Annotated in this window: 219 protein-coding genes, 4 tRNA genes and 1 other RNA gene (1 of these 224 only partly in view); 99 read left to right on the forward strand and 125 right to left on the reverse strand. The window is 62.9% G+C overall.

The features are described 5' to 3' along the window. From addB to D1223_RS07830, 5 genes are all read right to left on the reverse strand, one after another. A protein-coding gene (addB, locus tag D1223_RS07810) for a double-strand break repair protein AddB (protein ID WP_119375833.1) crosses the window boundary here: on the reverse strand, window positions 1-2,115 show its 5' portion. Its footprint begins 939 nt before the window's first position; only the first 2,115 of its 3,054 coding nucleotides appear in the window; its start codon is at window positions 2,113-2,115; the stop codon falls past the left edge of the window. Beyond that, the gene (locus tag D1223_RS07815; protein WP_233353082.1) at window positions 2,112-2,834 is read right to left on the reverse strand and encodes a nucleotidyltransferase family protein; all 723 of its coding nucleotides are present in this window, start codon (window positions 2,832-2,834) and stop codon (window positions 2,112-2,114) included. The genes addB and D1223_RS07815 overlap by 4 nt, the downstream gene beginning before the upstream one ends. Before the next feature lie 205 nt (window positions 2,835-3,039). After that, window positions 3,040-4,134 carry an aminoglycoside phosphotransferase family protein gene (locus D1223_RS07820; RefSeq protein WP_119375834.1) on the reverse strand — a complete coding sequence of 365 codons (1,095 nt, stop codon included), beginning with the start codon at window positions 4,132-4,134 and terminating at the stop codon, window positions 3,040-3,042. Continuing rightward, a complete protein-coding gene (gene tsaE / locus D1223_RS07825) occupies window positions 4,124-4,576 on the reverse strand; it encodes a tRNA (adenosine(37)-N6)-threonylcarbamoyltransferase complex ATPase subunit type 1 TsaE (protein ID WP_119375835.1) in 453 nt (150 codons plus the stop codon). The genes D1223_RS07820 and tsaE overlap by 11 nt, the downstream gene beginning before the upstream one ends. Continuing rightward, a complete protein-coding gene (locus D1223_RS07830) occupies window positions 4,573-5,682 on the reverse strand; it encodes a cystathionine gamma-lyase (RefSeq protein WP_119375836.1) in 1,110 nt (369 codons plus the stop codon). The genes tsaE and D1223_RS07830 overlap by 4 nt, the downstream gene beginning before the upstream one ends. A 156-nt stretch (window positions 5,683-5,838) precedes the next feature. On the opposite strand from D1223_RS07830, the gene D1223_RS07835 reads away from it, so the two are divergent. Genes D1223_RS07835 through D1223_RS07855 form a run of 5 tightly spaced genes read left to right on the forward strand, consistent with a single transcriptional unit; the run spans window position 5,839 to window position 10,174 of the window. Continuing rightward, window positions 5,839-7,098, forward strand: coding sequence for a cytochrome P450 (locus D1223_RS07835; RefSeq protein WP_119375837.1), 1,260 nt, complete (start codon window positions 5,839-5,841; stop codon window positions 7,096-7,098). Beyond that, a complete protein-coding gene (locus D1223_RS07840; RefSeq protein ID WP_119375838.1) occupies window positions 7,098-7,775 on the forward strand; it encodes a TetR/AcrR family transcriptional regulator in 678 nt (225 codons plus the stop codon). Before D1223_RS07835 ends, D1223_RS07840 begins: the two co-directional genes overlap by 1 nt. 18 nt (window positions 7,776-7,793) lie before the next feature. Further along, window positions 7,794-9,035, forward strand: a complete 1,242-nt coding sequence (locus D1223_RS07845) for an NAD(P)/FAD-dependent oxidoreductase (protein ID WP_233353083.1) — start codon at window positions 7,794-7,796, stop codon at window positions 9,033-9,035. A 14-nt stretch (window positions 9,036-9,049) separates the two neighbouring features. Next, window positions 9,050-9,370 carry a 2Fe-2S iron-sulfur cluster-binding protein gene (locus tag D1223_RS07850; protein ID WP_119375839.1) on the forward strand — a complete coding sequence of 107 codons (321 nt, stop codon included), beginning with the start codon at window positions 9,050-9,052 and terminating at the stop codon, window positions 9,368-9,370. Between the two features lie 18 nt (window positions 9,371-9,388). Further along, the gene (locus tag D1223_RS07855) at window positions 9,389-10,174 is read left to right on the forward strand and encodes an acyl-CoA thioesterase (protein WP_119375840.1); all 786 of its coding nucleotides are present in this window, start codon (window positions 9,389-9,391) and stop codon (window positions 10,172-10,174) included. Window positions 10,175-10,181: 7 nt separating this feature from the next. Here the strand turns inward: D1223_RS07855 and D1223_RS07860 are convergent, their stop codons facing one another. Further along, window positions 10,182-10,634, reverse strand: coding sequence for an Lrp/AsnC family transcriptional regulator (locus D1223_RS07860; RefSeq protein ID WP_119375841.1), 453 nt, complete (start codon window positions 10,632-10,634; stop codon window positions 10,182-10,184). Between the two features lie 104 nt (window positions 10,635-10,738). On the opposite strand from D1223_RS07860, the gene D1223_RS07865 reads away from it, so the two are divergent. Beyond that, window positions 10,739-11,920: a PrnB family protein gene (locus tag D1223_RS07865; RefSeq protein ID WP_119375842.1), complete on the forward strand. Its 1,182-nt coding sequence runs from the start codon at window positions 10,739-10,741 to the stop codon at window positions 11,918-11,920. Window positions 11,921-12,021: 101 nt separating this feature from the next. Here D1223_RS07865 and D1223_RS07870 read toward each other — a convergent pair whose 3' ends face one another. Beyond that, window positions 12,022-12,429, reverse strand: coding sequence for a F0F1 ATP synthase subunit epsilon (locus tag D1223_RS07870; RefSeq protein ID WP_119375843.1), 408 nt, complete (start codon window positions 12,427-12,429; stop codon window positions 12,022-12,024). A 111-nt stretch (window positions 12,430-12,540) separates the two neighbouring features. Here D1223_RS07870 and D1223_RS07875 point away from each other — a divergent pair, with 111 nt between their 5' ends. Next, window positions 12,541-13,332, forward strand: coding sequence for an enoyl-CoA hydratase/isomerase family protein (locus tag D1223_RS07875; RefSeq protein ID WP_119375844.1), 792 nt, complete (start codon window positions 12,541-12,543; stop codon window positions 13,330-13,332). A gap of 11 nt (window positions 13,333-13,343) precedes the next feature. Here the strand turns inward: D1223_RS07875 and D1223_RS07880 are convergent, their stop codons facing one another. The 6 genes from D1223_RS07880 to D1223_RS07905 all read right to left on the reverse strand — a co-directional run bounded on the left by D1223_RS07880 (window position 13,344) and on the right by D1223_RS07905 (window position 20,893). After that, window positions 13,344-13,682 (reverse strand): hypothetical protein, encoded by a 339-nt coding sequence (locus D1223_RS07880; RefSeq protein WP_119375845.1) that lies wholly within the window; start codon window positions 13,680-13,682, stop codon window positions 13,344-13,346. A gap of 79 nt (window positions 13,683-13,761) precedes the next feature. Then, the gene (gene atpD / locus D1223_RS07885) at window positions 13,762-15,189 is read right to left on the reverse strand and encodes a F0F1 ATP synthase subunit beta (RefSeq protein WP_233353105.1); all 1,428 of its coding nucleotides are present in this window, start codon (window positions 15,187-15,189) and stop codon (window positions 13,762-13,764) included. Window positions 15,190-15,534: 345 nt separating this feature from the next. Continuing rightward, window positions 15,535-16,419 (reverse strand): F0F1 ATP synthase subunit gamma, encoded by an 885-nt coding sequence (locus D1223_RS07890; protein ID WP_119375846.1) that lies wholly within the window; start codon window positions 16,417-16,419, stop codon window positions 15,535-15,537. 28 nt (window positions 16,420-16,447) lie between these two features. Further along, window positions 16,448-17,983: a F0F1 ATP synthase subunit alpha gene (gene atpA / locus D1223_RS07895; RefSeq protein WP_119375847.1), complete on the reverse strand. Its 1,536-nt coding sequence runs from the start codon at window positions 17,981-17,983 to the stop codon at window positions 16,448-16,450. Between the two features lie 7 nt (window positions 17,984-17,990). After that, entirely contained in the window at window positions 17,991-18,551 is a 561-nt protein-coding gene (atpH, locus tag D1223_RS07900) for an ATP synthase F1 subunit delta (protein WP_119375848.1), read from the reverse strand. 173 nt (window positions 18,552-18,724) lie between these two features. Beyond that, the gene (locus D1223_RS07905; protein ID WP_119375849.1) at window positions 18,725-20,893 is read right to left on the reverse strand and encodes a primosomal protein N'; all 2,169 of its coding nucleotides are present in this window, start codon (window positions 20,891-20,893) and stop codon (window positions 18,725-18,727) included. 127 nt (window positions 20,894-21,020) lie between these two features. On the opposite strand from D1223_RS07905, the gene D1223_RS07910 reads away from it, so the two are divergent. Next, a complete protein-coding gene (locus D1223_RS07910; RefSeq protein ID WP_119375850.1) occupies window positions 21,021-21,806 on the forward strand; it encodes an enoyl-CoA hydratase/isomerase family protein in 786 nt (261 codons plus the stop codon). 45 nt (window positions 21,807-21,851) lie between these two features. Further along, on the forward strand, window positions 21,852-22,748 hold the full coding sequence (locus D1223_RS07915) for a tyrosine recombinase XerC (RefSeq protein WP_119375851.1): 897 nt from the start codon (window positions 21,852-21,854) through the stop codon (window positions 22,746-22,748). Window positions 22,749-22,759: 11 nt separating this feature from the next. Here the strand turns inward: D1223_RS07915 and D1223_RS07920 are convergent, their stop codons facing one another. The 4 genes from D1223_RS07920 to D1223_RS18930 all read right to left on the reverse strand — a co-directional run bounded on the left by D1223_RS07920 (window position 22,760) and on the right by D1223_RS18930 (window position 25,427). After that, the gene (locus D1223_RS07920) at window positions 22,760-23,497 is read right to left on the reverse strand and encodes an enoyl-CoA hydratase/isomerase family protein (RefSeq protein WP_119375852.1); all 738 of its coding nucleotides are present in this window, start codon (window positions 23,495-23,497) and stop codon (window positions 22,760-22,762) included. A 71-nt stretch (window positions 23,498-23,568) separates the two neighbouring features. After that, a complete protein-coding gene (locus D1223_RS07925) occupies window positions 23,569-24,426 on the reverse strand; it encodes an SDR family oxidoreductase (protein WP_119375853.1) in 858 nt (285 codons plus the stop codon). A gap of 37 nt (window positions 24,427-24,463) precedes the next feature. Next, the gene (locus D1223_RS07930) at window positions 24,464-24,928 is read right to left on the reverse strand and encodes an ASCH domain-containing protein (RefSeq protein ID WP_119375854.1); all 465 of its coding nucleotides are present in this window, start codon (window positions 24,926-24,928) and stop codon (window positions 24,464-24,466) included. Then, window positions 24,918-25,427, reverse strand: coding sequence for a hypothetical protein (locus tag D1223_RS18930; RefSeq protein ID WP_199288200.1), 510 nt, complete (start codon window positions 25,425-25,427; stop codon window positions 24,918-24,920). The genes D1223_RS07930 and D1223_RS18930 overlap by 11 nt, the downstream gene beginning before the upstream one ends. An 82-nt stretch (window positions 25,428-25,509) precedes the next feature. Here D1223_RS18930 and D1223_RS07940 point away from each other — a divergent pair, with 82 nt between their 5' ends. Beyond that, window positions 25,510-26,724: an FAD-dependent oxidoreductase gene (locus D1223_RS07940; protein WP_119375855.1), complete on the forward strand. Its 1,215-nt coding sequence runs from the start codon at window positions 25,510-25,512 to the stop codon at window positions 26,722-26,724. Between the two features lie 3 nt (window positions 26,725-26,727). Here D1223_RS07940 and D1223_RS07945 read toward each other — a convergent pair whose 3' ends face one another. Further along, window positions 26,728-26,979 (reverse strand): DUF2312 domain-containing protein, encoded by a 252-nt coding sequence (locus tag D1223_RS07945; RefSeq protein WP_119375856.1) that lies wholly within the window; start codon window positions 26,977-26,979, stop codon window positions 26,728-26,730. Between the two features lie 155 nt (window positions 26,980-27,134). Between D1223_RS07945 and msrB the strand changes: the two genes are divergently transcribed. Continuing rightward, entirely contained in the window at window positions 27,135-27,659 is a 525-nt protein-coding gene (msrB, locus tag D1223_RS07950) for a peptide-methionine (R)-S-oxide reductase MsrB (RefSeq protein ID WP_119375857.1), read from the forward strand. Here the strand turns inward: msrB and D1223_RS07955 are convergent. Further along, window positions 27,656-28,213 carry a hypothetical protein gene (locus tag D1223_RS07955; RefSeq protein WP_147372722.1) on the reverse strand — a complete coding sequence of 186 codons (558 nt, stop codon included), beginning with the start codon at window positions 28,211-28,213 and terminating at the stop codon, window positions 27,656-27,658. The two genes, msrB and D1223_RS07955, sit on opposite strands and share 4 nt — an antisense overlap. A 61-nt stretch (window positions 28,214-28,274) precedes the next feature. Here D1223_RS07955 and D1223_RS07960 point away from each other — a divergent pair, with 61 nt between their 5' ends. Beyond that, a complete protein-coding gene (locus D1223_RS07960) occupies window positions 28,275-28,718 on the forward strand; it encodes a hypothetical protein (RefSeq protein ID WP_119375859.1) in 444 nt (147 codons plus the stop codon). Here the strand turns inward: D1223_RS07960 and D1223_RS07965 are convergent. Both D1223_RS07965 and D1223_RS07970 read right to left on the reverse strand, forming a co-directional pair. After that, the gene (locus D1223_RS07965; RefSeq protein WP_119375860.1) at window positions 28,709-29,143 is read right to left on the reverse strand and encodes an MmcB family DNA repair protein; all 435 of its coding nucleotides are present in this window, start codon (window positions 29,141-29,143) and stop codon (window positions 28,709-28,711) included. The genes D1223_RS07960 and D1223_RS07965 overlap by 10 nt on opposite strands. 177 nt (window positions 29,144-29,320) lie before the next feature. After that, window positions 29,321-30,103 carry a Bax inhibitor-1/YccA family protein gene (locus tag D1223_RS07970; protein ID WP_233353085.1) on the reverse strand — a complete coding sequence of 261 codons (783 nt, stop codon included), beginning with the start codon at window positions 30,101-30,103 and terminating at the stop codon, window positions 29,321-29,323. A 386-nt stretch (window positions 30,104-30,489) separates the two neighbouring features. On the opposite strand from D1223_RS07970, the gene D1223_RS07975 reads away from it, so the two are divergent. From D1223_RS07975 to D1223_RS07985, 3 genes are all read left to right on the forward strand, one after another. Beyond that, window positions 30,490-30,822, forward strand: coding sequence for a DUF2853 family protein (locus D1223_RS07975; protein WP_119375862.1), 333 nt, complete (start codon window positions 30,490-30,492; stop codon window positions 30,820-30,822). A 75-nt stretch (window positions 30,823-30,897) separates the two neighbouring features. Then, the gene (gene thpR, locus D1223_RS07980; RefSeq protein ID WP_119375863.1) at window positions 30,898-31,434 is read left to right on the forward strand and encodes an RNA 2',3'-cyclic phosphodiesterase; all 537 of its coding nucleotides are present in this window, start codon (window positions 30,898-30,900) and stop codon (window positions 31,432-31,434) included. A gap of 169 nt (window positions 31,435-31,603) precedes the next feature. Further along, window positions 31,604-32,479, forward strand: coding sequence for a hypothetical protein (locus D1223_RS07985; RefSeq protein ID WP_233353086.1), 876 nt, complete (start codon window positions 31,604-31,606; stop codon window positions 32,477-32,479). 113 nt (window positions 32,480-32,592) lie between these two features. Here the strand turns inward: D1223_RS07985 and D1223_RS07990 are convergent. The 5 genes from D1223_RS07990 to hemC all read right to left on the reverse strand — a co-directional run bounded on the left by D1223_RS07990 (window position 32,593) and on the right by hemC (window position 37,117). After that, a tRNA-Thr gene (locus D1223_RS07990) sits at window positions 32,593-32,668 on the reverse strand. Window positions 32,669-32,744: 76 nt separating this feature from the next. Further along, a complete protein-coding gene (locus tag D1223_RS07995) occupies window positions 32,745-34,217 on the reverse strand; it encodes a heme biosynthesis protein HemY (RefSeq protein ID WP_119375865.1) in 1,473 nt (490 codons plus the stop codon). A 10-nt stretch (window positions 34,218-34,227) separates the two neighbouring features. Then, window positions 34,228-35,388 (reverse strand): COG4223 family protein, encoded by a 1,161-nt coding sequence (locus D1223_RS08000; RefSeq protein ID WP_119375866.1) that lies wholly within the window; start codon window positions 35,386-35,388, stop codon window positions 34,228-34,230. A gap of 51 nt (window positions 35,389-35,439) precedes the next feature. Next, window positions 35,440-36,162: a uroporphyrinogen-III synthase gene (locus tag D1223_RS08005; protein WP_119375867.1), complete on the reverse strand. Its 723-nt coding sequence runs from the start codon at window positions 36,160-36,162 to the stop codon at window positions 35,440-35,442. Further along, entirely contained in the window at window positions 36,155-37,117 is a 963-nt protein-coding gene (gene hemC / locus D1223_RS08010) for a hydroxymethylbilane synthase (protein ID WP_119375868.1), read from the reverse strand. The genes D1223_RS08005 and hemC overlap by 8 nt, the downstream gene beginning before the upstream one ends. Before the next feature lie 127 nt (window positions 37,118-37,244). Between hemC and D1223_RS08015 the strand changes: the two genes are divergently transcribed. Together D1223_RS08015 and tsaD are read left to right on the forward strand one after the other, a co-directional pair. Continuing rightward, window positions 37,245-38,249 (forward strand): glycoside hydrolase family 5 protein, encoded by a 1,005-nt coding sequence (locus tag D1223_RS08015; protein ID WP_119375869.1) that lies wholly within the window; start codon window positions 37,245-37,247, stop codon window positions 38,247-38,249. 24 nt (window positions 38,250-38,273) lie between these two features. Continuing rightward, complete coding sequence (gene tsaD / locus D1223_RS08020; RefSeq protein ID WP_119375870.1) at window positions 38,274-39,350, forward strand: tRNA (adenosine(37)-N6)-threonylcarbamoyltransferase complex transferase subunit TsaD; 1,077 nt, start codon at window positions 38,274-38,276, stop codon at window positions 39,348-39,350. Here tsaD and D1223_RS08025 read toward each other — a convergent pair. Continuing rightward, complete coding sequence (locus D1223_RS08025; RefSeq protein WP_119375871.1) at window positions 39,347-39,958, reverse strand: TetR/AcrR family transcriptional regulator; 612 nt, start codon at window positions 39,956-39,958, stop codon at window positions 39,347-39,349. The two genes, tsaD and D1223_RS08025, sit on opposite strands and share 4 nt — an antisense overlap. A gap of 152 nt (window positions 39,959-40,110) precedes the next feature. Between D1223_RS08025 and D1223_RS08030 the strand changes: the two genes are divergently transcribed. Continuing rightward, complete coding sequence (locus D1223_RS08030; RefSeq protein ID WP_119375872.1) at window positions 40,111-40,734, forward strand: carbonic anhydrase; 624 nt, start codon at window positions 40,111-40,113, stop codon at window positions 40,732-40,734. Here D1223_RS08030 and D1223_RS08035 read toward each other — a convergent pair. Both D1223_RS08035 and ppa read right to left on the reverse strand, forming a co-directional pair. After that, complete coding sequence (locus tag D1223_RS08035; protein WP_119375873.1) at window positions 40,731-41,351, reverse strand: LysE family translocator; 621 nt, start codon at window positions 41,349-41,351, stop codon at window positions 40,731-40,733. The genes D1223_RS08030 and D1223_RS08035 overlap by 4 nt on opposite strands. Window positions 41,352-41,372: 21 nt before the next feature. After that, window positions 41,373-41,906, reverse strand: a complete 534-nt coding sequence (gene ppa, locus D1223_RS08040; RefSeq protein WP_119375874.1) for an inorganic diphosphatase — start codon at window positions 41,904-41,906, stop codon at window positions 41,373-41,375. A 163-nt stretch (window positions 41,907-42,069) separates the two neighbouring features. Between ppa and D1223_RS08045 the strand changes: the two genes are divergently transcribed. After that, window positions 42,070-42,738: a hypothetical protein gene (locus D1223_RS08045; protein ID WP_147372724.1), complete on the forward strand. Its 669-nt coding sequence runs from the start codon at window positions 42,070-42,072 to the stop codon at window positions 42,736-42,738. A 3-nt stretch (window positions 42,739-42,741) separates the two neighbouring features. On the opposite strand, the gene D1223_RS08050 is transcribed toward D1223_RS08045, so the two are convergent. Both D1223_RS08050 and D1223_RS08055 read right to left on the reverse strand, forming a co-directional pair. Continuing rightward, on the reverse strand, window positions 42,742-43,353 hold the full coding sequence (locus D1223_RS08050; RefSeq protein ID WP_119375876.1) for a TIGR02466 family protein: 612 nt from the start codon (window positions 43,351-43,353) through the stop codon (window positions 42,742-42,744). Window positions 43,354-43,496: 143 nt separating this feature from the next. Then, window positions 43,497-44,450 carry a class I SAM-dependent methyltransferase gene (locus D1223_RS08055; protein WP_119375877.1) on the reverse strand — a complete coding sequence of 318 codons (954 nt, stop codon included), beginning with the start codon at window positions 44,448-44,450 and terminating at the stop codon, window positions 43,497-43,499. Window positions 44,451-44,632: 182 nt separating this feature from the next. Here D1223_RS08055 and D1223_RS08060 point away from each other — a divergent pair, with 182 nt between their 5' ends. Further along, a complete protein-coding gene (locus D1223_RS08060) occupies window positions 44,633-45,121 on the forward strand; it encodes an Hsp20 family protein (RefSeq protein WP_119375878.1) in 489 nt (162 codons plus the stop codon). 68 nt (window positions 45,122-45,189) lie between these two features. Here the strand turns inward: D1223_RS08060 and D1223_RS08065 are convergent, their stop codons facing one another. Continuing rightward, entirely contained in the window at window positions 45,190-46,194 is a 1,005-nt protein-coding gene (locus D1223_RS08065) for a glutathione S-transferase family protein (protein WP_119375879.1), read from the reverse strand. Window positions 46,195-46,316: 122 nt separating this feature from the next. On the opposite strand from D1223_RS08065, the gene D1223_RS08070 reads away from it, so the two are divergent. Continuing rightward, window positions 46,317-47,441, forward strand: coding sequence for a glycosyltransferase (locus D1223_RS08070; RefSeq protein WP_119375880.1), 1,125 nt, complete (start codon window positions 46,317-46,319; stop codon window positions 47,439-47,441). On the opposite strand, the gene rimM is transcribed toward D1223_RS08070, so the two are convergent. From rimM to D1223_RS08125, 11 genes are all read right to left on the reverse strand, one after another. Next, the gene (rimM, locus tag D1223_RS08075; RefSeq protein ID WP_119375881.1) at window positions 47,438-48,001 is read right to left on the reverse strand and encodes a ribosome maturation factor RimM; all 564 of its coding nucleotides are present in this window, start codon (window positions 47,999-48,001) and stop codon (window positions 47,438-47,440) included. The genes D1223_RS08070 and rimM overlap by 4 nt on opposite strands. Window positions 48,002-48,054: 53 nt before the next feature. Next, the gene (locus D1223_RS08080) at window positions 48,055-48,798 is read right to left on the reverse strand and encodes a beta/gamma crystallin-related protein (RefSeq protein WP_119375882.1); all 744 of its coding nucleotides are present in this window, start codon (window positions 48,796-48,798) and stop codon (window positions 48,055-48,057) included. A gap of 119 nt (window positions 48,799-48,917) precedes the next feature. Continuing rightward, window positions 48,918-49,229 (reverse strand): winged helix-turn-helix domain-containing protein, encoded by a 312-nt coding sequence (locus D1223_RS08085; protein WP_119375883.1) that lies wholly within the window; start codon window positions 49,227-49,229, stop codon window positions 48,918-48,920. A gap of 10 nt (window positions 49,230-49,239) precedes the next feature. Beyond that, window positions 49,240-49,860 (reverse strand): hypothetical protein, encoded by a 621-nt coding sequence (locus D1223_RS08090; protein ID WP_119375884.1) that lies wholly within the window; start codon window positions 49,858-49,860, stop codon window positions 49,240-49,242. 196 nt (window positions 49,861-50,056) lie between these two features. Further along, entirely contained in the window at window positions 50,057-50,896 is an 840-nt protein-coding gene (locus tag D1223_RS08095) for a CheR family methyltransferase (RefSeq protein ID WP_119375885.1), read from the reverse strand. Between the two features lie 72 nt (window positions 50,897-50,968). Continuing rightward, entirely contained in the window at window positions 50,969-51,334 is a 366-nt protein-coding gene (locus D1223_RS08100; protein ID WP_119375886.1) for a response regulator, read from the reverse strand. A 65-nt stretch (window positions 51,335-51,399) separates the two neighbouring features. Continuing rightward, a complete protein-coding gene (locus D1223_RS08105; protein WP_119375887.1) occupies window positions 51,400-52,056 on the reverse strand; it encodes a histidine phosphotransferase family protein in 657 nt (218 codons plus the stop codon). A 77-nt stretch (window positions 52,057-52,133) separates the two neighbouring features. Beyond that, window positions 52,134-52,373 (reverse strand): hypothetical protein, encoded by a 240-nt coding sequence (locus D1223_RS08110; protein ID WP_119375888.1) that lies wholly within the window; start codon window positions 52,371-52,373, stop codon window positions 52,134-52,136. An 8-nt stretch (window positions 52,374-52,381) separates the two neighbouring features. Further along, window positions 52,382-52,735 (reverse strand): YdbL family protein, encoded by a 354-nt coding sequence (locus tag D1223_RS08115; RefSeq protein WP_119375889.1) that lies wholly within the window; start codon window positions 52,733-52,735, stop codon window positions 52,382-52,384. 9 nt (window positions 52,736-52,744) lie between these two features. Beyond that, window positions 52,745-52,954: a YnbE family lipoprotein gene (locus D1223_RS08120; protein WP_233349617.1), complete on the reverse strand. Its 210-nt coding sequence runs from the start codon at window positions 52,952-52,954 to the stop codon at window positions 52,745-52,747. A 63-nt stretch (window positions 52,955-53,017) separates the two neighbouring features. Continuing rightward, window positions 53,018-56,308 (reverse strand): intermembrane phospholipid transport protein YdbH family protein, encoded by a 3,291-nt coding sequence (locus D1223_RS08125; protein WP_119375891.1) that lies wholly within the window; start codon window positions 56,306-56,308, stop codon window positions 53,018-53,020. 208 nt (window positions 56,309-56,516) lie between these two features. On the opposite strand from D1223_RS08125, the gene D1223_RS08130 reads away from it, so the two are divergent. Further along, entirely contained in the window at window positions 56,517-57,875 is a 1,359-nt protein-coding gene (locus tag D1223_RS08130; protein ID WP_233353087.1) for a peptidoglycan DD-metalloendopeptidase family protein, read from the forward strand. A 96-nt stretch (window positions 57,876-57,971) separates the two neighbouring features. On the opposite strand, the gene D1223_RS08135 is transcribed toward D1223_RS08130, so the two are convergent. From D1223_RS08135 to D1223_RS08175, 9 genes are all read right to left on the reverse strand, one after another. Continuing rightward, window positions 57,972-58,322 (reverse strand): UrcA family protein, encoded by a 351-nt coding sequence (locus D1223_RS08135; protein ID WP_119375893.1) that lies wholly within the window; start codon window positions 58,320-58,322, stop codon window positions 57,972-57,974. Window positions 58,323-58,533: 211 nt separating this feature from the next. Further along, on the reverse strand, window positions 58,534-61,161 hold the full coding sequence (gene clpB, locus D1223_RS08140; protein ID WP_119375894.1) for an ATP-dependent chaperone ClpB: 2,628 nt from the start codon (window positions 61,159-61,161) through the stop codon (window positions 58,534-58,536). A gap of 193 nt (window positions 61,162-61,354) precedes the next feature. Then, window positions 61,355-62,239 (reverse strand): RNA polymerase factor sigma-32, encoded by an 885-nt coding sequence (locus tag D1223_RS08145; protein ID WP_119375895.1) that lies wholly within the window; start codon window positions 62,237-62,239, stop codon window positions 61,355-61,357. 184 nt (window positions 62,240-62,423) lie between these two features. Next, complete coding sequence (locus D1223_RS08150) at window positions 62,424-62,951, reverse strand: CarD family transcriptional regulator (RefSeq protein WP_119375896.1); 528 nt, start codon at window positions 62,949-62,951, stop codon at window positions 62,424-62,426. 156 nt (window positions 62,952-63,107) lie between these two features. Then, window positions 63,108-63,449 carry a ferredoxin FdxA gene (gene fdxA, locus D1223_RS08155; RefSeq protein ID WP_119375897.1) on the reverse strand — a complete coding sequence of 114 codons (342 nt, stop codon included), beginning with the start codon at window positions 63,447-63,449 and terminating at the stop codon, window positions 63,108-63,110. Window positions 63,450-63,516: 67 nt separating this feature from the next. Continuing rightward, entirely contained in the window at window positions 63,517-63,960 is a 444-nt protein-coding gene (locus tag D1223_RS08160) for a tellurite resistance TerB family protein (RefSeq protein ID WP_119375898.1), read from the reverse strand. Beyond that, window positions 63,960-64,253, reverse strand: coding sequence for a S4 domain-containing protein (locus D1223_RS08165; RefSeq protein WP_119375899.1), 294 nt, complete (start codon window positions 64,251-64,253; stop codon window positions 63,960-63,962). Before D1223_RS08165 ends, D1223_RS08160 begins: the two co-directional genes overlap by 1 nt. Beyond that, entirely contained in the window at window positions 64,250-66,988 is a 2,739-nt protein-coding gene (locus D1223_RS08170; RefSeq protein ID WP_119376088.1) for a helicase-related protein, read from the reverse strand. Before D1223_RS08170 ends, D1223_RS08165 begins: the two co-directional genes overlap by 4 nt. A 52-nt stretch (window positions 66,989-67,040) precedes the next feature. Then, window positions 67,041-68,762 carry an ArnT family glycosyltransferase gene (locus D1223_RS08175; protein ID WP_119375900.1) on the reverse strand — a complete coding sequence of 574 codons (1,722 nt, stop codon included), beginning with the start codon at window positions 68,760-68,762 and terminating at the stop codon, window positions 67,041-67,043. Window positions 68,763-68,974: 212 nt separating this feature from the next. Between D1223_RS08175 and D1223_RS08180 the strand changes: the two genes are divergently transcribed. The 3 genes from D1223_RS08180 (at window position 68,975) to aguB (ending at window position 73,992) form a co-directional block, all read left to right on the forward strand. After that, the gene (locus tag D1223_RS08180) at window positions 68,975-72,055 is read left to right on the forward strand and encodes a TonB-dependent receptor (RefSeq protein ID WP_119376089.1); all 3,081 of its coding nucleotides are present in this window, start codon (window positions 68,975-68,977) and stop codon (window positions 72,053-72,055) included. A gap of 90 nt (window positions 72,056-72,145) precedes the next feature. Then, window positions 72,146-73,150, forward strand: coding sequence for an agmatine deiminase family protein (locus D1223_RS08185; RefSeq protein WP_119375901.1), 1,005 nt, complete (start codon window positions 72,146-72,148; stop codon window positions 73,148-73,150). Further along, entirely contained in the window at window positions 73,147-73,992 is an 846-nt protein-coding gene (aguB, locus tag D1223_RS08190) for an N-carbamoylputrescine amidase (protein WP_119375902.1), read from the forward strand. Before D1223_RS08185 ends, aguB begins: the two co-directional genes overlap by 4 nt. An 85-nt stretch (window positions 73,993-74,077) precedes the next feature. On the opposite strand, the gene D1223_RS08195 is transcribed toward aguB, so the two are convergent. After that, window positions 74,078-74,701 (reverse strand): hypothetical protein, encoded by a 624-nt coding sequence (locus D1223_RS08195; protein ID WP_147372725.1) that lies wholly within the window; start codon window positions 74,699-74,701, stop codon window positions 74,078-74,080. Between the two features lie 217 nt (window positions 74,702-74,918). Between D1223_RS08195 and murI the strand changes: the two genes are divergently transcribed. Together murI and D1223_RS08205 are read left to right on the forward strand one after the other, a co-directional pair. After that, window positions 74,919-75,803, forward strand: coding sequence for a glutamate racemase (murI, locus tag D1223_RS08200; RefSeq protein ID WP_119375904.1), 885 nt, complete (start codon window positions 74,919-74,921; stop codon window positions 75,801-75,803). Between the two features lie 31 nt (window positions 75,804-75,834). Further along, window positions 75,835-76,950, forward strand: coding sequence for a substrate-binding domain-containing protein (locus D1223_RS08205; protein WP_233353088.1), 1,116 nt, complete (start codon window positions 75,835-75,837; stop codon window positions 76,948-76,950). A 9-nt stretch (window positions 76,951-76,959) separates the two neighbouring features. On the opposite strand, the gene D1223_RS08210 is transcribed toward D1223_RS08205, so the two are convergent. Then, the gene (locus D1223_RS08210) at window positions 76,960-78,069 is read right to left on the reverse strand and encodes a glycosyltransferase family 4 protein (protein ID WP_119375905.1); all 1,110 of its coding nucleotides are present in this window, start codon (window positions 78,067-78,069) and stop codon (window positions 76,960-76,962) included. A 119-nt stretch (window positions 78,070-78,188) separates the two neighbouring features. Here D1223_RS08210 and putA point away from each other — a divergent pair, with 119 nt between their 5' ends. Together putA and D1223_RS08220 are read left to right on the forward strand one after the other, a co-directional pair. Then, entirely contained in the window at window positions 78,189-81,314 is a 3,126-nt protein-coding gene (putA, locus tag D1223_RS08215) for a bifunctional proline dehydrogenase/L-glutamate gamma-semialdehyde dehydrogenase PutA (protein WP_119375906.1), read from the forward strand. Between the two features lie 17 nt (window positions 81,315-81,331). Beyond that, window positions 81,332-82,204 (forward strand): DUF3298 and DUF4163 domain-containing protein, encoded by an 873-nt coding sequence (locus tag D1223_RS08220; protein WP_119375907.1) that lies wholly within the window; start codon window positions 81,332-81,334, stop codon window positions 82,202-82,204. A gap of 9 nt (window positions 82,205-82,213) precedes the next feature. On the opposite strand, the gene D1223_RS08225 is transcribed toward D1223_RS08220, so the two are convergent. Beyond that, complete coding sequence (locus D1223_RS08225; RefSeq protein WP_119375908.1) at window positions 82,214-82,528, reverse strand: hypothetical protein; 315 nt, start codon at window positions 82,526-82,528, stop codon at window positions 82,214-82,216. Between the two features lie 50 nt (window positions 82,529-82,578). Here D1223_RS08225 and D1223_RS08230 point away from each other — a divergent pair, with 50 nt between their 5' ends. Next, window positions 82,579-83,898, forward strand: coding sequence for a serine hydrolase domain-containing protein (locus D1223_RS08230; RefSeq protein WP_119375909.1), 1,320 nt, complete (start codon window positions 82,579-82,581; stop codon window positions 83,896-83,898). A 264-nt stretch (window positions 83,899-84,162) separates the two neighbouring features. Further along, the gene (locus D1223_RS08235) at window positions 84,163-86,034 is read left to right on the forward strand and encodes a ribonucleoside-diphosphate reductase subunit alpha (RefSeq protein WP_119375910.1); all 1,872 of its coding nucleotides are present in this window, start codon (window positions 84,163-84,165) and stop codon (window positions 86,032-86,034) included. 99 nt (window positions 86,035-86,133) lie between these two features. Here the strand turns inward: D1223_RS08235 and hrpB are convergent, their stop codons facing one another. Next, a complete protein-coding gene (gene hrpB, locus D1223_RS08240) occupies window positions 86,134-88,578 on the reverse strand; it encodes an ATP-dependent helicase HrpB (RefSeq protein ID WP_119375911.1) in 2,445 nt (814 codons plus the stop codon). Window positions 88,579-88,720: 142 nt separating this feature from the next. Between hrpB and D1223_RS08245 the strand changes: the two genes are divergently transcribed. From D1223_RS08245 to D1223_RS08290, 10 genes are all read left to right on the forward strand, one after another. Further along, entirely contained in the window at window positions 88,721-89,452 is a 732-nt protein-coding gene (locus tag D1223_RS08245) for a glycosyltransferase family 2 protein (protein ID WP_119375912.1), read from the forward strand. A gap of 88 nt (window positions 89,453-89,540) precedes the next feature. Next, complete coding sequence (locus D1223_RS08250) at window positions 89,541-90,110, forward strand: hypothetical protein (protein ID WP_233353089.1); 570 nt, start codon at window positions 89,541-89,543, stop codon at window positions 90,108-90,110. A gap of 134 nt (window positions 90,111-90,244) precedes the next feature. After that, window positions 90,245-92,020 (forward strand): alanine/glycine:cation symporter family protein, encoded by a 1,776-nt coding sequence (locus D1223_RS08255; RefSeq protein ID WP_119375913.1) that lies wholly within the window; start codon window positions 90,245-90,247, stop codon window positions 92,018-92,020. 193 nt (window positions 92,021-92,213) lie between these two features. Further along, entirely contained in the window at window positions 92,214-93,125 is a 912-nt protein-coding gene (locus D1223_RS08260; protein ID WP_119375914.1) for a tyrosine recombinase, read from the forward strand. An 89-nt stretch (window positions 93,126-93,214) separates the two neighbouring features. Further along, window positions 93,215-93,442 (forward strand): hypothetical protein, encoded by a 228-nt coding sequence (locus D1223_RS08265; protein ID WP_119375915.1) that lies wholly within the window; start codon window positions 93,215-93,217, stop codon window positions 93,440-93,442. 50 nt (window positions 93,443-93,492) lie between these two features. After that, window positions 93,493-94,014 (forward strand): hypothetical protein, encoded by a 522-nt coding sequence (locus D1223_RS08270; RefSeq protein WP_147372727.1) that lies wholly within the window; start codon window positions 93,493-93,495, stop codon window positions 94,012-94,014. A gap of 85 nt (window positions 94,015-94,099) precedes the next feature. Beyond that, a complete protein-coding gene (locus D1223_RS08275; RefSeq protein WP_119375917.1) occupies window positions 94,100-95,158 on the forward strand; it encodes an HpcH/HpaI aldolase/citrate lyase family protein in 1,059 nt (352 codons plus the stop codon). A 41-nt stretch (window positions 95,159-95,199) separates the two neighbouring features. Then, on the forward strand, window positions 95,200-95,742 hold the full coding sequence (locus D1223_RS08280) for an energy transducer TonB (RefSeq protein WP_119375918.1): 543 nt from the start codon (window positions 95,200-95,202) through the stop codon (window positions 95,740-95,742). A gap of 94 nt (window positions 95,743-95,836) precedes the next feature. After that, window positions 95,837-96,376 (forward strand): energy transducer TonB, encoded by a 540-nt coding sequence (locus tag D1223_RS08285; RefSeq protein ID WP_119375919.1) that lies wholly within the window; start codon window positions 95,837-95,839, stop codon window positions 96,374-96,376. A gap of 33 nt (window positions 96,377-96,409) precedes the next feature. After that, window positions 96,410-96,844, forward strand: a complete 435-nt coding sequence (locus tag D1223_RS08290) for a hypothetical protein (protein WP_119375920.1) — start codon at window positions 96,410-96,412, stop codon at window positions 96,842-96,844. A 56-nt stretch (window positions 96,845-96,900) separates the two neighbouring features. Here the strand turns inward: D1223_RS08290 and D1223_RS08295 are convergent, their stop codons facing one another. Continuing rightward, the gene (locus D1223_RS08295; protein WP_119375921.1) at window positions 96,901-97,101 is read right to left on the reverse strand and encodes a dodecin family protein; all 201 of its coding nucleotides are present in this window, start codon (window positions 97,099-97,101) and stop codon (window positions 96,901-96,903) included. Between the two features lie 139 nt (window positions 97,102-97,240). Here D1223_RS08295 and D1223_RS08300 point away from each other — a divergent pair, with 139 nt between their 5' ends. Genes D1223_RS08300 through D1223_RS08310 form a run of 3 tightly spaced genes read left to right on the forward strand, consistent with a single transcriptional unit; the run spans window position 97,241 to window position 99,200 of the window. Next, on the forward strand, window positions 97,241-97,660 hold the full coding sequence (locus tag D1223_RS08300) for a nuclear transport factor 2 family protein (protein WP_233353090.1): 420 nt from the start codon (window positions 97,241-97,243) through the stop codon (window positions 97,658-97,660). After that, window positions 97,657-98,196, forward strand: a complete 540-nt coding sequence (locus tag D1223_RS08305) for a GNAT family N-acetyltransferase (RefSeq protein WP_119375922.1) — start codon at window positions 97,657-97,659, stop codon at window positions 98,194-98,196. The genes D1223_RS08300 and D1223_RS08305 overlap by 4 nt, the downstream gene beginning before the upstream one ends. A 41-nt stretch (window positions 98,197-98,237) precedes the next feature. After that, entirely contained in the window at window positions 98,238-99,200 is a 963-nt protein-coding gene (locus D1223_RS08310) for an acetyl-CoA carboxylase carboxyltransferase subunit alpha (RefSeq protein WP_119375923.1), read from the forward strand. 129 nt (window positions 99,201-99,329) lie between these two features. Here the strand turns inward: D1223_RS08310 and D1223_RS08315 are convergent, their stop codons facing one another. Continuing rightward, window positions 99,330-99,584, reverse strand: a complete 255-nt coding sequence (locus D1223_RS08315) for a TraR/DksA family transcriptional regulator (protein ID WP_119375924.1) — start codon at window positions 99,582-99,584, stop codon at window positions 99,330-99,332. Window positions 99,585-99,686: 102 nt separating this feature from the next. On the opposite strand from D1223_RS08315, the gene D1223_RS08320 reads away from it, so the two are divergent. Next, the gene (locus D1223_RS08320) at window positions 99,687-100,655 is read left to right on the forward strand and encodes an ABC transporter ATP-binding protein (protein ID WP_119375925.1); all 969 of its coding nucleotides are present in this window, start codon (window positions 99,687-99,689) and stop codon (window positions 100,653-100,655) included. After that, window positions 100,655-102,112: an ABC transporter permease gene (locus D1223_RS08325; RefSeq protein ID WP_119375926.1), complete on the forward strand. Its 1,458-nt coding sequence runs from the start codon at window positions 100,655-100,657 to the stop codon at window positions 102,110-102,112. Before D1223_RS08320 ends, D1223_RS08325 begins: the two co-directional genes overlap by 1 nt. Window positions 102,113-102,184: 72 nt before the next feature. Here D1223_RS08325 and rpsU read toward each other — a convergent pair whose 3' ends face one another. Continuing rightward, window positions 102,185-102,394 carry a 30S ribosomal protein S21 gene (gene rpsU / locus D1223_RS08330; RefSeq protein WP_026180774.1) on the reverse strand — a complete coding sequence of 70 codons (210 nt, stop codon included), beginning with the start codon at window positions 102,392-102,394 and terminating at the stop codon, window positions 102,185-102,187. Between the two features lie 120 nt (window positions 102,395-102,514). Here rpsU and D1223_RS08335 point away from each other — a divergent pair, with 120 nt between their 5' ends. After that, the gene (locus D1223_RS08335; protein WP_119375927.1) at window positions 102,515-103,138 is read left to right on the forward strand and encodes a COQ9 family protein; all 624 of its coding nucleotides are present in this window, start codon (window positions 102,515-102,517) and stop codon (window positions 103,136-103,138) included. Here D1223_RS08335 and D1223_RS08340 read toward each other — a convergent pair whose 3' ends face one another. Then, on the reverse strand, window positions 103,139-103,738 hold the full coding sequence (locus D1223_RS08340; RefSeq protein WP_119375928.1) for an NAD(P)H-dependent oxidoreductase: 600 nt from the start codon (window positions 103,736-103,738) through the stop codon (window positions 103,139-103,141). A gap of 120 nt (window positions 103,739-103,858) precedes the next feature. Then, window positions 103,859-105,490 (reverse strand): DUF389 domain-containing protein, encoded by a 1,632-nt coding sequence (locus D1223_RS08345; RefSeq protein ID WP_119375929.1) that lies wholly within the window; start codon window positions 105,488-105,490, stop codon window positions 103,859-103,861. 120 nt (window positions 105,491-105,610) lie between these two features. Here D1223_RS08345 and D1223_RS08350 point away from each other — a divergent pair, with 120 nt between their 5' ends. Continuing rightward, window positions 105,611-106,855: an APC family permease gene (locus tag D1223_RS08350; RefSeq protein WP_119375930.1), complete on the forward strand. Its 1,245-nt coding sequence runs from the start codon at window positions 105,611-105,613 to the stop codon at window positions 106,853-106,855. Window positions 106,856-106,867: 12 nt separating this feature from the next. Here D1223_RS08350 and D1223_RS08355 read toward each other — a convergent pair whose 3' ends face one another. After that, window positions 106,868-107,944, reverse strand: coding sequence for a 5-(carboxyamino)imidazole ribonucleotide synthase (locus tag D1223_RS08355; RefSeq protein WP_119375931.1), 1,077 nt, complete (start codon window positions 107,942-107,944; stop codon window positions 106,868-106,870). Beyond that, complete coding sequence (gene purE / locus D1223_RS08360) at window positions 107,941-108,432, reverse strand: 5-(carboxyamino)imidazole ribonucleotide mutase (RefSeq protein ID WP_119375932.1); 492 nt, start codon at window positions 108,430-108,432, stop codon at window positions 107,941-107,943. The genes D1223_RS08355 and purE overlap by 4 nt, the downstream gene beginning before the upstream one ends. 102 nt (window positions 108,433-108,534) lie before the next feature. Here purE and D1223_RS08365 point away from each other — a divergent pair, with 102 nt between their 5' ends. The 3 genes from D1223_RS08365 to D1223_RS08375 all read left to right on the forward strand — a co-directional run bounded on the left by D1223_RS08365 (window position 108,535) and on the right by D1223_RS08375 (window position 110,348). Beyond that, the gene (locus D1223_RS08365; RefSeq protein WP_119375933.1) at window positions 108,535-109,233 is read left to right on the forward strand and encodes a GGDEF domain-containing protein; all 699 of its coding nucleotides are present in this window, start codon (window positions 108,535-108,537) and stop codon (window positions 109,231-109,233) included. 115 nt (window positions 109,234-109,348) lie between these two features. Then, complete coding sequence (locus tag D1223_RS08370; protein ID WP_119375934.1) at window positions 109,349-109,516, forward strand: YdcH family protein; 168 nt, start codon at window positions 109,349-109,351, stop codon at window positions 109,514-109,516. A 61-nt stretch (window positions 109,517-109,577) separates the two neighbouring features. Further along, window positions 109,578-110,348, forward strand: a complete 771-nt coding sequence (locus tag D1223_RS08375; RefSeq protein ID WP_119375935.1) for an SDR family NAD(P)-dependent oxidoreductase — start codon at window positions 109,578-109,580, stop codon at window positions 110,346-110,348. Window positions 110,349-110,439: 91 nt separating this feature from the next. On the opposite strand, the gene D1223_RS08380 is transcribed toward D1223_RS08375, so the two are convergent. Together D1223_RS08380 and D1223_RS08385 are read right to left on the reverse strand one after the other, a co-directional pair. Further along, entirely contained in the window at window positions 110,440-111,774 is a 1,335-nt protein-coding gene (locus tag D1223_RS08380; protein WP_119375936.1) for a cytochrome P450, read from the reverse strand. 105 nt (window positions 111,775-111,879) lie between these two features. Continuing rightward, window positions 111,880-112,362 carry a DUF2244 domain-containing protein gene (locus tag D1223_RS08385; RefSeq protein WP_119375937.1) on the reverse strand — a complete coding sequence of 161 codons (483 nt, stop codon included), beginning with the start codon at window positions 112,360-112,362 and terminating at the stop codon, window positions 111,880-111,882. A gap of 359 nt (window positions 112,363-112,721) precedes the next feature. Between D1223_RS08385 and nth the strand changes: the two genes are divergently transcribed. Then, on the forward strand, window positions 112,722-113,462 hold the full coding sequence (nth, locus tag D1223_RS08390) for an endonuclease III (RefSeq protein WP_119375938.1): 741 nt from the start codon (window positions 112,722-112,724) through the stop codon (window positions 113,460-113,462). Here nth and D1223_RS08395 read toward each other — a convergent pair. Both D1223_RS08395 and D1223_RS08400 read right to left on the reverse strand, forming a co-directional pair. Then, complete coding sequence (locus D1223_RS08395; protein ID WP_119375939.1) at window positions 113,459-114,031, reverse strand: ActR/PrrA/RegA family redox response regulator transcription factor; 573 nt, start codon at window positions 114,029-114,031, stop codon at window positions 113,459-113,461. The genes nth and D1223_RS08395 overlap by 4 nt on opposite strands. Beyond that, window positions 114,021-115,433, reverse strand: a complete 1,413-nt coding sequence (locus D1223_RS08400; protein WP_119375940.1) for an ActS/PrrB/RegB family redox-sensitive histidine kinase — start codon at window positions 115,431-115,433, stop codon at window positions 114,021-114,023. Before D1223_RS08400 ends, D1223_RS08395 begins: the two co-directional genes overlap by 11 nt. 37 nt (window positions 115,434-115,470) lie before the next feature. Between D1223_RS08400 and D1223_RS08405 the strand changes: the two genes are divergently transcribed. Then, complete coding sequence (locus D1223_RS08405; protein ID WP_233353091.1) at window positions 115,471-116,124, forward strand: SCO family protein; 654 nt, start codon at window positions 115,471-115,473, stop codon at window positions 116,122-116,124. Between the two features lie 64 nt (window positions 116,125-116,188). Then, the gene (locus D1223_RS08410; protein WP_119375941.1) at window positions 116,189-117,424 is read left to right on the forward strand and encodes a polyhydroxyalkanoate depolymerase; all 1,236 of its coding nucleotides are present in this window, start codon (window positions 116,189-116,191) and stop codon (window positions 117,422-117,424) included. A gap of 50 nt (window positions 117,425-117,474) precedes the next feature. Here the strand turns inward: D1223_RS08410 and D1223_RS08415 are convergent, their stop codons facing one another. From D1223_RS08415 to D1223_RS08445, 7 genes are all read right to left on the reverse strand, one after another. Then, window positions 117,475-117,933, reverse strand: a complete 459-nt coding sequence (locus tag D1223_RS08415) for a copper chaperone PCu(A)C (RefSeq protein WP_158588437.1) — start codon at window positions 117,931-117,933, stop codon at window positions 117,475-117,477. Between the two features lie 40 nt (window positions 117,934-117,973). Beyond that, window positions 117,974-119,014: a tryptophan--tRNA ligase gene (trpS, locus tag D1223_RS08420; protein WP_119375943.1), complete on the reverse strand. Its 1,041-nt coding sequence runs from the start codon at window positions 119,012-119,014 to the stop codon at window positions 117,974-117,976. Between the two features lie 50 nt (window positions 119,015-119,064). Beyond that, window positions 119,065-120,618 carry a murein biosynthesis integral membrane protein MurJ gene (murJ, locus tag D1223_RS08425; RefSeq protein WP_119375944.1) on the reverse strand — a complete coding sequence of 518 codons (1,554 nt, stop codon included), beginning with the start codon at window positions 120,616-120,618 and terminating at the stop codon, window positions 119,065-119,067. Between the two features lie 31 nt (window positions 120,619-120,649). Further along, the gene (locus tag D1223_RS08430) at window positions 120,650-123,475 is read right to left on the reverse strand and encodes a [protein-PII] uridylyltransferase (protein ID WP_119375945.1); all 2,826 of its coding nucleotides are present in this window, start codon (window positions 123,473-123,475) and stop codon (window positions 120,650-120,652) included. Between the two features lie 55 nt (window positions 123,476-123,530). Beyond that, window positions 123,531-124,340, reverse strand: a complete 810-nt coding sequence (locus D1223_RS08435) for an inositol monophosphatase family protein (RefSeq protein ID WP_119375946.1) — start codon at window positions 124,338-124,340, stop codon at window positions 123,531-123,533. Between the two features lie 44 nt (window positions 124,341-124,384). Further along, window positions 124,385-124,777, reverse strand: a complete 393-nt coding sequence (locus tag D1223_RS08440; protein WP_119375947.1) for a helix-turn-helix domain-containing protein — start codon at window positions 124,775-124,777, stop codon at window positions 124,385-124,387. A gap of 265 nt (window positions 124,778-125,042) precedes the next feature. Then, window positions 125,043-125,930, reverse strand: coding sequence for an N-formylglutamate amidohydrolase (locus D1223_RS08445; protein WP_119375948.1), 888 nt, complete (start codon window positions 125,928-125,930; stop codon window positions 125,043-125,045). Window positions 125,931-126,051: 121 nt separating this feature from the next. Here D1223_RS08445 and cpdR point away from each other — a divergent pair, with 121 nt between their 5' ends. The 4 genes from cpdR (at window position 126,052) to D1223_RS08465 (ending at window position 128,676) form a co-directional block, all read left to right on the forward strand. Continuing rightward, window positions 126,052-126,411, forward strand: coding sequence for a cell cycle two-component system response regulator CpdR (gene cpdR / locus D1223_RS08450; RefSeq protein WP_119375949.1), 360 nt, complete (start codon window positions 126,052-126,054; stop codon window positions 126,409-126,411). 67 nt (window positions 126,412-126,478) lie between these two features. After that, window positions 126,479-126,553: transfer RNA gene (locus D1223_RS08455), tRNA-Val, on the forward strand. A 234-nt stretch (window positions 126,554-126,787) separates the two neighbouring features. Further along, entirely contained in the window at window positions 126,788-128,266 is a 1,479-nt protein-coding gene (locus D1223_RS08460) for a hypothetical protein (RefSeq protein WP_147372729.1), read from the forward strand. Next, window positions 128,254-128,676 (forward strand): DCC1-like thiol-disulfide oxidoreductase family protein, encoded by a 423-nt coding sequence (locus tag D1223_RS08465; protein WP_119375951.1) that lies wholly within the window; start codon window positions 128,254-128,256, stop codon window positions 128,674-128,676. Before D1223_RS08460 ends, D1223_RS08465 begins: the two co-directional genes overlap by 13 nt. Window positions 128,677-128,710: 34 nt before the next feature. Here D1223_RS08465 and D1223_RS08470 read toward each other — a convergent pair whose 3' ends face one another. Genes D1223_RS08470 through D1223_RS08480 form a run of 3 tightly spaced genes read right to left on the reverse strand, consistent with a single transcriptional unit; the run spans window position 128,711 to window position 131,479 of the window. Beyond that, window positions 128,711-129,733 carry a threonine aldolase family protein gene (locus D1223_RS08470; RefSeq protein WP_119375952.1) on the reverse strand — a complete coding sequence of 341 codons (1,023 nt, stop codon included), beginning with the start codon at window positions 129,731-129,733 and terminating at the stop codon, window positions 128,711-128,713. After that, entirely contained in the window at window positions 129,733-130,497 is a 765-nt protein-coding gene (locus D1223_RS08475; protein ID WP_233353092.1) for an SDR family oxidoreductase, read from the reverse strand. Before D1223_RS08475 ends, D1223_RS08470 begins: the two co-directional genes overlap by 1 nt. Beyond that, entirely contained in the window at window positions 130,490-131,479 is a 990-nt protein-coding gene (locus D1223_RS08480) for a calcium/sodium antiporter (protein WP_119375953.1), read from the reverse strand. The genes D1223_RS08475 and D1223_RS08480 overlap by 8 nt, the downstream gene beginning before the upstream one ends. Before the next feature lie 189 nt (window positions 131,480-131,668). Between D1223_RS08480 and D1223_RS08485 the strand changes: the two genes are divergently transcribed. Then, complete coding sequence (locus D1223_RS08485; RefSeq protein WP_233353093.1) at window positions 131,669-132,127, forward strand: NUDIX domain-containing protein; 459 nt, start codon at window positions 131,669-131,671, stop codon at window positions 132,125-132,127. 2 nt (window positions 132,128-132,129) lie between these two features. Here the strand turns inward: D1223_RS08485 and D1223_RS08490 are convergent, their stop codons facing one another. The 4 genes from D1223_RS08490 to D1223_RS08505 form a co-directional block, all read right to left on the reverse strand. Then, window positions 132,130-132,795: a DsbA family protein gene (locus D1223_RS08490; RefSeq protein ID WP_119375955.1), complete on the reverse strand. Its 666-nt coding sequence runs from the start codon at window positions 132,793-132,795 to the stop codon at window positions 132,130-132,132. A 115-nt stretch (window positions 132,796-132,910) separates the two neighbouring features. Beyond that, window positions 132,911-133,519 carry a CDP-alcohol phosphatidyltransferase family protein gene (locus tag D1223_RS08495; protein WP_119375956.1) on the reverse strand — a complete coding sequence of 203 codons (609 nt, stop codon included), beginning with the start codon at window positions 133,517-133,519 and terminating at the stop codon, window positions 132,911-132,913. 6 nt (window positions 133,520-133,525) lie between these two features. Then, window positions 133,526-135,415, reverse strand: a complete 1,890-nt coding sequence (gene uvrC, locus D1223_RS08500) for an excinuclease ABC subunit UvrC (RefSeq protein WP_119375957.1) — start codon at window positions 135,413-135,415, stop codon at window positions 133,526-133,528. A 53-nt stretch (window positions 135,416-135,468) separates the two neighbouring features. Further along, complete coding sequence (locus tag D1223_RS08505; RefSeq protein ID WP_119375958.1) at window positions 135,469-135,780, reverse strand: hypothetical protein; 312 nt, start codon at window positions 135,778-135,780, stop codon at window positions 135,469-135,471. Between the two features lie 189 nt (window positions 135,781-135,969). Here D1223_RS08505 and D1223_RS08510 point away from each other — a divergent pair, with 189 nt between their 5' ends. Both D1223_RS08510 and D1223_RS08515 read left to right on the forward strand, forming a co-directional pair. Continuing rightward, window positions 135,970-137,181, forward strand: a complete 1,212-nt coding sequence (locus D1223_RS08510) for a pyridoxal phosphate-dependent aminotransferase (protein ID WP_119376095.1) — start codon at window positions 135,970-135,972, stop codon at window positions 137,179-137,181. A gap of 130 nt (window positions 137,182-137,311) precedes the next feature. Then, window positions 137,312-137,776: a Dps family protein gene (locus tag D1223_RS08515; RefSeq protein ID WP_119375959.1), complete on the forward strand. Its 465-nt coding sequence runs from the start codon at window positions 137,312-137,314 to the stop codon at window positions 137,774-137,776. Between the two features lie 212 nt (window positions 137,777-137,988). Here D1223_RS08515 and D1223_RS08520 read toward each other — a convergent pair whose 3' ends face one another. After that, a complete protein-coding gene (locus tag D1223_RS08520; protein WP_233353094.1) occupies window positions 137,989-138,912 on the reverse strand; it encodes a LysR family transcriptional regulator in 924 nt (307 codons plus the stop codon). Window positions 138,913-138,977: 65 nt separating this feature from the next. Further along, a complete protein-coding gene (locus D1223_RS08525) occupies window positions 138,978-139,595 on the reverse strand; it encodes a S24 family peptidase (RefSeq protein ID WP_119375961.1) in 618 nt (205 codons plus the stop codon). 99 nt (window positions 139,596-139,694) lie between these two features. Between D1223_RS08525 and D1223_RS08530 the strand changes: the two genes are divergently transcribed. Both D1223_RS08530 and D1223_RS08535 read left to right on the forward strand, forming a co-directional pair. Beyond that, the gene (locus tag D1223_RS08530; protein WP_119375962.1) at window positions 139,695-140,045 is read left to right on the forward strand and encodes a DUF952 domain-containing protein; all 351 of its coding nucleotides are present in this window, start codon (window positions 139,695-139,697) and stop codon (window positions 140,043-140,045) included. Next, window positions 140,045-141,160, forward strand: coding sequence for a quinone-dependent dihydroorotate dehydrogenase (locus D1223_RS08535; RefSeq protein ID WP_119375963.1), 1,116 nt, complete (start codon window positions 140,045-140,047; stop codon window positions 141,158-141,160). The genes D1223_RS08530 and D1223_RS08535 overlap by 1 nt, the downstream gene beginning before the upstream one ends. Here D1223_RS08535 and D1223_RS08540 read toward each other — a convergent pair. Beyond that, complete coding sequence (locus D1223_RS08540) at window positions 141,120-142,448, reverse strand: MATE family efflux transporter (protein ID WP_119375964.1); 1,329 nt, start codon at window positions 142,446-142,448, stop codon at window positions 141,120-141,122. The two genes, D1223_RS08535 and D1223_RS08540, sit on opposite strands and share 41 nt — an antisense overlap. A gap of 65 nt (window positions 142,449-142,513) precedes the next feature. On the opposite strand from D1223_RS08540, the gene D1223_RS08545 reads away from it, so the two are divergent. The 4 genes from D1223_RS08545 to D1223_RS08560 all read left to right on the forward strand — a co-directional run bounded on the left by D1223_RS08545 (window position 142,514) and on the right by D1223_RS08560 (window position 148,227). After that, entirely contained in the window at window positions 142,514-143,419 is a 906-nt protein-coding gene (locus tag D1223_RS08545; RefSeq protein ID WP_119375965.1) for a histone deacetylase family protein, read from the forward strand. Between the two features lie 41 nt (window positions 143,420-143,460). Further along, a complete protein-coding gene (recQ, locus tag D1223_RS08550; RefSeq protein ID WP_119375966.1) occupies window positions 143,461-145,302 on the forward strand; it encodes a DNA helicase RecQ in 1,842 nt (613 codons plus the stop codon). Window positions 145,303-145,372: 70 nt separating this feature from the next. Then, window positions 145,373-146,926, forward strand: coding sequence for a bifunctional GNAT family N-acetyltransferase/carbon-nitrogen hydrolase family protein (locus D1223_RS08555; protein ID WP_119375967.1), 1,554 nt, complete (start codon window positions 145,373-145,375; stop codon window positions 146,924-146,926). Further along, window positions 146,923-148,227 carry an MFS transporter gene (locus D1223_RS08560; RefSeq protein ID WP_119375968.1) on the forward strand — a complete coding sequence of 435 codons (1,305 nt, stop codon included), beginning with the start codon at window positions 146,923-146,925 and terminating at the stop codon, window positions 148,225-148,227. Before D1223_RS08555 ends, D1223_RS08560 begins: the two co-directional genes overlap by 4 nt. On the opposite strand, the gene D1223_RS08565 is transcribed toward D1223_RS08560, so the two are convergent. Both D1223_RS08565 and D1223_RS08570 read right to left on the reverse strand, forming a co-directional pair. Further along, window positions 148,192-148,611 (reverse strand): PaaI family thioesterase, encoded by a 420-nt coding sequence (locus tag D1223_RS08565; RefSeq protein WP_119375969.1) that lies wholly within the window; start codon window positions 148,609-148,611, stop codon window positions 148,192-148,194. The genes D1223_RS08560 and D1223_RS08565 overlap by 36 nt on opposite strands. After that, window positions 148,608-149,114 (reverse strand): PaaI family thioesterase, encoded by a 507-nt coding sequence (locus D1223_RS08570; protein ID WP_233353095.1) that lies wholly within the window; start codon window positions 149,112-149,114, stop codon window positions 148,608-148,610. The genes D1223_RS08565 and D1223_RS08570 overlap by 4 nt, the downstream gene beginning before the upstream one ends. A 97-nt stretch (window positions 149,115-149,211) precedes the next feature. Here D1223_RS08570 and D1223_RS08575 point away from each other — a divergent pair, with 97 nt between their 5' ends. Genes D1223_RS08575 through D1223_RS08595 form a run of 5 tightly spaced genes read left to right on the forward strand, consistent with a single transcriptional unit; the run spans window position 149,212 to window position 153,711 of the window. Further along, complete coding sequence (locus D1223_RS08575; protein ID WP_119375970.1) at window positions 149,212-150,543, forward strand: flavin-containing monooxygenase; 1,332 nt, start codon at window positions 149,212-149,214, stop codon at window positions 150,541-150,543. Between the two features lie 31 nt (window positions 150,544-150,574). After that, the gene (locus D1223_RS08580) at window positions 150,575-151,255 is read left to right on the forward strand and encodes a M23 family metallopeptidase (RefSeq protein ID WP_119375971.1); all 681 of its coding nucleotides are present in this window, start codon (window positions 150,575-150,577) and stop codon (window positions 151,253-151,255) included. 31 nt (window positions 151,256-151,286) lie between these two features. Further along, a complete protein-coding gene (locus D1223_RS08585; RefSeq protein ID WP_119375972.1) occupies window positions 151,287-151,985 on the forward strand; it encodes a DUF6498-containing protein in 699 nt (232 codons plus the stop codon). A gap of 31 nt (window positions 151,986-152,016) precedes the next feature. Then, window positions 152,017-152,649, forward strand: a complete 633-nt coding sequence (locus D1223_RS08590; protein WP_119375973.1) for a TetR/AcrR family transcriptional regulator — start codon at window positions 152,017-152,019, stop codon at window positions 152,647-152,649. Between the two features lie 12 nt (window positions 152,650-152,661). Next, complete coding sequence (locus D1223_RS08595) at window positions 152,662-153,711, forward strand: alpha/beta hydrolase (RefSeq protein ID WP_119375974.1); 1,050 nt, start codon at window positions 152,662-152,664, stop codon at window positions 153,709-153,711. Between the two features lie 102 nt (window positions 153,712-153,813). On the opposite strand, the gene D1223_RS08600 is transcribed toward D1223_RS08595, so the two are convergent. Further along, window positions 153,814-154,485, reverse strand: coding sequence for an SOS response-associated peptidase (locus tag D1223_RS08600; RefSeq protein WP_119375975.1), 672 nt, complete (start codon window positions 154,483-154,485; stop codon window positions 153,814-153,816). 116 nt (window positions 154,486-154,601) lie between these two features. Between D1223_RS08600 and D1223_RS08605 the strand changes: the two genes are divergently transcribed. Further along, window positions 154,602-155,249 carry an OmpA family protein gene (locus D1223_RS08605; RefSeq protein ID WP_119375976.1) on the forward strand — a complete coding sequence of 216 codons (648 nt, stop codon included), beginning with the start codon at window positions 154,602-154,604 and terminating at the stop codon, window positions 155,247-155,249. A gap of 64 nt (window positions 155,250-155,313) precedes the next feature. Here the strand turns inward: D1223_RS08605 and D1223_RS08610 are convergent, their stop codons facing one another. From D1223_RS08610 to D1223_RS08640, 7 genes are all read right to left on the reverse strand, one after another. Continuing rightward, window positions 155,314-155,682 carry a hypothetical protein gene (locus D1223_RS08610; RefSeq protein ID WP_119375977.1) on the reverse strand — a complete coding sequence of 123 codons (369 nt, stop codon included), beginning with the start codon at window positions 155,680-155,682 and terminating at the stop codon, window positions 155,314-155,316. A 178-nt stretch (window positions 155,683-155,860) separates the two neighbouring features. Next, complete coding sequence (locus D1223_RS08615; protein WP_119375978.1) at window positions 155,861-158,092, reverse strand: 3-hydroxyacyl-CoA dehydrogenase NAD-binding domain-containing protein; 2,232 nt, start codon at window positions 158,090-158,092, stop codon at window positions 155,861-155,863. A gap of 21 nt (window positions 158,093-158,113) precedes the next feature. Next, window positions 158,114-158,323 carry a hypothetical protein gene (locus D1223_RS08620; protein WP_119375979.1) on the reverse strand — a complete coding sequence of 70 codons (210 nt, stop codon included), beginning with the start codon at window positions 158,321-158,323 and terminating at the stop codon, window positions 158,114-158,116. Then, on the reverse strand, window positions 158,323-159,528 hold the full coding sequence (locus tag D1223_RS08625) for an acetyl-CoA C-acetyltransferase (RefSeq protein WP_119375980.1): 1,206 nt from the start codon (window positions 159,526-159,528) through the stop codon (window positions 158,323-158,325). Before D1223_RS08625 ends, D1223_RS08620 begins: the two co-directional genes overlap by 1 nt. Window positions 159,529-159,573: 45 nt before the next feature. Then, a complete protein-coding gene (locus D1223_RS08630; RefSeq protein ID WP_119375981.1) occupies window positions 159,574-160,737 on the reverse strand; it encodes an acyl-CoA dehydrogenase family protein in 1,164 nt (387 codons plus the stop codon). Window positions 160,738-160,895: 158 nt separating this feature from the next. Then, complete coding sequence (locus D1223_RS08635) at window positions 160,896-162,677, reverse strand: acyl-CoA dehydrogenase C-terminal domain-containing protein (RefSeq protein WP_119375982.1); 1,782 nt, start codon at window positions 162,675-162,677, stop codon at window positions 160,896-160,898. Window positions 162,678-162,767: 90 nt separating this feature from the next. Further along, a complete protein-coding gene (locus D1223_RS08640; protein WP_119375983.1) occupies window positions 162,768-163,244 on the reverse strand; it encodes a MerR family transcriptional regulator in 477 nt (158 codons plus the stop codon). 247 nt (window positions 163,245-163,491) lie between these two features. Between D1223_RS08640 and D1223_RS08645 the strand changes: the two genes are divergently transcribed. Then, window positions 163,492-167,031: a peptidoglycan-binding protein gene (locus tag D1223_RS08645; protein ID WP_119375984.1), complete on the forward strand. Its 3,540-nt coding sequence runs from the start codon at window positions 163,492-163,494 to the stop codon at window positions 167,029-167,031. Between the two features lie 2 nt (window positions 167,032-167,033). Here the strand turns inward: D1223_RS08645 and D1223_RS08650 are convergent, their stop codons facing one another. Together D1223_RS08650 and D1223_RS08655 are read right to left on the reverse strand one after the other, a co-directional pair. Beyond that, on the reverse strand, window positions 167,034-167,786 hold the full coding sequence (locus tag D1223_RS08650; protein ID WP_119375985.1) for a hypothetical protein: 753 nt from the start codon (window positions 167,784-167,786) through the stop codon (window positions 167,034-167,036). 48 nt (window positions 167,787-167,834) lie between these two features. Then, entirely contained in the window at window positions 167,835-169,475 is a 1,641-nt protein-coding gene (locus D1223_RS08655; RefSeq protein WP_119375986.1) for a cisplatin damage response ATP-dependent DNA ligase, read from the reverse strand. Window positions 169,476-169,498: 23 nt separating this feature from the next. Between D1223_RS08655 and D1223_RS08660 the strand changes: the two genes are divergently transcribed. Continuing rightward, on the forward strand, window positions 169,499-169,930 hold the full coding sequence (locus D1223_RS08660; RefSeq protein WP_119376097.1) for a PaaI family thioesterase: 432 nt from the start codon (window positions 169,499-169,501) through the stop codon (window positions 169,928-169,930). A 7-nt stretch (window positions 169,931-169,937) separates the two neighbouring features. Here the strand turns inward: D1223_RS08660 and D1223_RS08665 are convergent, their stop codons facing one another. The 3 genes from D1223_RS08665 to D1223_RS08675 form a co-directional block, all read right to left on the reverse strand. Beyond that, window positions 169,938-170,624 carry a hypothetical protein gene (locus tag D1223_RS08665; protein ID WP_119375987.1) on the reverse strand — a complete coding sequence of 229 codons (687 nt, stop codon included), beginning with the start codon at window positions 170,622-170,624 and terminating at the stop codon, window positions 169,938-169,940. Between the two features lie 30 nt (window positions 170,625-170,654). After that, window positions 170,655-170,993: a hypothetical protein gene (locus D1223_RS08670; RefSeq protein WP_147372731.1), complete on the reverse strand. Its 339-nt coding sequence runs from the start codon at window positions 170,991-170,993 to the stop codon at window positions 170,655-170,657. A gap of 62 nt (window positions 170,994-171,055) precedes the next feature. Further along, window positions 171,056-172,087 (reverse strand): ligase-associated DNA damage response exonuclease, encoded by a 1,032-nt coding sequence (locus tag D1223_RS08675; protein ID WP_119375989.1) that lies wholly within the window; start codon window positions 172,085-172,087, stop codon window positions 171,056-171,058. A gap of 123 nt (window positions 172,088-172,210) precedes the next feature. Between D1223_RS08675 and D1223_RS08680 the strand changes: the two genes are divergently transcribed. Beyond that, on the forward strand, window positions 172,211-173,686 hold the full coding sequence (locus tag D1223_RS08680; RefSeq protein WP_119375990.1) for a serine hydrolase domain-containing protein: 1,476 nt from the start codon (window positions 172,211-172,213) through the stop codon (window positions 173,684-173,686). Here D1223_RS08680 and D1223_RS08685 read toward each other — a convergent pair. Next, a complete protein-coding gene (locus D1223_RS08685) occupies window positions 173,683-174,360 on the reverse strand; it encodes a hypothetical protein (protein ID WP_119375991.1) in 678 nt (225 codons plus the stop codon). The two genes, D1223_RS08680 and D1223_RS08685, sit on opposite strands and share 4 nt — an antisense overlap. Before the next feature lie 98 nt (window positions 174,361-174,458). Here D1223_RS08685 and D1223_RS08690 point away from each other — a divergent pair, with 98 nt between their 5' ends. After that, window positions 174,459-176,981, forward strand: coding sequence for a ligase-associated DNA damage response DEXH box helicase (locus D1223_RS08690; protein ID WP_119375992.1), 2,523 nt, complete (start codon window positions 174,459-174,461; stop codon window positions 176,979-176,981). 10 nt (window positions 176,982-176,991) lie between these two features. Here D1223_RS08690 and lpdA read toward each other — a convergent pair whose 3' ends face one another. The 4 genes from lpdA to D1223_RS08710 all read right to left on the reverse strand — a co-directional run bounded on the left by lpdA (window position 176,992) and on the right by D1223_RS08710 (window position 180,068). Further along, entirely contained in the window at window positions 176,992-178,377 is a 1,386-nt protein-coding gene (gene lpdA, locus D1223_RS08695; protein WP_119375993.1) for a dihydrolipoyl dehydrogenase, read from the reverse strand. A gap of 83 nt (window positions 178,378-178,460) precedes the next feature. Then, window positions 178,461-178,826, reverse strand: a complete 366-nt coding sequence (locus tag D1223_RS08700; RefSeq protein WP_119375994.1) for a hypothetical protein — start codon at window positions 178,824-178,826, stop codon at window positions 178,461-178,463. A gap of 80 nt (window positions 178,827-178,906) precedes the next feature. Next, entirely contained in the window at window positions 178,907-179,266 is a 360-nt protein-coding gene (locus D1223_RS08705) for a hypothetical protein (RefSeq protein ID WP_147372734.1), read from the reverse strand. Window positions 179,267-179,432: 166 nt separating this feature from the next. Beyond that, complete coding sequence (locus D1223_RS08710) at window positions 179,433-180,068, reverse strand: hypothetical protein (RefSeq protein ID WP_119375996.1); 636 nt, start codon at window positions 180,066-180,068, stop codon at window positions 179,433-179,435. A 137-nt stretch (window positions 180,069-180,205) separates the two neighbouring features. On the opposite strand from D1223_RS08710, the gene D1223_RS08715 reads away from it, so the two are divergent. Continuing rightward, window positions 180,206-180,670 (forward strand): DUF3429 domain-containing protein, encoded by a 465-nt coding sequence (locus tag D1223_RS08715; protein ID WP_119375997.1) that lies wholly within the window; start codon window positions 180,206-180,208, stop codon window positions 180,668-180,670. A gap of 19 nt (window positions 180,671-180,689) precedes the next feature. Here the strand turns inward: D1223_RS08715 and D1223_RS08720 are convergent, their stop codons facing one another. Together D1223_RS08720 and D1223_RS08725 are read right to left on the reverse strand one after the other, a co-directional pair. Further along, window positions 180,690-181,163, reverse strand: a complete 474-nt coding sequence (locus D1223_RS08720) for a disulfide bond formation protein B (protein ID WP_233353096.1) — start codon at window positions 181,161-181,163, stop codon at window positions 180,690-180,692. A gap of 138 nt (window positions 181,164-181,301) precedes the next feature. After that, window positions 181,302-181,904: an exopolysaccharide biosynthesis protein gene (locus D1223_RS08725; RefSeq protein ID WP_119375999.1), complete on the reverse strand. Its 603-nt coding sequence runs from the start codon at window positions 181,902-181,904 to the stop codon at window positions 181,302-181,304. 88 nt (window positions 181,905-181,992) lie between these two features. Between D1223_RS08725 and D1223_RS08730 the strand changes: the two genes are divergently transcribed. Together D1223_RS08730 and D1223_RS08735 are read left to right on the forward strand one after the other, a co-directional pair. After that, window positions 181,993-182,079, forward strand: a tRNA-Leu gene (locus tag D1223_RS08730). Between the two features lie 203 nt (window positions 182,080-182,282). After that, window positions 182,283-182,990, forward strand: coding sequence for an SDR family NAD(P)-dependent oxidoreductase (locus D1223_RS08735; RefSeq protein ID WP_119376000.1), 708 nt, complete (start codon window positions 182,283-182,285; stop codon window positions 182,988-182,990). Here the strand turns inward: D1223_RS08735 and D1223_RS08740 are convergent. The 3 genes from D1223_RS08740 to hisC all read right to left on the reverse strand — a co-directional run bounded on the left by D1223_RS08740 (window position 182,987) and on the right by hisC (window position 185,771). Beyond that, the gene (locus D1223_RS08740) at window positions 182,987-183,460 is read right to left on the reverse strand and encodes a CC0125/CC1285 family lipoprotein (protein WP_147372736.1); all 474 of its coding nucleotides are present in this window, start codon (window positions 183,458-183,460) and stop codon (window positions 182,987-182,989) included. The two genes, D1223_RS08735 and D1223_RS08740, sit on opposite strands and share 4 nt — an antisense overlap. Before the next feature lie 292 nt (window positions 183,461-183,752). After that, window positions 183,753-184,685, reverse strand: coding sequence for a prephenate/arogenate dehydrogenase family protein (locus D1223_RS08745; RefSeq protein ID WP_119376002.1), 933 nt, complete (start codon window positions 184,683-184,685; stop codon window positions 183,753-183,755). A 3-nt stretch (window positions 184,686-184,688) separates the two neighbouring features. Next, window positions 184,689-185,771, reverse strand: a complete 1,083-nt coding sequence (hisC, locus tag D1223_RS08750) for a histidinol-phosphate transaminase (protein ID WP_119376003.1) — start codon at window positions 185,769-185,771, stop codon at window positions 184,689-184,691. A 132-nt stretch (window positions 185,772-185,903) separates the two neighbouring features. On the opposite strand from hisC, the gene metX reads away from it, so the two are divergent. Both metX and D1223_RS08760 read left to right on the forward strand, forming a co-directional pair. Then, window positions 185,904-187,040, forward strand: a complete 1,137-nt coding sequence (gene metX, locus D1223_RS08755) for a homoserine O-acetyltransferase MetX (protein ID WP_199288204.1) — start codon at window positions 185,904-185,906, stop codon at window positions 187,038-187,040. Then, window positions 187,040-187,651, forward strand: coding sequence for a methionine biosynthesis protein MetW (locus D1223_RS08760; RefSeq protein ID WP_119376005.1), 612 nt, complete (start codon window positions 187,040-187,042; stop codon window positions 187,649-187,651). Before metX ends, D1223_RS08760 begins: the two co-directional genes overlap by 1 nt. A 74-nt stretch (window positions 187,652-187,725) precedes the next feature. Here the strand turns inward: D1223_RS08760 and D1223_RS08765 are convergent, their stop codons facing one another. Together D1223_RS08765 and D1223_RS08770 are read right to left on the reverse strand one after the other, a co-directional pair. Then, on the reverse strand, window positions 187,726-188,070 hold the full coding sequence (locus D1223_RS08765) for a P-II family nitrogen regulator (RefSeq protein ID WP_119376006.1): 345 nt from the start codon (window positions 188,068-188,070) through the stop codon (window positions 187,726-187,728). A gap of 29 nt (window positions 188,071-188,099) precedes the next feature. After that, on the reverse strand, window positions 188,100-188,909 hold the full coding sequence (locus D1223_RS08770; RefSeq protein WP_119376007.1) for a class I SAM-dependent methyltransferase: 810 nt from the start codon (window positions 188,907-188,909) through the stop codon (window positions 188,100-188,102). A gap of 45 nt (window positions 188,910-188,954) precedes the next feature. Between D1223_RS08770 and gloB the strand changes: the two genes are divergently transcribed. Then, window positions 188,955-189,716, forward strand: coding sequence for a hydroxyacylglutathione hydrolase (gene gloB / locus D1223_RS08775; RefSeq protein ID WP_119376008.1), 762 nt, complete (start codon window positions 188,955-188,957; stop codon window positions 189,714-189,716). 2 nt (window positions 189,717-189,718) lie between these two features. Next, the gene (locus D1223_RS08780) at window positions 189,719-190,159 is read left to right on the forward strand and encodes a cupin domain-containing protein (protein WP_119376009.1); all 441 of its coding nucleotides are present in this window, start codon (window positions 189,719-189,721) and stop codon (window positions 190,157-190,159) included. 7 nt (window positions 190,160-190,166) lie between these two features. Here D1223_RS08780 and D1223_RS08785 read toward each other — a convergent pair whose 3' ends face one another. Together D1223_RS08785 and D1223_RS08790 are read right to left on the reverse strand one after the other, a co-directional pair. Continuing rightward, on the reverse strand, window positions 190,167-190,961 hold the full coding sequence (locus D1223_RS08785; RefSeq protein WP_119376010.1) for an SDR family NAD(P)-dependent oxidoreductase: 795 nt from the start codon (window positions 190,959-190,961) through the stop codon (window positions 190,167-190,169). A 102-nt stretch (window positions 190,962-191,063) separates the two neighbouring features. Continuing rightward, window positions 191,064-191,960 (reverse strand): hydroxymethylglutaryl-CoA lyase, encoded by an 897-nt coding sequence (locus D1223_RS08790; RefSeq protein ID WP_119376011.1) that lies wholly within the window; start codon window positions 191,958-191,960, stop codon window positions 191,064-191,066. Window positions 191,961-191,989: 29 nt separating this feature from the next. Between D1223_RS08790 and D1223_RS08795 the strand changes: the two genes are divergently transcribed. From D1223_RS08795 to D1223_RS08810, 4 genes are all read left to right on the forward strand, one after another. After that, window positions 191,990-193,183, forward strand: coding sequence for a CaiB/BaiF CoA transferase family protein (locus D1223_RS08795; protein ID WP_119376012.1), 1,194 nt, complete (start codon window positions 191,990-191,992; stop codon window positions 193,181-193,183). Continuing rightward, window positions 193,183-193,584 (forward strand): phosphoribosyl-AMP cyclohydrolase, encoded by a 402-nt coding sequence (hisI, locus tag D1223_RS08800; protein ID WP_119376013.1) that lies wholly within the window; start codon window positions 193,183-193,185, stop codon window positions 193,582-193,584. The genes D1223_RS08795 and hisI overlap by 1 nt, the downstream gene beginning before the upstream one ends. 43 nt (window positions 193,585-193,627) lie before the next feature. Next, window positions 193,628-194,587 (forward strand): N-acyl homoserine lactonase family protein, encoded by a 960-nt coding sequence (locus D1223_RS08805; protein ID WP_119376014.1) that lies wholly within the window; start codon window positions 193,628-193,630, stop codon window positions 194,585-194,587. Window positions 194,588-194,770: 183 nt separating this feature from the next. After that, window positions 194,771-195,187, forward strand: a complete 417-nt coding sequence (locus D1223_RS08810) for a hypothetical protein (RefSeq protein ID WP_119376015.1) — start codon at window positions 194,771-194,773, stop codon at window positions 195,185-195,187. A gap of 90 nt (window positions 195,188-195,277) precedes the next feature. On the opposite strand, the gene D1223_RS08815 is transcribed toward D1223_RS08810, so the two are convergent. Further along, window positions 195,278-196,234 (reverse strand): alpha/beta hydrolase family protein, encoded by a 957-nt coding sequence (locus D1223_RS08815; RefSeq protein ID WP_233353097.1) that lies wholly within the window; start codon window positions 196,232-196,234, stop codon window positions 195,278-195,280. 86 nt (window positions 196,235-196,320) lie between these two features. Here D1223_RS08815 and D1223_RS08820 point away from each other — a divergent pair, with 86 nt between their 5' ends. Next, window positions 196,321-197,550 carry a kynureninase gene (locus tag D1223_RS08820; RefSeq protein WP_119376016.1) on the forward strand — a complete coding sequence of 410 codons (1,230 nt, stop codon included), beginning with the start codon at window positions 196,321-196,323 and terminating at the stop codon, window positions 197,548-197,550. Between the two features lie 3 nt (window positions 197,551-197,553). Here the strand turns inward: D1223_RS08820 and D1223_RS08825 are convergent. Continuing rightward, window positions 197,554-197,630, reverse strand: a tRNA-Arg gene (locus D1223_RS08825). A 52-nt stretch (window positions 197,631-197,682) separates the two neighbouring features. On the opposite strand from D1223_RS08825, the gene D1223_RS08830 reads away from it, so the two are divergent. Then, a complete protein-coding gene (locus tag D1223_RS08830; protein WP_119376017.1) occupies window positions 197,683-198,450 on the forward strand; it encodes a thermonuclease family protein in 768 nt (255 codons plus the stop codon). 11 nt (window positions 198,451-198,461) lie between these two features. On the opposite strand, the gene phbB is transcribed toward D1223_RS08830, so the two are convergent. After that, complete coding sequence (gene phbB / locus D1223_RS08835) at window positions 198,462-199,187, reverse strand: acetoacetyl-CoA reductase (protein WP_119376018.1); 726 nt, start codon at window positions 199,185-199,187, stop codon at window positions 198,462-198,464. A 171-nt stretch (window positions 199,188-199,358) separates the two neighbouring features. Between phbB and phaR the strand changes: the two genes are divergently transcribed. After that, window positions 199,359-199,985, forward strand: a complete 627-nt coding sequence (phaR, locus tag D1223_RS08840) for a polyhydroxyalkanoate synthesis repressor PhaR (RefSeq protein WP_119376019.1) — start codon at window positions 199,359-199,361, stop codon at window positions 199,983-199,985. Window positions 199,986-199,994: 9 nt separating this feature from the next. Here the strand turns inward: phaR and D1223_RS08845 are convergent, their stop codons facing one another. Further along, on the reverse strand, window positions 199,995-200,660 hold the full coding sequence (locus tag D1223_RS08845; RefSeq protein ID WP_158588438.1) for a DUF1223 domain-containing protein: 666 nt from the start codon (window positions 200,658-200,660) through the stop codon (window positions 199,995-199,997). A gap of 103 nt (window positions 200,661-200,763) precedes the next feature. Beyond that, entirely contained in the window at window positions 200,764-203,538 is a 2,775-nt protein-coding gene (gene acnA, locus D1223_RS08850) for an aconitate hydratase AcnA (protein WP_119376099.1), read from the reverse strand. Between the two features lie 135 nt (window positions 203,539-203,673). Between acnA and ccmA the strand changes: the two genes are divergently transcribed. The 5 genes from ccmA to D1223_RS08870 are packed head-to-tail and all read left to right on the forward strand — an operon-like array spanning window position 203,674 to window position 206,338. Beyond that, window positions 203,674-204,249 (forward strand): heme ABC exporter ATP-binding protein CcmA, encoded by a 576-nt coding sequence (gene ccmA, locus D1223_RS08855; protein ID WP_119376021.1) that lies wholly within the window; start codon window positions 203,674-203,676, stop codon window positions 204,247-204,249. Next, window positions 204,246-204,908 carry a heme exporter protein CcmB gene (gene ccmB, locus D1223_RS08860; RefSeq protein ID WP_119376022.1) on the forward strand — a complete coding sequence of 221 codons (663 nt, stop codon included), beginning with the start codon at window positions 204,246-204,248 and terminating at the stop codon, window positions 204,906-204,908. Before ccmA ends, ccmB begins: the two co-directional genes overlap by 4 nt. Before the next feature lie 21 nt (window positions 204,909-204,929). Next, the gene (ccmC, locus tag D1223_RS08865; protein WP_119376023.1) at window positions 204,930-205,661 is read left to right on the forward strand and encodes a heme ABC transporter permease CcmC; all 732 of its coding nucleotides are present in this window, start codon (window positions 204,930-204,932) and stop codon (window positions 205,659-205,661) included. Window positions 205,662-205,667: 6 nt separating this feature from the next. After that, window positions 205,668-205,820 carry a hypothetical protein gene (locus D1223_RS18825; protein WP_158586560.1) on the forward strand — a complete coding sequence of 51 codons (153 nt, stop codon included), beginning with the start codon at window positions 205,668-205,670 and terminating at the stop codon, window positions 205,818-205,820. An 8-nt stretch (window positions 205,821-205,828) separates the two neighbouring features. Next, window positions 205,829-206,338, forward strand: coding sequence for a redoxin family protein (locus tag D1223_RS08870; RefSeq protein ID WP_233352884.1), 510 nt, complete (start codon window positions 205,829-205,831; stop codon window positions 206,336-206,338). Window positions 206,339-206,341: 3 nt separating this feature from the next. Here D1223_RS08870 and D1223_RS08875 read toward each other — a convergent pair whose 3' ends face one another. Beyond that, on the reverse strand, window positions 206,342-206,947 hold the full coding sequence (locus tag D1223_RS08875; protein WP_119376100.1) for a MarR family winged helix-turn-helix transcriptional regulator: 606 nt from the start codon (window positions 206,945-206,947) through the stop codon (window positions 206,342-206,344). Between the two features lie 114 nt (window positions 206,948-207,061). Between D1223_RS08875 and D1223_RS08880 the strand changes: the two genes are divergently transcribed. Next, window positions 207,062-207,625 (forward strand): NUDIX hydrolase, encoded by a 564-nt coding sequence (locus tag D1223_RS08880; RefSeq protein ID WP_119376025.1) that lies wholly within the window; start codon window positions 207,062-207,064, stop codon window positions 207,623-207,625. Here D1223_RS08880 and D1223_RS08885 read toward each other — a convergent pair. From D1223_RS08885 to ssrS, 4 genes are all read right to left on the reverse strand, one after another. Continuing rightward, entirely contained in the window at window positions 207,588-208,310 is a 723-nt protein-coding gene (locus tag D1223_RS08885; RefSeq protein WP_119376026.1) for an inner membrane-spanning protein YciB, read from the reverse strand. The two genes, D1223_RS08880 and D1223_RS08885, sit on opposite strands and share 38 nt — an antisense overlap. Before the next feature lie 8 nt (window positions 208,311-208,318). Then, complete coding sequence (locus tag D1223_RS08890; protein WP_119376027.1) at window positions 208,319-209,773, reverse strand: lipopolysaccharide biosynthesis protein; 1,455 nt, start codon at window positions 209,771-209,773, stop codon at window positions 208,319-208,321. Between the two features lie 39 nt (window positions 209,774-209,812). Next, window positions 209,813-210,673, reverse strand: a complete 861-nt coding sequence (locus tag D1223_RS08895; protein WP_119376028.1) for a DMT family transporter — start codon at window positions 210,671-210,673, stop codon at window positions 209,813-209,815. Window positions 210,674-210,731: 58 nt separating this feature from the next. Beyond that, window positions 210,732-210,888: non-coding RNA, 6S RNA (gene ssrS / locus D1223_RS19340), on the reverse strand. A 186-nt stretch (window positions 210,889-211,074) separates the two neighbouring features. Here ssrS and D1223_RS08900 point away from each other — a divergent pair. Beyond that, a complete protein-coding gene (locus tag D1223_RS08900; protein ID WP_119376029.1) occupies window positions 211,075-211,473 on the forward strand; it encodes a DUF4168 domain-containing protein in 399 nt (132 codons plus the stop codon). Window positions 211,474-211,642: 169 nt separating this feature from the next. Continuing rightward, the gene (locus D1223_RS08905; RefSeq protein WP_147372738.1) at window positions 211,643-212,176 is read left to right on the forward strand and encodes a hypothetical protein; all 534 of its coding nucleotides are present in this window, start codon (window positions 211,643-211,645) and stop codon (window positions 212,174-212,176) included. A gap of 57 nt (window positions 212,177-212,233) precedes the next feature. Here the strand turns inward: D1223_RS08905 and D1223_RS08910 are convergent, their stop codons facing one another. Together D1223_RS08910 and D1223_RS08915 are read right to left on the reverse strand one after the other, a co-directional pair. Continuing rightward, window positions 212,234-212,632: an RcnB family protein gene (locus D1223_RS08910; protein WP_119376031.1), complete on the reverse strand. Its 399-nt coding sequence runs from the start codon at window positions 212,630-212,632 to the stop codon at window positions 212,234-212,236. A gap of 258 nt (window positions 212,633-212,890) precedes the next feature. After that, window positions 212,891-214,029 (reverse strand): IS3 family transposase gene (locus D1223_RS08915; protein ID WP_119375279.1). Its coding sequence is split into 2 segments (ribosomal slippage): window positions 212,891-213,771 and window positions 213,771-214,029, totalling 1,140 coding nucleotides; the frame shifts between segments, so codons are not numbered across the junction. Window positions 214,030-214,096: the final 67 nt, after the last annotated feature.

A 214,096-nucleotide genomic window follows, 5' to 3' on the forward strand; every position in this document is an offset into this window, starting at 1 on the left:
TTCCGGCCCGAGCACTTCCTTTGCCTCCGCCTCGCCAAGGGCGCCGCGGGCCAGCGTGGTCAGCCGCCACAGCCAGCGCGAACTGATCGCCGGGGCATCTTCGCGCCGCCGGGCCGACAACAGCGTGACATTCGGCGCGGCGGCGAGCTGGGCGAAGTCGTGCGCCGACAGGCCGATCCGCTCATCCGGGTCCGACAGGCCGATCTCGGCGCGGAAGGCGCGCGGCAGGAAGGCGTCGGCGGGCGGTTGGGCCGGCCAGACGCCTTCATTGAGGCCAGCGAGGATCAGCCGGTCGGCCGTCTGCAGACGTGCCTCGAGCGGGCCCCAGATATTCAGCCGGGGATGATCCCGCGCCTCCTCGCGCACCAGCACGGTGGAGCAATAGGTCTTGAAGAGTTCGGACCAGATCTCCGGTCCGGCGGCCTCCATGCTGGCCGTGACATCGGCAAAGTCGCGCATGGCTGTGGACAGCTGCGCGCCATCGGCGCCCGCCCAGGGAAGGGGCGTCGCGCCAAGACTTCCCATCAGCTCGCTGACCGCTTCGAGGAAGGCAAGGCCCTCAAGCGGCGTATCGTCTGCGGGAAACCCTGCCGCATCGACCTGCGCCTTCAGGTCCTCGACCAGCTTCAGTGCGGCTGCGCCATGATGCGGCTGCAGGCCCGAGCGGCGCGCATTCTCCTCGTCGGCGGCGGTGCGCTCGATATGGGCTTCCAGCGTCTCCCAGTCCGTCCAGCGGCGTGGGCCGCGCAGGAAGAAGCGCTCGAAATTTGCCACATCATGGTCGAAGGCGACCTGGTCATGCTTCAGCACGGCCAGCATGGCGACCGGATCGGTCGGGTCGCAGGCCCATTCCATGACAAGCGCGGCGAGACTGCCGGCGGGCGTCTGCAGGAGCGGCACGCCGCCGGACGGGGCGACATTGACGTTCCACTGCTTGAGCAGCGCCGAGACGCGCCGGGCAAGGCCTGCGTCGGGTGTCACGAGGGCTGCCGTTTCGCCCCCGGCTTCCAGCGTTTCTCGCAGGAGGAGGGCAGCGCACCAGGCCTCGTCGCTTTCATCATCGGCCTCGATCAGCGTCATGCCGGCAAAGCCGTCGCGGGCGAAGGCGGCCCGGTCCTGTGCACCCGAGAGGATGTCCAGCCGGTCGAGCCAGCCGGAGGTGTCATCAGCCGGAGCGAGCGCTTCATGAACGAGGGCGCGGCGGGCATCGGCTTGCGGCGAGCTGGTCAGGCCCGGCCAGATGGCGACCTCATGCGGGGCGAGGCCAAGCGTGCGCAGCGTGCGCGCGATGGTGAATTGCGGATGGTTCGGGGCGCGTGCGATCCGGCCCCAGGCCTCCGGGCTGACATCCCGGTCGAGACCCGGCAGCACGATCAGCGCGCGCGGCAGCGTCATGGCGGCCTTCATCAGGACCCGGCCGGACGGGTCTGCGCCGGTCGAGCCGGCGATGATGATATCGCCCTTTGGCGGGTTCGCCTGCCAGCTTTCCGCCGTGGCCTCGGCAGCGGCCAGCCGGCGGGCATAGGGGTCCATCTGGACGTTGCGCTCAAGGTCTTCCGGCCAGTGGGTGGCGATGATTTCGAGGAAGTCGATCGATTGCTGCCAGTGGATCGCTAGCTGGCGGTCGGCGACGAGCGTGTCGAGTTTGTCCCAGTCGACCCCGCCCGACAGCGCCGCCTGGTCGAGCAGGCGGGCAAGCTCGCGGGCGGCGGCGAGGGCCGAGGCGGGCGGAATGGACGTGCCGCGCTTTTCGTAGAAGGCGCGCACCAGCACGGCGAGGCGGCCAAGCCGGGCGGCGGGCGAGACGGCGGGCGGCAGGTCGGCCAGCGCCGATTCCGCACCGGGCGGCGGCTCGTCGCTTTCAAGATCGCCGAGCGGGCGGATGTCCGGCATCAGGATCGGCTTGTGGCCAGCCGCCTCGAACAGGGCGAGCGCGAGGGCGCGGGCCGACCGGCGGTTGGGCACATAGATCAGGTCATCGGCCAGCGCGTCGGCCTTGCCGGCGAGCCCCTTTTCTGCGGCCAGCGCGGTGGCCAGCGCCTTGAGGAAGTTCGCGCCCGGCGGGATGGTCCAGACCCGCGGCGCACCGTCAGCAAAGAGGCCGGGAGGTGTCATGCGCCGTGACACCACATCCACATCTTCGCGTCTTTCAGCGCCTGCGGATCACCGACATGCAGCCAGAAACGGTCGAGCGGCACGCCATGCATCCGGCCCTTCGGCAAAAGCGCGCTCCAGATACGGAACGCCGAGAACGGCTCAGGGGCGTACGCGGCGTACAGGGCCGGATTGACGATGCGCAGACCCGCATAGGCCCAGGGCGCTTCGGGGGCCTCACCGCGATGGCGGATCGACCCGTCATCATTGATGAAGAAGTCGCCCGCGCCGGGAAAGCCGAGGCAGCGGCCGCGGTCGGCGAGCAGCAGGATCTCGTCCATTCGTGCCGGGTCGTATGCGGCTGCAAGTTCGGTGAGCGGGGCGGCATCATTCGGGGCCCAGAACGCATCGGTATTGACCACGAAGACGGGATCGGACCCCAGAAGCGGCGCCGCCTTGGCAAGCGCGCCGCCGGTTTCCAGCACCTCATCGCGTTCGTCGGAGAAGACGACCTCGACCCCGCCATAGCCCTTCACGTGGGCTTCGACCTGGTCGGCGCACCAGTGCGTGTTGACCACCAGCCGCTTCACCCCGGCCTCGATCAACGGGCCGACCTGCCAGTCCATCAGCCGTTTGCCCGCGACCTCAATCAGTGGCTTGGCGGTGTTGTCGGTCAGCGGCCGCATGCGCGTGCCGAGGCCCGCGGCGAGGATCATGGCGGTATGGGGAATGGAGGTCATGATTGGCGCCTTTCAGCCCGGCCCCACCCCGACCCTCCCCAAGGGGGAGGGGGCGCAAGCCACACTGTTCCAAAGCCCGCCCGTGGTTCGACTTCGCTCACCATGCGGGCGTATGTGCTGACGTCAGACCTAAGCGCAACGCCATCCCCCTCCCCGTGCAAGGGGAGGGTCGGGGTGGGGCATTCTGGAAGACGGATCACCATCCTCACGCCTCCCCGAAAATAAACGGCGCCACGTCGCGCACGAAATCGGCCATGCCCGCGGCCGAGGGGTGCTGCAGGTTGCGGGCGAGCAGGCGTTTCTGGCGCGGCAGGAAGTCGTGATAGCGCTGCTTGCCGTCGCGGGCGATGAGGCGGGAAAAGATGCCGGTGATGCGCAGCGCGTTCAGCGTACCGATAACGGCCAGCCGCTCCCGGAAATCCGCTTCGGCCTTGCCGGACTTCTCCAGATAGGTGCCGATGGCCGCGTCGCGGGCGGCTGGCGTCACCTCGCGGCGGGCATCCTGCACCAGCATCGCCATGTCCCAGGCGTCCCAGCCGATGACGGCGTCCTGAAAGTCCAGGAGGCCGATCCGGGCGCGGCCTTCGCGTTCGGGCAGCCAGATGAGGTTTTCAGCATGATAGTCGCGCAGGGTCAGCTCACGCGGGAAGGCGCGGGCCATGTCGATCAGCGCGTCACGCTCGCTTTCCCAGCGGCTGCGCGCGGCATCTGACATCTTCATGCGCGGGTCGAGCACGGGCAGCCAGTCGGCGAAGAGGTCTGCGTTGACGCGCAGGGCAAGGTCATCGAAGGCGAGCAGCGGCCAGTCGCAGCCGAGCCCTTTCAGGATGACCGGCCGTTCCAGCGCATGCAGATCGGCCAGCGCTTCGGCGGCTGCGGTGTAGAGCGTCACTTCATCCTCGCCCTGTTCGATGAGGCGGGCGAACTCCTTCAGCGTGCCGAAATCCTCGATCAGGGCGAGGCCAAGCTCCGGGTCGCCGGCATAGATTTCCGGGGCGCTGAAGCCGTGCTCGTGCAGCCAGCCGCCAATTGCGGCGAACGCCTCGACGCGGGATGCGGCGAGGCGGGACTGCTTGTTCCACCCGCCAGCCAGCCGCTCGGCATCGGTCATGGCGGGCGTGCAGGGGTCATCCTCGACGGGCGGCGCGTCCATCAGGAGCGCGGTCTCGTCGCCGCGTGTCAGCCGGGCATAGCGGCGCGTAGAGGCGTCCTGGCCGAGCCAGTCAATCGCCGCATCGCCCCAGCCCTCACGGGCCAGGAACGCTTCGACCTGCAGCAGCCTGTTTGCGTCAAATCCCATGGAGGCGAGCCTGCCAGTCTTCGCCGAAAGCTTCCAGCCTCGCTGTGCGACCATCCACGGTTTGTTCGAGGGTGAGGTCGAGGCGCCATTGCGGCAGGTGATCGCCGGCCTTGTCCGGCCACTCGATGAGGGCGAGGCCATCCATCGTCTCGTCCCAGCCAAGCTCCATGACTTCATCCGGGTCATCGAGCCGGTAAAGATCGAAGTGGAAGACGGTAAGGCCCGGCGTGTCATAGGTCTGGACGAGCGTATAGGTCGGGCTCGGCACGTCAGTGTCGCTGCCATTGAGGGCCGAGATCAGCGCGCGGGCAAAGGTCGTCTTGCCGGCACCAAGCCCGCCGCGAAGCGCGATCACATCGCCCGGCTTGAGGTGCGGGGCGAGGCGCCGCGCGAGACGGCCGGTGGCCGCCTCATCGGGCAGGAAGACTTCCAGATGGCTCATGCCAGCGAATCCAGCGTATCCGAGATGGCCGCCACCAGCGCCCCGGTCGGTTCGCAGCCAACCGACAGGCGGACATAGCCTTCGGCCACATCGTCGCCCCAGCGCGTGCGCCGCTCCCCGCTGGTCTGGATGCCGCCAAAGCTGGTGGCCGCGAAGATGGCCGGGCAGTCGTCGATGAAGCGTTCGGCGGTCGCGGCATCGGCAAAGGTGATGCCGATCACGAAGCCGGGGCGGGCCATCTGACGAGTAGCGGTATTGTAGGACGGGTCGTCGGCAAGGCCGGGAAAGCGCACGGCCTCCACGGTCTTGTGGGTGTAGAAGAGGTTGGCCAGCGCCTCGGCATTGGCGCACATCCGCTCCAGCCTGAGGTCCAGCGTCATCAGGCCGCGATAGGCAAGATAGGCCTCGGCCGGGCCGGGCGTCGCGCCGGACAGCTTGCGCCATGTGCGGACCCGCTCGATGAGCGCCGCGTCGCGGCTCGCGACATGGCCGAAGAGGACATCGGAATGCCCGGACAGCGCCTTGGTGTCAGATGAGACCGTCAGGTCCGCGCCGAGGTCGAGCACGGGCTGGAGGAGGGCGGTGGCGGTGGTGTTGTCGACGCAGACGCGGCCGCCAGCGGCGTGGACGCGCTTGGCGATGGCGGCGATGTTGCAGACATCAAGGCCGGGATTGGATGGGGTTTCCAGCCAGACAAGATCAAATCCGGTGACATCCTGCTCGTCCATCTGCGCGGTGGGGATCTCGGTCACCTCGATCTCATGCTGGCGCAGGAATTCGTCCATCAGGACGCGCACGGTGTAATAGCCATCCGAGGGCAGGAGCAGCTTCGCCTTCGGTTTCAGGCAGGCCATGATCGCGCCCGTCACTGCCGCCATGCCGGACGGAAAACAGACCGTTGGCGCGTCCTCCAGCACGCCGATGGCACCTTCGACGGCAGCCCAGGTCGGATTATCGAACCGGCCATAGGGAAAGGCATGGTCCGGCTCGCCCGGCAGGGCGTACTTGGCGGCATTCACGATGGGCGGGGTGAGGCTCTCGCCCTTCTGCAATTTTGCGGCGCGCGCATGCAGCATCGCCATCATCCGCTGGGCGGTATCCGTCATCGCTGCACCTCAAAGCTGGGTCGATCAATCATGCGTCCGGCATAGCGCGGCGCCGGACACCGGACAAAGAAAAATGCCGGCCGGGACAGGTCTGAATTGCAGATGATCGGTTTCTAGGGTATGTACCCTAAAAATAAATATACAGGGAGGAAGACCATGCCAGACACGATGCAGATCGATGAGGATATCCTGTCGCGAAACCTGAAGGGGCCGATCGAGTCGGTCGATCCGAGCGAAGCGGCGCTGTTCGAACACAACCTTCACCATGAGGTGTTCCGCCGGCTGAGGCATGAGGACCCGGTCCACTTCCTGCCCGACAGCCCGTTCGGGCCGTACTGGTCGATCACGAAGTTCAACGACATCGTCACGGTCGATTCCAACCACAAGGTCTTCTCATCCGAGCCAAGCATCGTGATCGGGGACCCGACGGACAATTTCCAGCCACCCATGTTCATTGCCATGGACCAGCCCAAGCATGATGTTCAGCGCCGGGCGGCCCAGCCAGCGGTCGCGCCGAGCCAGCTATCGGAGCTGGAAGCGCTGATCCGCGAGCGGGTGTGCAACATTCTCGACTCGCTGCCGGTCGGTGAGACGTTCAACTGGGTCGACGAAGTCTCGATCGAGCTGACAACGCAGATGCTGGCGACGCTGTTCGATTTTCCCTTCGAGGACCGCCACAAACTGCCCTTCTGGTCGGACGTGGCGACCACGTCCGATGCGGTTGGCGTCAAGGGCGCGGACATGGAATGGCGGATGAAGCACCTGACCGAGTGCCTGGAATATTTCTCCCGGCTCTGGGTCGAGCGGGCCAACCAGCCGCAGAAATTCGATTTCATCTCGCTGCTCGCCCATAATGACGAGACGCGGCACATGATCGACGACCCGATGGAGCTGCTCGGCAATCTCATGTTGCTCATCGTCGGCGGAAATGACACGACGCGAAACTCGATCTCCGGCGGGGTCTATTTCCTCAACAAGCATCCTGAGGAATATGCCAAGCTGAAGGCCGACCCGTCGCTCATCCCCAACATGGTCTCCGAGATTATCCGCTACCAGACACCGCTCGCCCATATGCGCCGGATTGCGCTGGAGGATTTCGAGCTTGGCGGCAAGACGATCCGCAAGGGCGACAAGGTCGTTATGTGGTACTGCTCGGGCAATCGCGATGAAGAAGTGATCGAGCAGCCGGACGAGTTCCGCATCGACCGCGAGCGGGCGCGCCACCACGTCTCCTTCGGCTTCGGAATCCATCGCTGCATGGGCAACCGCGTCGCCGAGATGCAGCTGCGCATCCTGTGGGAGGAAATCCTGGCCCGCTTCGACCGGATCGAACTGGTTGGTGAGCCGGTGCGCGTCAGCTCGAATTTCGTGACCGGCTACACTGAGCTGCCCGTCCGGCTTCATCCGAAGACCTGATGGCGGCGACGACGCGCGAGAAGATTGTCGACACGGCCAGGCAGCTGTTCAACCGGCTGCACTATGGCCATGTCACCACCGCGATGCTGGCCGAGGCGGTCGGCATTTCGGAAGGCAATCTCTGGTACCACTTCAAGACCAAGCGCGACCTGCTGGAGGCGATCACGGAGCGCTTCCTTGAGCGCAATGCCGCGCGCCTCGGGATCCGGCCGGACGGCAAGGATGTGATCGCGAGCTATGTCCGCTATCTCGAGGCGCTGGCGGGCGAGCTGCGCGACTTCCGCTTCCTTTACCGTGACCAGGCCGACTATGGCGCCCATACCGACGCGCTGGAGGAGCGCCTGCCCGATATCTACCGACAGTCGCTGGAGAATTTCTGCGATTTCTTCCGCGCGATGCGCGATCACGGGCTGCTCGATGTCGGTGAGGACGAGATCGAGGATCTGGCGATCAATTCGATCATCATCATCCGTTACCAGCTCGAATATCTGCGGGAATCCGGACAGGCCGATACGGAGGGATCAGGCGCCGTTTCCCGCGGCATTCGGCAGCATTTGACCTTGCTCTCCTATCGGCTTAATCCCGCTGCAAACACTGAGCTGCAGGGACGTATTGGCGCACTTGCAAGCACTGGGTTGAAAAATCGTGACGCCTGCGTCATGAAAGTGGAAACATAATGGGAGGGAGTACAGGCCTTGGACCTGTCGACCGCAGAAAATATCGTCGTCATCGGTGGCGGCCAGGCTGGCGCGCAGGCCGTGCAGTCGCTGCGGCTGTTCGGCTATGAGGGCGGCATCACCATGGTCGGTGACGAGACGGCACTGCCCTATCAGCGTCCGCCCCTGTCAAAAGCCTATATGAAGGGCGAGATGGCCGAGGACCGCCTCTATTTCAAACCCGCTGCCTGGTATGAAGATAACAAGGTCGAGACGCTGCTCTCCCAGCGCGTTGAAAAGATCGACCGCTCGGCCCGCGAGGTGCATCTCGAACATGGCGGCAGGCTGGCCTATGATGCGCTGATCATCGCAACCGGGTCGCGCCCGCGCGCCCTGCCGGTCGAGGGGGCGGATCTCGAAAACGTCTTCGACCTGCGCGGCATCTCCGATGTCGAACACATCCAGCCGAAGATGATCGCCGGCACGAAGCTGGTGATTGTCGGGGCCGGCTATATCGGCCTGGAAGCGGCGGCTGTGGCGCGCCAGCTCGGCCTTGACGTGACCGTTCTGGAAATGGCCGACCGTGTGCTGGAGCGCGTGACGAGCCCCGTCATCTCCGAATTCTACCAGGAGCTGCATCGCGGCCACGGCGTCGATATCCGTCTCGGCGCGCGGCTTGCGAAGCTGAAGGGTGAGGACGGCAAGGTCACCCATGCCGTGCTTGCCGATGGCGAGGAAATCCCCGCTGACATGGTGCTCGCCGGGATCGGCATCGTGCCGAATGTCGAGCTGGCCGAAGCGGCGGGGCTGCCCTGCCGCAACGGGATCATCGTCGACGAGGATGCCCGCACCGCCGACCCGCGCATCTTCGCGGCCGGTGACTGCACCGTGCGCCCGCTCGCCCACTATGCCCGCACCGGGCGGCTGGAAAGCGTGCACAATGCCATCGAGCAGGGCAAGCTCGCTGCGGCCGCCATCATGGGCAAGCCGCGTCCGGCCATCGACTGCCCGTGGTTCTGGTCCGACCAGTACGACATCAAGCTGCAGATTGCTGGCCTGTCGCAGGGCCATGACGAGGTGGTGGTGCGCGGGGATCGCGCCGGAAACAAATTCGCAGCCTTTTACCTGAAGAATGGCCGCCTGATCGCCGTCGACGCGGTGAACAGCCCGCCGGAATTCATCGCATCCAAGAAGCTGATCATGAACGGTGCCGTTATTGCGCCAGACCAGCTCAGCGATACATCCAAGAGTATGAAAGACATCGCGGCCGAAGCCGCCTGAGGAGAACCGACTGCATGCCTACTATCATCTATATCGACCACGAAGGTAACGAGCGCCAGATCGAGGCCAAGAACGGCGAATCCGTCATGGAGACGGCGATCAAGAATTCCGTGCCCGGCATCGACGCTGATTGCGGCGGCGCCTGCGCCTGCGCAACCTGCCATGTCTATGTCGACGAGGCTTTCATGGACAAGGTCGGCCAGCCGGAAGACATGGAACAGTCCATGCTCGACTTCGCTGAGAACGTTCAGGCGAATTCGCGCCTGTCCTGCCAGATCACTGTGTCGGATGACCTGGACGGCCTGCGCGTGACCACGCCGGAGAGCCAGCACTAGCTGCTAGCGCGTGCGCCCATGCCGCTCTACAGCGAACTCATTGCCGGTCTCAAGCGCGGCACCCATGGCCGGATCGAGGCCACGGTTCCTGACGACTGGCTGCAGGGGCGCACCACCTATGGCGGGCTGACGGCGGCGTTGTGCCTGGAATCGGCCCTGGAGCTGGTTCCGGACATGCCCGTCCGCGCCGCCCAGGTGGCCTTTATCGGGCCTGTCGGCGGGGACGTCGTGATCTCGCCCAGCATCCTGCGCCGCGGCAAGTCATCGGCCTTCGTGAATGCCGACCTAGTGACTGAAGAAGGCATCATGGCGCGCTGCATCTTCACCTTCGGGGCAAAGCGCCCCTCGAAGCTGGACCAGCGCTCACGGGCCTGTCCGGAGGTGAAGGGCCCGGAAGACTGCCCGTCCTTCTTCGGCGAGCGGCGGCCCAATTTCGCGAACCATTTCAATATTCGCCTCGCGGGCGGGAACCGTCCGATGAGCGGCGCCGAACATGGCGACATGACCCTCTGGCTGCGCCATAAGGATGAAGGGGCGCTCTGGAATGCGACGACGCTGTTGTCGCTCGCCGATGCGCCGCCGCCCGCTGCGATGTCGATGATGACCGAGCCGGCGCCGATCAGCTCGATGACATGGATGGCGGAATTCCTCAGCGAGGAGATCACCACCGCTGAAGGCTGGTTCATCGCCCATCATGAGGCGCAGGCGACCCGTCACGGCTATTCCAGCCAGTCCATGCGCCTGTGGAACGCTTCCGGCGATCCGGTCCTGATCGGTCGTCAGACTGTGGCGGTGTTCGGCTAACGATCCGTCAGGCTCGCATATCCTTCGAAGACCCCAGCGAAATGTATGACGTGATGCTTGCAACCTGCGGCAGAACGCCCAGCGTGTCGGCATGGAAGGCCTTGTAGGCGGCAAGATCTGCTACCTCCACCCGAAGCAGGTATTCCACATTGCCGGTGATGTTATGGCACTCGCGCACTTCCGGGGCGCGGTCCATGGCCTGTTCGAAAGCACGGGCATCTTTCTTCAGGTGCGCCGCCAGGCCGACCATCACGAAGATTGTGATGGCGGAGCCGAGTTTCGAACGGTCGATAATGGCGCGGTAGCCGCTGATGATACCAGACCGCTCCAACTCCTGGACGCGGCGCAGGCAGGCCGAAGGCGACAGGCCAACCCGGGCGGCGAGATCGACATTGCTTAGCCGCCCTTCGTTTTCGAGGGTGTGCAATATTCGACGGTTCATATCGTCTAGAGAAATCATAAATTGCGTATATATCTATAAAGCGACGATAAAAGCAAGAAAAAGCGACTTCAAATGGATTATCATTGCGACAACCATAAAGAACACGCAATGGAGGTCCGCAAATGCCCATCCGGCCGCTCGAATCCTATGACGTTTCCGCCGAGCGTGGTTTTCTCTGCAAGTATGAGGCAGGCGAGGTGACCTTGCCCAGCGCTTTTGCTGAGGCAAGGGACGTCGCGTTGAGATTGCCGCAGATCCTGCCCACCGGCCGCACGCGGACGCTATTGCTCGACAAGCTGCCCGACACTATCCGGCAAGGCGATGTCGATGCGCTCAGCGACGCCGAGGCGCGTATGGCAATGGTGCATTATTCCTTCATGGTGCAGGCCTATGTCTGGGGCGACGCGGAAGCGCCATCCGTGCTGCCGCGCCAGCTTGCCCGGCCGATCAGCTGGCTTGCCGACAGGCTCGGACAGCAGCCGCTCCTGCCCTATAGCGGTTATGTGCTGGACAATTGGGCGCGTTTCGATGCTGCCGGGCCAATAGATCTCGACAATGTCTACATGATCCAGAATTTTGCGAGCGGCCTCGACGAGGCGTGGTTCGTGCTCGTCCATGTTGCCATTGAAGCAGCCGCCGGCGAGGCACTGGCCGCCTTCGGGCCGGTGATCGAGGCCGTCGAAACAGGCGATGCCGGCACGGTGCAGCACCGCCTCGAAGCGATGGCGGGCGTCTGGGCAAAGATCAATGCCATCTTCGACCGCATGCCTGAACAATGCGATCCCTATATCTATTTCGAGCGTGTACGGCCCTACATTCATGGCTGGAAGGACAATCCTGCCCTGCCGGACGGCATCATCTATGAAGGTGTCAGCGCGCATGATGGCCAGCCGGTAGCGTTTCGCGGGCAGACCGGTTCGCAATCCTCCATCGTGCCGGCTATGGATGCGCTGCTGGGGGTCGGCCATGCCGCCGATCCGATGCGTACCTATCTCGACGAGCTGCATATTTACCGCCCCCCGCACCATCGCGCGTTCATCGACGATGTGCGTGAGGCGAGCGGCTTGCGCGACTTTGTACGGCGCGCCGGTTCGCGCGGATTGATCGATGCCTATAACGGCCTGACCCAGGCGGTCGCGGACTTCAGGACTCGCCACCTCGAATATGCGGCAAGCTATATCAACCGGCAGTCCCGCATGGCGGCGGGCAACGATACCGATGTCGGTACGGGTGGCACGCCCTTCATGAAGTACCTGAAGAAGCACCGCGACGAGACGCGGGCACGGATGCTGCAGCTGGCCTGAGAGGGCTGCGCCGCAGAAGATGCGTGATTGCACCAGCCATCGTGTACCTCCCGCCCTGGCGGGCGGAACGGGACGGGCGTGAATTTAGCGGGTGTAGTGTCCTAGTGGACGACGGCGGCCTTGAGGTCGCTCAGATAGTCGACATGGGCCTGCAGGGCGCCATGATGCGGACTGTCCTTGCCTTCGGACAGGAGCTTCGACTTCGCTTCCTCAAGTTCGGCATCGACGTCGGCGACATTGACCGAAGCGAGATCGACCGCCTCTTCCGCGAGGATCGTCAGGCCGGCCGGCGTGACATCGGCAAAGCCGCCGCGCACGAACAGGCGCATCGTCGTCCGGTCGCCTTCGAGGACGCGGACAACGCCATTCTTCAGCGTCGACATGAAGGGCGCATGGTTCACCAGCACACCGAACTCGCCCTCGGTGCCGGGCGCGATCACATGGTCCACCTCGCCGGAGAACAGCTCCTTGGCAGGCGATACGAGCGAGAAGTGAAGTTTTTCAGCCATCGAAGGTCAATCCGGATTACTGTGCTGCGATCTCAATACTGATTGAGACGCCAATGTCCACCGGGACGTGCTGTCGCGGTGGGAGAAAGGTGAGACGCAAAGGAGGCAGCGATGGGCGACCTGGTGACAATCGAGCGGCAAGGACGCGTTGCAATCGTTCGTTTCGATACGGGCACACGTGCCAATGCGCTCAGCCAGGCTCTCATCCGGGCACTGACAGACGCAGCGCGCCAGTTCCACGACGCGCCTGACGTCTCGACCGTCGTCCTGACCGGGCGGGCCGACCAGTTTACGCTCGGCGCGGACCTCAAGGACCCGGAGCGGGCGGCTTCGGCGGGCGCGGGGCTCAGCGAGCGTCGGATCCTGTTGCGCGCCGGCCCGCGCCTCTGCCAGGCCTGGGAGGATGTCGACGCGCTGACAATCTGCGCGATCGAGGGCTGGTGCGTCGGTGGCGGGATGGCGCTTGCGGCGGCCTGCGACCTGCGGGTCGCTTCGCGCGAGGCCACGCTCTACGTGCCGGAGGTCGAGCGCGGGATGAATATGAGCTGGGGCTCGATCCCGCGTTTCGTTGCGCTGGTCGGGCCGGCGCGGACGAAGCGGCTGGCGGCCCTGTGTGAGAAAGTATCGGCGCAGACCGCCCATGACTGGGGATTGTGCGACCATATCACCGAACCTGGCGGTGCGCTGCGCCAGGCGCTGGAGATCGCAAAGAGGGCGTCCGGCCTGCCGCCGACGGCGCTGAAAATGGTGAAGCAGGATGTGAATGTCGCCGCGCACGCCCTCGCTCGCGCGACAGCCCATCGCGACCTCGAAGCCTTCCTGCTGACGCAGGAGTCAGAGGATTTCAGGGAGGGGGTCGCAGCCTTCCTGGAGGGCCGCAAGCCGGACTATTCGGGGGATTGAGGAAGTATCAATTACAATTCGCCGACCTGCTTCTTCAGCAATCGTCGAATGTCCAATAGTACGAAGCCAAACCCAGTGACGAGCACAGCGTAAATTGTGCTGATCGAAAACCCGATGATTGCCCCGACAACGGCTGGGCCGTTGTCAGCGCGTAGCTCTGTACTGGCCGACACATAGAAATACCCGAAAGCCGTGCCAGCCAATACGAGCAGGAAGAACTGCCCAATCAACATGTAACGAAGCAACGCGATAACAAAGCCGCTAAACGGCGCTCCGTGTGAAGATTGCTTGAATGCCATATCGGATGGATGACGTTCGTAGATCCCACCGGTCGATCCTTCTTCCTTCATTTTGAAAGCCCCAACAACGAAAACAGCCGCATCGTTTCCGATGCGGCTGCTGAATTCAATAGCGATCTAGGAGTGACGCCTACGCGTCTTCCATCATCTTCTCGGCCTTCTTGATGGCCTGGTCCATGTTGCCGACCATGTAGAAGGCCTGCTCGGGCAGGTGGTCATACTCGCCGGCGATGAGGCCCTTGAAGCCCTTGATCGTGTCTTCGAGCTTGACCTGCTCACCTGGCGAACCGGTGAAGACTTCGGCCACGTCGAACGGCTGGGACAGGAAGCGCTCGACCTTACGGGCGCGGGCGACGACCATCTTGTCCTCTTCCGACAGCTCGTCCATGCCGAGGATGGCGATGATGTCCTGAAGCTCCTTGTAGCGCTGCAGGATTTCCTGCACGCCGCGGGCGACTTCATAGTGCTCTTCGCCAACGACCATCGGGTCGAGGATCCGCGAGGAGCTGTCGAGCGGGTCAACGGCCGGGTAGATGCCCTTTTCCGAGATCGCGCGGTTGAGAACCGTGGTGGCGTCAAGGTGGGCAAACGAGGTGGCCGGGGCCGGGTCGGTGAGGTCGTCAGCCGGAACGTAGACGGCCTGGATCGAGGTGATCGAGCCTTTGGTCGTGGAGGTAATACGCTCCTGCAGCTGACCCATGTCGGTCGCCAGCGTCGGCTGGTAGCCCACAGCGGACGGGATCCGGCCGAGAAGGGCGGACACCTCGGCACCGGCCTGGGTGAAGCGGAAGATGTTGTCGACGAAGAACAGAACGTCTTTGCCTTCCTGGTCGCGGAAGTATTCGGCCTGGGTGAGGCCGGTCAGCGCGACGCGGGCACGGGCACCCGGAGGCTCGTTCATCTGGCCGTAGACCAGCGCCACGCGGCTTTCGCCGTCGAGATCGATCACGTTGGATTCGATCATTTCGTAATAGAGGTCGTTGCCTTCGCGCGTCCGCTCGCCGACGCCGGCGAAGACCGAATAACCGCCGAACAGTTTGGCGATGTTGTTGATCAGTTCCTGGATGAGAACCGTCTTGCCAACGCCGGCACCGCCGAACAGGCCGATCTTGCCGCCCTTTGCGTACGGGCAGAGCAGGTCGATGACCTTGATGCCGGTGACGAGGATTTCGGCTTCGGTCGACTGGTCGACGAATTCCGGGGCCGGAGCGTGGATCGGGGCGCGCTGCTTGGTGTTGACCGGGCCGCGCTCGTCGATCGGTTCACCGATGACGTTCATGATACGGCCGAGCGTTTCCGGGCCGACGGGCACACGGATCGGCTCGCCGAGGTCCTTCACCGGATGGCCGCGAACGAGCCCTTCGGTGGAGTCCATGGCGATGGTGCGGACCGTGTTCTCGCCGAGGTGCTGGGCAACTTCGAGCACCAGGCGGGTGCCGTTATTGTCCGTTTCGAGGGCGTTGAGGATGTCCGGCAGTTGGCCGTCGAATTCGACGTCGACGACGGCGCCGATGACCTGAGAGATTTTGCCGGTGGCTTCGGCTGCAGAGCTGCTCATGGAAGGCGTCTCCTTGGGAGCGGGTGATGTTTTTGGCTTGGAAGCCGGCTTGGATGTTGCCGCCGGCTTAGGGGCAGATTCTTTGGCGGGCGCAGCGGCCGGAGCCTTGGCCTCGGCTTCGGCGGGCTTGCAGACGCCGCAGGCACGGGTGTCTTTCTGCTTCAGCGACTTGGCGGTCTTTTCCGCCTCGGCAAAGGTCGCGAAGGGGCCGTGCCACTTGTCGTCATCATTGGTCTGGTCGCCGCCGACGCCCTGACCATGATTGCAATAGCGGCAGTCGCCTGCGTGGATGCGCGCGCGCTTGTTGGAGAAGTGTTCGTAAACCCAGAAATCCATCGTCTTATCCTACAGGGCCTCGGCACCGGAGATGATCTCGATCAGCTCCTTGGTGATCTGGGCCTGACGGGCCCGGTTATATTGCAGCGAGAGGTCGTCGATCATCTCGCCGGCATTGCGGGTGGCGTTGTCCATGGCGGACATGCGCGAGGCCTGCTCGCCCGCGCCGCTTTCCAGCATGGCGGAAATGATCTGCGTGTTGATGTAGCGCGGCAGCAGCGTCTCGAGGATCTCTTCCTGCGAGGGCTCATACTGGTAGATCGCGCCTTGCAGGTCGATCGTCTCGGCATCTTCCGGCGCCTTGGCGGGGATAAGCTGCTGGGCGGTCGGGACCTGGGTCAGCACGTTCTTGAACTGGCTGTAGACGAGGGTTGCGACGTCGAACTCGCCATCCTCGAAGCGCTGGGTGATCTCGCTGCCGAGGCCGATGCCGGCGTCGGTATAGTCATTGCCGCGCACGTCAGAGAGGTCGACATGGCCGATGAACAGCTCGGCATATTCGCGCTTCAGCTGCTCGCGGCCCTTCTTGCCAACGGTCAGGATCTTCACCGTCTTGCCGCCCGTGATCAGCTCACGGATGACCCGGCGTGCTTCCTTGACGACATAGGAGTTGAAGCCGCCGCACAGGCCGCGCTCGGCGGTCATCACGACGACAAGATGGGTGTCGTCCTTGCCCGTTCCGGAGAGCAGCTTCGGTCCGCCTGCGCCGTCGCCCATGGAGCCGGCGAGGTTGGCCACCACGGCCGACATGCGCTGGGCATAGGGACGGGACGCCGAAGCGGCTTCCTGCGCACGCTTCAGCTTGGCGGCAGCAACCATCTGCATCGCCTTGGTGATCTTCCGCGTGGATTTCACGCTGTTGATCCGGTTTTTCAGATCCTTGAGGCTGGGCATCGCTCAGCTCCTGATAGCGTGGTCGGACTTAGGCGAAGGCCTTGGTGAATTCGTCGAGCGTTGCCTTGATCTCGGCATCGATCTCGTCGGTCAGGGCCTTTTCCTTGCGGATCTTGGCGAGCAGGTCCTTCTTCGCACCGCGCAGGTGGGTCAGGAGTTCCTTCTCGTAACGGGTCACCTGACGGGTCGGAACGCCGTCGAGATAGCCGCGCGTACCGGCGTAAAGCACGACAACCTGCTCTTCCATCTGCAGCGGCGAGAATTGCGGCTGCTTGAGGAGCTCGGTCAGACGCTCACCGCGGTTCAAGAGGCGCTGGGTCGCGGCGTCGAGGTCGGAGCCGAACTTCGCGAAGGCGGCCATCTCGCGATACTGGGCGAGTTCGCCCTTCATCGAGCCGGCAACCTTCTTCATCGCCTTGGTCTGGGCAGCAGAGCCCACACGCGACACCGACAGGCCGACGTTCACGGCCGGGCGGATGCCCTGGTAGAAGAGGTCGGTCTCGAGGAAGATCTGACCGTCGGTAATCGAGATGACGTTCGTCGGAATATAGGCCGACACGTCGTTGGCCTGCGTTTCGATGATCGGCAGGGCCGTCAGCGAGCCGGAGCCATGGTTCTCGTTGAGCTTCGCCGCGCGCTCGAGCAGGCGGGAGTGGAGATAGAACACGTCACCCGGATAGGCTTCGCGGCCCGGCGGGCGGCGCAGCAGCAGGGACATCTGACGATAAGCAACGGCTTGCTTGGACAGGTCATCATAGATGATCAGCGCGTGCATGCCATTGTCGCGGAACCATTCACCGATCGTGCAGCCGGTGAACGGGGCGAGGTATTGCAGCGGGGCCGGCTCGGACGCGGTGGCCGAAACGACGACCGTGTAGTCCATGGCGCCGCGCTCTTCGAGCGTCTTGACGACCTGGGCCACCGTGGAGCGCTTCTGGCCGATGGCGACATAGACGCAGAACAGCTTCTCGCTGTCGTCCTTGGCAGCATCGTTGGTCTGCTTCTGGTTCAGGATGGTGTCGACGCAGATGGCGGTCTTGCCGGTCTGGCGGTCACCAATGATCAGCTCGCGCTGGCCGCGGCCGACCGGGATCATGCCGTCAATGGCTTTCAGGCCGGTCATCATCGGCTCGTGCACGGATTTGCGCGGCAGGATGCCCGGGGCCTTCACGTCAACGCGATTCCGCGAAGCGACATCGGCGATGGCGCCCTTGCCGTCGATCGGCTCACCCAGCGGGTTCACGACGCGGCCAAGCAGGCCCTTGCCGACCGGTGCGGCCACAATCTCGTTGAGGCGTTTGACGGTGTCGCCTTCCTTGATGCCGCGGTCGTCGCCGAAGATCACGACGCCGACATTGTCGGCTTCCAGGTTCAAGGCCATGCCCTTGATGCCACCGTCAAACTCAACCGTTTCACCGGCCTGGACATTGTCGAGGCCGTAAATACGGGCGATGCCGTCACCGACGGACAGCACCTGGCCAACGTCGGAGACCTCTGCCTCGACGCCAAAATTTTCGATCTGGGATTTCAGGATGCCTGAAATTTCTGCAGCGCTGATGTCCATCGAGCTTCTAAGCTCCCTTCATGGCGGTGTTCATACGGTCAAGTTTCGAGGCGACGCTGGTGTCGATCAGGGTAGATCCGACGCGCAGCTGGATGCCGCCAATGAGGCCGGGTTCGACCTCGGTTTCAAGTTCCACATCGCTTCCGACAGCTTTCTTCAGCACAGCTTCAAGCTTCTTGCGCTGGTCGGCAGTCATCTCTTCGGCGGTCCGGGCGAGGGCCCGCTTTACGCCGCGATGTTTCGCGTAGAGTTCGTCAAAGTGGCCTGCTGCGCTCAACACCTCATCGGAGCGGCCATTGGTGGCCATCGTGGCGAGGAAGTTGGAAGCGATCTTGCTGAGGCCAGCCTTGGCGGCAACGGCGACGAGGCCCTTGGCCTTGTCCTCGCGCGCAAAGGCGGGCGACTCCAGGAGAACGGACAGGTCCTTGCTGCCCGCCGCCATGGCGATCAGGCTTTTCAGGTCCTTCGAGACCGTTTCCAGTTCGCCTTTTTCGTTGGCGAGATCGAACAGGGCGCTCGCATAGCGGCGCGCCGTTTCATTGGCATGGGAGGCGGAAGATGCGGCCAAGACCTAAGTTCCGTCTGTTGTCGGGCGGAAGTGCCCCGAGAGTGAAACACAAGCATATGGGCTGGCAGGCAATGAGCCCCAACCCGATGCATGGAGGGGCGCTTAGCACTTCGTCTGAACCCTGACAACATGGCCGCAGCGGTAGAATTGCGACCGATTGGCACATTCCTCAATCAGAGGAAGGAATATGGGTCGATATCGGCGGAGACGCGCACGGCGGTCGGCAGCTTAAGTCCCTTCAGCCATGCCGCCATATAAGCCGACAGGTCGATCTCGCGTGTGCTGGTGACGAGAAACCGGATGCGGTGGCGTCCGCGCAGGATCCCGATCGGGGCCGGGGCCGGGCCGTAGACCGTGATGCCCTCGCCATTCGGCGCTGCCGCGCCGGTGAGGCGACCAGCCTCCTCGATCATCTCCGCCGACGGGGCCGACAGGATCAGCGCCGCCATCCGGCCGAAGGGCGGCAGGCCAAGTTCGGCCCGCACATCCCGCTCGATCTGCAGGAAGCCATCGCGATCCCCCTCGGCCAGGGCGATCATGGCGGGGTTCTCGGTCGCATAGGTCTGCACCAGCGCACGGCCCGGCCGTTCGGCACGGCCTGCGCGGCCGGCCACCTGTGACAGGAGCTGGAAGGTCCGCTCGCCCGCGCGCAGATCTCCGCCCTTCATGGAACTGTCGGCGTCGACAATGCCGACCAGGGTGAGGTTCGGGAAATTGTGGCCCTTGGCGACAATCTGCGTGCCGACCAGCACATCGATCTCGCCCGCCGCCATGCGCTCGACAATGCCGCGCGTATCCTCGCCGGTCTGGGCGGTGTCGGATGAGAAGATCTCCACGCGGGCTCTGGGCAGCAGCTGGCGCACCTCCTCGGCCACGCGCTCCACGCCGGGGCCAACGCCCATCAGCGAGTCCTTCGCCCCGCACATTGGACAGGCGGCCGGTTTCGGCATCGACCAGCCGGTGAGGTGGCAGACGAGGCGATTTGTATAGCGGTGCTCGGTCAGCCAGCTTTCCGTCGCCGGGCTTTTCAGCCGCTCACCGCAGGCCTTGCAGATGACGAGCGGTGCATAGCCCCGCCGGTTCAGGAAGAGCAGCGATTGCTCGCCCGCCTCGAACGTCTCGGTCAGCGCATGGGTGAGCCTTGAAGACAGCCAGTGACCCTTCTCCGGCGGATCGTTGCGCAGGTCGACGAGCTCTATGTCCGGCAGCTTCGCCGCACCCGGGCGGGCCGAGAGTTTCAGGCGCTGGTAGCGGCCCTGTTCGGCATTCACCACGGTCTCAAGCGCCGGTGTCGCGGACGCCAAGATAATCGCAGCGTCTTCCAGCTTGGCGCGCATCACGCCCATATCGCGCGCATGATAGGTGACGCCATCTTCCTGCTTGAAGCTGGTGTCATGCTCCTCATCAACAATGATAAGCTTGAGGTTCCGGAAAGGCAGGAACAGCGCCGAGCGCGCGCCGATCACGATGCGCGCGCGGCCATGCGCAGTCTCCCGCCAGGTGCGGCGGCGTTCGGCATCGCTGAGACCGGAATGCCAGGGCGCCGGCGGGGCGCCGAAGCGCGCTTCGAAGCGTTTCAGCACGGCCTGCGTGAGCGCAATTTCCGGCAGCAGGACCAGCACCTGCGCGTCCCCTGCCTTCGAAAGGGCTTCGGCGATGGCCTCGAAATAGACTTCTGTCTTGCCCGAGCCGGTGATGCCGTCGAGGAGGAAGGGCTGGAAGCCACCTTTCGCGATGGCCGCGCGCAGCGTCTCGCCGGCCTCCTGCTGCTCGCCCGTCAGATGCTCGCCGCGCCCGAAATTGGTCGGCTGGGGGTAGGGCAGGTCGGTCTCGACTTCGCGGGCGTCCAGCGAGCCGACCTCGACAAGACCTTTCACCACGCCGGGCGAAACACCCGCCTGCCGGGCCAGCTCCGCGGCATTGGTCGGGCCAGCCTCACGGGCCGCCTCCAGGACCTTTATCCGCGCATCCGTCATGCGGTTGGAGCGATGCCCCGTTGGCACGTAGAGCGTCTGCGTCGGCGACGGAGTGAGCCCGCCACGGGCGCGCAGCACCATGGCCAGCACATGGCCGGGATGGGCGACATTGTATCGGGCGGCAAAGCTCACGAATTTCCGCATCGCTTCGGTCATCGGCGGGACAGGAAAGACATCGAGGACCGGCTTCAGCTCGCGCGTGTCGTCCTCCGAGCGTTCCTTCACCTCCCAGACAACGCCGGTCCGCTCGATCTTGCCGAGCGGGGCGCGGACATAGCTGCCGGGCTGCACGTCGAGGCCGTCCGGAATGGCATAGTCGAACGGCTCAGGCAGGGGCAGCGGGAAGAGGATGCGGGCGAGTTTCATGTGTCAGCAGGGTTTAGTCCGGCCAGCCGATTCCGTCACCCATCGGTTGCTGCTTGGCGCGGCGTCACGATTGACGCGGCGGGCCGTGCTGGCAGGCTTCCCGGCAAAAGATAAAGCGGAGGAACGCATGAGTGAGATCCTGAAGATCGAGACGCATGACCATATCAGCGTCCTGACCCTGAACCGGCCGGAAGCAATGAACGCGCTGGACTATCCGCTTTATGCCGCGCTTGAGGATGCCGTGCGCGAAAGCGAGGCGCGTTGCATGATCATCACCGGCGCGGGTGAGCGGGCCTTCTGTTCCGGCGATGATGTGAAGCAGATCCTCTCCAAAGGCGCGCCGTCCGATGAGAGCATGGCAAAGCGCTCACAGAAGACAGGCGGGCTGACTCCAGCAGCCGATGCGCTCCTGCACACCGACATCCCGGTGATCGCGGCGATCAATGGCTTCGCCCTCGGCTGGGGGGCGGAGCTTGCCATCATGGCGGACATCCGCGTCATGGCCGATACGGCGAAATTCGGTGAGATTTTCGTCAAGCGCGGCCTCTGCTGCGACGCGCCGGGGCTTGGCCGGCTGGCGCAGCTTGTCGGGCGCGAGCAGGCAAGTGAGCTTCTCTTTACCGGCGACATCATCGATGCGGCGCGGGCAAAGGAGATCGGTCTTGTCAGCCGCGTCGTGCCACAGGCCGACCTCCTGCCGACTGCGCTCGGGATCGCCCAGAAGATCGCCGCCAACCCGCCCCAGGCCGTCCAGGCGCTTAAGGCGGGCCTGCGCCGCACGCTGGATCCGGACTGGCGCGATACGGGGCTGTGGGCGATCACCGAAATCCGGCGGCTGATGCAGACCGAGGACGCCAGGGAGAGCGCCGCGGCCTTCATCGAGAAGCGCGACCCGGTGTTCACGGGGCGGTAGGGGGCCTTCAATTCCTCCTTAATCCCTTCCACGGACACTCGGCGGATGGAAATCCTGTCCGCCTTTCTCGAGCATGTCCGCCAGCAGCGGCGGCTCGCCGACAATACGGTCGAGGCCTATGGCCACGACCTGACAAGCTTTTTCGGCTTCCTTGAGGGGCATCTGGGCGAAGAGGTCGGCATCAAGATCTTCCGCCACCTTCACGCCAGCGACATTCGCGCCTTTCTTGCCAGGCGCCGCCGTGACGGGCTGTCGGACGCCTCGATTGCGCGGCTGCTCTCGGCCATCAAGACCTTCTATCATTGGCTCGACCACCATCACGGCATCGAGAATCCCGAAATCGCCTTCCTGCAGGGCCCGAAGCGCGGGGCGCGCCTGCCGCGGCCCGTCTCCGTGGCGGCGGCGCGCGACATGATCGAGACGGCCGAAGCGTTTGCCGAGGAGCCATGGGTCGCCGCTCGCGATGTTGCCGTGCTGACGCTGCTCTATGGTGGCGGCCTGCGTATATCCGAGGCGCTGAACCTCAATGGCGACAGCGTGCCCGCGCCCGAGCGCCTGCGCGTCGACGGCAAGGGCAAGAAGGTGCGGATCGTGCCGCTCATCCCGGCCGTGCGCCAGGCGATGGAAGAGTATGCCGCGCTCTGCCCATGGCGGATCGGCAAGGATACCCCGCTTTTCTATGGCGTGCGCGGCAAGCGGCTGCAGCCAGCCATTGTTCAGAAGAATGTGCAGGTGCTGCGCGCCGCGCTCGGCCTGCCGGAGACGGCGACGCCGCATGCGCTGCGCCATGCGTTTGCAACCCACCTGCTGGCTGAAGGCGCCGATTTGCGCGCCATCCAGACGCTGCTCGGCCATGCCAGCCTGTCGACGACGCAGGTCTATACGGGCGTGGATTCAGAACGCCTGCGCGCCGTCGTCGCAAAGGCGCATCCGCGCGCCTAGGGAGACCGGACCTACTTCTTCGTGAAGGCGGCGATGCGATCCTGCATGTCCGGGCCGACGCCTTCATTCTCCATGATTTCCCATTGCAGGCCGGCATCGAGAGCATCCATGTCGGTTGCTTCCAGAAGCCGCTTGTTCGCGGCGTGGCTGAAGGCGGAGTTTTCAAGGATGCGCCGGGCGAAGGCGCCAAGCTCGGCCTCGAAACTGTCGTCCGGATACACCGCTTCGCAGAGGCCGATACGCAGGGCCTCATCAGCCTTGACCGTCTCGGCGGTGAACATAAGGCGTTTGGCTGTCGCCGTGCCGACGCGGCGAGGCAGGCGCTGGCTCATGCCCCAGATCGGCGTCAGCGCCCATTTCGCGTGCGTGTCGGCAAACCGGGCCGACTGCGCCGCGAGGATGAAGTCGGCCGCCAGCGCCACTTCCAGCGCGCCGGTATAGCAGTGTCCATGCACCGCCGCGATCACGGGCTTGGGAAGCTTTTCCATCAGGCGCAGCGTTTCCGAATGCCAGCCGCGTGAGGGGACCTCTTCACCCGATGCGATATCGGCAAGGTCATGACCGGCCGAAAAGCACTTGCCGGCCCCCTTCAGGATGACGCAGCCGACACTGTCATCTGAGCGCAAATCGCTCACATGGCCGCGCAACGCCTTGAACATGCCCACCGTCAGCGCATTCAGCTTGTCCGGCCGGTTAAGTGTCAGCCAGCAGATGCCGTCTTCATCCCTGCGTGTCACCAGTTCGGTCATGATGGTCCTCCCTTTTGGGACTGCACCTTAGCGGGCCGGGCACGCCCATCAATTGGTGACGCAGGGGCCGGTCAGTCGTCCTTGCCGGAAAGCCCGAAGCGCTTTGCCATGACCTTGTCGACCGTGCGTTTGGGCAGCAGGGTCGGGATGGTCCAGTTGGTCAGCTTGTTCGGAACCGGCGCATAGCGGGCCTTGGGGCTGTCATCGCTGAGCGCCTTTTCGATCGTCTCTCCGATCACTTTCGGCTCCAGACCTTCGCGTCCGCCTTTCAGCATGACATCGGCGAACTTTTCGATCGGCTTTGCCCAGATCGTATTGGCATAAGGCTCGTGCTTGTTCATGTCCTCGGCCTTGTCCCAGATCGGTGTCTTCACTGCGCCAGGGCCAATGGCGATGGCATCGATGCCGTAGACGACCAGTTCGCGGCGCAGGCTGTCGGTCAGCGCCTCGACGGCATGCTTGGTGGCGGCATAGGCGCCCAGGAAAGGCGCCGAAAGACGCCCGCCAACCGAGGTGATATTGACGATCCGTCCCGGTTTTCCTTCTCGCGCCTCGTCCATGCCGAGCAGGGGCAGGAAGGCCTGCGTTGCGCGCATCAGGCCAAAGACATTGACCTCGAAATGCTGCTCGATCTGGTCGAGTGGCTGGAGCGCGAGCGGGCCCATATTGGCGATGCCGGCATTGTTGACGAGGCCGTCGAGCGTCCTGCCCTCCAGCGCCTTGGAGACGGCGGCCACCGCGGCCTTGACCTGGTCGGGCTTTGCGACATCGAGGATCAGCGGGGTGATATTCCCGCTCGCCTGCTTCAGGGGCTCGCCATCGGAATGCTTGCGCACGCCCGCGAAGACTTTCCAGCCATTGGCGGCGAGGTGTTCGGCAGCCGCCCGGCCAATGCCGGTTGAGGCGCCTGTGATCACGACTGTCTTCATGGGTCGGGGCTCCATAAGCTTTGGACGGAAGCGTCCGTCATTCCGGGTTGAGAGTCCAGATAAGCCGGAACCGCTCGAAGACGATGGGTTCGTCCTCGGAGAAGATCGTGCCCTCACGCCCGCACTCGCGGTGGAAATAGGAAAGATGGGCGGCGCGCCAGTAGTCGAGCGAGCGGTCGCCTTCGCCCTCCACCCAGGCAAAATCCTCCGTGACGGTGTTGAAAGGCGCGATGTCGACACGCGTCGTCTCGATGACGCAGGCCGGCCCGTCCTGCTCATCGAGGACGAGCGAAAGGTCGCCCGTGGCGGGCGGGCGGAGACCGAGCTTCTGGTAGAGGCCGAAACGGCTCGCTGTCGCCTGCTTGGTTCCCGCGAGGACAAGATCCAGCAGCTCGCGCGCCAGGTCCGGCCCGTCGCCGAACGCGAAGATGTCATAGGGATTTCTGAGATCGCCTGTGTCGGCCTGGAAGCGATCCCAGGCCGCGCGCTGCTCAGGCGTCATCCTTGCCGCCTTCGATAACGCGGAATGCCGGACGCTTTTGCGGCCTTGGAGGGGCAGGCGGCGCAGTTTTCTTCATCAGGTCGCTGCCCTTCACGATGCCAAGCTCCGGGCGTTTTTTCTCAGGTGGAGACGCAGGCGGCGGGCTGTTCCCGGCCTCCTCGATATCCTCATCAAGCTGTCGGACACGCGGCGTGTAGGCGGGTTTCTTCTTTGCGCCGAGTGGTTTGCGCTGTTTGAAGCCGCTGCCCTTGCCGCGCGCCTTCTTGTCGATTTCGCGCAGCTTCTGGGTCTGCAGGGCCGACATGGGCTCTTCGAGACTGCCCTTGTCCGGGTCGGCGAAGGCGGAGCCGAACTCCTCGATGCGCTGCTCGACCTCTTCTAGGAACTCCCTTTCCCAGTCCGAAAGGGGCGGGCCTTCGCCGCGCGCAGCCAGCTCGGCCGCCTTGCGCAGTTTACGCAGGGCCTTGCGCTTCTTCCGTTCGTCGACTTCGCGTGGCATGACAGGAAGAGGTCTTAGTGCGGTTTGAACCGAACACAAAGGCGGAGCGTTATCTTCAGTCAGTCGGGAGGTTGAGTGGAAGATGAGCGAGCGGATGGAAACCGGGTGTTGCATCGCGGGCGGCGGACCGGCGGGCATGATGCTCGGCTACCTTCTGGCCCGCCAGGGCATCGACGTCACCGTTCTCGAAAAGCATGGTGATTTCCTGCGCGACTTTCGCGGCGACACCGTCCACCCGTCGACCATGCAGGTGCTGGATGAGCTTGGCCTTCTGGAGGCTTTCCTGAAGCGCCCGCACCAGAAAACAGAACGCGTTGCCCTGCACCTGAACGACCGGGCCTACGAGATTGCCGACTTCACACACTTGCCGGTCGCGGCCCGCTTCATCGCCTTCGTTCCGCAATGGGAGTTTCTGGATTTCCTCGCCGATGAAGCGCGCAAGCTGCCGAATTTCCGCCTGATGATGTCGACCCGTGCCGACGAACTCCTCGTCGATGAGGGCCGCGTCTGCGGGATCTGGGCGCGCACGGACGATACGACGTTCGAAATCCATTCACCGCTGACCGTGGCCTGTGACGGGCGCGATTCCACGCTGGTCCCGGCGGCGGGATTCGAGATCGAGGAGAAGGGCGCGCCGATCGACGTGCTCTGGTTCCGCCTGCCGCGCGAGGACCGTCATGGCGAGGGCGAGTCGCTCGGCTACATGAAGGCGGGTGGTTTTCTTGTGACGCTCAACCGCGGTGACTACTGGCAGTGCGCGCTGGTTGTCCGGAAGGGCGCGGATGCCCTTGTGCGTGGCGAAGGGCTGGAGGCGTTCCGTGCCCGCATCGCTCACCTTGCCCCACACCTTGGCGACGAGGCAGAGGCCATCGAGCGCATGGAGGATATCAAGACGCTGAACGTGCAGGTCAGCCGGCTGGAGTGCTGGTGGCGTGAAGGCCTTCTGGCGATCGGGGATGCGGCGCACGCCATGTCGCCGGTTGGCGGGGTGGGTATCAATCTTGCGCTACAGGACGCAGTGGCCGCAGCGCGTATCCTTGCCAAGGATTTGAAAGCTGGATCGGTGCGCCATGAAACGCTGGAAGCGGTCCAGAAGCGGCGTGAATGGCCAGCGAAAATCACCCAGGCCGCCCAGGTGTTTGCGCATGACCGGTTCGTCATTCCCGCGCTCGAGGCAGAGGGCGAGCTGCCCGTGCCATGGCCGGTGAAACTGCTGAACGCCGCGCCCTTGCTCCGGCGGCTGCCGGCGCGGGCGATCGGCCTTGGGCCGCGCCCGGAACACTGGCGCGGCGGCTGAGCCTCAGGCCTCGCCGAGGGCGATCATGTAGGTTTCGAGCAGGCTTTCCTGTTCCTGGCGCTCATCGCGGTCCTGCTTGCGCAGGCGCACGACCTGGCGGAGAATCTTGGGGTCATAGCCCATGGCCTTGGCCTCGGCATAGACGTCCTTGATCTGGTCGGCGACTTCCTTCTTCTCCACTTCGAGGCGCTCGATGCGCTCGACGGTCAGGCGCAGCTTTTCGCGCGCGGCATCTGTCAGCTTTCCATCTTCCATGGGGCTTGCTCCGGTTAACCCTTGTCGACGGGCGGGGTTCTAGAGGCTTGCCGCGGTCTTGGCGACCCTGCTTTGCATGGGCGCCTCGCGAAACCTCAAGAATTCCACACGCATTTGTGTGTCGACCCGTCCGAAAGGCCGCCTATATCGGCCTCATGACCAGCAAGACATCCCGTTTTTCCAGACGAAACATCCTGTTCGGCGGTGCGGCAGGCGCCGTGCTCGCCGCCTGCACCAACTCAAAAGGCCAGGCTGAAGAGGCCAGCGCGGCCCAGGCGGCCTTCGCCGACACCGAATGGCGCGCGCTCACGGAAGAACAGTGGCGCGAGCGCCTTTCGCCGGACGCCTTCCGAGTCCTGCGCAAGGAAGATACTGAGCGCGCCTTCACTTCGCCGTTGAATGACGAAAAGCGCGACGGCGTGTTTCACTGCAAGGGCTGTGACCTGCCGCTCTTCAAGTCAGACTGGAAGTATGACAGCGGCACCGGCTGGCCGAGTTTCTGGTCCTATATCGAGGGGAACCTCGCCACCAAGCCGGACCACAAACTCTTCATTGTGCGCACCGAATATCACTGTGCGCGCTGCCTCGGCCACCAGGGCCATGTCTTCGATGACGGCCCGGCGCCGACGGGCAAGCGCTACTGCAACAATGGCGTCGCGCTGACCTTCAAGCCGGCCTAACCACCAAACGTTGTGCCGTCTCCCTCTTCCTCGGTCAGCATCGTATTGGGATTGTTCGGGTCTTCGCGCTCATAGCCGCGCTGGTCTGGCCGGGTGAACAGGTCCATCTGGCGCGGATCGACATGCTTCTTGCGCCGTGACTTGCGGGTGCGGCCATGGCGGAAATAGAGGTCGTCGGTGTGATCCTCATCCGCTTTCGGCTTCTTATCGGCCTTTGCAGGTTTTGAGGAGGCTTCCGGTTCGGCCTTCTTCGCCTTCTTCGCGACGGGGTCGCCCAGCTTCCAGTAGGTGACAGCCAGCACGGGCGCCCCGTCAGCATCTTCGTAGACCTGGATGAAGCCTTTCGCCTCGCCCGCTTCCGCCTGCTTGACGAGCGCGGGGACCTCACCCGGGTCCGGCTTCAGCCATTCGGTCTCCAGCGACAGCACGGGCCGGTCACCCGACTGCGCCTCGGCGTCATAGCGAGTGCGCGCAGCCTTGCCTGCGCCTTTCAGGGCGTCCTTTGCGGTCAGGGCGAGGGGATAGGCGAGGCTCATGGGCTTTGAGCTAGGCATTTTGGGTCTGCCCGTCCAGCTCCGCTTGTGCGGCGGGCTGCGCGACGGCTAGATGCGGTGCATGGAAACCGTCCTTGTCTGGCTTCTGCGGGCCATCGGGCTCTTATGGATTGCGGGCGGCGCATTTGGTGTCCACAGCGCCTGGTTTTCCTGGCGGCTTGGCCGGATGACCAACGACCTCGAGGCCGCGACCCGCAATCTCGACCCGGAGGCGCTGCAGGATGAAACTCCGGACGATACCGCCCGCGACCTCTGGCTGCTGGCCGGCGCCGGCCTGACCTTCCTGACCGGGTGCGCCCTTGTGGCGGCAAGCCGCCTGGCCCTGCCGCTCTGCCTGCTGCTCCTGGTCCACCAGCTGTTTTATTTCGCACGTCAGGCTCGCCGGACTCGGCGATCAGGCGACGAAGCAGACGCCGTTGCCCCTGCGACCCGGAATGCGGCGCTGTTTGCGCTGTTCGTGACGGCATGCGTAGTCTTCCTCACAGTCTCCGGCGCTTATGGCTGAGCCGATAGCTGCACGAAACGGCTGGCCGCGAGCCGCGCGAACCGGAGGGTGACCGCCTTCCGCCGGGCTGCGGCGAGGGGCGTCGCCTCGGGATGCCGCAACACCGCGCCGCCAAAACCGTCGGCGACGATCAACCCTGCGTCATCCGGGATAAGGTCATGCGGAAAGGCGTGACCAACCGCGAAATAGAAGCGGTCGCAAAAGGGCTGGTATTCCGGCCACTTCCCGTCGGAGCGGAAGTCGGCCACCGAACTCTTGATCTCGACAATGGTGATCTCACCCTTAGGGCCAATCGCGGCCACATCGGCGCGCCGGCCATTGGCAAGCGTCATTTCCGTTATGCCGGCGAAGTTCAGGTCGGTGAACAGCCGCAGCACGCCGCGGCAGATGTCGCTGGCACAAGGGTTGAGATGATCGTCCGCCATGGCCCGGCCCCCTGGAAGAGTTCCCTTTCTGTTCCAGCGTGTCACCGGGCTGGGCCGGCGTCAAGACATTGGTTTGTGCGGGGCCGGTGACGGGCAGGCTGAGAGGCCCGGGGACGGAATCAAAAACGCCCCCGCAGAGATCTGCGGGGGCGCTCCAATTCTTAGTGTCTGATGGCGCTATTCGCGCGAGGCGAGGAGCATCAGCACAAAGCGGAACATGTTCACGAACATGATGAAGAAGTTGAGCGCACCCCAGTTCGTCATCACGGCCAGGCTGCGGCCATCATGCGAAAGCTGGTAGTAGCCTTCCTTCAGTTCCTGGGTCTGCCAGGCGACCAGCACGGCCGACAGCAGTGCGAAGCCACCGGAGATCAACCATTCCATGCCGGACGATGGCTGCATGACACCCATCATCGGCAGAACCATGTAGATCAGCGAGACAGCGACCAGCGCCCAGAGCGCCATGATGGCAAAACTGCCAATGGCCGACAGGTCACGCTTCGTCGTATAGCCCCATAGTGACAGGGCACCGAAGGACGATGCGGTGATGAAGAAGGCTTTCGCGATCGTCATGTAATTCAGCGATTGCGAAATGCCGCCAGCTGTCTGCGTGCTGATACTGTTGGACGCCATGTAGAAATAGACGCCGAGGCCGAGGCCGACAAAGGTCACAATGGCCCAGTACAGGATGGCTGATCCGGTTGGCGATGGGTTCTTCATGAAGAACATCGAGCCGAAGATCAGCGCGATCGGCGCAAAGGCAACCACGTAATAGAGTGGCGTGCCGAAGATCAGCTGGGTGAGCGGGTCCCAGGTGCCGGCCGCGAAGGCGAGCACGCCGGAAAGCGCGATGCCGTAGGTCAGTTTCGTATAGACGCCGAGCATGAAGGTCCGAAGGCCTTGGTCAATGCTCGCATCCATAGTCCTGCTGCGGGCGACAGATGAGTTGAAGTTGTTCATTTATCCCTCTTTCGAAAGGCCGGCATACACTTATGCCGATTGTCGATAATATGGGCGAAACGGCCCGCCACTTCAAGGAAAACCGGTCCTCGCGACTCAGCTTTCAGTATTGTAATCAGAGCAGTGGTTAACAGGCGATTCAGATGCTGGGCGGGCGTGGCTTATGCTGCACTGCCGCAAAAGTCCGCAAAATAGTGATGTATTCGCGGGTGCCTGGCCTTTAAAGAGCGTAGTGCCCGGAAAGATTCGAACACGTTACAGTTGCGCGGTCAGGATGAGGCCTCCCGAAAAGTATGGTTTGACTTTGCCAAAAGCTGATAGCAGCATATCATTGCTGTGGTAACTACAGCAGGGACGTACGTTTAACTCGAAGGGGAATTGATCCTATGGCTGATGCATCGGCGTACGCTGACAACATAAAAAAATATGCAAAGGGATATAACCAGAAGGCTGCTGAGAAGATCGTCGGCCATTTGGGTATTGCTCTGAGAAACCGTGACTCTTCGCTGGTTTCCTGCTCCGATCCGGGCGAGCTTCAGCGCGTCCGCGAAAAGTTCTGCCGTGGCAAGCTCGGGCTTGCCCAGAAGAATGACGAGATCGATGCAGCAATGGGCAAGATCTGCGAGAAGATGAAACCGGAAGGCGGCAACAAGTCCCGCGTCACCTTCTATTATCTGCTTGCCGAACACTTTGGAAAACTGGACGAACTGGCCGGCTAAAAGGCCAGCGTCGCACCGCAATCATTTCGGGAAGCCCGGTCTTGATGGCCGGGCTTTTTCTGTTTCAGATACTGCATGATCAGACTGTTCGCCGCCCTTCCCGTCCCCGACCCGATTGCCGACCGGCTGGAGCCGCTGCTCACTGGCCTGGATGGTGCGCGCTGGCGCGACCGCGAGCACTTCCATATCACCCTGGCCTTCTTTGGCGAGATGAAGGAACCGGTCGCCGAAATGCTGGACGAGGAAATCGGGGCGCTCGCCGCTCCGCAGCTTGACCTGGAGATCGAAGGCGTCGGCTGGTTCGGCCGCAAGGAGCCGCATGCCGTCTTCGCCACGGTAAAGCGGACGCCCGCGCTCGACGCGCTCGCCCGTGAGTGCCGCAAGATTTCCGCGCGCATGGGGCTCGACAAGGATGACAAGCCGTTCAAGCCGCACATCACGCTCGCCTATCTCAACAATACCCCGCTTGAGGCGGCGATGGCCTGGTCGGAGCGCTGGCAGGTCCTGCGCGCCGGTCCCTGGACGGCCGACCGGTTCCACCTCTTCGAAAGCATTCCGCGAGAGGGCAAGAAGAGTGTGTACGACGCCGTGGCGGAGTATCCGCTCGGGTGAGGGGTTCTATCAATTGTGTGTCTGGTGTAACCCTAGATTACTGAAGTGAGCCAATGTTCTGGGAGGGCGCGGTATGGGCTGGCGAGGAGCAATGAGGTCTTTGGGTGCGGCTGCGAGAGCTGCAGAACGTGACGCTCAGAGGAGATATAAAGCGGCGCTCAAAGAGCAAATGATCGCCGACGCTGCGAATGCGGTCAGCGATTGGGAAGCCTATATTGACGATCTTCTATCCATTCACACAAATCTTGCTGACGAGATCGATTGGGCATCACTAGCTGATACGCCGCCGCCAGTTAAGCCTGTGCGTAGAACAGAACGCGCAGACAAAGCTCGGGCCAAACTCCAAGCGTTTAGACCCTCGTTGCTCACAAAAGTTCTAGGAGGAACAGAGAAAAGTCGACAACAACTCGAGTCAGCTATTGCGACTGAAGCTGCCAAAGATGAGCGATCGTACAAAAGTGATTGCGATGCTTATGACCTTGCGTTGCAAGACTGGGAGGCCGACACCGAAATCGCTCGTCGACTTAATGCGGGTGATGAAGTCGCAATAATTGAAGTGATTGAAGAGTACCAAGTCTTGAATGAAGAAGCCCGCCTGGGCAGGTCGATAAACTTTGCCGTTTCCGACGGACAGGTCCTCGCCACTGTTTTGGTGCACGCCGACGACATCGTTCCGAGTTTCCGACGAAAGCAGCTCGCGAGCGGAAAACTGTCAGAATCAAAGATGCCGGTTGGGCAGTTTAATGAATTGTATCAAGACTACGTGTGCAGTGTGGCGCTCAAGGTGGCAGGAGATCTATTCCGCATTCTCCCGCAGCGTGAGGTGTACGTAACTTGCGAAGCGGAACTGCTAGACACCGCGACTGGGCACCAGAAGCCGACTCCAATTTTGTCAGTTCAGTTTGTTCAGGACACTTTCATGCGATTGAACTTGAGACAAATAGATCCGTCGGATTCTATGCAGAACTTCAACCACGTAATGCGCTTCACCAAGACCAAGGGGTTTTCGCCGGTCGAGCCATTGATAGAGACTAAGCCGAGCTGAGTAATCAGCCGACGGTAAACTTCGGCTGATAGTTGCGGCCCCTGCCGGGGCATTCATTCCGTAAAATCAGTCCACCGGACTGATTTTTGGCCCGCAGGGCCACCCGGAATGAATGGTGCCGCCTAGGTGACTTGAACACCTGACCCTCGCATTACGAATGCGATGCTCTACCAGCTGAGCTAAGGCGGCTATCCGAATTGGAGGCGCCTCCATACCGTTTGATGCCTCGCGCCGCAAGCCTGCTTTTCACTCGCGCCAACCTTGCTCAGCGCTCGTCTTCAGCGTCCTGAACATAGTCCACCGGCGGCTCCGACAGCTTGACCGGCTTTTCCGCGCTGGCGAGCTGCGGTGTCGCCGCGGCGACTTGGCGCGATGGCGCGGCGCGGCGGGCCGGGGCGGGCAGGGCGATGTGGCGTCCGGCCTCAAGCTCACGCCCATAGGTCTCATAGCGCGAATGCACCAGCGTGCCGGCATCGCCGAAGCTGTAGACGAGGCGCGCCCAGTCGCGGCGGGAATAGTCGAAGGCGTTGCCGTTCGGGTCGATGTCGGACCATTCGGCCTCGCGCGAGGCGGTCGCGGCCATGCGGCCCCAGCGCTCGGCCTCCTTGGCATCGCCATAGCCCTTGAGTGCCTGTTCCAGCAGCAGGCAGAGGCGCGCGGTCGGTTTCTCCTCGACCAGCAGGGCGAGGATGCGAATGGCACTCATCCAGTCGCGTCCCGCCATGGCGATCTCGGCCTTGAGGATGCGGCTTTCGCGCGCTTCGGGATTAGTCGCTATCAGCGATTCCAGCCGGGCGATCTGCGACTTTGGCGTGTCCGCCGGGTCGAGGCGGCGGCAGAGATGGGCCAGCGCCGGGTGCGGATTGGCCTTCCAGCCAAGTTCGAGCACGCCCTGGGCGGCCTTCACCTTGCCGTCGATCATCAGGTGGCGCGCGCCATGATAGGCGGCTGGCGGGAATGTCGGGGCCGAGCGGATAGCATCGGCCAGCAGTTTCTGGGCGTCGCGGCGTTCGGCATTGGGCAGGCTGCAGGCCTGCGCGGTGTAGAGAACGGCCCGGCGGCGGCGCAGGCTGTCGCCCTTGATGGCGCCCCGCTTTTCGCCTGTGGCCAGCGTGTCGAGCGCTTCCTGCCAGTGGCCGCGCGCAATCTGGCTGTCGAAGAGAGCGTTGAACGGCCAGTCGGCTTCGGTGCGTAGGGCAAGCGCTTCGCGGGCGCGCGCTTCAGCGGCGGCGACGTCCCCGCGCTCGGAGGCGGCTGTCGCTGCGCCCTTGAGGCCGGCCAGCTGGCCGCCCGGAAGCCTGGCCAGCTGGCCCCAGGCGCGCTCAGCCCCCGACCAGTCGTCGGAGATTTCCGCCGTGCGTGCTTCCAGTAGCAGCTTCAGGCGCTCGTCATCGGCATGCTTTTCGGCCTTGCTGGCATATTTCTTTGCGAGACGCACATCGCCTGCCTCAGCGGCCAGAAGGCCGTCGGCGAGCGCCTTGTTGGCATTGCGCGCCTTCTTGGCCTGGTGCGCTTCGGAAAAGCGCCCAGGCAGTCTCAGCAGCCCCGTCAGGGCGCCCCAGATCACCGCCATCGCTGCGCCGATCAGAACGACACCGAGAATCGCGACGACAAGCTTCAGCTCCACAGCTGTGTCCGGGCCGAGCGTGATCAGCACGCTGCCGGGCAGGCGGGCTGCCCACAGCACGGCAACCCCGGCGAGGACGATAAGGAGGATGACGAGAAAGAGTACGATCATGAATAAGTATCTATTGTCCCGCTGCGATCAATTTAAGGCGCAATTCCTCAAGACTTTGTTCCAGCCGGGCGCGGCGGCGCGCATCGGCCAGCCATGTCTGGTAGATCGGCTTGGTGGTACCCGGCAGATTTTCAACAGCATCGATGGCTATCGCAAGGTCGTCACGGGCGAGAGCGGCTTCGGCATCGGCGAGCCGGTCGGCTGTGTCGCTGTCAGAGGATGTGCGGCGAACGCTGACGGAATCCCCGAAAACAGTGCTCACCCAGCCCATGCCGGACGCGTCTTCGGTATCACGTGCGGCCGCGGCGTTCTGCAGGCGCCGGAATTCGGCCTTCAGGGCAGCAAGGGTTGGCACCTCGATCTGCGCCAGGCTTGAGAGGGCCTGAATGTCCGGGTCGTCCGGGCGGGCCTCGCGAAGCTGGCGGTATTCGGCCTCGAAGGTCTCACCGCGATTGGCGGCCGCCTGGATGGCCGACAGGGCGAGCGACGCACTCACGGCAGAGGTAGACGCTCGCTGCGCAGCCGCCGAGTCGGTGCGCACATCGTTGAGCTCCGTTGCGAGGTCGCGCTGGGTCGCCTCCAGCGTGGCGAGCTCCGAGCGAAGGGTTTCGAGCTCCGTGCGCAGGCTGACCAGCTGGGCATTGCTGGCCCCGCCGCCCTGGTTTGCGCGCTCAAGCGCCCGTTCAATGGCGTCGATCCGGGCCGGATCGATCCCGCTGGTCTGGCTTTCGGTGAGCGTGACGATCTGCGCTTCGAGACCGGCCAGACGGGCGTCGAGGCCTTCCGGCAGGTCGGTGCTTTCTGCCGGCGCGGCAGACGGCAAGCTCGCGATCTGTCCGTCGATACGCGTGATCTCGCTATCGATCCGGTCGATGAGGCCTTCGACCTGTGCAGAGACATTGGCGATGCGTGTCTGCAAATCAGCCTGCTGGTCACGCAGGTCTTCCAGCGCCGTATCGTTCGGGCCGGGCAGGTCGGTTGTGTCGAGAAGGCCGGAGGACCAGACGGACAGGCCAAGCGCACCGAGGGCCAGCAGTCCGACAAAGGTCAGGGATATCCAGCCCGGACCGCCGGATTTCTTTGGCGTTTCACTGGTGGAGGGCGTTTCGGCCGGATCGGCGGGTTCATACTCCGCATCGATCGGGACGGAATGGCTTGGATGGTCGCTCATGCTTTACCTCTTCACGCTCCCCAGCCGTCTGTCCTTGTCATTGTCGTCCTGTCACCGCCCGGCAAGCGCCTCGTCGAGGCAGTCCATCAGGTGCGCCTCATCAGGGTGCCTGGCCACATGAACGCCCCCCGAAGGGACTTGCTCCAGACTCGCCGCCGCTTGCGGTGAAATTACGACAAAATCCGTTTTCGAAAGATTGAGACCATTTGCAAGGGAAAGGAAGGCGTTTGCCCCTTTTGCGGAGTGAACAAGGCAAATCGTGCGTGCGCCGGATTTGAGCAGGGCCAGCGCATCCGGCGACAGGGACGGGGCCTGGCGGGCTTCATAAAGCGCCGCGAAGGTCACATCGAACCCTTCGGTTTCCAGTGCGCAGGCGAGGTCCCCCTTGGCCGCCGCGTTGGCAACGTGAAGGAGCGCCTTGCGCGTCCCCGACCAGTGATGGGCGATGTAGTGGGCGAGGTCATGGGCATTGCCCGAGGACTGGTGCACCGGGCTGAAGCCCTCGCGCAGGGCTTCGGATGCGGTGGCCGGGCCGACGCACCAGGCCGGCAGGTCGCGCGCCTCACTCGCCTCGGCAAAGAAGCGCACGCCATTCGCGCTGGTGAAGACAAGGCCGCCAAACTCTGAGAGGTCGGGCAAGGCTTCGTCTCGGCTGGCCAGTTCAAGGGCTGGCGACACGATCGCCTCCAGGCCCTTCTCGCGCAGGCGTGCTGCTGTTTCGGATGCGCCGGGTTCGGTGCGGGTGACGATGATGGGCGGCGCGGTGTCAGCCATCGTCGAAGGCGGGAAGGTTGCCGCCCGCAGACGCCCGGATCTGCTGGCCGGCACCACGCCCAAGCGCGGCCATCTCGCTCTCGCTGGCGTCAGCCTGAGCCACGCCCTGGAAGGCCCAGCGGTGCGACCCGTCGGGTTTCAGCACTTCGCCGGCAAACTTCCACACGCCGTCTTCCTGCCAGGCATGCCCGCCCATGGCGGTCCGGCAAGAGCCGTCGAGTTCGACGAGGAAGGCGCGCTCGGCCATGGCGGCCAGACGCGTTGCTGGGTGGTTGAGCTGGTGGATGAGGTCAAGCACGTCCTGGTCGAGGTCGTCCGGGCGCGCGGCGATAGCGACGATGCCCTGTCCGGCGGCTGGAACCATTTCCGTGATCGGGACCGGCGTCGCGACATGCGCCATGCCGAGACGGTTCAGCCCAGCCATGGCGAGGTAGGTGGCATCGGCAAGGCCATCGTCGAGCTTTTTCAGCCGGGTCTGCACATTGCCGCGGAAGGTGACGATCTTGAGGTCGGGGCGCATGGCGAGCGTCTGCGACTCGCGGCGCAGGCTGGCCGTGCCGACAGTTGCACCTTTCGGCAGGTCCTTCGGGCCTTTCAGGCCGTCGCGGTTGATGAAACCGTCGCGCGGGTCCTCGCGCTCGGGGAAAGCGAGTAGCGCCTGCCCGCGAGGCAGCGCGCCCGGCACGTCTTTCAGGCTGTGAACGCCGATATCGCAGCGCCCATCATCGACGGCTGCGTCGATCTCACGGGTGAAGAGGCCCTTGCCACCGGCATTGATCAGGCGCTCGGTGGTCAGCTTGTCGCCGCCCGTGGTGAAGGAGACGATCTCTCCGGTTACCGCGCCGTTCGAGAGCCGCTCGAGGTCGGCCGCCACGGCGTTCGCCTGCGCCAGCGCCAGCGGCGATCCGCGCGTGCCGATCTTCAAGGTGAGCTTCGATGAGGATACTGCCGTCATCCTGCCTCCTGCCTGTCCAGATTTGGCCCTGCTAAAGTGAGACACCTGTCATGACAAGAGAGCGGGGCTGCGGCGCAGTGCGCGCCGGACAGGCGCTTTCTTAACGAAATCAGGTCAGAAGGACGCCATGCGACCGCTTATTGCCGCTCTTGCCCTCATGCTTGCCGCCTGCTCACAGGGCGAGCCCTCGGCCAGTGCCGAAGAGGTGGCCCGTGCCCAGCCCTCGCCCGTCGAGCGATGCATGAACCTCGGCGGCGCACTGGAAGCGCCGAATGAGGGCGACTGGGGCTACACCGTACGCCAGGCCGATCTTGTCCGGCTCAAGGAGGCCGGCTTCGACACCGTCCGACTGCCGGTCAAATGGAGTGCACACGCCGATGAGCGCGCGCCCTACACGATCGATCCGGATTTCATGGACCGGGTCGAAGAGATCGTGACCGATGCGACGGAGGCCGGTGTCAACATCATCGTCGATGTGCATCACTACAACGCGCTTATGAAGAAGCCGGATGCCCATCGCGCCCGTCTCGGCGCCATCTGGACACAGATCGCCGATCATTTTGAAGGCGCGCCGGACAGTGTCATCTTCGAACTTATCAACGAGCCGAACGACCGGATGACGGTTCGCAAGACCGATGCGATCAATCGCGAACTTTTGGCCATTGTCCGCGCGAAGCATCCCGACCGCTGGGTGGTTGTCGGCAGTGCCGGATGGGGCGGGCTGGATGCATTGCTCAAGAGCCGCCCGCCGGAAGATGACCGCATCATCCTGACTTTCCACTCTTATGAGCCCTACGACTTTACACACCAGGGCGCGTCCTTCTCGGACGATCCCCCGCCGGTCGGCATGCGCTGGGGCTCGAATGAGGACCGCGAGCTGATGGAGATGGGCGCGAACATGGCGGCGACGTTCGCCAACCAGCAGGGCTACCCCATTCTGCTCGGCGAGTTCGGCGTCTATGAGGACGTCCCGCTCGACCAGCGCGTCGGCTGGACCCGCGCGATGCGCGAGTTCGCCGAAGAGCGGAACATTGGCTGGTGCTACTGGGACTTTGCGACGACCTTCAGGGCCTACAATATCGATCGCGAGACATGGATTCACTCGATGCTGTCGGCGTTGATGGACGATTAGACCGCCAGCGCCTAAATCAGCGCCATGACACGCCATACTGTCCTCGGCATCGAAACCAGTTGCGACGAGACCGCCGCAGCCGTTCTGCGCCTGGAAGATGGAAAGGCAACCATCCTCTCGGAGATCGTCCGCAGCCAGGTTGAGGCGCATGCGCCCTATGGCGGTGTGGTGCCGGAGATCGCAGCCCGCGCCCATGCCGACATTGCCGACAAGGTGGTGGCCGCGGCGCTTGAGGAAAGCGGGCTGGCCGTGACCGACCTCGACGCCATCGCGGCGACGTCAGGGCCGGGCCTGATTGGCGGGGTCATGGTCGGCATGATGACCGGCAAGGCGATCGCGCTCGCCGCGGGCAAACCCTTCATTCCGGTCAATCACCTTGAAGGCCACGCGCTCTCGCCGCGCCTGGCCGAGGACTGCCCGTTTCCCTACCTGCTCCTGCTTGTGTCTGGCGGCCATTGCCAGTTCATCCTCGTGAAGGGCCTTGGCGATTATACCCGTCTCGGCACGACCATCGACGATGCGGCGGGCGAGGCGTTCGACAAGCTCGCCAAGCTCCTGCATCTTGGTTTCCCCGGGGGACCGGCCGTGGAAAAGGCTGCTGAGACGGGTGATCCAGCGCGTTACAAGCTGCCGCGCCCGCTGCTCGAGAGGCCGGGCCTGGACATGAGTTTCGCAGGCCTCAAGACAGCGGCGGCCCGCATCATCGAGGCGGAAGACCTGTCCGAGCAGGATGTGGCCGACCTCTGCGCCAGCTATCAGGCGGCCATTGCCGACTGCCTGGCGGTCAAGGCTGACAGGGCCATGGCCGGCTTTGACGGCGAACGTCTGGTCGTGGCCGGCGGTGTTGCCGCCAATACCGCCATCCGCAAGGCCCTCGATGCGGTCGCGGCGCGACATGGCGCGCGGCTGATTGCGCCGCCCCTGCGTCACTGCACGGACAATGCGGCGATGATCGCGCTGGCGGGCGCCGAGCGGCTGTCGGCTGGTGAGGTTCCGGCTGATGCGATGATGTTTTCAGCCCGTCCGCGCTGGCCGCTCGATGAGGCCCGCGCCATGTCCGATCCGGCCTATGGCGGCGGCAAGCGCGGCGCGAAGGCCTAAGGCGCCAGGACGCGTAGTAGCCTGACGGCCTGCTCCTGGGCAAAACCATCCTTGAGGGGCGCGCGCATGATCAGCAGATTGTGCCAGGCTGGCGAGGTCAGCACATTGACGGCCTCGTCGAGGTCGTAGTCACGGCGCACGCGCTTTTTCGCGGCCAGTTCGGCCAGGATAAGGCGCAGGGGCGCGCGAACGTTCGACTTCATCCAGTTGCGCCACACATCGCCGGCTTCCTTCTCGTCGGAGGCCGCCATCAGCGCGCCGCGAAGGACAGCGTGACCGTTGCCGGTTCGGGTCGCTGCTTCGAACGGCATCAGCAGTGAGGCTATCCGCTCGACCGGGTCGGTGCCGGAGGTCTGCGTCGGCTGCAGCAGCGAGGTCGCTGCTTCAAGGCACATCGTGCCAGTCGCTGGCCACCAGCGATAGATGGTCTGTTTGGACGCATGGGCGCGCCGGGCGATGCTGTCGACGCTGAACTTGCGCCAGCCGGCAGTGGCAAGCTCCTCGCGGGTCGCCTCGAGAATGGCCGCGCGCGAGGCTTCGCTGCGACGCGGCCCCTGACGCCGGCGCGTCGTCTTCTTCCGCGTTGTCGTCTTTTCGGCTTCGGCCATGTGGATCTCCGTAAGCCGCCATGGACAGGGGCGGCCATCACCTCGATACTCCGAAATGGTTGGGCGAAAGTGAACGGACCGTCTCATGATTGCTTGCAGAAAGCGGAAAGCCTGACTATTGCCTGCGCAAATCTGCGACCAAGGAGTGATGAATGCGCACACCAGAAGATCTGAAGAACGGTTACCGCGCGTTTCGCCGTGGCGTCTACAAGCACCAGGCAAACCTCTATGAGGAACTCGGACGCGGGCAGGATCCCGACATCATGATCATTGCGTGCGCCGACAGCCGTGCCGAGCCGGCCGACATTTTCAACGCCGCGCCGGGCCAGCTTTTCGTTGTCCGCAACGTCGCCAATCTCGTCCCGCCTTACGAAACGACTGAGGGCCTCCACGGTGTCAGCGCGGCGCTCGAATTCGCCGTGACGGCGCTGAAGGTGAAGCATATCCTCGTCATGGGGCATGGTGGCTGCGGCGGTGTAAATGCGTCGCTGTCTGCGGCACGAGACAAGCCGGTCGGCCAGTTCATTGCCCCCTGGGTCCGCCTGCTGGACGAGGCGCGGGACGACATCCTGGCCAAAAAGGCAAACAACCCGCAGCGGGCGCTTGAATTTGCCGGCATCGACACGTCGCTGAAAAATCTGATGACCTTCCCCTTCGTGGAGGAACGGGTGAACGCCGGCGAGCTCGACCTGCATGGCGCATGGTTCGCCATTGCTGAAGGCGAGCTGCACTGGCGCGATTCCGACAACGGTGAGTTTTCGGTGGTCGAGGCCTAACGACTGGTCGCCCAGACCGCGAAGGCCGCCGAGCTGAACATCAGGGCGGCTGCGCCCCGATTGAACCACTTGGCAAAGCTCGGCGTCGCGAAGCTGCGCGCCAGCCGGTCGGCTCCGGCGGCATAGAAAGCGAGGCCGAGCATTTCCGTGAAGGTGATGGTCGCGATGGCGATCGCGACCTGCAGTATCAGCGGTCGGCTGGCATCGAAATAGCCCGGCAATAGCGCGCCGAAGAAGACCAGCGCATTTGGATTGGCAAGCTGAAGACCGAGTCCCTTGCCGAAAAGCGCGGCGCGCTTGGGCATGGCCTCACGTGACAGGCGAAGGTCGCGCGGCCTGGCCCGTATCAGGCCGATGGCGAGCCAGCCGATAAAGCATAGTCCTGCCAGTTTCAGGACGAGGAAACCTGCAGGAAACTGGGCAGCGATGGCAGCGGCACCGCCAGCAGCCAGAGAAATCCAGACGAGATTGGCGGTCGAGACGCCGATCGCCGGCAGCATGGCCGGCCGGAAGCCGTAGCGCAGCGAGGAGGAGACGACCAGCATGACCGCCGGACCCGGTGTGAGTCCGCCCGCCAGGAACAGGCCAATCATGGCGAGCCAGACGCCGAACTCCACCTCAGCGGGCCTCCTGCCTGGCTAGCCGGTCTGCTTGAACCGCTCGACGGATGCGTTGATCAGTTCACGTGCCTTCTCGACGCCTTCCCAGCCCGTGATCTTGACCCACTTGTTCGGCTCAAGGTCCTTGTAGTGCGCGAAAAAGTGTTCGATCCGGTCGCACAGCGTTTCCGGCAGGTCGGTGTAGTTGTGGATCTTTTCGTAATAGCGCGTCAGTTTCTGGTGCGGCACAGCCAGGATTTTCTCGTCCTCTCCGCCATCGTCTTCCATGAGCAGTACACCGATCGGACGAGCACGGACCACGGCGCCCGGAACCAGGGCACGCTGGCCGACGACCATGACGTCAATCGGATCGCCGTCGAGGCTGAGCGTGTGGGGCACGAAACCGTAATTGCAGGGATAGCGCATCGATGTGTAAAGGTAGCGGTCGACAAACATGGCGCCCGAAGCCTTGTCGATCTCGTATTTGATCGGTTCGCCCCCCAGAGGGACTTCAATCAGCACGTTGAGGTCGTCCGGTACATTGTTTCCGGAAGCGATCTTCGAAATGTCCATGTCAGTTCCTGTCAAACGGTCAGGCCGGGGCCATCCCGGCATCAACCGCGCTGCACTGCACAAGACGGGCGAGACCGTCAAGGGGTGCAGTCTGCGCGGAACGTTTGGAATTCGGCGCCATAGCGCCTAAAAGCAGACATCTAGGTAATGGTGGACACTTATCGTGCAAAATAGATTTCTCGCCCTGGCGGCTCTCTCTCTCGCAGTGCTCCTGCCCGTTCAGGCACAGGAGCAGGACCTCAATAGCGCTGCCGAGCGGACTGCAGCCTGTCTGAGTATCGAAGATGCGGCAGAACGCCTCGCCTGTTTCGAGGCGGCGGCGCGCAGCCTCACCGATGCCCTCGATGGCGAAGCGGCAATGGCCGGCTCGTCGGCCAGTTCGGATGCGTCAGGCCCTGCTGCCAATGTTGCTGCAGCTGCACCGGGCGCGAATGCAACGCGTGAAGCCGCGAACTCCGGCGACGGCCAGAACACGGCCTCTGTGCCGGACTGGGCCGCCGCCCCCCCTGCGCCGGAACCTGAGGTGCCGGCTGAACCCGAGGCTGAGGATGACAGTACGCCGATCTGGGCGCGCGTCTTCCCACGCGGGGACAAGTCGAAACAGGCGAACGAAATCAGCGTATCGGTAACGCGGATCCTGAGGAACAATGCGGGGCGCCATTATTTCATCACGGCAGATGGCCAAGAGTGGGAGCAGACGATGGTAACAAACGTCCGGCCGCCCAAGTCCCTGCCTGCTCAGGCAACGATTGAATCAGCCCTGGTGGGCAGCCCTCGCCTGACCTTCGACGACGGTCCAAGCGGTGCTTACAAGGTGCGCCGCACGAAGTAGGCCTTAGCGTTTCAGGCCGAAATTGAAGCTGACAGATATCCGGGCGTCTTCTGTGCGCCCGGGCATCACCTCGTGGCGTAGCCAGCTTTCCCACATGAGAAGGTCGCCCGCTTTGGGCGGCACATAGACAAACCGGCGCGCCGCCTCCGGCGCATCGTCCGTCTCCGGCGGCGCCGCCATCATCATCGGCAGACGCGGATCTTCAAACCTTATGTCGCCGGCGCCGTCAGGCATGGTGATGTAGACCGTGCCGGAAATGATGCTGCCGGGATGGATGTGGCCGGAATGGTGGCCGTCCTCACCCAGAATGTTCACCCAGATGGCGTCGAGGCTCAACTGTTTGCGATCGACGTCCCAGTGCAGGCCCTTCGCGAAGGTCCAGGCTTGCTCCTCCAGCCATTCGGCAAGCAACTCGAAGGCCGTTGCCCGGGCTGGCAGGTCGTCGAGCGAGGCGTAGGACGTGTAGCCCGGATAACCTTTCTCCTCGCACCAGGCATGCCCGGCGGCATCGCCGTCTTCCACCATCCAGCAGGCTTCTTCGAGCGCTTCACGCCAGTCATCATCCGGCAGGCGGGCGGTATACAGGCTGGTCGGGAAAAGGGCGCGGATCGTCATGGCCGGGCTTTTAGGCACAAGAGGCCGCTGCGTGAAGCCGTCATCCTTTGACGGCTGCTGAATTGTGGAGCGCAAAGAAAAGCCGCCCGCCCCAACCGGAGGCGTATCCGGGCGGAGAGGGCGGCTAATAATGTGCCGGCGGTCTATTCGCCGTCAGTCGATTCTGCTGGCGCCTCGGCCGGCGCCGGCTTGACGAATTTCAGCGTCATCCGATCGGATTCGCCAATTTCAAGATAAGGTGCAGGGTCGAAGCCTTCGGGCGTATTGCCATCCCTGTCTGCCGTCCGGGAGACGGGTGGCAGCGTCCAGACCCCGAAGGGGTGGTCGGCCGTGTCGGCCGGGTTGGCGTTGATCTCGCTGGCTTCCACGAATTCGAAACCGGCCGCGGTGGCGAGGCCCTTCACATAGTCTTCATGGACATAGCCGCTGGCGGCGGAAGGATCCTGCTCCATGGAGGAGGGCAGGCGGTGTTCGACAACGCCAAGCGTGCCACCCGGCTTCAGGATGCGGTAGGCTTCCTCGAAGAACTTGTCGGCATGGCCGCCGCCCATCCAGTTGTGGACATTGCGGAAGGTCAGCACGATGTCTGCGCTCTCCGGCTCGCCCATCGGCGCGGCCTCGCTGCCATAGACGACATACTGGATATCGCCGAACGTTTCCGGGCTCGCGGCGTAGTTCGCCTTGTAGGATTCGACGATTTTGGCGGCGCGCTCAGACCCGGCCGGATCGAAGGTCGCCGCGACGAACTGGCCGCCATTCTTGTGCAGGTAGGGCGCCAGGATGTTGGAGTACCAGCCGCCACCCGGCCAGATCTCGACAACGGTCTCATCGCCGTCGACACCGAAGAATTCCAGCGTTTCTGCAGGGTGACGAAACGCGTCCCGCGCCTTTTCCTCGTCGGTGCGCCAGGAGCCGGCCATGGCATCCGCCACGGTGAAGCTCGCCTGCTCATCTGCAGCAGGCTCGCTGGTGTCCGCAGCGGCGTCGGGCGTCTCAGCCGGTGGTGTCGGGGCCGATGCCGATTCGTTCAATTCCGGCTCATTGCTGCACGCAACCAGCGCCAGCGCAATGAGGCTCGTTCCTAAAATCCGTTTCATCCTGCATCCTTTCAGGTTCTTGAACAGCAGTTGAGTCTTCCCAAATACATTATGTCCGGGCGCTGCCAAGCGGGTCCGGACCGGTAATCTGCCGGTGCCGATGAACGGGCCGGAGCGACAGATGAGCCGAAAACTCGAGTCCGGCGGGTCGCCGGACGCAGTTGCTTAGAGAGGACTGTGACATGAGCACGATTGACCTTACCCCCCTTTACCGCACCATGGTGGGCTTCGACCGTATGGCGAATCTCATCGATTCGGCGAGCCGCCTCGACGGCACGCAAGGTTATCCGCCCTACAACATTGAGCGTGTGGCCGATGATGCCTTCGCGATCGAGATCGCCGTTGCTGGCTTTGCCGAGGACGATCTCGAAATCGAAACCAATGAAAACCTACTGACCGTGGCTGGCAAGAAGGTTCAGGACGAGGCTGCCAATGAGCGCCAGTTCCTGCATCGCGGCATTGCCGAGCGCGGTTTCCTGCGCCGTTTCCAGCTCGCTGATCACGTAATTGTGACCGGTGCCAGCCTGAAAAACGGACTGCTGCGCATCGATCTGGTCCGCGAGCTTCCCGAAGCCAAGAAGCCGCGCAAGATCGAAATCGGTACGGTTTCGGCCAAGAAGTCGAAGCCGAAACTGGTCGAAGGCGAGAAGAAGGAAGTCTCTGCCGCCTAAGCGCCTCTGATTTCCCTGACAGGAACGAGCACCCCGGGCCGGAAGGTCCGGGGTGTTTTTTCAGGCGTTCAGTTCTTCGAGGGCTCGAAGAAATCCTTGGCGCCAGCTTCATCGAGAAAGCTCGACAAGGCTTCATTCTCGTTGAGACGCCGCACGGCCTTCTGGACTGATTTGAAAGAGGTCGCCGCGTAGTGCTGGGTGACCTGCTCAAACGCCTTCTTCTCGATCTTCACGGACGTGCGGTCCTGCTTGTCCTGGGCCGCAGCAAGATTGGCGCTCGCCCATGGCAGGTAGGTCTGCGTGATCTCGCCTTTGAAGATCGGCAGAAGCGTCTCCTTAAGCTCTTCAAGCGGCTTGAACGGCGCACCGGCTTTTGGGGCGTCCATAAATTCGCACCAGGCCGTCACAAACGGCGTGTTCTCTCGCAGCCAGGCGCCCGGCGTCTCGTCGATCAGCATTTGCGAGAACTGGCCAGCGAGTGCGAAATCGGCGACGGACGGGCGTCCGCCGAAGATGAAGAGATTGTGCTCGAGGTGTTTGTTCAGCAGCGTCGCAAAGCGCTCGAACGAGGTATTCAGCGTCTTCTCGTTCTTTTTCTCGACCCCGACCAGCGGCAGGCGGTCCCGCATCCGCTTGATGATCTGGTCACGGGTTTTCTTCTTTGCGCGCGGAAGCTTGCCGTCGAAAAGCTGCTCCATGGTGCGGTCGGCCGCGGCCTCGCGGTCCGGCTTCTGGCCCCAGCGCTTCAGGAACATGACCTTGTTCAGCCACTCATCGGCATAGTCTTCCAGGATAAGGGCCAGCACGGCGCAGGCCGGGTCGTCCGGCACAGACGAAGGCTCGGCATGGTCGTTTTCGACACAGGACAGGATATCGGTCGAATCCTGGTTCGGCGCGCGATTGGGCGAGACCAGTAGCGGTACGGTCGGCACGCGCGCGAAGGACTGGAATTCCTCCTCGGTCGCCTGAGAGCGGGCAATCCAGTCGAAATCGATACCCTTGTACGTCAGGAAAGACCGCACTTTAAGCGAGTATGGAGAGGTTTCGGCGCCGAACAAACGGTAAGCAGTCATGTCGGTGTCCTTCTCAGGCTGAAGCGGGGTCTTAGGCGAAGCTGCTATTGCTGCCAAGACGTGTTTGACGGTTGCTGTCAGCTGCCATACTCAACGATGGTTCCTAGATTGAGGTGCTTATCGTGAGTGAGCCGAAGCGCTTCCTTGCCTATTGCGACAAGCTGTTCACACCGTCGGAGAGTTTCATTCCGCGAGGCTACTCGGCCTTCTCCAAGCTGAAACCCGTCTATATCGGTCACGAACTCAAGGGCCCGGTGCCAGATGGCGCCGAGGTGATCCAGCTTGGCCGCCTGCATGGGCCGGGCGGGGAATCGGCCTTCAAGCAGCTCGGCACTGTCTCGGCCAAGCTGGAGCAGGTGCTGAAGGCTGTGTCCCCGGTCGCCATCCATGCCAGCTTCGGCAAGTCCGGCGCCTATGCCCTGCCGCTCGCGCGCAAGCTGAACCTGCCGCTGGCGGTGACGTATTATGGCGGTGACGCCACCAAGACATCGAACACCAAGGACAGCTTCGTGCGGGTCTACAACCGGCGCCGGGCGAAGCTCTGGAACGAGGCGCAGCTCATCCTGCCCTGTTCGGACTTCATCCGCCGCGAACTCCTCGCCAAGGGGGCGCCGGAGGAGAAGATGGTGGTGCATCACAACACCGCCGATCCCGACCGTTTCCAGCCGGGCGAAAAGAAGAACCTGCTCGTCTTTGCCGGCCGCTGGACGGAAAAGAAAGGCATCGACACGCTGATCGGCGCCCTGTCGCGCCTCGGCGAGGAACTCGATGGCTGGACGATCCGCCTGATTGGCGATGGCGAGCTCAAGGACGAGCTGGTGAAGAAGCTGCAGGCGGCGAAAATCGTCGCCGAACTGCCCGGATGGGTGCCAGCCGACGACATGCCGAAACACTGGGCCGAGGCGCGCATCGCGGTTGTGCCTTCACGCCGGGCGAAATCGGGCGATGCCGAAGGCCTGCCGCTGGTCTGTATCGAGGCCATGCTGTCAGGCTGTGCGCTGGCGGCGACCCGCCATGCCGGTATTACCGAGTGCGTGAAGGATGGCGAGACCGGGTACCTGGTCGATGAAGGCGATGAGGTCACTCTCGCCGACCGCCTGGCCCGCATGCTGAGCGATGTCGATGGCACGGCCAGAATGGGCGAGGCTGGCCGTGAATTCGCGATGGAGAGCTTCAATCTCCAGAAGCAGAGCCGCAAGCTGGAATCCTACCTGCTCGACCTCGCAAAGGATGCCGGGACGATCTAGTCGCCCTTGTCCTCCTCGCGCGGATCTGACCTGTCCGCCCAGCTCGCCGCATCCAGAACAACAACCTGCCCGGCCGCGAAGTGGACTTCGGGAACATCCTGCATCGTGAACGGCACGAAGAAGGATGGCTCACCTTGGTTTTTGGGCGCGATCTCCAAAAGGTCCCCGGCGCCGAAATCGTGCACCGCCTTCACCTTGCCGATCGCTGACCCGTCTCGCGAGACAGCGTCGAGGCCGACCAGGTCCTCGATGTAGAACTCATCATCGTCAGGCGCCGGCAGGCGCGATCGTGGCACATGCAGCCGCGCGCCTTTCAGACCGTCCCAGTCCTCTTTCGATCGCGGCGCTTTCGGCGTGACGATGTAGTGATCCTTGGCAGGCTTGACGCTTTTCGCCTCCAGCAGGACGTCGCGGTCATCGGAGAGGAGCGGGCCATAGGAAAAGATGTCTTCAGGCGCTTCGGTAAAACTCCTGACCCGTACATCGCCGCGAACGCCGTGCGCGCCGGCAATGATGCCCAGCACGATCAGTCTGTCAGCATTCGCGTCAGTCTTGCTCATCGGGGCTTCCTAGCCGCGCCGGGCGCTGCCGGGAAGCCCCTTGATGAGCCTGACTACCAGCGCTTTCCATAGTGGCGGCTGGCGGGCCTGATCGAGGTGATGTTGTCGTTGAGCCGGTAATAGCTCGTATTGTCCACCGACCCGGTGATGATCTCGCAGCGGCCGCGGAAGTTGGGATCCGAGCAGACTTCCCATGCACCGCCATTGACGGCGATTGACGAGACCTTGTCGTTGAAGCGCAGCCGGTTGAGATGCGGGATCGCGCCATCGACGGGCAGGGCGTCACCCCGGAAGCCGGGATGCTGGAACAGGACGACCGGCGCATTGCGGGCATAGCCCCCATGCCGGCGGCCATACTCGTGATCACGCCCGCCCCGGTAGTGGTCATCGCCGCGGCGCTGATTACGGCCCCAGTCACGATACCTGTCATCGCGATCATAACGGCCGCCACGATAGGTCACCGGCCGGATCGATGTGATCTTGTCGTTCAGGCGATAGTCGTTCAGCTGGCCTTCGCGATAGGTGATGATCTCGCAGCGGCCCCGGAAATTCGGATCGACGCAGACTTCCCAGCTGCCACCCGTCACGCGGATGGAGGAGGCCTTATCGTTAAAGCGGTAACGGTTGAGGTGGGTGATCGGACCAGTGACGCGAAGTGACTGGCCGCGAAAGTCGGGGTGGGCATAGACGATGGCCGCGCCATCACCACCGCGGTGGAAGGAGTGCTCGGCCACAGCCGGCGCGGCCATTGCGGTGGTACATGCGAGGACTAGTCCAAGGCGTTTGAAAGGGGCCATGAGTGGTGTTGCTCCTGTCTTTCTACCCCCTCTTTCTAACAAGATGCGGCTGAACGCTGAGCAACCTGTCCTTCAGGTAACAGGGCGTGCCAGCCGGCGTTTCTATCATGACCAAATCGTTATTCGGCTGCGTCCATGATCGCGCGCATGCGGCTGATCCAGTCGAGCCAGGCCTTGCGGCCCGCATCGGTCAGGAAGACGCGGGTCTGCGGACGTTTGCCGACGAACCGCTTTTCCTGATGGACATAGCCGGCCTCTTCGAGTTTTTTCAGGTGGGTCGAGAGGTTGCCGTCTGTCGCGCCGACCTTGTCACGCAGTTCACCGAACACAGCCGGGCTGACCGATGACAGATAGGCCATGACCCCTAGCCTGAGACGGCCATGGATGACGTCATCGATCTGGCTGTGGTCGAAAGGGTTGTTGTCGCTCATGACAGCCTCCTCAGACCGTCGTGGACGGTTCTTCACGGAGCATCATGATTCCCGGCAGCAGGACAATCAAAGCGGCGGCGACGGCGGCGGCAAGATAGAGTTCCGGTGTGTGCATCATGATGACGGTGATCCCGACAAAGGCGATCCCGCCCCAGCCAGCAACGATAAGCCCCAATGAGCGCGCCATCAGACCGCTGACGAGCTGCGAGATTCCGTAGACGCCGAGAACCAGCGGGATCGACCAGTTGAAACCGGGCGATGCGGTGCCGTCCAGGAAGGATTTGATCATGACCCCGGTAAAGAAGGAAAACAGCACAAAGCCCGATGCCATCCAGACATTGGCCGATGCCCGGTTTCCGGCCGAGGATGCCCCCGGCTTGTTGGAGGGGAAGAGGAAGACCAACGCAAAATGGCCGGCCAGGGCGATGACGATAAAGCCGATCCACATCATGCCGATGGCATCGGCGTTCAGGCCGCCAACGCCTTTTAGAATGGCATAGTGTCCAAGATAGGCCGCCGTGACGAGTAGCCCCCACCAGACAAGGAAGCGCCCGCCCAGCAGCGGGGCAGATGCGCCGGACTCAGCGACTTCGCGCACATAGGCCAGATCATCGGAAAAATTCGCTGACATTTTCGTTCTCCAAATAACTTTGAAAAACAAAGTAGATGATTAGCGTCCGAAAATCAAGCCCGTCTTGTCGTGACCAGTCGGCATGTCTTGCGGGCGAGGGCGGCGGGTATGGAGTCGGGCGCGCTGTAGCCAGCGCCGTGCCGCGCAATGATTCAGGGAAGGGCTTCAGGCCGCGATGAGCCTGGGCGTCTGGCCGTCAGGCGGCTTTTGTCGCAAGCGCGCCGCGGGCGACCTTGCGGGTATACCCGCCGCGCAGGTCACGTGATGGTTCCAGACCGTCGATCAGCCCGGTCGCCGTCTCATCCTTGCCGAGGATGAGCACGCCCCCGTCAGTGAGCTGGCGGGCCAGGTTCAGCAGGGTCTGGTTACGGGCCTCGCGGGTCATGTCCTTGATGACATTGCGGCACAGGATGACATCGAACAGGCCCAGGCCGCTGGCATCGTCCAGCAGGTTGTGCGTGCGGATGCCGATGCGGTCTGCCAGCGTGCTGGTCACCTGCCATTGGCCGTCCGGCTGGCGGGCGAAATGTTCGAGCAACCGGTGGATGGAGAGGCCGCGCTGGACATCGAAATGGCCGAACTTGCCGGCCCGGGCCGCTTCCGAGCAGGCGTCCGAGATGTCTGTGGTCAGGATTTCAATCGGACGGTCGCGGAGCTGGTCGGATTCCTCGAGCAGGATTGCCAGTGAGTAGGCTTCATGGCCGCCCGCGCCGCCGGCACACCAGATGCGCAAGGGCTCCTCGCCCGCCGATTCCGCCATCATTGGCAGGATATGCGAGGCGATACGCTCCAGCATGTCGCGTTCGCGAAAAAAGCTGGTGAGCTTCGAGGTCAGCGCCGCCACGGTTTCCTTGTGAAGCTTCGTGTTCGGGCGGGCTTTCAGACAGGCGACCAGTTCGGCGACTTCGGAAAAGCCTTCACGGCGCAGGATCGGCGCGAGCCGGGCCTCGATCAGATAGGACCGGGACTGTGGAATGAGCAGGCCTGCGCCTTCGCGCGCCAGGTCGGCTATTTCCTGATACACTGACTCGTCCATGATCGGTCTTCCGACGGCCCATCTTGATTCTTCAGGCGTTAACAGATGGCGCCTTCAGGTTAATAAATTGCTTTAGACGAGGCCGACTTCCGCGAATTTGCTTTCGATGATGTCTGCGTCGAAGGGCTTCATGATGTACTCATTGGCCCCGGAGCGCATGGCTTCACCGATGTGTTCGGCATCGTTCTCGGTTGAGCAGAACACGACGACTGGCTTGTCGCCACCTTCCTCGCGGCGCAGCGCCCTTAGGAAATCCAGCCCGTTCATCACCGGCATGTTCCAGTCGAGCAGGATGGCATCGGGCATGTTCGACCGGCAGGAGTCGAGTGCGTCCTTGCCGTCACCTGCTTCGATGACGTCGAAATTCATGTCACGGATGATGCGCCCGGCGACTTTGCGGACCACGCGCGAATCATCAACGATCAAACAGGATCTCATTGCCTCACCCCGGTATGTACCGTCGATCAAGACGCCAGTTGACGCCAATCGAGTTAACGCTCCGTTTATCCCTCGGCACTCAGGCCGGTCGCGAGTACCGCAATCTCGGCTTCGCGCTTCTCGACCGAAAGCTGGCCGCCAAGGCCTTCGGCGATGATGCGCGTGAAAAGCGGCTGGACCGTGCGGGCTGACCAGCCGTCCTGCGGCTCCTTGCCGGCGGCAGCATCGGCGGTATCGTCGCGCAGCTTGAAGCGCTCGCCTGTGGCCGTGACGCTGACGCCGAGACCCTCGGGCTGGTTGCGGACCTTCACCGTGATCGTCCCGCCGCGCGGCAGGCAGTCGACGGCCATCATCACCATGTTCATGATCAGGCGCGCATGAGAAAAGCTGAGATGCTCGGTCTCGATGTCCCAGACCACGGCTGGCTTGTAGTTGTGACTTTCCACGAAACGTTCGGTGATCGTCTTGGCGTCGTGGATGTCGGCAGCGCCTTTCGACAGGCCGACCGAGCCGAAAGCGTAGCGCAGGAACTTCAGTTTCGAGGCCGCGCTGTCGGCGCCGTCATGCAGCAGCTTTTCAGCTTGCGCGCGCATCTCCGACTCCTGCGGCTCGTTCATGAAGTCGAGCGCGTTGGTTATGGACGATACAGATGAAACGAGGTCGTGGCAGATTCGCGATGCGATATAGGCAGACAGGTGTGCCGGGTCGATCGTGGCTTGCATGGCTTGGCCCCTTTAGGTCAGGCAGAAACGCTAACCGATTCGTTTGGCCCTTGGCTTGCCCTAAAGCGGGTGATTTGTCACCCGTCGAGGTCTTCCGGGCGCTCAAGATCGTCATGTCCGGATCTTGCGCTGTGGAAAAGTAGCCAGAACAGGCCGCCGGAGAGCGCAAGGCTGCCCACGGCACCGAGACCATAGGCGATCCAGCCATGCAGGCTGAGCGTGACGCCCATATCCCGCCACATCGCTGCGACGCCCCAACCTGCAACAAGGAGGGCGATAATGGCGCCGGCTATGGTCGCGATCGTGGTGCGTGTCATGGAGGAATCTATTTCTTGGTCCACGTCCCGGATTCATCCATCACATATTCGCCGCGGGCGGCCTGGCTGATCAGCTTTTCGCCGGTGACGCGGGCAACCTGCTCGGTCGTTGTGCCAGTCTGTTCGGCCAGCTTGTCATAGGCGGCACGGCGCTTGTTGTTGATGTCCTGGACAAGGCGCATGAGCGAGGCGTCCGCGCTGCCATCGACAATGCCCAGATAACCGTCGATACGCTCACCGACGACTCCCTGGTCCTTGGCGGCCTCGATCTGAGGGTCACCGGCGTTGGCACTGCCGGCAAACATGACGGCGGCCCCGGCCACCAGGACGGCTGTTATCAGAATACGGAAAAAAGCGGTCATGGCGGGTTCCTAGAACAGGTCTGGATTGGAAGAGATCAGGTCCTCGACTTCCTTGTCGAGCTTCACGCGGACTTCCTGGTCGATCTTCACGTTGAGATTGATCGTAATCGGCTCGCGCGGGGCTTCCAGGCGGACGGTGGGGGTGCATGCCGCAGCGAGCGCGGCTGCGCCAAGGGCAAGGACGGGGAGGCGTTTCAAGTGGGTCATCTTTCTGGTCATCCTGCCATCATGGCTTGTTTGCGCTGAACGATAATTGAATGGCTCGTGACTTGTCTATTCACTCTACTCAGTGTTTTCAGGCGTCGTCTGGTTCCGCGCGGCGACGGATTCGGCCACGACATCATACAGCCAGTCGGTGCCCGTCGCGCGCTGGCCTGAGCGGATCAGCTGCATGAGCTTTGAATCCACGCCGATATTGAAAACGAAGGGCGCGCCTTGCAGCACGGCCGGTGAATAACCGGCAAGCTTCATCGTGATCAGCATGTCTCCGCTGAGATTGCCGTCGGCGCGTATTTCCAGCACCGAGAAACGGAAATCCCGCAAGGCATTGAAGGCCAGCTCGGCGCGGCTGTCGGCTTTCGATGCCGATTCCGCTGCCTTGCCAGTATAGGCAATTGTTCCACCCTGATCGTCCGCGGTCAGGACTGCGTCGCGGATATAGGCGTTGGGACCCGCGATCTCGACCGGGAAGGTGCCGGACACCGTCCCTTCAGCCTTCAGGTCCGGCAGGTTGAAGACATCGACCAGGCTTGTCAGGCTGAGCGCCTCGGCGGAAATCCGGATCACGTCCCGCGTGCCCGCAATCGTCCAGTCGGACCGGCCTGCCACGAGGTGGCCGCCCGCAAAGGGCCATTGCGCGCGCTCCAGGATGGCTTCAGTGGCGCTGATCAGCTGGAAGGCGATCAGCCCGTTCTCGAGCGGGATGCCCGGATTGATCTGCCCGATCCTGACCTCCTGGCCCGGCGGGCTCGAAAGTTTCAGGACATTGTCGAACTCTATCCGGCCATTGACCCCGCGCACGGCCCCAAGGCGAAGTGTGTCGAATCCAAAGTTCGAAACCGAGACCCAGCCAGTGCCCGATGGTTTGCCGCCATCGATCGTGAAGTCGGCATGGGCGGATAGCTCTCCCTGGGCATTTGACAGGAAGCCGCGCACCCGTTCGCTAAGTGCAGTCGGCTGAAAGCCGCCCGGCTGGAACACCAGTGGCGGCGTGGAGACGTTGGCCGTCCCATCAAGTGTGTCGAGGGCGAGCGACAGTTCGGCATTGGCTACGGTCTGGCCGGCACGCGGAGTCGTCAGCGGCCCGCTGACCGTCATGATGCCATCGCGGAAGGTCGCGCTTAGCTGTCCTGTCAGCGGTTCATAGAGCGGGTCTTCGCCTCGATCACGCATTTTGACATCCACGGCCTGTCCGGATCCGCGCAGGCCGTTAGGCGGCAGGGTTGCATCCAGTGAGGCGCTGGCCAGGCTCAAATCGGCCGGCAGGATGCTGCCTGAAAACTCGCTAAATCCGACATTCGCACGCAGCGCGATGGGCCGCCCGCTTTCGAGGCCCAGAGTCGGATCGCTGGAGGTGACCACCAGCGTCTTGCCGCCGATCGCCAGCGGCGCACTCATGCGGCTGGCCTCAATCACGATGGCCGCCCGGTCTCCGGCACGCCAGTCCAGCGTCGCATCTTCCAGCGACAACATGCCATCCGTCGAATTCGACGAGAACGGTATGGAAACCGAACTGAGGTCGAAGCGCCCGGAGGCGACCCCGTTGGACCGTTGAATGACGCGCCCGTCGATTGGACAGAGCTGCAAGGTCGTGTCGGCGACGCTTATGCCGCCGCCGACACGTACGCCTGTTGTGTCGAGGCCGAGACAGCGCGTCTTGTAGGCCTGAACCCGCAGGCCGGCCTTGTCGAACACCGCGTCGACCCCGCCGAAAAGGCGCGTGTCGGACAGGCCCATGCCGTAGAGCGGGCCATCGACGCGAATCTCGCCAACCGCTTTCAGGCGCGGCACAGCGCCTGCCGTTGTAAGGCCGATCTCATTGAGGTCCGCTGCCAGGGTCAGCCCCTCGGCCGTCCAAGGTTTGAGCGATGCGCCGCCAGTTTCGATCCGCAACGGCGTGCCGCCGCCAAACCGCAACGACCGTACCAGGGCGGCGATCCTCGGCGCCGTGCCGCCAGTCAGGTTCAGAAGGCCGGTCAACTCCGTCCCGCTGTCGGACAGGTTGACGGCTGGCTGGGTGCCCTGCGGCGCAAGCGTCAGGACGGCCCCTTGCGGCCCCTTCGCGGTGACGGTGCCAGTTGAGACCACGGACCAGGCATCCTCGCCGCCCCACCGGGCCTCCACGCCGCTTCCGAAGCTGAACTGCGAGGCGGCCCTGTCGAGCCAGCCGGCGAATGCGTCTGCGTGCGCGTCGAAAGCGATATCAAGGGCGAGCCGGCTGGAGATCGCTTCGCGTAGCGGCGCGCTCAGGGCCGCGCCCTCCAGGACAAGATCGCCGCTGGCATCGAAGGCCGACAGGCTGTCTTCGGTGTGAAGCTGACCGGACAAGGTCGCCCGCCTCGCTGCCAGCCGGGCCTGCTGGAGGTCGGCGCTGTCGAGGGCGAAATCGGCCATCAGCTGGTCTTTGCCCTCGCGGGAAAGGTCTATGGACACGTCTGAATGGCCGGCAGAGAGGAAGGTCGTTTCAATTGTCTCGACCGTCCCGGATACGCTCAGCGAATCCAGTCCCGACAGCGCACCCTCACGTGGACCGAGAGACGGCCCGCGTGCCTTCATCTCGCCGGAGAAATCGGCGCCTGTCAGGCTCATGCCGCGATAGGCAAGGCGGCCGATGCCCGCTGTCCAGCTGGCGGCTGGCTGGAGCGATCCTGCCATATCCAGCGTCAGCCGTGCATCGCGCACAGACAGGCCTTCGAACTCCACCTCGACAAGATCGAGGGCGGCGTCACCATCAACCCGCAGGCCGGAAAAGCTGAGATCCACCATGCCGGTCTTCAGGATCAGGCGTTCATCGCCTGTATTCAGTTCCACCGGTTCAATCTCGGCGCGGACCTCGCCTTCATAGGGCAGACGGCCGGTAAATTGCCCGCTAACAACGAGCGGTCCGGCTGGTGTGGACAGTTCAAGACGCGCGTCCGAGATGGCCACGGTCGGAGGATCGGCCGACGGGGCCCCGCTCGTCGGAATGAGTGTTTCGAGTCCGCCAAAGCTGACCGGCGTGTCGCCTTCAGCCTCGTACTGCCCCCTCAAGACCGGCCGGGTTACCGTGACCCGGCGGGGCTGCGGTTGCAACAGGCCGGGCCAATCAAGATCAATCCGCGCAGCTGCCGCCTGCAGGGGTACGCTGCCGTCTGGTGCGGTCATGACCAGGTCGCGAACTTCGATCCCGCCGGGGCCAAGCGCGTCGACTTTCAGCGTGCAGACAAAGTCCTGAGAGGTACACCAGCGTGAGACAGCCCAGCCGGCCAGGGGTCGCCGGAAAGCCCAGCTTGCGGCTATCAAAAGCAGGAGACCGCCAAGCAGGATGAGGGCGGTAAGCAGCCATGGCCGTGCGCGCGAACCCTGTTTCGCCATGTCCTAACCTGCCCAAAGTTTAATGACTGTTGCTGCTTTCAAACGCATCAGCCCACTTGCGTGAAAGCCGGTCGCGAAATTAAAACACTTCCGGGCCGGTTTACTTAATCGTTTCGCCTTAAAATGGCGAGGATGGAGATGCCGATAGGGGTTTGCTATACTGTTTCCCCATCGGGTTGATGGAATACTGACCAAGGAGGCCCTCCAGTTGAGTATCAGTTTGTCACGAGGCATGACCAGCCTCGCCCTCCTGACCGCCCTCGCCGGCGTAACGACGGTCTCGACGCTTTACCTTGTCGGCCAGTCGCGCGAAGCCGAGGCGCAGACGCCCGTGCCTGTCACGCTCGCAACGCCGCTGGCGGCGACGGTGCTGACGGCTGAGGAGCTTGGCGATCCGGTGATGGCTGAACGCCGGGAGGCGGCGCTGCGCCCGCGTCAGACGCTGATCGAACTCGTTGAGGATCTCGGTGCGAACCGGTCCGATGCGGCCCTGTCGCTGAAGGCGCTTTATGAGGCAGACCTTGTCGACCCGCGCCGCGTTCCTGCCGGGCTGAAGGTGAATGCTTATTTCCGCGGGGATGGAGAGAGTGCGCAGCTGGCTTCGCTGTCGATGTCGAATGAGGCTGGCAAGCAGATCATGTCGCGCCGGATGCCGGATGGCAGTTTCAGGCCGTTGCTTCTGCGCGCGCACACCGAGCCGGTTGCCCGACGTATCACGGCAACGATCGATACCAGCATTTACGAAACCGCGCTGAGCAAGGGCGCCCGTGACCAGCAGGTGGTCGATTTTGCCCGTGTTTTCGCCTTCGACCTCGATTTCCAGCGCGACATTCATCCCGGCGATGAATTCGAGATGGTGTACGAAGAAATTGTCGATGAGCGCGGCAATCATGTGCGGACTGGCGATGTGATCTACGCGGCGATCAACGGCAAGGCGCTCGACAAGGCCTATTACCGCTTCACGCCCGGCGATGACGGGATGACGGACTTCTTCGACACCAATGGTGATGCGGCCACAAAGTTCCTGATGAAGACGCCGATCAATGGCGCGCGCCTGTCGTCGAATTTCGGTTACCGGCGCCACCCGATCTCCGGCTACAACAAGCTCCACAAGGGGACCGATTTCGCGGCTCCGAGCGGAACCCCGATCTATGCGGCCGGACATGGTACGATTGAACGCGCGAACCGCTATGGCGGCTACGGCAACTATGTCCGCATCCAGCACAAGAATGGCTATGAAACGGCCTATGCGCACATGCTGCGCTTCGGCCCCGGCATCCGGTCCGGGCGCCGGGTCCGCCAGGGCGATATTATCGGCTATGTCGGCTCCACCGGCGCATCGACAGGGCCGCACCTTCATTATGAAGTGCTGATCAATGGCAAGCAGGTCAATGCGATGACGCTGAAGCTGCCGACGGGCCGCAAGCTGTCGGAGAGCCCGGAAATCTTGGCTGAGTTCGAACAGGTCCGCGCAGGCATCGATGCGCTCCGCCTGGGCGGCCAGATGATGGCGTCCGGGGACAGCGACACGGCCATCGAACCGGGCGATACACCGCCGGCGCCCTGATTGCTCAATTGCCGCGCATAAAAAACGCCCCGGTCGAAATCAAAGGCCGGGGCGTTCTCTATTCTTTGCGAAGCGCTCAGGCTTCGTTTTCGCAGCTTAGCGCGAAGCCAGCTGCAGACGCTCGGATACGGAGTCGGTGAAGTAGACCGACGATGCGTATTGCGACGACAGGTTCGTGTTGGAAATCTGATCGACAGCCTGGAACACGAGGTCCGTTGCACAAACCTTGTCCACGGTCAGGCCGAGAGACACGGCCGATACCTTGCGACAGGCCCGTTCGGCCTGGGCTTCGATGCTGTCGAGCACCTTCGCAGCACCGTCTTCGGATGCCAGAAGGGCCTTGTCATAGGTGAATGTCGCGCTGACTTCGGAGTACACGGTGTCGGCATGTGCGACGCCGCCGAAGATCGAGAGTGCGAACAGAATGGAGGAAACGCTTTTCTTCATGGTAATTGCCCTTTTTTCAGTTGAGCATTGCGGATCGTTGTCCGCCCCTGAGTGCCCTGCTTTTCGCGGGTGCAATATTACTTTCTCGCACCCGCAGCATTTTTAAAGGCATAAAAGTGCAGGTCACCCATGCATTTGAGCATATCGGGAAAAGTTCAGCCCCGCCAAAGCACTGACGGGGCTGAAACAAAAAGTGAGTTGAGACCGGGCTTTAGTTAAGTGCGGCAGCCCCTTTGGCGAAGTCGTTTGGTACGCCGTTGATCGACAGGCTGCCCCCTTCGACATCCACTGTCACGGTGCTGTTGTCGGCAACCTTGCCTTCCAGCACCAGACGGGCGAGCGGGTCCTGCAGCTCTTTCTGGATGACCCGCTTGAGCGGCCGGGCGCCGTAGACCGGGTCGTAGCCGCGGTCGGCCAGCCAGTCGCGAGCTGTCTTGGACAGGTCGACCTTGATCTTGCGGTCGGCCAGAAGTTTCGCCAGGCGGTCCATCTGGATGTCGACAACATGGTCGATCTCCGCGCGTCCAAGCCGCTTGAAGAAGACGATCTCATCAATCCGGTTAATGAACTCAGGCCGGAAGTGTGCGCGCACAGCGCCCATCACAGCCTCGCGCTGGGCATCGCTGATCTCGCCAGCTTCTCCCGTTGCGAGAGCGTCGGCGCCAAGGTTCGACGTCATGATGATAATCGTGTTGCGGAAGTCGACCGTGCGGCCCTGGCCATCGGTCAGGCGGCCATCATCAAGGACCTGCAGCAGGGTGTTGAACAGGTCCGGGTGGGCCTTCTCGACCTCATCGAACAGGATCACCTGATAGGGCCGGCGCCGGACCGCCTCGGTCAGCACGCCGCCTTCCTCATAACCGACATAGCCCGGAGGGGCGCCGATCAGGCGGGCAACGGAGTGCTTTTCCTGAAACTCGGACATATCGAGCCGCAGGACGGCGGTGTCGTCATCGAACATGAACTCGGCGAGGGCCTTGGTCAGCTCGGTTTTGCCGACGCCGGTCGGGCCGATGAACAGGAAGGAGCCGACGGGCCGGTGCGGATCCTGTAGGCCTGCCCGGGCACGCCGGACGGCATTCGAGACCGCTTCCAGTGCCTCGTCCTGGCCGACAACCCGCTTGCGCAACTCGTCTTCCATACGCAACAGCTTCTCGCGTTCGCCTTCCATCATCTTGTCGACCGGGATGCCGGTCCACTTGGACACGACGGCGGCGACATGTTCAGGGCGCACGACTTCCGAAACCAGGCCCTCCTTGACTTCACCATCATCACCTTCGCTTCTTTCGACGGCGGCGATGCGGGCTTCAAGTTCTGGAATAACGGCGTATTTCAGCTCCGAGGCACGCGAAAGGTCGCCGCGCCGCTGGGCTTCCGCCATTTCGGCATGAGCCCGGTCGAGCTCCTCCTTGGCGGAGGCGGCGCCTTTCAGCTTGTCCTTTTCGGCGGCCCAAGCGGTGGTAAGCTCGTCGGACTGGGCCTGCAGATCGTCGATCTGGGTCTCGATGGCTTCCAGTCGGTCTTTCGAGGCCTGGTCCTTCTCCTTCTTGAGGGCTTCGGCCTCGATCTTCAGCTGCAGCAGTCGTCGGTCGATCTCGTCGAGCGCTTCCGGCTTGGAATCGACCTGCATCCGCAGTCGGGATGCAGCCTCGTCCATCAGGTCGATGGCCTTGTCCGGCAGGAACCGGTCCGTGATGTAGCGATTGGAGAGCGTAGCGGCGGACACAATGGCTGCATCCGAAACCCGCACGCCATGGTGGGCTTCATAACGGCCTTTCAGGCCGCGCAGGATCGACACCGTGTCCTCGACAGTCGGTTCATCGACATAGACCGCCATGAAACGGCGGGCGAGTGCCGGGTCGCCCTCAACATATTTGCGGTACTCATCGAGCGTCGTCGCGCCGATACAGTGCAGCTCACCACGCGCGAGGGCCGGCTTCAGGAGGTTGGACGCATCCATTGCGCCATCGGTCTTGCCTGCACCGACCAAGGTGTGCATTTCGTCAATGAACAGGATTACGCCGCCTTCGGCCTGTTCGATTTCCTTGATCACGGCTTTCAGCCGTTCCTCGAACTCGCCGCGGAACTTCGCACCCGCGATCAGCGCGCCCATGTCGAGGGCGAGCAGGCGCTTGTCTTTCAGGCTTTCGGGCACATCGCCATTGATGATGCGCAGCGCGAGGCCCTCAGCGATGGCGGTCTTGCCGACACCGGGCTCACCGATCAGCACGGGATTGTTCTTCGAACGGCGCGACAGGACCTGGACGGCACGACGGATTTCCTCGTCACGTCCAATAACAGGATCCAGCTTGCCGGCGCGAGCGTCGGCCGTCAGGTCGCGTGTATACTTCTTGAGGGCTTCGTAGCCTTCCTCGGCATTCTCGCTGTCGGCGGTCCGTCCCTGGCGCAATTGTGCGACAGCCGTTTCCAGCGATTGCGGTGTCACACCGCCCGTCTTCAGCGCGTCGGCTGCTTTCGAGCCGGTGAGGCCGGCCAGGGCGACGAGAATACGTTCCACTGTGACAAAGCTGTCGCCGGCTTTCTTGGCGCCCGCTTCGGCGTCGGCAAAGAGCTTGGCCGTCTTCTGGTCGAGCCGCAGCCCCGCATCGCCGCCCGATACGGATGGCTGTGTGCGGATGGCTTCTTCGGTCTTCTGCTGGACGAGCTCGGGCTTTCCGCCCGCGGCCCGGATCAGGTTGACCGCGAGCTGGTCGCGATCCTCCAGCAGGGCTTTCAGGATGTGTTCAGGCAGGAATATCTGGTGGCCAGCGGCAAGTGCGGCGGTTTGCGCCGATTGCAGCACGCTGCGCGCCCGTTCGGTATAGGTCTCGAAATTCATGTTTATCCCCTTTCAAAGGCAGACTGTCGTGTCCATCCAGCGGCCATGGAGAATGCGCACGCAGGACGTGTATTCCACCTGTCCCGCTTAGCGGCAACAGGCTTCGAAAGGGATATGGGAATATACATAGGGGGCCGCAAGATGGCCCCCTGAAGTCTGGATACGAAATATGGACGACAGAGTCCGGCTGGCTTTAGCTGACAGGAATAAGGCCTGTGTCCTCCGGGTCGCCAACGATGGACACGAGCGCCTTGCGCAGCTTTCCGAGTGCCTGGTGTTCGATCTGGCGAACCCGCTCCTTGGAGATGCCGAGCCGCTTGCCAAGCACTTCGAGCGTGACAGTGGTGTCGGTCAGGCGCCGCTCGCGGATGATCAGGTTCTCACGTTCGTTGAGCGTCTTGAGCGCTTCAGCGATCCACTGCTTGCGCCGCTCGCCATCGCGGCTTTCCATGACGCGCTCTTCCGTAACCGCCGTTTCATCCTCCAGCAGGTCCTGCCACTGGGCTTCGCTGTCGGTCGCAAGCGGCGCATTCAGCGAACGGTCTGAGGCTGACAGACGAGAGGCCATCGCCTCGACATCGCGCTCAGGCACGCCGAGATGGGTCGCGATCCAGTTTCGGTTCTCGACGCTCATGACGCCGTCGCCCGTGTCGTCGATTTTTGCGCGAAGCCGTTTGAGATTGAAAAAGAGGGACTTCTGGGCCGCCGTCGTGCCGGTGCGCACGATCGACCAGTTCCGCAGGACATAATCCTGTATCGAGGACCGGATCCACCAGGAGGCGTAAGTTGAAAAGCGAACTTGCCGGTCCGGGTCGAAACGGGCAGCAGCCTGCATCAGGCCGACGCTGCCTTCCTGGACCAGATCAGCCAGCGGCAGTCCGTAATGACGGAACTTCGACGCCATGGAGATGACCAGCCGCATATACGCGCCGGTCAATTCGTGGAGGGCGGCCTCGTCCTGTTCGTCCCGCCAGCGGATTGCGAGATCCTGCTCATGCTCCTGGCTAAGCATGGGTTTTTTCATGGCGCTCCGGACAAAGCTGCGATCTGCGGGTTCGGACAGGGTGGAAGAGGCCATGGGTCACTCCTTGCTGGTGCAATTGTTTGTTCCTAACGCCCTTCTTACGGGTTCTCATGAGAGGCGGATCACCCGCAGTCCGCCCGTAAAGGAATGATATTTCCAATAGCAGCCATAGAAAAAGCCCCACCTCATCGAGGCGGGGCTTCCAATTTTCTGATCGGCGCTGGGCCGGAGATCGGACCTAGGCGGCTTTCTTCTTGGCCAGCGACTTGGCCAGGCGCTCCATGGCCGTCTCGTGGTCGGTGTTCTCGACAGCGGCCAGTTCGCGCGCCATGCGGTCCAGCGCGCTTTCATAAAGCTGGCGTTCAGAATAGGACTGCTCCGGCTGGTCTTCGCCGCGGTGCAGGTCGCGAACGACTTCCGCGATCGAGATCAGGTCACCGGAATTGATCTTGGCTTCATATTCCTGGGCGCGGCGTGACCACATGGTCCGCTTGATGCGGGCCTTGCCGCCGAGTGTCTTCAGGGCGTCGTCGACGAGCTTGGAGCCGGCCAGGGCGCGCATGCCGGAGGCTTCTGCACGGTTGGTCGGAACCCGCAGGATCATCTTGTCCTGGTCGAAGGAAACAACGTACACTTCAAGCGACATCCCAGCGACTGTCTGCTTCTCGATCGCGGTGATCGTGCCGACCCCGTGTGCCGGGTAGACGACGGATTGACTGATCTTGAAGTCCATTTCCTGGATATCACCCTGTGCTTGTTTTGCCATGGAATCGTGTGCCTTTCTACGCAACAAGAGCCCTCACCCTCCGGTGACATCTTAAGTCGATCCGGAGATGTGTTTGGGCTCCCTCAAACGGTTTGACCGTTAATATATATCAGAAAAACGACTATTTCACAACTGCCTTGTGACGAGCAGTTTGCTTCAGTCGCCAGTGCCCGGATTCGAACTGAAGTATTTTTCCAGTTTTCCCGTTTCCTGCGCGAACTCTTCGCGGTCGGCAGGCGGCTCTTTCATCCGGGTGATATTCGGCCAGACCTTGGCGTATTCTGTATTCAGCTTCAGCCACTTGGAGTCCGGATCGTCCTCGGTGTCGGGCTTGATCGCCTCGACCGGGCATTCCGGTTCGCAGACGCCACAATCGATGCATTCATCTGGATGAATGACGAGCATATTCTCGCCTTCATAGAAGCAGTCGACCGGGCAGACTTCGACGCAATCCATGTATTTGCAGCGGATACAGGCGTCGACAACAATATAGGTCATGGGTGTTTCTGGGCTTTGTTCTGGAGTTTTGCGCGCAGCATTTGGCGGCTTCGGCCTTCGGTGTCAATCACTGAGGCTGGCGCGATTCAGCGCGGCGCCTGGCCTGGGCGCGGCGAATGTCATCGACATGCAGCAGGCTGGCGACGTGCCGGATGAAAGCTTCCTCGAACTTGCAGGCGGCGCCGTCAGCCAGTGACACGCGATAGATGCCCTCGATGACGCGCACGCGGTCGAGCAGTGGCAGCTTCTTCACATGCTGGGTGAACTGGTGGGCACCCGCTGCATCCTCGGCAAGTTCTTCACCCTGCGACAGGACTTCATCGACGCGATCGGCATCGAGGCCGAGGCTCTCGAGCAGGATCTCAGCGATCTGATCGCTTTCGAGATTGGCATACACGCCGTCGACCAGCGCGGCTTCGACCAGCAATGCTGCCGCAGCGACCTGGGGATCGAGGTCGCGATCGACCGGTGCCGGCCGTCCCGAAAACCATCTTTTCAGCGCTTCAAGCATCACCCTTCTCCTGTATCCCGGGCTTCAAGCCTCTCATATAGCTGCTGAGCCTCGCTAGCAGGGCCGCGGCGCGTGCCGAAGTCTACAACACGTAGTTCTACTATTTGCGCACCCAGCGGCAAACTTACAACATCTCCGACTGAAAGCCTGCTCGCTGGTTTGTTTAGTTTTCTTGTCACACCATCGCGGGTGACGCGCACACCCCGTCTTGAAATGAAGCCCGAGGAAAGCGACCGCGTCTTGAAGAAGCGGGCGCGCCAGAGCCAGACATCGAGGCGGACATCCTCGCTTATGAGGAAGCCTCCGGCGTCTCGGGAGGCGACTGTGGCGGGTTTGCCGGCACATCCTTGGCATCGCTGGCGGTCTCTGCCGGGGCCTCAGGCGCAGAATTAGCCGGCGGCTGGGGCGGCTTCTTCTTTTTCTTCTTCTTCGGCTTCGGGGGCGGCGGGGGTGGCAGAAGGCTCGCCAGGGCCGCGAACGGGCTGTCGGGATCCGGCTGGCGCGGCGCCGGCCGCGAGGCGCGCTGCGGGCGGCCCTTGTGTGGCGGTTTGCCTTGCTTGCCCTTGGGCGGGCGATTGCCGGCGGGCTTGTTGCCGCGCGGTGGCCCGTCAGAACGATGGCGGGAGAGATAGCGCCACTTGGTGACAGCGCCGGTCTCCGGATCCTTTTCAGCCGGGGCAAGGCCGAAGCCCTTCACGATGGCTGGAAACTCATCGCCCGGACACGAGACGACGGAGGCAAGCTCAGCCGGCAGTTCGAAGGCCGGTGTGCCTGCTTCCTTGCGGCGCTTGGAAATCTCCCAGCCGAGGCGTTCGGCGAGATCGGCCCGTACCGCCCGCTTGCCGAACCGCAGATAGCCCTGTGAGTGCAGCTCGCTTTCGGCCCACTCGCCATCCAGCGGAAAGGAGCCTGCCCCCTCGGGGGCGACACGGCGGCCTTCGCCGGTCTGGCTGGCCTGCAGGATAGCGATCATGCGCTGGGCTGCCGGTTTTTGCGCCTCGGGAATATGGGCGGCCACACGGCCTGTCCGCAGCCCCGCAGCCTTCATTGCCTCGCGCTGTTCCCGGGTGACGTGCGGCGGGGGGCTTTCCTCTCGCAGATCAATCGCTGCGCCGCTTTCAAGCAGGCGGAAGGCGAGGCCGCGCGCCATCCCTTCCAGCGCCTTGCCGGTCTCGCCGGTCTTCAGTTTGGCGTGCGTTGGCAGGACGCGCAGCATTTCAGCGCCGAGCCATTCTTCGACCCGCTTCAGCGCGGCATCCTTGCGATGCGCTTCGGCATCGTCGGCGCCGATCAGCTCCAGCCTCGGGGCCAGCCAGTCCGGCCCGGGCAGCAGGCGCGCAATCTCTGCATCCTTCCAGGTGATCGTTCCGGCGTCCGTGAGGCCGAACGCTTCGGCCGGCGCGCCAGCGATCTCACCCAGGCGTTCGGCCATGATCGGCCCCAGCGCCGAGACGGCGGCCGAGCGTACGGCCTTGCCCTCAAGCGTCTTTGCGGTCGAGGCCGGCTCGAAATGCAGGCCGACAAGTTTGCCGACGACGTGGCCTTCAACAGTCACTTCGCCATTTTCCGACAATTCGGTCACTAGCAGGTCTTCCCTCTTCAGTCCGGCAAGCAGGGCCGTCGTGCGGCGGTCAACAAAGCGCAATGTGAGCGCGGCGTGAAGGGCATCAGACAATCTGTCTTCGATTTCACGTGTTTTGTCGCGCCAATAGGCTGGATTCTCGAGCCAGTCATCGCGGTGGGCCGCATACGTCCAAGTGCGGATCATGGCAAGCCTGTGCTGGAGACTGGCAATGTCTGGCACATTGGCTTCGAGGTTCTCAAGGCGTCTGGCCATGGCCGTGTCACCGAGGAGGGCATCCGGATCGGCCAGGGTTTCAGCGAGGCCGAGCACAAGGCGCCCATGGCCTTCATGGCCTGCCTTGCGGAAGTCCGGCAGGCGGGCGAGGTCCCAGAGACGGCGAACCTTCGCCTCGCCGCGCACATCAGGCCCAATCCCGGCATCCTCAGCCATCCGGCGCAGCACCCATTCGTCGAGCGCGTGCGGATTCTGGCGCAGCGATGGGTGGCCGGACGGACGGGCAAGGCTGGCGATCAGCGTCTTGATCGAGCGGTAGTCCAGGTCGGAATTGCGCCATTGCAGCTCATCGACCGGGTCGAAGCGGTGCTCCTCTATGGCGCGGATGACATCGTCCTCAAAAGGCGGGCAATCGCCGGTCTCGCCAAACTCGCCGTCTGATCGGAAGCGTCCGGCGCGCCCGGCAATCTGTCCGGCTTCTGCGGCCGAGAGCCAGCGGTGACGGCGCCCGTCGAACTTCGAGCGCGCGGCAAAGGCGATCCGGTCTACGTCGAGATTGAGCCCCATCCCGATCGCGTCTGTAGCGACGAGATAGTCGACTTCACCAGACTGGTAGAGGTCGACCTGGGCATTGCGGGTGCGAGGGCTGAGCGCGCCCATGACGATTGCCGCCCCGCCTTTCTGGCGCTTCAGCAACTCGCCAATGGCGTAGACCTGCTCGGTCGAGAAGGCGACGACGGCCGAGCGCTTGGGCAGTTTGGTGATCTTTGCGGGGCCGGCATAGTGGAGCTCGGAGAAGCGTTCGCGGGTTGTGGTATCGACTTCGAGATCGAGCTCGCGGAGCACGCCGCGCATGGTTTCGGCGCCAAGCAGCATGGTCTCGGACATGCCTCTCGCTTTCAGGATCCGGTCCGTGAAGACGTGGCCCCGGTCATCATCCTCGGCGAGCTGGATTTCGTCTACAGCCAGGAAGTCGACCCGCTTGTGGACCGGCATCGCCTCGACCGTGCAGATCCAGTAGCGCGCGTTCGGCGGCTCGATCCGCTCTTCGCCGGTGATCAGCGCGACGGCCTTTTCCCCTTTCGCCTTGACCACCCGATCATAGACCTCGCGCGCCAGCAGGCGCAGCGGCAGGCCGATCATGCCGGTGGCGTGGCCCATCATTCGCTCGATGGCGTAATGCGTCTTGCCTGTATTGGTCGGGCCGAGAACGGCCTTCAGGGAACTCATATCGTGGAGAGTCTCAGGGATAAGGGGGATGATTTCAACGGGAGAGTGGCGATCAATCGGCAGCCGGACAAGGCTGAGGCGCATCCATGGTCAGCTTGTCAAAGCGTTCGACCCAGTCCTGCGTCCGGGGCAGCGGATCGAAGCCCGATGCGCGATACAGGACAAGGCGGCGGACGATGGGGCAGCCATTCGAGCGTTCACCGAGATCGACACTGACCTCGCCGATTTTCTCGAAGGTCTTGAAGTCTGCGGCGATCGCCGGACGCCGGTTGGGCCTGTAGCTGGCGATCAGGACATTGTCGTCGAGCGCGTCTGTCAGCGGGCGTTGTTCGGCAAAGCTGTGGGCGCCTTCATTGTAGCGCCACAGCAGGAGCGGCGCGTCGATGCGGTCTTTCAGATAGAAGTCCAGCCCATGCCAGATCTCTCGCTCGTCAACGACGAGCGCGCTTGGCCTGCCGTTTTCATCAACGAAACCGACAAGCTGGTCGGAAATCGCATCCCAGCCGCGCGTGCGCTTGAAGGCATTGTCGAGGCCCAGCGGCCCGGCCATTGTATTGGCGAAGATCATGATTGCCATTGTGGCGGAACCGATCAGGGTGTGAATGCCGAGCCCCGTCCAGAACAGGCCTTCCGGCTTGAAGCGGGCCAGGAAGGCGGCGGCCGTAATGGCGGCCGCAAAGGTGAGACCCAGGCCTAGCCGCGCCATGATGGTGAAATCCGGTATCAGCAGGCAGCCAAAAGCCGTCAGCCCTGCAATCCAGAACCAGAGCGACCGGTTGGTTTTCGCGCGCAGGAATACCAGCGCAATGAAGACGGACGCCGCCGGATAGGCGGTGGCGGCCCAGTTGGCATGGGCGCGCGACAGGATCGACTGGCCGAGGATGATCGCCAGGACCGGCACGATGAAGCAGGCGAGCCAGAGCTCCTTTCTGGCGGCCTCTCCACCGACGCTTCGGTTCATGAAAGTGAGACCCGCGACCAGACCGAGAAAACTGATCGGGCCGAAGACACCCATCTGGTCGGCGAGAAATTTGAAGGCGTGCTCGGGATTGAACAGGTCGCCCCCGAGATTGGCATTGTCGACCGTGTGGCCGACGGTCGCGAAATCGTTCTGCGCATTCCAGACCAGGTGCGGCGCGAAGACCGCGAGCGCGGTCAGTGCGGTGGCGGCGCCTTTCAGGCTCAGGAAATGGCGCCGTGACGGTCCGTCGAAAATGATGATCAGCGCAAGCCCGATCACGAAGTAGAGCATCGCATACTTCGCCAGGAAGCCGGCACCGATGGCGAGGCCCAGCGAGACAAAGCCGATCCAGCCAGCTTCGCCTTGCCGGGCCCGCCAGGTCAGCCAGAGTGCCAGCGCCCAAATGGGCATCAGTACGCCGTCGGTCGACAGGACGGTTGATGACAGGAAGACGGCCGGCATGAGGGCATATCCGACGGCGGCCATAAGCCCGACCTTGGGACCAGCCATGTTCCGGCCGAGCAGGAAAAGGCACCAGGCGGCGATCGTATGCAGAAACGGCGCGGGAAGGCGAATGGCCCATGCGGAATCACCGAACACCGACGTGGTCGCGTGGATGAGCCAGGCGATCAGTGGTGGTTTGGAGTAGTACCCCCACTCCAGCGACTGACCCCAACGCCAGTATTGGGCCTCATCGGCATAGAGTTCGAGCGGCGTCAAAAGTATGCAGGCGAGACGTACAATCAGAAGCCCGATAAGAATCAGGGCTGTAAAGCGCGCGGCCGCGTCTCTGTCGTGTACGCTGTTTACCATTTCGAATGCTGCTAGCGCGGGCGCCTCGATTTGGCCAGCCCCGCTCGGCTGGTGTGGCTTTTTTGCAAGGGTTTATGGGCGAATGTTGCGCCGCACAGAAGCGTTACGATTCCGTCACAAAACTGTTACACCCGGCTAATAGAGGCCGCTGTAATTGGCTTTGGCATGTGTCTGAAGGGGCCGAAGCCGTCCAACCGAAGAAGGGGTTCTTCATGTCAAACTGGAAGCTTCATTCCGGCGTCGCTGCGGCCATTATGGCAACCGCCGCGATCGTCGCACCTGCCGAGGCGCAGGTCACCACGGCCGGTATCCGCGGGAACGTTGTCGATTCCGAAGGCGCGCCGATTGCAAACGCAGACGTCATCGTCCGTGACGAGGCGACCGGGCTGACCCGGACGACCACGACCACGTCGGCCGGCCAGTTCGTGATCCGCAACCTCGGCGTTGGCGGCGATTATACCGTGACCGTCATGGCTGACGACTATCAGAGCCAGGAAATCTCGGGCGTCCTGCTCAGCCTGGGCAACACGTCCGACTTCGACTTCGTTCTCTCCGAGGGCGACCGTACGATGGATACGATTGTAGTCACCGCGTCGGCTTCCCAGCTGGCTCCGGTTGCTGTCGGCCCGTCGGCCTCTTTCGGCCTCGAGACCCTGCAGAGCGCTCCGGCGATCAACCGCAACATCACCGACGTGCTGCGTCTCGACCCGCGCGTCTATGTCGATGAGTCCCGCGGCGACCTCAACGCCGTTCAGTGTGGCGGCAAGAACTCGCGCTTCAACTCGCTGACCGTCGATGGTGTGAAGCTCAACGACAATTTCGGCCTCAACTCCAACGGCTACCCGACCGAGCGTATCCCGTTCTCCTACGACGCGATCGATCAGGTTTCTGTCGAACTGGCACCGTTTGATGTCCAGTATGGCGGCTTCTCGGCCTGTAACATCAACGCCGTCACCAAGTCGGGTACGAACGAGTTCCATGGCTACGCGTTCGGCGACTACACCAGCAACGATCTGCGCGCTGACAGCCTTGAAGGCGACGAAATCACGACCGGCGACTATGACGAGTACCGCTATGGCTTCGGTCTTGGTGGCCCGATCATCAAGGACAAGCTGTTCTTCTTCGCCGCTTACGAAAAGCTCGAAGGTGCAAACCTCTTCGACCGCGGCCCGATTGGCTCGGGCGCTGTGAACGAAGTGAACATCACGCAGGCCGAAGTCGACGAGATTGCCGCGATCGCTCGTGATATCTACGGCTACGACCCGGGCGAGATTCCGTCCAGCTTCGACAACGAAGACGAGAAGATCCTCGTCAAGCTCGACTGGAACATCACCGACGACCACCGTGCCAGCTTCACCTATAACTGGAACGATGGCTTCAACATCAGCCAGTCCGACGGTGACAGTGACGAGCTGGAATTCTCCAATCACCTCTATGAGCGTGGTGCGGAACTGACGGCCTATGTCGGCTCGCTCTATTCGGACTGGACCGACAACTTCTCGACGGAAATCCGCGTCGGCTATTCCGAACTCGACAACCGTCAGAATTCTGTTGGCGGCACGGACTTCGGTGAAATCACGATCGAAACCGACGACGTCGACGTCTACCTCGGTGGCGACGACTCGCGTCAGGCGAACAAGCTGTACTACGAAACCTTCAACCTCGCACTGAAGGGCTTCTATACGGCTGGCGCTCACAATTTCTCGTTCGGTTACGAGCAAGAGTCGCTCGATGTGTTCAACCTGTTCGTCCAGCACGTCGAAACCGAAATCGATTTCGACCGGAACCCGAATACGGTTGGCGCCTTTGATCGGGCGATCGAGAACTTCCGCCTCGGCCTTGCCGACAACGTCAACTACAATAACGCGCCGTCCGGTGATCCGAACGATGCGGCCGCAGACTGGGGCTATGCGATCAACACGCTGTACGCCCAGGACGAGTACGACTTCGGCAACGGCTTCACGCTCATCGCCGGTCTGCGCTACGACTGGTACACGACCGATGACAAGCCGGAAACCAATCCGGACTTCCTGGCCGATTACGGTTTCTCCAACGGTCAGACCCTGGATGGCGAAGGTCTCCTGCAACCGCGTGTTGCCTTCACCTGGGACGTGAATGACGACCTGGATGTTCGCGGCGGTATCGGCATCTACTCCGGCGGCAACCCGAATGTCTGGCTGTCGAACACCTACTCGGCGAACAACGTTCTCCAGTTCGGTGCCGATGGCGGTGCTTTCGGCCTCGAAAACGGCGTGACCTCGCTGCTGACCGACGTTGCTTACGGGATGTGTGAAGACGGCGTTCCGACGGGCCCGGGCTACTGCGTCCCGCAAGTCATGATCGACGCTGTCGCCGCTGGCGAAGGCTCCAACTTCGAAATCAACTATCTCGATCCGAACTTCGAGATTCCGTACGAAGTGAAGCTGGCGCTCGGTGCGACGAAATTCGTCGACGTTCCGGCCCTGGGTGGCGAGTATGTCGTGTCTGCTGACGCGCTCTACACGATCACCGAGAACAGCGCCGTCTGGATCCGGGGTGATCTCGAGCAGACCGGCACGACGACGGGCCCGGATGGCCGTGTCTATCCGACCTATTCGAGTGTTCGTGAGCCGGCATTCGTGCTGACGAACTCCCCGAGCGATGCCGAATCCCTCGTGCTGTCTGGCTCCATCGCCAAAGAGTACGACTTCGGCCTCGACTGGTCGCTGGGCTACGCCTACACCGATGCTGAAGATGTGCACCCGATGACCTCGTCGGTGGCCTTCTCCAACTATGTGAACCGTGCCTTCGGCGATCCGCAGGACACCAGTGCTGCGATCTCCGACTACAACACCAAGCACCGTTTCACGGGCCTCGTGAACTATGAGCGTGCCTTCTTCGGTGACAATGTGACGAGCTTCTCGGCCTTCGGTCAGCTCTCGTCGGGCCGTCCTTACAGCCTGGTCGCGGATATCGATCCGAACTCTGTTACGGGCTTCACGCCGTTCCTCGAAGGCAATCCCTTCCTGGCCGCCGGCGCTGTGCGTAACGGCGAGGAAGGCTCCTGGTGGGGCAAGGTCGATGTGAAAGTCGAGCAGGAATTCCTGCTGCCGAACGATCACACCGTGTCCGGCTTCATGGTGGTCGACAACTTCACCAACCTGCTCAACGACGAGTGGGGCATCCTTCGTGAGCCTGGCTTCCCGTCGGTCTGCACGGTCGATGCCTCTGGTACGCCGACCCAGCCTTGCGAAACCCGTCAGGGCGATGCATCGCGCTACGAAATCCGCTTCGGCGTGCGTTACGAGTTCTAAGCTCGTCGCAGCAAGCGAATACAATACGGAAGGGCGGCTCCATGCGGGCCGCCCTTTCTCTTTTTAGGAAGCTATGGCAAGTCGCGCCCCATGAAGACGACTACACTCGCTCACACCCCGCCTGAATGGGCGCCCCAGTCGGCTGTCTGGGTTGGCTGGCCTCACCTGCGCGACGCCTGGGCCGAAGACTATGAAGGCGCCCAGCGCGAGATCGCAGCGTTGGTCAAGGCGCTGGCCCCTGTCGTGACGGTGAAACTGGTCATCGGTGCGCCTCACTCACGGCCCGAAGCCGTTAACCTGATCGGGGACCTGGCAGAATTCTACGATGCCCCCATGGGCGATATCTGGCTGCGCGATATCGGGCCGGTCTTCGTCAAGTTCCGCAACCGGCTCGAGGGGCTTGGCTTCACCTTCAATGGCTGGGGCGGCAAGTACGAGCTGGAAGGCGACACAGAAACCGCTGCGGCCATTGCGCGGCTGGAAGGCCACCCGCTCAAGCGTCTCGACTTCGTCCTTGAAGGCGGCGCTGTGGAACAGGACGGTGAGGGCATTCTCATCACCACCCGACAGTGCGTGCTGAACCCGAACCGCAATGCGGGGTGGACGGAAGAAAAGGCCGAGGCGGCGCTGAGCGAAGCTTTCAATGCGCAGCGCATCATCTGGCTTGGTGACGGATTGCTCGGCGACCACACGGACGGCCATGTGGATAATATTGCGCGCTTCGTCGCTCCCGGTCATGTGATCTGCCAGACGCCGTCCGGCGACGATGATCCGAATACGGACATCCTGCGTGCGATCGAAAGCGAACTGCGCGCGGCCGAGCTCCAGGTCTCGACGATTCCTTCGCCCGGGCGGATAGAGGATGAAGATGGGGAGCCCGTTCCGGCCAGCCACATGAACTTCCTGATTTCGAATGGCCGGGTCATCCTGCCCATCTATGAGGATGAGCATTCGAAACGCGCTCAGGCCGAGCTGCAGGCGATCATGCCGGATCATGAGGTTATAGCGCTTCCGGCCAATCACATCCTGACCGGCGGCGGCAGTTTTCACTGCATGACACAGCAGGTCCCCGAAACCGAAGGAGCCCTTCCATGAGCCGTACGCTGACGGTTGCCGCGCTGCAGGCCTCTTTTTCAAAGGATATGCAGGCCAATATCGACAAGGTATCGGGCCTGATCCGCGATGCTGCCGCGCAGGGCGCAGACGTGATCCTGCCGTCTGAACTCTTCTGCGACCACTACTTCTGCAAGGTCCAGGAAGAGAAATTCTTTGCAACAGCCTATCCGTGGGCGGAGCATCCGGCGGTCGAGCAGCTGTCAGTCCTTGCGAAAGAGCTCGGCGTCGTCATCCCGGTCTCGATCTATGAAAAGGACGGGCCGGAATATTACAATTCCATCGTCATCGTGGATGCTGACGGCACCCCGCTCGGCGTTTACCGCAAGTCCCATATACCGGACGGGCCCGGCTATATGGAGAAGTTCTACTTCCGGCCGGGCAATACGGGCTTCCGCGTCTGGGAGACGATGAAGGGCCGGCTTGGCGTTGGCATCTGCTGGGACCAGTGGTTCCCGGAAACCGCCCGCGCCATGACGCTGATGGGCGCCGACATCCTCTTCTACCCAACCGCCATCGGCTCGGAGCCGCATGATGCAAGTCTCGATACGGCCGCCCGGTGGCGCCGGGCGATGCAGGGTCATGCCGTCTCCAATGTCATTCCTGTCGTCGCCGCCAACCGGACCGGGGATGAAGAGGGCCAGGTCTTCTATGGCACGAGCTTTATTGCCGACCATGCCGGCGAGATCGTTTCCGAGCTTGGCCGCGACGAAGAAGGCGTCATCACCGCCGAATTCGACCTCGACTTCCTCGAACGCCATCGCGCTGCCTGGGGCTTCTTTCGCGACCGGCGCACCGATCTCTACGACGTCCTGTTCGATTGAAGCGCGATTGAGCGCAGCGGAATAAAAAAAGCGGGCCGGTCAATCAGACCCGGCCCACTTTCTACTATACACCTTTTGCGGCGGCTTAGTGCAGCGCGCCGTTCGACATGAACTTCTGCGCCTGCTCGACCCACTGCTCACGAGCCACCCGGCCCTTGAAGGCGAGGAAGTCATCGACCCACTTGGCTTCGGGCTCTTCCCAGGCAGCGATCTGCCGGAAGTGGTAAATGCCTAGATCGTTCAGCGTCTTGGACAGTTTCGGGCCGATTCCCTTGATGCGGGTTAAGTCGTCCGGACTGCCATCCGGCGCCTCGATGCCTGTCGGACGGCGAAGCACGTCGCCTGCCGCCTCCGGCATGAATTTCGACATGTCGAACATAGTCGTGAAGTCGACTTGCGGCCCATTGCGGCGCACCTGGTCGAACCAGTCGGTCACCACGCCGCCCGGCACGGTCTGCGGCCAGCGCATCCAGCTCGGCATGGCGTCGAGGACCTTTGCCGTATTTTCCCAGTGCTGCAGGTTGAGATCTGCCAGCTTGCGGAAGACATCGCGGGTCAGGTCTTCCGAGGTCGTCTTTTCGGAGTCCGGATGCATGGAAAGGACGGTCTCGAGCCAGGCTTCACCAGCGCTGCGGCTGAGATCTGTCCATGCCGCAAGGGACTCGGTCCAGAGGTCGATCGGATTGAGTTTTGCTTCGGCGGTCGTCATCAAAGGCGCTCCTTTGCGCGTATGCTGCAGTGCAACATAGCTTTTATTGAGCGCTTTTTCAAGCTTTTTGCGCAAGCGTCACCCTTGGGCCTTCGCGGGTGCAGCATTTTGAGCGCCTGCCGGGCCGTGGTCCGGGGCGAGGCAGATGCCGCGCCAACGCCATATTAACGCCTGAAGCGAAGCATCCTATGGTCTGCGAACCGGAGGTCTCGCACTGATGCCGAACGAAACCATCCTGTCGAGCCGCATTGTGCCCGTGCCTGAGGCTGGCCGCGTGCTGGTCTTCGATTCTGGCATGGGCGGCCTGACTGTGGCGCGTGAGATCATGGCGCGGGCGCCCGGCATCGCGGTCGATTACGCTGCCGATACAGGCTTCTTTCCCTATGGCGACAAATCCGATGCAGCGCTGCGCGAGCGTCTGCCCGAGATCGCCTCACGGCTGGTCGATGCCGCACGCCCGGATGTCTTCGTGATCGCGTGCAACACGGCGAGTACGCTGGCGCTGGACCAGGTGCGCGCGGCGCTGTCCATCCCGGTGGTCGGCACGGTCCCGGCGATCAAGCCTGCTGCGGCGGAGAGCCAGTCCGGCGTTATCGGCCTGCTTGCGACGCCTGGCACAATCCGGCGCCAGTACACGGCAGACCTTATTCGCGATTTTGCCAGCCATGTCAGCGTGATCCTGCACGGCAGCATCGAACTTGTCCGCCTTGCCGAAGCCCACGCCGCAGGTGAGCCCTACGATGCCAACGGTTTCGCGGAGGCGCAGCGCCCGCTTTTCGAGGCAGAAGGCGGTGACCAGCTGGATACCATCGTGCTGGCCTGCACACATTTTCCGCTGGTGCGCGATCAGCTTGCGGCGGCAGCGCCGCGCCCGGTCAGATATATCGACTCCGGCGCAGCCATAGCCCGTCAGACGCTGCGGGTGCTATTTCGCCAGGTCGATGGACGAGCAGCGACTGAGATGCCGGGCGGGCGCGTTTTCCTGAGCGGCCCGCCAGCTGACAGTGAGCGGCTGGTCAAGGTCTGCCGCCGCTTCGGGTTCGGAACCGCCATAGGGCTTGATGACACCGCGAATGCAGAAAACCGGTCGGCTCACATCTGACTGTCACAAAACTTCGATAATTGAGGCTGACTTGAAGTTCAGGAAGGTGCTCTTCATGCGGTCTCTTCTCGCCCTGCTCAGCCTCGCATTCACCGCTGCCGCGTGTGCACCCGAGGTCGACCTCTCGCAGATCGATGCCCAGAGCGGCGCCCCACCTGTCTTTGCAGCGTCGCCAGACCAGAAGATCAAGATTGTCGGCTCCTCAACGGTTGCCCCCTTCTCGACCACGGTCGCCGAACAGTTCGGGGCGATTTCAGAATTTCCGACGCCGATCGTGGAGACGACCGGTACGGGCGGCGGCTTCAAGGCATTTTGCCAGGGGATCGGACCGGACCAGCCATCGATCTCCAATGCCTCCCGCCCGGTCAAACCCTCCGAGATCGAGCTTTGCCGCAAGGCCGGTATTACCGAGATCGTCGAGGTGAAAATCGGCTATGACGGCATCGTCCTTGCCAATGCGAAAGGCTCGCCGGAGCTTGACCTCACCAAGGCGGAGATTTTCCTGGCGCTGGCCGAACAGATCCCGGACGGCCAGGGCGGCTGGATGAAGAATCCGCACCAGACCTGGAAGGACGTCGCAGACCATTTGCCGGACATGCCGATCCTCGTTTCCGGTCCACCGCCAACCTCAGGTACGCGTGATGCTTTTGCCGAGCTGGCCATGGAAGGCGGCGCTGAGGAAATTCCAGAAGTCGCCGCGCTGAAGGAAACGGACGCGGCCCTCTTTGCCAAGCGCGCCACCACCATCCGGATGGACGGCAAATGGATCGATTCCGGCGAGAACGACACGGCCATTGTCCAGACCCTGATGAAGAATCCCGACAGCATCGGCATCATGGGCTACTCCTTCCTGGAGCAGAATCTCGACCGTCTCAAAGGCGCGCATATCGAGGGCACCGATCCGACCTTCGAGCAAATTGCCAGCGGCCGGTATGGCATTTCCCGCTCCATGTTCTTCTACGTGAAAAAGCAGAACCTCCCGCTCGTGCCGGGCATCGAGGGCTTCGTCAGCGAGTTCACCCAGGAAGACGCCTGGGGTCCGACGGGTTACCTGGTGGAAAAGGGGCTTATTCCGCTTTCGGCCGAAGAGCGCGAAGCCGAGCGCCAGCATGCCCTCGCCATGATCCCGATGGGCGCTGACAGCTAGGCAGCAGGGCTAAGCCTCTGGCGGCGTTTCCACGGGCGGTTTCTTCTTGCGCCGGCGCAGGCGGATCTTTTGCCAGAAGCGTTTGCGTTCCGGCACCGGCAGCGGATCAAGGTTCTCGATAAAGGCCTCAGCGCACGCTTTCCAGCTATAGCCCTCGGCATAGGTCCGCGCCGTTTCGCGGCTGAGCTTCAGCGCATCGACACAAGCCTGCTGCAGGTCCTCGCCGATGACGCCGGCATTGGAACCGGGAATGATATCGCGCGGGCCTGGCGCATCATAGGCGGCGACCGGTGTGCCGGCGGCCATGGCTTCCAGGATGACGAGGCCGAACGTGTCGGTCAGGCTTGGAAAGCAGAAGACGTCAGCGCTCGCAAAACAGGTGGCAAGCTCTTCCTCGAACTTCGCGCCGAGGAATTTCACCTTCGGGTATTTCCGTTTCAGCTCTTCAAGCTGCGGGCCTTCGCCGACAACGACTTTCGAGCCGGGCAGGTCGAGTTTCAGGAAGGCTTCGATATTCTTCTCGACCGCGACACGGCCGACATTCAGGAAGATGGGACGCGGCAGGCCCTCGAACGGGTCACCTGGCTGGCCTTCCTCGATGCGCCGCGATGGGTGGAACAGGTCGACATCCACGCCGCGCGTCCATGAGACGACATTGTTGAAGCCGTGATCTTCCAGCTCCTTTCGCATGGATGGCGTCGCGACCATCACCTTGCCGGAATATTTGTGGAACCAACGCACGAAGCCATACCCCCAGGCCGTCGGGATGGGAAACCGCGCAGAGACGTATTCCGGGAAACGCGTATGATAGGAGGTCGAGAAGGGGTGCTTTTCCTTCAGGCACATGGCGCGGCCGGCGAGGCCCAGCGTGCCCTCTGTCGCGATATGGACGGCATCGGGCTGGAAGCTTTCAAACCGTTCGGAAATGGCCTTGCGCGCGAACAGGGCCAGGCGGATTTCGCTATACGTTGGCAGCGGGATGGTCGTGAAGCCGTCGGCAGGCGATACGACTTCCCACTCATGCCCCATGGCCTCGCATTCAGCGATCACCCGTTTCATCGTGCGTACGACACCGTTCACCTGAGGTTCCCAGGCATCGGTAATGAGCATGATACGCATCGGGTCTCCTTGCAGCTGTCCGCAGCGCGACACTTTTAGGCGCATTCCAGCGGGCGTAAACCTGCGGGAAGATTGTAATTATAACGAGAGTGCAGCAGGTTCGAGCAGGGAGCACAACCATGCCAGACTTTGGAAACACAGCCGAAAGCAGCTGGGATACGCTGGATGCCCGAAAGTTCGCCGATGAGGAAGCCCTCGTTGCGGACATTCTGAAATCCTTTCCGCTCGATGAGCGGGCAAGGACCGCCTCGGTACGGCGCGGGCGGGAACTTGTGGAAAAAGCCCGCGCGGCCGGTCGGCCGAAAGGCATGATGGAGAGCTTCCTTGAGGAGTTCGGCCTCTCCAATGCCGAGGGCCTCGCGCTGATGTGCCTTGCCGAAGCGCTGCTGCGCGTGCCTGACGCCGAAACGCGGGACGAGCTGATTGCCGAGAAGATCCGGTCCGGCGACTGGGGCGCGCATTCCGGCCAGTCGGACAGCTGGCTGGTCAATGCGTCGACCTGGGGGCTGATGCTGACCGGCCGGGTGATCGGCCCGCCGGAGGATGCCCGCAAGGGGCCGGCGACCTTCCTGCACAACCTCATCCGCGAGAGCGGCGAACCCGTCATCAGGACGGCGATGCTGCAGGCCATGCGGATCATGGGTGAGCAGTTCGTCCTCGGGCGCACCGTTAAAGAAGCGCTGAAGCGCGGTCGGCACATGATCAAGGATGGCGACGCGGCAAATTTCAGCTTTGACATGCTGGGCGAAGGCGCCCGCACGAGCGAGGACGCCGAACGTTACTTCACCGCCTATATGGACGCCATCAAGGCCGTCGGTGCGGATGGCGATCCGAAATACGCGCCCGAAGAGAAGAACGGCATCTCCGTCAAGCTGTCGGCACTCCATCCGCGCTATGAAGCCGTCAATCAGGCCCGTGTGATGGACGAGCTTTATCCAAAGCTCCTCGCCCTCACCGAAGAGGCGGCCAAGCACAACATCAATCTCTGCATCGATGCCGAGGAAGCCGACCGGCTGGTCATCTCGCTGAAGCTGCTCGAACGCCTGATGCGAGAGCCTGCGCTGAAAGGTTGGCAGGGACTAGGCCTCGCCGTGCAAGCCTATCAGAAGCGCGCGAGTGAAGTGATCGAACGACTGTCAAAGCTCGCTGGCGAGACCGGCACGCGGCTCATGGTGCGGCTCGTGAAGGGGGCTTACTGGGACACCGAGATCAAGCACGCTCAGGAAGAGGGCATGGTCAACTTCCCCGTCTTCACCACCAAGCCGGGCACTGACCTCAATTATCTTTCCTGTGCCCACGCCCTGCTACGGGCGAGCCCGCGCCTTTATCCCCAGTTCGCAACGCACAATGCTCATTCGCTGGCGGCGATCCTGATGATGGCGGAGGATGAAGGCGTCACGAATTACGAGTTCCAGCGCCTGCATGGCATGGGTGAGCCGCTCTATGGCGCGGCCGAAAAAGGCGGCAAGGTCCGCGTCTACGCGCCAGTTGGCGCGCACAAGGACCTGTTGCCCTATCTCGTTCGCCGGCTGCTGGAGAACGGCGCCAATACGAGCTTCGTTCACTCTTTCCTTGATCCGGATGTGCCGGTCGAGAAGGTCGTCGACGATCCGATTGCCAAGGTTGAGGCAGGACCGCGGCGGCATCCGCGCATCCCGACGCCGCCGCGTCTCTACGGGCCGCTTCGCCGTAACTCGGTCGGCGTGGATCTTTCACAGGCTGGCGAGCGCGATGTGCTCGAGCAGAATGTCGCCAAGCTGGAAACGGGCCCGGCGCTGGAAGCGGGGCCGATCGTCTCCGGCAAACCAAAGACAGCGGGTGGCCAGCCCGTCTCGCCCCCCTTCGACCTGTCGTGCACGCTGGGCACGGTGCTCGAAGCCAGCGAGGCCGATGTCGATGCGGCGCTTGATGCGGCTGTCCGCTTCCAGCCGGAGTGGGACAAGTGCGGCGGTGCGGCTCGCGCGCGGATTCTCGCTGCCATGGGCGATGCGCTCGAAAACAATATGGACCGGCTTTGCGCCCTGATGGCCCAGGAAGGTGGCAAGACGTTCGGCGATGGTGTCGCCGAAGTGCGCGAGGCCGTCGATTTTTGCCGCTATTATGCCGTCCAGGCCGAAGAGAAATTCGAAGGACAGACGCGACTGCCGGGACCGGCGGGCGAGACAAACCATATCTCTCTGCATGGCCGGGGCGTCTTTGCCTGCATCTCGCCCTGGAACTTCCCGCTGGCCATTTTCACCGGGCAGATCGCAGCCGCATTGGGCGCAGGCAATACGGTCATCGCCAAACCGGCCGAGCAGACGCCGCTGGTCGCCTATGAGGCCGTGCGCCTGTTCCAGGCCGCTGGCCTGCCGGGCGAGGCGCTACACCTGCTGCCGGGACGCGGCGAAACGGTCGGTGCAAAGCTGACAGCGGATCCGCGTGTTTCCGGCGTCTGCTTCACCGGCGGGACCGACACGGCGCGGCTGATTAACCGGACGCTGGCCGACCGGCCTGGACCGATCATTCCGTTCATCGCGGAGACGGGTGGCTTGAACGCGATGTTCGTCGATACCACCGCGCTGCGTGAACAGGTGATTGACGATGTGCTGGTCTCGGCCTTCGGCTCGGCCGGGCAGCGCTGTTCGGCGCTGCGCATCCTGTTCCTGCCGAATGACACCGCTGACCTGCTGATCGACGGTCTCAAGGGTGCCATGGACGAGTTGAAGCTGGGTCATCCCGGCCACGCCGATACCGATGTCGGACCGGTCATCGACGCCGAAGCGCACGAGATGCTGACCAGCTATGTTGCGCGCATGAAAGGCGAAGCGACACTTCTCAAGCAAATGGATGCGCCGGATGGCGGGCACTTCTTCGGCCCCGCCATCATCGAGCTCAGCAGCCTGGACCAGATCGAAAAGGAGACGTTCGGCCCGGTCCTGCATATTATCCGTTACGACCCGGACGATATCGACAAGGTGGGCGCAGCGCTGCAGGCGAAAGGCTACGGGCTGACGCTCGGAGTCCATTCGCGGCTTGAGAGTTTCGCCCGGAAGGTGCGCGCGGTGGTTCATGCAGGCAACACCTACATCAATCGCTCCATGACGGGGGCCGTTGTCGGCGTGCAGCCCTTTGGCGGCGAGGGCCTGTCGGGGACCGGCCCGAAGGCAGGCGGACCGCACTATTTGCTACGATTTGCGGCAGAGCGTGTATTAACCAACAATATAACAGCCCAAGGTGGTGACCCCGAACTTTTGAGTCTATAACAGCTGAAGAAACAGCAATGGTGGGTAGTTACGTGGTTCGCTGGTCAGGATTAATTGCGGCGTTCGCCGTCGCGGCCTGTGGGGCCGAACAGCTTCCTTCATCACCGTCCGAGCTTGCCGAGCCAGACACGCAGACCAATGCAAAAGGCACGGCGGCGAGTACGGACGAGCTGTTCAATTCCTCGCCACAAGTTGCGATCGTGAACGGTGAACAGGCCGCGACGATCGATATCAGCCTGCCCAAGGACCTCGATACACTTCATCCCGACCTTGGCGATGAGATCCGAAGCCGTGCCAATCGCGGGACCGAGGCCTTCATCGCCACTGCCGAAGCCGACAAGGCCGAGGCTGCGGAAAAAGGTTATGACTTCCGGCCGCACTCGCTCGACGTGAAGTGGATCGAGGTCGGCCCGCGCGAGGGTCGTCTCGCCGCCTATCTCGGGACCTATGCGACCTATACGGGCGGCGCGCATCCGAATGTTCTCTTCGATGTCCTCAACTGGGACCGCGTCGACAATGTGCTGGTCACTTTCGAGGACCTCTTCGATGACCCGCAAGCGGCGCGTGCAGCCATGACCCTCGCCCTGAAGGACGGCCTTCTGGAACAGAAACGCATCCGGCTGGAGGGGACGGGGATCAGCGAAAATGAAATGATGACGGCCTGGGTCGGCCCGGCCTTCGAGGGCAATGAGAGCGTGTTCCAGGGGTTTACTTTCGCCCGATCGTCCGATCCGGCCAGGTCTGGTGGCATGATCTATCATTTTGCGCCGTATGAAGTCGGCGCCTATGCCGAAGGCGTCTACGAGGTTGGCGTCAGCTACGAAGCCTTCGAAAGCGAGCTGAAGCCCGCCTACACGGATGCTTTTGGCGGCGAGCCCATCCTGCCCTGACCGCAGACGTCAGTCGTGTACCAGCGCGCAGCCGAGACCGTCTTCGAAGGCGGCCCTCGATTTGATCGCGCCGCCGAGGACGCTGGCCGTGATCGTATCTTCTTCTTCCGAGACTGTGACGGCGCTGATATCGACAGTGAAATCCTGCATGCAGCTGTCCATCTCGCGCCCGGCCACAAAGCGGCAGGAGCAGACCATCTTGGCGCCGTAGGCCGTGGCGACCTTGGCATAGGCGACCTGGTCCTTGAGCCAGACCTGCCAGCCGATCCCCGCGCCGATCGCGAGCACGACGGCAATCACCGCAAACACTTTGACGAGCTTCATCACACGCCCCTAATCTGCCCTCAGCGATAAAAGGGATAGGGAGACGCGGTATGATGGGCAAGGGATATGGCCGATTCCGGCTTGGTCAAAAGCGGTTGCTGGCGAGCCTCGCGCTCGCTTTAGCCACCATTCTGCCTGCCACCGCCCAGCCCCTCGTGCCGCTTCCGCCGCAGCCCGACGGGCTTGCCTGGCCGACCGAGGGCTGGGAGCAGGGCGAGCTGCCGGCCGAGATCGCGGATGATGTTCGGGCGCAAATCGACGAAGTGATGACGCGCGAGCTCAGCGATGTGATGGGCGAGACGCGGGCCGTGGTGATTATCCATCGCGGCAAGCTGGTGCTCGAAGCCTATCGCGACGGCTTCGGGCCGGAGACGAAACAGGTGTCCTGGAGCATGGCGAAGTCGGTCACCTCGGCACTGACGGGCCGCGCGGTCCAGCTCGGCCTGATCGAAGATATCGATGTGCCGATGCCCTCGCCTTTCGAGGCGGACGATCCGCGCAGCGAAATCACCTGGCGCCAGTGGCTGACCATGACCGACGGGCTGGACTATCTGGAGATAGGCGCAACCAGCATGGCGGAGAATGACGTCATCCAGATGATGTATGGGCCCGGCCGGTTCGACGTGACACAATATATAGTGGATGAGCTGCCGCTGATCCACGCGCCAGGCACGGTCTGGAATTATTCGACGGCGGGGTATCACCTGCTCGGACGGGCGCTGCAGCAAATTTCAGGATCGTTTGAGCTTGGTCAGGGAATGAAGGATGCGCTTGCAGAACAGTGGGACGCAGAGTTTCGAGAGCGCCTTATCAATCACTCGGTCGAACTCCAATATAGCAAGATCTATTCTGGCGAGCTCCTTAACGTTCTGCTCTTCGAGCCCCTCGGCATGGATGCCCAGCCAGAATTCGATTCGGCGGGGACGTATCTCGGCGGCTCGCTGGTCTGGGCCTCGGCGCGGGACTTCGCGAAGTTTGGATACCTCTATCTGCGCGACGGTGTCTGGGAGGGCGAGCGGCTCCTGCCTGAAGGCTGGGTCGACTTTTCCCGCACGGACCCCGATGACACGGATGCCAATGTCTACGGGGCTGGCTGGTGGATCACGACGCGCGGTGCGGACCCCGTTCCGCCCTATCAGAAGCGGAACGCCCCGCCCTGGGACAGCTTCGCCGCCGAGGGCCATGAGGGCCAGACGATTTTCGTGGTGCCGTCCCGCGACCTCGTCATCGTCCGTCTGGGGCTGATGTCGAATGAAGGGGAGAACTGGCCGGAGCTCTTCAAATGGAATCAGTCGCTCGCAAATCTCTTCCCTGAGACCCGATTCGCATCGATTCCCGATGAGTCCGGCACCGAAACAAATTCACCCTGATTTTTTTCTTTGCGCGGCCATCCACAGGCCGGTGCATTTCTGTGCATGACAGAATGTCAATCATGGTGGGCGTGGCGGCGGCGTGTTAACGTTCGCTTTACCCGTTTTCCACCGCTTAGGTGCTGAATCTTCCGTGTGCCCCATTGACCAAGCATTAACCTTGGGAACACTATATCTAGTATTGGGGAAGGGCTGAGGCACCGGATATATGGCGCTTCAGGGGCATCATCCCTATATTTAACGGGCCGATGAAGAGGTTAGACGATGTCTGCGAGCAATGCTGCCACCACCACGAAAGCCAGCCTTCGCCGGGGTAAGCCGAAGGGTCAGGCGCGTCCTGAATTGAAGCTGGTTTCGGACATCGAAATCACGATTGATAATTCGCGCGATGCGCTGCTGACCGAGTTCGGCAAGAAGACGCTCGAAGATCGCTATCTCCTGCCGGGTGAGACCTATCAGGGCATGTTTGCCCGCGTCGCGAAGGCTTTCGCCGACGATCAGGATCACGCCCAGCGCATCTATGACTATATCTCGCGCCTCTGGTTCATGCCGGCGACGCCCGTCCTGTCGAATGGCGGCGCCGATCGCGGCCTGCCGATCTCGTGCTTCCTCAACCAGGTTGGCGATTCGCTCGATGATATCGTTGAGACCTGGACGGAGAATGTCTGGCTCGCCTCGAATGGCGGCGGCATCGGCACCTATTGGGGAAATGTCCGCTCCATCGGTGAGAAAGTCGGCCAGAACGGGCAGACCTCCGGCATCATCCCGTTCATCCGCGTGATGGACTCGCTGACGCTCGCGATCAGCCAAGGCTCACTGCGCCGTGGCTCGGCAGCCTGCTATCTCGACATCCACCACCCGGAAATCGAGGAGTTCCTCGAAATCCGCAAGGCGTCGGGCGACTTCAACCGCAAGTCCCTCAACCTGCACCATGGTATCAACATCACCGATGAGTTCATGGAAGCGGTCCGCAATGATGAAGAGTTCGGCCTGCGCTCGCCCAAGAATGGCGACGTGCTGCGCAAGGTGAATGCCCGCAAGATCTGGCAGAAGATCCTTGAGCTGCGCATCCAGACTGGCGAGCCCTACCTGCTCTTCACCGATACCGTGAACAACGCCATGCCGGCGCACCAGCGCAAGCTCGGCCTCAAGGTCCGCCAGTCGAACCTGTGCTCGGAAATCACCCTGCCGACCGGTGTCGACCACAAGGGCGAGGATCGCACGGCGGTCTGCTGCCTGTCTTCGGTCAATGCCGAGAAATTCCTCGAATGGTCGAAAGACGAGAACTTCCTGGAAGACATCTACCGCTTCCTTGATAACGTCCTTGAGGACTTCATCGAGCGCGCGCCGGACGAGATGGCCCGCGCGGTCTATTCGGCCAAGCGCGAGCGGTCTGTCGGCCTCGGCCTGATGGGCTTCCACTCCTTCCTGCAGACCATGAACGTGCCGATGGAAAGCGCCATGTCAAAGGTCTGGAACGAGAAGATGTTCAAGCACATCCGTGCTGGCGCCGACCAGGCTTCGGTCAAGCTCGCCAAGGAGCGCGGCCCCTGCGAGGACGCCCGGGACGCGGGCATGATGGCGCGCTTCAGCCACAAGATGGCCGTGGCACCGACCGCATCGATCTCCATCATCTGCGGCGGCACCTCGGCTGGCATCGAGCCGATCCCGGCAAACGTCTACACGCACAAGACGCTGTCCGGCTCCTTCACCGTGAAGAACCCGCAGCTGGAGCGTGTTCTAGAGCAGAAGGGCCTGAACACCGAAGAGGTCTGGTCATCCATTCTGGAGAATGAGGGGTCGGTCCAGCATCTCGACGCGCTCGACGAGCATGAAAAAGCTGTCTTCAAGACCGCCTTCGAGCTCGACCAGCGCTGGATCATCGAGCTGGCCGCGGACCGTACGCCCTATATCTGCCAGAGCCAGTCGCTCAACGTCTTCCTGCCGGCCGACATCGACAAGTGGGACCTGCACATGCTGCACTGGTCGGCTTGGGAGAAGGGCCTGAAGTCGCTCTATTACTGCCGTTCCAAATCCGTCCAGCGGGCCAGCTGGGCTGGCGCAGCCGACAAGGAAAAGGCGCAAGGCATGGAGGTCCCCAAGACCGACTATGACGAGTGCCTCGCCTGCCAGTGATCTGATTGATCACCAAAAATCGACAATAAGGACCCCGGCTCAGGCGAGCCGGGGTTTTTTCTGGATATAGAAACCAGAACAGCGGCACGAGAGCACCGCCTATTTGCCGAGCCGTTTTTTGGTCATGCCCGCATGTGGCTTTGCCGTGGCCGGGTCGTCGGGCCAGTCATGTTTGGGATATTGGGCGCGCATATCCTTCGCCATGTCGCGATAACCGCCCGCCCAGAAACCCGCTATATCTTTCGTCACCGCGATCGGGCGGCCGGCAGGCGAAAGAAGTTGCAGTGTGACCGGCAAGCGCCCGCCCGCAATGGTAGGCTGCCGGGTCAGCCCAAAGAGCTCCTGTGCCTTCGCCTCGACCAGCGGGGCATTGTCATCAAGATAGTCGACCGGCGCATTCCGCCCGCAGGGCAAAGGAATGGACGATGGCGTAAGATCGTCGATCTCCTGCGCCTTCGGCCAGCCAAGGGACTGTTTCAGCGCGTTCAGCACCGCGCCGTCCGACGGCATCCGGAACGTGCCGCCACCCAGAGACGGAGCCAGCCAGTCATCAGCGCTGGCGGCGAGTTCCGCCTCGGATGGGGCGGGCCAGTCTTCGCCGAAAGCCTCATGCAGCAGACGCAGCCGCGAGAGAAATGTCTGCACGGGCTGACCCAGGCCCGCGGCTTCAAACCCTTCCTGTTGCACGAATTCGATAAAAGCGGCCCGCGCCACATCGCCGGAGGGCTGCGGCAAAGGTGTCTCGGAGAGCACGATCCGGCCAATGGCCTTCACGCGGCGGCCCTTGAAGCTGCGGGATGCCGGTTCGAAACTGGCCCATTCTGCGGTGACGGGGGGATGAAGGGCGAGGACATCCTGTTCGGCAATCGGTGCTGCGAGCGTGATCCGCGCCCGGCCGGCTGCGCCGACCATATCCGCCACGACGATCCACTGCGCCTTGGCCAGCGCCGAGTCGGCCGCGAGTTCGCCAGCCCGGCCATTTGCCAGCAAGTAACTTGTCTGCGATCCATCGCGCCGCCTTGCGATCTGTCCGGGCCACGCCTTCGCCAGGAGTATTGCCGGATCGCCAGTCGCCTCAGCGTTCCCGGCCCAGCGGCGTGCCTGCTGCTTCAGCGCCTTCGCGCGCGGGCTGTTATCGCGTCTGAAACCTGCCAGCCGGTCCAGGAGATTGGCCGAGCTGCCGCCGATGCCGGGCTCGCTGGCCAGCGCTGCAATCTCGGCAGCGAGTGCCTGTTCGCCCTCGGTGTCCGCGCTCGCGATTAAGCTGGCATAGTTCGGGTCCAGCGGTAGCGCGGCCATGCGCTTGCCCCGGGCGGTGAGCTTGCCGGCGCCGTCCAGTGCGCCATAGGCGGTAAGGGCCTCGCGTGCCGCTTCGATGCGGCCTTTGGGCGGCGCATCCAGCCAGGTCAGCCGGTACGGGTCGTCTTCGCCCCACTCGGCCAGGGACAGCATCAGCCCCGAAAGGTCCGCATTCAGGATTTCCGGCGATGGCGCAGCAATCAGCCCGCGTGTCTCTTCCTCGTCCCAGAGGCGGTAGCAGACGCCGGGGCCGAGCCGGCCGGCCCGCCCGCGCCGCTGGTCGACATTGGCCCGCGCTGCCCGGATGGTGCGCAGCACCTGCGTCCCGCTGGCTGGGTCGAATTCCGGCACGCGAGCAAGACCGGAATCGACGACGACATGGACGCCATCAATTGTCAGCGCGCTTTCGGCAATGTCGGTTGCGAGCACAACCTTGCGATGGCCATCTGGCGCAGGCTGGACGGCTTCATCCTGTTCCTTGGGTGAGAGCGCGCCAAAAAGCGGGTGGACGGTGACACCGCCCGGCAGGCTGCCAAGCCGCTCGGCGGTCCGCCTGATCTCGCCCGCCCCTGGCAGGAAGGCAAGGATCGAGCCCGTCTCGACGCGCACGGCCTTGTCGATCGCGGCGGCCATCTGGTCTTCGATCCGCTCTCGCGTTCGGCCGAGATACTTCGTCTCGACCGGGTATTGCCGGCCCTGACTTTCGATCACGGGCGCGTCCAGTTTCGCGGCGACCTTCTCAGTGTCCAGCGTGGCGGACATGGCGATGAGGTGCAGGTCGTCGCGAAACACGGCTTGTGTTTCCAGGGCCAGCGCGAGGCCGAGATCGGCATTCAGGCTGCGCTCGTGGATTTCGTCGAAGATCACGGCCGAAACGCCCTCCAGCGTCGGATCCGCGAGCAGCCGGCGCGTGAACAGGCCGTCCGTAATCACTTCAACGACGGTGTCTTTCGAAACCTTGCGTTCGATCCGGGTCGCAAGGCCGATCCGCCCGCCTGTCTTTTCGCCCAGAGTCGCGGCCATGCGTTCAGCCGCCATCCGCGCGGCAAGGCGTCTCGGTTCAAGCATGACCACTTTGCCGGGCAGGGCCTTGAACCCGTCGATCAGACCGGCCAGCGCCAGCGGGACACGCGTCGTCTTGCCGGCCCCGGGCGGGGCGGCCAGCACCAGGCGCCGGCGCATGCGAACGGCCTCGCAGATGTCTGCAAGCAGCGGCTCAATCGGCAGGTCGGTCGGGCTGGCCATCTTCGCCCGTCTAGCCGAAACGCTGCGCTTTGACACGGGCACTGGCAGTCGGCGCGGCTTTCCATGGTTTCGCTTTTCCGGCGAAGCGCTTAAAGAGGGCCACCAGTCAGACCCCAAGATCCTCCGCGGGAGGCCAGAAGCCGTGGCAGAAACGCTAGAATTCTCCGTTGTCGTACCGGTGCATAACGAATCCGGAAATGTCGAAGCGCTGGCCCGCGAGATCGCGACAGCGCTGGATGGACGCGCCTACGAAATGATCTTCGTCGACGACGCTTCAACCGATGAGACCCGCTCTGAACTCGCTGCGCTGAAGGAAACCTTTCCGGCGCTGCGCATCCTCAGCCACCGCAAGAATGCCGGCCAGAGCCGTGCCATCCGGACCGGTGTTCAGGCGGCCCGCGGACGGGTGGTGGGCACGCTTGACGGCGATGGCCAGAACGACCCGGCCGATCTGCCAGACCTTTACCGCGCCCTGACGCGGCAGGATGCGCCGGAAAAGCTCGCCATGGTGATGGGCCGCCGGGCGAGCCGCAAGGATACCGCCTGGAAGCGGTTCGGTTCGCGCTTTGCCAATTCGATTCGCAAGCGCATGTTGCGCGACGATTGCGATGACAGCGGCTGTGGCATCAAGGTTCTCAAGCGCGAGGTTTACCTGGCGCTTCCCTATTTTGATCACATGCACCGTTACATGCCGGCGCTCGTCCGGGCCGATGGCTATGACGTTGAATACATGGACGTAAATCACCGTGAGCGTGGCGCGGGCCGGTCCAAGTACACGAATTTCGGGCGGCTCTGGGCGGCGCTCTCGGACCTTCGCGGCGTCACCTGGCTGATCCGCCGCCGCCGGAATCCCGAAGGCGCGGACGAAATCTGACCGTATCTTTCCTGACCTGAATTCTGCCGTCTTTGCGCCTTCTGATGTAGAACTTCGTGCTTAACAGCAGCGAAAGGGGACGCTAGGCATGAGTATGAAAGGATTCTTCGGTGCGGCGGCAATCGCCCAAGCCGAGGACCGCAAGAAACGCGCGGCGGCTGAGCGCCGTCCCACAACAGCCAGGGGATTCATCATGCGTGTGCTACTCGGTATTTTTCCGCTACTGGTCATTCCGGTTGCCATCTACAACCTGATTGCGCTTCCTTTCGGTGGCTCCGGCGACCCCGACAGTGCCGTGATCGCGAATGCCTCGCCGATCCTCGACCTGCTCAACAATCCGATGCTGACCATGCCGATGATTTCCGGCGTCAACTGGGCGGTCACCAATGGGGAAATGCTGATCCTGTTCTCGATCGCGCTCCTGTTCATGGAAATCCTGAAATCGACCTCGACCGGCACGGCGACGATCATCAATCACGCAATCTCGATGATCCTTTTCATCGTCTGCCTGGTCGAATTCCTGCTCCTGCCGAATTTCGCGACCTCGGTCTTCTTCATCATCATGATCATGACCCTGCTCGATGTGCTGGCCGGTGTTGTTGTGACAATTGTGTCGGCGCGCCGCGACTTTGGTGTCGGGGAAGGTTTCAGCGCCTGACCTGAATCCGGGCAAAAATCGATCACCAACGGACGGGGCAGATGTAAAATCTGCCCCGTCCTGCTTCACAGCGGCGAAAACACGTCTAGTGTCGGTCTCCCAACAGGAGCTTCAGGGAGCCGGGGAGGCCAGCTTTGGATATCATCACACTCATCGAGAATGTCGCCGGATTCATCTGGGGCGGCACATGGGGCGACGCCGTCGTCGTTCCGGGCCAAATCGGTCCGCTTGCCGTTGTCCTGCTTGGGACCGGGCTGTTCATGATGATCCGCCTCGGCGCGCGGCCCTTGCGCCGCTTCGTGCCTGCGCTGGTCGAAGTCTGGCAGGGCCGCAAGGCACAGGGCGAAGACGGGGCGATCACGCCCTGGCAGGCCCTTTCAACAGCGCTGTCGGGCCAGGTCGGCACGGGTAACCTTGCTGGCGTCGCAACGGCGATCACGCTGGGCGGGCCGGGCGCGATCTTCTGGATGTGGATCGTGGCCATTTTCGGCATGGCGCTCGCCTTCTCGGAAAGTTCGCTCGCCGTGAAGTATCGTGAGACCGACGAATACGGCCGCATCAATGGCGGCCCGATGTATTACATCAAGAACGGCCTCGGAAAGCATTGGGGCTGGCTGGCGGTCATCTTCTGTCTCGGCACGCTGTTCTCGGCGGCGGCGACAGGCGGCGCGATCCAGGCCAATTCGATCATGGAATCGGTCACCGAGACGAGCTCATCGACGCTCGGCCTGTCCATTCCGCCGTGGGCCATCGGGCTCGTTCTGGCCGGTCTGGTCTTCGCCGTCATCATCGGCGGCATCAAGTCCATCGGTAGCTTTGCCGGCAAAGTGGTGCCGGTCATGGCGGGGCTCTACGTGCTGGCCGCGCTGATCGTGCTGATTATCAATATCGACAAGGTGCCCGGCGCTTTCGGCGAAATCTTCAGCCATGCATTCGGCTGGCATGAAGCCGCGAGCGGCGCAGCTGGTTACGGGGTCATGCAAGCGGTTCGCTACGGTATCGCGCGCGGCCTGTTCTCGAACGAGGCCGGTCAAGGCTCGGCCCCGATTGCGCACGCGGCCGCCCGGACCAAGAACCCGGTCCAGCAGGGCGAGATCGCCATGATCGGCGTGTTCATCGACACGATTGTGATCTGCACCATGACCGCGCTGGTCATTCTCACCGTGGTTGGCGACTTCAAGAAAAGTCCGGCCCTGATGGCGGCGAACAGCTGCATTGAAGCCGATTTCGCATTGCCTGAAAGCCTTGGTGAGGGCGACCTGTTCCCAAGCGCCTATACTGAAGGCCGCGAGCGGACGATTGCCCAGAATGGGGCGGTTGCCGCGGCCTGGCTGCAGGAGTGCCGCGCATCGGGCGTGACCTTTGAGGACATCGCCATCGAGGCCGCCCATCCTCCGGCGCTGCAGTCGATGACCGTCGAACAGGTCACCGCGCTCGAGGCCGAGGGCGGCGAGGCCTGGACGGCACTCCAGGCGGAGATCGACAAGTCCATGGTTGCCGTCGACCATGCCTGGGAAACGGATGCAAACTCCGCCGCAATCACGACACGGGCCTATGGCGCCGCCTTCCCGGGCGGTGAGTTCATTGTGCCTATCGCGTTGTTTTTCTTCGCGTTTACAACGATTATCGGTTGGTCCTATTACGGTGAACAGGCGGCGACCTATCTCGTCGGCGAGTGGGCGACCCACCCATTCCGCTACATCTGGGTCGTGATCATCTTCCTCGGCACCGTTGCCTCTGCCGACTGGCTCTGGCTGCTGGGCGACATTTCAAATGCGTCGATGGCCTTCCCGAACCTGATCGCGATTCTCGCCCTGTCGGGTGTCGTTCTGGCCATGCACCGGATGAATGACGATCCGGATCATGGCCATCCGGTGATCGACAAGACGGAGGAGAATCCGGCGGAGTAAGCCGGGACGCACTGTTGGAAATTTGCCCGTCCCGGGAGTCCAGAAACAGTACGATTTCCGTATGATTCGGGTACGATTCCAGTCCATTTCCGGTCTGGTTCAGGCCGGAGGCTACAAAATCCGGGCGCGGCGGCCACGTCGCGCCCGTTTTCATAAGCGCGATATTAAGCATCTGCGCGCCAGACTCGGTGCGATGAGTGACGCCGCCCGCATCGATGCCTTTCTTGAAATGATGAGCGCCGAGCGCGGCGCCTCTGCCAATACGCTCGATGCCTATGGCCGCGACCTGGCCGATGCCTCGTCATTTCTGGAGGGCCGGCTCACCCGCGCCTCTGCGAAAGATGTCGCCCGCTATGCGCGCTGGCTTGCCGATCAGGGCCTTGCCCCGCGCAGCCAGGCCCGCAAGCTGTCCTCGCTCCGCCGCTTCTGCCGCTTCCTGTTCGAGGAGGGCGACCGCAAGGATGACCCGACCTCGAAACTCGAAGGCCCGAAGGCTGGCCGCGACATTCCCGATGTACTTTCGCGCGAAGAGATGTCGCGCCTGATCGAGGCGTGCGGCGATGACATGCGCCTGCGTTGCCTCGTCGAGCTGCTCTACGGCGCCGGGCTGCGGGTCTCGGAACTGGTCAGCCTGAAACTCGGCAACCTGCCCCGCCGGCGCGGCGAGCGCTGGGAGACCAGCGACATCATCGTCCGCGGCAAGGGCGGCAAAGACCGGCTGTGCCCGCTCGGCACACCTGCCCTCGACGCCATCCTCGCCTGGCTGGCCCAGCGCGAGGAGACCCTGCCCAAGGGCACGCTGAAGGCGAAGTCTGCGGCGGCCTACCTGTTTCCGTCGCGCGGCAAGGAGGGCCATCTCACGCGCCGGCGCCTCGGCCAGCTTCTGAAGGACCTCGCCCTGGCCGCCGGACTCGACCCCGACCGGGTGCATCCGCATGCCCTGCGTCATGCCTATGCGACCCACCTTCTGCAGGGCGGCGCCGATCTCCGATCCGTCCAGACGCTGCTCGGCCATGCCGACATTTCCACCACCGAGATCTATACACACGTCCTCACCGACGAGCTGGCAGAACTGCTGGAGACGGCCCATCCGCTGGCGCGCTGAAGAGATTTTGCACGCGGCCTCTCCCACAGCGCCGGGGATCGCGTATATTATTGTTTCTGACAGTCCGACTGCCGCTTACTGGAGACACCATGTTTGCCGTCATCAAGGCCATTGCGGCCACCATTCTCATCGCTGAAGTCGCCGGCGCGTTTGCGCTCAGCCTGGTGACGCTCGTCCTGTTCACCCTGCACGTGCACGGCCTCATCTTCTGGGGACTGGAAGCCATCACCGCCTGCCTGGTGATCTATGGCTGCGCGCTCTTCTTTCGCAGCGCCCTGGCCTACGAGCGAACTGCAAGCCGTCCGACCGAGGATTGAAACCCAGACGCGCCTCATGCGTAAATGAGGGGATGGGCAGGGACGATTTCATGTTGCGCAATCGATGGGCTCTCGCCGGGCTCGCCTTTCTGGCAGCCTGCGGCAATGCCAGTTCGGGCAACGGCACGGAGGCTCCGTTTGCGCCGACGGCCAGTCCTGACGACTTTGCCGTCCTGGTCGGAGATGACTGGGAGGGCGAGCTGACCTATCTCGATCCGCGCGACGGCGAGAGCGACGTCACCGTGCCGGTCGAACTGCTGGTCGGTCAGAACGAGCGGACGTTCGAGCTCCATTTCACTTTCCCGGACAATGAACAGGCCGGCGGGCGCGCGGAGATTACCGTGTCGGACGATGGCCGCCGGTTGAACGATGAGACCCTGATCCGCCGGATGAAGACCGAAGACGGCCTGATGCTGGTCGCGCAGGCCGAATGCCAGGAGAATGACGAGCCAGGCGCCTGCAAGTACACCTACCTCATCGGTGACCACGCCTTCGAGATCACCAAGATGATCAAGCCGCAGGATGACGAGGCCTTCTTCCGGCAAAATCATTACAGCTTCACGCGGCCCTGAAGTCCTGCGCCTTCGCGTAGCGTCAACCGATTGACCGGCCCACGCGCTCCTCTATGTTGCACCGCAAAAGCAGGAGGAGAGGCGCATGTCACGGAAAACACCCCGGAATTTCTTCAAGCCACTGGCGATCGGCGCACCCGAACCGATGCGCGAGCTGCCGGTCCGGCTGGAGCGGATGATTCATTTCGTGCCCTCGCACCTCGACAAGGTGCGCGCCAAGGTGCCGGACATCGCGCCGACCGTTGATGTGGTCCTGGCCAATCTGGAAGACGCGATCCCGTCGGACGCCAAGGATGCGGCCCGCGCCGGCGCCATCGAGATGGCGGATATGTATGACTGGCAAGGCAAGGGCACCGGCTTCTGGAGCCGGGTCAATCCGCTGAACTCGCCCTGGTTCCAGGATGATGTCTCCGAACTGGTCCTGAAGGCTGGCCACCAGCTTGATGTCATCATGCTGCCCAAGGTCGAAGGCCCGTGGGACATTCATTTCGCCGACCAGTATGTCGCCCAGCTGGAAGCCAAGGCGGGCCTGAAGCGCCCGATCCTGTTCCATGCCATTCTCGAAACCGCGCAAGGCATGGCGCTGGTCGAGGAGATCGCGCTCGCCAGCCCGCGCATGCAGGGCATCTCGCTTGGCCCGGCAGACCTTGCCGCCGACCGCAAGATGAAGACGACCCGCGTTGGCGGCGGCCACCCCTTCTACCGTGTCATTGACGATCCGAACGAGGACGGCTCGGCCCGCGAAAGCGCCCAGCAGGACCCCTGGCACTACACGATTGCGCGCATGGTCGATGCCTGCCGCATGGCCGGGATCAATGCCTTTTACGGCCCGTTCGGCGACATTTCCGACAGCGCGGCCTGCGAGCAGCAGTTCCGCAATGCCTTCCTGCTCGGCTGTTCGGGCACCTGGTCGCTGCACCCCAACCAGATCGATATCGCCAAGCGCGTCTTCTCGCCCGATCCGAATGAGGTGAAGTTCGCCCGCCGCATCCTTGAAGCCATGCCGGACGGAACCGGCGTCGCCATGCTCGACGGCAAGATGCAGGATGATGCGACCTGGAAACAGGCCAAGGTGATCTCCGACCTGGCCGACCTGGTGGCTGAAAAAGACCCCGATTTGGCAAAGGCCTATGCGGGTGGTTAGGATAGGGGGCGTGGTCCAAGAGCAATCAAGGAGACACGCCTATGAAACTCATCCCCTCCATCGCCGTCCTGTCCATCAGCCTGCTCGCCGCCGGTACGGCCAAGGCCGACATGGATTATCACGGCTTCAACAAGGAAACCGTCGACTCGCTGAATGAGCGCCTGGCCGAACCGCTGACCGGTGAGGTTCTAGCCGTACTGAGCCAGCATACCGACATCGAGGCCTGCGGTGGCACGAAGACCGTCACCATGCAGACCCCGGACGGCTGGGACGAGCGTATCGAGTCCGCCAACATGCCCGGCGGTGACGTCATCATGCCGGTGCCGACCGAAGCGCTCGCGCCGGATTATCCCGCGCTTTATAATGTTCTCGGCGTCGAGGGCGTCTGCGAGGTAATGTTCGACGTCAATGAAGACGGCGCGACCGAAGAGATCATGACCAATTGCACGCTGCCGCAATTTGCCAAGGCGACCCGCGCCATGATCGGCCCGCTGGAATTCACGCCCGGCGACGGCGCCGATACTCCGGCGACCGATGACATCATCATCCCGGTCCAGTACTGCCTGGCGCCTGAGGAAGAATAGGCCGTCCGCGCCCAAACGGCGCGTGGCAGGCTTGGCGGCGCGGGCTGGGCTGCTAAGGTCGGTTTTTCGTTAACCATGATGTTAGGCCGTCCCCATGAAGCCCGTTTCCCTCGCTGCCCTTGCCGCCACCGGACTTCTTGCGGCGGCTTGTGCAACGCCTCCGCCTGCGCCAGACACGGCGGTGTCTGCATCCGCGACCGGCCCGGTTTCGCTGGCCGGGAAGATTGCCGCGTGCGGCCATGCCGGCGCGCCGCCTGCCGAGGTCGTCTACCCCGATGGCTGGCAGCAGCGTCTTGCGGAAGTGGCGAAGAAGACGATGTCCGATGATGAGCTGCTCGGCGGTCCGGTCACGACCGAAGTCGTGGCGCGCGACGACCAGCCGCTCTCCCCGCCGCGTCCGGTCTATCCGCAATCAGCCGCGAGCATGGGCCTGGAGGCCCAGTGCTATGCGATGATGGATGTCACGCCGTCCGGTGTCCCGGAGGACATCCTCACGGCCTGTTCGTCGGCGGCCTTCAATGCGTCGGCCTATGAGGCGGCCCGGTCGATGACCTTCGCGCCGAAAGTGGTCGATGGCCGCCAGGTGCGCCGCCTTAATGTTGTCTATCCGTTGACTTATTGCCTTCAGGGCTGAGGGCGCTGTCCATCACTTGAAAAGGGGACGCACATGAAACGAATTCTGATCGCTACCGGCCTTGCGGCTGGCCTGGCCGCAGGATTGGCTGGGGCCGACGAAGCGTGGAACACGCCGATCGGCGAGGTCGTCTATGACCATGACACGCCGGAAGGCCACGCCGTGCTGACCTATCCGATCGAGGGCAGTGATGTGCTGGGCATTGGCTATGTCACAGGGCTGGCCGGCCAGACCGAAGGCCGCGGGGCCTATTCCGGGATCTGGATCGAACCCGACCATGCCGCGGTCGAGCGCTGCGATTTTGCGATCACCGACCCCGAGACCGGCGACGCGCGCTGGAACTGGGGCACGTTCGACATGGTGTTCGTGCAGCCGGACTTTCCCGCCAGCTGGGTCATCCAGCGGGGCTACTGCTTCGAGCAGCCGAGCGAGTTCCTCACCGGCGAGCCGATCACTGGCGGCCAGTAGGCGCGGGGCCCTCGCCCTGAGTTTCTCAAAGGGCGAGGGCCCGTTGGCGGATCCGCCTAGTCGGTCAGCACGAACGTCACTTTCATCGTGACGTAATAGTCGTTGATCTTGCCATCCTTCACGCGCGCCTTGATGTCGGACACCCAGACGTGCTCGACATTCTTCAGCGTGTCGGATGCGCGCTCGATGCCTTCCTCGATGGCCTTCTCGATCGACTTTCCGCTGGCGGTAATCTCTGTAACGCGGGCAACACTCATCGGTTGGCCCTCCTTTGCCTGAAGCGCCACCCCAGCCAGGGCGCTACCAAATCACAGGCTGGCCTGCTGTACCAGCGCCGGGGCTATCGCAGGCGGTGCGCTTCAGGCTATGCAGGCAGGCAAAGAGAGGGAGCCCCACATGGTCGCGACAACCGGATATTCGAAGAATGTGCAGCGCTGGATGGATTATTTCCACGGCTCGCACGGCCCGGCAGAGCTCTCGGGCATGCTGCATGACGATGTCGTCTTCCAGAGCCCGGTCGTGCACACCCCGCAGGAGGGCAAGGCGATCACGATGATGTATCTCGGCGCCGCCGGCCAGACACTCGCCAATGACACCTTCCGCTATGTCCGTGTCTTCGATTGCGGGGACAAGGCCGTCCTCGAATTCGAGTGCGAGATGGACGGGATCACCGTCAACGGCATCGACATGATCGAATGGGACGCAGATGGCCTCATCACCGATTTCAAGGTCATGGTCCGCCCGCTCAAGGGCATGCAGGCCGTGCACGGCGCGATGAAGGCGATGCTCGAACAGATGAAAGCCGGCCAGGGATGAGGGGACGGCCGGTCCCGGTCATCCTGACCGAAAGGCTGAGGCTTCGCGGCGTCGAGGCTTCCGACTTCGAGACGCTGAAGGCGCATTGGAGCCATCCCGACACGATCCGCTTCATTGGTGGGCTTGCCCGCCCGCCGCAGCTGGTCTGGACGCGGAGCGTACTGGGTAGCCGCGGCCTGTGGGCGACGCTCGGCTATGGCTACTGGTTTGTCGAGGACCGGCGCACGGGCGATTTCGTCGGCGAGGTCGGCTTTGCCGATTTCCACCGCGACTCCGAACCGGATTTCTGGGGCCTGCCGGAATGCGGATGGGTCATCTCGCCAGCCTTGCACGGCAAGGGCTATGCGAGCGAGGCGGTGAAAGCCATCCACGACTGGTTCGATATCGAGGTCGATGAGCCGAAAAGCGTCTGCATCATCGACGAGGAGAACCACGCCTCGCGCCGGATTGCGGCCCGGATCGGCTATCACCAGGCCGGGACGGTCCGCCTCGACGGCAAGGATGTCCTGTATTTCGAGCGCACAAGGGGCGGTTGAAAACTCTAGGATTCTGCGCCGACTGCCGCTAGTTATTCCCCATGCCGACGACATACCTCGATTTTGAAAAGCCGATTGCCGAGCTCGAGACCAAGATTGCCGAGCTGGAATCGCTGAGCACGACAGGTGAAGGCCCGTCCATCTCCGACGAGCTGAAAAAGCTCAAGGACAAGGCTGCCAAGCAGCTCAAGGACACCTATTCCTCGCTGTCGCCATGGCGCAAGACCCAGGTTGCCCGCCATCCCGAGCGCCCGCACTGCACCGACTTCATCGAGCACCTGTTCGATGATTTCCAGGAGCTGGCCGGTGACCGGGTGTTCGGAAACGACGAGGCCGTGATTGGCGGCCTGGCGACCTTCCGGGGCCGCAGCGTGATGATCATGGGCCACGAAAAAGGCCGCACGACAGAGAGCCGCCTGCGCCACAATTTCGGCATGGCCCACCCGGAAGGCTACCGCAAGGCGGTGCGCCTGATGGAGCTGGCCGACCGGTTCAAGCTGCCCGTCCTGTCCTTCGTTGACACCGCCGGCGCCTTTCCCGGCAAGGCTGGTGAGGAGCGCGGCCAGGCCGAGGCGATTGCCCGCTCGACCGAGCGCTGCCTGACGCTGGACGTGCCAATGGTCTCGCTGATCATCGGCGAGGGCGGCTCGGGAGGGGCGATTGCCATCGCGGCGGCCAACAAGGTTCTGATGATGGAGCATTCCATCTATTCGGTGATCTCGCCGGAGGGCTGCGCTTCCATCCTCTACCGCGACGCGGCCAAGGCCCGCGATGCGGCCGAAGCCATGAAGATCACGGCTGACGATCTCCTGAAGCTGAAAGTCATTGACGCGATCGTGAAGGAGCCGGTTGGCGGGGCCCATCGCGACCCGCAGCGTGCGATCAGCCAGGCCGGCCGGGCCATCGAGAAGGCGCTGGGCGAGCTGGAAAACCTGTCACCGGCCGAACTGAAACGCCAGCGCCGCGACCGCTTCTATGCCATCGGCCGCGAGGGGCTGAATTAGGGCCTTTTTTCCTGGATTTGCCGCAATGGGCCCCACCCCGACCCTCCCCAGAGGGGAGGGGGATGGCATTGCGATCTGGTCAGGCTTGCGCCTCCTCCCCTCTGGGGAGGGTCGGGGTGGGGCCAGACGTCAGTCCTCGTTGCAGGTCCCGCAGCTCATGATGGCCGGGTCCCTGTCGAGGCGTTTCATGCTGATCTGGTCGCCGCAATAGAGGCAGAGGCCGAAACGGCCATCCTCAAGCCGGCGCAGCGCGGCATCGATGCGCTTGATGTCGTCTTCCTGGGCTTGGCCGCCCGTTATCTCACTGTCCGTGCACGCATGGTCGGACGGTGCGCTGGACATGCCGATCCCGTCGGCCTGGCGATGATCTAGCGGAGACTTCATCTGCTGAAGCCTGCGACCGATTTAATCGCTTGGCAAGGGCTAGTCGAATAGGTGGGTCATAGATTATCGAGAGTCGAGAAGACTCGGCAAAGTGGAGGCCGCATGACCTCGTCAGCACCCCTGGAAATGGAAAACGTGACCAAGCGGTTTGGCTTCTTTACCGCCGTCCGCGACCTGTCACTGAACGTTCCGCAGGGGGCCATTGTTGGCTTTCTCGGGCCGAATGGCGCGGGCAAATCGACCAGCCTGCGTATGGCGCTGGGGGTGCTGTCGCCCGACGAAGGCGAGGTGCGCCTGTTCGGCGAGCGGCCGAACATCGACTCCCTGCGGCATGTCGGTTTCCTGCCGGAGGAGCGCGGCCTCTACAAGAAGATGAGCCCGCGCGCGATCATTTCCTATTTCGCGCGCCTCAAAGGCATGAGTGCCGGCGAGAGCCGCAAGCGCGCCGACGAGCTGCTCGAGATGATGGGGCTGACCGAGTTCAGCCGCTCGCGCATCTCGAAGCTCTCCAAGGGCATGTCGCAAAAGGTCCAGATCCTCGCCTCGCTCGCCCACCGGCCCGACTTCCTGATCCTGGACGAGCCGTTTTCCGGCCTCGACCCGGTCAACCAGCAGGGCCTCGAAGACCTGATCATCGAGGAACACAAACGCGGCGCGACCATCCTTTTCTCGACCCATGTCATGGAGCATGCCGAGCGGCTCTGCGATTCCATCGTGATGATGGCGCGCGGGCGCAAGGTCTTTGACGGCACGCTGGACGAGGCCTTCGGTGCACTCGGCCGGGCTGTACTCATCGGGGTCAGCGACGGATTTGACCTCGATGGCGCCATGACGGCCAAGGGCTTTGGCGAGAACGAGAAGCATGGCGATACCTGGCGTGTCTCGCTGCCGTCAGGGCGCGATGCGCAGGATGCGTTGCGCGCAGCCATCGATGCGGGCGCGCCGATCACCAGTTTCCGGCCGGAGGATGCACGCCTGCGCGATGTCTTCGTCTCGCTCGTCTCCGACGCCGAGGCCGAAGACCTGCGCCAGTCGCTGGCAGCCCATGCAGCCAAGGGGGAGGCAGCCTGATGCGGTCAATCTATCTCGTCGCGCGCCGGGACTATCTCGGCTATGTGCAGGCCTGGGGCTTCTGGCTCGGCCTGCTGCTTACCCCGATCCTGATGGGCGTCGGCATGATGGCGCCGACCTGGGCGGCCGCCTCGCAGCCGACGCGCTATTACACTGTCATCGAGACCGGCACCGATTTCACCGATGCGCTGAAGACCGAGATCGAGGAAGACCGGATCAGTATCGCCCGCACCGCGCTTGACCCGGTGGGTGTGCTGAATGGCGAGCCGAATGAGACGGTCGAGGCGTTTGACGCGGCCATCGATGCGGGCGCCACGGTCGACGAGGCGCTGGCCGAGGCAGGCGGGACGTCCATCGAGCTGCCGCAGGCCGATTTCATCTATGTTGACCCGCCCGGGCGCACCGAGGAGGCGATCCAGCCCTATCTGCTGGGCGAGCGTGCCGTGGACAGCCCGAACGGGCCGCAGACCCTGTTTGCCGCGATCTTCGTGCCTGAAGGCGATGGCGACATCGAATACTGGAGCGAGAACATCACCGCCCAGTCGCTGCTCGCCAAGGTGCGCGCGGCCGAGCGTACGCTGACGGAACGGCGCGTCTTTGCCGAGGCCGGCGTCAGTCCGCGTATCCTGAGTGAGGCCGAAAGCCGCCGTCGCAGCATTGCAGAAAAGCGCGCCCGCCCGGCCTCTGCCGCGGCGACCGGCTCACAGGTCACCCTGGCCGACCGCGCGCCCTTCTTCGCCGCCGTGATGCTGGCCTTCCTGCTCTGGTTCCTGATCTTCTCGGTGGTGAACTACCTGCTGATGGGCACGATCGAGGAGCGCTCCAACAAGATCTTCGACTCGCTGCTGACCTCCGTGAAGCTGCCGGACATGCTGGCGGGCAAGCTGCTGGCAGTGCTGGCTGTTGCGCTGACGCTGATGGGCGTCTGGGTGATCGGCGCGGTCGTTGTCGGCAATGCCTTTTCCGGCGTCATGCCGCCCGAAGCGCGCGAAATGCTGTTCACCGTGGTCAGTGCCATTGCCAAGCCCAGCCTGCTCGTCCCGGCCGTGCTGAGCTTCATCCTCGGCTACCTCATGTATGGCGCGGTCTTCCTCGCGCTGGGGTCCCTCTGCGACACGATCCAGGAAGCCCAGACGCTGATGACGCCGCTCATCGTGATGCTGATGGTGCCGATGTTCATGATCGTGGTGGCGATTTCGGATGCCGAATCCCCCATCCTGTCGGTGATGAGCTGGATCCCGGTCTTTACGCCCTTCCTGCTCATCCTGCGCGTCCCGGCCCAGCCCCCGCTCTGGGAGGTGACGGGCCTTCTGGTGATGATGGTCGCCGCGACGCTGCTGGTGCTGTGGCTCGCCTCACGGGTCTACCGGGCCGGGGCGGTGCACGGCGCGGGCGTCGGCGATGTCGGCAAGTGGTTCACCAAGCTCATTCCGGGGAAGAAGAAGGGCGAAGCCTGACCCCAAAAGAAAAACCCCTCCGGCTCGCACCGAAGGGGTCTCATCTCTACGCCAGAACTGGCGGGCTGGTGTCTATGCCAGGCCCTCGCGCTGGGCGCGCTTGCGAGCAAGTTTGCGAGCGCGGCGCACAGCTTCTGCCTTCTGGCGAGCCTTCTTCTCGGAAGGCTTCTCGAAATGCGTACGGGATTTCATTTCCCGGAAAAGGCCCTCACGCTGCATTTTCTTCTTCAGCGCGCGAAGGGCTTGTTCGACATTGTTGTCGCGGACAACGATCTGTACGATGGGTCAATCTCCATTGGTTTTGCCCGGGCCTGTCAGAGCCCGAACGGAATTCTGGCGTGAAACGACGAATGGCGGGCCTATATCACCAAATATGAGGCTTGCCTACTCCCGGAGCCAGCAATGACAGTACGACCATCACTCCAGCTTCAGGACAAGTGGCTCGATGCCCTCCTGCCCATCGTCGAAGACGAAGGCTGGACGGACCACGCCCTTACCTTATCAGCGCGCGAGGCGGGCATAAGTTCCGAAGAAAAAGCACTCGCCGCGCCGAATGGCGTTGCGGACCTGATCGAGCGCTTCTTCGACCGGGCCGAGGAAGAGATGCTGGAGACACTCGCCACCGCCGATCTTTCCGGCCTGCGCACGCATGAGCGGGTGGCAGAGGGCATCAAGGCCTGGCTCGCGGCGCTCGCGCCCTACCGGCCGGCGGTGAAGCGCGCCTCGACGCGCGGTTTCCTGCCCTGGCATGCTCCGGATGCGGCAAAACGCACCTGGAAGGTTGCCGACACGATCTGGACTGCCGCCGGCGATACCGCCACGGACTATAACCGCGAAACCAAGCGCGGCCTGCTCTCGGCCGTGCTGCCGCCCATCGTGCTGTACTGGCTGGATGAGCCGTCCGAAGACGATCTCGACACCTTCATCGAAAAGCGCCTGCAGAATGCCATGAAGCTCGGCCAGACCGGGTCGAAATTCGCCAAGCCGGCGCTCGAGCTGCTCGACCGGCTGCGCGGGCGGGGCTGATCAGGCCCCAAGCAGGTCGTAAACCGCCAGAAGGTGGTACTCATACCGTCTGAAATCCTCAGCCGTCCTGCCGCCCTTGCTGACGTCATAGGCGGCAAAGGTCGGGCAGGCGGATGCGCCGAAGAAGGCGAAGTTGATATGCACCGGGCTGAGCAGGTCATCGATCGACCGGCCGGAAAACAGCGTCTGCCGCGCATCTCCAAAAGCTGTTTGAGGCGCGTTGGACGTCACCGACAACATGTACCGCGTGTCCTGCATGCGTCCGCCAGACCCATACTGACGGCCGGGATCCGACCGGGAGCGGCCGTCGCCTTTTGCCAGGCGCCCATCCATGCCGGCTGTGTAGACTTCATCGAAATAGCGCTTCAGCGACCAGGGCAGCCCCATCGAATTCAGGGGAAACTGGACAATGATCAGACCGGCCCAGAGCTGGTTGCCGATTTCAGTTTCCAGGTCCCAGGCCGACTTCGTTTCCACGCAGCGCACCGGGCAATCCCTGGCCGCGAAGAAATCGGCGGCGAAGGCGGTGAGAGCGGCGTTGAGCTTGCCGGGGGAGGTCGGGAAGGGTTGATGGCCGTTGATCAGCAGAATGTTGGTCATCCGGCCCAGCAAGCAGGCCTGGACCTGCGGCGCAACCGTCCCGCTGACGGAACGCGGTGTATGGGCCCGGTCCGGTTCAATCCTGAGCAGACTGCCTCTCGCCTTGCGCCGGGCGGCCGGTCAGCTGACGGGCCGGATAATGACCGCCTGGAAGCTTCGATAGCCGCGTTCGCGTTCGTTGGCGGTCTGGCGGAAGGCGCGATACTCACCGATGGGCGTTGCCTCGAAACCGAGCGCCTGCAGCCGATCGGCAACCGCCTGTGCTCGGCGGATTGCCAGACTGCGATTGTCGAACCGCTGCACCTCGCCCGAGGTCGAAGCGTAGCCGACGACTTCCACCGCCCCGGCGCCCCAGCGCTGCAGGGCCCAGACGCTGTCGCCAAGCACCGATTCGCCCTGGTCGCTGATCTCGGCGCTACCGGTTTCGAACGCGATCGCAGGCAATTCGCTGACGGGCGGGATGATGACCACAGTCCAGTTTGCGAAATTCGAGGACATTCGCGATTCTATGGTCCTGAAGGCTGACAGGGAAAGCGTGTCCGTCGGCTTGGCGAAAATCGTCGCGCGCAGGGCGTTGCTGTCTATGTCTGCCGCTGTGTATTCGAACGGGATAGCTGCGCGCAGTGCGCTTGCACCCTGGCTCTGTCGGGTCATCGACTCCAGACGGGATATCTCTTCCCTGAGCGGCGCACCGATGGAACTATCAGCCAGGCGCATGAAGCTTTCGGTTTCCAACGCCTTGTCCTCATCCACGAGAACCTGGTCGAGATCGACAAGGACCGGCCGGCCAAGCTCCGCCGAGAGTTTCTCCGCGAGGCTTGCTTCCGCGCCCGCGACCTGCTGGCGCGTGCGCACGGTTGCCTGCACCATGAGGTCGCCGTCCTTCGGAAAGGAGACCGACACATCCGCCACGCGGGCCCTGCTCTCCTGGAACGGTTCGAGTAGCGATGACTTCACCAGGTTCAGCACGCGCGTTTCGTAGGCGATATCACGCAGCGCCAGGCCGAGTGGAATCGATAGGGCGGCAAACACCGACACGATCAGCGCCGTCTGCCAGAGCGTGCTCTTCGAGCCGTGCCCGGCGCCGAAACTGTAGAGCCGCGACAGGATGGTTACCGACAGGGCAATCGCCAGCAAATTGGTCATGAAAAGGAAAAAGGCCCCGCCCGCAATCGACAGCGACCCAATTGCGAGGCCAAAGCCGGTCACCGCCAGGGGCGGCATGAGGGCGGTCGCGATGGCAACGCCGACAATCGTCTCTCCCTTGCGGTTGATTACCGCATAGCCGCCCGCCAGTCCGGAAAAGACGGCAACGAGAAGGTCGAAGAAATTCGGCCGCGTGCGGGCGAGGATTTCCGGTGTTGCATCGCTCAATGGCGAAACCAGCGTGATCAGAAAGGAGATTGCAATTGCTGCAACTGTTCCGCATCCCATGGACAGCATGCCCCGCCGCAGGGCCGGCCAGTCCAGGATGCTGAGCGAAAAGCCCATCAGCATGATTGGTCCCATGAGCGGCGAAATGAGCATGGCGCCGATGATGACGGCCGGTGACGAGAGCAGGAGGCCGAGCGTCGCGATTGCGCAGGACATCACGATCATGAAGACATACCGGCCGGACAGCAGGCCTTCGCTGCGCACATGCTCGATGACTTCAGCATGGTCGATGCTGTTCGACATCTTGCGCAGTAGCCAGCGGAACTGGATGCGCAGGGCCTTGAGCGGTCGGCTGAACGTGGATTTTTCTTCAGCCATTCAGGCTCCCCGAAGTGATCGCCATCAAACATATCCTGGTAATGGGAATTGGCTATATTGTGGCCGCATAAGGCTTTGCCCCTATTGGGGAGCGGTGGCTTGAGCCGCTAGTGTCGCAGCATGTCATCCAGCGACCCGACCCCGCCTGAGCCCGCGCCGCCGCATTATGCGCTTAGCCGGCGGCTGACGCTGCCATTGCTGGTGCTTTACGGTCTCGGCGTCACGATCGGGGCTGGGATTTACGTTCTCATCGGGCTGACGGCCGAAGAAGCCGGCATGTACGCCCCGCTCTCCTTCCTGCTGGCGGCGGCCATCGTCACCTTCAGCGGGCTGAGCTATGCCGAGTTCAGCACCCACTATCCGGTCAGCGCGGGCGAGGCGGTCTTTGTCGAGAGCGGGCTCGGCCTGCCATGGCTGACCCTGCTGGTCGGCCTGACCATTGCGCTGGCTGGGCTGGTCTCGGCGGCCACGGTGTCGATTGGGGCTGCCGCCTATATCGAGCAGCTTGTGCCCGTGCCGCCGGCCCTGCTGATTGCCGTGATTGTGCTTGGCCTCGGCGTGCTGGCAGCCTGGGGCATTCTGGAATCGGTCGCGATCGCGGCGGCCTTCACCCTGATCGAGATTGGCGGGCTGGTCTTCGTCGTCGCTTATGCCGTGACCGCCCATCCGGACCTGCTGTCGCGGGCCGGCGAACTCGTCCCGCCGCTGGAGCTGTCTGTCTGGACCGGCATCGCATCCGGCGGTCTGATCGCCTTCTTCGCCTTTGTCGGCTTCGAGGACCTTGTAAATGTCGCCGAGGAGGCAAAGGCGCCGCAGAAAAACATGCCGCGCGCCATCCTCTACACGCTGGCCATCTCGACGCTGCTCTATCTTGCCGTGACGTCTGTCATTGTGCTGGCCGTGCCGCTGGATGCGCTGCGCCAGTCGACCGCGCCGCTGACGCTTGTCTTTGGCGCGGACGCGGATGTCGCGCGCGGCGGGCTTGCGCTGGTTGCCGGAATTGCAGCGCTCAATGGCATACTGATCCAGATGATCATGGCCTCTCGCGTGCTCTACGGCCTGGCGGACAGGGGGCGCCTGCCGCCGGTACTGGCGCGGGTCAATCCCATGACGCGCACGCCGCTGGTCGCGACAGGCTTCGTCGTGGCGGCGACGCTTGTCCTCAGTCTCCTGCTGCCGGTGCAGGCGCTTGCGCAGACGACATCGGCGCTGGTCCTTAGCGTCTTTGCCATCGTGAACTTCGCGCTGGTCCAGCTGAAGCGTAAGGGCGACAGACCCGCCCCCTGGGTGTTCAGCGTGCCCGACTGGGTGCCGTGGGTGGGGCTGGTATCCTGCCTCGGCCTGCTCTCGACGTCTCTGCTCTGACGGCCCCGCGCCTTACGAGGCGCGCCCGGTCCGCCAGACGACATGGCCCATCTTGCGGCCAGCCTTCGCCTCGCGCTTGCCATAAAGGGTGAGCACGGCATCCTCGGTATAGGTTTCGGGCGGGGCGAGGGCTTCCTTGCCGAGCAGGTTGCGCATTTCCGCGTCGAAGACGCGTGTCACCGGGCCGAGCGGCCAGCCGGCAACTGCGCGGATATGCTGTTCGAACTGGCCCGTGAGGCACGCTTCCGGCGTCCAGTGGCCGGAATTGTGGACACGGGGGGCGACTTCATTGGCGAGCAGCGTGCCGTCTTCCAGCACGAAGAGTTCCAGCGCCATCACGCCGACATGGCCGGTCTCCCGGGCGAGCGTTTCGGCAAGGCTGCGGGCACGCTCGATGATGTCTTCGCCAAGGCCGCATGGCGCGATGGACGTGCGCAGGATGCCGCCGGAATGGTCGTTCATGCTGGGATCGAACGCGGCGGTCGTTCCGTCGTCCGTGCGCGCGATCACAACAGAGATCTCCCGTTCGAACGGCACGAAGGCTTCCAGCACGGCGGGCACGTCGCCGATGGCGCGATAGGCCGCGGCGAGGTCGTCACCCGTCTTCAGCCGGACCTGTCCCTTGCCGTCATAGCCGTCACGGCGCGTCTTGAGCAGGCCTTCACCGCCGAGCAGGGTGAGCGCCTTTTCCAGATCATCGGCGGAGTCCACCGCTTCGAAATGGCCGGTCTCGATCCCGATGGAATTGAGGAAACGCTTCTCGCTCAGCCGGTCCTGCGAGACCTCCAGGGACTTTGCGCCCGGCCGGACGATGGCGCCCTTTTTCAAGAGGAACTCGACGGAGGCGACCGGGATGTTCTCGAATTCATAGGTGATGGCATCGCAGGCCCTGGCGAAGGCTGTCAGCGTGTCCTCATCCTCATAGGCGGCCTGCCAGTGTTTGGCGGCGACGCGCGCAGCAGGCGGATCATCCTCCGGGGCTAGGATGTGCACGTCAAAGCCGAGCCGGGCTGCTGCCGAAGCGAGCATGCGGCCAAGCTGACCGCCGCCAAGGATGCCGATCACGGCGCCTGCCGGCAGGGCAGTCATCCTTCCGGAACCTCTGCCACACTCTCGGTCTGTGCCTGGCGGAAGGCATCGAGCTTCGCCGCGACGGCCGGGTCGTCCAGCGCAATGATGGAGGCCGCGAGGATGCCGGCATTCGCCGCGCCCGCCTCGCCGATGGCCAGCGTGCCGACCGGGACACCTTTCGGCATCTGGACAATCGAGAGCAGGCTGTCCTGTCCGCTGAGCGCGCGTGACTGCACCGGTACGCCGAGCACAGGCAGCGGGGTCATGGCGGCGGTCATGCCGGGCAGGTGAGCGGCCCCGCCGGCGCCGGCGATGATCACCTTGAGGCCACGGCCCTTTGCAGCCTTCGCATAGTCGGCCAGCCGGTCCGGCGTACGGTGCGCCGAAACGATCCGCGCTTCATGCGCCACGCCAAGCGTTTCAAGCATTTCGCAGGCAAGCTTCATCACCGGCCAGTCAGACTGGCTGCCCATGATGACACCGACAACGGGATCCCGTTCGCTCATTTGGCCCCCTTTCAGGAAGCGGCCCAAAATAGGCGAGGGCCTTGCCCCGTCAAGCGGCTGTGATCGCTGGATGCACAAGGCAGTTTGGCGTATAGGAATCGTATGGGGAATGAGACAGGTAATGGCAGGCAGACCAAGGTGAAATCCACGCCCGGATCACCCGCCATGGACCTGCTGAATGCCCTCGGCGTCGACCTGTCTGACCACGATGTTGCGGCCCGTGCGGCCTTTCGCGCGCTGGCCGAAGAGGTCATCTGGCTGCGTGAGGAAGAGGCGCGCCTGCGCCACCGGCTCGATGCGGTCGAAGCGCTGGCCGACCGCGATTCGCTCTGCCCGGTCTTCAACCGGCGCGCCTTCGAGCGCGAACTGATGCGCGAGATTGCACTGGCAGCCCGTCACGGCACGCCGCTCTGCCTTGTCTATATCGACCTCGACCGCTTCAAGCAGGTCAATGACCGGTTCGGCCATGCCGCCGGTGATGCCGCGCTGAAACAGGTCTGCGACATCCTTGTCTCCCAGGTTCGCCAGACTGACATTGTCGGCCGTCTTGGCGGTGACGAGTTCGGTGTGATCCTGACCCATGCCGGGCTTGCCGATGCCCGCCAGAAGGCCGATTCCCTGGTTGAGCGCATCGACCGGCTGACCGTCAGTGGCGCCGACCCCGATGCCGCGCCCGTTCAGCTTGGCGCCTCATGCGGGGTCATTGAATGGGCCGGCCAGCCCTCTGCTGATTTGCTTATTGCAGAAGCCGACGAAGCCATGTTTCGCGCCAAGACTGCCCGGAAATCAGCCAGGGTCTGAAAGAGTCGTTTTCTGGCTCGATTTTCATCTGAATCCCCGTGACCAGTCCGATTTCTTGTGGTTTACTGTGATCCGAAAGACACAGTTTTTCAGCAGCAAGCAAGGAGGTTGATCTATGTCAATCCAAGGTCGTATCGAAGAACTTCACACGCGCCATCGCAAGCTTGATGAGGCCATTGAAGAAGAACAGAAGCGTCCTGCTGCCGATGAGATCCGACTGCATGATCTCAAGAGGAAGAAACTGAAGATTAAAGAGGAACTGGTCACTCTCCGCCCGAACTAGGCAAGACCAGACCGGCGTACCCTGATCCGGACGGTCTGATCCTGCCGGATCAGGAGACACCATGGAAAAACCTGTCACACTCATTCTCGGCCTCGGGCTTCAGACCGGCGAGGCGATCGCCCGGCGCTTTTGCGAAGCCGGGCACGCCGTGATCGCCTGCGACCCGCAGCCCAAGCGCGTCGAACGCGTTGCTGACAATCTGCGCGACCGGGCCATCGTCCAGCATGAAGAGCTGCACACCCGGATCGGCCTCAAGAACTGCCTGTCCACTGCGATCGAGGCCTATGGCCAGGTCGACCACCTTATCTGCATTCCGCCGGTCGCACCTGCCATGCCCCTGACCGAGCTGGAAACCGGAGAGTTCGACAAGCTGCAGCTTCGGGCTGTGCGCGGCGCGGTGATGACGCTGCAGATTTTCGAGAAGCATGTCGCTGCGCGCGTCGAGGAAGCCGGCGATACGATGGGCCGCCGCGCCCAAATGGGGACGGTCACCTTCATCATGTCGCTCTCGGCAAAGCAGATGAATTACGGGGACTTCGGCGATGCCGTTGTCCAGAATGCCATTCTCGGCGTGATGCAGGCCGGCGCCGTGGAGCTGGCGCCAAAGCGCATCCGGGTCAATGCGATCTGCGCGCTGCGCCCGCGCGCCGAAAGTGTCGAGAGCGAATGGTTGAAACGGCGCACGCCAATGGGCCGCGCCAGCCAGCCGGACGAGATCGCCGATGCTGCGCTCTACCTGTCGCAGCCGGCCAGCGCGATCATAACAGGCGAGACCCTGGTCATGGATGGCGGGCGAACGCGCCTGTCCGGCCTGATCGAGGTCGACGAGTAAGGGGCCTCATCCTCATCACATCAGAGGTCCCAAGTAGAAGCCCCGCAAGCGTCAGCTTGCGGGGCTTTGTCTTTCTGGCCTGGCGGCCAGCCTATTTTTTCTTCGGGTGCAGGATCACCGGCATCCAGGTGTAGCCCTTCACGAAGGAGTGCGGGGTGCGCTCCGGCTCGTCGAGCACTTCGATATGCTCGAAACGCTCCATGATCTCTTCCCACAGGATGCGCAGCTGCAGCTCGGCGAGGCGGTTGCCTACGCAGCGGTGGATGCCAAAGCCGAAGGAGAGGTGGTTACGGGCCTGCTTGCGGTCGATGATCAGTCGGTTTGGATCTTCGTCCCAGAAGCGCTCATCGCGGTTGCCGGAGACGTACCACATGGCGATCTGGTCGCCTTTCTTGATCGTCTTGCCGTGCATCTCGACATCTTCCAGCGCGGTGCGGCGCATATAAGCAAGCGGCGTCTGCCAGCGGATGACCTCGGACACCATGTTCGGGATGATCGAGGGGTCGGCCTTCAGCTTGTCATACTGGTCCGGCCACTTGTTCAGCGTGTAGACCGAGGCGGTCATCGAGTTCCGCGTCGTATCGTTGCCGCCGACAATGAGAAGGATGACGTTGCCGAGCAATTCCATCGGCGTCATGTTCCGGGTCTTCTCGCCATGCGCGAGCAGGCTGATCAGGTCATTCTTCTGCGGTTTGGCGCCGCGTTCCTGGAAGATGCCCATGAAGGTGGTCAGGCATTCCATGAGTTCCTGTTTCCACTGGTCGAGGCCGCCGGGGCAGATGTCCGGATTGTGCGGGTTGACCGCGACATCCGACCAGCGTGTCAGCTTCCGGCGCTCCTCGAACGGGAAGTCGAACAGGGTGGCGAGCATCATCGTGGTCAGTTCGATGGAAACATTGTCGACCCAGTCGAACGGCTCGTTCACAGGCAGCGAATCCAGCAGGCCCTGCGTGCGCGAGCGGATCAGCGGTTCGAATTCCTTGAGCATGTTCGGCGCAACGGCTGGCTGCACGGTCTTGCGCTGCTCTGAGTGGCGCGGCTCGTCCATGGCGATGAACATGGGCAGCTCGAAATCCTCGAAGCCTTCGCCGAGCGTGATGCCTCCATATTCCCAGGATGAGGAGAAGCGCTTGTGGTCGATATCGACCGCCTGGACGTCCTCATAGCGCGTCACCGACCAGTACGGACCGGAGAAGCTGTCCGGCGTGTAGTGAACCGGATCATTGTCGCGCAGCCACTTGAAGAATTCCCAGTGCGCATCGCGGCGCCAGAGTTCCGGGTCGAGAATGTCGAAGGTCGACATGTCGACCTCTTCCGGGGACGGAATGGGGGCGTCCCGGTCGAGGTGGAACTCCATCAGCTTTTCGCGGATGGTCGACTTCGGACGCTCGAGATTATGACGAACCGTGGTTGCTGTGTCAGCCATGAAGATGCCTCCTGATGGTCCGGTCTTTGCCGGTTGGTTTTCTCGTTTGAAGGGACTTTACCACAGACAATTTAAGAAAACCATGACGCCTGCGTCATTTTTTCGTCAGTAGCGTTCGGCGCGGGCTTTTGCGATGGCGGATTCGATGGCCGCGTGCAGGGATTTTCGCTCGCGCGGGCTCAGGAAACGCCCAATGACATAAGCCGTCCGGCCATGGGCAAGGCGCAGCTCGCTCGGCTTGCGCTCGGGATAGGCCAGCGACAGCCGGGTGAACGCCGTCGGCAGGTGGACTTCCTTGCGATCCTGGCCTGGCCGGGCATGGGTCAGCCGGATGGTCTCGGCTGTTACGCGCACCGTCGTCTCTTCCTTGAGGTTCTGGAAATTCTTGCGAAAGGCGAACCAGATGGCGAGGGCGTCTAGGCCGAACCAGCCAAGGACGGGGAAGGCGCCCATGGACAGGAACATGATCCCGCCAAGAAAGCTCATGCCGCCAACAAGGCTCATGATAACGAGAAAGGCACGCGGACTGAGCGCGACATTCGGGGTCAGTGTCGCGTCGAAATAGACGGTGGAGGGCGTCTCGCTCATCGGCTCCTATTTTATGCCTGGCCGGGCAGGCGGCAAGTGAAGGCTTGATAAGGCTGGTGCGGCATTTACACCGCTGGGGTCAGGACCTGAGAATTTTGTCGTGGAGGCAAGCGGATGACCAAGGCATGCAAGGAAAAAGGCGCAGAGCGGGCAAATGCCCGGTCAAGCGGTTTGACGCGGCAAGGCGACGGTCAGCCGGTTGAGGCGTCCCGCCATCACCACGCCGGGCAACGGTCTTTGACCCGCTGGCTACGTTGCCGCCGCTTGAAAGGCCTCGGCCTTCCATCGCGTCGGCGCCTTGCCAGCAGCCAAAACTCCGCCGCCCGCCGCGGCAAAATTAACAGGCCCTGACCCTGGCCATGACAAAGACACCTGCGAAACCCGCCCCGAAAAAGCGCAAGAAGCGCGCTGCCCCGACGCTCGGACCGGAGAAGACGGCCCGGCTCTTTGCCGCGCTCGCCGAGGATCGCCCGGCGCCGAAGACCGAGCTTGAGTATCACAATCCCTATACGCTGGTCGTCGCGGTCGCGCTGTCGGCGCAGGCGACCGATGTCGGCGTCAACAAGGCGACGAAGAAACTCTTCAAGGTCGCCGACACGCCGGAGAAGATGCTCGAACTCGGCGAAGAGGGCGTTGCCGAGCACATCAAGACGATCGGCCTGTGGCGCAACAAGGCGAAGAATGTCATCGCGCTCTCGCAGCTGCTTGTCGACGAGTATGGCGGCAAGGTGCCCGAGACGCGCGAGGAGCTGACCAAATTGCCCGGCGTCGGACGCAAGACCGCGAATGTCGTTCTGAACGAGGCGTTCGGGCATGAGACCATCGCCGTGGATACGCACATTTTCCGCGTCTCCAACCGCACCGGCCTCGCGCCCGGCAAGACGCCGGACGAGGTCGAGGCGCAACTGGAGCGCGTGACACCGGATGAGTTCAGGAAGGGCGCCCATCACTGGCTGATCCTGCACGGGCGCTATGTCTGCACCGCGCGAAAGCCCAAATGCTGGGACTGCGTCATCGCCGACATCTGCAAGTTCAAGGACAAGACGCCTGACCCTGCGAGGAAGGCGAAGACGTCCGACCTTGGGCCGAAAGGTCCTTAGCGCGGTGCGCGCTTGGCCAGGATGCGCTGCAGGGTGCGGCGGTGCATGTTTAGGCGGCGCGCGGTTTCCGAGACGTTGTGATTGCACAGCTCGTAGACGCGCTGGATGTGTTCCCAGCGCACACGGTCGGCCGACATCGGGTTTTCCGGCGGCTCCGGCATGCCCTCGCCTGTATTCACCAGCGCGCGGATGATGTCCTCGACCTCTGCCGGCTTGGCGAGATAATCGGCGGCGCCGGCCTTCACGGCGGCAACGGCGGTGGCGATGGCGCCGTATCCGGTCAGGATGACGGCGCGGGCTTCGGGACGATAACGGTGCAGCGTTTCGACCACGTCGAGGCCCGACCCGTCTTCAAGGCGCAGGTCCAGCACGGCGAAGGCCGGCGGGTTCATGCGGCAGATGTCCTTGGCTTCGGCGGCCGAAGACACGGCAGAAACAAGGAAGCCGCGCTGGGTGAGGGCCCGGCCGAGGCGCTGCAGGAAGGGGCCATCATCATCGAGGACGAGGCACGTCCTGTCTTCGACGTCCTTCAAGGCCTCATGAAGTTTTACGGTGACGTTATAGTCCATCAGATTCGCTCTCCACTTGCGGACTATTTATCTGCATGCGGTCAGATTCCAAGGATTCGAGTGCTTTTCGTGGCCAGACCGCCTGAACGATTGCGCCATGTCTTGGCGGAATCCTGTTTCGCGTCGCGATCCGCCCGCCTGTGCGCTCGATCAGCGTCTTGGCAATGAAGAAGCCAAGGCCCATGTCGCCGCCGCCCAGATGCGCCTCGCTGCGCTGGGAGACATAGGGCTCGCCCAGCTTCGGCATGACCTCTGCGGCAAAGCCCGGCCCGTCATCGGTTATGGTCACCATGAACTGGTGGCCGGTCCAGCTCGCGACGGCCCGGACCTGGCTGTCGGCAAAGCTGACGGCGTTCTCGATGAACGCGCCAAGCGCGTGCAGGATTTCCGGACTGCGCCGGATCATCGGGACGCGCGCCTCGCCGCCATCGCCGGGCGCATAGGTCACCCGCAACTCGACGCCCAGCCCCTTGAAGGGCGCGGCGGCCTCCTCGACCAGCGCGCTGAGCGGCATATTGGCGTGGACGATATCCTCGGCCTCGCGGGCCCGGCTCAGCTGGCCGAGGATTTCCCGGCAGCGTTCGGCCTGTTCGGCGATCAGCTGGACATCCTCACGGCGCGGGTCTTCATCCTCGAGGTCGCCTGACAGCTCCCGCGCGACAAGGTGGATGGTGGCGAGCGGCGTGCCGAGTTCGTGGGCCGTCATGGCGGCCATGGCGCCGAGCGCGGACAGGCGCTGTTCGCGCGCCATAACGACAGAGGCCGCATCGAGCGCGCGCACCAGCCGGGCTTCGTCTTCATTCAGGCGGGCAGACGAAATCACGAAAAAGAGCACCCCGATGCCAAGCGCTGCGAAATGTCCCCATTCGAAAAGCGGCGGCAGGGTGAAGACCTGGTCTGTCCGCCATGGCAGGCCGTAGGAAGAAAGCGGCATCAGGGCAGCGCAACTGATCGCCAGCAGCGATATGATGACGGAGAAACGCGGCCTGAGGCTGGTGGCTGCAACCGTCACGGGCGCCAGGAGGAAGAGAAGGAAGGGGTTGGACAGCCCGCCTGTCAGGGTGATCAGCATGGCCAGCTGCACCGTGTCGAACGCCAGCTGCAGCGTGGCTTCCCAGCCCTTTAGGAGCACCTGCTCGCGCATCGCGAAGGACAGGAAGACATTCAACCAGGCCGAGGCGGCAATGACTGTCAGGCACAGGCCGAGCGGCATGTCGAAGCCGAGAATGAACTGTACCACGACGACGGCCGCCGTCTGACCCGCCACGGCCAGCCAGCGCAGCGTGACAAGAGTGCGCAGCCGGGCGCGTCCGCGCGCGGCATCGACGCCGGCGAGCCCGGTCGGCAGCAGGCTGTAGAGCGCCTGCTCGAACCCTTCCCGATTGACTGTGACGTCGTCCATTGAACTCCTGCGACACTGTTTCGCGTGAGACGCCCGCTTGAAGCAGCCCCGTTCGCGCGACATACATTCGGCCATGAAACCGTTTCACACAATCTCTGTGGCGCTGGCCGCCCTTCTCGTCGCCTGTAGCGGTGAACAGCCGGTGAAGACAACGGCCGGCGGATCGCTGGCAAGCTGTACAACCCGCTCCTATGAAGAAATAGGAGGGCCGTTCACCCTGACAAACCAGGATGGCGTCGAGGTCACCGAGGAAGACTTCAAAGGCCGGCCGACCCTGATCTATTTCGGCTTTACCTACTGCCCGGATGTCTGTCCGGGTACGCTGGTCGGCATTGCCAATGCCTACCGGTCCCTGCCGGAGGATATCGAGCCGCCGCAGACCTTGTTGATCAGCGTCGACCCGGAGCGCGATACGCCGGAAGCGCTGAAGACCTATGTCGCCAGCAATGCGTTTCCCGACAACCTTGTCGGCCTGACGGGCACGCCGGAGCAGATCGCGGCTGTCGCGGATGAGTTCTTCGTCGGCTATGACCGGATCGAGACGCCTGAAAGCGCCGGCGACTATACGATGGACCACACCTCGCTTCTCTATCTGATGGACGAGGACTGGAAGCTGAAGACCTTCTTCGCCGAGGGCGATTCCAACCCCGAGGACATGGCCACCTGTCTGGCACAACTGTTGCGGCAGTAGCTGCGCATTGCAATTTGGGATAATTGTGCGCATATGTTGCAGTGCAACATGAGAGGTTGGTCGAGTGCTTTACACGCTGGTGGAAATGAACAAGGCGGCCATGGCGCCGTTGCGGCTGCACGCCAAGGCGGCGCATTCAATCTGGACCTCGCCGACGAACCCCTTCCGAGAATCGCAGTTTGCCCGGTCCATTTCGGCCGCGACGAGCGTGTTCGAGCGCGCTACCCGCTATTACGGCAAGCCTGAGTGGCAGATCCCGACGACTGAGATCAATGGCCGTACGCTTGAAGTTGTCCCGCGCACCGTCTGGGCGTCGCCCTGGTGCCAGCTTGTCCATTTCGACACCGAGGATGCGCCGAAGAACCGGCCGGAACTGCTGATCGTCGCGCCGCTCTCGGGCCACTATGCGACCCTGCTGCGCGGAACGGTCGAGGCCTTCCTGCCGACGCATGATGTCTACATCACGGACTGGACCGATGCGCGAATGGCGCCGATCTGGTTCGGCCGCTTCGATCTCGATGATTATATCGACCATATCCGCGACATGCTGGACTTCCTCGATGCTGGCGTTCACGTGCTGGCGGTCTGCCAGCCGGGCCCCCCGGTCCTCGCGGCGATCGCGATGATGGCCGAGGATGGCTCGCCGGACCTGCCTGCCACGATGACTTTCATGGGCTCGCCAATCGATGCGCGCCGCTCGCCGACCGTGCCGAACAAGCTGTCCGAAGAGCGCAGCCTCGACTGGTTCCGCTCCAAGATGATCCACACCGTTCCCGCACCCTGGCCCGGCGCGTTCCGCCGGGTCTATCCGGGCTTTGTCCAGCTCACCTCCTTCATGCACATGAACTGGGACCGCCATGTCGATGCCCAGCACCGCTTCTTCGAGCACCTTGTCGAAGGCGACGAGGACAGCGCCGACAAGCACAAGGTGTTCTACGACGAATACCTGTCGGTGCTCGACCTGACCGAAGAATTCTACATCCAGACCATCGAGCGCGTCTTCCAGAAGGCGCTGCTGGCGCGCGGCGAATACCGCTATCGTGATGAGCGCCTGGTCAAGCCGGGCGCCATCGAGACGGTCGGCCTGATGACGGTCGAGGGTGAGCTGGACGACATTTCCGGCATCGGCCAGACGCAGGCCGCGCATGACCTCTGCACGCGCATCCCGGACAAGATGAAGGAAGACTACATCCAGCCGGGTGTCGGCCATTACGGCGTCTTCAACGGCTCACGCTTCCGCAAGGAAATCGTCCCGCGCGTCATCAAGTTCCAGGAACACGTGACCGGATCGAAGAAGTAGCGGCTTCCCCTTGCCGGGCCGTAAAACTGGTTGGTGAGAGCGGTCGGGCCTTACTCTCCCATGCCCCGCACCTCGGCTTCGGCCTCCAGCGTCAGCGGTTCCTCGCGGCCTTCAACGTCGAAATAGAAGGTAATGTTGGCCGTATCGCCTGCTGCCAGTGCCTCATCGACGCCGAAGAACATCAGATGGTCGCCGCCGCGGTCGAGTTTCAGCGTATCGCCGGCCTTGAGGTCCCAGCCATCGACCGGGCGCATCTGCATCCGGTCGTCCACCATCGCCATTGTGTGCGTTTCGACAGTCGTGGCCACGTCGCTGCTGACCCCTGTCAGCCTGACATCGCCGCCTTCAACCGATATCTCGATCCCGCCCATCGTGATGTCACGCCCGGCGATCGGGGCCATGATGAAGGCATCGCTATAGGACAGGACCGGCTCGCCATCAGGGGCAGTCGAGGCTGGCTGGCAAGCCGCGAGCAGAGCGGGGGCGAGGAGAAGGGCGGCGAGGCGCATGGGGGACATCCTTTTTGGAAGCCCCATGCATCTCACGAGCTTATGGCTGCCAGAAGCCGACGATCTGCCGCACCTCGTCCATGATCGGCTCGGCAATCGCATTGGCTTTCTCCGCGCCCTTGCGCAGGGCCGCATCGATCTCGCCGGGATTGTCCATCAGCTCGCGCATGCGGGCGGTGATGGGCGACAGGTGATCGACTGCAAGTTCGGCGAGCGCAGGCTTGAACGTGCCAAAGCCCTTGCCGCCATATTCGGCCAGCACCTGCTCATCACTCATATTGGCCAGCGCGCCATAGATGCCAACGAGATTGGCGACTTCCGGGCGGCCCTCGAGACCTTCGACATCGCTCGGCATGTCGCCAAGCGTGTCGGTCTTGGACTTCTTGATCTTGCGCGCAATGGTGTCGGCATCGTCAATCAGGTTGATCCGCGAATTCTCTGCCGGATCGGACTTCGACATCTTCTTGGTGCCGTCCTTGAGGCTCATGATCCGCGCGCCGGGGCCTTCGATCAGGGCTTCAGGCAGGGGGAAGAAATCCGGCGCGTCAAAGTCCCGGTTGAAACGGTCGGCAATGTTGCGCGACAGCTCGAGGTGCTGCTTCTGGTCCTCGCCAACGGGCACATGCGTCGCCTTGTAAGCAAGAATGTCGGCGGCCTGCAGGACCGGATAGTTAAACAGGCCGACGGATGCGCGCTCGGCGTCCTTGCCGGATTTTTCCTTGAACTGGATCATCTTTTCGAGCCAGCCCATGCGCGCGACACTGTCGAAGACCCAGGTCAGTTCGGTATGCGCGCGCACGGATGACTGCACGAAAAGCACTGACTTCTCCGGATCGACGCCGCTTGCCATCATGGCGGCCGCGATCTGGCGCGTCTGGTTTGCGAGCGCCTTTGTGTCGTACGGCATGGTGATGGCGTGCAGGTCGACGACGCAGTAAACACAGTCCCAGCCAGCATCCTGAAGCCTGGCGAATTTCTTCAGGGCACCGAGATAATTCCCCAGATGGAGGTTCCCGGTGGGCTGGATGCCGGAAAAGACCCGCTGGGGCCCGGCATAGGTCGAGGTCTGTTCGTCAGTCATGCGCGGGCCAATAGCGCAAGCGCCCCGATACGCCTAGCCCCCGATTGCGCTCAGCCTTTGCGGGCGGGTTTCAGTTCGCTTGGCCGGATGGCGCCGAAGACGAGGGCGAAGACGCCATAGGCGAACAGGCCGGTAAAGCCGATGACGACGGCGGCGAGGAATTTCGAGTCCAGCGTATAGCTCGCAATGAGGTCGGTGCGGGCCGCGAGATACCAGAGCAGGGCAGCGAGCGCAGCTGATGCCGCCAGTACCGAAGCCAGCCGGCGGAGCAGCGGTGCCCCCGGCGCATACCAGTTGCGCCGCCCGAGGCCAAGGAAGAGCAGGCCTGCATTCACCCAGGCCGCCGTGCTGGTCGCAATGGCAAGGCCCGGAAAGCCGTCCATGCCCTGGGACTTGAGGAAGAAGAAAAGACTCGCCCCGAGCACGGTGTTCACACCCACCGAGACAAGCGAATAGGCCATCGGCGTCTTTGTGTCCTCGCGGGCGAAAAAGCCGGGCGCGAGCACCTTGATCAGCACGAAGGCCGGCACGCCCCAACCAAAGTGGAAAAGTGCGCGGGCCGTCTGATGCGCGTCGGCGGAGGTGAAATCCCCGCGCGTGAAGAAGCTGTCGACAAAGAGGAAGGGGGCGGCCATCAGCGCGGCGGCGGCCGGCACGGTCAGCGCCATGGCGAGGCCGACGCCATTGTCCATCACCGACTGGCTCTGCACCTGGTCGTCCGAGCGCGCCGCACGGGCAAGGCGCGGCAGGATGGCAAGCCCGACCGCAACACCAACGAGGCCGAGCGGCAGCTGGTAGAGGCGGTCGGCGGAATAGAGCCATGTCTTGGCGCCGGTCTCGAAACTGGCGAGGGCCTGGCTGACGAGGATGTTGATCTGCATGCCGGAGGCGGCGATCGTGCCGGGCACGGCCAGGGCTGCCACCCGTTTTACGCCGGGGGTCAGCTTCGGAAAGCCAAGCCGCAGCCGGATTTTCTGGCGCGAGACTCCATACCAGAGCAGGATGACCTGCAGGAGGCCGGCCACCGAGACAGCGACCGCGAGCGAGCGCGCAATCTCGTAATTGTTGCCGCCGATAAAGGCGCCGATGAGAAGGGAAAAATTCAGCAGGGTCGGCGCAGCCGCCGACATGGCGAACCTGCCGCCGGAATTCAGGACGCCCGACAAAAGCGCCGCAAGCGCCATGAAGGACAGGTACGGCATGGTGATCTGGGTCAGCAGGATCGCCAGCGGGAAATGCACAGGGTCATTGCGATAGCCGCCATGCAGCAGGATCATGATCCATGGCATGGCCACCTGCGCAATGACGACAAGAAAAGCCGTCACGGCAAACAGGCCGCGCAGCGTCTCCTCCGCCAGCTTTTCGGCCGCTTCCGGCCCCTCGGCCTCAAGCGTGCGCGAATAGGCCGGCACGAATGCCTGCGCAAACGCGCCTTCGGCGAAGACGCGGCGGAACAGGTTCGGGAACATCAGCGCCGTGAAGAAAGCGTCGGCAACTGGCCCTGCGCCAAGCTTGGCGAGGATGACCACATCGCGCAGGAACCCGAGGAGCCGGCTGCCGAGCGTCCATGTCGACTGGGTCAGCGTGTTGCGCAGGACACTCATGGACTGGCGGCGTTCCCTGTTCCGAGGCCGATCAGAAACTGTCGGCGGCGTTGGCCTGTTTCAGGCTGCGCGCAGGTGTGCGCGGCGCATCCGGTTCATCGCGCTTGAGTACGGCGAGAAGTTGCTCCTGCAGTGATTCCTTGCGGGCATCGTCATAATTTTCGGGCAGTTGGACATAGAACGCATCGAAGACGCGCTCGCCATAGCTGCCGACATGCGCCGAGTGTATGGAGATGTTCTCTTCAGCGAGGACGCCCGCCACGTCATGCAACAGGCCAGGCCGGTCGCGCCCTGCAATGTCGATGACGGTATAGTCGGAGGAAACCGAGTCATCGATCTTGACCTGCGGAATGACGAGAAAAGCCGCTTCGCGCCGTGACGAGCTGTTCGGGATCGCCTTGATCGGCGCATCGCTGGTGAAGACGCGGCGCACTTCTTCTTCAAGACGCGCCAGCCGGCCCGGATCGCCGGCCGCGAAGACCCCGCCCTTGCCGTCCTGCAGGATGAAGACGTCAACGATGAAGCCGGATGGGCCGGTATAGACCTGCGCGGAGACGACGTTGGCGCCCTGCGCGGCGATCGTCCCGGCCAGCTTGGCGAACAGGCCGAGCCGGTCATGGCCGGCGACCAGCAGTGACACCCCGCCGCCATCCTCGCGCACCTTGGCCGAGATGACTGGCGTTTCGCCCTCTGCCAGCTTGCGGGCATGGTCCTCCAGCACGTCGACATCGAAACCTGTCCAGTAGGACGGGTCCATCTCCTGCATTACTTCAGGGATCTGGCCGACGCGGTTCATCAGGGCTTCGCGATTGATTGTGGCGCGTCCGGCCAGTTCGCGGGCTACGCTGCGCTCGTCCGTGCGTCCGCCGCGCAGGGCCGCTTCGGTATTATGGTAGAGGTCTTCCAGCAGTTGACCCTTCCAGGCGTTCCAGATGCCGGGGCCAACCGCGCGAATATCCGCAATCGTCAGGATGTAGAGCAGGCGCAGGCGCTCGACCGACCCGACCAGGGCGGCGAAGCGGACAATCGTGCTCGGATCGGCAATGTCGCGCTTCTGGGCGGTCTCGCTCATTTCGAGATGGTGGCCGACCAGCCAGGCGATCAGGTCCACCTCTGCATCCGGCAGACCAAGCCGCTTGCCAGCCTGAGTGGAGGTCTTCATGCCCTCGACCTGCTGGTCGCCATGGCCCTTGCCGGTATCGTGCAGCAGCATGGCCAGGTAGAGCACAAGCTTGTTGTCGATCTTCTGGAACAGGCGGTGGGCCAGTTCGAACCCTTCGCCGCCCTTGCGGTCCATCTCGGCAATGTACTCGACCGCGCGGATCGTGTGCTCGTCCACCGTGAAGTGGTGGTACATGTTGAACTGGGTCTGCGCGACAATGCCGCCAAATTCCGGCAGGAACCGGCCGAGCACATCGGCATCGTTCATCCGCCGCAGGGCAAGGCCCGGATCCGTGCCGTCGACCAGCAGGTTGAGGAAGGCGTCGCGCATCGCCGGATTGAGGCGTGTCTTCGGATTGATCAGCTTCGATTTGCGCGCCGCCATCGTCATCGCGTCGGGATGGATGTCGTAGGCGGTCTCGTCGGCAATCGCGAACAGGCGGATCAGGTTTTCCGGATGCTTGTCGAAGACCTGCACGCCCGTGACGTTGATGCGCCCGCCATCGATGACGAACCCCTCCTGGGCGAGCGGCTTGGGCGCTCCGGCGGGGATGAAGCGGCGCCAGCCCTCGGGCTTCTTGATCTGTTCGGCTTCAAGCTTGGCGGCGAGGATGCGTGTCAGGTTGCCGACATCCTTGGCGACGAGGAAATAGTGCTTCATGAAGCGCTCGACGCCGAGCTGGCCGGACCGGTCGCGGTAGCCCATGCGGGAGGCGATTTCCGGCTGCATGTCGAAGCTGAGACGCTCCTCGGCGCGGCCGGTGAGGTAATGCAGGTGACAGCGCACCGTCCAGAGGAAGCGCGCGGCGCGGTTGAAGACCGTCTCCTCATGCGAGGTGAACGGACCATTTTCCATCACCTCTTCCAGCGATTCGCCGCCATAGAGGTGCTTGGTGATCCAGAACAGCGTCTGCAGGTCGCGCAGCCCGCCCTTGCCTTCTTTCACATTCGGCTCGACGACATAACGGCTATTGCCCTGCTTGGCATGGCGCGCATCGCGTTCGGCCAGCTTGTCGGCGATGAATTCGGCCTGGTGTCCTTCGATCGCCTGCTCGCGGAATTTCTCTTCGGTTTCGCGGGCAAGATCCTCATCGCCGAACAGGAAGCGCGAATCGAGCAGCGAGGTCTTGATCGTCACGTCCTGCTTCGACAGGCGGATGCATTCTTCCGGCGTGCGGAAGGCATGGCCGACTTTTAGCCCCATGTCCCAGATGGCATAGAGCATGTATTCGATCACGCTCTCGGCATGGGCGGAGGCCTTGTAGGGACGGATGAAGAGCAGGTCGATATCGCTCGATGGCGCGAGGACGCCGCGCCCATAACCACCCGTGGCGAAGACGGCGAGCCGTTCGCCTTCGGTGGGATTGCGGGCCCGGTGCACGTGAACCGTCACATAATCGTACAGCGCATGCAGGACCTCATCCTGCACCGCTGCCAGCAGCCGCGCGGTATCGAGACCGTCTGCCCCCTGCTGCAGGCGTTCCTGCGCGATCATCCGCCCACGGAAGAGGGCGCCGTGCAGGTGGTTCAGCACTTCCTTGCGGGCGGCCTGCTCATCGCCGAGATTGTCGAGGAAGGTCGTCGTCAGCTTCACCCGCAGGGCGCGGCCGTCGATGATATTGGAAATCTTCCACTTGTTCGGCCAGGCCTTGCTCGGCAGCTTGCGGTGGACGAGGGAATTGCTGGTCTCGGTCATATCGCCCTATGTAGCGCGAATCTCACCGCTGTGACCAGCGAGCATTCAGCCGCGATCAGAGGGCCGACCGGCGCAGGGAGATCAGCGCCTGCTCGAAGAGCGGCTCGCTGGCGGCGCAGGCGATCTGCGAGCCTAGCTTCGCCTCGTTTCCGCGCCAGTCACGGGCAATCCCGCCCGCGCCCCGCACAACCGGGATCAGCGCGGCAACGTCATGGGCCTGCAACCCGGTCTCGCAGACGAGGTCGACCGAACCGCTGGCAAGGCGCGCATAGGCGTAGGCGTCGAGGCCATAGCGCGAGACGCGGGCGGTGTGGCGCAGATGCGTCCAGGCGCCCTGTTCGGCCGGGGTCATGATGAAGGGGTCAGTGGTCGCGATGATGGCGTCGCGAAGGTCGTTGCATTCGGAGACGCGAAGCTGGGTGCGTGTGGTGGCCGTTTCCAGGAAGGTGCCCGCCGGCGAGCCGACATAGCGTTCCCCCAGAAAGGGCTGGTCAATCATGCCGAGGACAGGATTGCCCTCCGGGTCGACCAGCGCGATGAGGGTCGTCCAGACGGGTAGTCCGGCGATGAAGGCGCGGGTGCCGTCGATCGGATCGATCAGCCACGTCCAGCCGGACGGGCCTTCGTGGCGGCCGAATTCCTCGCCATCGATGCCGTCATCGGGACGCTCGGCGGAGAGAATGTCGCGGATGGCCTGTTCGGCGGCCTTGTCGGCAATCGTAACCGGATCGTAGGACGCGCCCCGGCCGCCCTTGTTCTCAGTCGCAACACTCGCGCGGAAGTGGGGCTGAATCGCAGACCAGGCCGCTCGTGCGAGCCGCCTGGCCAGATCAAGTGAGGCTGTTTCGTCGAAACCTGTCTGCATGAAGAGCGGCTTTGGGCCAGCCGCCCGTCAGCGTCAAGACAGCATCAGGCAGCGCCGGAGTCGTTCTGGTCGCTTTCCAGCGCCTTGGCGAGGTCCAGCAGGCGGCGGCGCGGACGCTCACCGAGCCGGTAATAGGCGCGAACCAGTTCCAGCGTTTCCTTCTGGCTCAGAATGTCCCCGTCGAGCCGTTCGGCATCGTTGGCCGCGAGCAGGTCGTCGCCCTCCATGCCGTCGAAGAAATACTGAACAGCGACGTTCAGGGCCTTCGCCAGGTCATACAGCCTGGAAGAGGTCATGCGGTTGGCGCCGCACTCATATTTCTGGATTTGTTGAAAACGCACGCCAACCTGGCTTGCGAGTTCCTGCTGCGTTAGTCCCAGCAATCTGCGACGCCGGCGCAATCTCTTGCCTACGTGCAGATCCGTCGTGTCCGTCATGTGCGGCTCCCCTAGCTTCCGGACCCGAGTCCCGGTTTGAACAGTCTGGGGAACGGGGAGAGCAAGCTCCGTGCCGGACATGTTGTGCCAGCTTGTCGCATGCATTTTTGCAGGGATTGCACATTTGGCACTTGCATTTTGTGCGCCGCACAATATTGTAGGTAACAGCACTGCGGTGCTAACGCCTTCTGGCGTTTCCTCCCTTTACCTTATTGGCCGTGCCGCTTTGGCACGGCCCTTTTTTTATCTGGCGGGGAAATGTCGCTCAAGGCCGCAGCCGGATGGCCAGCGCGCAGACCTCTTCGATCAGGGTTTCAAGCTTCTCTTTCAGCCCCTCTGCAGCGGGCAGAAGCTCGACCGATGCCTCATCCATGTACAGGCTGCGATTCACTTCGATCTGTAATGCGTGCACGTGTCTCTTGGGTCTTCCATAGAGCCTTGTCGTATAGCCGCCCGCATAGGGTGCGTTGCGGGTGACGCTCATGCCGAGCTTGCGGCAAGTGCGCTCGACAAGGCTAGTCAGCTGGCTTGCGCAACTCGATCCGAACCGGTCTCCGAGAACGATGTCGGGCAGGGAACGACGCCCCGGTTGACGCGAGGGCATGGAATGGAGATCGAGGAGGATAGCGCTACCAAATTGCTGATGCAGCGCAGCAATTTCCTGCTTCAACGTCTGGTGATAGGGCGCGTGAATACCCTCCAGGCGTGTGCGTCCATCATCGGTGCTAAGCTTTTTTGCATAAATACTGTCACCTGCTGCCCCGATTTTGGGCATGCAACCGAGCCCGGCCTGAACCCTTGCGGTCGCCGGCGCGACCGGACCGGGCGGCTCGCCGTCGAACATTTCCGGGTCCAGTTCACGCGGATCGCGGTTGAGGTCGAGATAGGCGCGCGAATAGTTTGCGGTCAGCAGTGTTGCACCGAGGGCCGGCGCACGGGCGACCAGCTGGTCGACAAATGCATCTTCTGTCCGGCGCAGGTCGAGCAGCGGAACGCGAAGGTTCTTCAGCAGGCTTTCGGGATAGTGATGGCCGCTGTGCGGCGAAGCGATCAGCAGCGGCGCATCGATACGCTCGGGCCGCTCCAGCCGGAAAGGCGGGACAGTTCCAGCCGCTTCCTGGCCGGCTCCGGTTTCGCGTTCGACGATGCTCATCGGCGCTGATGGTTGATTATTTCGGATAAAGGTCAAGCTCGGCAGTGATGTTCACGCGTAATTTACCCGAAGCGTGCTCTGTGGAATCATGAGACGTCGCGATATCCGGGGACCGGGGATTATGAGCAAAATTCTGCTGGCTGAAGACGATGAAATGATGCGCACCTTCCTGGCCGCGTCCCTGAAGCGGGCCGGGCATGATGTCCAGGACTTCGAGGATGGCGAGACGGCGCTCGCCGCGCTCGAGCGTGAAGTGTTCGATCTCCTGCTGACCGACATCGTGATGCCAGGCATTGACGGAATCGAACTGGCCCGTCGTGGTGCCGAGCTCGATCCGGCCATGAAGATCGTCTTCATTACGGGATTCGCGGCCGTCGCCCTCGCCTCCGGAACGCCGACACCGGCCGGCGCGAAGATCCTGTCCAAGCCCTTCCACCTGCGTGAACTCGTGGAAGAAGTGGACCGCGTCATCGCGGCCTGACATTCACAGCGCTTGCACACTTGACTTCAGTCCGTCTCTGCCCGATTAGGGCCGCTTCCGAACGGATGGGCGGTTAGCTCAGCGGTAGAGCACTACGTTGACATCGTAGGGGTCACTGGTTCGATCCCAGTACCGCCCACCATTTTCTCCCCTTGGCCGACACTTGCGGCAACGTCCCGGCGAAGCCGTCTCAGACGAGTTCCGCACACGCGTGAGGCGCATTCAAAAGCGCGATTCGCGCTACGGGATGCAAGTGTTGACCGCGGAAAGATTCGTTGACGGCAACCGCGAAAATTAATAAACTGTAAGACGGTGAGACGTGCGGAAAAGCCCGTTCCATCAAGGGACAACATAGCAGATGGGTGGGGACCTAACTGTGACTGACGCTATCAATGTGTCTGGGGCTGGCCATGCCGCCGCCAGGCCGGACTCGCTTACGATCTTTTCGCATGTCTGGGCGGCGCAGAGCCTCGTCCAGCTGGTCTTCTTCAATCACTGGGCCAGCGAAGGCCTGGTGCTCGGCTACATTTTTGCGGCCCTGGCCATTGCCGTCTTCGTTTTTCCGGGCCGCCTCTTCCTGTTCGTGCCGATGGTCATCGCCAGCGTCACCTATTTTGTGTCGCAGTGGCCATTCGTGGTGAACCACGTCTTCATCGATACCTTCATGTCGCTGACCATGCTCGCGGCCTTCGCAATGATTGCCTTCCGCTACATGAATTCGCGAGCGCAGTTCAGCCGGCAGACAGCGGAGACGTGGTTCGTGAAATTCGCGCCGGTCTGCGGGGCAATCTTCGCCTTCATGTACCTGTCGATCATCATCTCGAAGCTGAATGAAGGCTTTTTCGACCTCGATATCAGCTGCCTGTCGGGCATGATCGAGGAGGCCCAGTCGAACCGCGCGCTCATTTCCGGGCCGCTCTCCATGTTCAGCGTGGAGTTCTTCTTCTGGTTCTTCATCATTGCCGAGACGGCCCTGCCAATCATGCTCGCCTTCCGGCGCACGCGGCTGGCCGCCTTTTATTTTGGCGTGCCGTTCCACGTCCTGCTGGGCCTGATGGGGCACTGGCCGTTCTCGTCCTTCATGCTCTCGCTCTACGTTCTGGTCGCGATGCCGACCTTCAAGGACTTCCTGCAGGCCCTGTTCGACCGGCTGGATGATGTCCGCGCGAAGATCCTGCCCTGGGCGCCGGGTTCGCTGGTCTTCTCGGCTGCGGCGGCGCTCCTGCTCGCCAGCATTGTCGTGCTTAAGCCGAGCTGGATCTGGCTGATGTGGACGGGCGTGCTGTGCACACTGCTGATGCTGGCCGTCTTCTCGGAGCATCTGCGGCACGGTCTTTTCAAAGGCACCGGCGCCACGCCGTTCTGGACGCCGAAGCCCGGCCTGCTCTGGGTTGCGCTGGTCCTGGTCGTCATGAACTCCGCTTCGCCCTATATTGGCCTGAAGACGGAGTCGAACGTGGCCATGTACAGCAACATGCGGACCGAGGGCGGGGTGAACAACCACCTCTTCATGCCGGTCGTGCCGATATTCAGCTTCCAGGACGACCTGGTCGAGATCGTGGATGCGAGCCACCCGGATATCCAGAAGCTCAGGACCCACCCGGCCCGCTATGGCTTTGTCGGCCAGGAGTTCGATGTCTACATTCCGTACTTCGAGTTCCGCCGCACGGTCAGCAATCTCAAGGCCGATGATCTGGAGATCACCTATATCCGTAATGGTGAGGAGCGCACCTTCCGCAGCGGGGCGAGCGACAATGCCGATACGGACCTCGACAAGCCGCTGCCGCTGCTCGAGGCCAAGCTGGTCCATCTGCGGCCGGTCTTCAAAGGGGAGCTATCCTATTGTCTGCACTAGCGACAGAACCGGAAACGGAAGCGGCGCCTGCAGCCGCCGGTAACTGGCTGGTCTATGACGGCGACTGCCCGTTCTGCAGTCGCTATGTCCAGCTCTTGCGCATCCGGGAAGCTGTCGGCCCGCTGCGCCTCGTCAATGCGCGCGATGGCGGGGCCGAGGTTGAAGAAGTCGAGCGTGAAGGCCTCGACCTCAATGAGGGCATGGTGCTGAAGCTGTCGGGCAAGATGTATCACGGCCATGACTGCGTGCATGCGCTGTCGCTGCTCAGCGCGCCGAAGGGCGTGTTCAGCCGGTTCAATGGCTGGGTCTTCCGCTCACCGAAGCGGGCCGCGCTGATCTATCCTGTCCTGCGCACAGGGCGGAACGCCACGCTGCGCCTGCTCGGACGCCGCAAGATCGAGGCTGAGTAGGCCGGTTTTCCCCCGATCGAAGGCATCGCTCGCCCTAGTCGACAAGGCCTGACAGGGCGTCGATGGTGTCCTGCGGCGTGTTCCAGCTGGTGACGAGGCGATAGCTTCCATCCGGCCAGGGATAGAAGGTGGCGCCGGCATCGCGCATGCGCCGGACGAGGTCGTCATCCAGCCGGACGAAGACTTCATTGCCGTGAACCGGCTGGGTCAGTTCGGTCGATGGCTTGCGGCACAGCACGTCAGCGACCTGCCGGGCGCGCTGGTTGGCGGTTGCGGCAAGGTCCAGCCACAGGCCATCCTCGAACATGGCAAGCGCCTGGGCGGCTAGGAAGCGCATTTTTGGCGGCATATGGCCCGACCGCTTCGCGCGGGCCTTCAGCTCGGCGAATTTCTTCCGGGCACCGCCGAACAGGATGATGATCTCGCAGCCAATGGCGCCGGTCTTGGTCAGGCCAAGGCAGAGCACGTCCACGCCAGCCTTCCAGCTCATCTGGGCTGGTGTTGCGCCTGTATGGACCAGCGCGTTGGCCAGCCGGGCGCCGTCGAGATGCACATCCAGCCCGGTCTCATGGGCGAGCGCGGCATAGTGGCGAACCGTTTCGGCCGGGTAGGCGGTGCCGTTTTCGGTGAGATTGGTCAGCGACAGGACATGCGCCGGCGTCTCATGCACGAAGTCATGATTGATCCGGGCGAGCGCATCGCGAAGCGCGTCTTCGCTGATCTGTCCCTGCGGGCCGCCGAGCAGCTGCAGCTTGCCGCCGCCCGAGAAGAATTCCGGCGCGCCGCGTTCGTCGACGGCGATATGCGCCCCGGCATGACAGAGCACCGCGCCGGTTGGCGGGCAGAAACAGGACAGGGCGAGCGCGTTCGATGCGGTGCCCGATGCACAGAGCCAGAAATCGAAATCCTCGGTTTCCAGCACATTCTCCAGCACGCCGCGGAGCTCTGCGGTGACCGCGTCATTGCCATAGCTCGCAGCGGGCCCTTCATTGGCTTTTGCCAAAGCTTCGAGCACCGACGGGTGGGCCGGGGCGGCTGTGTCAGACGAGAAATCCATCAGAGCTGGGTGTCCGGGGTCTGCCATAACAGGTGCTGGCCGCCATCGGGCGCGATCATCTGGCCGGTTACGCTGTCGGCCGCGATCAGGTAGCGCATGGCGCGGACGATCTCTTCAGGGCGCGAACCGTCTTCGGTCAGCGTTGCCCGGCGCTCGGCCTCGAACTCTTCCTCGCTCTGATGGACGCTCTTGAGCGTCGGGCCAGGCCCGATGCCATTCACCCGGATATTGGGGGCAAGCGCCTGTGCCAGCGTCTTCGTTGCCGTGTAGAGCGCCGCCTTGGACAGCGTGTAGGTGAAGAATTGCGGGTTCAGCTTCCAGACGCGCTGGTCGATCAGATTGATGACCAACCCGTTCTGGTCCTTTGGCAGGGCATTGGCGAAAGCCTGCGCCAGCGCGATGGGCGCGCGCAGGTTTGCGTCGAAATGCAGGTCCCAGGTCTGGCGGTCATGGTCGCGGGCGGTATCGGCCTCAAAGGTCGAGGCGGAATTGACCAGGAGCGTCAGCGGTCCGCCAAGCACTTCAGCGGCAGCCGGAACGATGGCTCGCAGGTCCTTCTCGTCGCTCAGGTCGCCCTGGACAATCGCCGCGGTGCCTCCCGCCGCTTCGATGGCGGCCGCGGTGTCTGCGGCGCCCTTGGCCGATGAACGGTAGTGTACGGCAACCGACCAGCCATCCTCGCCCAGCGCCTCGGCCAGTGCGCGGCCGATACGCTTGCCTGCACCCGTAATCAGGGCGCGCCTTGCTGACAGTTCCCTAGCCACCGATCAGACGTTCCACTTCGCCGGTCATGTTCCAGCCATTCACCAGTCCGTAGAGGTAGATGCAATAGACGAGCGCGATGGCAAGGGCGGCGAGGCGGGTAATCCTGCCGCGCGGCAGCACGAAGAGGCCAAGCGTGATCGCGGCGGCTGCCATGGCCCAGTGATCGAACTGGATGAAGGTCGGCGCCAGATCGATCGGGCCGAAAAAGGAGATGATGGCGCCTGCGCCCAGAAGGTTGAAGATGTTGGAGCCGATGACATTGCCGATGATAACATCGCCGCGCCGGCGCAGAACGGCGGCAAGTCCGGCGCCGAGTTCCGGCAGGGATGTCCCGATAGCGAGCAGCGTCAGGCCGATTATTTCTTCCGGCACCTCATACTGACGGGCAATCCCGACGCCGCCTTCCACCATCAGGTGTGCACCGAGCGGCAGGCCAACGATGCCGACGACGAGGCTGACGATCATGGCGAAGGTGCCCTGCGGGTCGTCATCGTCTTCGAGGCCGACATCGATGCCCTTTCTGAGGGCGTCGGATGTCCACCACAGCATCAGCACCGAATAGAGGGCGAGGCCGGCCAGCAAGCCGATGCCGAATAGAGGTGTCAGCGGATAGAAGGCCGTCCATGCGATCCAGGCCGCGGTCGCGCCCAGCATGATCCAGTATGAGCGGCGCAGGCCGAACTGGCGCACCGCGATCGGCATGATCAGCGCCGGGGCGGCCAGGACCAGCCACACATTCGCAATGTTCGAGCCGACGATATTGCCGAGCGCCAGCGATGGATTGCCCTGCAGGGACGCATCCAGCGAGACGACCATTTCCGGCGCAGACGTGCCGAAGCCGACAATCAGTATGCCGGCGACAAGCGGCGAAATGCCGATACGACGGGCAAGGGAAACTGCGCCGTTGACAAGGAAGTCACCGGCCAGGGCGAGAATGACAAGGCCGCCAATGAGTGCAGCTAGAAGTCCAGCTTCAGGCAAATGGCACCTAAGTTCATCCTAGTCCAGACGGCGATAATCGATCAGGTTAAGCAGACCAAATATGGCGACAGTCACGCCGATTGCGATCACTGCAAACATTCCCGGCTCCCCAGAATTCAAATCATTGCGGCGCTTGATAGACTGTGTTTCAGCCTTTGGCGAGAGCCGATTTCACCGGAGTTGCTTCGCGTGCCCAGGATTCGAACCCGTATTTTCCAGGCCTGGTTCAGGTTTTCACGCCCGATGACGCTGGGCGCGCGCGGAATCGTGGAGAATGAATCGGGTGAGGTCCTGCTGGTTCGCCATACCTACACGCGGGGTCTGTATCTGCCTGGCGGGGGCGTCGAGCGCGGCGAAACGGTAATGCAGGCCCTCATTCGCGAACTGGCCGAAGAGGCGGGTGTGCGGCCTCACAGCGACCCGGAGATGGTCGGCATCTATTCCAATCACAGGGTGTTCCGGAACGATCATGTCGTCCTGTTCCGCATCCCGGCCGGCGGCTGGCGTGAATGCGAGACCGACTGTGCAGGCGAGATTTCCGAGGCGCTCTGGGTCAACCCGCTGTTCCCGCCCGGCGATGCGACGCCGGGTACGAAGCGCCGGCTGGCAGAAGTGTTCGCGGGCGGGCCGAATGACGGCCACTGGTGAGGTCAGTTGTTGCCGCGCTTGTTGAGCCGCCGTGCTTCGCGGACAACCTTTTCCAGATTTTCAAGGTCCATGGCCCCGCCAATTGGATAGGAGCCAACCAGCAGCCCAGGAGTCCCGGTGAACCCAAGCAGGGTCGCCTGCATTTCGTTGCGCTTCAGAAGCGCGCTGATCTCGCTCGCATTATCGACGAGATCCTTCTGCAGCTGCTCCCAGTCGACGCCTGCTTTCTCGGCGGCTTTCCTTATCTGCGCCTTGCCGATCTTGCCTGACGTCTTCATCAGCGCGTCATTGAAGGCTTCGTACTTGCCCTGGAACTGAGAGGCGATGGCCGCGCGGGCCGCTTGTTCGGAGCCGCCGCCGAAAATCGGCCAGTCGCGATAGACAAGGCGGACCTTCTGATCCTCGGCCAGCATGGTCTGGAGGGTAAGGTACATCTTCTTGCAGTAACCGCACTGATAGTCGGTGAACATGACGATGGTCACGTCGTACCCTTCGGGCGCAATCGTTGGCGCGAGAACGTCGTTCTGGAACGCGTCCATCAGGCGGTCTTCGTCGCTCATGGGTGATTCCGGTGCGGCGGTATCTGAGCTTTCCCGCTCAGCGTGTGCCGGGGCAGCGGCGCCCAGCATGGCGGCCATCAGGATTATCAGGAAATGCTTCAGTTTCACGGGGCGTGCTCCACAACCACGAAATCAGGATATCCCTTTGGGTAGGAAGAAATACATGGTCCGGCAACGGAGCAACAGCGCTCGAGGCTGCGGCAAACGCAGCGGCCAGCCCGCATCAGCTGCTGGCCTGGACGTAGTCGATGGCGGTGATCACTGACAGGATGGCGGCCACCCAGATGCCGAGCAGTCCCAGTAGCAACGGCCCGCGCGAAGCGAGCCATGCGATGGAATAGGGATCGGCGTCATAGGCAAAATAGCTCGCCGCCATGCTGAACAGGACGAGGCCGATGGCCGTCAACACGATAGCCGTTTTCCACTTCGCCGCTTTCGAGACTTTCAGGCCAGGCGGGTTGCCCAGCGCCTCGCGCATGGCCGTCATCATGAAATCACGCCCGACAATCGCGACGGTCGGCAGCATGAGATACCAGGCCCAGTGCTCCAGGTGGGATAGCGCCAGCAGGGATGACGCGGCGAGCAGCTTGTCGGCAATCGGGTCGAGACGGGCCCCGAATTTGGACTCTGCATCCAGACGGCGGGCCAGCACACCATCGAGCCAGTCTGTCGCAGCGGTGATCACGAACAGGGCGAAGGGCAGGAACAGCCAGACGCCATGCTCACGCCCGGCCAGCGCGTCCTTGTGTGTATCGAGGATCGCATAGCCGACAATGATCGCCAGAACGCATCTCAGCACCGTTACGGCGTTCGGCAACCATTTCAGAGACATAGGCGGCTAGCCCCCATTGAAGTGCCCGTAGATCTTCTCGGCGAGCGCGCGATTGATGCCCTCCACGGCTTCCAGATCGACAAGCTTTGCCCGCGATACGCCCTTCGCAGACCCGAAGTGGTGCAGCAAGGCTTTCTTGCGTGTCGGGCCAATGCCTTCGATCTCATCCAGCGGCGAGGTGCGGATATCGGCGGACCGCTTCGAGCGATGCGTGCCGATGGCCCAGCGGTGGGCTTCGTCGCGCAGGCGCTGGAGATAGTAGAGGACGGGCGTGTCCGGCGGCAGGGTGAAGGGCGCCTTGCCGGGCCTGAAGAATTTCTCGCGCCCGGCATTCCGGTCCGGGCCTTTCGCGATGGAGACCAGCGTGATGTCGTCCGGCCCGAGGCCCAGCTCATCGAGCGTTTCCAGCGTCGCGCTGAGCTGGCCGAGGCCGCCATCGATCAGGACAAGATCAGGATAGGTTTCCAGCTCTTGCATGGGCAGGCCGGCCTCATCGGCCTCCTTCAGGAGGCGCTTGAAACGGCGCCGCATGACTTCCCGCATCATGCCGTAATCATCGCCCGGCTCGAGCGCTGTGTCCTTGATGTTGAACTTCCGGTACTGGCCCTTGATGAACCCCTCCGGGCCGGCGACCACCATGCCGCCGACGGCATTCGAGCCCTGGATGTGGCTGTTGTCGTAGACCTCGATGCGTTTTGGCATGTCCTTGAGGTCGAAGGCCTTGGCGAGGTCCTTCAGCAGGCGCTGCTGGCTGGCGGTCTCGGAGAGCTTGCGCGACAGGGCCTCGCTGGCATTGCGGCTTGCCTGGGCGACCAGTTCGCGCTTGTCGCCGCGCTGCGGCGTGCGGATCTCGATCTTGCGGCCGGCCTTCAGCTCCAGCGCTTCGGCGATCAGCGTATCCTGGTCGGGCACCTCATTGGTGAGGATCAGCCGGGGCGGCGGGCGCTTGTCGTAGAATTGCACCAGGAAGGCAGAGAGAATCTCGCCGGCTGTCTCTTCCTTCTCGTGACGGGGGAAGTGAATTGTCGCGCCCCAGTTCTGGCCAGCGCGGATGAAGAAGACCTGCACGGCCGACTGACCTCCCTCCATGGCGATGGCGAAGATGTCTGCCTCTTCGATGCCGTCCGGGTTGACGTCCTGCTGGGCGCGCACATGGGCCAGCGCGCGAATGCGGTCGCGCAGGCTGGCGGCGCGTTCGAAGTCCATCGCCTCGGCCGCCGCTTCCATGTCCCTGGCGAGTTCGGCCTGCAGGTCGCCGCTCTTGCCTTTGAGGAAGTCGGCCGCCTGGTTGGCGAGCTGGGTGTATTCCGCCTCGCTGACTTTTCCGACACAAGGGGCAGAGCAGCGCTTGATCTGATGCAGCATGCAGGGCCGGGAGCGGACCGAGAAGACGCTGTCCTCGCAGGTTCTTAAAAGGAATGCTTTCTGCAGCGTATCGAGCGTCCTTGTGACGGCGCCCGCGCTGGCAAAGGGCCCGAAATAGTCGCCGCGATCCTGCTTGGACCCGCGATACTTCAGGATCTGAGGATAGTCATGGTCGCGCCGGATCAGGATGTAGGGAAAGGACTTGTCGTCCCGCAGCAGGATGTTGAAGCGGGGCTTGAGCGACTTGATCAGGCTTGCTTCCAGCAGCAGCGCTTCGGTTTCGGTCTCTGTGACGACGAATTCCATGCGGGCCGTCAGCGCGATCATCGCGGCGATGCGCTGGGTGTGCCCGCCAAGGCGCGCATAGTTGGAGACCCGGGCTTTCAGGTTCCGCGCCTTGCCGACATAGAGCACCTCATCCTTTGCCCCGAACATGCGGTAGACGCCCGGCTTTGCGGGCAGGCGCTTGAGATTGTCCTTGATGACATCAACGCCCCGTCGGGCAGGCTGTGAGGAGGCAGTGTCCGGCATGGCGTCAATTTAGGCGGTGTCGGCGCTGACGACCAGACGCGTGTCTGCTGATCCTAGTTGAAGACGAAGGACAGGCTGCCTGCGCCGGAGTCCAGCATCCAGCCAAGGCCGAAGGCGAAAATCATGACCGTGAACAGCGATCCGCCGAAATGCTTGCCGCCGCCGGCATCGCTTCGCATGGACATGCGGAAGATCAGCATCAGGAGGAACAGGACCAGCAGGCATCCGATGACGAGCTGCTCGCCGTCGCTTCTGCGGCTGAACCACAGCGCAGCTTCCTGCCACCAATAGCGAATCTCGCCGTCCAGGCGGCGAGCAATCGTCTCGAAGGAAGAGGCTGACAGATGAGTGATGATGCCTGACATGGTTCTGGCAGTCTGATTGCGATGCTTCCTAGCCCCCAAGCCGCGCGCCTTTATGCGCCTGCACCCGCAAACGAACCGTAAAACCGGTGCGTCAATTTTGATCGATTGTGCATCAAAATGCGCCGATTGACGCCTTGCGTGCCGTGCATGGCGGACCTATTCATGGCGCCGCACAACAAGGAGTTCCCCATGGCAGCCGACATCGAATTGAGCCACGCCGTTCAGCGCGTCCAGCCTTCCGCCACGCTCGCCGTGACGGCCAAGGCCGGCGAAATGAAGCGCGCCGGCATCGATGTCATTGGCCTTGGCGCTGGCGAACCGGATTTCGATACGCCGGATCACATCAAGGAAGCGGCCATCAAGGCGATCCATGACGGCAAGACGAAATATACGCCCGCCGATGGCATTCCGGAGCTGAAAGAGGCGATCTGCGCGAAGTTCAAGCGCGATAACGGGCTCGACTACAAGCCCTCGCAGGTCAACGTCTCACCGGGTGGCAAGCCGGTTATCTTCAACGCCTTCATGGCGACGCTGAATCCGGGCGACGAAGTCATCGTTCCGGCACCTTATTGGGTGAGCTATCCGGACATGGCGCGCCTGGCGGGTGGAGACCCCGTCTTCGTGAAGTGCGGCCCGAACTCGAACTACAAACTTTCGCCAGACGCGCTCGAGCGGGCGATCACGCCGAAGACCAAGTGGCTCGTCCTCAACTCGCCGTCCAACCCCACCGGCGCGGCCTATACCAAGGCCGAACTGCGGGCGCTGGCCGATGTGCTGTTGAAGCATCCCCACGTCTGGATCCTGACAGACGACATGTACGAGCACCTCGTTTACGATAATTTCGACTATTGGACGATCGCGCAGGTCGAGCCGGGCCTCTATGACCGCACGCTCACCATGAATGGTGTGTCAAAAGCCTACGCGATGACCGGCTGGCGGATCGGCTATGCGGCCGGCCCGGAAAAGCTGATCAACACGATGCGCAAGATCATGACGCAATCGACGTCGAACCCGTGTTCGATCAGCCAGTGGGCCAGTGTCGAAGCATTGAACGGCGATCACAGCTTCCTGGCTGAGCGCAATGAGGTTTTCAAGTCGCGGCGCGACCTCGTCGTGAAGGCGCTCAATGCCTGCGAGGGCCTCAGCTGCGCGACGCCGGAAGGGGCATTCTATGTCTATCCGAGCTGCGCCGGTGTCATCGGGAAAACCTCGCCGGGCGGCGTGGTCATCAATTCGGACAAGGACTTTGCCTCCGCCCTGCTTGAGGAAGAGAAGGTCGCCGTCGTCTTTGGCGAAGCGTTCGGCCTGTCGCCGGCCTTCCGGATTTCCTATGCGACCTCGACCGAGGCGCTTCAGGAAGCGATGACGCGGATCGAGCGGTTCTGCGGCAGTTTAAAATAAGGGCACTCAATCGCTCGCGACATAGATATAGAGTAAATCTATATTTAGGCGGCGCGATATCGATTTGGGCAGTCGCCCTGCCATCCCCATCTCAACTGGCATCAAACAGTCAAATGTCAGGAGAAGATCGATGTCTGTCGATATCGGAATTGAGCAAGAGGATCGCAGCGCTTCCATTGAAGCCCTGCGCAAGGTCCTCGGCGACACCTATGCGCTATACTTCAAGACGCATGGTTACCACTGGAATGTGACCGGGCCGCGCTTCAAGGCGCTGCACGAGCTGTTCATGGAGCAGTATACCGAGCTCTGGCAGGCGCTCGACGAGCTGGCCGAACGTATCCGCGCCCTTGGCGCCTATGCGCCCATGTCCAGCGAGGAGGTCCTGTCCCATGCCTCGATCAAGCCGGACAATGGCGTCCCGGATGCAGAAGACATGATAAATAACCTCGTGCGGGGCCACGAAACCCTGGCGCAAGTTGCCAAGAAAGGCGTCAAGGTTGCCGAGGCCGGCGACGACACGGTGACGGCCGACCTGCTCACCCAGCGGGCTGCCATCGCCGAGAAGACGGCCTGGATGCTACGCGCCAGCCTTTAAGGTTTTGAAAAAATGACAAAAAAAGGCCCGGCAGCGAATAAATCGCGCCGGGCTTGTTCAGTTCGGTTCCTATTTGGAGGGAGGAAACGCACAATCGGAGGACGATGTGCTAAGGCCGGAACCAAGGCTCAACCGACAGGTAGGGCGGTCATCTGCGTATGTGAAGATGCGAATCAGTAGCCAAGCCATGCGTTAGTGCATGGCTGCGGCGGCTAGCTTGCCCGAAGTTGCAGATTTTCTCTCCGGATGGCGTCAACTTCTGCGGTCAGGAAGTCCCGGAAGGTGGCAATCCGCTTCGAGCGCTTGAGGTCGCTCGGATAGATGAAGAACAGGTCGAAGGTCGGCCCGGTATGATCGGGCAGGACGCGGACGAGGCGCGGCACGGCGCTCGCCATATAGTCCGGCAGGTCAGCAATGCCGATCCCGGCTTCGACGGCCCGCAGCATGGCCGGGACATTTCGCACCATCAGCGTCGCCTTGCGCGGCAGGGTATCGTCCCGCCCGACGCGCTGCGCCCAGCTCATCGCATCAAGCGGGGTGTTTTCCGTGCCGTAGCCGATGATCCGGTGATTATCGAGGTCCTGAGGGGTCCGCGGCGTGCCGTGGGCTTTCAGGTATTCCGGCGATGCGTAAAGATTGGTTGCCACGGTGCCGAGCTTGCGCTGGATCAGGTCCGACTTGTCGGCGGCCCACAGGCGAATGGCGCATTCGGCTTCCAGCTTCAGCAGGTCGTATGATTCGCCGTCGTCGAGCCGAAGATCGATCCGCATGCCCGGATGGGCGTTGATAAAATTGCCGAGACGCGGCACCAGCCAGGTTGAGCCGAAGGCGACCGGCGCGGTCACGACAAGGTCGCCCTGTGCCACATCCTGCTGGTCGCGAAGCGCCGCATTGGCCGATTGCGCGGCGGCGGCCATGTCCATGGTCGAGCGGTGCAGCGTATGGCCGGCATCGGTCAGCACCAGTCCGCGCGCATGGCGCTGGAAGAGGGACACGCCCAGCTGCTCCTCAAGCGCGGAGATCTGCCGCGAGACAGCCGACTGGGAAATTCCCAGCCGCTCACCGGCGGCAGTCAGGCTTCCGGCTTCTGCCGCAGCGTGAAAGGATTTCAACTTGTCCCAGTCCATCAGTAACATGGCTTGGCATACGGATTATCCCGAGGGCAAGCGGATAATGTGCTGCGGCTGCGAAGGTGCGCCGCCTACTGGCTGACCCAGAGAATGCGCGCCAGCCAAAGGATTTCGTCAGGTTTGAAGGTCCGTACCGGGTGATCGGGATTGAGTGAAATCAGTTCGACCTGACGCTCGGTCTGCCGGCCAAGAACCTTCGCCATGACCTCACCGCTGGCCGTCTTGGCGACGACGCGGTCGCCGCGCCGCAGCTGCGCGCCAGGGGCGACAATGATGCGGTCGCCGGCTCTGTAGGCCGGCTCCATGCTGTCGCCTGAAATCTCGAGCGCATAGACAGGTTCATCCCCGAGGCCGGGAAACCGGACCTCGTCCCAGCCCCCGCCGGCAGGAAAGCCCGCATCGTCGAAGAAGCCATCCGCGCCGGCCTGTGCGAAACCGATCAGCGGGGCGGTCGGGCCGCGCCGGCCTTCGATAAGCGCGGCGAAATCGTCCATGCCCGCCCCGACCGCATCCAGGGCGCGCGCAATACTTTCGGTTGATGGCCAGCGCGGGCGTCCATCCTTGCTGGCGCGTTTGGACGGGTTGAAGCTTGTCGGGTCCAGTCCGGCCAGCCGTGCAAGCCCCGATGCGCTGAGGCCATTGCGCTCGGCCAGCAGGTCGATGCCACGCCAGACTTCATTATGCCGCATGATCGCTGCTCCGGTCAGTTGATCATTCCTATCATGGGAATAAATACCTAGCAACATGTCATCTTGCAGGATCGCAAAAAGCCTGTTTCAAGCGCTGCCATGCTGATTGAGACTTTCGTCTACAAGATTCTTGGCGCCGAGGATCAGGCTCGCGCCGCCGAGCTCGGTCACACCGATACCGATCTCGACGCCCGTGACGGCTATGTCCACCTGTCATCGAAGGACCAGGTCGGCGAAACGCTGGCCTTGCACTATGCTGGCCAATCGGGTGTCCACCTCTATGAATTCGCCGCCGAACATCTTGGCGGCGACGTGAAGTGGGAGGAATCACGCGGCGGCCAGCTCTTCCCGCATCTCTATGGCACGCTGCGTCTGACGGATGCCCGGCGCCACTGGTCGCTGGACACAGGCCCGGATGGTAATCCGATGCTGCCGGAGGCGTTTGCCTGATGTCGCTCGCGGGGCTGGGGACGATACTGGCGCGCTCGCTGCCGCCTGAAGCGGCGCACACCGCGACGATCAAGGCGCTGAAGGCGGGGATCGGCCTGCCGAAGGTCAGCCCCCTGCAATGGAATACCCCCGTCAAGCTTCCGCATGCCGGCCTGCAGCTGTTCAACCCGGTCGGGCTGGCGGCGGGGTTCGACAAGAATGCCGAAGTCTTCGAGCAGATGCTGCGCTTCGGCTTCGGTTTCGTCGAGTGCGGCACCGTCACGCCGCGCCCGCAGCCTGGCAATCCGAAGCCGCGCCTGTTCCGCCTGACGGAGGATGCGGCGGTCATCAACCGCATGGGCTTCAACAATGAGGGATTGCGCGCCTTCTCGGCCCGAATCCGCCACGCGCAGAAGCGGCTCTCGCCTGTTGGTGCGAATGTCGGCGCGAACAAGGACAGCGAAGACCGGATCGCCGACTATGAAGCCGGCATCGAGGCGGTCTATCCGTACGCGCATTACATCACGATCAACATCTCCTCGCCGAACACGCCCGGCCTTCGCGGCCTGCAGGACAAGGGCGCGCTGCAGGAGCTGCTGGAACGCTGCGGTGCGGCTCGCGACAAGGCGCAGGCCGACTATGGCCGGGAACTCAAGGATGAAGGCCGCTTGGAGGAAGAAGAGGACTGGAAGCCTGTCTTCCTGAAGGTTGCGCCGGACCTTGATGCAACGGCCATCGGCGACATCATTGACGTCCTGCGCGGCCCGGGCCACTGGCTCTCCGGCCTCATCGTCTCGAATACGACACTCGAGCGGCCCGATACGCTGAAGAGCGAGCACAAGAACGAAGCGGGCGGTCTTTCCGGGGCGCCGCTCTTCGCAAAGTCAACGCGCATCCTTCAGGAATTCGCTGCCGAAATCATCGGTGAGTTCGACCTGATCGGCGCGGGCGGCATATCCAGCGGTGCAGACGCCTATGCGAAAATCCGCGCCGGCGCGCATGCCGTCCAGCTCTACTCGGCGCTGGTCTATCACGGGCCGGACCTGGTGGCAGAGATCAACAAGGACCTCGCCGCCCGGCTTCACGCGGATGGTTTCACGTCTGTCGAACAGGCTGTGGGTGCGGATCTGCGCTAGTGCGCGCGATCAGGCCGGGCAAGTAATAGGCCAGCGCCCCAGCGCGCCAGAGATACATGGTCAGGAAGGCCGACCAGACACCCGTATTCCCAAGCCATGGCCGCAGGGCGAGGTCCGTGGCGACATAGAGCAGGCATGACACCACGCCAGCATTGCGCAGCGCGCGGCCCTGCGTTGCGCCGAGGAAGAAGCCGTCGAGCTGCCAGCAGGCGATGCCGATAAAGGGGACGGACGCGCAGAAGGGCAGGTAGGCCAGCGCCACACTGCGGGCTTCCACGTCAGCGACGAAATGCTCGATGAGCCAGCCGCCAGCGAAATAGTAGGCCAATGAGATCACCGCACCGAACAGGAGCGCAAGCTCGGTGGTGACCCGCATCGCGCGAAGCAACCGGGCCCGGTTCCTGCCGCCATAGGCTTCACCGATCTCCTTCTCGGCGACAAAGGCGAACCCGTCGAGGATGAAGGCAGATACGCTGATGAATTGCAGCAGGACCTGGTTGCCGGCGAGCGTCGCGGCGCCAAGGCTCGCGCCCGCATTCACGAACCAGGCAAAGGAAAAGAGCAGGGCGAGCGTGCGGATCAGGATGTCACGATTGGCGCTCACCAGCTCTGCGAGCCGGGCGCGGTCGAACAGGTCGCGTGAGCGCTGCAGGCCGCCGCGCACCAGTACCAGACCGAAGCCGAGCGCGACCCATTCGGCAATCGCGGTGCCTGCGCCAATCCCGGCCGGTCCCCAGCCAAGCCCTGCCACGAACCAGATGTCGAGCGCGGCGTTGGTGCCGTTCATCACGATCTGCAGGGCAAGCAGCTGGCCCGTCCGTCCGGTCCCGAGCAGCCAGCCATTGATGGCATAGCTCATCAGGATGGCGGGCGCGCCCCAGATCCGTGCATCGAAATAGTCCTTTGCGAGGATCTTCACCGGCTCGCCAGCCGAGAAGGGCTGGAAGACAACCATCTTCAGGAGCGGCGAGAGGAGCAGGATGGCCAGTCCGAGTGCCCCGCCGAGTAGCAGGGCACGCTGCAGGACCGAATTGGCTTCGACCTGGTCATCGGCACCCGCCGCCTGCGCCGTCAGCCCGGTCGTCGACATGCGCAGGAAGCCGAACGCCCAGTAGAGGAAGTTCATCACCACCGCGCCGACGCCGACCGCGCCAAGGTCGAACTTGTCGCCATTCAGCCCCATGACGGCCGTGTCCACGACGCCGGTCGAGGCAATGGCGGCCTGCGACAGCATCACCGGGACGGCGAGCGCCATGACCTTGTAGCGGGAGAGCGGCTGGGACATCATCACGGGCTGGCATATGGGCCGGGGCGGCGCTTGACAATCGGCGCAGTGAGGGCACTTCGAAAGGGATGAGCCTGCCGATCGTCCATCACGCCGACTATGACGCCGACAGCGTGCCGGACAGGCACCGTTTCCCGATGCGCAAATACTCGCTTGTGGCCGAGCTGCTGCGGACCCGCGGCGAGGCGATGACCGTGCCGCAGCACGCCCCGCAGCGCTGGCTCAACCTTGCCCATGACCCGGACTATGTCACAGCCGTGCTCACTTCATCTGTGGATGCGAAGACGGCGCGGCGTATCGGCTTCGAGATGACGCCCGCCATCGCGGCGCGGACCTGTGCTTCGGTCGGCGGGACCTGTCTGGCCGCCCGTCTCGCGCTCGACCACGGGGCCGCTGTCACGCTCGCGGGCGGCAGCCACCATGCCAGCTATGAAGGCGGGGCGGGCTTCTGCGTCTTCAACGATGTCGCGGTGGCGGCGCGCGTCATGCTGGAAGAGGGTCATGTGCGCCAGGTCGCTGTCATCGATTGCGACGTCCATCATGGCGACGGCACCGCTCGCATCTTTGCGGACGACCGGCGCGTGTTCACCGCCTCGATCCACTGCGAGGACAACTGGCCGCTGGAGAAGCCGCCCTCCGATCTCGACGTCGGTCTGGATAAGGAGACTGGAGACGAGGGCTATCTGGAAGCACTGGAGGGCTTTGTCAGTGCCGTATTTGAACGAACCTCGCCGGATATCGTCTTCTACAATGCCGGTGTCGACCCGCATGCCGATGACAGGCTCGGCCGGCTCTGTCTCAGTGATGATGGGCTGAAGACCCGCGACCGGATTGTGGCCGAAGCTTGCGCGCGCCGCGCGGTGCCGATTGTTGGCGTGCTGGGCGGGGGCTATTCCAGCGATGCGATGGCTGTTGCCCGGCGCCATGTTTTCATGGTCGACGCCCTCCAGAAGGTTGCAGCGGTTTCCGCCTGAACCGGCTTGCACGGCTGGCGCGACTCCCGCCACAAGAGGGTATGCCCGCTGCCATCATCGCCGAACCACAAGAAACGCCGCTCGACCTCTTGAAGCGCGTATACGGCTATGAGGCCTTCCGAGGCCTTCAGGCCGATGTCATCGCCGATGCCATGGCGGGCCGGGATGTGTTGGCTGTCCTGCCGACGGGCGGCGGCAAGTCGCTTTGCTACCAGATTCCGGCCATCCTGCGCGAAGGGGTCGGCCTTGTCGTCTCGCCGCTGATCGCGCTCATGGCCGACCAGGTCGATGCGCTCAAGGCTCTGGGCGTGCGGGCCGAACGGCTCGATTCCTCCATGGCCTTCGAGGACAAGACAGAAGCGTTGAACGCGGCGGCACGCGGCGAGATGGACCTGCTCTATCTCTCGCCGGAAGCGCTGGCGACAGGCCTTGCCGGGCGCCTGTCGCAGCTGCCGGTATCGCTGATCGCCATCGATGAAGCCCACTGTGTCAGCCAGTGGGGCCATGATTTCCGGCCTGATTACCGTGCACTTGGCCGGCTGAAGGAGATGTTTCCGGGCGTGCCGCGCATGGCGGTGACGGCAACGGCCGACTCGCGCACCCGCGACGATATCCTTGCCCAGCTCGACCTGCGCGAACCGCACACGCATGTGGCAAGTTTCGACCGTCCGAACCTGGCACTCGGGGCTGAGCCCAAGGGCGGCGGGAAGTCTGATCGGGTGATCGCGCTGGTCAAGGCGCACAAGGGCGAGAGCGGCATCGTCTATGCGGCGACCCGCGACGGCACCGAGAAGCTGGCCGAAGCGCTCGAGAAGGCCGGAATCCCGGCGCTTGCCTATCATGCTGGGCTTGATGCTGAGGTGCGGGCCGAGCGCCAGCGCCGCTTCCTCCTGGAAGAGGGGCTGACCATGTGCGCGACCGTCGCCTTCGGCATGGGCGTCGACAAGCCGGATGTGCGCTTCGTGATCCATGCCGATCCGCCCAAGACACTGGAAGCCTACTGGCAGGAAGTCGGCCGGGCGGGCCGCGACGGAAAACCGGCTGAAGGCTACGCCCTGTTCGGCCCGGCCGACATGCGCCGCTCGATAAGCTGGACGATGGAGGGCGACGCGGCTGACGAGGTCAAGCGGGTCCAGCTCAACAAAACCCGCCAGCTCTTTGCGTTCTTTAATGGAACGGAGTGCCGCCGGGCGGCGGTCCGCAAGTATTTCGGCGAGACGGACGTCCAGCCCTGCGGCGACTGCGACAACTGCCAGCGCGAACCCGGCGAGGGCTATGACGCCACGAAATTCGCGCAGATGGCCGTGTCTGCCGTCCTTCGCTGCGGCCAGCGCATCGGGCGCGGACGGCTGATCATCCACCTGCTCGGCCAGGCCAAGGATGGCTTTGACGAGGACATGCAGGCCCTGTCGACCTATGGCATCGGCACAGACCTGTCGAAGCAGGGCTGGAACGCTGTGTTTGACGAGCTGCTGTTCTCGGGACTGCTGGCGGAGGGCGGAGACGCCATGCGCCCGGTCATCATCGTGCCCGATGCCGACGCCGCCAAGGCGCTGTTCCGGGGCGAGACCGAGGTCTGGCTGCGCAGCGATCCGAATGTCCGCAAGACGCGTACACGCCAGCGCTCGGCCGCCGCGGACTATTCCGGCGAGCTGTCCGAGCGCGACCAGTCGCTGTTCGACATGCTTCGCACCTGGCGCCTTGAGACCGCCAAGGCCAAGGGCGTACCGCCCTATGTCATTTTCCATGACAAGACGCTGGCGGCAATTGCGCAGGAACGCCCATCCAGCCAGGACAGCCTGCGTGCGATTTCCGGGGTTGGCGAGAAGAAGGCCGGGCGCTACGCCGCTGAAATTGCGCGTCTTGTCGCTGAGGCCGCGTGAGCCGGAACCCTTGCCAACCGGTCCCGTTACCCTTTCTTAAGAGGGGTCCGAACGAGCAAGAGGAGGCTTGATGCCCAGCCAGAGAACGAAGGCATCCGTCATTGTCCGCAATGCGACACTGGATGACGTGCCAAGAATCGCAGCGCTGGTGCTCAAGGTCTATGGCCGCCCGGCTGACGGCTACACGCCGGGCATGCTGCGCGGCCAGATTTCAGCCTTTCCGGAGGGCCAGTTCCTGGTCGAGTATGACGGCGAGGTTGTCGGCTATGCCGCCAGCTTCCTGGTCAGCGAAGAGCTTGCCATGTCGCCGCACAACTGGATCGAGATTACCGGCAATGGCTATGCGGCCCGCCACGATCCGGAGGGCGACTGGCTGTATGGCATGGAAGTTTGCGTCGACCCGGAAATCCGCCGCACGCGGATTGGCCAGCGGCTGTACAATGCGCGCCAGCAACTCTGCGAGAACTGGGAACTGAAAGGGATCGTCTTTGGCGGGAGGATGCCAGGCTGGCGCCGCCGCCGCAGAGCCTATCCGGAGCCGGAAGACTATGTGACGGCCGTCCGTGAGCAGAAAATCACCGACCCGGTCATCCGCTTCCACATGCGCGCTGGCTTCGAACCGATCGGTGTGCTCCGGAACTATCTCGACGAGGACAAGGATTCCGGCGGGCATGCCACGCACATGGTCTGGCACAACCCCTACGCCCAGCAGGAATCCCAGACCCAGAAGGCCTCCTACTCCTATAAGGAATCTGTCCGTGTCGCGACGGTTCAGGTCCTGATGCGGGCTGTGAAGAGCTTCGAGGAATTCATGAGCAACGTCGAATACTTCGTCGATGTCTGCTCGGACCGGCGCGCCGACTTTGTGGTCTTTCCGGAGATGTTCACCTTGCAGCTGCTCGCCTTCGAGAAGCGCAAACTGGCGCCAGCCGAAGCCATCGAGGCCCTGACCCAGTTCACGCCACGCTTCATCGAGGAAATGCGCGAGCTTGCCATCTCCTACAACATCAACATCATCGGCGGCTCTCACCCGACGCGGACCGATGATGGCGACATCCAGAACGTTGCCTACGTCTTCCTGCGCAATGGCTCGGTCCATGCTCAGGAGAAGATCCATCCGACCCCGGACGAACGTCACTGGTGGAACATCAAGGGCGGCGACTCGGTCGATGTCATCCCGACCGATTGCGGGCCGATTGGCGTGCTGATCTGCTACGATTCCGAGTTTCCGGAACTGGCGCGCCGCCTGACAGATGAGGGTGCGCGTATCCTGTTCACGCCCTTCTGCACGGACTCACGTCAGGGCTATCTGCGCGTCCGTTACTGCTGCCAGGCCCGCGCCATCGAGAACCAGCTCTACGTCGTGACCTCGGGCTGCACCGGCAACCTGCCGAACGTCTCCAACATGGACATCAACTACGCCCAGTCGGCTATCATGACGCCATGCGACTATCCCTTCGCGCGCGAAGGCATCGCCGCGGAAGTGGCCGAGAATGTCGAAGCGGTCGCGGTGGCCGACCTTGACCTGACAGACCTCTCCTGGGCCCGCGCCGAGGGCACCGTCCGCAATCTTCGTGACCGCCGGTTTGACATGTATCGCGTCGCCTGGCGCGACGGTGGATGAAGCTCCCCGCGCTCAGCGAGAACCGGCCGCTCCGGCTGGGAAGCCTGATGCTGCTCTATGCGGCGCAGGGCGCACCAGAAGGGCTGCTCTATATCGCCATTCCGGCCTGGTTTGCCTCGCAGGGCATCAGCGCCGAGGCGATCGCCGGTTACATCGCGATCATCCTGCTGCCCTGGAGCTTCAAGCTTTTCAATGGCGTGCTCATGGACCGGTTCACCTGGCTGCCCATGGGGCGCAAGCGACCCTGGCTGATCCTGGCGCAGCTGATGCTTGTCGGGAGTCTGGTCTGGTTTGCCTGCCTGGCGGAACCAACGCCGGCGCTGACCTGGTTCGCGGCGATCGGTTTTGCGGTCAATTTCGCCGGCGCTTTCCAGGATGTCGCGATTGACGGCATGGCGATCGACTTGCTGGACGAGACAGAACGCGCCAGCGCAAACGGCCTGATGTGGGGCGGCAAGACGCTCGGCACGGCTGGCTTCGCTTTCCTGACCGGCGTTCTGATCAGCGATGAAGGTCACGCGCTGGCCGCGATTGCGACGGCGGCTTTTGTGGGCCTTGTGATGCTGCTGCCGCTTTTGCTTCGCGAGCGGTCCGGCGAGAAGCTGCTGCCCTGGATGCCGGGCCGGGCCGCGGCCATTACCCGCGAGCGGCAGCTGACGCGCTGGTGGCCGCTTCTTCGCGACGTCGCGGGCGCCATGGCGAAACCGGCTAGCCTCGCGCTTGGAGCCGGCATTCTCGTTGCCTTCGCGGCCTATGGCCTGAAAACGGCTTTCTCGCCGACGCTGGCCGTGCAGGAGATCGGATGGGACCGGTCTGTGTTCACCAATCGCGACGCGACCGCCGACCTGGTCGGCGGCCTGTTCGGTATCTTCGTCTCCGGCTGGCTGGCTGACCGGATTGGGCCGATGAAGGCGCTGGGTTGCGCGCTGCTCGGCATGGCGCTCCTGAATGGCGCTGCCGTGTTCCTGTGGCAGGATGGCGGACTCTATTTCGCCTACCTGCTCGCCTACAGCATCCTCTTCGTCCTGATGTCTGTCTGCACCTATGCCATCGCCATGGGGCAGTCGCGCGGGACGGTTGCGGCAACGCAATTCTCCATCTTCATGGCGCTCCTGAACCTCGGCACGAGCTTTGGTGCGTCGCGCCTCGAACTGGCGCGCGGGCTTGGCGGCTATGAGGCGGCTTTCAGTGCCTGTGCCTTGCTCAGCCTGTTTGCTGTCGGCGCCTATGTGCTGTCGGTCCGTCTCGATGGCGGCCGGACGCCGTCAACTGTCCTGCGGGACCAGGAAATGCGCCTGTAGCGCCGTCACCGGTTTACCGCGTTCGCCCTGCCAGGCTTCGGCGCGGACGCTCGCCATGCGCCGGCCCAGCTTGTGCACGATGGCCGTTGCATAGAGGTCTTCGCCCCCCTTGGCCGAGCGCAGATAATCTATGGTGATGTTGATCGGCTTCGGCGGGCGCGGCATGTCCGACTGCAGGAACACGCCGGCCATCGCCGTTAGTTCAAGGAAGGCGCCGGTACAGCCGCCATGCAGTGCGTTTATGGCGCGGTTTCCGATGAACTTCTCCTGAAAGGGCAGCACGGCGATCATCTCTTCGTCCTGCATTTCACACCGCATGCCGAGGAAGCGCGCGAAAGGCGTCCGTTCCAGAAAGGCCTGCACTTCCTTCAATCGTTCTGTCATGGCTTGTTTCCCAGAACCTTTGTGACCATTTCCACCGCCTCGTTCCCACTTGCCCAACGCGAGATGTCGTTGAGGGCAAAGGTGCCGGCCGCAGTGGCGATCACCTCTTCGCGTGATTCGTGGTACGCCCAGGCATGGGTGAAGGCGACATTGCGGGTGACATGATAGCACTCGGCCTCTGCGAGGATGTCGCGGCCCTTTTCCGCGGGTCGCATATAGTCGATTCGAAGGTCCAGAGTCGCCATCGACTTTGGCTCGGTCAGCACCGTGTTGATGCAAACGCCGCAGAGATTGTCGAGCAGGGCCGTCAGAACGCCGCCATGAATGACGCCGGTTTCAGGGTTGCCAACCAGGTCTTCGCGCCAGGGAACGCGTGCGAAGGCGCGGCCTTTTTCAATGCCCGTCAGCTGCAGCCCCAGCGCCTGCGCCCACGGAACAGCTGTCATGACTTTCGAAGCGTGTTCCCTGATCAGTTCGAACATCATGTCCTGGCCGTCTGACATCCCGACTCCTGCTTCCGTTGCGTGAAATTGACGTTCGCGTAAGCGTCGATACCATCCTTTCCCAAGAGCGCAATCCATCGCGCCACGGGAGGTCACAATGCCATTTGACGGACAATCGACGGGGAAAGCCTGCATCATCGGAGCGGGCTGCTCGGGCTTTACCATGGCCAAGCGGCTGAAGGATTACGGTATTCCGTATGATTGCTTCGAGATGTCGGACGATATTGGCGGTAACTGGTATTATCGCAATCCGAACGGGCTTTCGTCCTGCTATCAGAGCCTGCACATCGACACGTCGAAGTGGCGGCTGGCGTTCGAGGATTTCCCGGTGCCGGATGACTGGCCGGACTTCCCGCATCATGCCCAGCTCTTCCAGTACTTCCAGGACTATGTCGACCATTTTGGCCTGCGCGAGACCATCACCTTCAACACCGCTGTAGAGAAGGCTGTGCGCCGCGAGGATGGCGACTGGGATGTGACGCTGTCGACCGGCGAAACACGCACCTATCAGTGGCTCTTCGTCGCCAATGGCCACCACTGGGATGCGAGAACGCCGGAATATCCCGGCGAATTCAATGGCTACCAGGTCCACTCCCACCACTATCGCGACCCGTTCGAGCCCTACGACTTCCGTGGCAAGCGCGTCCTGATCGTCGGCGCGGGCAATTCGGCCATGGATATTTCATCGGAGCTCTCCCAGCGTCCGATTGCAGACAAGCTTTTCATCTCGATGCGGCGTGGGGTGTGGGTGCTGCCGAAATACATGAACGGCCAGCCGGCGGACAAGGCGGTCCTGCCGGGATGGATGCCCGCGAAACTCGGGCGCAAGCTCGCCCGGGCTTCCATCAAGAAGCGTGTCGGCAACATGGAGGATTATGGCCTGCCCAAGCCCGACCACGAACCGCTTGATGCGCACCCATCGGTTTCCGGCGAATTCCTCACCCGCGTCGGATGCGGTGACATCACGCCCAAAGGCGCGATGGAGCGGCTCGACGGCGACGGTGTGGTCTTCAAGGATGGCACGCGTGAGCAGGTTGACGCGATTGTCTGGGCGACTGGCTACAATGTCAGCTTTCCATTCCTGGAAGACCCGGAAATCCTGCCGAAGGACAACAAGCTGCCGCTGTTCAAGCGCATGGTCCGGCCGGGTTACGAGAACCTGTTCTTCCTCGCGCTCGCCCAGCCGCTGCCGACACTGGTCAATTTCGCCGAGCAGCAGTCCAAGCTCTGCGCGGCGAAGATTGCTGGCGAGTACGAATTCCCGCCGCGTGAGGAGATGGAACGCATCATCAAGGAGGATGAGGAATTCCATCTCGGTCATTTTTACGATGCACCGCGGCATACGATGCAGGTCGATTTTAACGCCTATGTAAAGGATCTGATGAAAGAGATCGAGCGCGGGAAGAAGCGGGCGAAGATGCCAGCCTGACCGCGGGAACCGGCAATGGGAAGGCGCCGCCATGAAGCATGCAGCAATGGTCTGTATTCTTGTCCTGCTCTGGATGACAGGTTGCGCTTCCCAGCCCAGGCGGGTGGTCAGCCCGCCGCCGGCGATTTCCACCACCGCCGCCATTCCTGCGCCAGCCGGCCAGTTCCAGCCCGATGCCAACCTCTATCTCTGTCCGAACGCGACGATTACGAATGCGCTGGAGTCTGACAGCCGCAACCGGGTGCTGAACTTCAACCCGGTCGTGCTTGTCGATGGCAAGGTCGTCATGACGCCTGTTCCGGTCAACAATGCCTGCCTGACCTCGGGTTTCGGGCGCAGGTTCGGCCGCACGCATAAGGGCCTCGATCTCAAGGCCAGTCCGCCGGAGATGGTTTATGCGGCTGCACCCGGCATCATCCGTGAGGCAACGACGTCCACTGGTTTCGGCAATCATGTCGTGATTGACCATGGCCAGGGCGTGTTCACCCGCTACGGACACCTCGACCGTTTCGCGCCCGGCGTCTGGGAGGGGGCCAGCATCGGTTTCGGCCAGCCGCTCGGCGTCATGGGGCAAACGGGCAATGCGACGGGTATTCACCTGCACTTCGAAGTGCTGACCGGCAATTACAATACACCGAAGAAATCCTTCGGCCTGACCGCGCGTAACCCGCTTTCCTTTCCGGCCTATACCGGGCAAGCTTCCGGCTACTGAGACTGGCGCCCGACGGGCGGAGGGTGGGACGATGCTGAACTGGCTGCGGCCTCAGGCGCTTGCTGAAACCTACCGCGACCCCGTGTCCTGGGCGATCCTCGCGGTTGATCTCTTTCCGGTCTACGCGGTGCTGCAATTCGGCTGGGACGCCACGGCGCTGGTGTTTCTCTACTGGCTGGAGAATGTGATCATCGGCGCCATAACGCTGCTGCGCATGCTGGCGACAAGCCTCCGCGCCGGGCCGTTTGGCGTGGCCGGCATGCTGTTCATCGGGCCCTTCTTCACCGTCCACTATGGCATGTTCTGCTTCGTGCACGGCATATTCCTCGCGGCCTTTTCCGCCATCAGCCAGGGTTCAGACGACGCCCCCTTCATGGATCCTGTCAGCCTCATCCAGTTCGCGCTCGGCACCGGTGCCCATATGGCCCTCTTTGCGGGCGTCATCGTCGCCCTTCAATTGTTCCTGTTCTTCCGAGACTTCATTGCCCGCGGCGAGTGGCGCGAGAGCGATGTCATGGTGGAAATGACCAGACCTTACGGCCGCGTCGTGGTGTTGCATGTCGCGCTATTTGTGGGGTTCGGCGTGATGATTGCGCTTGGCCAGCCGATGCTGGGCGTGCTCGGCCTGATCGCGCTCAAGGCCCTGTGGGGGATGTATCAGGCGCATCGCCGGCATATTCAACCGCAGCTCGAATCGGCTGAAAAAGTTGACGAGCCGTCACCGATTTGATTGCTGGTAATCCAAGGCGCAAGGAGACGGCATGACAACGATAGCCAAGGCGAGCGGGTCGGGGGGCAAACGCGCCCTCACCAAGGCGGCTAACCGCCAGGCCATACTGGCAGCGGCCCGACAGGTGTTCGCCCGCATCGGCTTCGACGCCACCACGGTCCGCGACATCATCCGCGAGACCGATCTCGCCGCAGGCACGTTCTACAATTACTTCCGATCCAAGGAGGAAGTCTTCGAGGCGATCGCAGGCGAAAGCGCCCGGCGATTCCGGCCGATGCTGCAGACGGTACGTGAGGAAGCACGCTCCTTTGAGGACTATATCCGCGCGGCCTACAAGGCGTATTTCAGCTTCCTGAAGTCCGAGAATGAAGAAGCCTTTCGCAGGGGCGAGCCGCACATGGCGCTGATCGGCGTGCGCGTCGACACGCCCGAGATGCACGCCATCTTCGACGAAATCCGCCAGGACCTGGAAGAGGTTGCCCGCAACGCCGACATTTCACTCGAGGACTCCGAATTCCTCACTGCCGCCGCGATAGGGATTGCGCGTGAACTCGGGGACCATATGCTGCAGCGCAGGCCCGTCGATGTCGATGGCGCGGCCAAGTTTGCGACGACGCTCTTGCTGGACGGGCTGAAGGCATTGGCAACACAATCGACACGATAGGGAGATGGCGCGATGAGCCTTCAGGTCACCATTGCGAAACTGCTGCTCAAGCTGCCTGGAAATCTGCTGGTCAAGCTAAGTGGCGGCAAGCCGGTCGAGATCAACGGACGCGTTCTTGATCCGCAATTCCAGTTCATTGCGCATGGCGCTGCCAGCCAACCGCCCATGTCGTCCCTGTCGCCTCAGGATGCGCGCGCGGCCTCGGCGGCGGGCCTTGCCATGTTCACCGAAGCGCCCGAGCCGGGCGTGTCTTTCCATGATGAAGAGATTCCGTCCCGGAACCGGCACAAGATTCCTGTCCGCATCTACCGGCCTGACAATCAGGACCCGTCCGCGCCGGTCATGGTGTATTACCATTTCGGCGGCGGCGTGATCGGCGACCTCGATACCTGCCACGTCTTCTGCTCCATCCTCGCAAAGCGTGTTCGCTGCCCGATCCTGTCGGTCGATTATCGTCTTGCGCCCGAGCACAAGTTTCCAGCCGGTCTCAACGACGCCATCGATGCTTATGAGTGGGCGCTGCGCAATGGCGAGAAGCTGGGCGCGCCGTCCGGCATCGCAACGATTGGCGGTGACAGTATGGGCGGCAATTTCACGGCGATTGTCGCGCAGGAAATGATGCGTGAGCGCAAACCGCTTCCGCTGCTCCAGCTGCTCATTTATCCGGCGACCGAACTCGAGAACGAGTTTCCGTCCTACACGGCGTTCGGGGAGGCTTATCCGCTGTCTGCCGACACGATGCGCTGGTTCATGGATCAGTACTTGCCAGAGGGCCAGAACCGGGCCGATGTCCGGCTCTCGCCCGCCCGGGAAACGCGGCTGGAGGATTTACCGCCTGCAATCGTGGTGACAGCCGGCTTCGACCCGCTCGTCGACGACGGCGCGGCTTATGCAGAGCTCCTGCGCCGGTCCGGCGTCGATGTGACCTTCAAATGCTATGACAGCCTGGCGCATGGTTTCACCGCGTTTACCGGCGTCGTGAAGGCAGCGCGCAAGGCTTGTGAGGAGATCGCCGGCATGGTGGCGGAGGCCTATGCCGGTTTCGACCTCAAGGACGACTAGGCCGCATAGGCGGCCAAGGCCAGCAAGGCGACAAAGCAGATATATAAAGTTCGCATGGGGTGGTTTCCGGATTTCCTGAAGCCATAACGCGCGGGGCGACGATCAGGTTTCCTCTATCAGGCCCGGATAGTTGTTCCGGACATTGCCGACATCAGGCCCGACCGGCCAGACATGCATGTCTTCAGACGGGAACGGCTCAAAAAGGTCCTCCACCTTGCGACTGTCGGTGTCGAGCCAGCGGTCGAAGTCCGACGGGTGCAGGATAACCGGCATCCGGCTGTGGATCCCGGCCGTCGCGTCATTGGCATGCGTTGTCAGGATGGTGAAGCTGTGCAGTTCGGACCCGTCGATATGTGCGACGTCATATAGCCCGGCAAAACAGAAATGACGACGGTTGCGCAAGCCGATGGCGAACGGTGTCTTTGCGCCGGGCCGTCCGGTCCACTCATAATAGCCGCTGGCGGGCACAAGGCAGCGATGGTGGCGGAATGCGCCGCGGAAGACCGGTTTTTCCGCAACCGTTTCGGATTTCGCATTGAACGTGGTGAAGGATTTCTCCTTCAGCGGTTTCTTCCACCAGGAGGGGACCAGGCCCCACAAGGCGGGAGCCAGTTCGGCGGGGCCTTCATGGGTCAGCCGGATGATCGGCTGGTAGGAGCCCGGCGCCGCATTATAGGTGGCTTCAGGCGGGTCGGTATCGTCCGGCGGAATGAGGTTCAGCCAGGCCTGAAAATCGGCCCAGGTCACGCCATGCCTGAAGAATCGCCCGCACATGAATTCTTTTTAAACGAGATGTTCATTCACGAAAACGTTGCGGAACGGTAAGAACGCCCAAGCGTTCAAGGGGCACCCTCTCCAGAATGCTGTGAGGATAAAGGAGATATCCCGAGATGAAGACATTTATTATTGGCACTGCCGCAGCCGCGATGATGCTGACCGCCTGTGAATCTGGCGGGATTTCCCAGCGCCAGGCTGTTGGCGCAGGAGCCGGCGCCATTGCCGGTGCGGGTCTTGGCACGCTGGCTGGCGGCGATGACCGCCGCAATGCCGCTATCGGTGCAGCCGTTGGCGCCATCGCCGGCGCAGCTGTCGGCACCTACATGGACAAGCAGGAGCGCGAGCTGCGCGAGCGGACCCAGAATACCGACATCCAGGTCGAACGCCGCGGCGACCAGATCGCCCTGACCATGCCGTCCAGCGTTACGTTTTCGGTCGACAGTGCGCAACTGAAGCCGGAGTTCTACCAGCCACTCAACGAAGTTGCAGGCACGCTGGTCAACTATCCGTCGACCGCCATCGATGTTGTGGGGCACGCCTCCGCTGACGGTCCGGACGACTATAACCAGCAGCTGTCGGAACGCCGCGCTTATTCAGTGGCCAACTACCTGCAGGCGCAAGGCGTGCAGCCGGTTCGTATCAATGCCTATGGCATGGGCGAAACCCAGCCGATCGCCAGCAATGAAACGCAAGCCGGACGCGCGGCCAACCGCCGTGTTGAAATCCTGCTCAACCCGGTCACGCAAGACCAGGTGAGCTAGGGCTCAAGGATCACCGACAAGAAAGGCCGCGGAGCATGACGCTTCGCGGCCTTTTCCATTGGGCTCAGCCTTCGGTGACGCTCGTGACCTGATAGGTCAGCGGGTCGCCCTCATGGCCGGTGACCGTGAGATATTCGCCGACGGCGAACTTGTGATCACCAAGCCGGTAGGTGGGCTCATCCGGGCCTTCGCGGTCCTCATCATAGTGGAAGAACCAATGGCTGCCGCGATGGGTCAGCCAACCGTCTGCGCGCTCATCCGGGTCCGGGTCAAACCGGACCACCGTGGCTTTCTCGCGATCCTGTCTCCAGGCCTCGAGATCCAGTGTGCCGTCGGTTTTCAGCGGGGCGTTGAGGACATAACCACGTTCGGCGTCGCCATCGGGAAATCCGGGATTGCGAGCCAGGCGCAGGACGATCTTCTTGAATGCCATAAAGCGAACCTCTCATCTGATGGTGAGACTGTCCCCACTCTAATGGTTCGTGCCAATTGTGGCTATTACGTATTCGCGCAGACAGGGGCTGTGTGTCGCTGCGCCAGATGCTCAGGCAAGCCGGTCACAAAAAAAGCCGGGGCAGCAGCCCCGGCTTTTCATGAGATTTTTGCCGATATCAGGCGGCAACCTTGGCCTTCACGCCACCCGGCGGGAAGCGGTCATAGAAGCCTTCGCCCTTGGCCGCCATATCCTTCAGGAGCTGGGGCACCTTGAAGCGCTCACCATACTTCTCTTCCATCCGGGTCGCTTCCTCGACGAAGGGCTTGATGCCCCAGATCAGGTCGACATAGGAGCAGCAGCCGCCGGTATAAGGGGCAAAGCCCCAGGCGAGGATGGAGCCGATGTCCGCATCGCGCGCATCGGTGATGACGCCTTCCTCGAAGCAGCGTGCCACCTCGATCGCCTGACGGATCAGGAAGCGGTTCTTGAGGTGCTGCTTCAGCTCCGGCGGGCATTCGTCCACCGTCACTTCGAGACGGGAGTTGAGATCCGGCCAGAGCCGCTCCGGCTTGCCCTTCTCATTATAGTCGTAGAAGCCCTTGCCCGCCTTGCGGCCAACCCGGCCCTGGTCCTCGACCAGCCAGCCGAGGAACTGCGTGCGATCATCCTTCTGGATGTCGACGCCCATGGCTTCGGCCGTGGCGCGTGTCACTTTCAGGGCAGTGTCGAGACCGACCGAGTCGGAGACTTCCAGCGGGCCCATCGGCATACCGGACTGGCGCCCGACATTCTCGATGATGGCCGGCTTGATGCCCTCGGCCAGCATTTCCATGCCTTCGCGCGTATAGGTGCCGAAGCAGCGCGAGGTGTAGAAGCCGCGGCTGTCATTCACGGCGATCGGCGTCTTGCGGATGGCGAGAACATAGTCGATCGCCTTGGCGAGGGTCGCTTCGGAGGTCTTTTCGCCCGAGATGATCTCGACGAGGCCCATCCGCTCGACCGGCGAGAAGAAGTGGATGCCGATGAAGTTCTCAGGGCGCTTCGACGCCTTGGCCAGGCCGGTGATCGGCAGGGTCGAGGTGTTGGAGCCGAAGACGGCGTCCTCGCCGAGAACCTCTTCGGCCTGCTTGGTGATCTTGGCCTTCAGCTCTTCATTCTCGAAGACGGCTTCAATAACCAGGTCGGCGCCTTTGAAATCGTCGTAATTGTCCGTCGTCGTGATCAGGTCGAGCAGCTTGTCGCCCTTTTCCTTTGTCGACTTGCCGCGCGAGATGTCCTTCTCGACAAGACGGCGGGAATAATCCTTGCCCTTCTCGGCGTTCTCCTTGGACACATCGACCAGCACGGTCGGGATGCCGGCCTTGGCCTGGACATAGGCGATGCCTGCGCCCATCAGGCCGGCGCCGATAACTGCGATCTTCTTGAACTCTGTCTTCGGATAGCCGTCAGGGCGGTTGCCGCCCTTGGACAGGGCCTGCGTCGACAGGAAGAGCGAGCGGATCATCGCCTTGGCTTCCGGGCGCGACTGGGTGTTGATGAAGTAGCGCGTCTCGATCCGGAGGCCTGCATCGATCGGCACCTGGATGCCCTCATAGACACAGGAGAGGATGTTCTTCTGGGCCGGGAAGTTGCCATAGGTCTTGGCGTGCAGCATGGCGTTGGCCATGGTCATCACCTGACCGGCACCCGGTGAGCGGTGCGGAACGCCGCCCGGGACCTTGTAGCCTTTCTCGTCCCATGGGGCCTTCGCGTTCGGGTTGGCCTTGACCCAGGCCTTGGCGCGCTCGACGACGTCGGCGCCCGGGGCGAGTTCGTTGATCACGCCCATCGCCTTGCCTTTTTCGGCGTCGAAGCTTTCGCCCTGAAGGATCAGGGGCAGGGCCGCCTGAACGCCGACGAGGCGCGGCAGGCGCTGCGTGCCGCCAGCCCCTGGCAGGAGGCCGATCTTGGCTTCCGGCAGGCCAAATTGCTGCTTTGGATTGTCGTTCGCGGCCACACGGTAGTGGCAGGCAAGCGCGACTTCGAGACCGCCGCCAAGGGCGAGGCCATTCAGGGCGCAGGCGACCGGCTTGCCGCAGGTCTCCAGTTCGCGAAGCGTCTTGTTCAGGGAGAAGCCCTGCTCGAAGCGGGCTTTCAGTTTCTCGTCCTCGGACATGGAGCCGCCATCGGAAGCGCCGGCCCGGTTGCCCATCTCGCCAAGGTCTGCGCCGGCGCAGAAGCCGGACGGCTTGCCCGAAGAGATCACAAGGCCCTTGATCGCGTCATTGCTGGCGACCTCTTTCGAGATCGCGATGATATCTGCGACGGCCTGGCCGGTCAGCGTGTTCATGCTGCGGCCTGGTACATCGAACACGGCATGCGCGATGCCGTCGCCATCAATGTCGAATTTGAATGTTTCGAGTTTCATTGTCTTTCGTCCTGTTGGAAGTCAGCCCGCATCAGGGCCGCCCTCATCCGTCTTGTCTTCAGATTCAGTCTTCATCCGCGCCTCGCCGAAGACCGGCGAAAGCGCGAGGCCGATCGGGAGGCCGAGGCCGATAAAGGCCATGTTCCCGAGCGCAGCGCCGAACGCTGCGCCGAGAGCAATACCGACGGCGATGCCGATCGGCAGGCCCCTCTCGAAGGCCTTGTCAGCCATCAGACCCGCTCAATGATCGTGGCGGTGCCCATGCCGGCACCGACGCACAGCGTAACGAGTGCGGTTTCCTTGTCGGAGCGCTCCAGTTCGTCGACCATGGTGCCGAGCAGCATGCCGCCGGTTGCACCGAGCGGGTGGCCGAAGGCGATGGCGCCGCCATTGACGTTCATCTTCTCGTGCGGAATGCCGAGGAGGTGCATCATCAGCATCGGCACGGAGGCGAACGCTTCGTTCAGCTCGTAGAGGTCGATGTCGCCGACTTCCATGCCGGCCTTCTTCAGCGCTTTCAGCGAGACCGCCGTCGGACCGGTCAGCATGATGGCCGGTTCGGAGCCGATCGAGGCCATCGCTTTGATACGCGCGCGCGGCTTGAGGCCGAGCTTCTCGCCCATTTCCTTCGAGCCGAAGAGAACGGCCGAGGCGCCGTCCACGATACCGGACGAGTTGCCGGCATGGTGCACGTGGTCGATCTTTTCCAGCTCGGGATAGCGCTGCTTGATGACTTCATCGAAACCCATGCCGCCCATGCCCGCGAAAGACGGGTTCAGGCCAGCCAGCGACTGCATGTCCGCATCCGGACGCATGTGCTCGTCATGATCGAGGATGACGGCGCCCATCTGGTCCTTCACCGGGACGATGGATTTGCTGAAACGGTTTTCCTTCCAGGCTTTCGCGGCACGCTTCTGGCTCTCAACGGCATAGCCGTCGACATCGTCGCGCGAGAAACCCCACTTGGTCGCGATCGTGTCCGCGCCGATACCTTGCGGTGCGAAATAGGACTTGAGCGCGATCGACGGGTCGGAGGACCAGGCGCCGCCGGCTGCGCCCATCGGGACACGCGACATGCTCTCGACACCGCCGCCGATAGCCATGTCAGCCTCGCCGGTCATGACCTTCGAGGCGGCCATGTTGCAAGCCTCAAGGCCTGAGGCACAGAAGCGGTCGATCTGCACGCCGGCGGTCGTTTCGGCATACTCGGCGTTCAGCACCGCGATCCGGGCGATGTCACCGCCTTGCTCGCCGACCGGCGAAACGCAGCCGAGCACCACATCGTCGACATTCGAGGTGTCGAGTTCGTTGCGGTCGCGGATGGCTTGCAGCGCCTGGGTCGCCAGCGAAAGCGAGGTGATTTCGTGCAGAGAGCCGGAGCTCTTGCCCTTGCCACGCGGGGTGCGCACGGCGTCGTAAATATAGGCTTCAGTCATTTCAGGGGCTCCTTTCGGGGGGGATTTCGTATTGTCGAGTGGGCGCTACATCGTCCTTGCGATCAGCATCTTCATGACTTCGTTCGCGCCGCCATAGATGCGCTGGACGCGGGCGTCGGCATACATCTGGCCGATCGGGTATTCGTCCATATAGCCATAGCCGCCATGCAGCTGCAGGCACTCGTCGATGATCTTGCACTGCAGGTCGCTGATCCAGTATTTCGACATCGACGCGGTCGCCGCGTCCAGCTTGCCTTGGATGAGCAGCTCGGTGCAGTGGTCGGCGAACACTTTCGCGACGGTTGCTTCGGTCTTGCATTCGGCCAGCTTGAACTGGGTGTTCTGGAAGTCCCAGATCGTGCCGCCAAAAGCCTTGCGCTGCTTGACGTACTCGACCGTTTCCTTGATGGCGCGCTCGATCATGCCAATGCCCTGGAGGCCGATCACGTGGCGCTCCTGCGGCAGTTTCTGCATCAGCTGGACGAAGCCCTGGCCTTCCTCGACGCCGAGCAGGTTCGATGTCGGCACGCGGACGTCATTGAAAAACAGCTCCGACGTGTCGGCGGCCTTCTGGCCGATCTTTTCGAGATTGCGGCCGCGCTCGAAGCCTTCGACCTCGTCGGTCTCCACCACGATCAGCGAGATACCCTTGGCGCCCTTGGTCGGGTCGGTCTTGGCAACGGTGACGATCAGGTTTGCTGTCTGGCCATTGGAGATGAATGTCTTCTGGCCGTTGATGACGTAATGGTTGCCATCCTTCTTCGCGGTTGTCTTGACCGCCTGCAGGTCGGACCCGGTGCCGGGCTCGGTCATCGCGATCGCGGCGATCAGCTCACCGGAGGCCAGCTTCGGCAGCCATTTCTTCTTTTGCTCTTCAGAACCGAACGTTTCGATATATGGGGCGATGATGGCGTTGTGCAGCGTGATGCCGAAGCCGTCGATGCCCTGCCATTGTTGTTGTTCGATGATGACAGCCTCATGGCGGAAATCGCCGCCAGCGCCGCCATACTCGTCGGACACGGATGCGCAGAGGAGGCCGGCTTCACCCGCCTTCTTCCACATTTCGCGCGGGACGTAGCCCTGCTTGCGCCAGTCCTCGACATGCGGCTTGCATTCGCGCTCGAAAAACTGGCCGACAGCGTCGGAAAAGATCGAGATTTCCTCGTCCTGGCGCCATTTTGCGGGTGGTACATCGAGCACATTCTGCATCTGGTCATCTCCCTGATCGCGATCGGCGACAAGTTGTCGTTTACGTTCACGTCAACATATAAAGCCCACGCTTCTGCGGCGCGAGTCCTCACGCAACGTCATGTTGCAGTGTGTCAGATGGGCGGCAGGCCGGGCCCGCCGCCCAACAACCATTCCGGTTAGAACCGCTCCGCTTCGAGCGCCATGAGCGGGTCAGCGCCAGTCTTGAGCTTGGCAAGATGGGCTGCCGTTTCCGGCAGGATCCGGCTGATATAGTAGCGCCCGGTGACCAGCTTGTCGTCATAATACGGGTCCGAGCCGCGCTTTTCCACCGCCGTCTTGGCCATCTTCGCCCACATATAGGCGAGCGCCGTCAGGCCGAAGAGGTGGAGATAGTCGGTCGAGGCGGCGCCGGCATTGTTGAAGTTGCTCATGCCGTTCTGCATCAGCCAGGTTGTGCCATCCTGAAGCTTGGCCTTCGCATCCTTCAGTCCCTCGATGAACGGCGCGAGTTCTTCATTGTCTTCATTGGCGCCGATGAAATCGTCAATCTCGGCGAAGAAGGTGAAGACGGCCCGCCCGCCATTGGCGGCCAGCTTGCGGCCGACCAGGTCGAGCGCCTGGATGCCGTTCGTGCCTTCATAGATGAGGGTAATGCGCACATCGCGGACGAATTGCTCCATGCCCCATTCGCGCGTGAAGCCCGACCCACCGTGCAGCTGCAGGGCATCATTGCAGGCTTTCAGGCCGCGATCGGTCAGGAAGGCTTTCACCACAGGCGTCATCAGCGCCATGTAGTCGCCCGCCTTCTCACGGACTTTCTCATCCGGGGACTGGTGCAGCAGGTCGCCATGCAGCGCCGTCCAGTAGGTGAACAGGCGAGCACCTTCGATGAAGGCCTTGCAGTCCAGCAGCATGCGGCGCACGTCCGGGTGGACGATGATCGGATCGGCAGGCTTGTCGGGCGCCTTCGGACCGGTCAGCGAACGGCTCTGCAGGCGGTCGTTCGCGAAGTCCACAGCGTTCTGGTAGGCGACCTCCGCCTGCGCCAGGCCTTGCAGGCCCACGCCGAGGCGCGCCTCGTTCATCATGATGAACATGGTGCGCATGCCCTTGTGCTCTTCACCGACCAGCCAGCCGGTCGCCTCGTCATAGTTCATGACGCAGGTGGCATTGCCGTGAATGCCCATCTTTTCCTCAAGCCCGCCGCAGGACACAGCATTGCGCTCACCCAGTGAGCCGTCTTCATTGACGATGTATTTCGGCACGACGAAGAGCGAGATGCCCTTGATGCCTTCCGGCGCGCCCTCGATCCGGGCCAGGACGAGGTGAATGATATTGTCGGTCAGGTCCTGTTCGCCGCCGGAAATCCAGATCTTCTGGCCCGTAATCTTGTAGGAGCCGTCGGATTGCGGAACGGCCTTGGTCTTGATGAGGCCAAGATCGGTGCCGCACTGGGGCTCGGTCAGGTTCATCGTGCCGGCCCATTCGCCGGAGGCCATTTTCGGGCCGTACTTGGCTTTCTGCTCATCGGACCCGCCGGCCATCAGGGCTTCATAGGCGCCGGATGTCAGACCCGGATACATGCCGAACGCCATGTTTGCGGACGACACCATTTCGCTGAGGGCGATCGCCAGGAGGCGCGGCAGGCCTTGACCGCCATGCTCCACCGACTTCGAGAGCAGAGGCCAGCCATTCTCGACGAACTGCTTGTAGGCGTCCGGAAAGCCGTCCGGCGTTTTCACCGAGGCGTCGTCATTGCGCACGCAGCCCTGCTGGTCGCCGACGCTGTTCAGCGGGAAAAGCACTTCCTTTGCGAACTTGCCGCCTTCTTCGAGGATCTGGTCGATGATATCGGGCGTCGCCTCGGAGAAGCCTTCGAGGTTCGAGTAGTTTTGCAGCGACAGCACATCATGGAAGATGAACTGCATATCGCGCACGGGCGCATCATATCGCGGCATGGAATATCCCCTGAAATAGCGTTTGGCGGCGTTTCACTAACAGGTGAAACGCCGCACTGTCAGCCCCGATGGGGCGTGAATTGAATTGGCTCAGGCTTCGTCGAGCTGCTTGCGTGCGACCGCATCATAGGCAGCGACATTTTCGGCATCATCGGAGGTTGGCCCGACATTGGACAGGTCCTGCTCAAGCCATTCGATGCCTTTGCGCAGCTCAACAAGAGCGACCTCGATATCTTCGCGCTGGTCCTCGAATTCCTGAACCTGCTTGCGGAATTTCTCGAGCGTCTTGCGCTTCTGGGCGCGCTGATTGTCACCCAGGCCGTAAAGGTCGAGGATTTCGCGGATGTCGGCAAGCGGCAGGCCGAGGCGCTTCATTCTCACGATGATCGTGACGCGGGCGCGATCACGGTGAGAGTAGACGCGGGTCATGCCGTCCCGTGCGGGGTGAAGCATGTCCTTGTCTTCATAGAAGCGGAGGGCGCGAGGCGTGATGCCGAATTCGCGGGCGAGTTCCGAGATCGTGTAGGTGCGGCTCTCGGCGATGGAAAGGGAAGCTGTATCTGGCATGATTACGAATAATACGCGCCTTTACGCGAACGTCAACGTCATCTTTCCCTTTGCGTAAAAGTAATGTGGAATCCGGGGGCTCCGAACCCGCGATGAAGCGGGCCTTGCAACTCTGTGAATAATTCCGGCAGCGCAGTTTACCTTTTTAACGGGGTTTTAAGACGAAGCTTACCATTCACGTAATGATAAGGTGGCGAGGGGCTGCCTGCCGGTCACTCACGGCCTGTCTTGGAGTGGAGCGCTTAGCATGTCGAATTATGGTCCCTGGAGCGTCAAGGGAATCGACCAGCGAGCCCGCGAAGCGGCGCGCGAAGCAGCCCGCGAGGAAGGCCTCACCATTGGCGAATACATCAACCGCATGCTGCTTGAGGAAACCGAGGAGGACGCACCGTCCATACGCGACTATCGCGAGCCGAGATATCCCCGTGCCGTTGAGGAGGTGCCGCCCGCACCGCGCCGTCCCCAGCAGGGCCGCGGAACATTCGACCAGCTGATTGCGCGCCTCGAAGCGGTCGAGGCGCGGTCCACGCTTGCACTGACGGGCATTGACCAGTCCATTGTCGGGCTGGTTGCACGGCTCAACAAGACGGACGCGAAGTCCGACCGGGTCGCCGAGAATGTCGATGCCTTCATCGAGGATCTGCGCACCACGTATGAGCAGCTCCAGGAAAAGGTCGAGGCGCTTGAGGAAGACGACACCGGCGCGCGCAATCTTGAATCGCTGAAATCGCTGGAAAAGGCCCTCGGTGAGCTGGCCAGCCATATCAACGAGCAGAACGAGCGCCGAAAGAACGAAAACCAGGACATTCGCGGCCAGGTCAAATCCGACCTTGAAGACGTGAAGAGCCGTGTGTCGGGTATGGAGAAGCGCGTCGAAAGCACGCTGGCCGACACGTCCCGGCGGATCGAGGAAACCCTGGAGCAGGCCGAGGCCTGGTCGGAGAAATCCTCGCGGAAACTCGATGAGCGGGTGTCCGAGGTCGAAAGCGCGGTTGCATCGAAACTGTCGCGGCTGGACCAGTTCGACGAGCGCATGGGCGCGGTCGAAGGCGACGTCGCGGGCGCGCTGAGCTCCATCGAGGCTGTGATGACCCGCATGCAGGACCGCCTGCATCGCGCCGAAACGGCAACCAATACCGCGCTCGAGGGCCTTGAGCAGACGTTCAACAGGCTGGACCAGCGCATCAACGAACTTGCCGAGCATGCTTCACCGGAAGCGGCCGCCGAGCTGAAGGCGCAGTTTGAGTCGCGCTTCGAAGGCCTCGCGGGCGAGCTGCGCTCTTCGGTCGAGTCGGCCCGCGAGTCGCTGGCCCGCGAGATTGAGGGAGCAGCTGCATCTGCCGATCCGGAAAAACTGGGAGCGCTTGAAGAAAGTGTCGACGGGCTTGAGAAGCGTGTCGCTGCCAGCGAGGAACGCTCCAGCCGTGCCCTTGAAGGCATGACCAACCAGGTCAGCCGGATTTCGACGTCCCTTGACCGCCGCCTGCGTGAGGTGGAAGCGCGCGACCCGGGCGAGGCTGTCGAGACCGTGCGCGCGGACATGGAAAAGCTGACCCAGGAGGTCAGCGACCGCTTCGAGCAATTCGACTCGCAGAATGACGAGGTGATCAACAAGATTACCGAACAGATGCAGGCGCTTGCTGACCAGTTCGAGTCGCGCGTCGATGAAAGCGAACAGCGCAGCGCCAACGCGATCGAGCAGGTTGGCGAACAGGTTGCCAATGTCGCCCAGCGTCTGCAGGCGCGCCAGGAATGGGCCTTCACGCAGCTTCAGGAATCGATGGAACAGGCGCGCAAGCAGCAAAGCATGCGCCTGTCCGACGCGCTGACCGGCGTGTCTGACCGTATCGAGAAGATGCAGCAGCAGCAGGCATCGGCCATGTCGCCCGTGCAGAAGGCGATTGCATCCCTCGCAACGCGCCTCGAAGCGCTGGAAGACTTCACGGCCCCGCCGCACGCCCAGCCTGCCCGGGCAGGCTCTGAACCGGACTTCCCCGGTCCAGACTATGATGGCTTTGCCGATGAGCAGGACACGTCAAACGATCTGACTTTCGATGAAGAGGGGCACGAGCCCAGCGACCTCGAAATGCTGGTCGCCGAAATCGAGGATGAGGCGCCGGCGGCAGAAGCGGATGCTGGCGATGACATCTTTGAAATCGAGATCGACGAATCCGGTTTCGAGGACGACGAGGACGCCGCCTTCGAGGCCGGCATTCCCGATATTTCCGAAGTCGATGAGCCATCGGACGCAGTCGAGACCGAATCCGACTTGCTGGAGACGCTGGAAATCGATGACGGTGATGAGCCTATCGAAATCGCCGATCCGGACGCCGACCCGCTCTCAGATCTCTCAGCCTGGGATGATGGGGCCGATGAGGCGCGTGACAGCGACATATTTGGCGAGGATGATCCCAGCGACCTGCTGGAGGCTGGTGAAGACGCTGAGTCCGAGACCGACCTGGACGCCGATGAAGAGGCCCTGGCCGACGCTGAGGAAGAGGCACCCCTCCAGGAAGATCCCGAGGCGATGGACTATCTGTCCCGCGCCCGCAAGGCCGCGATGTCCGCCACCGCCGAGTCCCGTCGTGGCAAGGTCAATACAGGCAAGCGTGGCAAGTCCCGCGTGCCTCTGGTTGCGGCCGTTTCCGTAATTGCTCTGGCGACCGCCGCAGCGGGTACTTTCGTTACGCTGCGTGGCCTGCAGCAGGACGCCGACCGTCCGGTCGTGCAGTCTACGACGCCGGTTCATGCCGAGCCGACATCCGCGGATGCCGCCCCGGAAGAAACGTCGGCGCCCGAAGAGACCGCAGCCGCGCCGGTGATCGAACCACTTGATTCGAGCGAACGGGCATCGCTGTCACCCGAAGAAGAGGCCGCGATCGAAAGCGAGCTGTTTGAGGAGCCGGCTGACAGCCCCGCGCCGCAAGCATTGCAGCCAGTCGTCGATTATGCGGCTCTGCCGAGGATTCCGCAGACGCCAACCCTCGAATCCGCGGCGTCGACAGGCGATCCGGTTGCCCAGCTGATCCTTGGCGAACAACGCCTTGATGCCGGTGACTATACGAGTGGCCCGAGCCTGGTCCGACGGGCGGCTGAAGCCGGCGAGCCTGCCGCCCAGTATCGCCTGGCCAAGCTTCATGAGCGCGGCCTTGGCGTGCCGAAGGATCTCGAAGCCGCCCGCCAATGGACTGAACGCGCCGCCGAGGGCGGCAACGTCAAGGCGATGCACGACCTCGCCGTCTACTATGCCGAAGGCGAAGGCGGCCAGCAGAGCTATGCCGCGGCCGCTGAATGGTTCCGCAAGGCTGCCGATTACGGCCTGACAGACAGCCAGTACAACCTCGCCGTCCTTTACGAAGCCGGGCTCGGCATTTCGCCCAGCCGGACAGAAGCGCTTTATTGGTACGAAGTCGCGAACGCGCAGGGCGACAGCGGCGCCATCGAAAAAGTGGAAGAGCTGCGCGCAGGGCTCTCGCTCGACGCGGCCCAGCAGGCCCAGCGCCGGGCAGCGAGCTGGAGTCCCGCAGAGCCGTCAGCCCGTCCGAATGGCCGTTTCGGCTTGCAGGCCTGGCAGGGCAGTTCGGCCGAGCAGGTCCGCTCCGTCCAGACGGTGCTTGGGGCACTTGGTTATGAGGCCGGGCCCGCAGATGGTGTCATGGGTGCCGGCACGAGCAGCGCAATTGCTGCCTATCAGCGCGATGCCGGTCTGCCGGCGACAGGTTCGATCACGCCGGAACTGGTGAGCAGCCTCAACAATACCGTCGAGGGCGCCAGCCAGGGCGGCTAGTTCTACTGCAAGGCGGTCCGGGCACCATAGGCCAGCCGCCGCCAGATCACATACAGTCCGACCAGCGTGGTCATGATCGCCAGCCCATGCAGGCCGGTGCGTTCCCAGTTGTTAAGCGCAATACCGGAAAGGCCCCAGGCGAGCGCCACGAAGAACCAGAGGCTGCGGCTGATCCGGGTTGCGAACACCCAGGCGAGCAGCGCAGCCGGGACGAGCGCGAGCCATAGCGAGATCCAGACATGGTCGGTCGGCGCCAGCCCCAATAGCAGGCGCGCAACACGCGGGATCGATATGGAGATGGCAACCGCCGCCCAGCCGGACAGGAGGCCCGTCAGGGCGCAGGCGACCAGCCGCCGCGCTGTCCCGTCCCATCCGCCCATCCTGTGCAGCCGGCGTGCTGCCCACCAGGCTAGCGCAGCAATGGGCAGGAGAAGGATGAGGTTGAGAACCTCGTTGCCGATATACTGAGCGGACAGCATCCAGACGACATTACCCGCCCCTGCGAGCAGCAAGGGCTGGCCGAGACGCTCTTCCAGATAGCTGGTCTTGAAGACGGCAAGCAGCGCGAAGATGAGGTAGAGTGTGAAGATGACGCCCCAGATCGAGAAGAAGACGCCCGGCGGCAGCTCTGGCGGGATGCCCTCTTCGACCGCCTGCGCACCGATTGTGCGGCCATGGCCAGACAAGGGGAGGAGAGGCGCCAGCCATTGCAGGATGGCGACCGCGAGCAGAAGAAGGGGCGTGCCGGATTTCATCTTGAGATCTTTCGCAAATGCGGGCGCTCCTGACCAGTTATTCCACACTCACGACTTGGCGAGGGGGTCGGGTGGCAGCATTTTTTCGAGCGTGGCAAGCTGGTCGGCCTCGCCGGCGGGCTTGTCCCACCGGATGCGATTGATCCGCGGAAAGCGCATGGCAAGGCCGGATTTGTGCCGCGGGCTGCGCTGCAGGCCTTCGAAGGCAACTTCCAGGACGAGGCCATCCTCAGCTGTTGCCGTGACCGCCCGTACAGGACCGAACCGGTCGATCGTGTTCTCCCGGACAAACTTGTCGAGCTGTTTGAGCTCCTCATCGGTAAAACCGAAATAGGCCTTTCCGACCGGCGTCAGTTCTGGGCCGTCTGCCCCGTCTCGCCAGACGCCGAAGGTGAAGTCCGAATAGAAGCTGGATCGCCGGCCATGCCCGCGCTGGGCATAGAGCAGCACGGCATCCACCAGGAACGGGTCGCGCTTCCACTTGTACCAGGGGCCGGTGGGCCGTCCGGCTTCGTAGAGGCTGTCCCAGCGCTTCAGCATCAAGCCTTCTATTTCCGGCGCGGGCGGTGCGTTGCGCGCGGCCTCCAGCGCGTCCAGCGTCGTGACCGGCACCAGCGGCGAGAGGTCAATCCGTTCGCTACCGGCTCGCGCAACGAAATCTTCCAGCCGGGCCCGCCGGTCGCGGAAGGGCAGAGTGCGCAGATCTTCCCCGCCGTCGACGAGGATGTCATAGGCGCGGATGAATGCCGGCCTCGTTTCCATCTGCTTCTTCGAAACCGTCTTGCGGTTGAGCCTCTGCTGCAGGTCGTTGAAGGGGGCCACCTCGCCATTCGGGGCCCGGATCAGGAGTTCGCCATCAATGGCGGCATCGAAGTCCATACCGGCCAGCACATCAGGGAAGGTGTGCGAGATGTCATCGCCAGTTCGCGTGTAGATGCGCCGCGTGCCGCGTTCCGAGACGGCCTGGACACGAATGCCGTCATATTTCCATTCGGCGGCGAAGACCTCCGGATCGATCATGGCCGGGTCGACGGCATCGGGGTCGTCGCGCTTGTCCTTGGTGACCAGCGGATGGGCGAGCATGACCGGCCTGAATGGTGCCTTGATGTCGGGCGCGGGCTTGCCGGCGGTCCCGTCCAGCCAGTCGAACAGGCTTTCATAAGGCGGTTCGAGGCCATGCCAGATCTCCTCGATCTCGCCGGCATCGACCCCGCCCATCTGCGCCAGGGCGAGCTTGGTCAGGCGGGCCGACACGCCAATGCGCAGGCCGCCGGTCACCATCTTGATCAGGGCCCAGCGGCCTTTCGGATCGAGCTGGTCGAGCCAGCCGGCGACCAGCCGCTCGCCTTCGGCGCGCGTGGCCCTCAGCAAAGTTTCCACGATGTCCTCGATGGGCGGCACGCGGTTCGCGCCGCGCGTGCCGGGCCAGATGAGGCTGACCGTCTCTGCAAGGTCGCCGACATAGTCATAGGACATACGGAAGAGTTCAGGATCGGATCTTGCTTCGGCGAGGCGGCGGATCGAGCCGGCTTTCACGCCCGGTATGTCGAGTTCGCCGGTCAGCACCGCCAGGGCCCAGCCGCGAGCCGGATTTACTTCACTAGTGAAATAATTTACAAGGAGGTCGATCTTCCCATTGCGCGAGGGCGTCAGGATCAGTCGTTCGAGAAGGTCGGAAAAGGCCTGCATCGCAACACAGATAGGAGATGGCGATGACAATGACAGCCGAAGATGTGCCAGCCGGTTTCGGTCGGCACTTCCGCACCTCTCCCTTCACCGATCCTTGGGAGCCGCTCTTTTCAAGGCGAGAGAGCCGGAAGGTGGTCATCGGTGTGCGCCTGCGCAAAGAGCACTGCAATTCGCGCGGCCTTGTCCATGGTGGCCTGATTGCCTCGCTCGCCGACAATGCGATGGGGCTAAGCGCGGGCGAAGCGCTGAAGGCCGAAGGCCGGGAAAACCTCAAGGGGCTCGTCACGGTCAGTCTGGCGACGGACTATATGGGCAGCGCCCGGATCGGCAGCTGGCTGGATGTCGATACGCATTTTGTGAAGACGGGTGGCTCACTCTGCTTTACCGACTGCCTCGTGCATGCTGATGGCGGGCCGGTTGCACGCGCCAGTGCGAGCTTCAAGATCCTGAAGTAAGGCTGGCCTACAAGACCGAAATCTTCTGCCAGATCTTTCGCGAGAAATCGCTGGTCAGTTCTTCGACTTCATTGACGGCCTGAATGATCACGGGGTCGCGCGAATGGGCAAGATAGAGCGCAGCGAGCTTGCCGGTCAGCGAGAGCATTTCGCTGCAATAATCGAGATAGCGGCGCAAATGGAACGGGGTCAGGGTCCGCTCCGGGCTTGAGGCCGTACGGTCTCCGCCTTCGAGCACTGAGACCGGCGTTTTCGTCAGCTGGTGCGTGTCGATGACATGGGCAATCGACCGCAATTCATGCAGCCGCTCCAGCGCCCGGGACCGCTTTATGCGGGTTTCCAGCGTCAGCAGGAACCAGATGCCGGCCCCGGACAGGATCAGCACATTGATCAGCGCCTCCAGCCCTTGGAAGAAGACGAAGCCGTCTGTTTCGATGCCGTCGAACTCGATCAGCCAGGCAAGGCGCCCGACGAGCAGGATGCCCGTGGCGATCACAAGGAAGACGAAGATGCGCAGCAGCCGGATCGGCTTGCCAAGCGTCTCGGCCGTTGCGCTGACATCTGGCGCCAGCGCAAGAAGCTCGGCGCACACGCCAGAAATCCCGCGCTCGGGAAACCGCTCCCGGATTCGGGTATCAAGACGGGTCAGGGTTTCGATCAGCCTCGTCTTGTCGAGTGTGCGATACTTTTGCATGGCAGCAGCAGGTCCCGTCACCGACCCTTGCTACTGTGATTTCGTGAAGCCTGTCACGTCGAGTTTGCCATCGGACGTTTCGGACACTTCGACATCGTATATGGCGCGCGCTTCGGGCGAGCCGGTCATCTCGACATGGACCTGGTAGACGGCCGGGCTGGTGCCGGTCTGTTCGACATTCGCGAAATCGACAAGCGCGCGCGTCGGATGGCGCTCATAGACAGCATCAAGGGCGACGCTCCGGGCACCGAAGGCTGAAATCTCCTGAGTTTCGACCTGCAAGGCCTGTGGATCGGACTCCACGCAGGTGGCGCCATGGCAGGCGGCCAGCATCAATCCTCCCAGCCCCGAAATCAGCATGGCACGCATGGCGGCCTCCTTCATTTGCGGGTTGCGGGACTATGCGCCCGAACGCAGGGCGGTGCAAATGCCTATTCGAAGGCGTCTTCCTCATAGCCGACCAGGCGCAGTGGCCTCGCCTTGCGGCCTTCAAGCTCTGCCCAGCGCACCAGGGCATCCTCACGGCCATGCGTGATCCAGAGTTCCTCCGGATCAACTTCGCGGACCGTGTCCGTCAGCTCGTCCCAATCGGCATGGTCGGAAATGATCAGTGGCAGTTCGACGCCCGATTGCTTGGCGCGCTGTCGCACGCCCATCCAGCCGCTGGCGAAGCAGGGCAGCGGGTCGGGGAAACGCCGGCCCCACCGGTCATGGAAGGAGGCGGGCGGGCCGAGCACGATCTGGCCGCGGAACCGCTCCTGCGCGCCGCGTTCGCTGGTGTCGAGGGTCGCGGTTTCCAGCGGGCCGAGATCAATGCCGTGCTCTTCATAGAGCCTGCACAGCTTTTCCAGCGCGCCGTGGATATACAGCGTTTCGTGATAGCCCGCTTCGCGCAGCAGCTTTATCACGCGCTGCGCCTTGCCGAGCGCGTAGACGCCGACGAGGTGGGTTCGGTCGGGTGATGCGCGCACGCTGGCGAGCAGCTTGGCGATTTCCCGGTCGCTGTCGGGATGGCGAAAGACGGGCAGGCCGAAGGTCGCTTCGGAAATGAAGACATGCGTGCCGGGCACAGGCTCGAACGCCCTGCAGGTCGGGTCGCGGCGGCGCTTGTAGTCGCCCGTGCAGACCATGCGCAGGCCCTTCCATTCCACGACGACCTGCGCTGACCCCAGCACATGACCGGCCGGCGACAGCCAGACGGTCACGCCATTGATCTCGACCGTCTCACCATATTCAAGCGGCTGGGTCGCCCCTGCAAAGCCTTCGCCATAGCGCGACGCCATGATGGCCAGCGTTTCGGGCGTTGCAAGAACGTGGGCGTGTCCGGCGCGGGCATGATCGGCATGGCCATGTGTGACGACGGCCCGGTCAACCGCGCCGCGCACGGGGTCGATGTAGAAATCGCCTGGCGGGCAGTAGAGGCCCTTGGGGGTTGGCTTGAGCAGCAGGTCCGGTCGGATCATGGCTTTTCATATAGGGCTGCGCGTGCGGATTGGGACTGCCATGTTTCTGCCTTTTCCGCATGTGAGAGAGTCACGTGTCTAAGCGCCGGCAGAACGCGCCGGTGAAGAAACAGGGAGCCCTTTATGCGTTGGACCGTCCTCAGCGCGCTTGTCGGCGTGCTCGCCTTTCCCTCAATAGCGACTGCACAGGAAGGCGGCGACACCGAAATCATGCAGAAGGCGCTGGCCGCCGGTTACAAGGCGCTGTTCACCTGCTCGGCGACCTTTACCGCTGACCAGTCCCGCGCCGAGATCGACTTCAACGAGCTCGACGGCATCTACACCGATTATCGCGAGCCTATGCGGACCGTGTCCGAGGCCAAGATCAATGATCGCCAGCGCAGCGTCGCGGTGCGCTACAAGAAGGGCGAGCCGCCGCGTATCGCCGTCTGGCGCTCCGGGTTTGGCTGCTCCCTGTTGCCGATTGGCGCTGACCCCTCTGCGTCCGACTGGCTGCCGCGCTTTTCCGGAGAAGTATCGCGCCTTCAGCGGGATGTTTCCACGGCGATTGGCTCGGACGTGAAGCTGATCGATACGTCCTTTTACCAGCAGCGCACCGAGCCGTCGGTCAGTTTCGCATTCGACGGCCAGACCTATGGCCGGGGCACGCGCACCAGTGCGGTTGTCATCGTCAAGGATGGCCAGCTCGTTGCGGAACGCTATGCGCGCGGCATCGACGCGACCACGCCGCAGCGGACCTGGTCGGTCGCGAAGTCACTCACGGCAACGATCATCGGCGCGGCCCTCGAGCAGGGCATCATGGATCTCGACTATCCGGCGCTGGTCAAAGCCTGGACGGCCGGGGGCGACCCGCGCCGCGAGATCACGCTGCGGGACGTGCTGCAGATGGCCAGCGGCCTGGATTCCGGGGTGACAGGCAGCCGGACGGACCGGACCTATTTCGGCGGTGCGCGCGTTATCGATACCGCGCTCGTCAACCCGCTCGAAATCACGCCGGGCGAGCGGTTCAAATACGCCAATTACGACACGCTGGCGGCGATGCGCGGTCTTCGCGAGGCGATGGATGACGACCAGCGCTACTGGCGCTTTCCCTATACCGACCTGCTGTGGAAGATCGGCGCGCTCAACACGACGCTGGAGACCGACTGGGGCGGTGATTTTGTCTCTTCCAGCCAGGTCTGGATGACCGCCCGCGACATGGCGCGTCTCGGCCAGCTCTATCTGCAGGACGGGGTCTGGGCAGGTGAGCGCATCCTGAAGGAAGGCTGGGTCGATTTTGTCTCCAGCCCCGGCCCGGCCCAGCCGGACAGGACTGATCCGGACTCGCTGGGCTATGGCGGCAGTTTCTGGCTACTCGACCGGTTCGACGGCATTCCCAGCGATACATATGCCGGGATCGGCAATCGCGGCCAGTACATGGTGATCGTCCCGTCGCACGGGCTTGTCATTGTCCGGCGCGGCTTCGATACGGCTGATGGCGGGCGCTTCGACATCGTCGCCTTCACCCGCGATGTCATTGCCGGCATCGACCAGGGCCAGACCGACATGCTCGACGCGCAGATGCAGGCTTCCCAAGCCGAAGCCGAGTATAACGATTAGGGTATCGAGACCGGGTCGAGCAGTTTCGTGATCCGTTGGGTCACGGTCTGGCTGAAGGCCTGCATCATGGCAGAGCCGGACACGTCCATCTGCATGGCTTCGAGGTAGGTCCGCCCGTCCGGCGCCCGCACGCAGGTCGCGTCGAGCTGGAAGGTATTGATCTTTGCGATCATGGCCGGCTTGAATGGTTTGGGCAGGGACATGCTGAATGACAGGACCTGCCCATCCGCCTTGCTGAGCGTGGCACTGGCTTTGACCTTCTTGAGGATCTTGCGTTCCATGTCGTCAGACTCTTCGCCTGGCACAGGCGTAAAGGCGAACTGGACCGTGTCGTCGGTTTCCTCGATCCGGCGGGCGGTTGCCGGAATCTGCGCGGCCAGGTCGTCGCAGAAAATGTCGCCGGTCACCTCGGAATCGATGGATGTGATCGTCTCGCGAAAGTCGTCGTCCCATTCGCTTTCGTCGGGGGTGTAGATCGTGATGCGCTGGCCTTCAGGCTGGCTTGGATCGACTTTGCCGGTCGCATGCACCTCGCCGTCGGAATACTCCATCTCATAGACGTAGAGCGGGCCGGCCGCCCCCGTCGATGCGTGCGCCTGTTCGATCAGCGGGTCGGCCGCGGCAGGAAAGGCGAACAGGACGACGATAGATGTGAGCAGGACCTGGTGGTGCATGGCTGTCTCCCCATTTGGAGACGCTATAAAAGCCAAGCCAGGCTGAAAGTCATGTGAACAAGATGCAGGAATTGGCGCGAGACGCTATCTAGGTAGATATGCCCGACCAGCCGCCTCCCAGCTTATTGCCCGAAGTCTTCTCCGACTGGTTCGCCGGGCGGGGCTGGACGCCGCGTGCCCATCAGCTTGCCCTGACAGAAACAGCCCTCGCCGGTGACAGCGCGCTGCTGATTGCACCGACGGGCGGCGGCAAGACGCTGGCAGGCTTTCTCGCCAGCTTGATCGAACTGCATCAGAAGCCTCAATCGAATTCGGGGCGCCCGGCGCTCCACACGCTCTACATTTCGCCGCTCAAGGCGCTCGCCACTGATGTCGAGCGCAATCTCAACACGCCGGTTGCCGAGATGGGGCTCGGTATCCGTATCGAAACCCGCACCGGCGACACGCCGCAATCGAAACGACAGCGCCAGCGCGCCAATCCGCCCGACATCCTGCTGACCACGCCGGAGCAACTCGCGCTCTTCATTGCCTCCGATCACGCCGCAGAGTTCTTCTCCGACCTCAAATGCGTGATCATTGACGAGATTCACGCGATTGCGGCGTCCAAGCGGGGTGACCTCCTGTCGCTGGGCCTCGCAACGCTGGCCGAATGGGCGCCGGCCTGCCGGTTCATCGGACTGTCGGCGACGGTGCGCGATCCGGGCCTGCTGGCCGAATGGCTGCCGACGCGGGAGGGTCGCGAAACGCGCCTCATTCGCGCCGAGGGCGGGGTGAATGCGGATATCGGCATCATGGTCTCGCGCGAGCGCATTCCCTGGTCGGGCCATTCCGGGCGCTTCGCGGTTCCCGAAGTCTATGAGGCGATCAAGGCGAGCCAGATGACGCTGGTCTTCGTCAACACGCGCAGTCAGGCCGAAATGCTGTTCCAGGAGCTGTGGCGGGTCAATGAGGACGCCCTGCCGATTGCGCTGCATCATGGCTCGCTCGCCCGCGAGCAGCGCCGGAAGGTCGAAGCTGCAATGGCGAAGGGCGTGCTGAAGGGCGTGGTCTGCACCTCGACGCTCGATCTCGGCATTGACTGGGGCGGGGTCGACCTTGTGATCCAGATGGGCGCGCCAAAGGGAGCGGCCCGGCTGATCCAGCGGATCGGGCGCGCCAATCACCGCATGGATGAGGCGAGCCGGGCCTTGCTGGTGCCGACCAATCGGTTCGAAGTGCTGGAATGCCGGGCGGCCGAAGCGGCGGTCGAGGCAGGCGAGATTGACGGCGAGCCGATGCGCACCGGCGCGCTCGACGTCCTCGCCCAACACATTATGGGCCGGGCCTGCGGAGAAGGCTTCGAACTTGAAGCCCTGTACAATGAAATTCGCCGCGCGGCGCCCTATGCCGGTATCGACTGGGAGACCTATGAGCGGGTTGTCGACCTCGTTGCGACAGGCGGCTATGCGCTCACCACTTATGACCGCTTCCACCGGATCGTGAAACGGGACGGCCTCTGGCGCGTCCGCACGGCCCGCGATGCCCAGCAGCACCGGATGAATGTCGGCGCGATCGTCGAAGCGCAACTGCTGAACGTCCGGATTGCCAGTTTCGTTGGAAAGAAGGGCGAAGCGAGCGGTGGGCAGGAGACGAGGTCTGTGCGCGGTGACCAGAGAGCGATCCGGGCCGGCCGCAAGCTTGGCGAGATCGAGGAGTATTTCATCTCGACGCTGACGCCGGGCGACACATTCCTGTTCGCCGGAGAGATTCTCCGTTTCCTTGGCGTTTCGGAGCTCGACGTGCTGGTCACCCGCGCCAAGGCCGACAAGCCGGCGATCCCGTCCTACAATGGCGGCAAGTTCCCGCTGACGACGTTCCTGGCGGACCGTGTGCGCCACATGATCCACGACCCGGCCCAATGGGCCGGCCTGCCGGACCAGGTGCGCGAATGGTTCGAGATCCAGAAGGAAAAGTCCGAGATCCCGCCGCCGGACCATCTCCTCGTGGAGACCTTCCCGCGGGCCAATCGCCACTATCTGGTCACCTATCCCTTCGAGGGGCGGCTCGCGCACCAGACGCTCGGCATGTTGCTCACGCGGCGGCTGGAGCGCGCGGGCGCCAAGCCGCTCGGCTTTGTGGCGTCCGAATATGCGATGGCGGTCTGGGCGATGGACGATATGGCGGGTGTCGACATGGACGGCCTGTTCCACCCGGACATGCTCGGAGACGATCTTGAGGCCTGGCTTGACGAGAGCCCGCTGATGAAGCGGACCTTTGCCCAGTGCGCGCAGATTTCCGGCATGATCGCGCGGCGCTTGCCCGGCAAGGAGAAGACCGGCCGGCAGGTCACCTTCTCGACCGACCTCATCTATGATGTCCTGCGCTCGCATGAGCCGGACCACATCCTGCTTCAGGCCGCGCGCCAGGACGCGGCGACCGGCCTGCTCGACATTCGCAGGCTGTCGGACATGCTGGTGCGCATTCGCGGCAAGATCGATCACCGCGCGCTTGAGCGGATCAGCCCATTCGCGGTGCCCGTCATGCTTGAAATCGGCAAGGAGCCGGTCAATTCCGAAAGCGCCGCCGAAGCGATCATGGAAGAAGCCGAGTCAGCGCTGATCCGCGATGCGATGCAGCGCTGAGTGGGCCTTCCTACATCTGCATCGTCCATCCTTCGACGCCCATAGCGGCCTGACGGACCGCTTCCGACAGCGTCGGGTGCGCGTGGGAGGTGCGGGCGACATCCTCTGAGGCGGCGCCGAATTCCATGGCAACACAGATCTCGTGGATCATCTCGCCGACGCCAACACCGACCATGTGCGCGCCGAGGATCTGGTCTGTCTTCGCGTCTGCGAGGATTTTCACGAAGCCCAGCGTCTCGTGGTTGGTGCGCGCGCGGGAGTTGGCCTGGAAGGGGAATTTGCCCTTCTTGTACTCGATCCCGGCTTCCTTGAGTTGCTCTTCCGTCTTGCCGACCCAGGCGATCTCCGGATTGGTGTAAACAACGGACGGAACAAGGTTGTAGTCGACATGGCCCGCCTTGCCGGCGATCAATTCGGCAACCGCGGCGCCATCATCTTCTGCCTTGTGCGCAAGCATCGGCCCATGGATGCAGTCGCCGACGGCCCAGACGCCATCGGCGGCCTTGAAGTGATCGGTTTCGACGAAGCCGCGCTTGTCGAGCTTGACGCCGACGGTTTCCAGGCCGAGGCCTTCTGTGTAGGGGCGCCGGCCAACCGCCACGATCACGGCGTCGGCCTCAAGCACTTCCTCGTCGCCGCCCTTGGCAGGCTCCATGAAGAGCTTGAGTTTGGACTTTAGTTTTTCCACGCCCGTGACCTTCTGGCCGAGGCGGAAGTCGAGGCCCTGCTTCTTGAAGATACGCTGGGCTTCCTTGGCGACCTCATTGTCCGCGCCTGGCATGATCCGGTCGAGATATTCGACCACGGTCACGTCGGAACCAAGCCGCGACCAGACCGAGCCGAGCTCAAGCCCGATGACGCCGGCACCGATCAGGATCAGCTTCTTCGGCACTTCTTTCAGCGCGATGGCGCCGGTATTGGTGACGACGCGTTCCTCGTCGATTTCGATATTCGGCAGGGTGGATGGTTCGGACCCGGTTGCGATGACGATGTTCTTCGTTTCCAGCGTCTTGCCGTCGACCTCGACCTTGCCCTTGCCGGTGATCTTGCCGAAGCCCTTGATGTAATCGACCTTGTTTTTCTTCATCAGGAATTCGACGCCCTGCGTCAGGCCTTTCACGGCCTCATCCTTCTGGGACATCATCTGCTTCAGATCGAGTTCCACCTTGCCGGTCTTGATGCCAAGGCCGGCAAAGCTGTGATTGGCTTCGTCGAAGAGTTCCGAGGCGTGCAGCAGCGCCTTTGACGGGATACAGCCGACATTCAGGCAGGTGCCACCCAGCACGCCGCGCTTCTCGATGATGGCCGTCTTCAGGCCCAACTGTCCGGCGCGGATCGCGCAGTTATAGCCGCCGGGGCCGCCTCCGATGATGACGACGTCATAGGTGTCTGACATGGAAATTCCGCCTCAAAAGGTCAGTGCTGTGAATCGACCGCGAACCTAAGCATTGACGCTACGAAATCAATGCGGCGAAGGCGTCATTTGCGCGATCGAAAAACCAGTACGCCGGAAATCACCAGAAGGAAGGGCGCGAGCACGGCTTCATCGGACCAGAGAGACGCATCGGCGCCCGATCCGACCATGGCCCCCGTCATGACCGCGAAGATCACCGCACCGGCCGAAAAAAGCCAGGCGCCGCCGCGAACGGCCAGAATCGCCAGCAGTCCGCCAAGGATCATGAGCAGGGTGGACGTGAGCCGCAGCAGGGCCACAGGCGGGTTGAGCAGCTCCGTCATCAGGTCGCTGCCGCGAGATATCTGCATCTGGATAGGCTGCACGGTCTCCCAGAGCATCCATGCGGCCACGATGATCCCGGCCAGTCCGGCCAGTCGCCTTATCGGCATGCCCACCTCCCGTCGGGACTTTTCAAGTCCGGTTATCCAACGGTGAATTGGGTTTCATTGCAAGCGCGGCAAGTGCCGGCTCAGTTGGCTTCGACGGCATCGTAGGTTTTGCTGGGCTCGCTATCTTCCTCCCGGCGCAACACGACGAGCGCGAGGAAGAGCGTGGTCAGGATCGACAGGTAGATGTAGTTGTCGCGCCACAGCGACACGTCATGGCGGCCCTGGATCAGGCCGATAGTGACGGTTGCGAACATAAAGGTCGACAGGCCTGCCAGCCAGGCACCGCCCTTGCGCTCAGTGAGCGCGGCAAGACCGGCCAGGAAGGCGGCAACAGCCGACATCAGGCGCATCATCACCTGAGGCTCGAAAAGGACACCGGGGAAGCTAACGCCGAAGGTTGCATGGATGAAGTGCGCGAGACCCACGCCAACTTGCCACATGAACCACGTCCCAAGCAGGCCTAGGCAGAAACCACAGAACTGGCGGAACCTCATGACGGTGACACTCCCCGTTAGGACGGACAACCTTACCTTACTGCAATGGCTTCAACAGTTCATGAACAAGACCTGACGGATTCATAGAACTGTGAGGGTGTCAGGGCGCTGCTTATCGACCCTTCCGGGCGCGCATGCGCCGGCCTTCGGCGGCAAAATGAGCGCGCTGGCGGGCGATGGCTGCGGGGACTGGGCGCCGGCGGCGCGGCTTCGGCTCAGCAGGCTCCGGATGGGCTTTCGGTTCGGTCCGTGCCATGAGCGCTTCGAACTGTTCCTGGCTCATCACCACCTGTCCGTCTTCCTCGTCTGCAGCGACGGCGGCCGGGCGGACCTTGCGCAGACGCAGGTGGAGCACGGCGAGGCCCAGCAGCAAGATGATCACCGAGCCGCCTGCAACCATGCCTTCAGGACCGCTGGGGTCTCGCCACCAGCCCTGTTCGAAATCGACGAGATAGTAGATTGGCAGCGACGCCACCATGGCCATCCCATACCAGATGACCGAGCCGGGCCGGCGGCTGGCGACCGACACGGCGGCCGCATAATAGCAGAGCGATGCCAGGAAGTATGGCGCGCCGTAAACGATACCGAGTTCGCGCCAGTTGATATTATCAAGGCCAAGCGCGGGGTCGGGGTGGATAAACATGGTCACGAACATCATGATGCTCGGCCAGCGGATGGCCGAAAGCGCGCCAAACGCAAACACGATGGCGAGAGCAGCAATCATCAGGGCAATGAGCCGTCGGGACATGTCCGTATCCCTACACTCATTGCAATTGACGCCGCATGAATGGTTACTTTCAGATTGCGTTCAGTCTGAAAGCTTGTGTTTACATTTGCGTGATGGCGGCATGAAATCTGGACGAAGCGATCCATATCCGGGCTGAGATGAGCAACGATATTTTGACTTTCCGGCGCGCCGCCACGGCCCTGACCCTGGCCGGAGCCCTGCCCTTCATCGGCCTTGTCCCAGCGATGGCTGCGCTTGAGCCACCGACCAATCTGACCGCCAGTTTCTGGCTGATGGTCTATGCCACCGTCATCCTGAGCTTTCTCGGCGGCATCCGCTGGGGGCTGGCCTTGTCAAACCCCGAAGCGGGATGGACGCCGCTTGCTATTTCGGTTCTGCCCGCTTTGGCCGGGTGGGTGATCGTCCCTTATGCGATCCTGATACAACAGGTACCAAGCCCGGCATGGTTCCTGGCCTACGCCGTCTTCTTTGCGCTGCACCTCGGTTGGGACTGGTTGTCGGGGTCGGTGCCCAGCTGGTTCAAGACGCTCCGGATGACGGTCAGCGTAATCGTCATCGCGAGCCTGGTCAGCGCGTGGGGCATTCGCCAGTTCATGGCGTAAGCCGGAAGCCGGGGGCGGTTCAGGCGGTTTCGCGCGGCAGTGCGGTTGTGGCGGCGATGAAGCTGACCACGGTCAGGCCAAGTGAGACCAGCGCGTTCCAGCCGGCCATGGAGAGGCCCAGCATCTTCCACGGGGCATCCTCGCAGGAGGCCGTTGCAGTGCGCTCATCGATACCGCCAAGGTCGATATTGATGACGTCCACCGCTTCGGCACCGCAACCGGTCGGCGCGGGCCAGAAGTCCCACTCAACCCCGGCATGGAAAACGGCAACGACCGCACCGGTCAGGAAGACAAGGGCCAGCATCACGTTGAACGCAACCAGAAACCGCCGGTTCTGGCGGATATTCCAGAGAACGAGCCCGGTCGCCGCCATCGCGATCGCGGCCCAGTAGACTTCGCGCTGACGCAGGCAGAGCTGGCATGGCAGCAGGTAGGCAAAGCGCTCGAAGGCATGGGCCGTTGCCAGCATGGCCGCCGAGATCAGCAGCGCCATGAGTGGCCATCGCCATGTTCGCAGGACAGGGGAAAGCGCCGCAGTCATATTGCCTCAGACATCCGTGACGGGTTCACGCGACCGGGAAAATGGCGACTGTGGGGGAAGCGCGCAATGCGGCGATGGAGCGCGCCTCTATCAACTGCCCGTGAGCGTCCTCACACCAAGGGCGACCAGGGTCAGCAGGGTTGCGATCCAGGCGGTGCCGATAATGCTGCCGATAATGACGAGGATGCCGTCGCGCGCCATCAGGCCGAATGCAACGACTGCAACGCCAAAGCCGGGCACCGTATTGGTCGACGGTAGGGGGACCAGAATGGAGGCACAAAAGAAGACGAGGAACAGGCCGATAATCCGCTCACCACGCGCACCCATCAGGAAAGTGAGGCGCGGGCGGGCGATCTTTTCCAGCCAGCCGAACCATTTGCGCCCGCCTTTCGCGGTTCGTGTCAGGCCCTTCTTGTCGATCATGCGCTGGCCGAATTTCTGCGGTAGCCAGGGCTCCTCGCGTCCGGCGACCATCTGGCCCGCCAGCACCATCATCGGCAGCGAGACGACTTGCGGAACACCGTAGAGAAACGGGATGCAGCAGGGCAGGGCCAGGATGAAAAGCGCTGCGCCAAACGCCCGCTCGTCCAGCCGGTCGAAGATCATCCTGAGAGAGAAGCCTTCTTCGGGCGCCTCTTCCGCCATGAGTTCGATCGACTGAAGAAATGTTCGCGGGGATGGGTAGCGTGTCATGAGATTCGCCTAGTCGAGTTTTTTCTGCTGGTCGAGAAGATTGACGCATTGCCTGCCATAAGGCAGAGGCTTTGCTCGCAATCTGTATGCCGGTGTGGCGGAATTGGTAGACGCAGGGGACTCAAAATCCCCCGGGCTTCGGCTCTTGTCGGTTCGAGTCCGACCACCGGTACCATTCAAATCCGGTTCGCCTCTGGCGAAGAAATCGATCCGGTGGGTCGATTTCAGGATTTGAATGCCCCGGCAGGGGCTTTAGGTTAGTTTCCGTGTCGGCGCATTCGCGCCTCACATGAAACAGGCTCAAGGCTGCTGTCCCTTCGAGCGCATTCACTTTCCGGCCATCCGCCCTAGCTCGTCTCCTGAACATCAGGAGGCACCATGTCTGCAGTCATTATCGGCGCGACCGGCGGCATTGGCCGCGCCCTCACCCTGGCGCTGCACGAGCGCGGCCATGCCGGCCCGATACACGCGCTCTCACGCTCTGGCGGCGGCGACTGGCCAGATGGCATCGTCCCCGGAAAGATCGATATCCTGGATGAGGACAGCATCGCGCAAGCAGCCGAACGGGCCGGGTCGCCCCATCTCGTCATCGTTGCCAGCGGCATCCTGTCGGATGGTGAGCGCCTGCAGCCTGAAAAGTCCTTTCGTCACCAGTCCATGGCGGCTTATGAGGAGGTCTTCCGCATCAATACGTTCGGGCCAGGGCTGGTCGCCAAGCATTTCCTGCCGCGCATGCCGAAGGAGGGACGGGCTATCTTTGCAGCCCTTTCTGCACGGGTCGGTTCGATCGGCGACAACGGCTTTGGCGGCTGGCACGCCTATCGCGCATCCAAGGCAGCGCTGAACATGCTGATCCGCAACTTCGCCATCGAGCAGGCGCGCCGTAATGAGGCGTTTGTCTGTGTCGGCCTGCATCCGGGTACCGTCGATACAGACCTGTCAAAGCCGTTCCAAAGCAATGTGCCGGACAAGCAGCTTCAGACCGCCGCGCAGTCAGCCGGTCACCTGCTCGATGTCCTCGACAGCCTTGGCCCTGAGGTGAGTGGCAAGGTGTTCGACTGGAAGGGTGAGGAAATCGAGCCCTAGCCTGTAATGTTGGCGAGTACGGAAGAGGCGTCATAGACGTCCGGCTCATCCGGCTTGTCGCCCGTGCCGATGACGATCTCGAGGCTTTCCGTGGTCTTCTCGCTGCCGCCGGCGACCGGAAAGCCGATCCCGACACCAACACCCACGCCTGAGCCATAGGAACCGCTGCTGCCGCCGACAGAGACCGAAGACCCGCCGCCGCCGCTGTGCTCGGTATCTGTGGTGCTGCGCACGACCCGGAACCACTGACCACCATTCTCGAAGGTCACCTCGGCCGCCCGCCGCAAGGCGTAGCGCCGGGCGTCGTCGGAACTGAGCGCTGTGTAGCTGACCCGGAAGCGGTTCGATTCGATCGGTTGGACGAGGTAGCCCTGGGCCGACGGCGAGCTGGCCGGACCATAGGGCTTGGCGGTGGTGCAGGCAGCTGCGCCGGAAGCAAGCAGGCCCGCGATGAGTAGGGATCTGATCATGCTGGCATCTTGCCACGACCATGACGCCGCCGCCAGAGGGTCATCGTAGGCCGGCATGAACATTCCGCAACGAGGTTGCCCCATCCTGTTCAGTCCGGCGGTGATAGACACAAGCCTGGCGCCTGCGGATCCCCCTGAGCCGCTTCAGGTGCCATGCGGGTTTCGCGCCGGGCCGCTTTTCTGCCCGACCGGCGGTTACGGGCGCGATCCATCCGGCAGAATGCCAATGGCGGAGCGGCCTTCGCTGAGGGGAGAGCCGCCGCTCCGCCCGCATTCGCCTTGAAACAAACAGTTACTTCTTCGGCGGACGGTTGCGGCCGAAATTCGTCTCGTCCGTATCCTGTCCGGCTTCGACAATGGCCTTCCGGATGCCGCGCGCGCGTTCGAATTCGCGAAACAGCGTTTCGCCATCGTCCCAGCGGATCGCGCGTTGCAGGGCGGCCAGATCCTCGCTGAACCGGCCCAGCGTCTCCAGCACGGCCTCCTTGTTGTTCAGGAAGACGTCCCGCCACATGGTCGGGTCGGACGCGGCAATCCGGGTGAAGTCCCGGAAACCGCCGGCTGAGTATTTCACCACTTCGCCCTCGCCGACGCTTTCCATGTCATGGGCGGTCGAGACGATATTGTAGGCGATGAGGTGCGGCAGGTGCGAGGTGATGGCGAGGACGCGGTCATGACGTGCCGCCTCCATGATCTCGACCTTGGCGCCCAGCATTTCCCAGAAGCTGGCGAGCCGGTCGACTGCCGAATTATAGGGCTCGTCCTGTTGCGGCAGCGGTGTGAGGATGTGCCAGGCATTGCGAAACAGCGAAGCGAAGCCGGCCTCGGGGCCGGACTTTTCGGTCCCCGCAATCGGGTGGCCTGGAATGAGGAACACACCTTCGGGGCAATGCGCGGACATCGACTCCAGCGCCTTTTCCTTCACTGATCCGACATCGGTCAGGATCACGCCGGCTTGCAGATAGGGGGCGATGGCCTCGGTCGTCTCGCCGATAGCGCCGACGGGCACGCAAAGGATGATGCAGTCTGCACCGGAGCAGGCCGCTTCCATCGTCTCGGCGACCTCGCCCAGGTTCAGCGAGCGGGCCCGCGCACGGACATCTTCGCTCTTGTCGAAGAGGACGACCTTCTTCGCAGCCCGGTATTCGCGCGCGGCAAGCGCAATGGACGAGCCGATCAGGCCGGCCCCGAAAATCGCAATACGGTCGAAGACGGGACCCGGCATGCCTCAGTCAGCTTTCGCGAAGGCTTCGAACGCGGCGAGGACATCGTCATTGGCTTCCCTTGTCCCGATGGACAGGCGCATGCAGTCCGGCAGGCCGTAAGCCTTCATGTCCCGGATCACGATCCCTCGCGCGCGCAGGAAGGCGTCAGCATCTTCGGCGCGCTTGCCATCGCGATCCTCGAACTGGATCAGCAGGAAGTTCGCGACGCTTGGATAGACCTTGTAGCCCATCTTTTCGAGGGCCGGCTTCAAACGGTCGAGCTCATCATTGTTGTGGTCGGCTGATTTGGTCACGAAGCTGTCATCGGCCAACGCCGCGATCGCGGCAGCCTGACCGACGGAGGTGACGTTGAACGGGCCGCGCACGCGGTGCAGCGCATCGATCACGCTTTCCGGGCCATAGGCCCAGCCAACCCGCAGGCCGGCCAGTCCGTGAATTTTCGAGAAGGTTCGCGTGACCAGGACGTTCGGTTCTTCCCCGGCCATGTCCATGCCGGCTGAATAATCGTTCTGGCGGACATATTCGGCATACGCCCCGTCGAGAACGAGGAGGATGTCGTCGCGCAGGCCCTTGTGCAGGCGGCGGACCTCATCAAAGGGGATGTAGCTGCCGGTCGGATTGTTCGGATTGGCGAGGAAAACGATCCGTGTCTTGTCCGTGACCCGATCGAGGATGGCATCGACACTTGCTGTCAGCTCGGTCTCGGGCGCACTGATGCACTTGGCGCCCGATTGCTGGGCGACGAGCCGGTAGACGAGAAAGCCATGTTGCGACTGGATGATTTCGTCGCCCGGCTTCAGGTAGGCGCGGCCGAGCAGCTGGAAGATCTCGTCCGAGCCGGCCCCGCACACGATACGGTCTGGATCGACCCCGTATTTCTTGCCGATCGCCTCACGCAGGGCAAAGCAGGCGCCATCTGGATACATCTCAAGATGTTCGGCTGCCTTGCTCAGCGCCTCGCGCGCCGCCGGGCTGCATCCAAGGGGGTTTTCATTCGATGAAAGCTTCCATCCATGGTCGAGCTTTTGCCCGCCCTTGTAGGGTGTGATTTCGAGAATGTTCGCAAGTGGCTTTGGCCCGCTCATGCTGATCGCTCCATGTCTGGCCGTCCTCCTGAGCAAAGACGGGCCGAAAATCAAGTCGGCGATGTGCAAGGCGGCGTCGCAATGGAGAGGCTGCTTGACTTCCGGCGCCGCTGCGGACACCTCAAGCGCACGATGCCGGATACCACGCGCCTTTCGCCAAGTGAAGTCAAGCAGCTAGCCCTGCCGGGCCCGCTGTCACTCGACTGTGGCGAGACGCTGGAGACCGTTCGCATCGCCTATGAAACCTGGGGCGAACTAAACGCCGACAAGTCGAATGCGATCCTGGTCTGCCATGCGCTGACCGGTGACCAGTTCGCCGGCTCCGACAATGTCGTCACCGGCCGGCCAGCCTGGTGGCCGCGCATGATCGGGCCCGGCAAGCCGATTGATACCGACCGCTTCCACGTCATCGCGACCAATGTACTCGGGGGCTGTATGGGCACGACGGGCCCGGCTTCGCCCGGCCCGGATGGCAAGCCCTGGGGCACGCGCTTTCCTGTCATCACGATCGGCGACATGGTCCGCGCCCAGCGTGCCTTCATCGAGGCGCTCGGCATAGACAGCCTCTTCTCGGTCATGGGTGGTTCCATGGGCGGCATGCAGGCGCTGGAATGGGCCGTGCAGGCGCCGGAAAAGGTCTTCACGGCCGTCCCGATTGCAACGGCCGCGCGCCATTCGGCCCAGAACATTGCCTTCTACGAAGTCGGACGACAGGCGATCATGGCCGATCCTGACTGGTGTGACGGGCTATATCTCGCCGAGGGGCGCCGCCCGGCGCGCGGCCTCGCCATTGCGCGGATGGCCGCCCACATCACCTATGTCTCTGAGTCGGCGCTGAAGCGGAAATTCGACCGCGGCCTGCAAGACCGAGAAAAGGCAAGCTTCAGTTTCGATGCGGACTTCCAGGTCGAATCCTACCTGCGATACCAAGGGCATTCCTTCGTCGACCGGTTTGACGCCAATTCCTATCTCTATGTGACCCGCGCCATGGACTATTTCGACATGGCTGCGCGCTACAATGGCCGGCTTGCTGAAGCCTTCAAGGGGACCCCGGTCCGCTTCTGCCTGTTCTCATTCACCTCGGACTGGCACTATCCGCCTGAGGCAAGCCGCGAGATCACGCGCGCGCTGGCGGCGGCTGGCGCTGAAGTCAGCCACCTCGAAATCGAGAGCGACAAGGGCCACGATGCCTTCCTGCTGGATGAGCCGGTCTACGAAAAGGCGCTGGCCGGTTTCCTCACCGCAAATGCCGAATTGCGGGGGATCTGATGAGCGAAACCCGTTCGATCCGCGCCGACCACCTCGCCATCGCCTCACGTGTTCCCGCCGGTGCGCGGGTTCTGGATGTCGGCTGCGGCAATGGTGACTTGCTGGCCCTGCTGAAAGAGCAGAAGCAGGTCAATGCTCGCGGGCTGGAGCTGTCGCCGCACGAGGCGGGTATCGCGCTCGCGCGCGGGCTGTCTGTCATCCAGGGTGACGCCGATAGCGATCTAGAAGTCTTTCCCGATGACGGTTTCGATGTCGCCATCCTGTCCAAGGCGATCCAGCAGATGCGCCGGCCGGCCTTCGTTCTGCAGGAGCTTGCCCGGATCGCGCCGGAAATGATCGTATCCTTCCGCAATTTCGGACTATGGCAACGGCGCTTTTCGCTCGTAACCACTGGGCGCATGCCGGGCCATCGCGACTGGCATGATGACGGTGCGCTGCACCCGTCGACTGCTCGCGACATGATTGACCTGACGCATGCCATGGGGCTGGAAATGGTCGCCATGGCGCCGATGCGGAATGGCAAGGTGGGCGAGTTTCGCAGTACGGGCCTGTCGCGGCTCAACTGGGGTGCGGACGAAGTCATCCTGCACCTGCGCCGAAGCGGACACTGAACAGGCCAGACATGAAAAAGCCGGCTGGGCCCTGACCCCCAGCCGGCTTTCTGGCACTCCCGAGAGAGACGCCTTTAGCTTGCGAGCGCCTGCTCGTTCTTTTCGCCGGTGCGGATACGGACGACCGAGTCCAGACCGGATACGAAAATCTTGCCGTCGCCGATCGTGCCGGTATTGGCCGCGCTGATGATCGCTTCCGACAGCCTGTCCACGTCGCCGGTCGCGCAAGCAACCTCGACTTTGACCTTCGGCAGAAGGCGAACTTCGTACTCTGCGCCGCGGTAGACTTCCGTCTTGCCCTGCTGCCGGCCATAGCCGCGGACTTCCGAGACAGTCAGGCCTGCAACGCCTGCTTCGCTCAGAGCGTCGATGACGGCATCAAGCCGGCTTGGCTTGAAGATGGCGGTAATAAGTTTCATGGCCCCAAAGCCTCCCAATTTCTAACAGGTTAATCAAAGCGCGCGCCCGATGAGCGGTCAACGCGAGAATTTCGGTGTTTTCGAACGCTGTCCACGTCTGCCTCTTTTCTAGGCAGTTGTGCAACTCCTTTGCGCCCGGGTGCCAAACCGGTCACGGGCGCAACGGCGCCGCCGCCGGGCCGAGCATAGAGTCTTTTCGTCGCCTCGACCATGACCACACCGCCCAGCCCGGGTGTGAGCAGGGCGCCAACCTTCTCCCAGCCTTCAGCGCTGGCCGCCAGAAAATCCATTCGGATCGGCAGGACATGGACGGCCGTCGTACTGGCGGTGACCTGGAAGAGGTGGTCATTGAGATATGCAATCAGCTGGCGCCGGGTCCAGGGACGGCCATGGCCGAAGGGGGTGTTCTCGAAGAGGGACCAGAGGCTGGTTCGGTTGGCAGCAGCGACGAGCATGCGGCCTTCCGGCGCTAGCAGCCGCCAGGCTTCGCGCAGGACTGCGCGCGGGCTGTCGGCTTCCTCTATGGCGTGGAGCAGGACGATCCGCTCGAACGCGCCGTCGCCAAAGGGCAGGCGGTCTTCTTCGGCCAGGCAGGTCGACACTCCCCGGTCGCTCGCGCTCCAGGCGGCTTGCGGCGATGTCTGGGGCGTGGCGGCGATGCAGGCGCGGGCCGTTCCGGCATAGGCCGACAGCAGGGGATGGGCATATCCCATGCCCAGTACATTGAGGCCTTTGCAGTCGCCCCAAAGGTCGCCCAAACGCTTCATGATGAGGTAAGCCGCTGCCTCGCCGAGGCGGCTGCTATAAAATCCGTCGAGTTCCTCCGCGGACAGTCTCATTAAAACCCCTTGTTTCGACTGGGTGTCATAGCGTTAAATGGGGTCATGCTCGACATTCACCAATTCCCCTGCCTGAATGACAATTACGGTTTCCTTGTTCATGACCGCGAAAGCGGCATGACGGTTGCCATCGATACACCCGACGGTGCCAAGTATCTCGAAGAGGCAAAGTCTCTCGGGTGGACCATCGATGCCATCTGGAACACGCATTGGCATCCGGACCACGCGGGCGGCAACCTCAAGATCAAGGACGAGACCGGTTGCCGCATCATCGGTCCGGCAGGCGAGGCACAGAAAATCCCCGGCATTGAAGACCAGATGCGCGGTGGCGACACCTTGAAGCTCGGCGAGCTGACGGTGAAAGTCATTGACGTTCCGGGCCACACCCTCGGCCACATTGCCTACTACATTCCCGACGCAAAAGTGGCCTTTGTCGGCGATGCGCTGTTCGCGCTCGGCTGCGGCCGGGTCTTCGAGGGCGACCCGAAGATGATGTGGACCTCGCTCTCCCGGCTGAAAGACCTTCCGCCTGAGACGAAAATATACTGCGCGCATGAGTACACGGCCGCCAATGCGCGGTTTGCTGTCACGGTCGATCCTGACAATGCAAAGCTCGCAGCCTACGCCGAAGACGTGAAGCTGAAGCGTCAGCGCGGCGACTGGACGGTTCCGACCATCCTGTCGCGCGAGCTGGAGGCCAATCCGTTCCTGCGCGCGGACGATCCAGCCCTTCAGGCTGCAATGGGTCATCCCGGCGATCCGGTCTCGACCTTTGCGGAGATCCGCCAGCGCAAGGACAATTTCTGAGGATGCCGGCGCTATCCGGCGATCTCGGCGCCAGGGAAATCATCCGGCTGCTTGGCCTCAAACCCCACCCCGAAGGCGGGCACTATGCAGAGATGTATCGCAGCGCGGGCAAAGACCGTGGTGCCTGCACGACAATCTACTACCTGCTCGAAGCCGATGAGGTATCCGCCTGGCACCGGGTCGACGCAGACGAGGTGTGGGCCTGGCATGCCGGCGGCCCATTGTCGCTGACCATCTCTCCGCCGGACGGCAAGGGCGCGGGGGCGAATACGCTCGGACCCGATCTCCGGGCCGGGCAGAACCCGCATCTGGTGGTCCCGAAGGATCACTGGCAGACGGCAGAGAGCCTCGGCGCCTGGACGCTGGTGAGCTGTTTCGTGGCGCCGGGCTTCGAGTTTGCCGGCTTCGAACTCGCGCCTGAGGACTGGCGCCCGCAAAACTGAGCCGGGCTCAGCCTGCAGTCGCGCCGCCATCAATGACCAGCTCGGCCCCGGTCATGTAGCTGCTTTCATCCGAGGCGAGGAAAAGCATGCCGTTCACGATTTCCTGGATTGTCCCGGCGCGCCCGAACGGGACACCCTCGGCGGTCATGCCGGCCAATGTCGCATCGCGCGGCATGTTGCTGTCGGCCCCTTCGGCGGTTCCGATCAGCGTGTCCCAGATAGCGGTCGAGACAATGCCGGGGTGGATGGAATTGACGCGGATGCCGTCCTTGGCTTCAGCGCATTCAAGCGCGACGGATTTGGTGAAGCTGCGCACGGCGGCCTTCGTCGCGCAATAGCAGGAAAAGTTCGCGGTCGAGCGGATGCCGGCGATGGACGAGACGTTGATGATGTTGCCCTTGCCTGCCGCTTTCATCAGCGGCAGGGCATGCTTCACTCCCAGGAAGACCCCGTCCACATTCACCGCCATCATCTTGCGCCAGAGCGACAGCTCCATCTCGTGCGCAAGACCGGTCATGCCAATCCCCGCATTGTTGATCAGCACATCGAGGTGTCCATGATCCTTGCGAATACCGTCGATGACGCCGGCCCATGCTTCTTCGGAGGTCACGTCGTGTTCAAGGAATTGCGCCCGGCCGCCGGCTGTCTTGATCTCGGAAACGAGCGACTGGCCCGCGTCGGCCTCGATATCGGTTGCGACGATGATGGCGCCCTCTGCGGCGAAGCTGAGCGCAGCCTGCCGGCCGATCCCCTTGGCAGCCCCGGTGATACAGACCACGCGGCCCTGGAATCGATGTGTCATCTGATGTCTCCCTCGTCTTCGAGCCGCTGATCGGGCAGCTCTGATTTTCTTCGAGAAGAACGCGAGCGCATTCGCCGCGCAAGTCTGACGCGAGGGCAGCGATCAGGCGGGGAAGGGGCCGGCCTTGCTCAAGCTGGAACTGACGGGATGGCCGAGAACGGTTTCCAGCCATTTGGCCGTTTCGATCAGTTTCGACAGGTCCAGCCCGGTCTCAAATCCTGAGCGCTCCAGCATGTAGACAACATCCTCGGTCGCGACATTCCCGGTCGCTGCCGGCGCAAAGGGGCAGCCGCCGATCCCGCCGCAGCTGGCGTCGATGACGTCCACGCCCTCCTCGATGGCGGCTGCCACATTGGCAAGGGCCGCCCCGCGCGTGTCATGGAAGTGCATGCGCAGGAAGACGTCGGGCGCCTCGATCAGCACGCGTTCGATCAGGGCGCGCACCTGCCAGGGCGAGGCCACCCCGATCGTGTCGCCGAGGGCCAGCTCGCCGATCCCGGCCCTTTGCGCCCGGGCCGCGAGGTTCGCCACGACAGCCGGATCCACCTCGCCGTCATAGGGGTCGCCAAATGCGACCGAGATGGTCGCTGACAGGGGAATGCCGGCCTCATGGATCAGCGGTGCGCACTGCTCCAGCATGTCGGCGCTTTCGGATGGGCTCATGCCCTGGTTGCGCCGGCCGAAGCCTTCACCCGCGACAAGCACGAAGTTGATCTCGTCGGCTTCTGCATCGATGGCGCGGCGAACGCCCTTCTCGTTCAGGGCAAGCGCGATGTGGCGGACCGGCCGGGACCGGTCGAGGCCCATGAAGACCTCGGCACTGTCGGCCATTTTCGGCACAGCCTTGGGCGAAACAAAGCTGCCGGACTCCATGCGCCTGACACCGCACGCCTCCAGCCGGTCGATGAATTCCAGCTTCTGGGCCGTCGTCAGATTGCCCGGATCGTTCTGCAGCCCGTCGCGCGGGCCGACCTCTACTATATCGATGCGTCTTGTCATGAGCGTCTTCTAGTGCTGTTGGAGATCGGATGACAGACCCAATATTACCGCTTGCCGGCCTACGCGTCCTTGAACTTGGTCAATTGATCGCCGGCCCCTTCTGCGGCCAGCTGCTCGGCGACTTCGGCGCCGAAGTGATCAAGATCGAGGCGCCCGATGCGCCGGACCCGGCCCGCGGCTGGGGCGCTGCCAAGGTCGATGGCCAGAGCCTCTTCTGGCCGATTATCGCACGCAACAAGAAGTCGATGACGCTGAACCTGCGCACCGAACGTGGCCAGGCCATCCTCAAGGACCTTGTCGAAACAGCAGACGTGCTGGTGGAGAATTTCAGGCCGGGCACGCTCGAACGCTGGGGCCTTGGCCCGGACGTCCTGCGTGCCATCAATCCGCGCCTCGTGATCACGCGGGTCTCCGGCTATGGCCAGACGGGTCCGGAAAGCCACAAGGCGGGTTATGCCAGCGTCGGGGAAGCGAAGGGCGGCCTGCGTCACCTGATCGGTGAGCCGGACCGGCTGCCTGCGCGCGCGGGTGTCTCGCTAGGCGATACAATGACCGGCACGTTTGCGGCGCTCGGGACAATGATGGCGCTATTTGCGCGCGAGCGTACCGGCAAGGGCCAGGTCGTCGATGCCGCCATCTATGAGAGTGTCATGGCTTTCATGGAAAGCCTCATCCCGGAATATGCCCTGGCCGGCCACACGCGCGAGCGTACCGGGCCGATCCTGCCGAAGATCGCCCCGTCCGGCGTCTACCCTTGTGCGGACGGGCTGGTCATCATCGGGGCCAACCAGGACACGCTGTTCCGCCGGCTGTCGGCTATGTGCGGCAAGGACTGGGCGGATGATCGGCGCTATGCCACGCATGATGCGCGCGGCGAGAACCAGCTGGAGCTGGATGAAAAGATCAGCGCCTGGACGCGCCAGCACCCAGTCGCTGATGTGCTGGCCCGGTGCGAGGAACACGGTGTGCCCTGCGGCCCCGTCAACACGGCAAGGGACATGCTGGCGGATGCCCATATCGCGGCGCGAGAAGCGATCATCAAAGTCGCGCATCCCCTTCTTGGCGAGGTGCCGATGCAGGGCGTCTTCCCGAAACTGTCGGACACGCCGGGCAGGGTCGACAGGGCCGGGCCGGCGCTTGGTGAAAATACCAGCGAGATTCTCGCGGCGATCGGCTATGACGAGAAAGCGCAGGCCGGACTCAGGCAGGAGGGCGTCATCTGATGTCGACATACAAACACCCGCTTGAAGGGGCCTCTCAGGACGAGACCCTCGAAATCAGGCCACGGTTCAACGCCGACGGGCTCGTCGCGGCGATTGCACAGGACGTCGAGACCGATGAGGTCCTGATGCTGGCCTGGATGAATGCCGATGCGCTGGCGCAGACGATCCGGACCGGCCGGGCGACGTACTGGTCGCGCTCGCGCGAGGCGCTCTGGGTCAAGGGCGAGAGTTCGGGCCATACCCAGGAAGTTGCCGACATTCTGGTCGACTGCGACCAGGACGCGGTGCTCCTGAAAGTGCGCCAGCGCGGCGCTGCCTGCCACACCGATCGCAAGAGCTGTTTTTATCGCCGCATCGACGCGGCCGGGTCTGCGCTTTCTTTCACAGGGACGGACGGTTAGAGTCCGCAGGGAATCACAGGGTATTTTTTACGGGGTTAGTCTGATGAAACAGATCGTACTTGCAACGGCCAGCGCATTCATCCTTGCCATGGCGGCGTGTTCAGGCCCGGCGGGGAACGAGGGGGCGAACAGCGAGACCGATGCACCGGAAACCGATACTGGCGCGACCGATGCGGTCGTCGCGCCGGAGACGGCTTCCGAAGAAGGTGTCGATGCGCTGCAGCTCATCAAGCTCGATTGCGGCAGCATCTACGTCTCCGACCTCGATATCTTCTCGACCGCCGGCGACTATGCTGGCCAGTCCGACACCTTTACCGACACCTGCTGGCTCATCCGCCACCCTGAGGGCGACCTGCTCTGGGACCTCGGCCTGCCGGGCATCCTGACGACGCAGGACGAACAGACGACTGGTGTCTTCACCGTTTCTCTCGAAAAGACGATCGCCGAGCAGCTCGCCGAGCGCGACCTCTCCATGTCGGATATCGAATACGTCTCCATCTCGCACAGCCATTTCGACCATTCCGGACAGGTCGACCTCATCGATGGTTCGACCTGGCTCGTGAACCAGCTCGAATACGATCACATGTTCCCTGAGCCCGACGTCTCCGAAGAAGCGCCTGCTGAGGATGCCGAAACCGAAGGCGGCGCGGATGCGGGCAGCCAGTTCCCCGGCTTCGAGGTGCTCCAGCATGAGATCATCCTCGACAATCACGATGTCTTCGGCGACGGCTCGGTGATCATCTTCATGACGCCCGGCCACACGCCTGGCCATGCCGCGCTGCTGGTGAACCTGCCGGAGACCGGTCCCGTGATGCTGACCGGCGATCTCTATCACCGCACCGAAAGCCGCGAGCTGAAGCGTGTGCCGCAGTTCAATACGAGTGAGGCCGACACGCTGGCATCCATGGAAGCGTTCGAGGACCGTGCCGCCGAACTCGGCGCCAAGGTCATCATCCAGCACGAGCCGGACGATACGGACGACCTGCCTGAGGTGATGCGCTAGCCGGGCGAAGGCATGCCTCTGGAAGTGTTGCGCAAACTCAGAGACAAACGCGGCTGATCTATCCTTCGACAGGATTGACTAGAAATCGGAGACAATAGCATTCTGTCCAAATAGATCTGATCACGCTGCAGGTGACTTGTCCGCAAGAGACATAATACCTTGGCATTGAAAGGGGGGGCTCTCATGCTCGTAATCGGTCCGCTTGGCCTTATAATCCTTATTATAATTATTGTTTCTCTGGCATCGAGCGGGAACAAGAAGAACCGCTACGAAACCGATGTGCGGGCAGAATATGCAAAACTGAGCAGAAACATGGATGGCGACGCGCCGATCTCGGTCGATGAAGTGCTTCAATTTGTTAACAACAAGACCGCTGCCCACAACAAAAAGGCAATGATGCAAATCGTTTGGTTTGTCGTAGCCATGGTACTGATGCTGACTGGAGCTGTGATGACCGAGTCAGGGGGATCGGACATATTGGCTGGACTGGCTATCCTTGGTGGCTTAGCGCTTTTCCTGATCGCTCTGGTTCGTTTGGTACTGATCTCGTTCGGGCGCCCCAAAGTCGCCGTCTTGGTCCGGCAGGCTATGGGCGATTGATTAAGACCCGCAGGGTGACCAACGCGCCCGGTGCACCGGGCAACACCTGCATTTTCGACTAGGTGGCGGCCGCCTGCCTGATATGATGGGCTAGTCGCTGGCGGCCGCTGGGTCGCCAAGGAGCTGCTTCAGGGCTGCGACCTGCATGTCGAAGGCCAGCGTGCCCGGCGCGACGAGTTCGACATGACCGCTCGCGGGAACATTGACATAGTCGGCCATTCCACCGGCGGCCTTGATCTTCTCTGTAAGTCCACGGCCAAGGTCCGGTGGTGCGATACGGTCCAGTGCACCATTCACGCTGATAATGCGCGTATCGAGTGGCAGGAACTCAGCCCGTGACGTGTCGGAAAAGACGTTCGGCCGTTCCTCGCTCGGGGCACCGGTCAGAGTGTCCAGGATATTGGCGAGGCAGGTCGGCGCCGTGACAGGCGCGGAGGCTTCGAGGTCTGCGAGACCGCCGGAATTGATCACGCCAGCCAGCTCCAGGGGCTCTGCCGCGAAAAGCGGGCTGGCTTCGGGCAGGTTCGCGCGCGCAGCCGTCCAGACTGCCAGGTGCCCGCCTGCAGAATGACCGAAGGCCGCCACGCGACGGGTGTCGAGACCGAGCGCTGCGCCATGCCTGGCAAGCGCGTCAGCCGCATTCGCCACATCCAGGAACGTCCCGGGATAGCCACCGCCTTCTTCGTCGACGCCGCGATACTCCACGTTCCAGACAGCGAAGCCCTCGATGCGGAGCGCCTCGGCGGCATAGTTCATCAGCGTGCGGTCCGCGATGGCCTTCTGCCAGCAGCCGCCATGGATCATCAATACGGTCGGGTGCGGACCGGCTCCTTCCGGTAGCCAGACATCAACCACATCGATCTCAGGATCGGGTCCGATCTCGACCGACCGGCTTGGCTGCGGCCTGTCGCGGCTGAGAAGGTCGGACCATTGCATCAGGCTTGCCGGGCGCTCTGTCTCATCCGCGGCCTCGACGCCCGCGGGCGCTTCGCCCGGCGCCGGCGTCGTGCAGGCAGCGGCAAGCGCGGCGCCTGCGGCGATCATCATTGCGCGGCATCTCATGCATTGCCCTTTCCCTTTCCGACGGTTCAATGAGTACGGCACGCGCAATACGTTGCAAGGGAAAGGTCCTCATGAGTTACGTCATTCCCGCAGACCGGGGCGAGGCAGAGGCGCTGGATAGCCACGACTTGCTCGGCCATGCACGCGAATTGTTCGACCTGCCGGACGGCAAGACCTACCTTGTTGGCCATTCCCTGGGGCCTGCAACGCATTCTGCGCTCGATGAGCTGGAGCGGACGGCGTCCGGCCACTGGCGCAATGAACTGGTCAAGGCGTGGAATTCGGCCGGCTGGTTTGACCTGCCGCGCACGGTCGGCGCATCGCTCGCCCGCCTTATCGGCGCGCGCCAGGATGAAGTCATCATCGCTGACAGTGTTTCGATCAACCTGTTCAAACTTGCAGCCGCCGCCCGGTCGATTGCGAGAACGCCGGCACTGATTGTCGAGGAAGACGAATTCCCGACCGACCAGTATATCATCGAAGCGCTCTCGAAGCTCAGTGGACGGGACTTTGTGCGCGCGAAATCCGGTGACGGGCTCGCCCATCTTGAGCGCTCAGGCGGCGTGCTGGTTCTCAGCGCGGTAAACTACCGATCCGGCGAGATCCGCAATATGGCGGGCGCCGAAGGCGTTGCGCATTCGTCTGGAGGCGTGATTGTCTGGGACCTTAGCCATGCGACCGGCGTCACAGATGTGAACCTGCAAGAGGCGGGTGCGCGACTCGCAACAGGGTGCACCTACAAATACCTGAACGGTGGCCCGGGGGCGCCTTCCTTCCTCTATGTACGTGCCGATACGATTTCTCGGCTTGAAAGTCCGCTGCCGGGCTGGATGGGCCATGAAAAGCCCTTCGCCTTTGAGCCGGTATATGCACCGGCAAGCGGCATCCAGCGCTTTGCGTCCGGCACCCCGCCGATCCTGTCCCTTGCGGCCCTGTCAGGCGCGCTCGAAGTCTTTGAGAGCATCGACATGAGCCTCGTCCACGACAAGGCGAGAGCGCTCGGCGAGCTTGTTATCGCCCGCGCCGATGCGCTTGGACTCGAGGTCGCTTCACCGCGCGATGGGCGCAGGCGCGGTGGTCATGTCAGTCTGCGTCATCCGAACGGCTACGAGATCGTCCAAGCGCTTATCCATCGCGGCATCCTCGCCGACTTCCGCGAACCGGACACGATCCGTTTCGGCCTTTCGCCGCTTTTCCTGCGGTTCACCGACGTCTGGGACGCGCTTGATGCGCTCGCCGACATACTCGCAACCCGCGCCTGGGACGACCCGGCTTTCCGCCAGCGCTCAAAAGTGACATGAGCCTGGCGACCCCGGCGCGATTCGAACGCGCGACCTACAGATTAGGAATCTGTTGCTCTATCCTGCTGAGCTACGGGGTCTTGCCAGAAAGTGTGCGATACCTTGTTTTTGCGTGGGGTTGAAGAGGCGGCGATGCTGAGAAGGAAGATCCTTGCGGCTGTTGCCCTGTTTGTGGTCTGCGCCTGCTCGCCTTCCTCGCCGCTCGACAGCATGCAGCCGGGCGAGCGCGGGCGTGTGGTCAGGGTGATCGATGGCGACGCGCTGGTGCTGGATACCGGCCAGAGCGTCCGCCTTGTCGGCATCGAGGCGCCCGTGCGCGAGGGCCGTGACCGTCCCGGCGAGCCCTTTGCTGAGGAAGCTGCCCGCGAACTTGAGGATCTCGTCATGGGGCGGGACGTCCGGCTCTACTATCCCGGCCTGACCCGCGACCGATATGACCGCGCGCTGGCCCATGTCGTGACGGCCGATAGCAAGGGTCCGGACTATTGGGTCAATCTCGAACTCGTGAGGCGCGGCGATGTTCGCGTCCGGCTCTATCCTGACACTGATGGCGGCGGCGAAACCCTTATGGAGGCCGAGAAGGCCGCGCGGGAAGAGGCGCGCGGCCTGTGGCGCCTGATCGCCTATGACGCCATCAATGCCAGCGATATCGCACCGGACAGGCGCGGCTTCCTCATCGTTGAGGGTGTGCTGGGCGACGAGGCGCCCCGCCCGAAGGAGGAGGTACGCACCATCCTTTGCACGCGGCGGATGCGCGGGGCCGACCTTGTGATCGACATGGCCTTTTCGGCCCGGCCGGCCTGTTCAGCCCCGGAAGGGACAGCCGTCCGCATACGCGGATGGACGAGCGGCCAGCGCCTTGAACTCGTCCATCCGCTGCATCTCGAAAGTCTTGACTGAGGCTTTAAGGCCTAGCCCGCGATGTACTGCGCGCCGTTCACGGTCATCGTTGCGCCCGTGATGAAGGCAGCTTCCTCGGAGGCGAGATAGGCGCACATGGAGGCGATTTCCTCGGCCTTGCCGAGACGGCCGACCGGAATGGTCGAAATGATTGACTCCAGAACCTTCTCCGGCACGGCGCGGACCATTTCAGTATCGATATAGCCCGGCGCGACCACGTTCACCGTGATGCCCTTCTTGGCGCCTTCCTGGGCCAGCGCCTTGGTCAGGCCGATCAGGCCGGCCTTGGCGGCGGAATAGTTTGCCTGGCCGAACTGGCCTTTCTGCCCGTTGATGGACGAGATGTTGATGACCCGGCCGAAACCGCGCTCACGCATGCCATCCCAGACCTGGCGGGTCACGTTGAAGGCGGAGGTGAGGTCGACATCGATGACCTTGTCCCACTGCTCCTTGGTCATCTTGTGGAACGGGCCGTCCCAGGTGATGCCGGCATTGTTGACGACAACATCGACCGGGCCGAGATCGCTCTCGATCTGCTTCAGGCCGGCACCGACGCCATCATAGTCCGAGACGTCGAACTTGTAGCACTTGATGCCGAGTTCCTGTTCACAGAGCTTGGCGGCTTCCTCGTTGCCGCCATAGTTCGCGGCGACGGCGTATCCGTCCTTTTTCAGGCGTTCGCTGATTGCGCGCCCGATACCTCTTGTACCACCTGTCACGAGGGCCACTCGTCCCATTTATTCCTCCCTGCTTATTGCGCAGCAAAAATTTCGCTGCATCTGCTCAATCTGGTGTAAGCATGATATGTATAAGACAAAAGGGCGATTTTGAAAGTTAGGCGGCGACATGCGAAGATCGGCGCCAAACAGCAATAAATTCGCCGCAAAGGGCGGAGAAAAGGGCACGAAATGACTAAGGCAAACGGCAACGATGGCACGGTTGTGATCAAGAAGTACGCCAACCGGCGGCTTTATGACACATCTACCTCATCGTATGTCACGCTCGACCATCTTGCAGATCTTGTGCGGCGCGAAGTCGATTTCGAAGTCCGCGACGCCAAGACCGGCGAAGACCTGACGCGCGCCGTTCTCACGCAGATCATCTTCGAACGCGAAACCAAGGGCGATGGTGCGTTGCCGCTCTCCTTCCTGCGCCAGTTGATCGGCTTTTATGGCGGCGGTGCCCAGTCCATGCTGCCGGCCTGGCTCGACATGAGCATGAACAGCTTCGCAGAGTCCCAGGAGCGCTGGAAGAAGGCCATGGGCGGGGCCCATCCGATGGCGATGTTCGAGAACCAGGCGCGCCGCAACATGGAAATGTTCGAGCAGGCGATGAAAATGTTCACGCCTCCCTCGGTCATGTCCGGCGGGATGCCGGCGGGCGATCCGCACGGCAAGACCGAGAAGCCGAAGCGCAGTGATCCCGAACCGGAGGCAAAGACCGCCGAAGAGGATGAGCGCGATGCAGCCATGTCTGCGCTGAAGGCGCAGATGAAGATGATGCAGGAGCAGCTGGAAAGCCTCTCCAAGAAGTAGGCTGCCTGCCTATTTCAGCCGATGCGTGGCGTAGACCTCGCCATAATTCGGCGCCTGCACAATGGCGACGCAGCTCGCCTCGCAGTCATAGCTGAAGCTGACATGGCCGCCCGTCCACAGGCCGAGCGTCGATGCCCGCGTGACCGGGTGTACCATTGGTGTCGGATTGGCCGGTGCGTCGAGGAATTCGACCAGGTTGACCTCGGCCGGGGCGGGCGTATGCCCGTCGAGGCTGAAACGGTTGCCGGGCAGAACCGCGACTGAAACTTCACCGGGCCGGTCTGCGGCGGTACGCAGCGCGATGTTCTCGTCGACCGCCGCGCGCCGTGTCGCCGGGCACTGTTTGGCGCCATCATAGACCGATTGCGGCGTGTAAGGCGCACGAACGCCCAGCCGGTCGGCATAGGCGGCCTGGCGTTCGCTGGCGACAGGCAGCGCCATCGGGTCCGGCGTGCCGAGATAGTCCCAGTAATCCACCGACCAGGTCAGCACCATGACATTGTCGCCCTGCTCGGCCTGAACGGCCTTGAGCGTTCGATGCGCGGCGGGGCAGGCATTGCAGTTCTGCGATGCGAAAAGCTCGATCAGCACAGGCTGACGCTCCGCAGCGGCCGGGCCGGCGGCGAGTGTCAGGGCTGCAAGCGCGAGCAAGCTGGATGGGAGGAAATTTTTCATCGCTGCGTGAGATAGCGTTTTCGGCGGCTGAAATGAAATCACCGTGCTGTGATCGGCCCGCAATCGCTGACATTCGCCGATTGCGGGCCGCTTCACCTGATCCTCAGGCCGCAGCCTCGCGGGCGAGATTGCGCAGCACATAGTGCAGGATGCCGCCATTGCGGAAGTAGTCGAGCTCGTTCTCGGTATCGATCCGCACGAGCGTCTTCGCGGTGACCGTGGAGCCGTCTTTCTTCTTGATGATGACGTCGAGGTCCTGGCGCGGGCTGATCGAGTCGATCCCGCTGATCGAGACCTGCTCTGAGCCGTCGAGGCCGAGGCTGTGCCAGCTCTGGCCGTCCTTGAACTGCAGCGGAAGGACGCCCATGCCGATCAGGTTCGAGCGGTGGATGCGCTCGAAACTTTCGGCGACGACGGCTTTCACGCCGAGGAGGATCGTGCCCTTCGCCGCCCAGTCGCGCGACGAGCCGGTGCCGTATTCCTTGCCGGCGAATACGACGAGCGGAACGCCCTCATCCTTGTACTTCATGGCCGCGTCGTAGATCGCCATCTGCTCGCCCGACGGCTGGTGGACGGTCACGCCGCCTTCGACACCGGGGACCATCTGGTTCTTGATGCGGATGTTGGCGAAGGTGCCGCGCATCATGACCTGGTGATTGCCGCGCCGCGAGCCATAGGAGTTGAAGTCCACCGGGGACACCTGGTGTTCCTGCAGGTAGCGCCCTGCGGGGCTGGATGCCTTGATCGCGCCAGCAGGCGAGATGTGGTCGGTCGTAATCGAGTCGGCGAAGAGGCCCAGGATGCGCGCATCCTTGACGTCCTCGGCCTTGTCGAGTTCCACGCTCATGCCCTCGAAATAGGGCGGGTTCTGGACATAGGTCGAGCCGGCCGGCCAAGAGTAGGTCTTCGAGCCGGTAACCGAGATGTTCTGCCAGTGCTCGTCACCCTTGAAGACGTCGCCATAGCGCTCCGTGAACATCTCCGGTGTCACCGACTTGCGCATCACTTCGGCGATTTCGTGCGAGGTCGGCCAGATGTCCTTGAGGTAGACATCATTGCCGTCCTTGTCCTTGCCGAGCGGGTCGGTGGTCAGATTGACGTGCAGTGAGCCGGCGATCGCATAGGCGACGACCAGCGGCGGGGAAGCGAGATAGTTCGCGCGGATATCCTGGCTGATCCGGCCTTCAAAGTTGCGGTTGCCCGACAGGACGGAGGCGGCGACCAGGTCATTCTCGCTGATCGCCTTTGAAACGGCGGGCGGCAGCGGGCCGGAGTTGCCGATACAGGTCGTGCAGCCATAGCCGACAAGGTTGAAGCCCAGCGCGTCAAGATCGTCCTGGAGGCCAGCGCGGGCGAGATAGTCGGTCACGACCTTGGAGCCGGGGGCCAGCGAGGTCTTCACCCAAGGTTTGCGGGCAAGGCCCTTTTCCAGCGCGTTGCGGGCCAGAAGGCCGGCGGCCAGCATGACGGACGGGTTGGAGGTGTTGGTACACGAGGTGATCGCCGCGATGACGACCGAGCCGTCATGGATATGGTAGTCGGTGCCTTCAACAGAATGCATCGAGACGCCATAGGATTCCGGATGGGTGTAGACGCTCGTTGCGCCTTCATCGACGAACCGGGCTTCCCCACGCGAGCCTGGGGTGGTGTTCGGATCCTTGGAGCCGCCCCGAATTTCGTTCAGCGCGTCACGGAATGCCGTGTCGGCTTCTGACAGCAGCACGCGGTCCTGCGGGCGCTTGGGACCGGCGAGCGAAGGAACGACGCTGCCGAGATCGAGCTCCAGCGTCGAGGTGTAGACCGGATCCGGCATCTCCGGGCGCCAGTAGCCCTGTGCCTTGGCATAGGCTTCGACCAGCTTGACGCGCTCGGGGTCGCGGCCCGTGTCGGACAGGTAGGAAAGGGTTTCCTCGTCGACCGGGAAGAAGCCGCAGGTCGCGCCATATTCCGGCGCCATGTTCGAGATGGTCGCTTCGTCTTCCAGGGTCAGGTTGGCAAGGCCGGGGCCGAAGAACTCGACGAACTTGCCGACCACGCCATGCTTGCGCAGCATCTGGGTGACGGTCAGCACGAGGTCGGTCGCTGTCGCGCCTTCGGCAAGCTTGCCGGTCAGCTTGAAGCCGACGACTTCCGGGATCAGCATCGACACCGGCTGGCCGAGCATGGCGGCTTCAGCCTCGATGCCGCCGACGCCCCAGCCGAGGACCGAAAGGCCGTTGATCATTGTGGTGTGGGAGTCGGTACCGACGCAGGTGTCGAAATAGGCGATGGTCTCGCCATCTTCCTCACGGGTCCAGACGGTCTGGCCGAGATATTCCAGGTTCACCTGGTGGCAGATACCCGTGCCCGGCGGCACAACGCGGAAGTTGCGGAAGGCCTTGGAGCCCCAGCGCAGGAACTCATAACGCTCGCCATTGCGCTCATATTCGATTTCGACATTCTTCTCGAAGCTGTCCTCATTGGCGAAGAAATCGACCATCACGGAGTGGTCGATTACCAGGTCAACCGGCACCAGCGGGTTGATGGCCTCGGCATCGGCGCCAAGCTTCTCAGCGGCGTCGCGCATGGCGGCGAGGTCAACAACCGCAGGAACGCCGGTGAAGTCCTGCATCAGGACGCGGGCCGGGCGGTAGGCGATTTCGTGTTGCGCACTTCCCTTATTGTCGAGCCATTCCTTGAAGGCGACAATGTCTGCCTTGGTGACTGTCTTGCCATCCTCGTTGCGCAGCATGTTTTCCAGCAGCACCTTGAGTGATGCGGGAAGCCGTGAGACATCGCCAAGACCGTTCTCGGCCGCAGCCTTGAGCGAGTAGTAAGTGTAGGACTTTCCGTCGACGTCGAGGGTGCGGCGGGCTTTGAAACTGTCAAGGGATGGCATCGTGGGCGTGACCTCTTCTTGCATCATCGGGTGGGACGCGCGTGGCCGCGCGGCGCTTCGTTGCCCGCGTCTTACTAGCGTATCGGGCGATGTGCAATCGCAGCATTGTGCGGCAATTGACCTGCGGGAACGGTTTTGACAGGCGGCCTGCTCATCGAGGCTGACGGGCTGGGTGCTGTTCGCGGCGAACGGATCCTGTTTTCGGGCCTGCATCTCAGCCTGCGCCCGGGTGAGGCGCTTGTGCTGCGCGGGCCGAACGGGTCGGGCAAGTCCACGCTATTGCGCATGCTCGCGGGGCTCAGCCAGCCCGCAACGGGCGAGGTGAAAAGCAGCGGTGCGCATCACTGGCTCGGTCATCGCGATGGCATCAAGCCGCATGAAACCCCGCGCCAGCATCTTACCCACTGGGCGCGTGTCTGGGGCAGTACGCTGTCTCCCGAAGGCATAGCGAAGAGCATGGGGCTCGAACGCCCTATGGATGTGCCGGGCCGGCTGCTCTCGGCGGGTCAGCGCCGGCGCACCGCGCTTGGCCGGCTGCTGCTGGTCGAGCGCCCGATCTGGCTGCTTGACGAACCGTTCAACGCCCTCGATGCGGAAGGGCGGGACCTGCTTGCCAGCCTGATCGCGGCGCAGCTCGAACTGGGCGGCGGTGTCATCGCGGCCCTGCATGGCGACGTTCCATTCGGCGCGAGCCGGGAGGTGGTGCTGTGAGATCGCCCGCCCCCATCCGCGCTGCCTTCGGGCAAGCCTTAGCCGAAGCCTGGGCTGGCGGCGCGGGCGCGCTGCTGCCGATCGGTTTCTTCGCCGGGGCGGCGATGCTTGTGCCATTCACCGTGGGATCTGAAGCCAACCAGCTCGCCGCCATCGGGACAGGCGTGCTCTGGGTTGCACTCGCCCTTGCCTCGCTGGTTTCCATGGAGCGGCTGTTCCAGGCCGACCTTGAAGACGGCACGCTGGAGCTCTGGGCGCAGGAGGCATGCCCGCTCTTTCTCATCGCGGCGGCGAAGATATTTGCGCACTGGACCGTCTCTGGCCTGCCGCTGGTCCTGCTGACGCCGCTTATCGGGATCACCCTGCAGCTGCCGGCCGACCAGCTTCTGCCAGCCATGCTCGCCTATGGGCTGGGCGGACTGGCTTTCTTCTTCTGGGGCGGGGTGGCCGGTGCGCTGGCGGCCAGCGTCCCGCGCGGCGGATTGCTGATCGCGCTGCTCGCCTTGCCGCTCTTCGTGCCGACCGCCATATTCGGCGCGCTCGCGGCCGAACCGGGGGCCGTCGGGCCGAACATATTGTTCCTCGCAGCCTCGACCCTGTTTGCCCTGGCGGTTGCGCCTTTCGCCGCATCTGCGGCGCTTCGCTTGGCCGTGGACTGATCGCCTAGTATTGAGAGCGCCATGATTTCGATCTTTGCCAATCCCCACCGGTTCATGAAGCTGTCGCGCTGGCTCGCGCCGGCCTGTCTTGTGGCCGGTATCCTGCTGATTGCCTGGAGCCTCTGGCAGGCGCTCTGGGTCGTGCCGCAGGACGATTACCAGGGCGGGGATATCATGCGCGCCATGTTCATCCATGTGCCATCCGCCTGGCTGGCCATGGGCAGCTATATGGGGCTCGCCGTGGCGAGCTTCGTCTGGTTCATCTGGCGCCACGAGCTGGCCGACATGGCCGCAAAGTCCATCGCGCCGATCGGGGCGGGCTATACGGCGATGTGCCTGGCCACCGGCGCGATCTGGGGCAAGCCGACCTGGGGCACATGGTGGCTCTGGGACGATGCGCGGATGATGTCGGTGCTGCTGATGTTCTTTCTCTTCCTCGGCTATATGGCCCTGCGTGCGGCCATGGACACGCGCCAGAAAGCTGCCCGCGCGGGCGCCATCCTTGCCATGGTCGGGGCGGTCAACGTGCCGCTGATCAAGTTTTCGGTCGATATCTGGGCCTCGATCCACCAGAGCGCCAGCGTGATCCGGATGGACGGCCCGGCCATGCCGGCCATCTATCTCACGCCGCTGCTGATCGGTGCGCTCGGCCATCTCATCTTCTTTGCGGCCCTGACCTTGACGCTGATGCGCGCCGAAGTCTGGCAGCGGCGCGGCGATGTGATCATGGCCCGCAAGCTGGCAGGAGGCTGACCGGTCATGCTCCCTCAATTTGAAACCAATGCGGCCTTCATCTGGGCCATCGTGATCATCGGCATCACCGTGCCGGCGCTTCTGGGCATCTATGCCGGGCTGAAGGCGCGCATGGCCAAGCGCCGGCTTGAGCGGCTGCAGGCGAGCGAGACGCGATGAAGCGCTGGATGGCCATTCTGCCGCTCGCGGCGCTGCTCGGCTTTGGCGTGCTCGGCGCTGTGCAGCTGATGCGTCCGCCGGAGGAGAGCTTCACCGCCAAGACAGACCGGGTCGCCCCTGATCGCGTCTTTCCCCTGCTGGACGATGAAAACCGGACGATCGGCTTTGCGCCGCCGCCCGGCGACAAGCCTGTCATGGTCAATCTGTTCGCCAGCTGGTGTGCGCCCTGCCGGGCAGAGCATGCCGACATTACCCGGCTCGCCCGGGCGCATCCGGGACAGGTCTACGGCCTTGCCTACAAGGACGCGCCCGAAGCCACGCGCGAATTCCTCGCCGAGCTTGGTAACCCATTTGTCGAGATTGGGGTCGACCGGAGCGGGCAGGGCGGCCTTGATTTCGGCCTGACGGGCGTGCCGGAGACATTCGTGATCAGCCCTGAAGGCAAGATCATCCTGCACGTTCGCGGTGTGCTCGATGAACAACGCGCAGCGGAGGTCAGCGCGGCGCTGGCCGGCTGACGCCTATTTCTTCTTCTTCTTCTTTTTCTTCTTCTTGTCGGTCTTCGACTTGTCCGCCTTGTCGGCCTTTGCCGCTTTCGCGGTCTTCGCCTTCTTGGGCTTGGCCTTGGACTTGTCAGCGTCCTCGCTCTCGGCGGCGGCCATGTCCTCGAGGACTTCAGCCTCTTCTTCCGGCCCCCCAATCGAGGCCAGGGATGCCAGGAAGCCGACGCGGCGATTGGCCCGGATCATGTCGAGGACCTGCTTGTCGGCAGCTTCGACAGCCGGCAGGGCAGCTTCGTAAGCTTTGCGCCCCTTGGCCAGAAGGGACACCGTCTTGGCCCGGCGGTCCTCCTTGGAGTCCGTCCGCTTGATATAGCCGGCGCGCTCCATCCGTCCGACCATGTCGGCGAGGGTCGAGCGGTCGATCCCGGTCTTGTCGACGAGGCGCGACTGGCTCTGTCCTTCTTCGCTGGCAAGCGCGGCGAGCACGGCGAACTGGCGAAGTGTCAGGCCCTGCTCTGCGAGGGCGCTCGAAGAAAGATTGACGGCAGATTGCTGCGCACGGTGCAACAAGTGGCTCGGCGACGCCGACAGATCAAATGATGCCTCTGCTTGTTGCTCAGTCATCGCAACCTTATCCTCGTTTGTATTCGACATAGTCTTCTAATCACTTTCCCATGTGGAAACAAACCGTGTGCGGATCAACACAATTCCCCAATAGAGCGAGACAATTGCAGCATCATGACAGACAGCATCGCGGAGAATTTCGAGCACCGTATTCCCGAGGACGATGACCGCGAGCGTCGCGTCTGCAATACGTGCGGCTTCATCGACTACCAGAATCCGCGCATTGTTGCGGGCTCGGTCGTCGTCCGTGACCGGAAGATCCTCCTTTGCCGCCGTGCGATCGAACCGCGAAAAGGCTACTGGACGCTGCCGGCCGGCTACATGGAACTGGGCGAGTCGATCGAGGAAGCGGCCATGCGCGAGGCGCGGGAGGAAGCGTGCGCCACGATAGAAATCGACCGGGTGCTCGGCATGTATACGGTGCACCGCATCGGCCAGGTTCAGATCATGTTTCGCGCCGAGCTGGTCTCGGATATTCGTCCGGGACCGGAGAGTCTTGAGGTCGGCCTGTTCGACTGGAAGGATATTCCCTGGTCAGAGCTGGCTTTCCCGACAGTGGTCTGGGCGCTCACCCATTATGCCGAGAGCCGGGGTTCAGACAGCTTCGCGCCCTATGGCAATCCGGCAGGCACCGAAGCGATCACCCGTCAGCCGCCGGTTCCTCCTCGAGGTGTTTGAGTGTGTAGGGCACATTGGCCGCGCCGAAGATGAAGGTGATCACCATGTTGCCGAGCTTCCAGTTCGCCCAGATATCCTCGGCATCCTTGCTGCCGAAGGTCATGCCGAGAAACTCGTAGCTGCCTGCCGGTGCGATCAGCATCCCGGCGAATTTCAGCGGCTGTTCGAAGCCGGGGGCGTAGGTGCGCCACAGGAATTCGTTCCACACGGCCATTGCGATGAAAAACAGTCCCCAACGGATGGCGAGCTGGTTCCAGGCATGGTCCGGCAAGGCGAAGACCGAACGGAACATGACCCGCCAGACATTCTGGCCGACGGCCATGCTGCCGAAGATGATCGCGGCCAGGAACAGGTTCTGGATGGTTGGTTTGATATAGATGAATGACTTTTCCTGCAGGAGGATACCGAGCAGGCCGAACCCGCCGACAATGCAGGACGTGATGACGAGGAAGGGCGGAATCGGCTGCTTGTGGCGCAGCTTGTTGACGATCACGCCAAGGGTCAGCGCGATCAGCGCGGCGGTCGCCCAGTAGAGCGCCGAGTCCTTGTTGATCCAGGCATTGTCGAGATTGATGATGCGCAGCGCATTATAGATCAGCACGAAGCCGATAACGGGGACGAGGTCGCCCCAGATCTGGTTCGCCTTGTCGGCGGCGGTGTCGATACCCGGTTTCTGGTCGGTCATGTTCCTGCTTACGAAGCTTCGGCTGGTCTGGATGAGCTGAGCTTGTCTCGCATGAATGATCGCGCACCGCCAGCATCGAGCAGCCAGGCGGCTGCAATGTAGACTGCGCCCCCGGCGGCGGCCTTGCAGAAAAGCTCGGGCCAGCTGCCGAAGTGCGGGACAAGCGCGACGGCGGGCCACATGGCGAGCGAGGCCAGGGCGATCTTCGCGAGTTCCAGGAAGGGCATGGGCAGGGCAATGTAACGACGCCCGCGCAGGGCGATGATCAGGATGCCGAGGGCATAGCTGCCAACCGTTGCGACCACAGCACCGATCAGGCCGAGCATGGGGATAAGCACAAGGTTGGCCGCAATGTTGGCACCCGCCGGCACGAGCATGAGCAGGGCCTGTTCGCCTGTCTTTTTCGCAAGCTGGAAGGCTTCGGTGTAATAGTGGATCAGCAGGCCGTTCATCAGGCCGGCAAAGGCGATCCACGGGATGATACGGGTCGCTCCGTCGCGCACATCCTCGCCGATCAGGGCTTCGGCCAGCGGCTCTGCAACAAGGGCTAGGCCGGTCGCGGCCGGAAGGCCAATGAGCAGCATGGTCGAGACCAGTCCGCGCGCCTGTTCCCGCGCAGCCGCCTCTCCTTCTTCTTCCCAGGCGGCCATGACCAGCGGCGCGCCGGCCATCGCCGCCCATGCGCAGAGTAGCAGGATCGTCTTGTCGGCAACGCCATAGCCTGCTGCATAGGCGCCGACGGATGCCTCGCCGAGGAAAAGCGTGATCAGGAACCGGTCGGCGGCCGATAGCAGCAGGTCGAGCGACAGCGCGGCGGCTACCGGCAGCCCATAGGAAAGATAGACCCGGCGTCGGGCGGCATCCGCATGGCCACCCTTTGCGGCGCGCGCGAGCCAGGGCACCTGGAAGACATTCAGCAGGGCGGCCGCGCAGACGAGCCCGATGAAAGGGGCTGCGGCGCCGATATGGGTGAACCAGGCAATCATCGCGCCAATCGCGAACCCGCCGAGCAGCTTGAATGAAAAGATCGCCGCATACCGCCCGACGTCCTGGTTTGCGCGGTGGGCTTCCAGCGTGGCCTGCAGCAGCGTGTTGAGCGGCAGAAGCAGCGCCATCCAGGGCAGGATGCGCAGGTAGCGCGGCATGTGTGACAGGGCGAGCGTCAGCACGAGCATGAGTACGCCCGCCATCAGCAGCGAACGCAGCAGCAGGGAGCGCACCGTCGCATAATGGTCTGCAAGATCGCCGCGTGCCTTCGCCTGTGCGGTAAAGCGGTAGGCGGCGGCCTCGCCGGGCGCCAGCGTCACGGTGTGGATCAGCGCCAGCACAGTGAACATCAGCGCATAGCGTCCATACTCCTCCGCCCCCAGCAGGCGCGTGAAGACATAGACGCCCCCGAACGAGGCCATTGCGCTGGCAAGATTGGCTGGCAGGTAGCCGGCAAGATGGCGAAAAAGTTTCATGGCTGGAGGCAGCCTTAGCAGCGAACTGCGAAAGGAGGATTAAATATCCGTCTCAAGTAGCAAGAGTCCTGCCGCAAGGACGGTCGCCGCCGCGATCCGCCGCTTGCCGAACCCCTCCTTCAGGAAAACGGCGCCAAGGATCGCCCCGAAGACCACAGAGGTTTCGCGGATCGCCGTGACCGTGGCGGCGCTTGTCATAGAGAAGGCAAGCAGGGCCGAGCCATAGGAGACGATGCTCGCGACCCCGCCAATCAAGCCGCCAATGAGCTGGGGGCGCAGCCGCGCCACAAGCTGTCCGCGCCGGGTCCAGACGGTCACCGCCGTTGTGCCGATCCAGTCGAGCAGGAACAGCCAGACGATGAAGGTGAACTTGTTCTCGGCCACGCGCACGCCATAGGCATCGGTCACCGAGTAGAGCCCGATGCCGGCCGAGGTCAGCAGCGCCCAGACAAGCGCTGTCTGGTTCAGCTTGCGGGCCTTGGCGGTGGCGCGCTCGGGCAGGGCAAAGACGATGAGCGCGGCCGCGGCGAGCGACAGGCCGAGCCAGCCAAGTGCGCCCGGATACTCGCTGAGGACGATGACCGCGAAGATCGCCGTCATCATCGGCCCAAGGCCGCGCATAACCGGGAAGACGAGGGACAGGTCCCCGCGGTGGAGCGCGCGGATCATGCAGAACTGGTAGATCAGATGCGCCCCGATCGCCATCAGGATCGGTGGCCAGAGGCCGGGCTCGGGCAGCGGCACGAAGAACGCAAAGGGTAGCATCCCCAGTGCGGAGGTGAGCGCCAGCACCATGCGGGCGCTGAGCACGTCGCCGCCCCGCTTCACAACGAAATTCGCCGTTGCCACGGTGACGGCCGAAAGCAGGCAAAGCAGGATGGGGGTGAAGGTCTCTGACATTGGCGGACATTCGCGTCTGCCACGGCGCAGCCAAAGTCAAGCTTTGAGGAAGGCGCGCACAAGGACCGCAGACGCCGTCTCGGCTCTCGTGTCCCGTCGACCTAGTAACTAGGTGGGCACCGGTTAGGATAGGCCACGGCCAGTCCCAGAGCCAGTTCCCTTGACGGAACGTAAGGTCGGCGGACAGCTGGCTTCCTCGAGCGCCGCAGCCCTTGTGCAGCCCTCACAGATAGTGTGCGTGGAGGCTCTTGGGTAGGGGGTATCGCAATTGTCATCTGCGGGCCGGACCGGCTGTGCAGATTACCATGCAGTCACAACAGGAACAGGGCTGCAGACAAGGGGTTTCGCGGTAGCCTCACGGCTGTTTGGCTGAGGCAGCAACCAACCGAAAGGAGACCCTAATGGCTCTTACGACTCTCCGCGCCCGCACGACGGCCGCTATCGCGGCTGCGGCCCTGGCGACGGGCGGCGCCGCCTTTGCGCAGCAGGCCCAGTCACAGCAAGGCGCTCAGGCGCAAGCGCAGGCGACGGCTGAAATCGATCCCGTGACGGAAGCCGAGATCGACCAGTTTGTCGCCGCCAATGCGGAAGTTGCGACGATCGCCCAGTCGGCGAACCAGCAACTCCAGCAGGCTGAGGACAAGGCCGCGGCCCAGAAGATCCAGGCCAATGCGCAGCAGAGCATGGTCGCCGCGATCCAGGAAAAGGGCCTGACCCCGACCCGGTTCACTCAGATCGTGCAGCTGGCGCGGGCGGACGAAGACCTCGCCAACAAGCTGCGCGCCAAGATGGAGGGCTAAGGCCCGCCCGACAGGGTGCAGACTTTGCATTCATCTCCCATCATCCTGCCCCGCCGGCGCGACCGGCGGGGTTTTTTTGTCTTCTGGTCGTCAACTCGCCGCAATCGCTTGTAATGCTGCACGAAAGTCTCAATGCTCGCCGGCAGTCAGCTCGGGAAGGGAAACGGCCATGCGATTTATCATACTCACGACAGCGATGGCGCTAATGGCAGCCTGCAACCCGTCTGCACCCGCCAATGACGATCCGGCGGATGCGCCGGTGCCTCCGACTGAAAACCCCCAAGCTGAGGCAAGCCCCACTCCGGATGCGGCCGAAGCCGCAGCAGATGATCCCGCGACCGCGGCGGCTGATCCGCTTCCTGCCGGGCAGTATTGCTATTATCGCGACAGTGCCGATACCACCGAGGCCATGGAGATTGAAGTCACTGAAGAGGGCGATGTTTCCGGAACCAATTACGGCAACATCCACCAGGAGGAAGCCGCCTATTATGCCAGCTTCTGGATCGAGCTGACGAATGGCGGGTTTGGCGAGGATGGGCTCTACGCGTTCGACTCCGTCACTGAGGTCGATGGCGATACTCAGGTGGGCACGATGACCTGGTCCATCACGCCTGATACGGCCGCGCCGGACGGTTTCATGGACAAACCGCTCCAGTCGGCCGACTGCGAAGGGCTGGAGGACAGGATTTTTCCGCCCATGTAACGCAAGACGCCCGGATGTGCAGTCCGGGCGCCAGCGTGTTCTGGTGCTGTGGAAGGTCTACTGGCGCTGACCCGTCAGCAGCTCGGTGACAAGCTGGGTGGCCAGCTGGACCATCATGATGTCGCCATCCACCTCGGCATAGTAGTGGCCGCTCGGCGGTGGGTTGAGGCCATAGCGGCCATAGTCGCGGATCACCCGGTAATCATCATAATACCGGCCATCATAGCGGATCGCGTCGCGCCGGCCGTCCTCATAACCTTCATCATAGGCGCGCTGTTCGTCGTTGCGCTGGCGCCACTGGTCATAGCCATCGGCCTTCCAGCCCGGTCCGCACCAGCCCTTCTTGGCATGGCCCGGCGGGCAGTGTGGCGGATCGGCAAGGGCCGGAGCACCGGCGGCAGCGGCGAAAGCCGCAGCGACGGCGCCTGCGACAGACAAGTTACGGATAGACGTCATGGTCCTGTTTCCTTTCGTCCTGCATTCTGCATGGAAGGCAAACGGACGCTCGTGGCGCCCGGTTCCGCCCCTGAGCCCGTTATCTTGCGTTCAGCGTCGAATTCCGCCCGGCCATAAGTAGATTCCTGTATGGTCAGGCGGGCGTCGGTCTTGGCACTCTGTTCCTCGTGAATTCAGGCCGAAGAGGAGGTTAGTTGCTCTGCCCCACAGGGGTGGTCCACCGGTAATGTTAGTCCGGCGGTTTCCACGTAGCGGCGTTCATGCCGCTACCTCGTCACAGTAAGGCGGTATGAACGCCGCGGGCAAGATGGTTTGTGGAGCGGGTGGCCGGTAGCCCAGAGAAGAGTGTGGGCGCGCGGTGTTGTAGTGCCGCCGCCAGGTTTCGATCAGGACTTTGGCCTCCCTGAGATCATAGAAGATCTCCCTCGCCAGCAACTCGTCCCTGAGCTTGGAGTTGAAGCTTTCGCAGTATCCGTTTTCCCATGGGCTTCCCGGTTCGATATAGAGCGTCTTCACGCCGATACGTGCCAGCCAGTCCCGTAGAGCTGTGGCGATGAACTCGGGGCCATTATCGGAGCGGATATGCTCCGGCGGGCCATGATGCACGAACAGCTCGCCCAGCGTGTCGAGCACATCACGCGAGTTGAGCTTGCGTTCGACGCGGATGGCGAGACATTCGCGGGTGAACTCATCTATGACGCACAGCATGCGGAACACCTTGCCGTCATGGGTGCGGTCCTGCACGAAGTCATATGACCAGACATGGCCCTTGTGCGCTGGCCGAAGTCTTACGCACGAACCGTCATTCAGCCAGAGGCGTCCACGTTTCGGTTGTTTCATTGGCACTTTCAGCCCCTCACGCCGCCAGATGCGATAGACGCGCTTCTCGTTCACATGCCAGCCATCCCGTCTCAGCAGGGCCGTGATCCGGCGGTAGCCATACCGGCCGAACCGTTCCGCCAGGGCGATGATGGCTGCTGTCAGCACATCCTCGTCCTGACGCGGCACGCGCGGCTTGCGCTGAGTGGAACGGTGCTGGCCGATCACACGGCAGGCCCGGCGCTCGGTTGCGCCGAGTGTCTCAACCACATGATCGACCGCTTCGCGTTTGCGTGAAGGGCTTAGAACTTTCCCTTGATGACTTCCTGAAGGATCTGGTTGTCGAGGGTCAGATCGGAGATCGCCCGGCGAAGCCGCGCATTCTCCTTCTCGATCTCCTTCATCCGCTTGGCCTGGCCAACCTGCAGCCCGCCATACTCCTTGCGCCACCGGTAGTAGGTCTGCTCCGTCACGCCGATCGAACGCACGGCCTGACCCGTCGTCTCACCGCGAGCAAGGCGCACCTCCACCTCCCGCAGCTTCGCAATAATCTCTTCAGGCGTAGATCTCTTGCCCATGTCTCAGCTCCATATCTGAAGCCGGAACTAACTCAAATAATGGACCACTTTTCAGGGAGCAGACCAC

This window comes from Henriciella mobilis, assembly GCF_003576285.1.
GTDB classification, from domain to species: Bacteria; Pseudomonadota; Alphaproteobacteria; order Caulobacterales; family Hyphomonadaceae; genus Henriciella; species Henriciella mobilis.

Coding starts and splice junctions, on each gene's coding strand:
- D1223_RS08805 (WP_119376014.1), top strand. CDS start 193,628: ATGAAACAGATCGTACTTGCAACGGCCAGCGCATTCATCCTTGCCATG.
- D1223_RS08055 (WP_119375877.1), bottom strand. CDS start 44,450: ATGAAACGGATTTTAGGAACGAGCCTCATTGCGCTGGCGCTGGTTGCG.
- D1223_RS08520 (WP_233353094.1), bottom strand. CDS start 138,912: ATGTTACTGATGGACTGGGACAAGTTGAAATCCTTTCACGCTGCGGCA.
- D1223_RS08065 (WP_119375879.1), bottom strand. CDS start 46,194: ATGACTGCTTACCGTTTGTTCGGCGCCGAAACCTCTCCATACTCGCTT.
- D1223_RS08715 (WP_119375997.1), top strand. CDS start 180,206: ATGAGCAACGATATTTTGACTTTCCGGCGCGCCGCCACGGCCCTGACC.
- D1223_RS08525 (WP_119375961.1), bottom strand. CDS start 139,595: ATGCGGCATAATGAAGTCTGGCGTGGCATCGACCTGCTGGCCGAGCGC.
- D1223_RS08725 (WP_119375999.1), bottom strand. CDS start 181,904: ATGACACGCTACCCATCCCCGCGAACATTTCTTCAGTCGATCGAACTC.
- D1223_RS08175 (WP_119375900.1), bottom strand. CDS start 68,762: ATGGTAAACAGCGTACACGACAGAGACGCGGCCGCGCGCTTTACAGCC.
- D1223_RS08385 (WP_119375937.1), bottom strand. CDS start 112,362: ATGAGCGAGACGCCCTCCACCGTCTATTTCGACGCGACACTGACCCCG.
- D1223_RS08895 (WP_119376028.1), bottom strand. CDS start 210,673: ATGTCAGAGACCTTCACCCCCATCCTGCTTTGCCTGCTTTCGGCCGTC.
- D1223_RS08545 (WP_119375965.1), top strand. CDS start 142,514: ATGAGCCTGCCGATCGTCCATCACGCCGACTATGACGCCGACAGCGTG.
- D1223_RS07930 (WP_119375854.1), bottom strand. CDS start 24,928: ATGACGCCTGAGCAGCGCGCGGCCTGGGATCGCTTCCAGGCCGACACA.
- D1223_RS08760 (WP_119376005.1), top strand. CDS start 187,040: ATGAGCGAAACCCGTTCGATCCGCGCCGACCACCTCGCCATCGCCTCA.
- ppa (WP_119375874.1), bottom strand. CDS start 41,906: ATGGACATTTCGAAGATCGCTTCCGGAAACAATGTACCGGACGACCTC.
- D1223_RS08415 (WP_158588437.1), bottom strand. CDS start 117,933: ATGCGCCTCGCCGCCCTTCTCCTCGCCCCCGCTCTGCTCGCGGCTTGC.
- D1223_RS08820 (WP_119376016.1), top strand. CDS start 196,321: ATGAGTTACGTCATTCCCGCAGACCGGGGCGAGGCAGAGGCGCTGGAT.
- D1223_RS08310 (WP_119375923.1), top strand. CDS start 98,238: ATGCCGACGACATACCTCGATTTTGAAAAGCCGATTGCCGAGCTCGAG.
- hisI (WP_119376013.1), top strand. CDS start 193,183: ATGTCGACATACAAACACCCGCTTGAAGGGGCCTCTCAGGACGAGACC.
- D1223_RS08345 (WP_119375929.1), bottom strand. CDS start 105,490: ATGGCTGAAGAAAAATCCACGTTCAGCCGACCGCTCAAGGCCCTGCGC.
- cpdR (WP_119375949.1), top strand. CDS start 126,052: ATGAGCAAAATTCTGCTGGCTGAAGACGATGAAATGATGCGCACCTTC.
- D1223_RS08355 (WP_119375931.1), bottom strand. CDS start 107,944: ATGACTGCCCTGCCGGCAGGCGCCGTGATCGGCATCCTTGGCGGCGGT.
- D1223_RS08585 (WP_119375972.1), top strand. CDS start 151,287: ATGCTGAACTGGCTGCGGCCTCAGGCGCTTGCTGAAACCTACCGCGAC.
- D1223_RS08340 (WP_119375928.1), bottom strand. CDS start 103,738: ATGACCAACATTCTGCTGATCAACGGCCATCAACCCTTCCCGACCTCC.
- D1223_RS07865 (WP_119375842.1), top strand. CDS start 10,739: ATGCCCATCCGGCCGCTCGAATCCTATGACGTTTCCGCCGAGCGTGGT.
- D1223_RS08125 (WP_119375891.1), bottom strand. CDS start 56,308: ATGGCGAAACAGGGTTCGCGCGCACGGCCATGGCTGCTTACCGCCCTC.
- D1223_RS08115 (WP_119375889.1), bottom strand. CDS start 52,735: ATGACCGCTTTTTTCCGTATTCTGATAACAGCCGTCCTGGTGGCCGGG.
- D1223_RS08180 (WP_119376089.1), top strand. CDS start 68,975: ATGTCAAACTGGAAGCTTCATTCCGGCGTCGCTGCGGCCATTATGGCA.
- D1223_RS08160 (WP_119375898.1), bottom strand. CDS start 63,960: ATGCTTGAAGCGCTGAAAAGATGGTTTTCGGGACGGCCGGCACCGGTC.
- D1223_RS08025 (WP_119375871.1), bottom strand. CDS start 39,958: ATGGCCGAAGCCGAAAAGACGACAACGCGGAAGAAGACGACGCGCCGG.
- D1223_RS08120 (WP_233349617.1), bottom strand. CDS start 52,954: ATGACCAGAAAGATGACCCACTTGAAACGCCTCCCCGTCCTTGCCCTT.
- D1223_RS08305 (WP_119375922.1), top strand. CDS start 97,657: ATGAGGGGACGGCCGGTCCCGGTCATCCTGACCGAAAGGCTGAGGCTT.
- D1223_RS07875 (WP_119375844.1), top strand. CDS start 12,541: ATGGGCGACCTGGTGACAATCGAGCGGCAAGGACGCGTTGCAATCGTT.
- D1223_RS07855 (WP_119375840.1), top strand. CDS start 9,389: ATGCCGCTCTACAGCGAACTCATTGCCGGTCTCAAGCGCGGCACCCAT.
- D1223_RS08815 (WP_233353097.1), bottom strand. CDS start 196,234: ATGATGATCGCCGCAGGCGCCGCGCTTGCCGCTGCCTGCACGACGCCG.
- D1223_RS07985 (WP_233353086.1), top strand. CDS start 31,604: ATGATCGCCGACGCTGCGAATGCGGTCAGCGATTGGGAAGCCTATATT.
- recQ (WP_119375966.1), top strand. CDS start 143,461: ATGCCCGCTGCCATCATCGCCGAACCACAAGAAACGCCGCTCGACCTC.
- D1223_RS08590 (WP_119375973.1), top strand. CDS start 152,017: ATGACAACGATAGCCAAGGCGAGCGGGTCGGGGGGCAAACGCGCCCTC.
- thpR (WP_119375863.1), top strand. CDS start 30,898: ATGATCAGACTGTTCGCCGCCCTTCCCGTCCCCGACCCGATTGCCGAC.
- D1223_RS18825 (WP_158586560.1), top strand. CDS start 205,668: ATGCTCCCTCAATTTGAAACCAATGCGGCCTTCATCTGGGCCATCGTG.
- D1223_RS08880 (WP_119376025.1), top strand. CDS start 207,062: ATGACAGACAGCATCGCGGAGAATTTCGAGCACCGTATTCCCGAGGAC.
- murJ (WP_119375944.1), bottom strand. CDS start 120,618: ATGAGTGTCCTGCGCAACACGCTGACCCAGTCGACATGGACGCTCGGC.
- D1223_RS08705 (WP_147372734.1), bottom strand. CDS start 179,266: ATGTGGCAAGTTGGCGTGGGTCTCGCGCACTTCATCCATGCAACCTTC.
- D1223_RS08670 (WP_147372731.1), bottom strand. CDS start 170,993: ATGCGTGCCATGCTGATTTCGGGGCTGGGAGGATTGATGCTGGCCGCC.
- D1223_RS08600 (WP_119375975.1), bottom strand. CDS start 154,485: ATGTGCGGGCGATTCTTCAGGCATGGCGTGACCTGGGCCGATTTTCAG.
- D1223_RS08220 (WP_119375907.1), top strand. CDS start 81,332: ATGGTGGGTAGTTACGTGGTTCGCTGGTCAGGATTAATTGCGGCGTTC.
- D1223_RS08430 (WP_119375945.1), bottom strand. CDS start 123,475: ATGACCGAGACCAGCAATTCCCTCGTCCACCGCAAGCTGCCGAGCAAG.
- D1223_RS08635 (WP_119375982.1), bottom strand. CDS start 162,677: ATGCCGCGATATGATGCGCCCGTGCGCGATATGCAGTTCATCTTCCAT.
- D1223_RS08445 (WP_119375948.1), bottom strand. CDS start 125,930: ATGAGCATCGTCGAACGCGAAACCGGAGCCGGCCAGGAAGCGGCTGGA.
- D1223_RS08435 (WP_119375946.1), bottom strand. CDS start 124,340: ATGCAGACAGGTTTCGACGAAACAGCCTCACTTGATCTGGCCAGGCGG.
- D1223_RS08110 (WP_119375888.1), bottom strand. CDS start 52,373: ATGACACGCACCACGATCGCGACCATAGCCGGCGCCATTATCGCCCTC.
- fdxA (WP_119375897.1), bottom strand. CDS start 63,449: ATGACCTATATTGTTGTCGACGCCTGTATCCGCTGCAAATACATGGAT.
- D1223_RS08365 (WP_119375933.1), top strand. CDS start 108,535: ATGGGGAATGAGACAGGTAATGGCAGGCAGACCAAGGTGAAATCCACG.
- hemC (WP_119375868.1), bottom strand. CDS start 37,117: ATGACGGCAGTATCCTCATCGAAGCTCACCTTGAAGATCGGCACGCGC.
- D1223_RS08700 (WP_119375994.1), bottom strand. CDS start 178,826: ATGCCGATAAGGCGACTGGCCGGACTGGCCGGGATCATCGTGGCCGCA.
- D1223_RS08335 (WP_119375927.1), top strand. CDS start 102,515: ATGACAGTACGACCATCACTCCAGCTTCAGGACAAGTGGCTCGATGCC.
- D1223_RS08595 (WP_119375974.1), top strand. CDS start 152,662: ATGAGCCTTCAGGTCACCATTGCGAAACTGCTGCTCAAGCTGCCTGGA.
- D1223_RS07890 (WP_119375846.1), bottom strand. CDS start 16,419: ATGCCCAGCCTCAAGGATCTGAAAAACCGGATCAACAGCGTGAAATCC.
- D1223_RS08870 (WP_233352884.1), top strand. CDS start 205,829: ATGGCCATTCTGCCGCTCGCGGCGCTGCTCGGCTTTGGCGTGCTCGGC.
- D1223_RS08280 (WP_119375918.1), top strand. CDS start 95,200: ATGAAACTCATCCCCTCCATCGCCGTCCTGTCCATCAGCCTGCTCGCC.
- D1223_RS08290 (WP_119375920.1), top strand. CDS start 96,410: ATGAAACGAATTCTGATCGCTACCGGCCTTGCGGCTGGCCTGGCCGCA.
- D1223_RS07920 (WP_119375852.1), bottom strand. CDS start 23,497: ATGACCGAACTGGTGACACGCAGGGATGAAGACGGCATCTGCTGGCTG.
- D1223_RS07915 (WP_119375851.1), top strand. CDS start 21,852: ATGGAAATCCTGTCCGCCTTTCTCGAGCATGTCCGCCAGCAGCGGCGG.
- D1223_RS08370 (WP_119375934.1), top strand. CDS start 109,349: ATGTCAATCCAAGGTCGTATCGAAGAACTTCACACGCGCCATCGCAAG.
- D1223_RS08505 (WP_119375958.1), bottom strand. CDS start 135,780: ATGTCAGGCATCATCACTCATCTGTCAGCCTCTTCCTTCGAGACGATT.
- D1223_RS08235 (WP_119375910.1), top strand. CDS start 84,163: ATGTCTGCGAGCAATGCTGCCACCACCACGAAAGCCAGCCTTCGCCGG.
- D1223_RS08285 (WP_119375919.1), top strand. CDS start 95,837: ATGAAGCCCGTTTCCCTCGCTGCCCTTGCCGCCACCGGACTTCTTGCG.
- D1223_RS08540 (WP_119375964.1), bottom strand. CDS start 142,448: ATGATGTCCCAGCCGCTCTCCCGCTACAAGGTCATGGCGCTCGCCGTC.
- D1223_RS07835 (WP_119375837.1), top strand. CDS start 5,839: ATGCCAGACACGATGCAGATCGATGAGGATATCCTGTCGCGAAACCTG.
- D1223_RS08230 (WP_119375909.1), top strand. CDS start 82,579: ATGATGGGCAAGGGATATGGCCGATTCCGGCTTGGTCAAAAGCGGTTG.
- D1223_RS08740 (WP_147372736.1), bottom strand. CDS start 183,460: ATGATCAGATCCCTACTCATCGCGGGCCTGCTTGCTTCCGGCGCAGCT.
- D1223_RS08260 (WP_119375914.1), top strand. CDS start 92,214: ATGAGTGACGCCGCCCGCATCGATGCCTTTCTTGAAATGATGAGCGCC.
- D1223_RS08565 (WP_119375969.1), bottom strand. CDS start 148,611: ATGACAGAACGATTGAAGGAAGTGCAGGCCTTTCTGGAACGGACGCCT.
- tsaE (WP_119375835.1), bottom strand. CDS start 4,576: ATGAGCCATCTGGAAGTCTTCCTGCCCGATGAGGCGGCCACCGGCCGT.
- D1223_RS08570 (WP_233353095.1), bottom strand. CDS start 149,114: ATGTCAGACGGCCAGGACATGATGTTCGAACTGATCAGGGAACACGCT.
- D1223_RS08875 (WP_119376100.1), bottom strand. CDS start 206,947: ATGACTGAGCAACAAGCAGAGGCATCATTTGATCTGTCGGCGTCGCCG.
- D1223_RS08095 (WP_119375885.1), bottom strand. CDS start 50,896: ATGGACGAGTCAGTGTATCAGGAAATAGCCGACCTGGCGCGCGAAGGC.
- D1223_RS07840 (WP_119375838.1), top strand. CDS start 7,098: ATGGCGGCGACGACGCGCGAGAAGATTGTCGACACGGCCAGGCAGCTG.
- D1223_RS08575 (WP_119375970.1), top strand. CDS start 149,212: ATGCCATTTGACGGACAATCGACGGGGAAAGCCTGCATCATCGGAGCG.
- D1223_RS08900 (WP_119376029.1), top strand. CDS start 211,075: ATGGCTCTTACGACTCTCCGCGCCCGCACGACGGCCGCTATCGCGGCT.
- D1223_RS08745 (WP_119376002.1), bottom strand. CDS start 184,685: ATGCCGGGTCCCGTCTTCGACCGTATTGCGATTTTCGGGGCCGGCCTG.
- D1223_RS08910 (WP_119376031.1), bottom strand. CDS start 212,632: ATGACGTCTATCCGTAACTTGTCTGTCGCAGGCGCCGTCGCTGCGGCT.
- D1223_RS07945 (WP_119375856.1), bottom strand. CDS start 26,979: ATGGAAGATGGAAAGCTGACAGATGCCGCGCGCGAAAAGCTGCGCCTG.
- D1223_RS08470 (WP_119375952.1), bottom strand. CDS start 129,733: ATGGATTTCTCGTCTGACACAGCCGCCCCGGCCCACCCGTCGGTGCTC.
- D1223_RS18930 (WP_199288200.1), bottom strand. CDS start 25,427: ATGCCACGCGAAGTCGACGAACGGAAGAAGCGCAAGGCCCTGCGTAAA.
- D1223_RS08685 (WP_119375991.1), bottom strand. CDS start 174,360: ATGCACCACCAGGTCCTGCTCACATCTATCGTCGTCCTGTTCGCCTTT.
- D1223_RS08145 (WP_119375895.1), bottom strand. CDS start 62,239: ATGGCCTCTTCCACCCTGTCCGAACCCGCAGATCGCAGCTTTGTCCGG.
- D1223_RS08810 (WP_119376015.1), top strand. CDS start 194,771: ATGCTCGTAATCGGTCCGCTTGGCCTTATAATCCTTATTATAATTATT.
- D1223_RS08135 (WP_119375893.1), bottom strand. CDS start 58,322: ATGAAGAAAAGCGTTTCCTCCATTCTGTTCGCACTCTCGATCTTCGGC.
- D1223_RS08610 (WP_119375977.1), bottom strand. CDS start 155,682: ATGGCATTCAAGAAGATCGTCCTGCGCCTGGCTCGCAATCCCGGATTT.
- msrB (WP_119375857.1), top strand. CDS start 27,135: ATGACCAGCAAGACATCCCGTTTTTCCAGACGAAACATCCTGTTCGGC.
- D1223_RS07925 (WP_119375853.1), bottom strand. CDS start 24,426: ATGAAGACAGTCGTGATCACAGGCGCCTCAACCGGCATTGGCCGGGCG.
- D1223_RS08495 (WP_119375956.1), bottom strand. CDS start 133,519: ATGTCTCTGAAATGGTTGCCGAACGCCGTAACGGTGCTGAGATGCGTT.
- D1223_RS08535 (WP_119375963.1), top strand. CDS start 140,045: ATGTCGCTCGCGGGGCTGGGGACGATACTGGCGCGCTCGCTGCCGCCT.
- D1223_RS08665 (WP_119375987.1), bottom strand. CDS start 170,624: ATGCAAAAGTATCGCACACTCGACAAGACGAGGCTGATCGAAACCCTG.
- D1223_RS08400 (WP_119375940.1), bottom strand. CDS start 115,433: ATGGACGACGTCACAGTCAATCGGGAAGGGTTCGAGCAGGCGCTCTAC.
- D1223_RS08555 (WP_119375967.1), top strand. CDS start 145,373: ATGCCCAGCCAGAGAACGAAGGCATCCGTCATTGTCCGCAATGCGACA.
- D1223_RS08080 (WP_119375882.1), bottom strand. CDS start 48,798: ATGGCCCCTTTCAAACGCCTTGGACTAGTCCTCGCATGTACCACCGCA.
- D1223_RS08210 (WP_119375905.1), bottom strand. CDS start 78,069: ATGCGTATCATGCTCATTACCGATGCCTGGGAACCTCAGGTGAACGGT.
- D1223_RS08675 (WP_119375989.1), bottom strand. CDS start 172,087: ATGATCCGACCGGACCTGCTGCTCAAGCCAACCCCCAAGGGCCTCTAC.
- D1223_RS08195 (WP_147372725.1), bottom strand. CDS start 74,701: ATGACGACCGCCGAAGCAAAACTCAATCCGATCGACCTCTGGACCGAG.
- D1223_RS08100 (WP_119375886.1), bottom strand. CDS start 51,334: ATGAGATCCTGTTTGATCGTTGATGATTCGCGCGTGGTCCGCAAAGTC.
- D1223_RS08300 (WP_233353090.1), top strand. CDS start 97,241: ATGGTCGCGACAACCGGATATTCGAAGAATGTGCAGCGCTGGATGGAT.
- D1223_RS07965 (WP_119375860.1), bottom strand. CDS start 29,143: ATGGCGGACGATCATCTCAACCCTTGTGCCAGCGACATCTGCCGCGGC.
- acnA (WP_119376099.1), bottom strand. CDS start 203,538: ATGCCATCCCTTGACAGTTTCAAAGCCCGCCGCACCCTCGACGTCGAC.
- D1223_RS08630 (WP_119375981.1), bottom strand. CDS start 160,737: ATGCAGAATGTGCTCGATGTACCACCCGCAAAATGGCGCCAGGACGAG.
- atpD (WP_233353105.1), bottom strand. CDS start 15,189: ATGAGCAGCTCTGCAGCCGAAGCCACCGGCAAAATCTCTCAGGTCATC.
- D1223_RS08085 (WP_119375883.1), bottom strand. CDS start 49,229: ATGAGCGACAACAACCCTTTCGACCACAGCCAGATCGATGACGTCATC.
- D1223_RS08720 (WP_233353096.1), bottom strand. CDS start 181,163: ATGGCGCTGCTGATCTCGGCGGCCATGCTGGCAACGGCCCATGCCTTC.
- D1223_RS08170 (WP_119376088.1), bottom strand. CDS start 66,988: ATGAGTTCCCTGAAGGCCGTTCTCGGCCCGACCAATACAGGCAAGACG.
- D1223_RS08640 (WP_119375983.1), bottom strand. CDS start 163,244: ATGCCAGATACAGCTTCCCTTTCCATCGCCGAGAGCCGCACCTACACG.
- gloB (WP_119376008.1), top strand. CDS start 188,955: ATGCTCGACATTCACCAATTCCCCTGCCTGAATGACAATTACGGTTTC.
- D1223_RS08560 (WP_119375968.1), top strand. CDS start 146,923: ATGAAGCTCCCCGCGCTCAGCGAGAACCGGCCGCTCCGGCTGGGAAGC.
- D1223_RS08680 (WP_119375990.1), top strand. CDS start 172,211: ATGCGTTGGACCGTCCTCAGCGCGCTTGTCGGCGTGCTCGCCTTTCCC.
- D1223_RS08325 (WP_119375926.1), top strand. CDS start 100,655: ATGCGGTCAATCTATCTCGTCGCGCGCCGGGACTATCTCGGCTATGTG.
- atpA (WP_119375847.1), bottom strand. CDS start 17,983: ATGGACATCAGCGCTGCAGAAATTTCAGGCATCCTGAAATCCCAGATC.
- D1223_RS08710 (WP_119375996.1), bottom strand. CDS start 180,068: ATGTCCCGACGGCTCATTGCCCTGATGATTGCTGCTCTCGCCATCGTG.
- D1223_RS08185 (WP_119375901.1), top strand. CDS start 72,146: ATGAAGACGACTACACTCGCTCACACCCCGCCTGAATGGGCGCCCCAG.
- trpS (WP_119375943.1), bottom strand. CDS start 119,014: ATGACTGACGAACAGACCTCGACCTATGCCGGGCCCCAGCGGGTCTTT.
- rimM (WP_119375881.1), bottom strand. CDS start 48,001: ATGAGCAAGACTGACGCGAATGCTGACAGACTGATCGTGCTGGGCATC.
- D1223_RS08765 (WP_119376006.1), bottom strand. CDS start 188,070: ATGAAACTTATTACCGCCATCTTCAAGCCAAGCCGGCTTGATGCCGTC.
- D1223_RS07905 (WP_119375849.1), bottom strand. CDS start 20,893: ATGAAACTCGCCCGCATCCTCTTCCCGCTGCCCCTGCCTGAGCCGTTC.
- D1223_RS07955 (WP_147372722.1), bottom strand. CDS start 28,213: ATGCCTAGCTCAAAGCCCATGAGCCTCGCCTATCCCCTCGCCCTGACC.
- D1223_RS08605 (WP_119375976.1), top strand. CDS start 154,602: ATGAAGACATTTATTATTGGCACTGCCGCAGCCGCGATGATGCTGACC.
- D1223_RS08380 (WP_119375936.1), bottom strand. CDS start 111,774: ATGGCTGACACAGCAACCACGGTTCGTCATAATCTCGAGCGTCCGAAG.
- D1223_RS08655 (WP_119375986.1), bottom strand. CDS start 169,475: ATGCAGGCCTTTTCCGACCTTCTCGAACGACTGATCCTGACGCCCTCG.
- tsaD (WP_119375870.1), top strand. CDS start 38,274: ATGACACGCCATACTGTCCTCGGCATCGAAACCAGTTGCGACGAGACC.
- D1223_RS07995 (WP_119375865.1), bottom strand. CDS start 34,217: ATGATCGTACTCTTTCTCGTCATCCTCCTTATCGTCCTCGCCGGGGTT.
- D1223_RS08580 (WP_119375971.1), top strand. CDS start 150,575: ATGAAGCATGCAGCAATGGTCTGTATTCTTGTCCTGCTCTGGATGACA.
- D1223_RS08795 (WP_119376012.1), top strand. CDS start 191,990: ATGACAGACCCAATATTACCGCTTGCCGGCCTACGCGTCCTTGAACTT.
- D1223_RS08320 (WP_119375925.1), top strand. CDS start 99,687: ATGACCTCGTCAGCACCCCTGGAAATGGAAAACGTGACCAAGCGGTTT.
- phaR (WP_119376019.1), top strand. CDS start 199,359: ATGACTAAGGCAAACGGCAACGATGGCACGGTTGTGATCAAGAAGTAC.
- uvrC (WP_119375957.1), bottom strand. CDS start 135,415: ATGCCGGACACTGCCTCCTCACAGCCTGCCCGACGGGGCGTTGATGTC.
- phbB (WP_119376018.1), bottom strand. CDS start 199,187: ATGGGACGAGTGGCCCTCGTGACAGGTGGTACAAGAGGTATCGGGCGC.
- murI (WP_119375904.1), top strand. CDS start 74,919: ATGCCGAACGAAACCATCCTGTCGAGCCGCATTGTGCCCGTGCCTGAG.
- D1223_RS08890 (WP_119376027.1), bottom strand. CDS start 209,773: ATGAAACTTTTTCGCCATCTTGCCGGCTACCTGCCAGCCAATCTTGCC.
- clpB (WP_119375894.1), bottom strand. CDS start 61,161: ATGAATTTCGAGACCTATACCGAACGGGCGCGCAGCGTGCTGCAATCG.
- D1223_RS08395 (WP_119375939.1), bottom strand. CDS start 114,031: ATGGACTATAACGTCACCGTAAAACTTCATGAGGCCTTGAAGGACGTC.
- D1223_RS07850 (WP_119375839.1), top strand. CDS start 9,050: ATGCCTACTATCATCTATATCGACCACGAAGGTAACGAGCGCCAGATC.
- purE (WP_119375932.1), bottom strand. CDS start 108,432: ATGAGCGAACGGGATCCCGTTGTCGGTGTCATCATGGGCAGCCAGTCT.
- D1223_RS08000 (WP_119375866.1), bottom strand. CDS start 35,388: ATGAGCGACCATCCAAGCCATTCCGTCCCGATCGATGCGGAGTATGAA.
- D1223_RS07970 (WP_233353085.1), bottom strand. CDS start 30,103: ATGAACAACTTCAACTCATCTGTCGCCCGCAGCAGGACTATGGATGCG.
- D1223_RS08050 (WP_119375876.1), bottom strand. CDS start 43,353: ATGACGATCCGCGCCCTTTTCCCGACCAGCCTGTATACCGCCCGCCTG.
- hrpB (WP_119375911.1), bottom strand. CDS start 88,578: ATGGCCAGCCCGACCGACCTGCCGATTGAGCCGCTGCTTGCAGACATC.
- D1223_RS08625 (WP_119375980.1), bottom strand. CDS start 159,528: ATGACTGAAGCCTATATTTACGACGCCGTGCGCACCCCGCGTGGCAAG.
- D1223_RS07975 (WP_119375862.1), top strand. CDS start 30,490: ATGGCTGATGCATCGGCGTACGCTGACAACATAAAAAAATATGCAAAG.
- D1223_RS08845 (WP_158588438.1), bottom strand. CDS start 200,660: ATGAAAAATTTCCTCCCATCCAGCTTGCTCGCGCTTGCAGCCCTGACA.
- D1223_RS07910 (WP_119375850.1), top strand. CDS start 21,021: ATGAGTGAGATCCTGAAGATCGAGACGCATGACCATATCAGCGTCCTG.
- D1223_RS08250 (WP_233353089.1), top strand. CDS start 89,541: ATGAGTATGAAAGGATTCTTCGGTGCGGCGGCAATCGCCCAAGCCGAG.
- D1223_RS07830 (WP_119375836.1), bottom strand. CDS start 5,682: ATGACGGATACCGCCCAGCGGATGATGGCGATGCTGCATGCGCGCGCC.
- D1223_RS08005 (WP_119375867.1), bottom strand. CDS start 36,162: ATGGCTGACACCGCGCCGCCCATCATCGTCACCCGCACCGAACCCGGC.
- D1223_RS07815 (WP_233353082.1), bottom strand. CDS start 2,834: ATGACCTCCATTCCCCATACCGCCATGATCCTCGCCGCGGGCCTCGGC.
- D1223_RS07960 (WP_119375859.1), top strand. CDS start 28,275: ATGGAAACCGTCCTTGTCTGGCTTCTGCGGGCCATCGGGCTCTTATGG.
- D1223_RS08105 (WP_119375887.1), bottom strand. CDS start 52,056: ATGCAAGCCACGATCGACCCGGCACACCTGTCTGCCTATATCGCATCG.
- D1223_RS07820 (WP_119375834.1), bottom strand. CDS start 4,134: ATGGGATTTGACGCAAACAGGCTGCTGCAGGTCGAAGCGTTCCTGGCC.
- D1223_RS08440 (WP_119375947.1), bottom strand. CDS start 124,777: ATGACGGACACGACGGATCTGCACGTAGGCAAGAGATTGCGCCGGCGT.
- D1223_RS07880 (WP_119375845.1), bottom strand. CDS start 13,682: ATGAAGGAAGAAGGATCGACCGGTGGGATCTACGAACGTCATCCATCC.
- D1223_RS08650 (WP_119375985.1), bottom strand. CDS start 167,786: ATGAAATCCGGCACGCCCCTTCTTCTGCTCGCGGTCGCCATCCTGCAA.
- D1223_RS08735 (WP_119376000.1), top strand. CDS start 182,283: ATGTCTGCAGTCATTATCGGCGCGACCGGCGGCATTGGCCGCGCCCTC.
- metX (WP_199288204.1), top strand. CDS start 185,904: ATGCCGGATACCACGCGCCTTTCGCCAAGTGAAGTCAAGCAGCTAGCC.
- D1223_RS08515 (WP_119375959.1), top strand. CDS start 137,312: ATGTCTGTCGATATCGGAATTGAGCAAGAGGATCGCAGCGCTTCCATT.
- D1223_RS08225 (WP_119375908.1), bottom strand. CDS start 82,528: ATGAAGCTCGTCAAAGTGTTTGCGGTGATTGCCGTCGTGCTCGCGATC.
- D1223_RS08770 (WP_119376007.1), bottom strand. CDS start 188,909: ATGAGACTGTCCGCGGAGGAACTCGACGGATTTTATAGCAGCCGCCTC.
- D1223_RS08150 (WP_119375896.1), bottom strand. CDS start 62,951: ATGGCAAAACAAGCACAGGGTGATATCCAGGAAATGGACTTCAAGATC.
- D1223_RS08645 (WP_119375984.1), top strand. CDS start 163,492: ATGTCGAATTATGGTCCCTGGAGCGTCAAGGGAATCGACCAGCGAGCC.
- hisC (WP_119376003.1), bottom strand. CDS start 185,771: ATGAGCGGGCCAAAGCCACTTGCGAACATTCTCGAAATCACACCCTAC.
- D1223_RS07940 (WP_119375855.1), top strand. CDS start 25,510: ATGAGCGAGCGGATGGAAACCGGGTGTTGCATCGCGGGCGGCGGACCG.
- D1223_RS08090 (WP_119375884.1), bottom strand. CDS start 49,860: ATGTCAGCGAATTTTTCCGATGATCTGGCCTATGTGCGCGAAGTCGCT.
- D1223_RS08265 (WP_119375915.1), top strand. CDS start 93,215: ATGTTTGCCGTCATCAAGGCCATTGCGGCCACCATTCTCATCGCTGAA.
- nth (WP_119375938.1), top strand. CDS start 112,722: ATGACAAAGACACCTGCGAAACCCGCCCCGAAAAAGCGCAAGAAGCGC.
- aguB (WP_119375902.1), top strand. CDS start 73,147: ATGAGCCGTACGCTGACGGTTGCCGCGCTGCAGGCCTCTTTTTCAAAG.
- D1223_RS08615 (WP_119375978.1), bottom strand. CDS start 158,092: ATGAAACTCGAAACATTCAAATTCGACATTGATGGCGACGGCATCGCG.
- D1223_RS08375 (WP_119375935.1), top strand. CDS start 109,578: ATGGAAAAACCTGTCACACTCATTCTCGGCCTCGGGCTTCAGACCGGC.
- D1223_RS08315 (WP_119375924.1), bottom strand. CDS start 99,584: ATGAAGTCTCCGCTAGATCATCGCCAGGCCGACGGGATCGGCATGTCC.
- D1223_RS08030 (WP_119375872.1), top strand. CDS start 40,111: ATGCGCACACCAGAAGATCTGAAGAACGGTTACCGCGCGTTTCGCCGT.
- D1223_RS08790 (WP_119376011.1), bottom strand. CDS start 191,960: ATGACAAGACGCATCGATATAGTAGAGGTCGGCCCGCGCGACGGGCTG.
- D1223_RS08295 (WP_119375921.1), bottom strand. CDS start 97,101: ATGAGTGTTGCCCGCGTTACAGAGATTACCGCCAGCGGAAAGTCGATC.
- D1223_RS08905 (WP_147372738.1), top strand. CDS start 211,643: ATGCGATTTATCATACTCACGACAGCGATGGCGCTAATGGCAGCCTGC.
- D1223_RS08015 (WP_119375869.1), top strand. CDS start 37,245: ATGCGACCGCTTATTGCCGCTCTTGCCCTCATGCTTGCCGCCTGCTCA.
- D1223_RS08350 (WP_119375930.1), top strand. CDS start 105,611: ATGTCATCCAGCGACCCGACCCCGCCTGAGCCCGCGCCGCCGCATTAT.
- D1223_RS07870 (WP_119375843.1), bottom strand. CDS start 12,429: ATGGCTGAAAAACTTCACTTCTCGCTCGTATCGCCTGCCAAGGAGCTG.
- D1223_RS08510 (WP_119376095.1), top strand. CDS start 135,970: ATGGCAGCCGACATCGAATTGAGCCACGCCGTTCAGCGCGTCCAGCCT.
- D1223_RS08270 (WP_147372727.1), top strand. CDS start 93,493: ATGTTGCGCAATCGATGGGCTCTCGCCGGGCTCGCCTTTCTGGCAGCC.
- D1223_RS08275 (WP_119375917.1), top strand. CDS start 94,100: ATGTCACGGAAAACACCCCGGAATTTCTTCAAGCCACTGGCGATCGGC.
- D1223_RS08885 (WP_119376026.1), bottom strand. CDS start 208,310: ATGACCGACCAGAAACCGGGTATCGACACCGCCGCCGACAAGGCGAAC.
- ccmC (WP_119376023.1), top strand. CDS start 204,930: ATGATTTCGATCTTTGCCAATCCCCACCGGTTCATGAAGCTGTCGCGC.
- D1223_RS08060 (WP_119375878.1), top strand. CDS start 44,633: ATGAGCACGATTGACCTTACCCCCCTTTACCGCACCATGGTGGGCTTC.
- D1223_RS08620 (WP_119375979.1), bottom strand. CDS start 158,323: ATGGCTGACAAGGCCTTCGAGAGGGGCCTGCCGATCGGCATCGCCGTC.
- D1223_RS08830 (WP_119376017.1), top strand. CDS start 197,683: ATGCTGAGAAGGAAGATCCTTGCGGCTGTTGCCCTGTTTGTGGTCTGC.
- D1223_RS08530 (WP_119375962.1), top strand. CDS start 139,695: ATGCTGATTGAGACTTTCGTCTACAAGATTCTTGGCGCCGAGGATCAG.
- D1223_RS08780 (WP_119376009.1), top strand. CDS start 189,719: ATGCCGGCGCTATCCGGCGATCTCGGCGCCAGGGAAATCATCCGGCTG.
- D1223_RS08690 (WP_119375992.1), top strand. CDS start 174,459: ATGCCCGACCAGCCGCCTCCCAGCTTATTGCCCGAAGTCTTCTCCGAC.
- putA (WP_119375906.1), top strand. CDS start 78,189: ATGCCAGACTTTGGAAACACAGCCGAAAGCAGCTGGGATACGCTGGAT.
- D1223_RS08660 (WP_119376097.1), top strand. CDS start 169,499: ATGACAATGACAGCCGAAGATGTGCCAGCCGGTTTCGGTCGGCACTTC.
- D1223_RS07860 (WP_119375841.1), bottom strand. CDS start 10,634: ATGATTTCTCTAGACGATATGAACCGTCGAATATTGCACACCCTCGAA.
- D1223_RS08785 (WP_119376010.1), bottom strand. CDS start 190,961: ATGACACATCGATTCCAGGGCCGCGTGGTCTGTATCACCGGGGCTGCC.
- lpdA (WP_119375993.1), bottom strand. CDS start 178,377: ATGTCAGACACCTATGACGTCGTCATCATCGGAGGCGGCCCCGGCGGC.